This is a genomic window from Pseudonocardia sp. T1-2H, from assembly GCF_038039215.1.
Lineage (GTDB): Bacteria > Actinomycetota > Actinomycetes > Mycobacteriales > Pseudonocardiaceae > Pseudonocardia.
In genome coordinates, this window is sequence record NZ_JBBPCL010000001.1 from 168,519 (window position 1) to 399,204 (window position 230,686).

Sequence of the window (230,686 nt, forward strand, 5' to 3'; positions counted from 1 at the left end):
GCGTTCGGACCCAGCCCGGCGTCGTCGTGGCCCCGGCGCAGCGCCGCCCCGGCGATCGCCCGCGAGCAGAAGACCGTCCCACCGAGCAGCGGTAACCGCATGTCAGCAGGCTCACCCGGCCACCCACCGAGAGCACTGCGCGTTCACCGTAGGCTTGACACCGTGGCGAGAGTCGTGGTGGACGTGATGCCGAAGCCGGAGATCCTGGACGTCCAGGGCCAGGCGGTCTCCCGGGCGCTGACCCGCATCGGGGTCGCCGGGGTGGCCGACGTGCGGCAGGGCAAGCACTTCGAGCTCGAGGTCGACGACTCGGTCGACGACGAGACCCTGCACCGCATCGCCGGTGACCTGCTGGCGAACCCGGTGATCGAGGACTGGAAGGTGACGAGGGTATGAGCGCCGCGCGGATCGGGGTCATCACCTTCCCCGGCACCCTGGACGACGTCGACGCCGCCCGCGCGGTCCGCCGCGCCGGCGCCGAGCCCGTCGCGCTCTGGCATTCCGACCGGGACCTGCAGGGTGTGGACGCCGTCGTCGTCCCGGGCGGGTTCTCCTACGGGGACTACCTGCGCGCCGGGGCGATCGCCAGCCTCGCGCCGATCATGACCGAGGTCGTGTCCGGCGCCGCCGGGGGCCTGCCCGTGCTCGGCATCTGCAACGGCTTCCAGATCCTCTGCGAGGCAGGCCTGCTGCCGGGCGCCCTCGCCCGCAACGCGGGGCTGCACTTCGTGTGTCGGGACCAGCGGCTGCGCGTCGAGAACGCCGGCACCGCCTGGACCTCGGCGTTCACCGATGGCGAGGAGATCGTCGTCCCGGTCAAGAACGCCGAGGGCCGCTACGTCGCGGACGGGGAGACGCTCACCCGGCTCGAGGACGAGGGCCGGGTCGCGTTCAGGTACGTCGGCGGGAACCCGAACGGCGCGATGGCGGACATCGCCGGCATCTCTTCGGAGAACGGCCGGGTCGTCGGGCTCATGCCCCACCCGGAGCACGCCATCGACACCCTCACCGGGCCGTCGGAGCAGGGGCTGGGCCTGTTCACCTCACTGCTCAGGACACTGACGGGTGCCGCGGTCTAGTCTGCGCATCCGTCCCTCCGAGGTGCCGGTGGCGCGGCCCGCCGCGGCGGCCCCGATCGCTCCCCACGAGAGGTTGTCCGTGTCCCGACCCCTCCCCGGCGAACCCGGCCACCGGGTCCTGCTCGTCGAGGACGACCCGGGGGACGTGTTCCTGGTCCGGGAGCTGCTCGCCGAGGTCGACCCGAGCGTGCGGGTGACGGTCGCGGACTCCGTCCGTGCGGTCGTCGAGGGAGACCTGCTCGCCGAGACGGACTGCGTGCTGCTGGACCTCAACCTGCCCGGCACCAGCGGCCTCGACGGGCTGCGGCAGATCCTGCGGACGGCCCCCGGCATGGCGGTCTGCGTCCTCACCGGTCTGGACGACGAGCACCTCGGTATCGAGTCCGTCGGGGTCGGCGCGCAGGACTACCTGGTCAAGAACAAGGCGGACGGCGCGGTGCTGATCCGCGCGATCCGCTACGCCGTCGAGCGCCGCCGGGCCGAGGCCGGCCTGGTGCGCCTGCGCGAGGAGCAGCTCGCGGCCGCGGAGTCCGTCCGCCTCGAACGCGGCCTGCTGCCGTCGCCGCTGCTCGACGGCAGCAGCGTGGGCGCCCGGGCCTTCTACCGCTCCGGCCGCACCCGCTCCGTGCTCGGCGGGGACTTCTACGACGCGGTGCGCGGTCCGTCGGGCACCGTCCACGCCATCGTCGGGGACGTCTCGGGCCACGGGCCGGACGAGGCCGCCCTCGGCGCCCTGCTGCGCGTCTCCTGGCGTGCGCTGGTGCTGGCCGGGGTGGCCGAGCCGCAGCTGCTGCCCAAGCTGCAGGAGGTGTTCGTCAGCGAGCGGCACGACCGCACCCTGTTCACCACGGTCACCACGCTGGCGATCGAGCAGACCGAGGGCGGGCAGGCGCAGGCGCTGATCCGGGTGGCCGGACATCCGCCGCCGATCTCGCTGCGGCCGGGCGCGGTGCCGCTGCCGGTGTCGGTCGGGGTGCCGCTCGGGGTCGTGGCGGGCAGCGCGTGGGAGCCGAAGACCGTCGAGCTCGCGGAGGGCTGGGCGCTGCTCGTCTACACCGACGGGCTGATCGAGGGCCGTGGCACCGAGCCGGGCCAGCTGCTGTGGCAGGAGGGCCTGGTCGAGTTGCTGGAACAGGAACGGGACGTGCCGCTCGGGGACCTGCCGAGCCGGCTCGTCGAGCGCGCCCAGACGATCAACGGCGGGCCCCTGTCCGACGACGTCGCGATCCTGCTGCTCTCGGACGCGCGGACGCCGCGCGGCGTGGGGGTCGGGTGAGCGTGCCCGTGCCCGAACGCACCCGTCGGCCGCTGCGGCGCCAGCACCGCGTGGAGGAGGACGCCGCGGCGGCGAAGCACTGGCCGATCCGCCGCTGGTTCGCCCTCGGCGCGGGCACGGTCGTGGTGATCATGGTGCTCGCCGTCGTGTTCGGGACGATCGCCGTGCTGCGCATCAACGACGCCCGGGACCGGCTCTACGACCAGGTTGCCCCGGCGCTCACCGCCGGTCAGGACGTCAACTCGGCGCTGCTGGACCAGGAGACCGGCGTCCGGGGTTTCGCGATCGTGCCCACCCCGGACTTCCTGACGCCCTACGCGAACGGGGTGGAGGCGCAGAACCGGGCGTTCGCGCAGCTCTACGCCCTGCTGGGGCCGCAGGCCTCGCCGGCGTTCGGCTCGGCCGACGGGACCGTCCGTGCGGACGTGGACGAGCTGAGCCGGGCCACACAGGCGTGGCGGGAGCAGTACGCCGAGCCCTCGATCGCCGCCGTGCGGGCCGGTGGCGCCCCCGTGGATCCGCAGCGCGGCCGGGAGCTGTTCGAAGACGTCCGCACCGCGAGCAGCGGCCTCGTCACGGATCTCGTGCAGGTGCGGGCCGAGGCCCGTGGCCAGCTGGACCGCGCCATCCGGTTCCTCTCGGTCGTCGGCGTCGTGATCGCGGTGATCGCGGTGGGGTTCCTGGTCGTCGCGTCCCTCGCCGTGCGCGGGGCCGTCCTGCGGCCCATCTCGCGGCTCGCCGCGCAGACCCGCGCCGTGGTGGCCGGGAACGTCGGCGTGCAGGTGGTGCAGGCCGTCGGGCCGCGGGAGATCGTCGAGCTCGGACAGGACGTCGAGGCGATGCGCGCGCACATCCAGCGCGAGGTCGACGAGCTGCAGGACGCCAACCGCCGGCTCGACGAGCAGACCACCGAGCTCGAGCGGTCCAACCGCGATCTCGAGCAGTTCGCCTACGTCGCGAGCCACGACCTGCAGGAGCCGCTACGCAAGGTCTCGAGCTTCTGCCAGCTGCTGCAGCGCCGCTACGGCGGCCAGCTCGACGAGCGCGCGGACCAGTACATCGGCTTCGCCGTCGACGGCGCGCAGCGGATGCAGACCCTGATCAACGACCTGCTGACGTTCTCCCGGGTCGGGCGCACGACCGCGGGCTTCGTCGCGGTGCCGCTCACCAGGGCGGCGCAGGCCGCCGCCGGTCAGCTCGGGGCGGCGCGCGAGGACGTCGACGGCGAGGTGATCGTCCCGGACGACCTGCCGACCGTGCACGGCGACCCGGGACTGCTGCAGCAGCTGCTGTTCAACCTGATCGGCAACGCGCTGAAGTTCCACCGCGAGGGCGTCCCGCCCGTCGTCCGGGTCGAGGGGGGCCTCAACGACGCCGGGGACTGGGAGATCGCCGTGCGGGACAACGGCATCGGCATCGAGCCGGAGTTCGCGGACAAGATCTTCGTGATCTTCCAGCGGCTGCACGGCCGGGACGTGTATGCCGGTACCGGCATCGGCCTGGCGCTCGCGAAGAAGATCGCCGAGTTCCACGGCGGCCGGATCTGGGTGGACACCGACCCCCGGCCGGAGCCGGGCACGGTCGTGCGGTTCACACTGCCCGTTGCGGCCCAGACACCCGCGGGGCGTGCCGCGCCCGCACCCTCGGCAGAGAAGGAACCGGCTCAGTGACCGACGACCCCCGGATCATCAACGTGCTGCTCGTCGAGGACGACCCGGGCGACGTGCTCATGACGCGCGAGGCGTTCGAGGAGTACCTGCACAACCGGCTCGACGTCGTCACCGACGGCTCCGAGGCGCTGGCCTACCTGCGCAACGAGGGCCAGTACGCGGACGCCCCGCGCCCGGACCTGATCCTGCTCGACCTCAACCTGCCCCGCCGGGACGGCCGCGAGGTCCTCGCCGAGGTCAAGGGCGACCCCGGCCTGCAGCACATCCCGGTCATCGTGCTCACCACCTCGCAGGCCGAGGAGGACGTGCTGAAGAGCTACCAGCTGCACGCGAACGCCTACGTCACCAAGCCGGTGGACTTCGAGGGCTTCATCGAGGCGATCAAGCACATCGACCACTTCTTCGTGAGCGTCGTCAAGCTGCCGAACTCCTGAGCGGGTGACGGTCACGACATCGCGGGCGGGAGCCGGGCCGGTCGTCGTCGCGGCGGACGGGCATGTTCTGGTCGGGGAGGCGCTCGCCGACGGCGTGCTCCGCGTCGGCCCCGCAGGCGGACGCCCGCCGGAGCACCCCTCGCGACCAGCAGGAACATCCCGGCCGGTGCCCACTGCGGGAGGCCCTCTCCGGCCCTCGGTCCCGAGGATGTGCCGAGGGGCGGCAGGCGCTCGTGAACACCGCGCCGCCCGATCGGAGCGGTGGCGGTCGATCCCGGTGACGCAGGTGGCGGCCGGAGCACTCCCGCGCGACGTTTAGGCTGGTTGTCGTGACTGAGCTCGCCGCACCGATCGTCACCGACACCGTGGCCCACGCGGCCGCCACCCCGGACCACCCCCAGCCCTACCGGGAACTGGGTCTGAAGGACGACGAGTACGCCCGCATCCGGGAGATCCTGGGCCGCCGGCCGACGGACGCCGAGCTGGCGATGTACTCGGTGATGTGGAGCGAGCACTGCTCCTACAAGTCCTCCAAGGTGCACCTCGGGTACTTCGGGGAGACCACCACGGCGGAGATGAAGGAGAAGATGCTCGCGGGCATCGGCGAGAACGCCGGCGTCGTCGAGATCGGGGACGGCTGGGCCGTCACCTTCAAGGTCGAGTCGCACAACCACCCGTCCTACGTCGAGCCCTACCAGGGCGCCGCGACGGGCGTCGGCGGCATCGTCCGGGACATCATGGCCATGGGGGCCCGCCCGATCGCCGTCGCGGACCCGCTGCGCTTCGGCCCCGCGGACGCGCCGGACACCGCGCGCGTGCTGCCGGGCGTGGTCGCGGGCGTCGGCGGCTACGGAAACTGCCTGGGCCTGCCGAACGTGGGCGGCGAGGTCGTCTTCGACGCCTCCTATGCCGGGAACCCGCTGGTCAACGCCATGTGCGTCGGCGCGATGCGCACCGAGGACCTGCACCTGGCGTTCGCCTCCGGCACCGGGAACAAGATCATCCTGTTCGGGGCCCGGACCGGCCTGGACGGCATCGGCGGCGTCTCCGTCCTGGCCAGCGACACCTTCGCGGGCGAGGAGGGCGGCGGCGGGCACAAGAAGCTGCCGTCGGTGCAGGTCGGGGACCCGTTCACCGAGAAGGTGCTCATCGAGTGCTGCCTCGAGCTGTTCCACGCGGGCCTGGTGGTCGGCATCCAGGACCTCGGCGGCGCCGGGCTGTCCTGCGCCACGAGCGAGCTGGCCAGCGCGGGTTCCGGCGGCATGCACGTGAACCTGGACGCCGTCCCGCTGCGCGCCACCGGCATGACGCCCGCCGAGATCCTGTCCAGCGAGTCGCAGGAGCGCATGTGCGCGGTCGTGCGGCCCGAGGACGTGGACGCGTTCATGGCCGTCTGCGCCAAGTGGGACACCATCGCCACCGTGATCGGCGAGGTCACGGACGGCGACCACCTCGTCATCGACTTCCACGGCCAGACGGTGGTCGACGTCCCGCCGCGCACCGTCGCGCACGACGGCCCGGTCTACCACCGCCCGGTGCAGCGCGGTGAGGGGCAGGACGCGCTGGTGGCGAACACCGCGGACTCCCTGCCGCGCCCGGCGTCGCCGTCGGAGCTGCGGGCGGAGATCCTGCGGATGGCCGCCTCGCCGAACCTGTGCAGCCGCGCGTGGGTCACCGACCAGTACGACCGCTACGTCCGCGGCAACACCGCCTCGGCCCAGCCGGCGGACGCCGGCGTCGTCCGGATCGACGAGGAGTCCGGCCGCGGCATCGCCGTCGCCACGGACTGCAACGCCCGCTTCACCGCGCTGGACCCGTACACCGGCGCGCAGCTGGCGCTGGCCGAGGCCTACCGGAACGTCGCGACCTCGGGAGCGGTGCCCACGGCCGTCACGAACTGCCTGAACTTCGGCTCGCCGGAGGACCCGCACGTGATGTGGCAGTTCAGCCAGGCCGTCCGCGGCCTCGCCGACGGCTGCGCCCAGCTCGGCATCCCCGTCACCGGCGGGAACGTCAGCTTCTACAACCAGACCGGCACCCAGGCGATCCTGCCCACCCCGGTGATCGGCATCCTCGGCGTCCTGGACGACGTCGCGACGCGCGTCCCGTCCGGTTTCCGGAACACCGGCGACGTCGTCGTGCTGCTCGGCCGGACCCTTGCCGAGCTCGACGGCAGCGAGTGGGCCCACGTCGCGCACGGCCACCTCGGCGGGCGCCCGCCGGCGGTGGACCTGGAGCACGAGCGCCGGCTCGCCGCGCTGCTCGCCGCGGCCGCCACGGACCGCCTGCTCACCGGCAGCCACGACCTCTCCGAGGGCGGCCTCGCGCAGGCGCTGGTGGAGGCCTCGCTCGTCGGCGGCCGGGGCGCGGAGGTGTCGCTGCCCACGCCGGGTGTCGTGGACCCGTTCGTCACGCTCTTCGCCGAGTCCGCCGGACGGGTGCTGGTCACCGTCGCGCCGGAGCAGGCGGAGGAGCTGCTGGCCCGAGCCGCCGCGGCGAACCTGCCGGCCCAGCGGCTCGGCACCGTCGGGGGAGACGTCCTGGCGATCGAGGGCGTCCCGGCCCTCCCGCTCGACGAGCTGCGCACGGCCTGGGAGGGAACCCTGCCCGCGCTCTTCGGCGCGTGAGCTCCGAGCGGGACCTGCTCGACGCCTGGCTCGCCGGCGCCGGGCCGCAGCCGGACCGCGGGACGGTGAAGGCGGCCGTCAAGGAGTCGCTGCAGGAGCTGGCCGCCCGCGCGCCGGGGCACAGCGTCGAGGTGCGGATTCCCCCGTTCGGTGCAGTGCAGTGCATCGAGGGTCCGCGGCACACCCGCGGCACGCCGCCGAACGTCCTGGAGACCACCCCGCAGACCTGGCTCGCTCTCGTCGTCGGGGCGCTGACCTGGGACGACGCCCGCGCGGCCGGCAAGCTGAGCGTGTCCGGATCGCGGGCCGGAGAGGTCGCCGCGCTGCTGCCCCTCGGCTGACCGGCAGCGCGCCGGGTGATGGTCTTCGTCACCGATCGGATGATTGCGTTCCCCTGGTGGTGGCCAAACGCGGTCGGGGGGTCGAAAATTGCGCCGATCGTGCCCAGCAACGACCGATCGGGCGAGGGCGGAGGTGTCGTCGTGGTCGCAGCGCGCAGCCTGCCCGAATCCGGCGACCCGCTCCCTCTCGGCGGCATCCCGCTGCCCCGTACCGGTGCGCCGCTGGCGGTGACCCCGTCGGTGCCGTCGCCGTCCGCCCTGCGGGCCCTGGCCGGGCGCTGGCTCACGGTGCTGCCGGACGCCGGGGAGCCCGATGTCGACCGGCTGTCCGAGCTCCTCGCCCGGCTCGCCACGGCTCTGCGCGCCGAGCCGTTCTGGCCGCTCGCGGCCCGCAGCATCGGCGCCGAGCTGCTGACCTCCGGGCTGTGCGGCGAACGGTCCGGGATGGCCGGGTCGGCGCCCGAGGACACGCTGCCCGGCACGCTGGGCCTGCTGCGGGATGCCGGTCCGGCGGTGTTCGGCATCCCCGGTCCCGAGAGCGAGCGGCGCCTCACCCTGGCCCTCGACGAGCTGTCCGCGGGCTTCTCCGGCGCGCTGCGGATGTGGACGCACCGCGCCCAGGAGGGCCTGCTGCTCGCCACGCTGCGCGCCCGCGAGGGGGTCGAGCGCGCGCTCGCCGCCAGCGAGACGCACTACCGGGCGATCTACACGCAGGGTCCGGTGGGGATCGCCGTCGGGGACCTCGACGGGATGATCGTCGACCTCAACCCGGCGGCCTGCCGGATGATCGGCCTCAGCGCGCCGCCCGAGCTCCCGCGCCCGGCCACGGACTACGTCCACCCGGACGACTTCGGTGCCTTCGTCTCGGCCTACCGCCGGCTCGGCTCGGGCGTCTCGGACACCGTCAGCCTGGACATCCGGGTCGTCGGGGTCGAGGGCGTGGTCGTGTGGGCCCACCTCACGGCGTCGCTGATCCGGGGCTCGCAGGGCCGGCCGAGCCACCTGATCGCCGTCATCGAGGACGTCTCCGAGCGCTACCGGCTGCGCTCCCGGCTGGTCCGTGCGTCGTCGGAGGACCGGCTGACCCGGCTGCCCAACCGCACGCTGATCGAGGAGTCGCTGCGCCAGGCGTTCGTGCCGGGTGCGGCCCGCCGGGTCGCGCTGTGCGCCCTGGACGTCGACGGGTTCACCCGGGTCAACGACGACCACGGCCACCGCGTCGGCGACGGGCTGCTGTCCGCCATCGCGGGCCGGCTGCGGATCGTCGCGGACCCGCATCTCGTCGCCCGCACCGGCGGGGACGAGTTCGCCGTGCTCGTCGTGGACCCGGACGGCGTGGCCGGGGTCGCGGCGCTCGCGGACCGCATCGTCGAGACGCTCGCCGCCCCGTTCGAGATCGGGGGCCGCAGCCTCGCGGTGACCGCCAGCGTCGGGGTCGCGGAGGACTCGACCACGCGGGTCTGCCCCGAGGAGCTGCTGCGGGCCGCGTCCGTGGCGCTGTCCTGGGCGAAGGGCCGTGGCGGGGGCACCCGCGTGGTCTTCGACCCGGAGCGGGACGCGGGGGAGTCCGCCCGCTCCGAGCTGCTCAACGGGCTGGTGGACGCGATCGGCCACGGCGAGTTCCGGCTCGCCTACCAGCCGCTGGTGCACCTGACGGAGCGCGACGTCCGCGGGGTCGAGGCGCTGGTTCGCTGGCAGCACCCGAGCCAGGGGCTGATCGGCCCGGGGCGGTTCATCGAACTCGCCGAGCGCAGCGGGGCGATCGTCCCACTCGGCCGCTGGGTGTTGGGCGAGGCCTGCCGCGAGGCCGCCCGCTGGTACGCCGCGCTCGGCCCGCGGGCGCCCTACGTCAGCGTGAACGTCTCACCGCTGCAGCTGCCCGAGCCCGGCTGGGTCGACGAGGTCGCGCACGCGCTCGAGGCCACCGGCCTGCCGCCGGACCGGCTGCAGCTGGAGATCACCGAGCAGGCGGTGCTCGGCGACGAGCCGAGCACGATGGACGCCCTCGCCGAGCTGCGGGCCGCAGGCGTCCGGCTGGCCCTGGACGACTTCGGCACCGGGTACTCGAGCCTGGCCTGGCTGCGCCGGCTCCCGGTACACGCGCTCAAGATCGACGGCTCGTTCATCGACGGCCTCCGGCACGCCGACCCGGACCCCGTCGACCGGAGCATCGTGGCCTCGCTCATCCAGATGGCCCACGCGCTCGGGCTCGAGGTCACGGCCGAGTGGGTGGAGACCGCGGTGCAGGCGGAACGCCTCGCCGAGCTGGGCTGTGACCTCGGCCAGGGTCGCTGGTTCGGTGACGCCGGTCCCGCTCGGTTCGTTCCCGGCCTCGGGCCGCGTACCATCGAGTAGCCTGCGCTGTCGTCGTCTTCCTGAGGAGCGTGTGTTGAGTTCCCACCGGAACGCGCACCCGTCCGATCGTTCCCTCCCCCTCGTCGAGATCACCGAACCCCCGTCGGACGTCGAGGACTCCCCTCGCGAGGAGTGCGGCGTCTTCGGCGTCTGGGCCCCTGGTGAGGACGTCGCGAAACTGACCTACTACGGCCTCTACGCCCTGCAGCACCGCGGCCAGGAGGCGGCCGGCATCGCCGTCTCGGACGGCCGCCGGATGGTGGTGTTCAAGGACCTCGGGCTGGTCAGCCAGGTGTTCGACGAGCAGTCGCTGTCCTCGCTGCGCGGGCACCTGGCCGTCGGCCACTGCCGCTACTCCACCACCGGGTCCACCACGTGGGAGAACGCACAGCCGACGTTCCGGACCACGGGGTCGGGCAGCGGCATCGCGCTGGGCCACAACGGCAACCTGGTCAACACCGCCGAGCTGCGGGACGAGGTGTCGGCGCTGCGTGCGGTGAGCAAGGGCTCCCGCGTGCCGGCCACCACGGACTCGGACCTGGTCTGCGAGCTGCTCGCCGCCACGTCGACCGACCTCGGCGTCACCGAGGCCGCGCTGCAGCTGCTGCCGCGGCTGCGCGGCGCCTTCTCCCTCGCCTTCGCGGACGAGACCACGCTCTACGCCGCCCGCGACCCCCACGGCGTCCGCCCGCTGGTCCTCGGCCGCCTGGAGCGGGGCTGGGTGGTCGCCAGCGAGACCGCGGCGCTGGACATCGTCGGCGCGTCGATGGTCCGGGAGGTCGAGCCGGGCGAGCTGCTCGCGATCGACGAGGACGGCCTGCGCAGCTACCGTTTCGCCGCCCCGGAGCCCAAGGGCTGCGTCTTCGAGTACGTCTACCTGGCTCGCCCGGACACCACGATCTCCGGCCGCTCGGTGCACGCCGCGCGCGTCGACATCGGCCGCCGCCTCGCCGAGGAGTACCCGGTCGAGGCGGACCTGGTGATCCCGGTCCCGGAGTCCGGCACGCCCGCGGCCATCGGTTACGCGCAGGGTTCCGGTATCCCCTACGGCCAGGGCCTGGTGAAGAACCAGTACGTCGGCCGCACGTTCATCCAGCCGAGCCAGACGATCCGCCAGCTCGGCATCCGGCTGAAGCTGAACCCGCTGCGGGACGTCATCCGGGGCAAGCGCCTGGTGGTCGTCGACGACTCGATCGTCCGCGGCAACACCCAGCGCGCGCTCGTCCGGATGCTGCGCGAGGCCGGGGCCCTCGAGGTGCACGTCCGGATCGCGTCGCCGCCCGTGCGCTGGCCCTGCTTCTACGGCATCGACTTCGCCACCCGCGCGGAGCTCGTCGCCAGCGGGCTGGACACCGAAGGGGTCCGCCGCTCGATCGGCGCGGACAGCCTCGGCTACGTCTCGGTGGACAACATGGTCGCCGCCAGCGAGCAGCCCCGCAGCCGGCTGTGCTGCGCCTGCTTCACCGGCGAGTACCCGATCCCGCTGCCGGAGGAGGCCCGCCTCGGCAAGCACCTGCTGGAGGACCTCACCGCCGTCGGCGAACAGCCTGCACTGGACAAATCGGGAGCCGCATCGGGCGATGCCGGCCCCCTTTCGGTCGGCTACGGTGCTGCCGAGGCACTGAGCCGACCCTGAGTCCGGCCGAGCCCGGCCGCCTCGAACTCGATCACGAGAAACGCACCAGGAGCGAACCCCGTCATGCCCTCGACCGTGCCCGACAACTCCGCCCGCGCCAGCTACGCCTCAGCGGGCGTGGACATCGAGGCGGGTGAGGAGGCCGTCGAGGCGTTCCGGCCGTACGCGGCGAAGGCGACCCGCTCCGAGGTGATGGGCGGGATCGGCGGGTTCGCCGGGCTGTTCGCGCCGAAGTTCGGCAAGTACAGCGAGCCGGTGCTCGCCGCGTCCACGGACGGGGTCGGTACCAAGGTCGCGATCGCGCAGGCGATGGACAAGCACGACACCATCGGCCTGGACCTGGTCGCGATGGTCGTCGACGACCTGGTGGTCTGCGGCGCCGAGCCGCTGTTCCTGCAGGACTACATCGCCGTCGGCAAGCTCGTCCCGGAGCAGGTCGCGACGATCGTCAAGGGCATCGCCGAGGGCTGCCAGCAGGCCGGCTGCGCGCTGCTCGGCGGCGAGACGGCCGAGCACCCGGGCCTGATGGAGGCCGGCGGGTACGACCTGTCGGCCACCGGCGTCGGGATCGTCGACGCCGAGGCCATGCTGCGGCCCGAGCGGGTCCGCCCCGGGGACGTGCTGATCGCCATGGCGGCCTCCGGGCTGCACTCCAACGGCTACTCGCTCGCCCGGCACGTGCTGCTGGACATCGCCCGCATGCCGCTCGACGGGCACGTCGAGGAGTTCGGGCACACCCTCGGCGAGGAGCTGCTCACCCCCACCCGGATCTACGCGCGGGACTGCCTGGCATTGGCCGCCGAGACCGGGGTGCGCACGTTCGCCCACATCACCGGGGGCGGGCTCGCCCGGAACCTGGAGCGGGTGCTGCCGGAGGGCCTGATCGCCGTCGCCGAGCGGGGGAGCTGGACGCCGGACCCGGTGTTCAAGCTCATCGCCGCCCGTGGGCGGGTCGAGCGGGCCGAGATGGAGAAGACGTTCAACATGGGCGTCGGCATGGTCGCGGTGCTCCCGCCGGACGACGTCGACCGCGCGCTCGCCGTGCTCACCGCCCGGCACGTTCCCTCCTGGGTGCTCGGTGAGGTGCAGCGGGGCTCCGAGGCGGACCAGGACCCGGAGCACACGGGTGTGGGCTCTCGGGTCCACCTGCGGGGGGACCACCCCCGCTTCTGAGCGTGAGGCGCTACCGGCGGGCGGGCTCGCGGAGCATCGGCGGGTAGAGGCTCACCGCGTCCCCGCGCCGGAAGAGCTGCGGCGGCCGGCCCCGGCCGCCGGTGACCAGGGTGCGCGTCGGGACCAGGAAGCCGTCCGTCGAGGTGACCTTCCGCTGGAAGTTCCGCGGATCGATCTCGGTGCGCCACACCGCCTCGTAGACCTTCCGCAGGTCCGTGACCGTGAACTCCGGCGGACAGAACGACGCCGCCAGGGTCGTGTACTCGAGCTTCGCCCGGGCCCGCTCGACGCCTTCGGCGACGATCCGGTCGTGGTCGAAGGCCAGCCCTGTGGCCTCGGTGACCGGATGCCAGGCGGCCACCCGGTCGTCGGCGGGCTCGGGGTCGGCGAGGTCCGGCAGCAGCGCGAGGTACCCGACGCTCAGCACCCGCCCGCGCGGGTCCCGGCTCGGGCCCGCGAACCCGGCGAGCTGCTCGAGATGACCCGCCGGCTCCTGACCGACGAGCGCGACGAGTTCGCGGGCGGCGGTGTCCGGGAGGTCCTCCTGCGGCCCGACGAACCCGCCGGGGAGCGCCCAGCTGCCCTCGAACGGCTTCTCGGCCCGCTTGATCAGTAGGACGGCGAGCTGGTCCGCGCGGACCGTCAGGACCACCAGGTCGACGGCCACCGCGAACAGATTTCCGCGCACGCTGTCGTCACACCCCCGGGAACTCGGCAGTAATCGTCACCTTGACATTACCGCTCCGTCGATCATCGAGGGGGCCACATCGGACGCTCGGCGGGGGACGGTCGGCTCAGAGCGCCGTGCGGAGCAGGGCGACGAGCTCCTCGTCGTCGAGGTCGTGGCGGCGGGCCTCCTCGACCAGTCGTCGCGCCAGATCGAGCACCGCGGCCCGGCCCGGGGACGCGCCCTCGCGGACGATCGCCCCGCGGCCGCGGCGCAGCTCGATCAGCCCCTCGTCCCGGAGCTGCTGGTAGCCGGCCAGCACGGTGTGGATGCTGACGTCCAGGGACGCTGCCAGTTCGCGCGCGCCGGGCAGCCGCTCGTTCGGCGCCACGCTCCCGTCCGCGATCGCCCGGCGCACGGAGGCGGCGATCTGCTCGCCCAGCGGCGTGCTGCGCGCGGGGTCGACCCGGATCAGCACGTCAGGACTCCGTGCGCTCGAGGAGGCCGGTGAGCAGCCGGGCGCCGGTCTCCGCGTCGTCGACGGTCACGGTGAAGGTGCGCCCGGACGCGCGGGTGACGATCAGGGCCTCGCCGGAGCGGAGGATCACGCCGCTGCCACCCGGGACGATCCGGTAGCCGTACCCGCCGAACCGGCCGAGGGCCGAGACGTCCCCGGCGACGGCGGACCCGACGTCCGCGAGCGGGACGTGCCACCGCGGAAGGCCCAGCGGGCCGACGGCGACCGTGAGCCCGCGGCCGTCGACGGTGGTCCGGGCGGAGGAGAAGACCAGCGACAGGAGGCCGGCGGCCGCCACGACCACGCCGGGGAAGGTCTGAACGACCAGGGCGACCACGACCCCGGCGAGCACCAGGGACGTACCGATCGCCTGCATCGGGGCGGACGTGACGCTCCGGCTCCACGCCACCCGCTCGTCCGGCGCGAGATCCAGGCTGCCGCCCCGGGTCACCGGCGCCTCCGCGAGGACCCCGGCCGGTGCCACCCGTGCACCGAGCACGCCCGCGGCGACCGCCATCACGAGCGCGAGCAGCAGGGGGAGCGGGGAGAGCCGGACGGTGGAGGCGTCGACGGCGTCGACGTTCGCCAGCACCACGACCAGCGCCGTGGCCCCGGCCAGGACGGAGGCCGCCCAGCTCACGCCGAGGAGGAACCGGGTGGTGCGGGCCGCGGAGATCGTGCCGAAAACGGCGGCGAGGAGCACCGCGAGGCCCAGGGACGACCACAGCAGAGCCGCCACCGAGGAGAAGCCGTCGGCCGTACCGTCCGCACCGAAGTGGGTGGCCGACGGTTCAGGTAGCCGATCCGACCACGCGAGCATCAGGGTGATCGCCGGAAGTGCCGCCACCAGGGGTGGCAGCGACCCGAAGGCGATGCGGCGGGTCAGCGAGGTCGACGACATGAAGGATCCTCCCACTTGTTATGGAACAACCATAACAAGTGGGAGGCTCCACCGTCGAGCTGTGACCCAGAGCGTGATGAACGCGCACCTCGTCACGGAGGTGCGTGCGTCAGCGTCGGTCGGAGTCCTCGTCGTCCGAGTAACGCGAGTAGCGCTCGGCGTACTCGTCGTACTCCTCGTCGCTTTCGGTTACCGCCGTCCCACTACCGATCTCTTTCTGCAAAGCATCGAGATCCATCGTGGGGGAGCTGTACTTGAGCTCGCGGGCCACCTTCGTCTGCTTGGCCTTGGCTCGTCCGCGCCCCATGGCTGGTCCCCCTTACAACAGGGAAGGGGCGGCCGGGATATCTCGGCGGCCCCATTCATGTCATCAATGTCCTGCAACCACCGTACCTGGTCGACGGGCGGGAGTGCGACGTGGCATCCCCGGTGTGACGGTGCTCCCTCCTCGCCCCCGTCGGGAGCCCGGCGCCGTAGGGGATCATCTCTGCCCATGCCCGCGCCGTTCCTCTCGTATCTGCGGGTCTACGAACCGCTGCGCGTGTTCGAGGGCCCCTCGGGCTCCGCCGTGCGCGCGGGACTGGCCCGCGGCGCCGTGCCGCCGGAGCGCCTGGGTCGCCGGGAACGTGAGCTGTGCCTGCGCGCGACGGTGCACGGCCGGCTGCTGCCGGGATCCCGCGAGGAACGGCCGGTCGACGTCCTGGTGCTGGGCGGGGAGGGCGGGGACCCGATGGTCTGCCCGCTGCAGACCCGGCCCAGGGCCGGTGCGGCGCTGCTGGCCTTCCTCGCGGACGAGGGTCCGGCATTGCGCCGGGCAGTGCTGGCCGGAGCGGGGTCGGAGTCCGCGGTGAGACGCCTGGCCGAGAGCGCGGTGATGGAGCTCGGGGACTCCGCGGCGCACGTCGTCACCGCGAGCTGGACGGTGCCGCTGCCCTGGTTCGCCCTGGTCGACGCGGACGAGCGGCAGGTCCAGCTCGGCGGCCCGCGCCGGGTGTGGTGGCGGATCCCGCTCGCGAAGGCCATCGGCCGGGCCGCGCAGGCGGAGCGGATCACCCGGGAGGCACTCGGCGACGCCGGACCGGCGGAGGTGCTGGCCGAGACCCGGTCCTGGCTCGAGCGCTTCGACCGCGGCTCGATGGTCGAGCTGGACTACGGCGGCCTCGTCGAGCTGCTCGACGACGACGCGGTCCGCGCGGACGACTCCGCGGCCCAGGTGCAGCGTGCGCTGCGTCTGCTGCGCGTCGGGGACGCGGAGGGGGCCGGTGCCTGTTACGAGGGCCTGCGGGAGTTCTGGGGCCGCGTGGCGGCGCACCAGCGGGACGGCTAGGTGTAGTGACCCGAGACCTTGTTGACGGTCACGCGGCGAGTCGGGTGATCGGGGGCCGGCCGCCGATGGCGGAGTGGGCGCGTCGAGTGTTGTAGTGATCGACCCAGCTGTCGAGGGCGGCGAGTCGATCGGTGTTGGACAGCCAGGGGCGGGCGTAGGCGAACTCGCTGAGCAGGGTCCGGTTGAACCGCTCAGCCTTCCCGTTCGTCCAGGGGCAGCCGGGCTTGGTGAACCGGCGCCGCAGTCCCGCAGCGACGCAGACGGCCTGCCAGAGGGATCCGCGTCGGTAGACCAGGGCGTTGTCAGTGAGGATCCGCAGCACCCGCACTCCTCGGGAACGGAACGAGGCCACGGCCCGGTGCAGGAACCCTGCGCAGGTGGCGTCGCGTTCATCGGGCAACGCTTCGACGTAGGCCAGCCGGGTGTGGTCGTCCACGGCGACGTGGAGGTAGTCGAAGCCGATCCGGACTGGCTTGTGCCGGTGGGCGATGGTGGCGTCGCGGCCGAGGAGCCGCCAGCCACCGCCGTCGGGTACCCGCCCGAGCTTCTTCACGTCGATGTGTAGGAGGTCTCCGGGTGCGCGGCGTTCGTAGCGGATCCCGGAGTGGCGGCGTACCGGTTCTCCGGTGGTCGGGTCGATCGCCGCCAGCGGGGCAACGTCGTGACGACGCAGCACCCGCCCGACGGTGGACGCCACCAGTTGCAGCTGCCCGGCCAGATAGACCGGGCCGCGACGCTGGGAGTCGCGAAGCGCCAGGATCTGGGCCTCCACGAGCGCGGGAGTGCGGGTCGGGCTGGTGCGCGGGCGTGAGGAGCGGTCTTCCAGGCCGCCCCAACCTTCTTCGCGGAACCGGCGGATCCACTTGTGCACGGTGGCCCGGGAGATCCCGAGTTGCTCGGCGATCCGCGCAGCCGGCCAACCGGCTCGCCAACGTTCGATGATGAGCCTGCGCCCGTGGACAGTGGTGCGGGCGTTACGGTGCGACACGGAAGGCCTCCGGGTTCGAGCAGGTGCGTCAGACACACCCACTCCGCCGGAGGCCTTCCCCTCGATCAAGCCAACACGCCGTCAACCACCGTCAACAACGTGATGGGTCGCTACAGCTAGGAGGTGCTGAACGACGACGCCGCGCAGCAGGGCGGGTTGGTTGTCCAGCGCCCTCCCGGGCCGTTCGTCAGCCGCGCAGGCCGCCGCGGATCTGGGCGGCGCGCCCGGGCGGCGGGGCCGTCTCGTCCGGGACGTAGGAGTCCGGGTCGATCGCGGCGGGCGCGGCCCGCTCGTCGACACCGGCGATCAGCTCCGCGTCCTGCGGCACCGAGCGCTTGACCAGGGCCAGCGCCACCGCCCCACTTTCGTGGTGCAGTGTGACCGTTCCCACGCGGCCGACCGTCTTGCCGTCGCGGGTCACGGGATCGCCGGTCACCGGCAGTTCCTCGTCGCCCGCGTCGAGGTGCAGCAGGACGAGCCGGCGCGGCGGCCGGCCCAGGTTCGCGACCCGGGCGACCGTCTCCTGGCCGCGGTAGCAACCCTTCGTCAGGTGCACGGCCGAGCCGATCCAGCCGACCTCGTGCGGGATCGTCCGCTCGTCGGTGTCCACGGCCAGCCGCGGTCGCAGGGCCTCGACCCGGAACGCCTCGAACGCCATCGTCCCGGCGGCGCGGGCGCCGGCCGCGGTGAGCCGCTCGAACCAGGCCTGCTTCTCGGCGCGGGGGACCAGGAGGTCCGCGGCGTCCTGACCGGGCCACGGCATCCGCCGGACGATCCCGGCCTCGCCGAGGGCGACGCTCGCGTAGGCGCCGTCGGGCACCGGTGCGCCGGCCGCGGCGAGCACGGCGGGCGTGTCCGGGCCGACGACGGAGAGCACCGCCAGCTCGTCGCTCGCGTCCCGTGGCTCGACCTTCGACCAGAACCGCATCTTCTCGAGGTAGTCGAGCAGCGGGAAGCTCGCCGGGCTCGGTGTCCAGCCAGACCGTGTCCCCGACGTGCGAGAGCACGGCGTGGTGCAGCACCCGGCCGTTGACGTCCAGGACGAGCGTCTCGCTGCCGGCGTTCGCCGGCAGCTCGCTGACGTGCTGGGTGAGGATCAGGTGCAGCCAGCTCAGCCGGTCCTCGCCGGGTACGGCGATCACGCCGCGGTGGCTCCGGTCGACGACGGCGGCGGAGCGCGCCATGGCCCGCTGCTCGGCGAACGGGTCCCCGCGGTGGGCGGGCACCGCGTCGTCGGGCCCCGCCGCGCCGGGGGTCTCGGGGTCGGTGTAGCCGGGGACGGTCACGCGTTCTCCTCTACGTCGTCGGCCTCGAGGCAGTTCCGGCAGCGGCCCGAGAGGGCGACGTGTGTCACGTCGAGCTCGAAGCCGGACGAGGTCTGCAGCTGCTCGGCGAGCTGCTCCATCAGGTCTGTCGGCGCCTCGGTGACCGCGCCGCAGCGGTGGCACACGAGGTGGACGTGCTGGTGCTCGCGCTCCGAGTAGTTGGGCGCGCCGTGCCCGAGATGGGTGTGCCGCACCAGCCCGAGCTCCTCGAGCAGGTCGAGGGTCCGGTAGACCGTCGTGATGTTGACGGCGGGCGCCGCGGCCTGCACCTTCGTGCAGATCTGCTCGGGCGTCGCATGCCCGAGCTCGCGCACCGCGTCGAGCACCAGCTGTCGCTGCGGGGTCATCCGCAGCCCTCGCTTGTGCAGGGTGCTCTTCAGCGACGTGTCCACAGGGCCGATGGTAGGCGTGTACGGCGGACGACGTCCCGGCGCGCCGAACGGTCCGCACCGGACGGGGTGGGCGAACCGAACCTGCTGGTGGGAGCACGGCAGCCGATCGTCGATTCGGTCGCGCGACACCTGCTCCGTTAGAGTGAACACGCAGGATGACGAGCGCCGATCTCCCTACCGTAGGCGAGATGGACGCGTGGGACGGCATGTGGAGGCACGGGTCATGACCGCTGACGGGGGAGACCGCCCGCTCGGTGCCCCGCGGTTCGACGTCGTGCTCCGCGGCTACGACCGCAGGCAGGTCGACGAGCACGTGGCACGGCTGCAACGGGTGCTGGGCCGCATGCGCGCGGACCTCGACGCGGCGCGCAGCCAGCCGTTCCCGGCGGTGGGGCCGCAGGGCATGCCTCCCGGGTTTCCCCCTCCGATGCCGCAGAACGAACGTCCGCGGCCGACGCCACGGCCGCGCCCCGGCGGTCTGCCGGCGCCCGAGGGCTCGCCTGACATGATCGGAACCTTCACCGACCGCATGCAGAGCATCCTGCAGGCGGCGGAGGAGGAAGCCGAGGAGATCCGTGGTGCCGCGCGTGTCGCGGCGCAGCGCGAGGTCGAGGCCGCCCGTGCCGCCGCCCGCCACGACAACGAGACGGCCCGCGCCGAGCTCGCGGACCTGGTCCGGCAGCGGGACGAGGTCGTCGCCGAGCTCACCCGGATGCGCGGGCAGCTCGAGGGACTGCTCTCCGCGCCGACGGCCCAGTTCGTGGCCCAGTCGCCGCGCGGTCAGCGACCCGCGCCGCACGCCGCTCCGCCGGCCGTCGAGCCCGGAGCGGCCGGACAGCCGCTCCCCGGCGCGCACGCCGGGAGTGGCCCGTCCGCCCCCGCGAAGCCCGGGCCGGGTGCCCACGAGGCCGACGCGGACCGCCCCGCGGCGACGAGGACGCGTCCGGAGCCCAACCCGTTCCGTCCGAAGGACGACGGGGGCCGCTCCGTCGAGGAGCAGGCCGCCGCCGGTCGTGTCGAGGACGCTCCCGCGAAGGCGACGGAGGCCGCCGAGCGCACCACCGTCGTACCCGCCCTCAAGCGAGGAGGGGACACCGGATCGGCTGAAAACGCGGCCCCGTCCGGCGAGTCCGCAGACCCCGAGAAGACCGGTCTGATGCCCGTCCGGCGGCCTCCGGGGACGGAGGAACGGCCCGAGCCGGGCGCCGAGCAGACGGTCGCCGTGCGCGCGGTGCGCCCGGGTCCGGCCTCCTCCGCGAAGGATGCTCCGCCGAAGAACCCCAGGTCGGCAGGACCGGAAGCCGCCAAGAAGGACGGCGGTCCGGCCGATCGTGGAGGCAAGCCCGGCGAATCCGGGGCCAACGGCCGCAGCGGCCAGGGCGCGGAGCAGAACCGGACGGACCGCTCGACATCGGGGTCACGCTCCGGCTGAGTTCCGGTGCTCACCGTCACTGTTTTCGGCGTACGGTGCGCAGCCATGCAGGGAACGATCTCGACGGACGTTCTGGTCCCGCTGGGTGCAGGTGCGATCGCGCTGATCATCGCGTTGTTCGTGGTGGTCGTCCGGGCCGCCGGGAAGCCGTCACCGGACACCGCCGCGGAACGCGAGGTCACCCATGCGGACTGGACCGGTGAGGCCGCCAACGGCAGGGTCGACCTCTTCGCCCCCCGTCGTCCGCGGAACCGTCGTCCGCGGAGTCGTCGTCCGTCGAGCAGCCGGCCCCACCGTCGCCTGCGGAGCAGCCGCCCGTGGAGCAGCCGTCGGAGGAGTCGACGGTCGTGCCGGAGCCGCGGCGGCTGACCGTGGCCGAGGCGGTCGCGGTGCGGGAGGCGAGCACGTCCCCGCTTCCGTTCCGGCCCCCGGCGTCCGTCGGGGCGTCGGGCGGTGTCGAGACGATTGCGCGTCCCGCTCCGGAACACCTCGAGTCCCGGGTGGACATGGGTTCGGGCCCGGCCGTCCGTCCCGCGCCGGAGCCGCGGTGGTCCGAGGACGCTCCTGCCGGGCCGGACGCGCCCACGGCGACCGGATCGGACGCTCTCGTCGGATCGGATGCCCCGGTCGGATCGGATGCTCTCGTCGGATCGGATGCTCCGGTCGGAGTGGACGTCCCGGCCGAACCCGACGCCTCGTCCTCCCCGATCGTCTCCGGAGAGACCGCCCCCGCCGAGCCGGCCGACGTCGATGCCGGGACCGGCCCGAAGGCGACCACCTCGCCGTCGCCGACCCGGATCGTCGCTCCGCCGATCGTCGGCGCCGCGGCCGCGACCCTGCAACCGATCACGAGCCGTCCGTGGGAGAACGCGCACGCCGCGGGACGGACGGCCGTCGGGGACGAGCCGGGTACGGAACGGGCCGAGTCCACGCCGATCGAGCCCGTGGCCGAGCGTATCGAGGCCGCCACGGAGCGGACCGAGTCGGCCTTGGAGCGGATCGAGCCCGAGCGCTCCGGGCTCGCCGCCGAGCGAACCTGGCCCACGTTCACCCAGCCTGCCATCGAGCGGGCCGAGCCCACGGCTGGAACGGGCACGAGCGGGTCCGAGCTGCCCCGGACCGACCTACCGGCCGCCCGAAGCGAGGTGGCTGCCGCGCAGACCGAGCCCGTGCCCGACGACGTCGCCGACGCCCTCGCCCCTACGGACGAGCGCCCCACCCCCGCGATGCTCGCCGGGCTCATGGGGAGCCCCGCGGAGCCAGAGCGCCGGCGGGGCGCCGAAGACCTCGACAGCCCTGAGAGCCCCGGCAGCGCTGAGAGCGCTGAGAGCGCGGGCAACCCGGCGACCGCCGCCGGCTTCGACAACTCCGAGAGCGCCGACAGCCCCGAGAGCACCGCCGGCTTCGCGAGCGCCGAGAACCTCGGGAACACCGGTGAGGCGCCCGCCGGAACGGATTCCTTCACCGACACCGCCGCGCACTTCGCCGCGGCCCGCGAGGGCGCCGCTGAGCCGCTGCAGGGCGAGGCGGTGCCCGGATCCACCCGCGCGGTCGCCGAGGCCCTCCAGCATGCGCTCACGGTGCGCGCGGCGGCCGCGGAGCGCGGCGCGGCCAGGACCACGCACTCGTCGACGCCCGACGAGGCCGTCGCCCCCACCGAGGACGAGCCCGGTCCGGACGCGCCGGCGGAGGTCGTGCCGCAGTCCCGCACCCCCGACTCCACCACGGACGAGTCCCGCAACGCCGTCCGCGACCGGCTCCTCGCCGTCCTGCTGCCGGACCCGGACCGGGCGGTCGGTGCCACCGTGGACCTCGACAGCAGCCAGGGCGCGCTCCAGCGGCTCAGCGAGGCCGTCCGCCAGGAGCAGGCCGCGCTGGGCGCGGTCCTGCGCCGGCTGCTGGACTCGGGGCTGAGCGTCGAGCAGGTCGCGAAGCTCGCGGGCCTGCCCACCTGCGACGTCGCGACGATCCTGGGCCGGACCCTCGACCGGTCCGCCGACGCCTCGAGCGCGGACTCCTGGCCTACGGATGCTCGGACCCCGGACACCCGGGCCGCGGGCGCCGAGCCGGGGGCTCGGCACGCACGCTAGGCCGGGATCACCCCACGACGCGGTGCAGCAGCGCCGACATGTGCGGCTGCATCTCCTGGCCCATCATGGCCCGCTCGTCGACGTAGGCCAGGTCGCCCTGGTTCACCAGGCCGTAGAGCCGCTTGGCCGCCACGACGTCCTGCGCCGTCGGGGTGCGCACCACGGCGTCGGTCTCGATCTGCCAGGACCGCATGTCCCCGCGGTCGCCGAACCAGGCCTCGATGATCCCGGTCGCGTGCGCGATCAGGACCTCCAGCGAGCCGTCGGGCTGCGGGCGCCAGAACCCCGTCTCGCGCGCGGCCGGGCGCAGCACCGTCCCGTCCTCGTTCAGCAGCCACGCGCGCGCCTCGTAGGAGACGAACGGGCGGCCGTCGTGGGCGAACACGAGTTGCTGGCCGAAGGAGTACGGGCCGTCGATCGTCGGGTAGACGATCTCGCCGGTGCCGCGCCAGACGCCGATCAGGGGGAGCAGGCCGAGGCACTGTTCGTGCAGGTCGGGGCCCTGCCGGAGGTTCGCTGTGTCGTCCGGGATCGGCAGGTCGTCCCACTGGGGACGGTTGCGCCGGGCCGAGTCCGGGGCGGCGTTGGCCGGCCCGGAGATCGTGGAGAGGCCGTCCTGGTCGGGATCGGTGGCGGGGTCGGGATCGGTCATGTCGTGGGCTCCTCGTCCGAGGGAGCCGGGGCGGCGAACGACGCGGTGAGGGTCGCTGCGGCCTCCGGGGCGGTGGTGAACAGCCGGCGCAGCAGCAGCCCGGTGAAGGCGACCGTGCCGACGCTCGCGGCGATCAGCAGTCCGGTGAAGAACCAGTGCACGGCCGCGGAGCTTAGTCCGGGCGTGGAGAGGCGGCCGAGTGCGCCGCACGCACCGCCGCCCCCGGCCGAGGACGGCCGGGGGCGGCGGGGACGTGCGGGTGCCGTCAGGCGACGGCGACCTCGGCCTGGTGCAGGCCGGGGCCGTCCGCGTTCAGCACGGCCTGGCCGTTGCCGGAGCGGGACAGGGCCCGGACGGTCCAGGTGCCGGGAGCGGCGAAGAACCGGAAGTCCCCGGAGGCCGACGAGACGACCTCCGCGGTGAACTCGCCGGTCCCGTCGAGCAGGCGCACGAACGCGCCGCCGACGGGCTGCCCGCCGGCCACGACGCGGCCCGCGAGGACGGTCTCCTTGCTCAGATCGGTGCCGGGCGGGAGCGCCACGGCCTGGTCAGGGGCACCGCACATCAGCGGCCCGCGCCCAGCTCGATCGGCACGCCGACGAGCGAGCCGTACTCGACCCAGCTGCCGTCGTAGTTCTTGACATCGGCGTGCCCCAGCAGCTCGTGCAGCACGACCCAGGTGTGGCTGGAGCGCTCGCCGATGCGGCAATAGGCGATGGTGGCCTTGCCCGCGTCGTAGCCGGCCTCGCCGTAGAGCGCGGTCAGCTCCTCGTCGGACTTGAAGGTGCCGTCCTCGTTGGCCGCCTTGCTCCACGGGATGTTGATCGCGGAGGGGACGTGACCCCGCCGCTGTGACTGCTCCTGCGGCAGGTGCGCCGGTGCGAGGATCTTGCCGGAGAACTCGTCGGGTGAGCGCACGTCCACGAGGTTCTTGTTGTTGATCGCCTCGACGACCTCGTCGCGGTGGGCGCGGATCGAGAGGTCGGCGTCCTTGGCGGTGTAGGTCGTGGCCGACCGCTCGACGATGTCGGTGGTCAGCGGGCGACCGTCGAGCTCCCACTTCTTGCGGCCGCCGTCGAGCAGCTTCACGTTCTCGTGGCCGTAGAGCTTGAACTGCCAGTACGCGTAGGCCGCGAACCAGTTGTTGTTGCCGCCGTAGAGCACGACGGTGTCGTCGTTGCTCACACCCTTGGCCGAGAGGAGCGCCTCGAACTGCTCCTTGGTCGGGATGTCCCGGCGCACCGGGTCCTGCAGCTCGGTGGTCCAGTTGACCTTGACGGCACCCGGGAGGTGACCGCCGTCGTAGGCGGTGGTGTCCTCGTCGACCTCGAGGAACACGATTCCCTCGGTGCCCAGGTTCTTCTCCGCCCAGTCGGCGGTGACCAGGACGTCCTCGCGGCTCATGTGAATGCTCCCAGCAGTGTTGATTGGTGGTGGTGCGGTGGATGGATCGAGCGTGGGCTCAGGCGCGCGCGGCACGGCCGCGGTGCAGGAGCGCGTACATCTCGCAGCCCAGGCAGAAGCCGAAGGCCGCGTTGAGGAACGCCGCGGCCAACGCGAACGCGGCGGCCACGATGCCCAGCACGGTGAGGCCGCTCAGGTACCCGACGGCGGCGATCACGGCGAAGACGAAGCCGACGGTCTGCGAGAAACGGACCGGCGCTGCCTCCTCGAGCTCCGTGGGCCGGCCGAGGCGCGGCGCGAGCAGCGCCCGGTAGAGCACGGAGTACGGCGCGTAGCGCAGGCCGACGAACGCCCCGAGAGCGAACACGAGCGCCTGCGCGGCGACGAGCCACCCGCTACCGCTGAGCAGCACCAGCACGAGGACGACCGCGGTCACGGCGGCGTTGAAACGCACGCCTCGGGGGTCGACCGGTGCCTCGGTCTCGGCCGGCAGCGGGGTGCCGGTGGGCGTCGATGACCCCGGACCGGGATCGGACATGGTGAGTCTCCTGGGGGGAACGGGTGGGCGTCCGGATCAGGAAGACCGACACAGGCAGCCGGCGACGCGGCACAGGTCCACTGTGCGGCGTCGGGTCAGCGGCCAGTTCACGGACGCGAGGGTAACCGAAAGGTCCGGCCCACGGGAACGTGATCCCACGACCTGGATCACACCCGTCCGGGTGTCCTCACGCCAGCTCACGGGCGAGGGCTCCCTCGAGCTCGGCGACGCGCGGCACCCCGGACACCCGCAGCAGCTCGACGCCGCCTGCCCCGAAGGCCACCGTGGTGGGGGTCCGCAGCACGCCGAGCTCCCGGGCGACGTCCGGCCGGTCGGCCACGTCGATCTCCACGTGGGCGACCCGCGGCTCGCGGACGGCGAGGTCCTCGAGCACGGCGGCGGTCTGCCGGCACGGCATGCACACCGGCGAGGAGAGCTGCAGCAGGAGCACGTCCCGCCCGGCACCCGGGGCCATCCCGGCGAGCGCCCAGCCGTCGACGCCCGTGCCCTCGGCGGCGGTGTCCCGCACCTTGCCGGCGCGGGCCTTCAGCATCAGCCCGGCGACGGTCGCGACGGCCAGCGTGCCGAGCACGACGATCAACCCGACGGTGTCCATGTCGCTGCCAACCTCGTCGCTCGCCGGACGATTCCCGGGTCAGCCGGTCGTGACCGCACCACCGGCGCCGAGCAGGAGGTTCTGCGCGCTGCCGAGCAGCTCCAGCTCGCCGTCCCGGGCGCGGAACTTGGTCGGCGTGACCTCGAAGGGCAGGGTCCCGGGGTCGACCTGGACGGTGAAGAGCTGCTGGATCAGGGACTGGACCGGCGCCGGCAGCGGGTCCGCGTCGGTGTCGCCGAGCCGCACGTCGCGCGGCACGATCCGCATCTTCCCGTCGACGATCTGCAGCTCGGCGACCACGGCGACGTCCAGCTCCTGGCCGAGCGCGGCGACGGTGCCGCCGAACCGGGCCGTCGTCTCCGGGTCGAGCCCGCGCAGGGACGGGTCGGCGCCACCGTCCCGGACCAGCGAGTCGAGGGCGTTGGCGTCGAGGTTCGCGATCGTCAACTTCTGGACGCCGGGCAGGAGTGCCTCGAGGTCCGTCGTGCCGACGCGCACGGAACCGTCCGCATTCGCCACCCGCAGCGTCTTCGGACCGGAGCCGAGGAAGCTCGGACAGCGGCGCCGTGACGTCGTTCAGCTGGGCCCGGACGTCGACCTGCCGCAGCTGGCCGACGGGCACGCGCTGGGCCTCGACCTGCACGCTGCGGTACTCCCCGGACAGCGCCTGGGCGAGGAAGGGGAAGCCGTTGATGCGGACGGACGGGTCGTCCGCGAGTCCGAGCCGCTCGCGCATCTGGCGCGACACGGCGGACTCGGCCGCCGCAGCGGCTCCGTAGTCCACGGCCACCAGCACTCCCACGAGCACCAGCAGCACGACGATCAGGCGTTTCACTCTCGACCTCCGACCCGCAAGGGTTCCGGAGGAGAACCTAGAGGCGGGCCCCGGAGCCCTCGACGACGGGTGGGGACACGGTGCTATACGTGGCCACCCGGACACGTGATGTCACGAGCGTGGAAGGCTGTGGCGAGATGGTGTCCTTCCGGGCATTGCGCACCGTCCCGGCAGGTGTTCGTGCAGCGCACAGGCTCGCCGATTGGGGTGAGCTACGACGCGCGGGTTAACCAGAATGCCATTCCCTGTTTATTCTTGACCGATCGTGCGACGGACCCCGCCGGGTCGCACGAGAAGATCGGTGCGTCGACGCCGCCCACCGTGACCGGCCGACGGACCCCGGGCGTGGGGTTCGCGACCATCTCCGGTGGAGAGGAGGCCAGCGGTGGAACTGCTACTGCTGACAGCGGACACGGAGCCCGGATCGGTGCTCCCCGCGCTGACGCTGCTCCCGCACGGTGTCCGGACCGCGGCACCCGAGGTCGCGGCGCTGCTCGACGCCGGGCCGCACGACGCGGTCCTGGTGGACGCCCGCACGGACCTGGTCGCGGCCCGCAGCCTGTGCCGGCTGCTCGGCAGCACGGGGACGGACGTGCCGGTCATCGCGGTGCTGAACGAGGGCGGGCTGGTGGCCGTCTCCGGCGAGTGGGTCGTCGACGAGATCCTGCTGCCGACGGCCGGCCCGGCCGAGGTGGACGCGCGGCTGCGGCTGCTCAAGTCCCGGCCCGGTGGCGACGCCGCCTCCGCCGGCGGGGCCCTGGTGCTCGGCGAGCTCGTGATCGACGAGGCCACCTACGCCGCACGGCTCAAGGGTCGGCTGCTCGAGCTCACCTACAAGGAGTTCGAGCTGCTCAAGTACCTCGCTCAGCACGCGGGCCGGGTCTTCACCCGCGCCCAGCTGCTGCAGGAGGTCTGGGGCTACGACTTCTTCGGTGGCACCCGCACCGTCGACGTCCACGTCCGGCGGCTGCGCGCCAAGCTGGGCCCCGAGCACGAGCAGATGATCGGCACCGTGCGCAACGTGGGCTACAAGTTCGTCCGGCCGAGCCGGGCCGGCCTGGGCGTTCCGGCGGGCGCGCTGGCCGAGGAGTCGGACTCGGACGACGACGTGGACCGAGTCGTCCTCTCCCGCACGCTCTGACCCTGCCGTCCGGCGGGGACGCGTAGGGTCGGCCCGTGAGCGACGCACGGTCCCTGCCCGAACTCGACGGCGCCCGCACCGCGGAGGTGTTCGCGCTCGCCGAGGCCGCCACCCGCGAGGACGGCACGGACCCGCTCTCCGAGCAGTTCCTGCTCAACCTGCGCCGCGGCGGAGCCCGCGAGGGGCTGACCCACTTCCTGGTCCGGGACGGCGAGACCCTGCAGGGCTACGCGCAGCTCGACGGGGATTCGGCCGAGCTCGTCACGCACCCGGTCTACCGCGGCCGCGGAATCGGTTCCTCCCTCGCCCGGGCGCTCGCCGAGGCCGGGCCCTCCCCGCTGCAGGTCTGGGCGCACGGGGACCAGCCCGCCGCCGCCCGGATCGCCGCGCACCTCGGGTTCGACCGGACCCGCGTGTTGCTGCAGATGCGCCGCGTCGCCGGCTCCGCGGGGCCGTTGCCGGAGCTCGTCGTCCCCGACGGCGTCCGCATCCGTCCGTTCGTCGTCGGCGCGGACGAGCAGGAGTTCCTGCGCGTCAACAACGCCGCCTTCGACTGGCACCCGGAGCAGGGCGGCTGGACCGAGACACAGGTCCGCGAGCGCGAGGCCGAGTACTGGTTCGACGCAGCGGGCTTCCTGCTCGCGGTCGCGCAACCGGACGGGCCGCTGCTCGGCTACCACTGGACGAAGGTGCACCCGGCGACGGACACCGAACCAGCGATGGGCGAGGTCTACGTCCTCGGCGTGGACCCCGCGGCGCACGGTCGTGGCCTCGGGCACGTGCTGACCCTCGCCGGCCTGCAGCACCTCCACGAGCGGGGGTTGGACACCGTCCTGCTCTACGTCGAGTCGGACAACGTCCCCGCGGTCCGGGTGTACGAGAAGCTCGGATTCACGGTCTTCGCCTCGGACGTCGCCTACACCCGCTGAGGGCCCGGGACTTCGCTCGTTCGGGGCCTCTGCCGCGGCCAGTCACGCAGCGTGTCGTTTCCGTCCTCCTGTATGGATGCCGCGAGGGTGCCGTTCGGGTGGCGAAGGTCGCAACGGCGTACCTGTTCATCCTGCGTTCATCCCAGCGCGGACATGCGTCCACCCTGCTTGCTTAGCGTCAAGGCTCGAACGGCCGCCCCGAGCCGTCGGTAAAGCCTTCCGGAGGAAGCACGTGAAGATCCAGCGGCACGGCGCCGCACTCGCCATCATCGCGGCCGGAGCCCTGGTGCTCTCCGCCTGTGGCAGTGACCCCAACGCCGGCTCGGCTGCGGGCGGTGCCTCGGCGGCCAACTCGCCCGCGGTCGACTGCAGCGGCAAGACGAGCCTGACGGCCGAGGGCTCCTCCGCGCAGAAGAACGCGATGGACGTCTTCGCGCAGGCCTACCAGGCCAAGTGCGCCGGCTCCAGCATCGCCTACAACCCGACCGGTTCCGGCGCGGGCGTCAAGCAGTTCACCGCCGGTCTCGTGGACTTCGGCGGCTCGGACTCGGCGCTCAAGGACACCGAGACCGCGCCGGCCGCGGCCCGCTGCCAGAACAACCCGGCGTGGAACCTCCCGCTGGTGTTCGGCCCGGTCGCGATCGGGTACAAGCTCTCCGGCGTCGACGGCCTCGTGCTCAACGGCGAGGTCACGGCGAAGATCTTCAACGGCCAGATCAAGACCTGGAACGACCCGGCGATCGCGGCCCTGAACAGCGGCAAGACGCTGCCGGCCACGCCGATCAACGTCGTCTTCCGCTCGGACGAGTCCGGCACCACGGACAACTTCCAGCAGTACCTGCAGGCCTCGTCGAAGGGTGCCTGGACCCAGGGCGCCGGCAAGAAGTTCGCCGGCGGCATCGGCTCCGGCGCGGAGAAGTCGTCCGGCGTCGCGCAGGCCGTCGCGGCCACCGAGGGCTCGATCACCTACGTCGAGCTGTCCTACGCCCAGGACAACAAGCTCGGCATGGCGCAGATCGACAGCGGCAGCGGCCCGGTCGCGCTCGACGACGCCTCCGTCGGCAAGGCGATCGAGGGGGCCCAGGTCGCCGGCGAGGGCAACGACCTGAAGCTGGACCTCAAGTCGGTCTACGGCTCCACCGCGGCCGGCCAGTACCCGCTGATCCTGGCGACCTACGAGATCGTCTGCTCGAAGGGCTACGACGCCCCGACCGCCAAGGCGGTCAAGGCGTTCCTCACCACGGCCGCCACCGACGGCCAGGCGAACCTGCCCGACGCCGGCTACGCCAAGCTGCCGGCCTCCTTCCAGCAGAAGCTGACCACGGCGATCGACGCCATCGCGGCGCCGAGCGCCTGAGACCAGTCCCACCCCGTCCGATCCTCTTCGGATCGGGCACCACCCGGCACAATCCATGGAGGCTCACGTGAGCGCCCAGCCGCTGACAACGGGCGGAACGCCCCCGACCCGCTGCATCGCGCAGTGTCGCCTCCCGTGAGCGATCCGACCACGACGGTGGGCCCCGCCGGCACCGGTGACCCCGGTGACCGGTGGGGCTCCGCCCTCGTGGACACAGCCGTCGTCCCGGAGGCCGGCATCGCCACTCCCGATCCCGCCACTCCTCCCGGGGAGGCCCCGGGCCGGACGTTCGTGCAGCGCGGGGACCGCATCTTCCGCGGCCTCGCCACCGGGTCCGGCGTCTTCATCGTGGCGCTGGTCGCCGCGATCGCGGTGTTCCTGCTGGTCCAGGCCGTTCCCGCGGTCCTGGCCGACCAGGGCGACTTCCTCACCGGCCGCACGTTCGACGCCGGGGACCCGAAGAACCTGAACTTCGGCATCCTGGACCTGCTGCTCGTCACCGTCGAGGTGTCGCTGTTCGCGCTCGTCCTGGCCATGCCGGTGGGGCTGGGGATCGCCCTGTTCCTCACGCAGTACGCCCCGCGGTCGGTCGCCCGGCCGTTCGGCTACCTGATCGACCTGCTCGCGGCCGTCCCGTCGATCATCTTCGGGCTCTGGGGCCTGTTCGTGCTGGCGCCGGTGCTCCAGCCGTTCGCGCTCGCACTGCAGGATACCCTGGGCTGGTTCTTCCTCTTCTCCCCCGGCAACGTGCAGATCGCCGGCGCGACCGTCTTCACCGCCGGCATCGTGCTGGCGGTGATGATCCTGCCGATCATCACCGCGATCTCCCGCGAGGTGTTCGAGCGGACCCCGCGAGCCCACATCGAGGCCGCCCTGGCCCTCGGCGCGACCAAGTGGGAGGTCGTGCGGATGACGGTCTGGCCCTTCGGCAAGGCGGGCTACGTCAGCGCCGCGATGCTCGGCCTGGGCCGCGCGCTCGGCGAGACCATCGCCCTGACGATCATCCTCGCGGCGACGCCGCTGTTCTTCACCGGCAGCCTGTTCGACGGCGGCGCCACCTTCGCCTCGAAGATCGCCCTGTCGTTCGCCGAGCTGAACAACAACCTCTCCGCCGGCGCGTTCATCGCCGCGGGCCTGGTCCTGTTCGTGCTCACGTTCATCGTCAACGCGGCGGCCCGGTGGGTCGTCTCCCGGTCCGGAGCCAAGGCATGACGATCACCGAGCGGGAACTGCAGCGGCCGGCGACGGCGCCCGCGTTCATCGGCATCAGCGGCGGCCGGCGCTTCCGCAACGGCCTCGCGACCGGGGCCGTCACGCTCGCCTTCCTGATCGCCCTGGTCCCGCTGGTGTGGGTGATCGGCACGGTGATCGTCGAGGGCATCGCCTCGGTGCTGAACTCGGCGTGGTGGAGCCAGTCCCTCAACGGGCTGCTGGCCCGGCAGGTGGGCGGCGGCGCCTACCACGCGATCGTCGGCACCCTGTTCCAAGGCCTCGTCTGCGCCGTCATCGCGACGCCGATCGGGGTCATGGTCGCGATCTACCTGGTGGAGTACGGCGGCCGGACCCGGCTGGCCCGTGCCGTCACGTTCATGGTCGACATCCTGACCGGCGTGCCGTCGATCGTTGCGGCGCTGTTCATCTACGCCGTGTGGATCTCGATCCTCGGCCTCGGCCGCAGCGCGTTCGCGGTGTCGCTCGCCCTGGTGCTGCTGATGCTGCCGGTCGTCGTGCGCTCCACCGAGGAGATGCTGCGGATCGTCCCCGACGACCTGCGCGAGGCCTCGTACGCCCTCGGCGTCCCGAAGTGGAAGACGATCACCAAGGTCGTCATCCCCACGGCGCTGTCCGGCATGCTCACCGGCATCGTGCTGGCGCTGGCCCGGGTCATGGGCGAAACCGCGCCGGTGCTGATCCTGGTGGCGTACGCGCCCTTCATCAACTTCAACATCTTCGAGGGCAACATGGCCTCGCTGCCGCTGATGATGGCGGTCGAGCGCAGCAACCCGACCGACGCCGGCGCGGACCGGCTCTGGGGCGCGGCCGTCACCCTCATCCTGATCATCACGATCTTCCAGATCCTCGCCGCGGTGCTGGCCAAGGCCACCGCCCCGAAGACCAAGTGAGAGAGCAGAGCCAAGACGATGGCCAAGCGCCTGGACCTCAAGGACGTCGACATCTACTACGGCAAGTTCCACGCCGTCGACGGGGTCAGCCTGTCCGTCGCGCCCCGTAGCGTGATGGCCTTCATCGGCCCGTCGGGTTGCGGCAAGTCGACCGTCCTCCGCACGCTCAACCGGATGCACGAGGTCATCCCCGGCGCGCGGGTGGACGGCTCGGTGCTGCTCGACGGCGAGGACATCTACGCGCCCTCGGTGGACCCGGTGGGCGTGCGCCGCACCATCGGCATGGTCTTCCAGCGGCCCAACCCGTTCCCGACGATGTCCATCCGGGACAACGTCGTCGCGGGACTGAAGCTGCAGGGCGGCAAGGGCAGGAAGGAGCTCGACGAGGTCGCCGAGCGGGCCCTGCGCGGCGCGAACCTGTGGAACGAGGTCAAGGACCGGCTGAACAAGCCGGGCGGCGGCCTCTCCGGTGGTCAGCAGCAGCGTCTCTGCATCGCCCGCGCGATCGCGGTGCAGCCGGACGTCCTGCTGATGGACGAGCCGTGCTCCGCGCTGGACCCGATCTCCACGCTCGCGATCGAGGACCTCATCTCGGAGCTCAAGAAGGACTACACGATCGTCATCGTCACCCACAACATGCAGCAGGCCGCGCGGGTGAGCGACCGGACCGCGTTCTTCAACCTGCGGGCGACGGGCGAGCCGGGCAGGCTCGTCGAGGTCGACGACACCCCGAAGATGTTCTCGAACCCCACTGAGCAGGCCACGGAGGACTACATCTCCGGCCGCTTCGGCTGAGCCCCTCCCGTTCCTGCAGGAACGGCACTCTCGCTCCTACCTGATGAGCGAGAGTGCCGTCGTGCATCTTCGAACGGCGCTCAGACGGCCAGCGGGCCGGGCCGGCTGCCGGTGACCACGTAGACGACCCGGCGGGACACCGCGACGGCGTGGTCCGCGTAGCGCTCGTAGAACCGGCCGAGCAGCGTGAGGTCGACGGCGGCCTGGACGTCGCCGCCGAAACCCGGGTCCATCAGCACGGCGAAGAGCTCGCGGTGCAGGCGGTCCATCTCGTCGTCCCCGCGGTCGATCGCCTCGGCGAGCTGCACGTCCCGGGTGCGCACGACCTCGGCGGCCTTGCGCGCCAGGTCCACGGACACCTCGCCCATGCTGCGGAACAAGGGCTGCACGGACTCCGGGACGACGCGGTCCGGGTACCGGCGGCGGGCGGACGTGGCGACGTGCTTGGCGAGCCCGCCCATCCGCTCGAAGTCCGACGCGACGTGGATGGCGGCGACGACCGCACGCAGGTCCGTCGCGACGGGCTGCTGCAGCGCGAGGGCCTGCGTCGCGAACTCGTCCGCCTGGGCACGCAGGTCGTCGATGTCGGTGTCGCCCGAGATGACCTGCTCGGCGAGTCGCAGCCGGCAGTCGACCAGGGCCGCCGTCGCCCGTTGCATGGCGATCGCGGCCTCGTGGCCCAGCAGGGTCAGGGTGTCGGCCAGCTGGTCCAGCAGGGCTTCCAGTGAGTCGCGCACAGCGTGACGTTAGGAAGCCCGGGCCGACAGCGGACCCGGATCCGGTGAATGGCGGGTGAACGTCACGAGTCGAGCCGGAAGCCGACCTTCATGCCCACCTGGAAGTAGTCGACGGCGCCCTCGACCATGTGGCCGCGGATCTCGGTGACTTCGAACCAGTCGAGCTGCCGCAACGTCTCGTTCGCGCGGGAGACGCCGTTCTTGATGGCCTCCTCCACGCTCTCGGGGGAGGTGCCGACGATCTCGGTGACGCGATACGTGTGCGAGGACATGACGACATGTCCCCCGAATGAACGGTGCGCCAAACCTGTGAGGACGGATCACACGGTGAGCGGGCCGGGCATGCTTCCCGTGACGACGTAGACGATCCGCCGCGCGACGGCCACGGCGTGGTCCGCGTAGCGCTCGTAGAAGCGGGCCAGCAGGGTGACGTCCACAGCGGCCTCGACGCCGTGTGACCAGTTGCGATCCATCAGGACGTTGAACATGTGCTTGTGCAGGTCGTCCATCGCGTCGTCGTCGGCCTCGAGCGCCGCCGCGGCCTCGATGTCCCGGGACCGGATGACCTCGCCGGCCTTGGTCGCCAGCGCGACCCCGACCCTGCCCATCTCCGCGAAGTACGGGGCGATCTCGGCGGGCAGCACGGGCTGTGGGTGGCGGCGGCGGGCGGCCTGCGCGACATGCAGTGCGAGGTCCCCCATCCGCTCGATGTCCCCGGCCCCGTGGATCGCGGCGACGACGATGCGCAGGTCCGTGGCGACCGGGGCCTGCAGCGCGAGCAGGGCGAAGGCCCGCTCCTCGGCGGTGTCCCGGATGCTGTCGATCTGGAGGTCCTCGCTGATCACCTGCTCGGCGAGCTGGAGATCGGTCTCGAGCAGAGCGCGCGTCGCCTTCTCCATCGCCACGGCGACGTCGGTGCACATCCCGGCCAGGCCGTCCGCGAGCCCGTCGAGCTGCTCCTGGTACGCGTCACGCATACCGACCACCCTAGAGGGCTGTGACCTATGTGGCAGCAGTAGCACATGAACCGGCGGTGAACCCTCGGCGAAACGAGCTCGGCTCAGTCGCAGGTCGCGGGGGGCGCGGTGGCCGGCTGCGCCGCGGGCGCGACCGCGCCCAGCGCCGGCGTGCGCACCGCGCCGTCGAACGACGTGCCCAGGACGAGCTGGAGCGAGCCGCTGGTCCCGGTGTCCGGCACGAGCCGGGCCGTGGGTACGAGTCCCGCGATCGCCTGCGCCTGCGCGGAGCGGTCCGGGGAGAACTTCACCAGCGTGTCCGCCGAGGGCTCCGGGGCGTTCGAGACGGCCCCGACGCCGTAGCCGAGGCCGCGCAGCGTCGTCCCGATCTGGGTGGCGAGCCCGTCGCGGCCGGCGGCGTTGAGCACGTCGACGGTGACGCTGTCCGGCGCGGCGGCGCTGGACCGGCCGGCCGGTGCCGTCACGGACTCGGGCAACGGCCGGTCCTTGCGTATCGCGCTGAACAGCTCGTTCGCGTCCCCGGTGCGCAGCTCGAGGTTGCCGCGGGTGTTCGGCACACCGCTCACCGGCAGCGGCACGAATGTGACGCCGTCGGCATCGAGCCGGCGCTGGGCCGTGGAGAGGGCGAGCAGGTCCTGCATGCCCGCGTTGTCCGCCAGCATGCTGTGGCCCAGCGCCGTCACGACGTCGCGGGTGGTGCCGGGGGAGAGCAGCACGCGGGTGGACAGGGCCTCGCCGAACACCGCGGCGAGGAGCCGCTGCTGGCGTTGGGCCTGGCCGAACGCCGGTGAGGAGTCCGTGGGGACGGCGGAGGCCTCGGCGAAGCGGACGGCCTGCTCGCCGTCGAGGGTCGTGGTGCCGGCCTGCGGGACGACGGGGCCGAGCCGGTCGTCGACCACCGGCCGTTCGACGCAGACCTCGACGCCGCCGAGCGCGTCGACCATGTCCTTGACCCCCGGCATGTCCAGCGCGACGAACCGGGTCACGGCGAGGCCGGTGAGCTGCTGCACCGCGCGGACGGTGCAGCGCGGGCCGCCGACCTCGTAGGCGGACCCCAGGGTCGTGCGGGTCTCGGCCGGGACCGTCTCGTCCAGGTAGGCGGCCGCGTTCTGGTCCCAGCGCTGGCACGGCGGCCGGTTGATCTCCAGGTCCGTCGGCAGCGAGACGGTGACGACCCGGTCCCCGCTCGCGGCGACGTGGGTGAGGACGACCGTGTCCGTCCGGGTGCCGGTGCGCGCCGTGTCGCCGGAGCTGCCGGAGGCGGTGCCGAGGACCACCACGGTGTCGTCGCCCGCCTGGGCCGCCGCGTCGACGATCGAGCCGGACGTGGGGTCCAGGGCGTCGACGGGCCGGACGGTCGACTCCATCCAGCGCAGCGCGCCCCAGCTCAGTGCGGTGCCCGCGAACAGCAGGAACGCGACGGCGGCGACGAGGATCTTCACCGCGAGCACGGGGCGACGGGTGGGGGTCGCCGGTGCCTCCGCGGACTCGTCCTCGTCGGGCCCGGGTTCCTCGCCCTCCCGGGTCTGCAGTGCCATCCCGGCGTGGGCGGCGGTGAGCCGGGTGAGGCTCTCGTCGATGCGCCGGACGCGGGAGGCGAGCGCGGTCGTCTCCTCGACCTCCTCCGCCGTGCGCGCTGCGGTCTCGTCCGCGGCCTCGGCGGCCGGGGGCGCGGTCGGGGTGGCCGCGGGGACGCGGACGGTCTCCTCGGCCGCGCCCGGCGCCACGGGAGCGCCGGCCGAGGCCGGTACGCCGGTGGAGGGTCCGCCGGGCGCCGCCGGGACGGGTCCGCCGAACGCGTCGGGTCGGGGGGGCCGCCGGGCCGGCCGGTGGAGGCCGCTCCCAGCGGACCCGGCGCCGCCGGGCCGGGTCCGCCGAACGCGTCGGGCCGGGGGGTGCCGCCGGGCGGGCCGGCGGCGGGCGGTCGGCCGGGTTCCGGCTGGTTGCGGGGTCGCGGAGGGATCGGGTCCGGGTTCTCCGGACCGGCGCCGGAGGGCGTGTTGCGCGGAGGTCCGCCATCCGGGCGGAAACCGTTCCGGCGGCGTCCGGGCGGGGTCGTCCCGGGACTCCGGGGGGCGCGGCTCCGTTCCGCCGCACCCCGGTCGACTGCGGGCGGCCCGCCGGCGCGGGACCCGCCGGGGGAGCAGGGGCGCGCGCGGGCGGGGGAGTGGGCGACCCCGGCCGGGAGGCCGTCGGGCCCGTCGGAGGTGCCCCGGCGGGCTGGCCGGGACCACCGGACCTGCCGAGTGCGGCCGCCTCACGGGCTTCGCGTTCCTCGCGCCGCGTCAGGCGCCGGGCCGGCCCGCCACCGGGCGGGCCGGGACTCTGCGCATCCGGATCGGCGGGAGGAACGGCACGTCGCCGCCGTCCACCCGCGCCGGCCGGGGGCGGGTCCGCGGTGGGGGACCGGAGCCCGTAGCGCGCGAGCACGTCGTCGCCGACGTCGGTCTCCGGGGCGTCCTGGTCGGCGGGGTCCCGGTGCCGGCGGCGACGGTCCGGGCCGGGGTCGCGGGGAGCGCGGTCGTTCTGCTCCTGCACGCCACCTCCCGACCCTGCGCGGCTCGTCCGGACACACGGAAGGGCGGCCGAGCCAGCTCCCGGCTCCGTCCGCCCCTCGTGGGAGTTTACGGAGCCGTCACGGGCGGACGGTGCGGGGGTCAGCCGGTGGTGCGGACGGGCTGGGGGATCGAACGCCGCCCGCTGGCCGGCCCCGCGAGCCGGACGTGCCCGGCACGGTAGGCGACGGCATTGCGGCCCGCCTCCTTCGCCGTGTACAGAAGCATGTCCGCCTCGCCGATGAGCCGCTCGACCTCGGTCGGGACGCCCACGGCGTGCGCGACGCCGATGCTCACCGTCACCCGCAGCTCCGGATGCAGCTCGGACCACGGATGGTGCGCGATGCGCTCGCGTGCCGTCTCGCAGATGTCCACGGCGGCGCCCAGCGCCCGCCCGGGCAGGACCAGCGCGAACTCCTCACCGCCGTAGCGGGCGCAGAACGCGTCGTCCGGCAGCGCCGCGTCGAGCTCGGCGACCATCCGCTGCAGGACCCGGTCCCCGAAGAGGTGTCCGTGCGTGTCATTGACCAGCTTGAAGTGGTCGATGTCGACGAGCGCGACGCAGATCCCGGTGGTGCGCAGCGCCGTGTCGTCGAGGTCGCCCAGCAGGGCGGCGAGCCGCTCGTCGAGGTAGCGGCGGTTGTAGGAGGCGGTCAGGCTGTCCCGGCGCGACTGCTCGCGTGCCTCCGCGTGCTCACGGCGCAGGCGGTCCAGCTCGTCGTGGGTGCCGGTGGTGGTGTCCCCCCGCGCAGCAGCTCCACCGCGGCCTGCAGGTGCATGTAGGCCTGCTGCCACTGGTGCTGCTGGGCCAGCCGCTCCGCCGCGGCGGTGTGCAGGGCGGCGCGGGCGCGCGGGGAGTCGGGGGGCAGTGCGTCCACCGGGCGTGGCTCGGCGTCGCGGCCCTCGTGCGGCAACGTGCGGATCATGCCGACGGCGTCCATCGCTCGATCACCTCCCCGACTCCTATCCGGTATGTCGTCGTGACGTACGGGACTCTTGAGGTGGATGGGATCACCGCACCCGTTCGCGCGGCACGCCACCCGACCGGGCGAAGACATTGGCACCGTCCGTCGGCAAGATCACCACCGGGGTGCGCTCAGCCGCCGGAGTGCTCCAGCTCCGCCCCGAACGGGACGGAGGGGTCCTCCGGGTCGTCCAGCCAGTGTTCGGGGAGGACGACGCGCCCCGGGGAGCCCTGACGGCCGCGGGGGCCCTCCGCGTCGGGCGGGAACTCCTGGTCGAGGTCCAGCATGGCGAGGAGTTCGTCGAGCTCGTCGATACTGTTGACCAGGCCGAGACGTTTCCGCACGTCCGACCCCACCGCGAAGCCCTTCAGGTACCACGCGATGTGCTTGCGGACGTCCCGGATCCCCTTGTCGACGCCCATGTGCTCGCCGAGCAGGACGGCGTGCCGGCGCAGGGTCACCGCGACCTCGCCGAGCGTCGGCGGGGTCGGCAGCGGCCGGCCCGCGAAGGCCGCCTCGAGATCGGCGAAGAGCCACGGACGGCCGAGGCAGCCGCGGCCGACCACCACACCGTCACATGCCGTGCGCCGGACCATCTCGAGTGCGTCGTCGGCGCTGAAGATGTCCCCGTTGCCGAGAACGGGAAGCTCCGCGGGCAGGTGGTCGCGGAGCCGGGCGATGGCGGACCAGTCCGCGGTGCCCGAGTAGCGCTGCGACGCCGTCCGCGCGTGCAGGGCGACGGCCGCGACCCCCGCGTCCGCCGCGATCCGGCCGGCGTCGAGGTAGGTGTGGTGCTCGTCGTCGATGCCGATCCGCATCTTCACGGTGACCGGGCGCCCGTCGGCGTTGTCGACGGCGGCCCGCACGATCCGCTCGAACAGTCGCCGCTTGAACGGCAGCGCCGCCCCGCCGCCCTTGCGGGTCACCTTGGGGACCGGGCAGCCGAAGTTCATGTCGACGTGGTCCGCGAGGTCGCGCTCGACGATCATCCGGACGGCCTGCCCCATCGCCGCCGGGTCCACGCCGTAGAGCTGCATCGACCGCGGGGACTCGTCGGGGTCCATCGCGATCATCCGCAGGGTCAGCGGGTTCTTCTCGACCAGCCCACGGGAAGTGATCATCTCGCAGACGTAGAACCCGGAACCCTGCTCGCGGCACAGCCGCCGGAACCCCGGGTTGGTGATGCCGGCCATCGGCGCGAGGACTACCGGGGAGTCGGCCTGGTAGGGCCCGATGCGCAGCGGCTTCACCACAGGGGTGGCCCGGGACACGGGTTCCTGCGGTGCGGGGGTCTGAACGAGGTCCTGCACGGTCACGGAGAACCATTGTGCTCGAACGCGACGCGAGGCGTGGGCCCCGTGGTCCCTCCGCGGGTGTGACGTGGTGCGCGAGTCCCGCGCGACGGGACGTGGTGGACCCGTAGGCTGGGCGCACGCACCGCGGGCGGGTGGTGGTGCGGGCCTCTAGCTCAATCGGCAGAGCAGCGGACTTTTAATCCGCGGGTTCGGGGTTCGATCCCCCGGGGGCCCACGCCTGACCTGCATCAACGCTGCCGCGTGGCAGGTGCTAGTCGCCTCTGGCCACACTGGTTGACAGAATCTCGTGTCACGAGTCGTGTCACGGGCCGTCGGCTCGATGGGTCTCAGCCGGGTTCACCGGCCCTGGAGAATGAGGTGCCGGTGGTAACCGCCGCCCCGGGGTGGGCTACGCCTACCTGCACAACGCCGTCGACGAGCACTCCCGGCTGGCCTACACCGAAATCCACGGTGACGAGCGCCGCGAGACCGCTGCAGCGTTCTGGACCCGCGGGCAGACGTTCTTCACAGCAGCTGGAATCACCGTCTCGCGCGTGCTCACCGACAACGGTCCCTGCTCCGCTCACGGCTGTGGCGCGACACCCTCACCGCGGCCGGCATCGTGTACAAACGTGCCCGCGCCTACCGGCCGCAAACTGACGGCAAGCCTCGCCGATGCCGGACGCTTCAACCGCACCCCTGCTCGACGAATGGGCATACGCTCGCCCCTACCAGCGAGAAGCCGACGGCCGAGCCGACCTGACGTACCGAGTTTGCCTGCCAGAATGGCCACAAGCAGCTCCGGAACCTTTCGTTGGAACTCCGATAGATATTATAGTCGAGTGGCCGCGGACGAACGGAGATATCGTGGGCGAACGACTAGAGAAGGCCCTGCACTTTAGCTACCCGAATCAGATCCGCTCGGCTACTAACGCTAAGCTTGCGGCCGAGCTGTGAGCGATACGTCTCAACGGTCCGGATCGAGAGATGGAGGACCGTGGAAATTTCCGCATTCGTGTGGCCAGCGGCCAGGAGTTCCAAGACGTCACGTTCACGCGCGGTCAAGTGGGTGGATGCTGTCTTTTGTTCCGAGACGAACTCAGGAACGTATTGTCCGCCCAGGGATACCACTCGCACCGCTGCAGCGAGATCGTCGGCCGCCGCGTCCTTGGTGACGTATCCAGACGCCCCGCGCTCGAAGGCTGCCCGAACGAAGGAGCTTTCCTGATGCATTGATGCCATCAGGATTTTGGCCGCGGGGCACTGTTCTCGAAGTGTTTGGATTCCGTCCAAGCCGCTTGCGCCGCCGTGCAACGAAATATCGAGAATGATGACGGCCGGTGTCAGTCCGACGGCGAGGCTCACGGCCTCTTCGATCGAAGAAACATCTCCGATGACTCGGATGTCAGCCTCGTCGTCGAGGATCCGCTTGGCCCCTTCGCGGAACATCCGGTGGTCGTCACAGAGCAGGACTCGCAACTTTTCCATTTATTGCCTTCGCCGAGAGTGCGTCTTCACGCGCTGTGGACTGCCTTGGTCTGAGTGCCGGAGTGGATCGGCAGGATGGCGTTCACGACGGTTCCCCCGCCAGGATCACTACGTACGGACACGCGGCCGCCCAGTACCGCGGCCCGCTCTCGCATACCGGTCATGCCGAACCCGCCAGATGTGCTCGTGACAGGCAGGCCGACCCCGTCGTCCTCGATGGTCGCCGACAACGTCAAATCGCTGAGTGTCAAGGTGATGGCACAGTGCATGGCACTGGCATGCTTGGTCACGTTCGTCACTGCTTCTTGAACGATTCGCAGACACGCGACCTGAACGGGGTGGGGCAGGTCCTTGTAGGACAGATCGTGCTCGCTGTCGGTGATGTCGCACGAATAGCTGATCGTCAACGAGGTACGCGCCTGCCGGCGCTCCACGAGATTCCGAAGAGCAGCGGGGAGCCCCAGTTCGGTCAGGGCTGGTACGGACGTCTCGTACACGAGGTCGCGGACAACTTGGTTGCACTCGCGCAACTGCTCATAGATCCAGTTGACCGCATCCCCTGGTGGCTTCATGTTCAAGCGGTCCAGGCTGTTCTGCAGCCGCCGGGCTTCTATCAGAAGGGCTGAGAGGCGCTGGCCGACATCGTCGTGGAGCTCGGCGGCCAGCCGTGTCCGAAAAAGTTCTTCGCTCATCATGAGCGAGGTCGACATCGTATCGGCCACATTTTCCGCTGCAAGTACCCGGCGGAGGCACTCCCGGGTCAGCATCGCCACGCGTCGGTTCTCGCCGGACCAGGGAAGGCCGCGCTCCCGTCGGGCTACTAGCACGGAGTCGAGGCGTCCGGGCACGGGTAGCGCGAGAAAGGTGGCCCAGCGGGGCGGCCGGGTCTGAAACCTGACGCAGGTCGCGTCCGTTCGTCGGCTCAGATGCCCCTTCGTGTGAAGCCATTCAAGGTCGCCGTCGGCCATTGCTCCTGCGACGATCCGGACCGGACCATTTGCAGTGGGGCCCGTTTCGATGAACGCGGCGTCATCTACCGGGACTGCGGCAACGAGCAGCGACACAATGACGGAGATCGCGGTCTGCGTGTCGTGGTTATCCGCACCCATTTCCGGCTGTGCTCGCGAGGTGCCTGGCGCCACCACGGCACGCAGCTCCGGTTCGGTCGGGGCGGGTGCACAGGTGAGCGCATCTGCGGAGGGCTGCTGGGTCATAGAGCGGACGTCGGTCGGTACGCGTGCCTGACCATCGACGGCCATTGCTTCACCTCGTGTCTGACATGCTCGCGTTCGGTTTGGTAGATGCCGCTGGCAGCGGCGGCGGTGACCGTTCGCACCGCCGCACGGACTGCCCACCGGCGCGCCGCAACACTTCCAGGGGGCGAGACCTCGGACTGCCAACGCGCGACGGTGGCGCGCCATGACAGGATCGGCGTCACATACGAGTTGAGTAGCCTGCGGCGACGAATCTCCGTGGCGGCGTAGCTCAGGACGTCGTCGGCGTCCGCCAGCCGGTGGGCGCCGAGAAGAGCGATGGCGCGTCCGAGCTCGTAGGTGAGGGCCGACTGCACATCGAACCCACCGCGCAGATCCGCGCCCTCGTTCTCGTCAAGTCCCTCACCGTCGCGGGCGAGCGCTCGGATACAGATGGCGCTGGCGGTCGCTTGCCGATCGCCGATGGCTTTCGCCAGCCTGTGCACCTCCTCGGCCTCTCGGGCAGCGTCCTCTCGCTCTCCCAGTCGGTATAACGCGAGCGCGCGATGCCACCGTGATGTGTGCGCTTCCCAGCGGTCCGCTGTCCGATCGAATCCCTCCACCGCCGCGGTGAGCAAGGTGATAGCACGTCGATATTCGCCGGAGGCGACAAGTGCTACCCCGTAGAGGTGCATGGCGTGGGCCTTACCCCACTCGTCGCCTCCTTGGGCGCAAATCGAGACTGCCCGCTCGGCGTAGCGGGCAGCTCGCCGGGCTCGCCCGAGGAGCGGCCCACACAGCACGGCATGGGTGGCGTACGCGTGGGCCCTTTGCGGTCCCTCGGCCGGACAGTGCCGGGCCACGGCCATTTCCCGTCCCTGGGCCCAAAGTGCGCGAATGCTGTTGTGGAACCACCAGCAGTAGGCGAGGTTGCTGAACACCGCTGCCTTGAGGGTGGCGTGCTCGACATCTCGCTTGACCAGGCGACGCGGGAAGTAGCCGCCCGTGCCCGATCTGATCAACTCCTTGATCGAGGCGAGCAGAAAGCCGCGATCTGCGAGTGGAAGCGGCTCGCCCAGTACCCGTAGCGCCTGCAGAAAATATTGCTCAGCCGGTTCGAGGCTGCCGGTCTTGAAATAAGTTTCACCGAGCAGTCGAGATATCTGTGCGCGGCTCACGATATCTGATTCCGGACAGAGGTCCAAGGCTCGTCCGAGCGTGGCGATCGCGTCGACATATGAACCGTCCAGCATGAGGACCTCGCCCAGCTCTCGCAGCAGATCGTCACTCTCGCTGAAGGCAGTGGCGAGTTCGTAGTACTCGCGCGCCGTGCCCAGGCTGTAGCGCTGCCGGGCTGTTCGGGCCGCGGTGACCGCGTGCGGGAATGCGGCCGCCAGATCCCCGGACGCGGCGAGGTGGAAGGCGAGGTCGAACTCGTCGGTGTGGCCGAGTTCCATCATTGACCGGGCGACCTGCTGATGGACCACGCTCAGCGGGACGCCCGCCTCGTCCGCGAGCGCTTCTTCGCGGACGGTGTCATGGGTGAACACGAACTCGCGGGTCCCCTGCCCGCCCGGTCCGGGGCGCTCTTCGAGATCTTCGTTCAGCAACCCACGGCGCGCCAGCTCGACGACCACCGTGGCGCACCACGAACGGGACTTCCCCGACGCGCCGGCGAGGATGTCCATCCGGACCCGGAACCCGATGGCGGCGGCCACCTTGAGGATCGCCCGCAGGTGGGACGGCAACGACCGGACGCGCTCGGCGAGCACCTCCGGCGGCGCCGGGAGATGCCCATGGCTCGTCCAGCCATCGGGTCCGGGCACGACTGCGCCGTTGTCGGAGAGGAATCGTAAGGCGTTCTGGGCCAGCAGCGGGCTCCCGCCCGCCCATCGGACCACGCCATCGACGACGGAATCGTCGACTCGTCCTGCCATGGACGTGAGGATCGCTCGCACGGCATCGGGCGGCAGGGAGTCCACGCGGACGATGTGTTCGGTCTCGATCAGCGGCATACGGCTCTCGGTGTCGGCCGGCCCCCGGGAGACGAAGACGAGGACGACGCCCCGACCGATCTTGGGTGCGATCTCGGCAAGGCGCCGGAGCAGCAGGATGTCTTCGCGGCGAGCGAAGTGACAGTCGTCGATGATGACGAGCGCCGGGCTCTCAGCGGTCGCCAGCTCGCCCAGAGACGTCGCCAACTGGCTGGCCGCCTCGTCCGTCCGAACTGCATTCTGCGGCGGTAATTCACCGTCCTCGAAGTGCTCGACCCAGTCGGAGGACTGTTGTTCCTGCCCCCCGTCGATATCTCGCGCACTACTCCGGGAGCGGTGTAGCGCTCTGGCGAAAGACGACAGTACGACGTGCGGTCGGGCTGCGACTGCGGGCTCGCTCTTGACGTAGATGACCCGTGCGGAATGCTCCGCGTCAGCCCATCGAGCGAACTCTTGCAGGAGGCGAGTCTTACCGATTCCGGCAGTTCCCTCGACGAGCACTGTCTGCGTCCGATCGATCTGCGCGCGTTCGAGTGCGACGGTGAGCTTGGACCACTCGGCGGGACGGGCAGCGAATGCGGCCGTTCCGAGCTCGGGTCGGATGTCGTGCGAGCCGATGCTGACGCTGGAGAGATTGCCCGAGCGACATGCCTTGGCCAGGTCCTCGAGGTCCCGGACGGCGGCGTTGAGCATGGTGTACCCGCCATGCAGGCCGGCAAGTCGCTCCAGCGCCATCCGCACGAACAGGTTCAGCTGTTGTTCAAGGGCGGTGGTGGCGGGCGGGTTTGCCGCCAGAACTCGCTCGAAAGCGTGGAGCAACAACGAGGCAAGGCTGGACGCATCATCGGCGGGGGATTCAGTTGCCACTACAGGTGTGAGGGGCGAGGGCGTCTTGGCCTTGTAGTCCAGGACGCCGGACAGCCGGGCCAACCCGTGATCGAGGAGAGTGACACGCCCGTCCGCAACCACGACATTGGAGGGTTTCAGGTTTCCGTGGGATAGGCCCGCCGTATGGAGGAAGGTCAGGTTCTTCACGGCAATGACAGCAACATCGAGAAAGTCGTCGAGCTGACTAGGCGGATCGGCTGACCATTCGTCGAGAGTCTGTCCGGCCACGTACGGCCGGCTGATGAAAGCCACCCGGTCCGAGCGGAAGGCCTCGAGTCTCGGCACTTGCGCGTGAGGACCGGTTCCGCCCTCAAGCCTGCGGCCGGCGTCCTCGATGTACTCCATGACGTCCCTGTTGAGCCGACGAGCGGGCATGACGCGGACGAATGCCGGCGAGCCCAGCGAGATGTCGTCGGCGATGAGAGCCCCGGACTGCGGCCCTTTTGCGAGAACCTGCCGGGCGCGGAACCGGTCGGGAAGGCGATTCCATCCGGTCATACGCTGACCTCCCGGCGGTGTCGTGGCCTTACGACGAGGTGGCGTCGGTAGCCGTCCCACGGCAGTCGCGGGCGCACCTGAACAACGTTCGTGCCGCCTATCGGGGTACGCCTGCAATCGGGTCACCCGTCTGGAACGATCCAGCGCGAAATGGTGACCGAACCATTGCGCCACCTCAGGGACATGCAGGGTTCGTGGCCGGCTGAGCGCCGTGGGGAACGCACGTCGTGCAGGCGCTGAACCCTTCCTCATGGGCCTCCTCGAGGGTGATCGACTCGTTGGAATGCCCGTTCAGCAGCCTGCAGGCCGCGACGTGGTAGCGCCGGCGCCCGGGCACGACGTGCACGACGTGCGTTTCGCTCGGATCCTCGATTCCGGGTTCGGTCCCGTCGCTCGTGGAGATCCCTGACGGCGGCTCGGCCTCGGCCTCCGTCACCACAGGCTCGGGCTGCTCCGGAGTGACCGCTCCGTCCGGACATGTCGGTCCGGCGGATCCGTACTGGTTCGCGGTTGAATCTCCGCTCGGCGATGTTCGCCGCCTCCAGGCGTTCGCTGCCGTCAGCACGGCGATGCCGAGCAGGCTGACCCCGAGCGCGACGTAAGCCAAGACGATCTCGTCGAGGACGAGGCCGAGGAGCATGCAGGCCAGCGCGCCCGCCACGAGTGCGGCGATGAGCATTCCGAGTCTCCCTCCGGAGCGGCGGTCGCGATCGCGTCCTTCGACGCTCGGCGGCGCCGGGCGAGTTCGCAGTGGGTACGGCGGGCGGCGACGTACGTGTCCGGTCCGCTCCGTGGCGTGGTCGGCCACGGCGTGGTGTTGCGATGACGCCAAGCCCGCGGTCACGGAGGATCCCGGGTCGGGACGCGAGTGCAACACCGGCGAGGTGCGACCCGGAGCCGCCGATCCACGGATCATCGCTGAGCCGCGGGTGCGCAGAGTAACTGGCCCGGGTGCGGGTGGTCCATGGGCCTTGATCTGGGTAGATCTGGTCGTCGGGCCCTCGGGGTGCTCCGCGATGCGGCAACACCGGGGGCCCGGTGTCACCCGGAGTCACGTAGTTATCACGGAGGTGCAGTGGCGCCCGTCACCGCCAAGGTGCTCTCCGAAGGACAGCGAGTGCTGCGGCGCCGGGTCATCCGGCCTTCCGCGCACCGCAGGACGGGGAGGGATGGTCCTCCCTCGGGAAACGGAGCGTGCAACGTGGCGGATCGTCTCGCGGTGGTGAGCGGGGGGACCTACGGCGTGGGTCGTGCCGTCGTGCTCGGACTGCTCGAAGACGGGTTCCGGGTCGCGACGTTCAGCAACGACGGCGACCAGGTGAAGACTCTGGCAACCGAGTTCGGCAACCGCGATGACGTGCTCGTCGAAGAGGCCGACGTCCGGGACCTTGGCCAGCTGCAGGGCTTCCTCGAGCGAGCGACCGCTCGCTTCGGACCGGTACGGGCACTGGTCAACAACGCCGCGGTGCGGCCGACAGGCTCGGTGCTGGACACCAGTGAAGAGACGTGGGACGCCACGATTGACGTCAACCTCAAGGGCCAGTTCCTGCTGTCCAAGGCCGCCGTGCCCTCGATGATCGAGGCCGGTGGTGGCGCCGTGGTGAACTTCTCCTCGGTCTCCGCGTACGGCGGCGGTGCCCACGTCGCGTACGTCGCCTCCAAGGCGGGCGTTCTCGGGCTCACCAAGGCACTCGCGTTCGACCTGGCGAAGCACCGTATCCGGGTGAACGCCGTCGTCCCCGGCTTCATCCTGTCCGGAATGTCGGAGCCGATGGTCGCCGCACGGCCCGAGATCCTCGAGGTCGTCAAGGGGATGAACGCCCAGGGCCGGGTCGGCATGCCGGAGGACTACGCCCGCACCGTGCGGTACCTGCTCTCCGATGCGGCGGACATGATATCCGGTGCGGTTCTCGATGTCGGCCTGGTCCCCGGGGTGTTCCCGGACGATGCCGCCCTCTTCTGACCTGGCTGCGACTCGGAAGAACTGCTGAAGGTGAAAGAGCATGCTGCACTTGCCATGGGCTGGGTACCTGTCTGTCCGGCCGAACAGCTGTCGGCGGACGGACGGGCCGCAATCGATCTGCCCTCCGGGGAGCGGTGCCTCGTCTTCGAGGTCGAGGGTGCGCTCTACGCGGTCAGCGCCACCTGCTCACACCGGGCGCTGAGCATCGAGGGCGGCCCCGTCCAGGGCGCCTCCATCGTCTGCCCCTGGCACAAAGCCCGCTTCGACATGGCAACGGGCAAGGGCACGCGCCCGGCCCGTGACCCGCTGAAGACATTCGACGTCGCGGTGGTCGACGGGACTGTCTGTGTACACGAGAGAGAAGGCGAAGGATGAAGGTTCGGTCTGTCGGCTATGTCGGGATCAACGCAACGAACGTGCCCGCGTGGCGCGACTACGCGCACGACGTCCTGGGCGTGCAGCTGCGCCCTGACGCGCCCGAGGACAGCCTCCTGCTGAAGACCGACGACTACCGCTGGCGCATCGCCGTGCACCAGGCGGAGGCGGACGGATTCGCCTACGCCGGGCTCGAGCTGCCCGACAAGCACGCGTTCGACGCGGCCGTCGAGGAGCTGAAGCAGGCCGGAGTGGACGTGCGCCCGGGCGGAGAGGAGGAGCTGAAAGCACGCTCCGTCGGCGGCATGGCGTCCTTCAACGACCCCGCCGGGAACCGCCTCGAGCTCTACTTCCGGCCCACCATCGACTACAACTTCGTGTCCCCGCACGGGGCGAAGTTCGTGGCAGGTGCCATGGGCTTCGGGCACGTGGTCTTCCTGATCAACGCCGAGCAGTACGAGCAGACGCAGGACTTCTACGTCCAGCAACTCGGCTTCCGGGTCTCGGAGTACACCACCCTCGGGCCGGTCGAGGTCTGCTTCCTGCACTGCAACCGCCGACACCACTCCATCGCGCTCGCCCGGGGCCCGTTCACCGCCTGCCAGCACATCATGCTGGAGGTCGAGGAGATCGACATGGTCGGCCGCGCACTCGACCGGGCGCAGGACGCCGGAGTGCAGATGAGCACCACGCTCGGCCGGCACCGCAACGATCACATGCTCTCGTTCTACATGCAGACGCCCAGCGGGATCGACCTCGAGTACGGCTGGGGTGCGCGCGAGGTGGACGAGGACACGTGGGTCGTCTCGGACTGGGAAGGCGGCGACGTCTGGGGCCACCGCGGTCTCGAGTCGCTGGCCCAGGGCGACTAGCCGGCACCGGCACCGACACCCCACGACGCGATCTCACACAGAGGACGGTATGTCAGAGAACACGGTTGAGCTGGACGTTCAGGAGCGGTTCGTGGACGTCGCAGGGCTGAAGATCCACGTGAGCGAGGTGGGCTCCGGGGAACCGATGGTGATGCTGCACGGCGGCGGGCCGGGCGCTTCAGGAATGAGCAACTTCCGGACGAACCTGCCCTACCTGGCCGCGCGCTTCCGACTGATCATCATCGACCAGCCCGGGTTCGGGTCGTCCTCGAAGACCTTCCCCGACGGGGAGTCCTACTGGAAGTTCTCCGCCCGAGTGGTCAAGGAGGTCATGGCGAGCTCCGGCGTCGCCAAGGCGCACTTCCTGGGGAACTCGCTCGGCGGGGGCACCGCGCTCCGGTTCGCGCTGGACTACCCGGAGATGGCCGATCGTCTGGTGCTCATGGGTCCTGGCGGCGGCTCGGTGAACATCCTGACCCCCGGCGACATCGCCGGTGGCGTCGACCGGGCGGTGCGCCGCTTCTACGAGTCGCCCTCGGTGGAACGGATGCGCGAGTTCGTCGACGTCATGGTCTTCGACTCCAGCGGCGTACCGGACCGGGTCCTCGAGGAACGGCTGGAGGCGGCCACCGACCCCGAGGCGATGGCTTTCATGCTCAAGCTGTTCCGGGCTCTCGGCGCCGACCCGGAGGCCGAGCTGTGGAAGCGGGTGGACCAGATCGCGCACCGCACCCTGCTGGTCTGGGGTCGCGAGGACCGGGTTCTGCCGTTCGACAGCTCCCTGCTCATGTTCCACCGGATGAGGAACGTGCGTCTCGTCGCGTTCTCCGAGTGCGGCCACTGGGCGCAGGCGGAGAAGCAGCAGGAGTTCGACCACTTGGTGGCCGACTTCCTGACGGCCGAGTAGGAACCGATGAGCCCGAACAGCCAACTGTCGGTCGAACGCCCCTTCCGGGTCGCGATCCTCGGTTCCGGAAACATCTCCACGGACCTGATGTACAAGGTCCTCCGCGAGCAGACCCTGCAACTGGCCGTGATGGCCGGTATCGACGCCGGCTCGGAGGGGCTTCGGCGAGCCGCTGCTCTCGGGGTTCACACCACGGCCGACGGGATCGACGGGCTCTTCCAGCTCGACGAGCTTCCCGAACTCGTCTTCGACGCCACGTCGGCACGAGCTCACCTCGCGCATGCACCGCGGCTTGCCGAGGCGCAGATCGCCAGCGTCGATCTCACCCCGGCGGCGATCGGTCCCATGGTCATCCCGGCGGTGAACGGGGACGAGCACCGCAGCGCGATGGAGCTCAACCTGGTCAGCTGCGCCGCCCAGGCCACGGTTCCGCTGGTCGCCGCCGTCGGCCGGGCGGCGCAGCATCTGCGCTACGCCGAGACGGTGTCGACCGTGGCCAGCGCCAGTGTCGGCCCGGGAACGCGGCAGAACATCGACGAATTCACGCACAAGACGCGCAAGGCCCTCGAGACCGTCGGTGGGGCCGAGCAGGCCAAGGCGATCGTCGTGCTCAACCCGGCAGATCCGCCTCCGTGCATGCGCAACACCGTCTATGCCGAGGTGGACGGCCTGGACGAGGACCTGCTTGCGGTCGAGATCGAGCGCATGGTGCAGCGCGTCCAGGCCTACGTGCCCGGCTACCGCGTCCGCGGGCCGGTGCTCAACGGTCGGAAGGTCACGTTGTTCAACGAGGTCGAGGGAGCTGGTGACTTCCTGCCGAAGTACGCCGGCAACCTCGACATCATCACGGCGGCTGCGGTGCGGATGGCTCGGCAAAGGGTGACCGCCGGCACGGAAGCGAGAGTGTGAGATGGAGCCTGTAGCCGGAACCCGGATCAATTATCTGGACACGAGCCTCCGTGACGGCAGCCACGCCGTCGAGCACGACTTCTCACCCGAGCAGGTGCGTCACGTCGTCGGCGGTCTGTCGGCCAGCGGCGTCCGGTATATCGAGGTCGGTCACGGGGCGGGACTCGGCGGGTCGTCGTTGCTGCAGGGGCGGGGGAGCTACTCCAACACCGAGTTGTTCGATGCCGCCTCCGAGGTCATCGGTGACGCGACCCTGTGCACGTTGATGCTGCCCGGCGTAGGCGTGATGGACGAGGTGCGTGAGGCGGTCGAGCACGGCGTCGGCGGCGTGCGAGTCGCCACCCACGTGACCGAGGCCGACGTGGCCGAGCAGCACCTGCAGCTGTGCCGCGATCTCGGCCTGCGGACCTTCGGGTTCCTGATGATGACCCACCTCGCCACCCCTGAGGTGATCGCGGAGCAGGCACGGATCATGGCGGAATCGGGCGCCGAGGTGGTCTACCTCGCTGATTCCGCCGGCTACATGACCGAGCAGGGCGTGCGCGACCGTGTCGCCGCCGTCCGTGCGGCGATCCCGGTCGAGATCGGCCTGCACGCCCATAACAACCTCGGCCTCTCCGTGTCGAACAGCCTGGCGGCGATCGACGAGGGCGCGTCGTTCATCGACGGCTCCCTCGGCTCCCTCGGCGCCGGCGCGGGCAACACACCGGGCGAGGTGTTCAGCGTGGTCACCAAGCGGATCGGTCTCGAGACCGGCATCGACGAGTGGCAGCTGATGGACGTGGCCGAGGACGAGGTGCGTCCCCTGATGCGCTTCCCCCAGGTCATCGACCGTACGAGCCTGGTGCTCGGATATGCCGGCGTGTACTCGAGCTTCCTGCTCAAGGCCAAGGCGGCAGCAGCCCGCTACGGCGTCGACGCCGGCGACATCCTGATGGAGGCCGGCCGCAGGGGTGCGGTCGGCGGACAGGAGGACCTGCTCGAGGACATCGCTTACACGATGGCCCAGGACCGGGAGGTGCCCGTTGGCGCCACTCGATGAGCTGACCCGCGCCGCCCTCGCCGAGGAACTCTGGAAAGCCGAATGCATGGCGACGCCGGTGAGCCCGCTCACCGACCGCTACGCGGGCCTGGAACAGGACGACTCGTACGGGATCCAGGCCGAGGTCGCTCGCATCAGGGCCGGCCTTGGGCATCGGGTCGTCGGGAAGAAGGTCGGCCTGACCAGCCCGGCCATGCAGGAGATGGCCGGGGTGCGCGAGCCGGACTTCGGACAGCTCTTCGACGTGATGGAGGCGACCGACGGCGACGAGCTCGATCTCGACACGCTCATTGCGCCCAAGGTCGAGCCGGAGATCGCCTTCGTGCTCGGCAAACGCCTCGAAGGCCCCCAGGTCGCACCGCGCCAGGTGCTGGCCGCCATCGACTTCATCGCACCGGCCCTCGAGATCGTCGACAGCCGCATCGCCGACTGGCGCATCCGCTGGCACGACACGGTTGCCGACAACGGTTCGTCGGCCAGGTTCGTGCTCGGCGACCGGGCATTCTCCCCGCACGGCGTCGATTTCGAGGCGCTCACGGTGATGGTCGAACGCAACGGCCACCCCGTCGCGAGGGGATGCATGGGTGATGTGCTAGGCAGCCCGCTGCGCTCGGTGGGCTGGCTCGTGCAGAAGCTCTCGACCCACGGCATCGCACTCGAAGCAGGCGATGTCGTCCTGCCCGGCTCGCCGTGTCGGGCGGTCGACGCCGACAGCGACGACGTCTTCCGCGCCGATTTCGGGGCGCTCGGAGCGGTGACCCTCGGCTTCGTCCGACGCGGCACCCAGCAATCAGATGAAAGGAAGCCGCAATGACGATCGGTTACAGCGGTGCCGAGAAGATCGATGATCTGCTCGATCCGGCGCAGGGTCTGGTCAGCCGGCATGTGTTCTCGGATCCGGCGATCTATGAGATGGAGCTGCAGCGGATCTTCGCGCGGTGTTGGCAGTTCCTCGGGCACGAGTCGCAGGTGCCGCGGCCCGGGGATTTTGTGAGTGCGTATCTGGGTGAAGACCCGGTGATGTTGGTGCGGCAGGACGATGGATCTCTGGCTGCGTTCCTGAATGTGTGTCGGCATCGTGGTATGCGGATCTGCAAGTTGGATGCGGGGAACGCGGCGGGGTTTTCCTGTAGTTATCACGGGTGGGCCTACGACCGGCGTGGGAAGATCGTGGATGTTCCGTTCGGGGAGATGTATGAGAACGCTCCTCTGGACGACAGTTGGGCGGCTGTGCCGGTGGCGCAGGTGGCCAGTTACAAGGGTTTGATTTTCGGGACGTTCGATCCGGATGCGCCGTCGTTGGTGGAGTATCTGGGTGATATGGCGTATTACCTCGATGTGTTGGTGGATCGTCGGGAGGGTGGCACCGAGTTGGTCGGTGGTGCCAACAAGTGGATCATTGACAGCAACTGGAAGTACGGGGCGGAGAACTTCGTCCAGGACGGCCATCACGCCTTCTCCTCCCACGTGTCCGCGCTGATGGCCGTGCAGCCCGACGACGCCGAGATGATGGACTTCCCGGAGGGCTTCACGGTCCGGCCCGGTGGTGGCCACGGGCTCGTCGCCTTCAACGGTCCGGCGCTCGAGCTGACCACCCGCGACGAGGTGCTGCTCAAGTACCACCAGGACGTGGTGCGGCCGGAGTCGGCGCGTCGGCTGGGTGCCGAGCGCGATGCCATCCACAACGTCGGTGCGTTCACGGTCTTCCCGAACTTCTCGTTCCTGACCGGTTTCCAGACGATTCGGGTCTGGGTGCCGCGCGGTCCGCACGCCATGGAGGTGCGGTCCTGGACGATTGTCGACAAGGCCGCGCCGCAGGAGGTCAAGGACGCGCAGCTGCGGCTGGTCCGAACCACGTTCAGCCCCAGCGGGCTGCTGGAGCAGGACGACGGCGAGAACTGGTCGATGTGTCAGGACACGCTGCGTGGCTACGTTTCCCGGCAGCTGAGCTCCAACGTCCGGATGGGTTTGGGGGCTCCGCTCGACGCCGATGCGAAGGGCCCTGGCCGGGTAATGCAGGGCTGGAACGAGGAGCCGGGACGCGGGTTCTTCGAGCGTTACCGCCAGTTGATGTCCGAACCCACCTCGCGCGTCTGGCTCGACAAGTGAGTGTCCGACGGAATCAGCAAGGGGAGGAGCTGTTCGCATGACCACTGAAATTGAGCTCGCCGCCGGTGTTGGCCGCGGCGTGTCGGTAGAACTGCAACACGAGATCGAGCAGTTCTACTATCACGAAGCTGAAATGCTCGACGAGGCACGATTTCGTGAATGGCTCGACCTGGTATCCGACGACATCGAGTACACGGTCGGCACGCGACCCACGGTGGATGTGTTCAGCCCGGACAGCGTGCCGCCCTCACTGGCGTTCGAGGACAACAAGGAGAGCCTGACCTGGCGGGTCAAGCGATCCGAGACCGGGATGGCGTGGGCCGAGGAGCCGCCGTCGCGGACGCGCTACCTGATCACCAACGTGCGCATCACCCCGGCTGCCGACGAGTACCTGGTCCGCAGCAATTTCATGCTCTACCGCAATCGGTTGGAGACCATGGTCCACTTCCTCGTCGGAAGCCGCCAGGACACCCTCCGGCGAACAGCCGAGGGCGAGCTGAAGATCGCTCGCCGTGCAGTCACGCTCGATCAGAACGTGATTCTGTCGAACAACCTGAGCATGTTCTTCTGAGAGGACGAGAGTGGTGTACTTCGCCAACGCCGAAGAGTTCCAGGGGACCTTGGGGGTCTTTCTGGCGGATATCATGCACAACCCGACCGTCGGAAACGCCTTCGCCTCCACAAAGTCCCTCGTGAAGGTCAATTTCACCGAGCCCGACACCGTGATGTGGATCGACTGCCGGCCGGCGACCCCGGTGGTGACGACCGAGGACGCGGGACTTCCGGAGAAGGAGATCCCGGACATGGTCCTGACGATGTCCGCGGACAACGGTCACCGGTTCTGGCTCGGTCGGCTGTCCCTGCCGGTCGCGCTGACCAGCAGGAAGGTCAAGGTGAAGGGGCCGACCAGCATGCTCATGAAGCTGCTGCCCGCCTTCAAGCCCGTCTATCGCGGCTACGAGGAGTTCCTCGTGGAGCGCGGTCGCCAGGACCTCGCGGGCGTCTGAGGTTCGTCGGCATGCGTCCCCTCCGGGGCGCCTGCCGTGCCCGGTGCATTTGATGCGGCCGGCGACACGCGGGATGAGTGATGCAACGACTTGAGAGGGTGGGGGCCAGGACGTGAACAGCGCACCGCGCGCCGCGTCGAAGGATTCCGGGGCTGCCCATGTCGCCCCCCGGGGCGGTCCGGCGACCCGGAAGCCCTGGATCGAGCACGTGCCGGGGTCGGTCGCCGGGGTGGTCGTCGAGATCGGCGGGCTGACCCAGCTGGCAACTCAGGTGCTGTGGAGCGCCGTGCGCCGCCCGGTGGGGTATTGGCGCGCGGTCCGCGACGAGATGTACAGCGTGCTGAGGCTGTCCTGGTTCCCCATGATCCTCGCGGTCCTCACGTTCTCGCTGATGATCGGTCTGCTCGGCCTGAACGTCACGAACCTGCTGGGTGCGAACAACCGCTACGGGCAGTACTTCTTCATCCAGAACACGCGGGAGTTCACCCCGTGGGTCAACTCCATGGTCGTCGCCGGAATCGTCGGCGCGGCGATCTGTTCCGATCTGGGCGCCCGCAAGGTGCGTGAGGAGCTTGATGCGCTGCGCGTGCTCGGCGTAGACCCGGTTCGGGAGTTGGTGCTCCCGCGCATCATCTCGACGACGATCCTGACTCCGCTGCTAATGCTCGTCTCGCTGGCGGTCGGTGTGGTCTGCGGACTCTTCAGCGCGGTGACCTACGGGGGCGTCCCGAGCGGTGAGTACTGGGCGACCGTGTTCAAGAACCTGACCACGATCGAGCTGGTCGTCGCGGTGCTGAAGAGCGCCACCATCGGCTTCATGATCGGCATCGTCGGGGCGTACAAGGGCCTCAACGCGGGCGCCGGCTCGATCGGAGTCGGGCGCGCGGTCAACCAGGCGGTGGTCATCGCCTTCGCCCTCGTCTTCCTCATCGACCTGGCGTTCAACATGATCACCCTCGGCCTGTTCCCCGAGTTGCAGACCGTCAGGTGAGGAAGGACAGGTCGTGAGCGTCAATCGTGGGAAAAGCCAGCCGTCGGCGCGTCCCCAGCCGCCGGCCGCGGACTTCGGTCCCGGCGCGGTCATCGCGAAGGTTGGTGAGCTGCTCGAGAACGCCGTGCAGATGGTCCGCTTCTTCGGGCGGGTCGCCGTCTCGATACCGCGGGCGGTGCGGCTGTACCCGTCCGAGGTGCTGCGCCAGTGCGGGATCCTGATCCTCTCCAGCGGAATGATCATTTGGTTCATGGAGCTGGTGCTCGGCGTGGTGTTCGCCGTCCAGGGCCACTACATCTCGCGCCAGTTCGGCGCGCCGGGCTACGTCGCTGTCTACCCGGCACTGGGTGGCCTGCGCACCGGTGGCCCGGAGATGTGGGGCTGGATCCTGGCCGCGAAGGTCGGCTGTGGACTCGTCGCCGAACTCGGATCGATGCGCATCAGCGAGGAGGTCGACGCGCTGGAGGTGATGGGCGTCGAGCCGGTGCCCTACCTGGTCGGGACCCGGGTGCTCGCGGCCACGATCGCAATGCCCTTCCTCTACATCGTCGGCCTCGGCCTGCTGTACGTCGGATCCTGGTTCATGATCGTCGAGGTTCTACACACGGTCTCGCCGGGTGGGTTCTTCGATGTGCTGTGGGCCTTCCAAAGTCCGCTCGACCTGTTGTTCTCCATGGTCTGGACAGTGGTTCTCGGCGTGCTGGTCGTGCTCGTCGGCTGCTACTACGGCTACACCGCGAAGGGCGGCCCGGTCGGCGTCGGGATGAACACGTCGAGATCGATGGTGATCAACATGGTGCTCGTCAGCCTCCTCGGTCTGATCTTCCACCAGCTGTTCTGGGGCGGTTTCGCGAACGCACCGATCGCCAACTGATCCCTGATCCACCCTGAGTACTGGAGATTCAATGCTGAATCAGCACGCCGCCCGGCCCCCGGGTGAGCCCACCTCCGCCCGACCCGGTCACCGCGCGAGCGCGGGCAGCGAGGTGATCGAGCACTCGATCGAGGTCCGGGACGTGCACAAGGCCTTCGGCTCGTTCCAGGTGCTGCGCGGGCTGAACCTCAGCTTCGTCGACAACGCCATCACGACGGTGCTCGGCCCCTCCGGCACCGGCAAGAGCGTGCTCCTCAAGCACATCGTGGGACTCCTCGAACCGGACCAGGGCGAAGTGCACGTGTTCGGCAAGGACATCTGGAAGGTGTCGGAGGCGGAGCGGTTCCAGCTGCGGAAGCGGTTCGGCGTGCTGTTCCAGGACGGCGCGCTATTCGGCTCGATGGACCTCTACGACAACGTTGCCTTCCCGCTGCGTAAGCACACCACCCTCAGCGAGGACGAGATCGCGGAGCGGGTCATGCAGCGGCTCAAGGAGGTCGGCCTCGAGCGGTCGATGGACAAGGCGCCGGGCGAGATCTCCGGTGGCATGCGCAAGCGGGCCGGTTTCGCGCGGGCGCTGGTCATGGACCCCGACGTCGTCATGTTCGACGAGCCGGACTCCGGCCTCGACCCGGTCCGCACCAGCCTGCTCAACGACCTGATCCTCCAGATGCACGCCGAGCACGGCGGCACGTACATCCTGGTCACCCACAACATCCCCACCGCGCGCAAGGTCAGTGACTACGTCGCAGCGGTCTGGCAGGGCAGGCTCGTGCACTACGGCCCCACCGAGGACGCGTTCGCCTCCGGCGACCCGTTCCTGCGCCAGTTTCTCTCGGGGGACTCCGCAGGACCGTTGGGAATGGACTGAGGAATGCTCAGAAAGCTGCTCATCGCCGGCTGCGTGCTGGCGGCAGTGCTCGCCACTTCCGCCGCGTTGGTCCTCGACGCCGATGCCGGCGAGGGTTACGAGATCAAGGTCGCGATGACCTCTGCGGCCGGCATCGTGGCGGGCCTGCCGGTCCAGGTGGACGGCTTCGACGTCGGTGAGGTCACCGCGGTCACGGCGCAGGACAACCAGGGCGTGGTGACGCTGTCGCTCTCCCCGGACCACGCGCCGTTGCACACCGGCACGACCGTGGTGGTGGAGTGGCGCTCGGTGCTGGGCGAGCACTTCCTGCAGCTGCGCCCCGGCCCAGAGAGCAACCCGGTGCTGCCGAGCGGCAGCATGATCGAGGCGGGGTCGAACCAGGTTCTCGTCGAGGACCTGCTGGAGGCGCTCGACGAGCCGACCCGTGCGCACCTGACGTCGGTGGTCGACCAGCTGCAGAAGACCTTTGACGGCAAGGAGTCCGACGTCAACGATCTGCTGCGCACCGCGGGGCCCACGGTGGAGGCGCTGGGGGCGGTGCTCGACGCGGTGGGCCAGGACGGGCCGGCCATCCGCGAGCTCGTCACCAATGCCCACCAGGTCACCTCCGTGCTGGCGCAGCGACGGGACAAGCTGGGCGCCACGATCAGCGACCTCGGGCGCACCGCGGACGTCGTCGCTCCTCAGCAGCAACAACTCACCGACGGACTTGCGGAGCTGCCGGCCACGCTCGATGCGGCCCAGGGCGCGCTCGACCGGGTCCCGGCGGCCGCCGAGTCGACGGTGCCGATGCTCCAGGACCTCCGCCCGGCCGCGGCCAGGCTGCCGGCGACGGCGGCGAACCTCAACCCGGTGCTGCGCGACCTGCGCCCCACCGTTGCCGAGCTGCGTCCGACCCTCGACGCGGCGAGCACGCTGCTGCAGTTCACGCCGGGCCTGCTGGACAGTGCCACGGCCACGCTTCCTGGCATGACACAGGCCGTGCGCTCCCTCGGCCCCGCAGTGCAGTTCCTGCGGCCTTACACGCCGGAGATGATGGGAATGATCGACAACTGGGGCAACGTGTATTCCCAGTACAACGGGTCCGGCCATTTCGGGCACCTGCTGATCAGCTATGGGCAGACCGCGGTCAACAACCAGCCGAACATGGCGCCGGTCGGTGGGCAGGTCAACCCGTCTCCCGCACCGGGACACAGCTCCGGACAGCCCTGGACCGACGCGAACGGAAACAGGCCGCGGTGAAGACGAGATCACGCAAGCTTCCGCGCATCGCCCTGGTGGCGGTGCTGCTCCTCGCGGTGACGGCGGGGATGGTGACCGGCAACGGCGACGATTCCACCGTGCGTGTCGTCGCGGTGTTCCATGACGCCAGCCCGCTCCGGCAGGGCAACCTGGTCAAGGCCCACGGGGTGCAGGTCGGGCTCATCGAGGCCGTTGCGCTGGTGGACGGACAGGCTCACGTGGAGATGACGGTCGAGCGCTCGGTGCTCCCGCTGTACTCCGACGCCACCGCCCAGATCCGTCCGATGACCCTGATCGGTGAGCGGTTCGTGCAGCTCGACGCCGGTTCAACCGGGACGCCGCTGCACGGCGGTTCGATGGTCATCCCGGCCGAGCGGACCTCGCGGGCGATGGACCTCGAGGACGTGTTCAACACCCTCGACGACCCGACCTCGGCGGCGCTCGCCGCGCTGGTCACCACGCTCGGTGAGGGCATGCAGGGCCGCGGTGAGGACGCCGCGGCGGCACTGGCCGCGGTCGAGCCCACCTTGAGCGAGGTCGACCGGCTCACCGGGATCCTCGCCGCGCAGAACGCCTCGCTCAACCGAATCCTCGAGATCGGACAGCTGCACACGAGCGCTTTCGCTGATCGCGACGGCGCGACGCTCGACCAGCTCGTCGGTGCTGCCCAGCAGACCCTGGGGGCCGCTGCGGCCAACAAGGGCGCGGTGGACGACGCCCTCGCGGCACTGCCGAGCACACTGACCTCGGCCCGGCACACGCTTCGCGAGCTGGCGGGCGTCGCCGACGCGACGACCCCGGTACTCGGATCGGTCCGCCCGGTGACTGACAACCTGGTCCAGATCAGCAGCGAGCTGCACGAGTTCGCCGACGCTGCCGATCCGGCCCTGGCCTCGATGCCACCGCTGCTGAAGCAGCTCGACGCCATGCTCGACGAGGCCCGTCCGGTGGTCGAGGCCCTGCGGCCGGCGGCGACCGACCTGCACAGCGTCGCAGGCTCGGTGCGCCCGATCGCCGAGCGACTGCTCGTCCACGAGCCCGGCACCCCGAGCAGCTTGGAAAACCTGATGAACGGCCTGGCCAACTGGGCGATGGCGACCAGCGGCTACGACGGTGTGTCGCACTACTTCCGGGCCGCCGCGGTGGTCACCCCCGAGACGGCGCGCCAGATGCTCGCCGGCTTCGCCCCGCCTGATCTGGTCCCCGGCCAGGTCCCCACGCTGCCCAGCGAGGTGCTGCCGGGTCCGACGACCGCGGCACCGGATCTGCTTCCCGACGTCATGCCGACCCCGCCGGCAGGTGACCCCGGCAATGCCACCGGGCTCAGCGAGCAACAGGAGAAGTCCCTGGTGGGGCAGCTCCTCGGCGGGGGGCGATGACCGTGGCTCATTCAGGAGCCCGAGCGCGCGGCCGGACCTTCCTGGTCGGGATCGCTTCGCTCGGCGCGATCGCACTGCTCGGATACGTCATGTTCACCGCCAACCAGGGCCGGCTTCCCGGCGCTGCGGCCAGCACGGTCAAGGCCGCCTTCACCGACGTCGGCCAGGCCGACCTCAACTCGGAGGTGCGGCGCAACGCCCAGCGGATTGGATCGGTCTCCAGCATCGAGGTCGTCGGCGACCACGCCGTGGTCACCATGACGCTGGACGGCGACGTCCCCATCTACGGCAACGCCACCGCCGCGCTGTGGGACCAGTCGGCTCTCGGCCAGAAGTTCATCGAGCTGCAGCCCGGTGACCCGTCGGCCGGACCACTCGTCGACGGCGTGATCCCCGTCGGCCAGACCGAGGAAGCCCACGACATCTCCCATCTGCTCGACGTGTTCGACGAGCCCACCCGGGCATCCCTGCGCACCGCGATGCAGGAGATGGGTGGAGGCGCGGCCGGGTACGGGCCGGGGCTGAACGGGTTCATCGGTGGCGCACCCGGATTGCTCGCCGACGTCGGCACCGTGGCAGCCGCCGCGGCCGACCCCGAGGCGCGCCTCCCGGAGTTCCTGCGCAGCGTCGACCATCTCGCGGTGCGGTTCCAGGGACGGTCGGACACATTCCGCACCCTGCTGAGGCAGACCGAGTCGACCCTGGCGGCGTTGAACGTCGACGGAACCCAGCCACTGGGGGAGTCGCTGCAGAAGTTGCCGGGCACCCTCACCGCAGCCCGTAGCGCGCTCGACGCGTTGAACGAACCGCTGGCTGACACCCGGGTGGCGATGGAGGCGCTGCGGCCCGGCGCGCAGGCGCTCGGAGATGCGACGCCGGACGTTCGGGGCGTGCTGCGGGAAGCGCCGGTCCCGCTGGCCAAGGTCCCCGGTGTGGCCGATGCTGCCGGCCCGGCCGTCGAGGACATGACCCACACCTTCACCGAAGCCGGGCCGTTCGTGCCTCGGCTGGCCGACGGGCTGTCTTCGGCGGCGCCGCCACTTCAGGTGCTGGCTCCCTACGCCGATGACCTCGGCCTGTTCTCCGACGACATCAGTTCGGTGATGGCCCCGCACGCGGACTTCAGGCACATGCTGCGCATCGTCATCGCCGTGCCCAGCACCGCAACAGTGAGCGGCCTCGGCCCCGTGGGGGCCCAGCCCGCCAACCCGTACCCGGCCCCCGGTGAGGCCGCACACAGGGACCGCGACGCCAACGGCGCGCTGATTCCAGGGAGGAGGCCGTCATGAAGCACCTGTCGCTGCGTGGCCGATCATCGGCAATGGGGCTCGTCGCCGTCGGCCTGTTCGCCATCTTCATGATCGCGCTGTTCGAGAAGCCGGCGATCCTCGCCTTCCTCCGACCCGGCGTCACGGTCGTCGCCGAGTTCTCCCGGCAGTACAAGCTGGAGACCTACCGCAGCCCGGTGAAGCTGGCGGGCACCCCGGTCGGAGTGGTGACCGGGATCCAGACGACCGATCACGGCACCGTGGCCGTGTCGCTCAAGCTCGACGGCGACAGCTTGGAGAAGATCGGGAAGTCGCCCTCTGCGGAGATCCGGCCAACCACGGTGCTCGGCGGCAACTACTACGTCGCACTGACCCCGGGTGGGGAGCCGGGCGAGTTCGCCGACCGGGCCATCCCGGCGGCGCGCACGCGCATCCCGGTCGAGCTCGACACGCTGCTGCCGGCGATCCCACCGGAGGCACAGGAGTCGCTGCGCCGCACGACGACGCTCCTCGACAACACTCTGCAGGCCGGCGCCGGCGACGCGCTGCGCGACCTGGCCCGCGAGGCACCCGCCGCGTTGGCCCCGACCGGCGCGGTGATCGACGCGGCGCGCGGCACCCGTCCCGACACCGACCTCGCCGAGCTCGTCACCGATCTCAACCGCACCGCGGAGGTCGTGACCCGGCGTGACGGTCAACTGGGCGCCATCGTCGACTCGGTGGCCACCACCAGCAACACCCTCGCCGACCAGAGCGGGCCGATGGCCGAGGCCATCGCCACGTTGCCCGAGACGCTGCGGCTCACCCGAACCGGAGCGCAGGATCTCTCGGGGACACTCGACCGGCTGACCAGGACGGCCGCGTCCATCCGCCCCGCGGTACGGGAACTCGACCCACTGCTGGAGCAGCTCGACCCGACGCTGGCGGCGGCCCGCCCGCTGCTGAGCGACCTCCGCCCGCTGCTCGAGCAGGCTCGGCCGATGGTGGACGAACTGGTACCCGCCGCACAGCAGGGAACCACGGTGCTCGACGACGTCCGCGGGCCGGTGCTGGACCGGATCAACGGTCCGATCATCAACGCCATCATGTCCGAGTGGCACGGCCAGGCGCCCAAGTACCCCGAGGGCGGCAACGGCAACAAGTTCTACGAAGAGCTCGGTTACCTGTTCACGAACATGAACAACGCCTCGAAGTTCTACGACGAGAACGGCGGCATGGTGCGCATCCAGCCTGGTGCGGGCACCTCGTCGCTGGCCAACACCCCCGGCGGGCTGGACCAGCTGCTGGTGCAGCTGGGTGAGCTGGGCGGGCCCCCGCCCCCCAGCGACGGACCACTCCTGAAGCAGGGGCTCACGGGAGGGACGCCGCGATGACACCGTTGAAGGCATCGGCATTCCGTAGGGCATGGCAGCGGCTGCGCACCGTGCCGGGGCTGGGCCGCGACGTCCTGGCGCTCGTCGGACTGGCGGTGGTGGGGGTGACAGCAGCGGTTCTCATCCTCTCGCAGATGAACTACCTGCCGCCGTGGAGCGACAAGACCGTGTTCGACATCGAGTTCGACGAGGCGGTCGCGGTGAGCCCGGGCAACGGTCAGCAGGTGCGCATCGCCGGTGTCCCGGTGGGTGTCATCACCGACTCGCAGCCCACCGACCGGAACACCTCGCGGGTGACCGTGGCGATCGACCGGGGCCACCCGGTCTATGACAACGCCCGTGCGGTGCTTCGCCCGGTGAACCCGCTCAACCAGATGTACATCTCGCTCGACCCCGGCAGCCCCCCCGGCCGGCCCCTGCCGGAGGGTGGGGTCGTGCCGGTGACACAGACGTCGCGTCCGATCCAGCCCGAGGAGGTGCTCAACCACCTCGACGAGCGCAGCAGGCTCGCGCTTACGGCGTTGCTCGCCGAGTCGGACACGGCACTGGCGAGCTCTGCGAAGACGCTGCCGGCCGGGCTCAAGGCCACCCAGCAGAGCCTGGCCGACCTGCGTCCGGTGATGCAGCAGCTCGCGGACCGCCGCGAGCACCTCCGCCAGTTCGTCACCGCGCTCTCGCAGATCGCGACCGCGGCCGGCGACAAGGACGAGCGCCTGACCAGCCTGGTGAACTCCACGCAGGAGACCCTGGCCGTCATCGGCAAGCGCGACAACGAGCTGCGGCAGACCCTCAGCGAGCTGCCCGGGCTGTCCGCGGACCTCCGGCAGGCGATGAGCAGCACCTCGACCTTGACGACGCAGCTGAACCCGACCCTGGACAACCTCGACGCGGCGGCCGCCGACCTGCCAGGGGCACTGAGCAGGCTCGCCGACACGACCGAGCAGGTTCATGACACCGTCGTCGCCGCCGCACCGGTCGTGGCGAAGGCGCGACCCCTCGTCGACAACCTGCGACCAGCCGTCACCGATCTGCGCGGCACCTTCGACGGCTTCGCCCCGGTCACCCGCTGGGCCGACAACGCGACGGCGCAGATCACGCCCTGGATGTACGACCTGGGCGCGTTCGTCTACAACACCAGCGGCATCTTCAACGTGTCCGACGCACAGGGTGGCCTGGCCAGGGCCCAGCTCTCGCTCAACCTGCAGAGCCCGACCGGCATCGAGACGCCGGAGGACATGACGACCAACACCTACCGGCACGCCGAAAGCCCGATCGGCCCGTACCCGGCGCCGGGCGAAGGAGGCCCGCGATGAAGATCCCCCCGCACGTCTTCCCGCTGTCAGGTTGGCCACGGTGTCGGCCTTCGTGCTGGGCTGCGCGGTCTTCTTCGCCTACCTGTGGTCGCAGGGCGGCGGGTTCGTCCCCGGGTTCAGCCAGGCCCGCCCCTACCACGTATCGGTCGAGGTGCCGAACATCCGGAACCTGGCACCGTTCTCCGACGTGCAGGTGGCAGGAGTGGCGGTCGGCAACGTCGAGCGCATCGAGCGCACCGGCGACCAGCTCCGCCTGGACCTGCAGCTCGACGATGTCGCGGTACCCCTGCACGACGGCGTACGGGTGCAGGTCAGCGAGAAGTCGCTGGTCGGGCAGTACTACGTGAAGGTCATCGACGGGCAGGGCGCGCCACTGCCCAGCGGCGCCGTCCTACCGGCCTCGGCGGTGATCCCGCCCGTCGACCTGCGTGACGTGCTCGCGAGTCTCGACGCCCCGACCCGCGAGGACCTGGGCGGGCTGATCCGCTCGCTCGGCACGAGCAGCGACGGGCGTGCGCGCGACATCTCGGCGCTGATGTCGGGGCTGTCGGACCTGGGGCACAACGGCACCACGGCCGTAGACGCCATCGCCGCCCAGTCCGCCGACCTCGAGTCGCTGATCAGCGAACTGGAGACGCTGTTCACGACGCTGGACACCGGAGACGGCCAGGTCGTGCAGCTGGTCGACGACGTCAACCGGATCACGGCCGCCACGGCCGGGCAGCGGGAGGCGATCGAGGGCACCGTCCGTCGCCTGCCCAACCTGCTCACCAGCACCTCCACCGCCGCCGGTCACCTCACCGAGCTTCTCCGGTGCGCTGGCCCCCGTGGCGGCAGACCTCCGGCGGGCCGCACCCGACCTCAACGCGGCACTGGTCGAGCTACCGGCCACCAGCCGGGACCTGCGGGGCCTGCTGCCGTCACTGGACGCAACGCTGGACCGCGCTCCGGCCACTCTGGATCGGGTTCCCGCCGTCGGCGAACAGGCCAGGGCGCTGGTCCCGCCGGCGACGGACATGCTCAAAGACCTGAACCCTGCCCTGCGCTACCTCAAGCCCTACGGCAAGGACCTCTCACAGGTTGTGACGGTCTTCGGCGCGGCCTTCCACCAGTACGGAGACTTCGGCGACACGTTCCTGCACGTGCAGGCCGTGCAGAATCCGTACGCACTGACCCCCAACCCGGTGACGCTCCCGCCGGGACTGCTGGCGAACTCGAACCCCTACCCCGAGCCCGGCGGTCTGGCCGATCGCAAGCCGCTCAACCGGGACTTCCCACGTCTGGAACCCGATCGGTGAGGATGTGGATCCGGCTGCGGAGCATGGGTGGCACCGGCCTGGCGGCCGCACGGCGGATGCGGCGTAGGCCGTCCCGGCGCGGTCTGCTCACGGCGGTGCTCGTCCTCGCGCTGGGTGCGGGTGTCGTCGGTGGATTGGCGCAGCTCCGGGTCGACACAGGTACCGACTCGTTCCTCCCCGCGGGCGATCCCACCCTCGCTGCGATCGAGCAGAAGGCGCGCAGTTTCGGCGGTGATCCCGTCGTGGTGCTGGTCCGGTCGCCGGAGCCCCGCCAGCTGCTCCTCGATCAGCAGCAGCTGCTGGCGCTGCTGCGGGCCGAGGGCACCCTGGCGACGCTGCCCGATGTCGCGGCCGTGTACGGCCCGGCCACCGTGATCAACCAGATCGTCACGTCGGCACAGAACCTCCTCGCCCAGATCGCGGGGCGTCGCGACGGGCTGCGGATACAGGCCGAGCAGCAGGCCCGGGCCGCGGGCGCCACGGAGCGGGGGACCCAGCAGGCGATCGAGCAGGCCACCCGCGATTTCGATGTCCGCTACGGCAGCCTGCTGGTGCAGGGGCTGCCCGCCGGGGCGCCGACGCTCTACAACTCGAACTTCGTGCGCACGGTGGCGTTCGACCAGTCCACCGGGCAGCCGCGCCCGCAATGGCGCTTCGTCATCCCTGCGCCGGACACCGTGGCCATTCTGGTCCGGCCGCGGGAAGGGCTTGATCAGGCGGGCACGCAACGGCTCGTGGACGCCGTCCGCACCACGGTCGGGGACGCGGGCCTGGCCACGCGGACGATCACCGTCACCGGGGTTCCGGCGGTCACCGCCGGACTCGCCGGACAGGTGGCTGCGGAGCTGCCGCTGCTCGGACTGCTGGTCGCGGTCGCCGTCGCGTTGCGGTCGCTGCTGGTACCGGGGCGCGGGCGGCGCTCGGCCCGGCTGTGGCCGCTGGCGGCCGCTCTCCTGGGCACCGCGCTGGCGCTTGCGGTGTTCGGGTGGCTGAACCGGCCGCTGTCGTTCGGATCCGTCGCCATGCTGCCGCTGCTCCTCGGGGTCGGTAGCACGTTCCCGCTGTACCTCGCAGCCCTGCGCAACCGGCGCCGAATCGTGGTGATGGCAGTGGCCAGCGCTGGTGCCTTCGCCTCACTCGCCGTCTCTCCGCTGCCGTTCGTGCGCGAGCTCGGCATGGCTCTGGCCCTGGGTGTGCTGGGCACCGTGGCCGCGGCGCTGCTGCTGCGTCGAGGACTTCCCGATCGGCCCGGCGTAGATCCGACAATCCTCGAGTCGGCAGTCCCGGACCCGGCCAAGGCCTCACCGCGCCCGGTGCGCTGGCCTGCGCGGATAGCGGTACTGATGGTGCTCACCGCGGTCGCCGGGCTGGGATGGACGGTGTTGCCCCGGCTTGCCGTCGAGGCCAACCCGCTCGAACTCGCCCGTGGTCTGCCGCAGCTCGACGATGCCCTGGTGGCGGAGCAGGTACTGGGATCGTCGGGTGAGGTCAGCATCAGGCTGAGCGGGCCCGACGTAGTCAGCCCAGAGGCGCTGGCCTGGTCCAGACAGGCCGAGGCAGCGGTGATTTCCGGCTACGGTGGCGAGGTCCGTCCGGTCCTGACGTTGCCGAGCCTGCTGGCTTTCCTCGGCGATGCACCTACCGCCGAGCAGATCGACGCGGCGCTGGAGCTGTTCCCCAGCTACCTGCGCTCCGCGGCGGTGGCACCCGACCGCAGGTCGGCGCTGATGATCTTCGGGCTTCAGCTGCGCGATCTGGACGCGCAGAACCGGCTCCTGCAGGACGTCCGGGACGCCCTTCCGGCCCTGCCACCCGGGTACTCGGCTGATCTTGTCGGGCTGCCGGTTGCGGCCGGCCGGGGGTACGACCTCATCTCCGAGGGGCGCTACCTGGCCAACCTCGCCGGCATCGCGGTGGCGGGCGTGGTGCTGGCGATCGGGCTGCGGCGGCGCACCGACGCCCTGCGGGCGACGGCGGCGGCGCTGCTGGCCACCGGGTGGGGGCTGGCGATCATCTGGTTGGTGGGTGGCTCCCTGAGTCCCCTCACAGTTGCACTCGGCTCCCTCATCACGGTGACCGGGTGCGAGTTCCTGGTGCTGCTCGCCGAGGCCCGGCGGAGCGGTGAGCGGTGGTTGCGGCGCAGTGTCGCGTTCGCCTGCCTGACCTCAGCGATCGGTTACGCCGCTCTGGCGGCGTCACAGCTGCGGTTGGTGCGCGAATTCGGCGTGGTCCTGACGGTGGCTGTGATGTTGTCCTATCTCGCAGCGCTGGCTGTGATGTGGATCTTCCCGCCGGGGCTGGGGCCCGCGGTCGGGAGCGGAAGTGCACGTGGACGCGTGCGGGTTGCGAGAAGAACGGAGGTGGTGGTGTGAGGGGAACGAAGGTGTTCCGCAGCGCCGCGGGCGAGACGACGAGGTGGCTGCGTCAGCGGCCGCTGCTGGTGCCCCGACCGGGGAAGACCTGGTACCTCAGCGCCGTAGCGCTCGCGGTGCTTGCTACCGGGGCCGGCACTCAGATCGCGGTCGCCCAGATCACGGCCCTGCCTGCCGACGCGGCCTTCCGGATTCACGACACCATGCTCACCGAGCAGCAGCTGACGGACCGGGTCCGGGCCCTCGAGGCGCTCTATGGGGTGCGACGCCCCGATGATCCGGCGGCTGTGGACCGGTTCAACCGAGATTCGGCGAAGGCCGTAGCCGTGAGCGAGATACTGGATTCGGCGGCCGAGGAAGAGGGCGTCGTCATCCCGGAGAAGGCGGCTCAGGATGAGCTGGAGAAGCTGCTCACCCAGACCTACCCGGCTGGGCGCGGCGACTTCATCGCCCGGTTGGGTCAGGTCGGGCTGTCCGAGCCCGAGGTGCTTGCCGAGATCCGGCGGCAACTGACGAACGCGACGCTCTTCGACCAGGTCACCCGTGACATTCCTCCGGTGACCGACGCTGATGTCCAGCAGGCCTACGACACCCGTCGCGATGAGATGGCCGAGCCGGAGAAGCGCCACGTACGCAACATCGTGGTCGCTTCCGAGGTCGAAGCCCGGAACGCGGTCGATCGGCTGAAGGCAGGCGAGGACTTCGGTGCAGTCGCTCGCAGCGTCTCGCTGGACGGAAGCACCAAGGACAAGGGCGGCGATCTCGGAACGGCGGTGCGCCAGCAGCTGGATCCCGGCTACGGCGACGAGGCCTTTCGCGCGGCTGCCAACTCCGTGTTCGGTCCGGTAGAGACCCAGCACGGGTGGAATGTCGGTCAGATTCTCGAGGTCACGCCTGCGGTCCCGCTGTCGCTGGAGCAGGTCCGAGATCCACTACGGCAGAAGCTGGAGGGGGAACGCAGGCTCGGGCGGTGGAACGGCTGGCTCGGCGAGAAGATCCGAGCGGCCGAGGTCGAGTACGCGCCGCGGTACCGGCCCGCCGATCCTGACGCACCGCCCGGCGACGTGCCGCGATGATCGGGCTCCTGCTGGTGGCCGGCTCGGCAGTGCTGTTCCTGCTCGGTTACTGGGGGAGGTGCAATGCCGAGGATCTCGTGCCGGTCTCGCTCGATGCGGACGAGCGTGCCCGCCGCACCCGGGTGCTCCGGCGTGGATCGCTGGCCTGCTGCGCGGTGGCCATGTTGTTCCTGATCGCGAGCATCGGCGCCTTCTTCTGAAGGCGGTGGAGTTTCGGTAGTTAACACGGATGCGGCACAACCCCTGTCCCGGCGATGGTGCCTTCGACCCGCAGCGCCGGTCGTGGAGCTCCGGGCAGGACGGCGCTGCCTCGACCGGGCGACGACCCGCGAACCTCGCAGCGTCGAGACGTTGGTTCCGGTCACTCGCAACGCCGGCGTCGCAGGGCACCAGGGGCGAATCAAAGAAGGGCGAGCGCAATGACGATCGGTTACAGCGGTGCCGAGAAGATCGATGATCTGCTCGATCCGGCGCAGGGTCTGGTCAGCCGGCATGTGTTCTCGGATCCGGCGATCTATGAGATGGAGCTGCAGCGGATCTTCGCGCGGTGTTGGCAGTTCCTCGGGCACGAGTCGCAGGTGCCGCGGCCCGGGGATTTTGTGAGTGCGTATCTGGGTGAAGACCCGGTGATGTTGGTGCGGCAGGACGATGGATCTCTGGCTGCGTTCCTGAATGTGTGTCGGCATCGTGGTATGCGGATCTGCAAGTTGGATGCGGGGAACGCGGCGGGGTTTTCCTGTAGTTATCACGGGTGGGCCTACGACCGGCGTGGGAAGATCGTGGATGTTCCGTTCGGGGAGATGTATGAGAACGCTCCTCTGGACGACAGTTGGGCGGCTGTGCCGGTGGCGCAGGTGGCCAGTTACAAGGGTTTGATTTTCGGGACGTTCGATCCGGATGCGCCGTCGTTGGTGGAGTATCTGGGTGATATGGCGTATTACCTCGATGTGTTGGTGGATCGTCGGGAGGGTGGCACCGAGTTGGTCGGTGGTGCCAACAAGTGGATCATTGACAGCAACTGGAAGTACGGGGCGGAGAACTTCGTCCAGGACGGCCATCACGCCTTCGCCTCGCACATCTCGGCGCTGATGGCGGTGCAGCCCGACGAAGCCGAGGTCACGGACTTCCCTGGCGGGTGCACGGTGTCGCCGGGGAGTGGCCACGGTGGTGGATGGTTCGAAGGACCGACGCTCGAGATGGTCGTTCGCGATCCTGTCCTGCTCCGCTACCACCAGGACGTGGTGCGCCCGGAGTCGATCCGCCGGTTGGGTGCCGACCGCGATCCGGTGCACAACGTCGCTGCCTTTACTGTGTTTCCGAACTTCTCATTCCTGACCGGCGTCCAAACCATCCGGGTCTGGGTGCCGCGCGGTCCGAACCACATGGAGGTGCGGTCCTGGACGATTGTCGACAAGGCCGCGCCCCAGGAGGTCAAGGACGCGCAACTGCGGCTGGTCCGAACCACGTTCAGCCCCAGCGGAATCCTGGAGCAGGACGACGGCGAGAACTGGTCGATGTGCCAGGACACGATGCGTGGTCACGTTTCGCGGCAGCTGAACTCCAACATGCGAATGGGAATGGGCAAGCGGGTCGACGCCGATATCGCGGTGCCCGGTCGGGTGATGCACGGCTGGAACGAGGAGCCGGGACGCGGGTTCTTCGAGCGCTACCGCCACCTGATGTCCGAACCCACCTCGCGGGCCTGGCTGGAGAGGTAAGGGCCGAACGGGAAAGGCAACAACATGATCACAGAGCGTGGTGCGTGCGCCGGCCGCACGCCCCCCGACGATCAGCCACCGCTGCCAGTCGAACTCGTGACGGCGTCTCCTGCCCCGGCGGTCCCGGTCAACATCGTGTTCGCCGGCGGGTGCTCCCATGCGGCGGCCTTGCCGGCCGGCCCCGCAATCGACCCGCCCGATGCCGCTGCTCGTCTGAGTGCCGGCTACGCGCGGCTTTCACAGGACATCGCCGCAGCCGCGCCGGACCTGATGATCGTGATCACGGACCGCCATCAGCAGAGCTTCTCGACCGGCACGTTCGTCGTCGGCACCGGCGAGCGCCACACCGGCTCGATGGCAGTTCGCGATCGGCCCGACCTGGATCTATCTCTTAAGGGGATGCCGGCATATGCCTACGCGATCGCGGACTGCTTGCGCGCCGAGGGGGTGGAGGTGACGGAGGTGGGTCGGGTCGACCTCGATCACGGGTTGATCGTGCCGCTCCGAGAGCTGCTACCGCGTCCGGGCATCCCAGTCGTCCCGATCGTCACTCAGCCGGCGCGTGGCTTCTCCCCGTTCGGAGCCCGGTCCTTCGGCGAGGTGCTCCGATATGTCGTCGAAGCCCGCGAGGAGCGCATCGCCGTTCTGGCCACCGGTGGTCTGTCGCACCGGCTGGACCCGGGAGAGGTCGGCAACAGCGACGTCGAGTTCGACAGCCATGTCCTGCAGATGTTGCACGATGGGCGGGGACCGGAACTGGGCGATCTCGATCCTTACACCCTGCTTCGTCATGGGCACCACGAGTTCCTCAACTGGCTGGTGATGCTCGGCATGATCGGGCCGGGCGTTCGGGGCGAGGTGTACGCCTACGAACCGATGCCGCAGTCCGGAGGTGCTCGGGCCGTGGTGAACATGCTGCTCTCCGAGCGGAAGACACCCGCTGCCTGAGGCTTCCGAGTTCGTCTGCGCGATGCGTACCGACCCAACGCCCAGCTCTCTCCGACGCGGCCTCGACGCGGGGCCCGGATCCGAAGTCCCCCACGAAGTGAGGCTGTTCATGAATGCCGAGGTTGCCCGCGTTCCGCTGGGGGCCGCTGAAGAGCTGAGGCTGATCGTCCGGCAGGTGGTCCGCGAGGCCGACGGAGTCGTCTCGGTGCTGCTCGCGGACGCGGAGGGGGGCGAGCTGCCGCCGTGGGAACCCGGCGCACACATCGACCTGTGCCTGCCCGGTATAACGCGGCAGTACTCGCTGTGCGGGGACCCGGCGGATCGACACCACTACCGGCTCGGGGTGCTGTTGGAGCCCAGGAGTCGCGGAGGATCACGCTTCGTGCACGACATCTTGGGCCCCGGACATTCAGTGACAGTCCGCCCACCGCGCAACCACTTCCGCCTCGGTGAGGCAGCCGAATACCTGTTCATCGCCGGCGGAATCGGTATCACTCCGCTGTTGCCGATGATCGCGCGCGCCGAGGCCGAAGGGCGTCCCTGGCGTCTCGTCTACGGCGGGCGGTCGCGTGGTTCGATGGCTTTCCTCGGGCAGGTGGCCACCTACGGTGACAAGGTCGAGGTGGTGCCCCAGGATGAACACGGGCTGCTCGACCTGGCCGAGCTCCTGAAAGTCCCTGGCCAGAGACACGTCTATTGCTGTGGGCCCGAACCTCTACTGGCGGCCGTGGAGAGCCACTGTGCCGGTTGGCCAACAGGCCGACTGCACGTGGAGCGGTTCACGACGGCGGCCCTGGTCGGCGACGCGGACAGCCAGACGGCGTTCGAGGTGGAGTGCGCGGAATCGGGTGTGACCGTGGCTGTGGCGATCGGGCAGACCATGCTCGACGCCATGCTGGAAGCCGGTCTCGACCTCAACTTCGATTGCAAGGAGGGGACGTGTGGTACGTGCGAGCTCGGCCTCGTCGAGGGCGTCGCTGATCATCGAGACGCGGTACTCACTCGGGAGGAGCGCGACGCGGGCGAGTTGATTCTTCCCTGCGTCTCTCGTGCCCGGAGCTTCCAGGCTTGTCGTCGAAGCGTGAGCATGATCGAACGCCGGGGCGGTCGGCCTTCGAATTGCGACCATCAAGGAGGAGACCGTCCGGTTGTACCGGCTCGGTCGGCTCGTGCGACTGGAGATCCAGTATGTGTTGCGCGTCCGCCGCAGCCAGTGCCACGAAGGCGCCGCCGCCGGTGTCAAACGGCCTGCCGGGCGCTGGTTTAGTAGAGAAGCTCGAACTCACGACCAGGCTGATCAGAGGTCGTCCAGTAGGCGTCGGTCAGCGACCTCATCTTCGGCGTCCCCGGAGTCGTCGCCTACATCTCCCAGCCCACGCCGCGGGCCCTGCCATCCCTGCGCAAGACCATGAGATGGCACGAGGTCCGGCCAGCTTTGTGGCCTTGGTGATCGTGCTCTACCCACACCGTCGACCCGCATCTGGCCGCGATCCCGCTCTTCGAAGTAGTCGGCACGGCGGCCGAGCGTTCGAGATCGAGCCAGTCCTCATACCGGCCCGCGTGCTCGGCGACCCCGTCGTGATGGGGAGTGGTTGACGATGCCGACGTGACACGAGTCGTGACACGAAACCGCGTCGACAGGTGTTGTCACGGTGGGCCGAGGCACCGGTCGCGTTATTGTTGTCGCTGGCAGATGCGCTGTGATGTGAGTAACCATCCTCTTTTAATCCGCGGGTTGTGAGTTCGATCCTCACGGGGCCCACCCCTTCCTACCTGGGGAGATCGTACCTCGGGATGATCACCTTTGGGTGTCCTGGAGCGGCCTGCGCAGCGGCGGCGACAGCGCGGTCGTCGCGGGGGAGCGCGGTCTGGCGTTCGCGGCGAACTACCACGTCAGCCCCGGGACCGTGCTCGAGGCGGTGGACGCCTACCGCAAGGCGTTCCGGCCGTCGGAGCGCCTGGCTGCGCCGTACGTGATGGTGTCGGCCGATGTGGTCGTCGCGAAGAACGACGCGACCGCCGGCGAGCTGGCCGCGGGCTACGGACCGTGGGTGCACAGCATCCGCGCCGGCGCCGGCGCCATCCCGTTCCCCGACCCGGCCACGGCGACCGCGCACCCGTGGTCCGACGAGGACCGGGCGCTGGTGGCGGACCGGGTGGCGACCCAGTTCGTCGGCTCGCCGACCACCGTCGCCGAGCGCCTCGAGGCCTTGCAGCGGGTCACGGGTGCCGACGAGCTGCTGGTCACCACGATCACGCACCGGCACGACGACCGGGTCGCCTCCCAGGCGCTGCTGGCGCAGGAGTGGGCGGCGCGGGCCCGGACCCGCCTCGCCTCCTGAGCCCGGCACACCGGTCGCCGCCCCGCGAATGTCCGGACCTTTCCGCAGCTCAGGACGGGTGTGGCGCCGATGACACTTGCATGTTCATGCTCTTGACAACCGGATCGGGTGACGGGTTGAGTGCGAGAAGTCCATCCAGAGCGGCCGAGAGACCCGGCTCGACGACGCCGCAGCAACCCGCGCCCACGGCGCAGGGTGCTACCGCCGGGACCGATGGGAGCGGTATGTCGAGCCGAGTGCTGCGGGTGCCCGCGCGCCGGCAGCTGCGCTGTTGGTGGACGCGCCGGCGACACGTCGACCTCTGCCGGACGCACACCGCGCTCTGTCGCTGACCGCCCCTGCTTCTGATCGGCGCTGTCGCTGATCGGCGCTGCGCTGATCGGCGCTGCTCCTACCCCTCACCGACCAGCCCTTCGTCACGGCCGCGCGAACGCGGACCGTCCGTCCACAGTGCTCCGGTGTGCCCTCGTGCGCACCGCTTCGGGGGTCCCTCATGTCCATCTGTCCGCACCACCACGCCCACGCCGGAGGGGTGCGGTGACGGTTCCGCTCGAGACCCGACGGGTCGACTACACCGATCCGCTCGTCCTGCCGATGCTCGTCGAGCTCGACCACGAGTACTGGACGCGCTATCGGCACACCCTCGGTGACCTCGCCGAGGAGATACGCCGCGAGCGCGCCCGGTTCGCGCCGCCGGACGGCGGGCTGATCCTGCTGCTCGCCGAGGGCGTCCCGGTCGCGGGTGGTGCCTTCCGCCGGTGGGGCGCCGACACCGCCGAGCTCAAGCGGATCTGGACGGACTCGGCCCACCGCCGCCGCGGCCTCGCCCGACGCGTGCTGGCCGAGCTCGAGGCCGAGATCTCGGCGCGCGGCTACCGCCGGATCTACCTGACCACCGGGCCGCGCCAGCCCGAGGCACAGCAGCTGTACCTGGCTACCGGCTACACCCCGCTCTACGACCGCTCCCTCGATCCCGAGGAGATCGGTCCCCACCCGTTCGAGAAGCACCTGACCGGAGACCGTGATGAGTGAGCTCGCCACCGCGCACGCCCCGCCCGCCCGCGAGGAGGGCCCGGACGACGCCGATTTGACGATCGTCCAGGCCCGCCACCCGTGGCGGTGGGTGGCGACTGCGGTCGTCGTGGTGCTGGTCGCGATGGCGCTGCACGCCCTGGTGACCAACGCGGCGTGGGACTGGGCGACCGTCGGGCAGTACCTCTTCGCGCCGTCGATCATCCGCGCGGTGCTCCTGACCCTGCAGCTCACCGTGCTGGGGATCGTCGTCGGGTTCGTGCTCGGGACGGTCCTCGCGGTCATGCGGCTCTCGCCGAACCCGTTGCTGCGCTCGGTCAGCTGGACCTACATCTGGATCTTCCGGTCCGTCCCGCTGATCCTGCAGCTGCTGTTCTGGTACAACCTCGCGCTGCTCTACGACTCGATCTCGTTCGGCGTCCCCTTCGGGCCGGCGTTGTTCGAGATCGGCGCGATGGACCTGGTCGGGCCGGTGACCGCCGCGGTGCTGGGTCTCGCGCTGCACCAGGCCGCCTATGCCGCGGAGGTCGTGCGCTCCGGCTTCCTCGGCATCGACCAGGGCCAGCTCGAGGCCGCCGCCGCGCTGGGCATCCCGCGCTGGCGCCGCTTCCGGCGCATCCAGCTCCCGCAGGCCATGCGCACGATCGTCCCGACGGCGGCGAACGAGCTGATCGGCCTGGTCAAGGGCACGTCGGTGGTCTACATCATGGCGCTGTCCGAGCTCTTCTACCAGGTGCAGGTGATCTACACCCGGACCGGCCGGGTGATCCCGATGCTGCTGGTCGCGGCGGTCTGGTACCTGGTGCTGACCACCGTGCTGTCCATCGGGCAGTTCTACGTGGAGCGGCACTACGCCAAGGGGGCGCTGCGCGTCCTGCCGCCCACGCCCCTGCAACGGCTACGGGCCACGTTCGCCAGGTTCCGGCGGGAGGTGGCGGCGTGAGCCCCGCACCGATGGTCGACCTGCGCGGCGTGCACAAGAGCTTCGGCGGGATCGAGGTGCTGCGCGGCGTCGACCTCACGGTCCGGCCCGGCGAGGTGACGGTGGTGCTCGGGCCGTCGGGCTCCGGCAAGTCCACGCTGCTGCGCACCATCAACCATCTGGAGAAGGTCGACCGCGGGTTCGTCCGGGTCGACGGCGAGCTGATCGGCTACCGGCGCTCCGGGCGGAAGCTGCACGAGCTGCCGGAGCGGCAGGTCCTGCGCCAGCGCAGCCGCATCGGCTTCGTGTTCCAGAACTTCAACCTGTTCCCGCACCTCACCGTGCTCGACAACGTCGCCGAGGCGCCGCTCTCCGCGCAGGGCCGGGACCGGGCGACCGTGCTCGGCGAGGCCCGCGAGCTGCTGGACCGCGTCGGGCTCGTCGACAAGGTGGACGCGTACCCGCGCCGGCTCTCCGGCGGTCAGCAGCAGCGGGTCGCGATCGCCCGCGCGCTTGCCCTGCGACCCAAGCTCCTGCTGTTCGACGAGCCCACCTCGGCGTTGGATCCCGAGCTGGTCGGGGAGGTTCTCGACGTCATGCGCGACCTCGCCCGCAGCGGCACCACCATGGTCGTGGTCACCCACGAGATCGGCTTCGCCCGCGAGGCGGCCGACACCGTGGTGTTCCTCGACGAGGGCCGCGTCGTCGAGCAGGGGCCGCCCACCCAGGTCCTCGACGACCCCCGCGAACCCCGCACCCGCGCCTTCCTCGGCGCCGTCCTGCGCTGACCCGGCGCTCCCACCGACCGAAGGAAACCCATGTCCCGCATCCCCCGGCCGCTGCGCCACCTGCGGCTCGCCGCCGTCGCCCTCCTCGTCCCGGTACTGGCGGCCGTGGCCTGCTCCGGGCCGGACCCCGACCGGGCCGCGGCCCCGCCGTCGGCCGCCGGCGCCGCCGTCAACACCAGCCCGGAACAGAACCAGGTGCGGGCCGAGAAGGTCGACGCCATCGCCGCGAAGGTGCCGCAGGCGATCCGTGACCGCGGCACCCTCGTGGTGGGCACCACCGGCAGCGGGAACCCGCCGCTCTCCTTCCGGGCGGACGACGACCGCACCGTCATCGGGGTCGAGCCCGACCTGGCCCAGCTCGTCGCCGACACCCTCGGGCTGAAGCTCGACCTGCAGCCGACCTCCTGGGAGAACCTCTTCCTGGCCGTGGAGTCCGGGCAGTACGACGCCGGCTTCTCGAACATCACGGTGACCGAGGAGCGCAAGGACAAGTACGACTTCGCCACCTACCGGGTGGACACCGTGTCCTTCGAGGCGACGAACGCCGGGAAGGTGCAGCGGATCGAGAAGCCGGCCGACATCTCCGGGCTCACCATCGGCGTGGGCTCGGGCACGAACCAGGAGCAGATCCTGGTCGACTGGAATGCGCAGAACGAGAAGGCGGGGCTCGCGCCGGCGACGATCCAGTACTACCAGAACGTCGGCGACTACTACCTCGCCCTCGACTCCGGCCGTCTCGACGCCTACTTCGGGCCGAACCCGGGCGTGGCGTACCACGTCGCAACCGGCGGCAAGACGAAGATCGTCGGCTCGGTCAACGGAGGCGGCGGCGGCGTGCAGGCCGACATCGCGGCGATGACCAAGAAGGACAACGGGCTGGTCACGGCGCTGAACGAGGCCCTGAACTCGGTGATCGCGAACGGGAAGTACACCGAGGTCCTCGGTCGCTGGAACCTGACGAACGAAGCGCTGCAGACCTCCGCCGTCAACCCGCCCGGCCTGCCGCGAAAGCCCGCGTCCTGATCGTCGGAGGAGCACTCATGAGCCGCCCCCTGCACCTCGCCGTCGAGCTCGACGGCGAGGGCGCCCATCCCGCCGCGTGGCGGCGGGCCTCGCACGCCCCCGCCGCGCTGCTCACCCCCGAGCGCGTCCGCGCGCTCGCCCAGGTCGCCGAGAACGCCGGCGCCACCCTCGCGACCTTCGACGACTCGCTGCTCCCGCCCGACGGGGTGGGGCCGGTCGGGCGGATCGGCGCGGTGGAGCGGGCCGCGTTCGCGGCGGTGCATACCAGCGTGCTCGGCCTCGCGCCCGTCGTGTCCACGACGTACTCCGAGCCGTTCCACGTCTCGTCGCAGCTCGCCTCGCTCGACTTCGCCGCCACCGGCCGGGCCGCCTGGCTCGTCGCGGCGACGGCCGACCCGGCGGCCGCCCGCTCCCTGGGGCGCCCGACCGTGGAGGGCGAGGAGGCGCTGCGCCGCGAGGCCCGCGACGCCGGGCGGGTGGCCCGGGACCTGTGGGATTCCTGGGAGGACGACGCCGCCGTCCGCGACGTCGACACCGGGCGCTACCTGGACCGGGACAAGCTGCACTACATCGATTTCGTCGGCGAGACGTACACGGTCAAGGGCCCGGCGATCGTGCCCCGGCCGCCGCAGGGGCAGCTCGTCGTGCTCGCGCCGGCGGGTCTGCTGCCTGCGGGCGCGGCCGACGTCGAGCTGGTGGAGGGCCGGTCCGTCGCGGACCTCGCCGGCGACGGCCCCGGCCTGCGGTTCGCCGAGGTCGAGATCGCCCTCGACACCCCGGCCCACACCGCCGCGGAGCGGCTGGCCGACCTGGACCGGCACGCGCCGTGGGCGGCCGGTCCGCGGCTGCGGTACGCCGGTCCGCCCGGCGGGCTGATGGCGCTGTTGGAGGAGCTCGCCGGAGTGGTCGACGGGGTCCGGCTGCGCCCCGCGGTCCTCGACGAGGACCTCCCGGAGCTGTCCGCCCGGGTACTCCCGGCCCTGTTCCGGTCCGGTACCGCCGCGCGGCCGCAGCCGGGGACCTCGCTCCGCACGACCCTCGGGCTGACCCGCCCCGCCAGCCGGTTCGCCCGGCACCTCACCCCCGTGGAGGGCACCGCATGAGCAGCACCGACTACCCGCGCCCGCACGCCCAGCTGCACCTCGGGGTGTTCTTCCAGGGCGTCAACCACTGGACGATCTGGTCGCTGCCCGAGAGTGGCTCGCAGATCGACTTCTCGTCGTTCCGCCGGATGATCGGCACGGCGGAGCGTGGCCTGTTCGACGCGTTCTTCCTCGGTGAGGGGCTGCGGCTGCGGGAGTCCGGCGGGAAGATCCACGATCTCGACGTGGCCGGGCGGCCGGACGCGATCACGCAGCTGGCCGCGCTGGCCGGCCTCACGTCCCGGATCGGGCTGGTGGCCACGCAGAACACCACCTACAACGAGCCGGCCGACCTCGCCCGGCGGCTCTCCGGCCTGGACCTGCTCTCGAACGGCCGGGCGGGGTGGAACGTGGTGACCACCGACAACGCCTGGACCGGCGAGAACTTCCGGCGCGGCGGCTACCTCGACCACGCCGACCGGTACGTGCGCGCCGAGCAGTTCCTCACCGTGGCCCGGCAGATCTGGGACTCGTGGGACACCGACGCGATCGCGACGAGCACGGACGCGGAGGACTGGGCCGATCCGAAGGGCATCGCGACGGTCGGGGCCCGGACGAGCCAGTTCGACGTCGAGATCACCCCGACGCTGCCGCGCAGCCCGCAAGGACACCCGGTGATCTTCCAAGCGGGCGACTCCGCGGAGGGGCGGGACTTCGCCGCGCGCAACGCCGACGTCATCTTCTCCGCGCACGGCTCCGACTTCGCCGACGCGCTGGCCTTCGCCACCGACATCCGCGCTCGGCTGCGCACGGCGGGGCGGTCGGAGGATGCGCTCCGCATCCTGCCCGGCACGGAGATCGTCCTCGGCGACACCGAGGAGGAGGCCGCCGAGAAGGCGCACTGGATCCGGTTGCACCAGGTCACCCCCGCGACGGCGTTGGCGATCGCGGGGCAGGTGTGGGGTATCGACCTGTCCGATCGGGACGCCGACGGCCCGTTGCCCGCCGAGGACCCCGTCGTCGTCGAGCCGACGGGGGAGATGGGCAGTCGTCGGTGGAAGGACCCGCGGGAGATCGTGCGGACCTGGCGTGACACGGCGGAGGCACGGGGGCTCAGCCTGCGCGAGACGGTGATCGCGCTCGGGCCGCAGCGTGGGCACGTCGGCACGCCCGCCGGGTTGGCCGAGAAGTTCGCGCACTTCGTGCGGGCGGGCGCGGTCGACGGGTTCAACATCTCCCCGTACCTGACCCCGGACGGGCTCGACGACATCGTCGACCGCCTGGTGCCCGAGCTGCAGGAGCGCGGGGTCTACCGGGAGCGCTACGCCGGCACGACCCTGCGCGAGCACCTCGGCCTCGCCGGCTCCGGGTTCTTCCGGTAGGGCGGCGGTGGTGACCGTGCACCGGGTCTCGGTAGCCGCCCTGTGGCGGCGGTGGCGGGCCCGGCTCGACCGGCTGGACCGGGAGCGGATCGACGAGCAGATCGCCGATCTCGCGCTGGTTCGTGCGGTGCTGACCCGGGCCGTCGACTCGCCGGTACTCGACCCGGTCGACGCGGTGACCCAGGCAACGACCGAGCTGGCCGGCGCCGATCCTCTCGCGGTGCAGCAGGCGCTGGAGTACACCTGGCACGTTCTCGCCGGCGAACCCGACGGACCGGTGCGCTGGAACGTCCGGTCTGGCGTGCACGAGATCCATCGCCATGACCTTGCCCGTCGGATCGCGCGGGCCGGCGGCGGCACTCGACGGCCTCTCCGTGCAGCGCTCGAGCGTGTCGAGGCCGACATCGCTCGTTTGAGAGCGGAGCGACCGGATGGATGAGCAGGGTCACGACCGTCGCCGGCGTGCCTCGGTCTGGGCTTCCAAGGGCAGAGGCGCCCGTGATCGCGAGGCCTTGACGCGACGGACGAAACGCGGCGCTGGTCCGGCAGGAGACCGGTTCCGCCTTTCGACGGGGCTCCTCACACCCCCAATCCCCCGGCTTGCCCCGCCGGCTCCGCCGTGTTGGTGTCGGGACATGGGAGGCAGCGAGCTGACCCGGCGTCGATGGGTCGACCTCGGCCGGATCCGGTCGGCGGTCTGTCCGGCCTGAGCCGCGTCCGCCGTACCCGCCCGCTCCGAAGGACTCCCATGCCCCCGCTCACCCTGCACTGGTTCCTGCCCACCAACGGCGACGGCCGCCAGCTCGTCGGCGGCGGCCACGGCGTCGGCACCGGCTCGGCCGGGTCGATCCGGCCCGCCTCGATCGAGTACCTGACCCAGGTCGCCCGCGCGGCCGAGCAGGTCGGCTTCACCGGCGCGCTCACCCCGACCGGCGCCTGGTGCGAGGACGCCTGGCTGACGACGGCGATGCTGGTCGCGCACACTGAACGGCTGAAGTTCCTGGTCGCCTTCCGGCCGGGCTCGATCTCGCCCACCCTCGCGGCTCAACAGGCAGCGACCTACCAGCGCCACTCCAGCGGCCGGCTGCTGCTCAACGTCGTGACCGGCGGCGAGTCGAAGGAGCAGCGCGCCTACGGCGACTTCCTCGACAAGGACGGCCGCTACGCCCGCACCCGCGAGTTCCTGCAGGTCGTGCGGGCGTTGTGGCGCGGTGAGACCGTGGACCTCGACGGCGAGCACGTGCACGTCGAGGGCGCGTTCCTCGACCGGTTGCCCGACCCGGTGCCGCCGATCTACTTCGGCGGGTCCTCGCCGGTCGCGGGCGACGTGGCCGCCGAGCACGCCGACGTCTACCTGACGTGGGGCGAGCCGCCGGCCCAGGTCGCCGAGAAGATCGAGTGGATCCGCAAGCTCGCCGCCGACCGCGGCCGGGCCGTGCGGTTCGGCATCCGGCTGCACGTGATCACCCGCGACATCGCCGAGCAGGCCTGGGCCCAGGCGGAGTCGCTGCTCGCCGCGCTGGATCCGGTCACGATCGAGGACGTGCAGGCCGGGCTTGCGGCCAGCGAGTCCGAGGGGCAGCGCCGGATGCGCGCGCTGCACAACGGCCGGCACGGCGGCACCGCGAAGAGTCTGGAGATCGCGCCGAACCTCTGGGCCGGGGTCGGTCTCGTTCGCGGCGGCGCCGGGACCGCGCTGGTCGGCAGCCACACCGAGGTCGCCGACCGGATGAGTGAGTACCACGAGGCCGGCATCGACGAGTTCGTGCTCTCCGGCTACCCGCATCTCGAGGAGGCGTGGTGGATGGGGGAGGGCGTGCTGCCGATCCTGCAGCGCCGCGGGCTGTGGGAGCCCCCGCCCGGCGGCGGGCTGCGCACCGACGCGGCCCGGACCGTGCCCTTCGCCGCTCAGGCGGGCCGCCAGTGACCGCCGCGGGGACGGCGCTCGAGAACCGCCCGGTCACCCGTCCTCGCACCGTCCTCCTCGCGAGCCTCGTCGGCACGACCGTCGAGTGGTACGACTTCTTTCTCTACGCCACGGCGGCGGGGCTGGTCTTCCCGAAGCTGTTCTTCCCGGTGGGCGACGAGGTGGCCGGAACGCTGCTGGCCTTCGGCACCTTCGCCGTGGGGTTCGTGGCACGCCCGATCGGCGGGGTGCTGTTCGGGCACATTGGGGACCGGCTGGGCCGCAAGCGCACGCTCGTCGCGACCATGGTGCTGATGGGCGCTGCGACCGCGCTCATCGGGCTGCTGCCCTCCTACGCCGCGATCGGCATCGCGGCGCCGGTGCTGCTCGTCGTGCTGCGGGTGCTGCAGGGCCTCGCCGTCGGCGGCGAGTGGGGCGGCGCGGTGCTGCTCGCGGTGGAGAACGCGCCGCCGGGGCGGCGAGGGCGGTTCGGCAGCGTCCCGCAGATCGGGCTCGGGCTCGGGCTCGCGCTGGGCACCGGGGTGTTCGCGCTGCTCGGCGAGGTGCTCGACGACGAGGCCTTCCTCCGGATCGGCTGGCGGATCGCCTTCCTGCTCAGCGTGGTGCTCGTCGTGGTCGGCCTGCTGGTGCGGCTGGCCGTGCTGGAGACCCCGGAGTTCCGCCGCCTGCGCGAGTCCGGGGCCACGGCGAAGGTTCCGGTGGTCGAGGTGTTCCGCACCCGCGGGCACCGTCGTGGCCTGACGACCGGGCTGCTGGCGCGCTGGGCTGAGGGCGCGGCGTTCAACACCTGGGGTGTCTTCGTGGTCACCTACGCTACTGCCACGGTGAAGGTCGACAAGATCGTTGTGCTGCTCGCGGTCACCGCGGGCGCGCTGCTGATGGCGCTGCTGACTCCGCTCGCCGGAGTCCTCGCGGACCGCTTCAGCCGCCGCCGGGTGTTCGGCGCCGGCGTCGCCGGGTTCGGGATCACCGTGGTGCCGTCGTTCCTCGCGCTGCAGACGGGGGTCCCCTGGCTCGTGGCCGCGGTCGTGGTCCTGCAGCTCGGAGTCTGGTACGCGCTGATGACCGGCGCGGAGTCCACGCTGTTCGCCGAGCTGTTCGACACCGACGTCCGCTACACGGGCATGTCGCTAGTCTTCCAGGGGTCCGGAATCTACGCGTCCGGCCTCACCCCGGTCATTCTCACCGGGTTGCTCGCCGCGAGTGGGGGCGCCCCGTGGTGGGCGGCAGGCTACCTGGCTCTCACCGCGGTGATCAGCCTCGCGGCCGTCGTCGCCATGCCGCGGTGGATCGGCTGGCGCCCGCCGTGGACTCATGATGACCGCTGGTGACGCTGTGGAGGACAACGCGACAGGACATTTTGGGTTCGGCAGAACAGCGACTTCCGAGCAGGTGACTGCCGGGATAATGACTTCGTGGTCTGGTATCCGACGCACCCCTCGTGGTCGGGCCGGACGCTATTTCAAGTAGGCAATCTTCATTGGGTCGCCTTCGCTCTCCATCGGAGAAAGGGATCGGACATCGGCGCGGGAGCGGCGGCCACCTCGGGTTGGACCGGGACCCCGTGATCGGGGCAGCGCCCCGGCCGTCACTGTCCATCCTTCGCGCGAGCGGGTCGACTCGCGCTCGCGCAACCGACAGGACGTTGCCTTCCTGGGGCCGCGACCGAGCGGTCTCGTCTTGAGAAGCCGGGGTTGACCGTGGCAACTCGCTGATCGCGGGCGAGGCGGCGTGACCCGCGTCGACGCCTCCTTCGCGGCCTGTGCGGGTCGAGGCCTGCATTTGCGCGGATGAGAGCTAAGAGTGAAATCGAGTACGGACTCGGCGAGCGAATCTTCTGAAGGGTGCCGGCGAGGACGTAGTGCACTCTGGTGACGATGAACTCCGTCGGCTGCTTGATGCGCTGGGAAAGCTCGGTGTTAATCGCGTACTTCCGGCGCCGACGCGAACGGTGAAGAAGGGCCTTGTTCGAGGTGCGCCAATCACAACGGTCCCCGGTCCCAGCTGGCACGGCACAGCTTCGGCTGAGGCGCGCGACTTGAAGCGCAAGTACGCCGACGCGTTGCGCAGGTCCCCGCGACGAAGGCTGCGCTTGCCGAGGTGAAGGCCAAGATGAAGGAGCTCGACGAGGAGCAGACGGCCTCGACGTGGAAGCACGTCCGCGAAGCCTTCGACTACCCGGTATTCATGGCCGCACATCCGGCGGAGCGCCCGCCGGTCCGTGCGACTCCTCACCCGACACGACCGCAGTGTGGCCTCACCGCAGTTCGACTGTGCTCCAGCAGTGCTGTGCCCACACCGCCGAGGGCTATCGTGCGCCGGCACAGATCGACACGACGAGGAGCGTGGACGTGCGGGCGACGCGGGTGCCGGTGCTGACCGGGGTCCTGCCGGTGGAACGCGGCCGGTGGCTGCCGGAATTGCTGGCCGGGACGACGCTGGCCGCGCTGGCCGTCCCGGAGGTCCTGGGATACGCGCGGATCGCGGGCATGCCCGTGGTCACGGGCCTGTACACGATGCTGCTGCCGGCGGTGGTGTTCGTGCTGTTCGGCGCGTCTCGGCACCTGGTCGTGGGCGCCGACTCCGCCACCGCCGCGATCCTCGCGGCCGCCCTGGCCGGGCTGGCCGCGACCGGCGGCCCGCGCTACACCGCGCTGGCCGGAACCGCCACGCTCGTCCTGGCCGTACTGTTGGTGCTCGCGCGGCTGGCCCGGCTCGGGTTCCTGGCGAATTTCCTGTCCCGCACGGTGCTCGTCGGTTTCCTGACCGGGGTGGGCGTGCAGGTCGCGTTGGGTCAGGTGCCCGACATGCTCGGGGTGGCGGGAGGGTCCGGGGGCCTCCCGGCGCGGCTGGCGCATCTCGTGGGCGAGTTCGGTGGCGTCTCGTTGCCGACGCTCGGGGTCGGACTGGGCGCGATCGCGATCATGATCGTCGGCCGGCGGGTGGACCGGCGCATCCCGGCCGCGCTGGTGGCCGTCGTGGCCGCAGTCGCCGCCGACGCCGTCTTCGACCTCGGCCGGTTCGGGGTGGCTGTGCTCGGCCCGGTTCCGGCGGGGCTGCCGGGCCTCGCGTTGCCTGCGCTGGCCCCGTCCGACCTCGCCGCCGTGCTGCCCGCAGCGGCGTCGATGCTCCTGGTGGTGCTGGCCCAGTCCGCGGCAACCGCCCGCGCCTACGCCGCCCGGTTCGACGAGACCCCCGACACCGACGCCGACCTGGTCGGGCTGGCGGGCGCCAACCTCGCCGCGACGGTGACGGGTGCGTTCGTCGTCAACGGCAGCCCGACCAAGACGCAGATGGTGGTCGGTGCGGGCGGGCGCAGCCAGCTCGCCCAGCTCGCCTCCGTCGTCGCGGTGGTCGTGGTGTGTCTGGTCGCGACCGGCCCGCTCGCGCACCTGCCGCTGGCCGCGCTGGCCGCCGTCGTGTTCCTCATCGGAGTCGAGCTGGTCGACGTCGCGGGCCTGCGGCGCATCCTGGCCGTGCGGCGCGCCGAGTTCGTCGTCGCGCTGCTGACCGCCGTAGCCGTGATCGTGCTCGGCGTCGAGGACGGCGTCCTGATCGCGGTCGTCGCCTCGATCGTCGACCACCTGCGGCACAGTTACAGCCCGCACAACGCCGTCCTGGTCAAGTCGCCCGCCGGACACTGGCGCTCGGAGCCGGTCGCCCGGGGCGCGCGGACCAGCGGTGGGCTCATCGTGTACCGGTTCGCCAGCGGGTTGTACTTCGCGAACGCCTCGCGCCTGTTCGCCGACGTCGAGACGCTGCTGGCGGCGGGCCCCGACCTGCGCTGGTTCTGCCTGGATGCAGCGGGCATCGGCGACGTCGACTTCACCGCGTCGACGGTCCTGGCAGACGTCTTCGCCCGACTGCGTGCCCGCGGCGTCCACGTCGTCACCTCGAATCTCGCCGACGGCGTTCGCGCCGAGCTGGAGCGCTACGGCGTCACCCCCGACGCCTGGTACGACACCTCCGGCGAGGCGCTCGCCGCCTACGAGACGGAGTGCAACCGTGGCTGACCCAGGCCATCTCGGCGCACCGACCGACCCGACGCCGGCTCTGCAGGCCGGATCGCCCGGCAGGGTCGTTCGCCCCCTCGGTGCACGCCCAGGAGGCACAGGTCCTAGGTCAGGTCCGCCAGGGGCAGCAGGGTCTCCTCGGCCACCTGCACCGTGCTCCAGCCCAGCTCGCGCGTGACGGCCGCCACCACGGCGTCGACGCTGTAGAAGCAGGGGGTCCAGCCCTGCTCGCGGCAGTGGGCGGCGAACCCGGCGACGGCGTCGGGCACCGACTCCGGACGTCCGACGGGGCCGCCCGTGGTCACGGCTACCCCGCCGATCACCCGGTACGCGACGGCCCCGGTGCCGTCCGGGGTGAACCAGTAGGCGTGGCCCGGCCAGGTCGCCATGTACTGCAACGACCCGCCCGCGCCCGCGCCGAGGAGGGCGCGCACCCGGACGAGGTCCGACTCCGCGGAGCCCGGGCGGCTGCGCAGGAACGTCCGCAGCGCCGTGACCGCCAGGACCAGCCACACCGCGGGCCCGATCCACTCGTAGAGCATCGTGGCCGCCCAACCGACGGGCAGGAACCCGGGCGCGACCCCGACGAGGTAGCCGGGTGGGACCAGCCGCGACGGCAGGGCGCCCAGCAGGTCGACGACGCCGGGCACGGGATCGAAGTCGTCCCGCAGCATCAGGCCGAGGCTCACGTAGGCGGCGGCCGCGAGCACGAGCGCGGCCACCACGGCCCGCAGGAGCGCCCGGTACGTGCCGCGGGGCGCCCGCACATCGAACCCGGTGCGGGTCGCCACGAGCAGCACGATTGTCGTGCCCCGCTGACCGTGCTGCTGGTCTCAGGACACAAACCGAGGTGTCCGGCTGACGGGGGTCACTTCACAAGGCGTCGGTGCCGCGAGCCAGAGCAAGTGGTCGAGTTCGGTGACGGGACGCGGAGTTCGTGGGCTGCGCAGGCAACAGCAATGAATCCGGCTGCGGCGTCGCCGCCTGGTAGGTCGACTCCGTGAGGTCGCAGGCTTTCAGGACCGACAGCAGGCGAACGCCCCCTCTCGCGATCCGGAGGGGGCGTTTGCGTGAGAGGCGGCCCGGGGACCGATGGGGTCAGCCGGCGCCGGGTGTGGTGCCGTGACCAGGGCCCATCGGCTCCGCGTTCGCGCTGCCTGCCGTCGGCGGCGGGGAGGCCGGTGCGTTGTGGTGTCCAGGGCCCATCGGCTCCGCGTTCGCGCTGCTTGCTGTGGACGGCGGGGAGGCCGGGGCGTCGGGTGCCTGTGCGGCGGGTTGTTGCCCCTTGGTGGCGGCGGCGAGCATCTGTTTGGCGAAGATGCGCTGCTGGGCGATCAGGTTCTCGGCGAAGTCGAATACGGCGTCGAGGACCTCCTCCGGGTTGCCCCCGGCAGGTGTCGCCGCGTGGGTTCGACGCGGCATCCCCTTCATCAGCTCGTTGCTCTTCTCGGTCCACTGCTGCCAGAGGCTCTTGAAGCCCTCTTGGGTGCGGCGTGTCAGGTCGCTGAGCTGCTCCTGCGGACTGGTCATCGCACTCCTCCTCCTGGGTAGGAATCGATAGGAGCCATCATGGGCGCTCTCCGGTGTTGGTGGCAGCCTCCAACACGGTTCGCTGAGGGCCGATTCCTTCCGGTCCTCAATCGTGCCGGCCCGGCTCCGGGGCCGGGTCCGGGTCGAGCTCGGGTTGGCGGTCGAGTCCGGGTTCGTCGGGTCCGGTCTGTTCGGGTTCGCTGGTGTGGACGTCGCGGGGGTCGGTGTGCTCGTCGGCCTCGCTGCGCAGTGATCGGATGCCGGAGCTGAGCACGGCGAGCAGCGGGACCGCGAGTAGTGCTCCGGCGTTGCCGCCGACGAGCAGCCCGGTGGCGATGGCGAGGACGACGGCGAGCGGGTGCAGCTTGACGGCGCGTCCGAGTAGCAGGGGCTGCAGGACGTGGCTTTCCAGCTGCATGATCCCGATGACGATCGCGAGCACGATCAGGGCGGAGACGGGGCCTTGGGCGACGAGCGCGACGAGGACCGCGACGCCGCCCGCGACGACCGCTCGGATGATCGGGATGAAGCGTCGAGGAACACCAGCACGTCCAGCGCCCGGCCCGCGACCCGCGTCGGCACCCGCGACCGTGAGGCTCGGCCTGCTGAGCCCAGACCACCTCCCGGGCCCGCGCTCGGGCCGCGGCGACAGCGGCCAGAGCGGTGTCGTCGAGCCGGTCGAGCAGCCGCCACCGCGTCGAGTCCGAAGCCACCGCCCCGAACGCGCGCTCTGGTCGGCCAGCACGCGACCCCGTCCCTGTCAGCGGTCACGATGATCTTCGGGCGCGTGGTTGTGGCATGCACCGGGAATGTGCCTCCCCCGACCGGCGAACACAACCTTCGGCAAGCTCTGTCCAGGTCCGGCGGCCGAGGCAGGATCTACCGCCAGATCCAAGTGCGCCACGGTGGAATACCGGTGCGGAATCGTGCTGGGAAAGAACAAACGGACGTCGCCCCGAGGTGCCTGGGGCGACGTCCGGACCGCACAAGTGATCGGGTTACCAGGCGTGCACAATGCGCCGTGTCGCTCGGTCTCGGCGTCAGCACACGAGAATCGTGTCCTGACGCAGGCCCGCGGCGCTGAGCCTTATCGCGGCATGCTCCGCGTGGGTGCCCGGTGCTGCTCGTGCTGGGAACACCGGCCGGGAGGACGGACCTTCTCTGCTGATCCGGCCTTGGCCTGTCGACGTTCTCTACCACCAGGTCTACTCCGCAGTCCCGCCCACCGCAAGGGAACCTGGGCCGGAACCTCTGCCCTGAAGGCTGGCCGGTGATCTCCCGGTTGCCCCGTGTGTCGACCGCCGCCTTGCCGGGGTGGCGCTCGCCCTCGACGCCTACGGCGCCCCTGCCAGGCGCACGAAACACTGCCGCGCCTCGACTCTGGGTCGATGTCGTGATGGGCGCGGTCGGCGGGATGTTCCAGGTCGCCAGGTTCGTCCAGACCGAGCCGGTTCGGGCGGCGCGAGGCCGCGGCGGTGAGTTCTACGCTCATGCGATGAGATGCCGCATCGAAGTGTTCGTCCGCAGCGGCCACACCATCGACCTGTCGCTCGAGGATGGTGAGGACCGCGTGTTCACCGACGCCCTGCACAAGGCGTGGGCCTCGCCGGAGGCCATCGGGTTCACCCAGCTCGCGCTCGGGGAGAACGCGGTCATTCTCGCCGCCGAGGTCGTCGGGTACCGCCGTCACGGTTCGGTGGAGACGGACTCGACCCAGCTGTAGCGGCGCTCGAGGCTCCGTCCCCCGATCCACTCCGCGGGGCCCGAACGGTGCTCGGGATGCATCCGCCGCGGCGGGCTCGCGCCTGTATCGGTCGTGATCGGCCGCCGCGCACGCCACTTCGCCGGCCGGCGCCGCCGATTCCTACCCGTGGTGGCCGGGGTTGTCGATCGCACCAACCGATGGGGTCGGTTCGAGCTGGCCGAAGGACCATCCCGAGACCGCGGAGAGCCGACCCCGCCAATGCATCCCATTACCAGGCAGCGCCGCACCGCTGGGGGCGAAGATTCGGGCTTCGCGCAGGTGGATGAAGTGCGTCGGGTCGAGGTGCGCGAGGCGTTGCTGGTAGCGCTCGGGCAGAGAACCGAGCGCATCCTTCGCGGCGGCGAGTGCGTTGTGCTCCTGGGTCAGGGACTCGCTGTCCTTCTTGAACAGGGTCGCCCAGCCACCGTGCTCGTCGTCGATGGAACCGCCGGTGTGCACGGTGAAGGCGGCCCGCGAGGCGTGCTCGACCTCCTCGAACCACTGCCAGTGCGGGATGATCCGGCCACTGACCACGAGCCCGCTTAGCGTCAGAATGACTCCAGGGCCCTCGCTCGGCGGAGGGGACATCGTGTCGATGAGCTCGACCATGCTTGCCAGCGTGTCGTCGATCTCGGGAACGTCAGCGGCGATCACGGTTCCCCTCCTGCATCGGCTGGGTGGCGTACCTGGGCAGTATCGGCCAGTGCACCCAATCCCCGACGCGCCGGCGTTTGCCCGTCCGGGGTCTGGGACCTTGCCGGGTCTACGCCCCCTCGGCCTCGTCATCGTCCACGACGCGCCGGCCGCGTCAAGGCCGGCTCGGCCGTCGCGCCGCGAACGCGCCGCGATGCCCTCCGGGCACCCTTGACCCGGCCATTGCGATGAGCAGAGCGGCCAGTACGAGGGAGCGGGGGAGGTGTAGAGGCCGCGCCGCGGCTTGAGGACCGCGAGGTGCTGCTTGTGCTCGAGGACCTTCAATGGGCTGACCCCGAGACGCTCGCGGTGGTCGAGTACCTGGCCGACAACTGTGCGGGTGAACGCCTTGTCCTGGTCGCGACGTGCCGGGATGTTCCAGGGACGGCCATGGACCTGCTGGAGCGACTGGCCCGCCGCGGTTCGCCGCGTCTTGAGGCGCTCGCGGCGCTGACCGGTGAGCAGGTCGGGACATGGTCAAGGCGTGTGGCGGTGCTCCGAGCTCATCGGTCGCCGAGTCGATTCGTGACCGGGCAGCGGGGCTTCCGCTGTTGGTCGAGGATCTTCTGAGCATCGAGGGATCGGTGAGTCGACCTTCGTCGAGAAGGGCACACTCGTCCTCGGCGACCGACGGATGAGCATCGACAACGTCGGCGAGGGCGTGCTTGAACCCAGCGCTCAGGCCGGAGTGATGCAGGGAGCCGTGCTCTGGCGCGTCGAGGGCTGGTCGCCCGATGGCACGATCCGCGGCCTCCTCGCGACATCATTCATGCTCGAACCGGAGACTGGCCGACCGGGCGAGAACCAGGTGCTTCGGCTGTTCATCACGCACTGATGAACGAAGCGTTGCCGCCAGACGCTGCTCGACGGCGCCGATGGGGCCACGCCGGTCGATGTGCCTCGGACTGGTTCGACCAAGTGATCGGCGAGGTCGAAGCAGTGCCGTCGCCTCTGCAGGGTGGGGCCTTTACGCATCAGCATGAGGTTCAGTTTTCGGGCTGCGTTGACGACGCCGAGATCGTTGTTCTCCGGCGAGCTCACCGACCGCGAGCGGGCGGTCATCGCAGAAGGGAGCCGCGCCCGGTACGCGATCGAGACCGTGATGCGGGACCTCGTGCGCGCCCGCCTCGACGACGACAGCGTTCGGCCGGGGAGCAGCTCGCGCTCTTCCGCAGCTGACGTGACGGCTCCCAGCTCGAGTCGACCTGTTCCGCGCGGTTCCCAGCGGGTCGGAGCTGCTCCACCGTGACCTGTGGATTCGTTGTTCCCTCGATGAGCACGAACACCTCGCTCACCGCTCGCCGCGTCACCTCTCAAGGTGCGTCGGGGCCGCCGACAGCGCGTCGGTCAGCAGCGCGACGAGCGCCTCGTGCTGCACGTCGGCCGACGATCCGACTTCCTCCTCGGAGCCGTCGAGCGCTTGGGCGGCGAGGCCGGCCTTGTTGTCGATCAGCTCGGCGATCCTGGCATCGATCGTCTGGGCGGCGATGATGCGCCACGCGGTGACGGGCTCCGCCTGACCGATGCGGTGGCTGCGGTCGATGGCCTGGGTCTGTTCCGCGGCGGTCCAGGAGAGTTCCGCGAGCACGATGTTGGAGGCGACCTGGAGGTTGATGCCCACACCGGCCGCGGTCAGCGAGCAGACCGCGACGGCGACGCCGGGGTCGTTGACGAAGGCGTCGATGTTGCGCTGTCGCACGGTCGACGTCTGGTCGCCGCGGATCGAGGAGAACCGGACCCCCTGCTTGGTGAACGTTTCCTCGGCGGCGTCCATCACGTCGACGTGCTTGGCGAAGAAGACCACCTTCCCTGCGCTGCGCGCGAGCTGTGCGGCGTAGTCGGCGGCGAGGCCGGCCTTCGCGTGGCCGATGCGTCGCATCATGCTGAAGACATTGTCGCCGGTCGTCGACGTGGCCGCATCCTTCTGCTCCCACCTGGCCACCCGGCGCACGAGGTCGTGGTCGATGCCGTCGGCGGTGGGGCTCTCGACGACGCCACCGGACCGTCGGATGGCGAGTGCGTCGGAGTACCGGGCCATCATCCGGCGGGCGAGGTCGCGCTCGGCGGCCCGAATCGACCGGCCGGCGGGCCCGTCCAGCTCGACGGGAAGGTCGGCGATGCGCCGCGCCGGGATGTCGGCGGCCACGTCGACCTTGCGGCGACGGACGATGCCGAGGTCCACGACGCAGCTGCGGGCGGCGGCGTAGAAGCCCGGATCGGCGGGTGTCAGGCCGGTCTCGGTGAGGGCGTCCATCAGGTCGGCAAGCGGTTTCGTCCCGTCGATCCAGCCGAGGAACTGCCAGATGGCGAGGAAGTCCTCGATGTCGTTGATCAGCGGGGTGCCGGTGAGGGCCATCAGCAGCGGACGCGCGGTGAAGGACCGGATGCGTTCGGAGAGCTCCAGGACGTGCTGCGAGCGCTGGGAGGCCTTGTTCTTGATGAAGTGCGCCTCGTCGACGACCATTCCGCGGAAGCCGAAGTCGCCGAGCCACCCCACATGCCGGTCGAGCACCTCGTAGTTGACGACGACGATGTCGGCGAAGCCGTCGATGGAGTCACCGTTGCCGTGGATCACCGTCGCCGAGCGGCGGGGTGTCCACAGACCGGCCTCGCGCACCCAGTTCGTCTTGACGACGTTGGGCACGACGACGAGCAGGGGGTAGGCGTTCGCCGCCTCCGCGGCGAGCAGCGCCTGGGCCGTCTTGCCCAGCCCCGGCTCGTCGGCGAGCAGGAAGGTCCGGTGGCCGGCCTGGGCCGCGGCGACCAGCCGGGCCTGGTGCGGCATGAGCTCCCGGCCGCCCGGCGCCCTCTGGAGGGTCGGCGCGGGGAGGGCCATGCACGCCGAGGCACCGCCACCGGCGCGCTCGAACGACCGCAGCAGCGGGCCGAGCAGCTCCCAGCCGGCCAGCGGCGTCGGACGGGGTGCGCTCGGCCGGGGGGCCGAGAAATCGGGGGCGAGGAAGGGGTTGGCCAACTGCCGCGAGACGACCGACTGCGGCACCACCCGGGGCTTGGTGGGGGCGGCGGGGACCTCCACCGGCGGGGCCTGGTCGACGTCCGTCTCGAGGCCCGTCTCGCTGCCCGCCTTCCGCAGCACGTCCCGGGCGAGCGACCTGGCCTCGTCGGAGACGATGGCGTCCTCGGCGAGGAGCGCCAGGAGCGCCGGGTCACGGACGGCGGTCATCGCGAGGGTCGTCGCGATGTCGTCGAGACGCTTGAGCCGCCCGGCCCGGCGCGCGTCGCTGATGTTCTCCTCCGCCCGGACCCGGGCGCGCTCCTCGCGCAACAGCAGTGCGACCGCCTGGAACTTCGTGCGCGTCGCGGGTGTCACCCGGCCGCTCCGCAGGGCGGCCGCGACCTCCCGGACGGAGTGCGCGAGCACCGACATGACGTCGCCGCGTTCGCGGCCGCGTCGTTGCTCCCGCGGGGCGCTACGGCGAGCCCTGGTCTGGGGCTGGCCTCGTCGAGCCACGAACTCCTCCTCCGGAATGCCCGGCAGGGCCGCCGTGGCGGCCTTACCGCGCACAGCGCTGCGGTCGGGTCATGGGCGTCGCGGGGAGAGGCCGAGGTGTGGCTCCTCCGGGACGCGACCTGACCCTCGGATCTGCGGAAACGCCACCGCGGGGGCCGGACAGCCCACACAGGACGGGGCCACCGGTCGGCGGTCCAGCACCTATGGCCCAGGTCGGCCATGGTCTTGACGAACAACGTGCAGCGGTGGTCGGTTTCTTCCCGTCGATAGTACCGCCTGGCAGACGTGTCGCTGTTCGGGAGAGATGAAGATCCAGCGCTTGAGGGCCCAGCTGTCCCCGCGCCGGCCGTCGCGGAGCAGGTAGCACTCGCGGCCCCAGAACTCCGACCCCGAGCACTGGCAGAACGCGCAGAACAATGCCATGGCCGTCGCCCCCAACATGATCGGTGCCGACGCGCCGTCTCGGAGGCCCCCCTGGTTCTGGTTCTCGATCTTCTATCCGGGTTGCGGGTCGTCGCTGCGTTCGGCATGGCCAACGCGCGCGACACCTGCCCGGTCGGCCAGCCGTTGAGTCGAGGGATGCTGAGCGGGCGGGGTGCGGGGTCTGTTGCCGGGCGCGGGCGCCTCGACGAGATGTCCGGCGACCCCGTTGGGGGCGTAATCTGGTGTGGTCGGGACCACCGTGCACGTGGGCGGTCAGGGCTCGCGTTGTCGTCGACGGGAGTCCACGCCCGAGCGGTCGAATCGTCCCGGGGACCGGAGCACCGACATGAGGTCGGCACCTAGTACGCACAGTCCAGACTCACATGGCATCTCGATGGGATCGCCGCGGCGACCGGGCCCTCTTCGCTGGTTGTGGTACGCCGCCGGCGGTGCGCTGCCGTCGGCATATCGGGAGTGGGTGTGCTACGACGTCACCTGTCGCACCTGGCCGCTGCGTCACCTGCTGCGATTGCTTGTGCAGCTGGTGCCGGTCGCGGTCGTGTTGCTGGTGTTGATCCCGGGCCCGATGTGGGTCCGGGTGATGGCCGTGGTGAGCGGGTCGCTGGTCGGGCTCGCCTACTCCTTCGTGTTCCTCTACGAGGCCACCGAGCATCGGGCATGCAAGGCCGGCTATCCCCACGGCACCGCAGCACGTGTCCGCGCGGAGAGCCGCGCCGCGCGAAGAAGTCGGTCATGAACATCGCGCCTGCGATCGCAGACCCCCGCGGTCCCATCCGGCTACCGACACGAGCGGGCTCTGCAGGGCATCACTGCGGCTTGCACCGGGTGGGAGGCCCGTCGCCAGCGCCGACGAGGCGAAGAGTCTGACCTGTCGTGGGCGTACCGCCTCCGGGGTGACCGGGTCAGATGGGGGAGACGTTGTCGGCTTGAGGGGACCTTCTGGCCTCGGCTGGTATCGCCTGTGTGCTGGGTGCGGGGCCAGGCGCCGGCGTTCGCGGTCCCGGACGGCCTGAGGTAGCGCCCGCGAGTGGTGGCGTGGAAGGAACGGGCGTGGCGTGACCCTCGACTCCGGTCAGACACCGCGAGGAGGACCGATTCGGTCCGCATTGACGAGCGTTCGCGGCACCGGGATGAGTCCGACAACGCTCGACGAGGTCGCCGGGCAAGCGCGTCAGCATCAACAGCGGAAGCGTGGCACTGCCTATCGCCTTATGTCGTCCACGGAGCTCTGTGACGTTCAGCATCTGCTGAGCATCCAAAGCGTGTTGTGGGGCGGCAGTTCTCCGAACTCGTGGAGAATCAAGTCGTAAGCGAGGCTCCATGGACGGACGTGAGTATGGCTCAGATCACTGAGGTGAAACTGATCGACGACCTGGACGGCGGCGAGGCTGACGAGACGATCAGCTTCACGTTGGACGGTAAGGCTTTCGAGATCGACCTCAACGACGAGAACGCGGCCGGCCTTCGCGATGCGCTGGCTCCGTTCGTCGGTGCGGCTCGTCGTGCCGGCGGCACTGCGGCTGTATCGAGGACGAAGAGCTATGCGCGGTCGACACGAACGCGTCAGGAAACTGCTGAGATCCGGGAATGGGCGGCTGCCAACGGGCACTCCGTCTCCGCCCGCGGGCGGATCCCGTCTGCCGTGATCGAGGCCTACGAGAACCGGGGGAGCACGCCCGTTGCGGCTGCCAAGGTCGAGGCTCCGGTCTTCGAGGCCCCGGTCGTCAAGCCGAAGCGGCGAACGCGCAAGAAGGCCGACGCCTGATTCAGCCCCACGCAAGAAGGGCCAGAACCTCGGTTCTGGCCCTTCTTGCGTCTCAGTGCCGTTCCCGTTCCTCATCGTGGGTCCGTCGTCGCATCTGGTCGGATCGCGTCCGGACCCATGGAAGTCAGCCTCGATTTCAACTGGCGGGGCCTCGCAGCAGCGCCTGATGAGGACCGGGAGCGGCTGCCGTCCGCGCATTGGAAGAGCCACCGACCGCCGCTGCCTCGGTGAGAACACGATCGCTCTGCTCACCACACCGCCGCCTTCGGCGGCAGAGATAGCCACCGCTGAACCCAGCACAGCATGATCTGAATCGTAGAGACCCTCGCGGACCGAACTACACCGCCCGAGGGGACGCGACCGATCCACAATGGAGACAATGACTGCGGGTATGACTGCGAGTTCTGCTCGGCTGGGTGCATCACAGACACTGCAGCCAACGGCTGGTCGACGCTGAGCTGCAGAGGCATGCAGCAGGACGTGAAGCCATAGACCTGGACTCCGCGGTGCCGGGCTATGTCGGCTGCGGGGACTCGTCCGCGATCCCTCGGCCTCTGGTGACGTCCCCCGGAGTTCACCATGAGTACGGACTGCTGGGCCGCCCTACGCGGTGTGCTGAAGCAGTTGGCGTCGGGGTCCGGGTCAGAATTCGGATTCGGGTGGCGGCCGGTCGTCGTCCAGGTGACCGTGATCGATCCGGTCATGTTCGGGTGGATCGAGCAGATGTAGCTGTATGTCCCGGCCTTCGAGAATGTGTAGCTCCAGGTTTGACCCTGGCTCAGGGTGGGCGAGTGAAGGGCTACCTCCCTGCAGATGTTGGACCTCCAGGTGGGAATCTCGCCGACACATGAGGCCGGGTTGTTCTGCCGCGTTCTACGGCGGCAGGAACAGCTTGCTCGGTCGATCAGACGTTCTTGCGACCGCCGGGGCACCCGGGGTTGTCTCGTGGTTGCCGCCCGTATCCAGCGGAGCCGCCCGAACCAACACTCACATCACCCCGGCCCGGGTGACACAACCGGTGCAGGGCGAGGGGCCCCCGACCGGCGCTAGGCGATCGGGCTGTCGGTGGGCTCGATCGGGCGGGGCAGGACGTCACGCCCGGTGAGGTAGGCGTCGACGGCAGCCGCAGCGGCGCGGCCCTCCGCTATCGCCCACACGATGAGCGACTGACCGCGGCCCATGTCGCCGGCGACGAAGATGCCCTCGACACCGGACATGAAGTTCTCATCACGTGCGACGTTGCCGTGCTCGTCGAACTGGACGCCCAGCTCGGCGAGAAGCCTGCTGCGCTCGGCGCCGAGGAACCCTAGAGCCAGCAGGGCGAGCTGTGTGGGGATCACCCGTGCCGTCGCGGCCGTCGGGTGGAACCGTTTGCGGTCGTCGCGGAATCCCTCGGCGATCCTGATCGCCCGCAGCCTGCCGTCCGCGTCGCCGAGGAACTCGAGGGTGTCCGTGCTGAACAGGCGCGCACCGCCCTCCTCATGCGCGGGTGCTGTCCGGTAGATCGCGGGGTAGGTGGGCCACGGCATGTCCGCGGTGCGCTGCTCGGGCGGGTGAGGTCGGATGTCGACGTGCACGACCGACCGTGCCCCCTGGCGGTGGACGGTGCCCAGGCAGTCGGTTCCCGTGTCGCCCCCTCCGATGATGGCGACCTCCTTGCCCATGGCGGTGATCGGCGAGACCTCCACGTCGCCTTCTTGCACCCGGTTGGCCCAGGTCAGGTACTCCATCGCCGGGTGGACGCCGTCGAGCGCGCGACCCGGTACGGACAGCTCCCGCCTGATGGTGGCGCCGCAGGCCAGGACCACGGCGTCGGATCGGGCTCGGAGCTCCTCGACGGAGGGGTCGACGCCGGCCTCCGCCGCGGCCCGGAAGGTGGTGCCCTCGGCGCGCATCTGCTCGAGTCGGCGGTCGAGCCGGCGCTTCTGCATCTTGAACTCGGGGATCCCGTAGCGCAGCAGCCCGCCGAACCGGTCGGCCCGCTCGTAGACGATCACCTCGTGGCCGACCCGGGTGAGCTGCTGGGCGGCCGCGAGCCCGGCCGGGCCGGACCCGACGATGGCGACCGTACGGCCCGTCCGTGCCGTCGGCGGGAGCGGCGCCACCCACCCCTGCTCCCAGGCGTGGTCGATGATCTGCAGCTCGACCTGCTTGATCGTGACCGGGTCGTTGTTGATCGCCAGCACGCACGACGCCTCGCAGGGTGCCGGGCACAGCACGCCGGTGAACTCCGGGAAGTTGTTCGTGGCGTGCAGCCGTTCGAGCGCCCGGCGCCACTCGGCACGCCGGACCAGGTCGTTCCACTCCGGGATGAAGTTGCCCAGCGGACAGGCCTCGTGGCAGAACGGGATGCCGCAGTCCATGCACCGACCGGCCTGCTTACGCAGCCGGGCCGCCGGCATCGGCTCGTGAACCTCACCCCAGTCGCGCAACCGCAGGGGGACGGGTCGACGCCGCGGGTTCTCGCGGGAGGTTCCGAGAAATCCCCAAGGGTCGCCCACGGCCGCTCTCCGATCGGCACCGATCGCCTCCGCACCGGTCGGAACACGGTCCACCCCCCCGGCGCCCCACGGCAAGAGCGCGGGGCGAGATGCAGCTGATTTCGCGAGGTCGCCCGGTCCCCGTGGTGCCGGTGGCGGGACGAGGTGCTGACCTTCCGGCCGGCGCCCCATCCCGTCCCGGACGAGCGGCCGGCCCGGCGGAAGCGCAGCGCGACGGCCAGCCCGATCACGGCGAGCGCAATCGCGATCCCGCCGAGGCAGCGGGCCGTGGTGTCGGCGGGCGCTGGTGTTCGCGGGCTCGGGAGCCGCCGCGCTCATGCCCGAGATGCCGCCGGTGGGGCGGGGGTGAGGTCGAGCACGGGCGCCGGGGGTCTGGCCGGCGGGGCCGGCCCGGCCTGGGCTTTCCGCCCGGGGTAGGCCACCGAGGTGAGCTCTGGCTGTCCGACACACGGCCGGTTCCGGGGCTCGGATTTCACTAGGCTCGGTCGCTGTGAACGACTCCCCCGCCCGGGCCGCAGGCGACAGGGCCGCCGCGGCCGCCGCGGCCTGGCTCGCCGCCCTCGACGACGACCAGCGCACCGCGGCGGCCTGGCCATGGCCGTCCGACGACGAGCGCCACCGCTGGTACTACACGCCCACCGACCACGGCGGTCTCGCGCTGACGGACATGCGTCCGGCTCAGCGAGGCCTGGCCATGCAGCTCGTCGCCACCGGGCTCTCCCGCGCCGGCTACGGCACCGTGTCGACGATCATGGGCCTGGAGAACGTCCTCGACCTCGTCGAGGGCTTCCAGGTCGACTGGGGCCGCGAGCGCGGCCGCGACCCTCAGATGTACTGGATGCGGGTGTTCGGCGAGCCGGGCGGCGACGCGCCCTGGTCGTGGCGCTTCGGCGGCCACCACATCTCGCTCAACGTGCTCGTCGTCGACGGCGAGGTGCAGGCCAGCACGCCCTGCTTCCTCGGCGCCGACCCGGCCTCGTCACCGCTGCTCGGCCCGCACCCGCTGCGCCCCCTGGGCGGCGTCGAGGACCTCGCCCGCGACCTGGTGCGCTCGCTCGACGAGGAGCAGGCGGCGCACGCGTTGATCAGCGGCGTCGCGCCCACCGACATCGTGGGGGGCAACCGCTCGCGCATCGGCGACGGCGACCTGATGATGCGGCTGCCCGACATCTGGCGCGGATACTTCGCCGAGGCCCGCCTCGCCGACCGGGTGGAGGCCATGCACCAGGGCGCCGAGGAGAAGGCCGGAGCGAGCCCGGAGCACCACGAGGCCGTGCGGCTGACCGGGGTCCCGAAGGGCGTCCCCGCGTCGGACCTGACCGCGGGCCAACAGGACCAGCTGCGCGCCCTGCTCGGCCTCTACCTCGGCCGGATCCCCGACGAGCTCGCCGAGCGCGAGGCCGCGAAGTTCGCCGGCGACCGGCTCCACGGCGTGCACCTGGCGTGGGCGGGCAGCACCGAACCGGGACGACCGCACTACTACCGTCTGCAGGGCCCGCGGCTGCTCGTCGAGTACGACAACACCCAGCGCGATGTGAACCACGTGCACTCGGTGTGGCGCGACCCGGAGAACGACTTCGGGTACGACGTGCTGGCGCAGCATCGCGCCCGGCACCACAGCTGAAGGATCAGGACCTGCGGGTCAGGGCCGGGCGCGCCGCAGTGCGCGCCCGGTCGACACCGCGACCACCGCGGCCAGCGCCGCGTAGGCGGTGAGGACGACCGGCAGCGCCGCGTACCGGCTGGCGGCGCCCAGGCCGAGCACCGGCAGCGTCAGCCCGAGGTAGGCGGCCAGGAACAGCCCGGCCAGCACCTCGGCACGGTTCTGCGGGGCGGCGGTCGCGGCGACCACGCGCACCGCGCCGGCGAACATCAGCCCGGCTCCGGCGCCGACGGCGACCTCCCCGGCCAGGAAGAGCGGCAGCGACGGCCACCACGTGGCGGCCACCACGACCGCCAGCCCGAGCGGGACGGCCACGGTGCCGAGCAGACCCGCCCACCGCCCGGCCGGATCCCGCACGAGCGCCTGCACCAGCGCAGCGGTGCCGAAGGTGGCCGTCGTGGAGAGCCCGCCGAGGGTGTGCGACGCCGAGCCGAGCGTGCCCCGGATGAACGCCGACCCCAGCGCGGCGAACAACCCGAACAGCGCGAAGGCCACGATGGCCGCCAGGGCGGCCACCGCGAACTGCCGGCGCAGCTCCGGAGGCACCGCCGCCCGCTGAGGCCGGTACGACGGCCGCGGGTCGGGCCGCCGGACGGTCTCGGGCACCAGCGCGAGCAGGGCGGCCACGGCCACCAGCACCACCAGGTGGACGACGTAGGACAGGTGCAGCGGCCACGGCGCGAGATCGGCCAGCAGCCCCGCGAGGAACGGCCCGAACCCGAGGCCCCCCAGGTTCGCCGCGGTACCGACCACGGCCGCCCGTCGCCCGCCCCGGCCCGGCCGTCCCGCGGCGTCCAGCTCGGCGAGGGCGGCCACCCCCGTGGAGGTGATCATCCCGACCGCGACGCCGGAGAGCACCCGGGCCGACAGCAGGCCCGGCAGCTGCGGCCAGACGGTGAACACCGCCGCCGACGCCACCGCCGTCACCACCGCGGCGAGCAGCAGCCGGCGCCTGCCCAGCTGGTCCGACAGGTGTCCGAGCAGGAAGAGGCTGACGATCACACCCACCGCGTAGGCGGCGAACACCACCGTCACGACGGCGGCGGAGAAGCCGTAGCGTTCCTGGTAGAGGGGGTAGAGCGGGGACGGCGCGGTGCCCAGCGACATGACCGCGGTGAAGGCGACGGCGACGATCCAGAAGCCGACTTCAGTCCGCCGTGCCGGGCGGTCGCGCTCCGGACGTTCGAGCACGGCTAGGCCGCCCGGCGACGGGTCAGCGCGGCGCACATGGCCTCGAAGCTCACCAGGTTGTGGCCGGGGAGGAAGACGTCGACGTGCGGCAGCGCGGCCGCCATCCCGCGCTGCAGCGGCCGGTACCGCGGGTCGCCCTTGAGCGGGTTGAGCCAGAGCACCCGGTGCGCCCGGCGCGACAGCTCCGCCATCGCGGTTCCGAGCGTCTCCGGCGCGTCGCGGTCGAGCCCGTCGGAGCACATCACGACCAGCGCGCCACGCACGGCGGCGTGTCGGCCGAACCGGTCGACGAGGTCGCGCACCGAGGTGCCGAGCAAGGTGCCGCCGTCCCAGTCGTCGACCTCGCGGCCGATGCGGCGCAGCGCGGCGTCGACCGAAGCACGGCGCAACGACTCGGTGATCCGCGTGAGGTGGACGCCGGCGGTGAACACCTCGACGCGGTGCCCGGCGTGCAGCATCGCGTGGCCGAACCGCAGCAGTGCGAGCGCGTAGGGCCCCATCGACCCGGACACGTCGATCACCAGCGTCAGGGGGCGCTCGCGGAACGGCACGCGGCGCCGCGGCAGCCGCATCGGCTCGCCGTCGGTGCGCAGCGACGACCGCAGCAGCCCACGCACGTCCAGGTGCGGCCCGCTCGGGGCCGGCCTGCGGCGGCGGCCCCGGCGGCGCGGCAGCTCGGGGCGCAGGTCCCGGATCAGCGCGGCGGCGCGGCGGCGCTCGTCGGCGTCCATGTGCGCGAACGACTTCGTCTTGAGCACCTGGACGTCGCTCGGCACGATCCTGGCCTCGTCGGCCTGCTCGTCCTCCGGGCCCGCGGGCTGGGCGCTCGGGGTGCCCGGGACGTCCGACTCGCGGTCCGGCGCCGTGAGCGGGACCGCGCGCGGCGCCGGCAGGCCGTCGTCGTCCTGCGACGGCGGGCCGAAGAACTCCACGAACGCCGCGGTGTAGATCGGGTACTGCTCGCGCTGGTTCGCCAGCACCACGCGTCCGGCCCAGTAGAGCTCGCGCAGGCCGACCCGCCCGAGCAGGTGCAGCGCGGAGTAGAGCGCCGTCGTCTGCTCCGGGCCGATGGCCAGGCCCCGGCGGCGCAGCAGCGCGGCGAACTCCACGCAGGTGCGCCCGGTCACCTCGACCGGATCGGTCAGGGGCTCGGCGCTCCCGAGTTCGGCGCTCACGAGCCGGGGGAGACCACGAGGTCGATCTTGTCCGCCACCAGCTGCTGGTCGTCGACGTCCTTGACCAGCGCGCTCAAGGTGGCGGCGGCGATCTCCGGAGAGAGGGTGGAGACCCCGACCATGTGCAGCGCGCCGGCCCAGTCGATCGACTCCCCCACACCGGGCGCGTTGCCCAGGCCGAGCCCGCGGATCCGGTGCACCGCGCCGGCGATCTGTCGGGCCAACGCCTCGGGGACCTCCGGGGCCCGCACCCGCAGGATCTCGAACTCGCGCTCGGCGTCGGGGTGGGCGACCCAGTGGTAGAGGCAGCGACGGCGCAGCGCGTTGTGCAGGTCGCGGGTGCGGTTGGACGTCAGCACCACCAGCGGCGGGGACGGCGCGACGACCCGGCCCACCTCGGGGATGGTCACCGCGAAGTCCGAGAGCAGCTCGAGCAGGAACGCCTCGAACTCGTCGTCGGCGCGGTCGAGCTCGTCGATGAGCAGCACGGCGCGGTCGCCCGCCTCCAGCGCCTCGAGCAGCGGGCGGGAGAGCAGGTAGTCACGGGTGAACACGTCGGCGGCCCGCGCGTCCTGCGACCCGCGGACGGCCAGCAGCTGCCGGCCGTAGTGCCAGTCGTAGAGCGCCTGGCTGGTGTCGATGCCCTCGTAGCACTGCAGACGGATGAGGTCGCGGCCCAGCAGCTCGGCGAGCGCCTTGGCGATCTCGGTCTTGCCCACGCCGTTCTCGCCCTCGAGCAGCAGCGGGCGGTTCAGGCCCAGCGCGAGGTAGGTCGCCATGGACAGGGCGTCGTCGGCGAGGTAGCCGACGTCACCGAGCCGCTCCTTCAGCTCGCCGGGCGAGGTGAACGGGTGCTGCATCTGTGTCCTTAACTTGGTTCGACCCGGCCCCGGACGGAGGGGCCGTCCGGGGCCGGGTCGCGATCGGTGCGCGCTATCCGCGCGCGATGGAGGCCTGCACCGTGGCCACGATGTCAGCCGGCTTCACCGGCAGCTCGCGGACCCGCATGCCGTACTCCCGCAGGGCGTCGTCGATGGCCGCGGAGACCACGGACGGCGTGACCATGCGGCCGCCCTCACCGCCGCCCTTGATGCCGTACTCGGTGAACGGCGACGGGGTCTCGACGTGCCCGAGCCGGAACGGCGGGACCTCGTTGGCCGTCGGGACCAGGTAGTCCAGGAACGTCGAGGACTTGAACTGTCCCTCGTCGTCGTAGGCCAGCTCCTCGTACAGGGTCGACCCGAGGCCCTGCGCCGCGCCGCCGGTGACGTGGCCGCCCAGGCTCTTCGGGTTGACCATCGTGCCGGCGTCGTGCACCGCCACGTAGTCGAGGAAGGACGTCCGCCCGGTGTCCGGGTCGACCTCCATCACCGCGATGTGGCAGGCGTGGCCCATGATCGGGTAGAAGACACCCAGATCGGAGCGGTCCGCTGCGGGCAGCGTCGTGTACGGGTGGTCGTAGGTGAAGCTCTCCTCCAGCCCGCTCTCCATGCCGGGCGGCATGTTGAGCGCGAAGAAGTACGCCGTCGAGGCCAGCTCGGCCAGGCTCAGCGACTTCTCCGGAGCACCCGTGACCTGGACGCGGGCGTCGACCAGCTCCAGGTCCTCGGGGGCGACCTCGAGGGTGTGCGCGGCGATGTCGACGAGCTTGCGCTGCAGCTTGCGCGACGCGCCCCGCACGGCACCGGCGAGCATCACCGTGTACCGGCTACCACCCGGACCGGTGCCCGGAAGCGCGCGGGCGGTGTCGGCGTAGCTGACGTTGACGGTCTCCGGCTCGATGCCGAACTCCTCGGCCAGCACCGTGGTGCCCACCGTCTCGGGGCTGTTGCCCCACATCGACTGGCAGTGCAGCAGGAGCTGGAACTGTCCCGTCGGGTCGATCGTGACCGTCGCGCTCTCGGGGCTCGAGGTGAGCGGGAAGTCGGGGTTGTCGTTCAGGGCCCAGAACTCGGTCGCGCTGAAGACGCTGCGCTCCTGGGTGGTGGCCAGGCCGATACCGATGTAGCGGCCCTCCTCCTCGCGCAGCCGCTTCTGCTCCTTGCGCCAGTGCTCCAGATCGATCATCCCGAGCGCCTTGTCCAGCACCGCCGGGTAGTTCCCGCTGTCGTAGACGTTGCCGCCCGGGATCTTGTACGGGAACTGGTCGTTCTGGATGAAGTTGCGGCGCCGGATCTCCTCGGGCGCGAGACCGAGCTCGGCCGCCGCCTTGTCGATCAGCCGCTCCAGCACCCAGTTGTGCACCTCGGAGCCGAAGCCGCGGTAGGCGCCCTGCTGGCACTTGTTGGTGAGCACCGCGCGCAGGTGGTACTTCACGTTCCGGAACCCGTACGGACCGACGATCTGCGAGAACGCGTTGCCGTGGGTACCGACGCCGAACTGCATGTAGGCGCCGTAGTCGTCGACCACGTCGACGTCGAGGCCGGTGATGATGCCCTCGGACGTGAAGCCCATCTTCGCGTCGTAGTAGCGGTCCGACGCGTGGTGGTCGGAGTTCATCAGGTGGTCGAGCCGGTCCTCGACGTAGGACACCGGGCGGCCCGTGCGCAGCGCCAGGAAACCGGCCAGCGTCGGCACCTTGTGCGCGGTGAACTTGCTGCCGAAGCTGCCACCGGCCGGGACCGGGTTCATCGTCAGCCGGTTCGACGGCAGCTTCAGCGCTCCTGCGATGAGGAACGAGAAGTAGCTGAAGTTCAGCGAGTTGCAGAAGATCTCCAGCACGCCGTTGAGCCCGGGCCGGGCGACGGCGCCGGAGGTCTCCATCGGCATGCCCGCCGAGCGCCCCCAGTGCAGGGTGTCCTCCACGACCAGGTCGGCGCCGGAGAACGCCTCGGCCACCTCACCGAACTCGAAGGTCCGCTCGTAGCCGATGTTGCTGCCGTGCCCCTCGTGCAGCAGCGCAGCGCCCGGCTCCATCGCGGCCACCGGGTTGGTCACCGCGGGCAGGTCGTCGAACTCGACCTCCAGCAGCTCCACCGCGTCCTCGGCGATGTACCGGCTCTCCGCGATGACCGCGGCCACGGCCTCACCGACGTAGCGGACCTTGTCCACCGCCAGCGGGAACTGGGGGATCGACGACGGGCCGAAGTTCATGCACGGGTTCATGTGCGCCTTGCAGTCCTCGCCCGTGACCACGGCGACGACACCCGGCAGCTTCAACGCCTCCGTGGCGTCGATGGAGCGGATCGTGGCGTGCGGGACCGGGCTGCGCAGGATCGCGGCGTGCAGCAGGCCGGGGAGCTTCAGGTCGGCGATGTAACCCCCACGGCCGACCAGCAGGCGCGGGTCCTCGACGCGCTTGCGGTCGGCGCCGATGTACTTGTACTGGGGCTTCTCGTTCTCGACGGTCGTCATCGCGTCAGGCCCCCTTCGCCTCGTCGCCTGCGGTGCCGCAGCCTCCGGAGGCTCCGCAACGGAGCTTCCGGCCGGCGTTCTGGACCGCGTTGATGATGTTCTGGTAGCCGGTGCAACGGCAGAGGATCCCGGAGATCTCGTCGCGGACCTCGTCGTCGCTGCGCTCCTGGCCGTCGGCGAGGATCTCCTTGGTACGCAGCACCATCGCCGGCGTACAGAACCCGCACTGCAGGCCCTGCTCCTCGGCGAACGCCTCCTGGATCGGGTGCAGGTTGTTCTGGTCCGCGGACAGGCTCTCGACGGTCTCGACCTCGTGGCCGACGGCCTGCACGGCGAGCATCAGGCAGGACCGGACGGACCCGCCGTCGAGCAGCACGGTGCAGCATCCGCAGACGCCGTGCTCGCAGCCCAGGTGCACGCTGACCAGGTCGAGGTCGTCGCGCAGGAAGTCGGCGAGCGTGAGCCGGGTGGGCACCTCGCGAGTGACCTCGCGCCCGTTGACCCGCAGCGTCACGGTCCGGGTGTCGGTGTCGTACTTGTTCTCCGTGCTGGTCACGACCCGTTCCTCTCGACAGCGGCGGCGTTCTCGACCGCAGCGGTGATCGCACGCTTCACCACGGTGACGGCGAGGTGCCTGCGGTAGGCGCCGGTGGCGTGCATGTCGTCGGCGGAGCTGACGGTGTCGCCGATCGCGGCGGCGGCAGCGGCGATGTTCTCCGCGGTGGCGGCCTGGCCGATCAGCGCGTCCTGCACCACGGTGGCCCGCACCGGGGTCGCGGCGATGCCGGCGACACCGACGGCGACCGAGGTGAACCGGCGCTCGGCGTCGAGGGCCACGACGGCCGCCGAGGCCGCGAGGGCGAAGTCGCCCTGCCGGCGGGCGTGCTCCACGAACGCGGAGCCGGACGCGGCCGGCGTGACCGGGAAGCGGACCGCGACCACGAGCTCGTCGGGAGCGCAGCAGTTGGTCATGAAGCCCTCGAAGAAGTCGCGGGCCGCGACCTCACGGCGCCCGGCGGTCCCGTGCAGGACGACGGTGGCGTCGAGCGTGACGGCGGCGCACGGCAGCTCGGCGGCCGCGTCGGCGTGCGCGATGCTGCCACCCACCGTGCCGCGGTGGCGGTTCTCGATGTGCCCGATGAAGGGAATCGCCAGGCCCAGCAGCGGGACGGCGGCGGCGACGGCCGGGTCGCTCTCCAGCACCGACTGCCGGACGCCCGCGCCGACCTCGAGGACGTCGCCGTCCCGGGTGATCTGCTGCAGAGCGGCGACCCGGTTGATGTCGATGAGGACGTCGGGGTTGGCCAGCCGCATGTTGAGCATCGGCATGAGGCTCTGCCCGCCGGCCAGGACCAGCGAGTCGTGGCCGTAGCGGCTCTTGAGCGCTACCGCCTCCTCGACCGAGTCGGGGTCGCAATACATGAACTTCGGAGGCTTCATCGCCCGTCCTGCCTGTCCGTGGAGGAGATCATCGTGTTACTGCCGGTCGCGGGGGCCGGCGACCGGAGATCTGGACCGACCCTACGCCGAGACTCCGGCCGTTCCGCTGTGTGGGTACACAGTTGTGACGCGTTCAGATGTGGTTTCACCCATCGGCCCGCGTCACTGGTCCGGGCCGTACAGCCCGAACCGCAGCGAGCGGTCCGCGGGATCCGCCGTGTTGTCGACCTGGTACTTGAGGCCCATCTCGCGCACCCGCCGTACCAGGCTGCGCCCCAGCTCCAACCGCCCGGGTTCCCATTTCGCCAGTGCCGTCTCGACGTCGCCGTCGGCGCTGCGCAGCGCGTCGGCCAGCGCCCAGGCGTCGGCGGCAGCCTTCGCCGTACCGGCCGCGGCGTGCGGCCGCGCCGCGAACGCGCCGTCGCCCATCAGCGCCACGCGCCCGAACGCCATCCGCGGCACCTCGATGTCGAGCACCGGCTGGATGAACGGCTCCGCGGTGCGCGTCACGAGCTCGGCTGCGGCCGGGGGCAGCTGCTCCTGCGCTGCGGCGCGCAGCTCGGCGACGAAGCGGTCCTGGACCTGGCCCGGGTGCACCGACACCGGCGACGGGAAGCCGCGCTTGTCGGTGAGCAGCTCGTCGAGCTGCGGCCCCTCGGGCACGTTGCGGTACCAGACGTAGTTGAGCTCGCGCTCCCCCACGGCCCGCCCGCCGTCCTTGCCCGGGATCGGGTACATGCAGATGTGCGTGTTCGGTGCGACCGCGTAGGCCAGCGAGTCGCTCAGCAGGGCGTGCGTCGACGCGCTCACCTCGGTCTCGGGCACCGTGCCGCGCCAGCCCACGTACCCGGAGTACCGCGGAGTCACCTCGGGCAGCAGCCGGCGCCGGCCCGTGGAGGAGATGCCGTCGGCGAAGACCACGAGGTCGGCGCGCTCCTGCCGCCCGCTGACGAACCGCAGGTCCACCCCGTCCGCGTCCTGGTCCAGGCCTGCGCAGTGCTCGCCGAGGTGGTAGCGCTCGGTGCCGAAGTCGCCCAGCAGGGCCTTGTACGTCGTGGTCCACGACGTGAAGCGCCACGTGCTCGGCTCGTCGAAGACGATCTCGTCGCCCGCGCCGATGTAGCGCAGGTGCGACGAGCCGGTGCTCACCTTGTCGACGGCACTGGTGCCCCCGTGCTCGCGGAACCACCGGACGGTGTCGGGCTGCAGCACGATCCCCGCGCCGCGCCCGTCGAGCAGCTCGGGGGATCGCTCGAACACGTCCACCTGCATGCCCAGCTCGCGCAGCACGAGTGCGGCGGTCAACCCGCCCATCGAGCCGCCGACCACAATGGCGCGTGGCTGGTCGTCGGTCATAGCACTCCCTCTCGATCCTGGTTCCGCCGAGCCTCGCCGACGGCGGCGACAGGGACACTGTGTCGAGAGCTAGCAGATGTCGATTTCACTGTGTATCGACACAGTGGCAGTCTACGCGTCATGACGACCGAGACTCGGCACGACGAGGTGCGCCGCTGGCTGGCCGGCGTCGGCACCATCGCCGCCGCGGTGAACGCCCCGGTGGAGCTGCCGGCGCTGCTGGACCTGATCGCACGCACCGCCTGCGAGCTCACCGGGTACGAGGCCGCCGGGGTGCTGCTGGCCGACGACGCCGAGCACGCGCTGGTCATCTCCGGCGCGCACGGGCTGACGACCGAGTACGTGGCGAGGGTGAACGCCGAGCACACGATCGAGCTCGGGTCCGGCCCGCTGAGCTCGGGACCGTCGAGCCGCGCCTTCCGCACGGCCGAGCCGGTCGCGATCTCCGATCTCGCCGCCGATCCCTCGTTCGACCCGTGGGCCGGGCTCGCTCGCGAGCACGGCTACCGCGCCATCGTCGCCGTGCCGCTGCTCGTCGGCAGCAGGCCGGCGGGCACGGTGAACTGCTACCGCACCGGGGTGCACCATTTCGGCCCCGACGAGATCGACCTGCTCAAGACCTTGGCCAACCAGGCCGGCATCGCGCTGGAGACGGCGCGGCTGCGCGACCGTGAACGCCGCACGATCGACGACCTCGAACAGCTCAACCAGTCGTTGACCGCCCAGCACCGGCTGCTGGAGCAGGCCGAGCAGATCCACCGCGAACTCACCGCGGTGGCGCTGCGCGCCGGCGGCGTGCAGGCCGTCGCGGACGCGCTGGCCCGGCTGCTGGCCCGGCCCGTCCTCGTCGCCGACCCGGCGGGCCAGCCGCTGGCCAACGCCCAGCACCGGGGGGTGCTGCTCGATCCGGCGCCGATCGCCACGGCGGGCGACACGGCGGAGGAGGCGACCTCACCGCTGCGCGACTCCACCACCGGCGAGCTGATGACGGCGCCGGTGGTGCTCGGCGACGAGCTCGTCGCCCGGCTGTGGATCGCCGGCCGGGTGTCCGGGTTGGGCCCGCTGGACCGGCGCGCGGTGGAGCACGCCGCCGTCGTCTGCGGGTTGGAGCTGTTGCGCCAGCGCACCGCGCTGGAAGTGGAGTGGCGGCTGCGCGGCGACGTCCTGTCCGACCTGCTGGGCGGCGGCGACTCGGCGGGGCTGGGCGCGCGGGCGGAGTCCCTCGGCCACGACCTCACCCGTCCGCACTCGGTGCTGGTCGTCAAGGCGGACCGCCCCGGGGGGCAGGTGCAGCAGGGAGCCGGGCCGAGCGACGTCCGGCGCCTGCTGGGCATCGCCCAGGTGACCGCGGACGGCTCGGGACCGCGGCCGCTCGTCACGAGCTGGGGTGACTACGTGGTGGTGCTCTGGCCGGAGGGCAGGCCGGGGCCGCGGGCCGCGGACGCGGCCGAGGCCATCCGGCAGGCCGCCCAGCGGGCGCTCGGTGGCGGCACCGCGTCGGCCGTGGTGGGACGGTGCTGCATCGCGCTGTCCGACTACGCCTCGGCGTTCCGGATCGCGCGCGGCGCGCTCGAGCTCGCGCAGCTGCGCGGCAGGACCAACCGGACCTCGACGGTGCCCGACCTCGGCGTCTACGGACTGCTGCTGCAGCTGGAGGACCCGCGCGAGCTGGTCCGCTTCGCCGACGGCGTGCTCGCACCCCTTCACCACTACGACGAGCGCAAGGACCTCTCGCTGGTGGCCACCCTGCGCACCTACCTGGAGCAGGGCATGAGTACCAGCCGCACCGCGGCGGCGCTGTTCGTGCACCCGAACACCGTCGGGCTGCGGCTGCGGCGCATCGAGGAGCTGATCGGCGTGCGGCTGGCCGACCCGGGGGCCCTGTTGCATGTCAAGGCGGCGTTCATGGCAGAGGACGTGACGGGATCCGCCTGGGGCTCCTCCTCACCCGCGCCCGATGGAGGGCCGCTGCCGGGTGCCGCACGAGCATCGGCGTCGGGAGTCGACCGGGCGCGTGGCGAGCGAGGCAGGAAGACCTGAGGGAACCGGGTGGTGCAGGCGGCGTTGATGCTGCGCTGCGGGAGCGTGACCGGTCCAGTAGGAGGCCACCCGCCTTCTTGGTCGTTCGCTGAGCAGGAGGCGGGCAGCACTCGGCGAGACTCGCCGTGACGGTTCTTCGTGAAGTCAGCCCGGACAGCACGCCCAGCCGGTCGGATGCCGCGCGCCTCGATCCGAGACCGACCAAAACCGGAACGTCCGCCGCCGGAGCATCAGCTGGATAGCCGGACCGAGACATTGGCTGCTGGCGGGTACGTGTGGAGTCCAGCTGACCGGGATCGCAGTTGGGCGGCGTCCGCAACGCCATGTGCCCACTCGAAGACAAATCTCGACCCCAGGGCTACCGCACCCGGGTCGGACAACGCGGCCGGCTGCTCTCCAGCGGGCAGCGCCAACGTATCGCCATCGCCCGGACCATGATCCGCGACGCCCCCGTCTTGCTACTCGACGAACCCACGACGAGCCTGGACGCCGAGGCCGGCCGACGCATCCTCGCCCCACTGCGGAGGCTCATGAACGGGCGCGCGACGATCCTGATCTCCCACGACCTGCGCACCGTCGCCGACGCCGAGCAGATCCTCTACCTCGACCACGGGCGCATCACCGAAACCGGTACCCACACAACTGCTCGCCCGCAACGACCGCTACACCCACCTCTACCGCCTCCACCAGCCCGCGGACACGGGGACCTGAGAGGGGACCGGCCGACCGGCGCGGTCAGCCCGTCGGCGCAGCCACCGGACCGGCCGGTCGTGACCAATTCACTCGGTCGCGTGAGGACGTCCGGGTCGGTCTTGTTCCTGGCTCCTATCGGGCTACGCGGTCGATCAGGAGTTGGGTTGCATCGGCGACCGGTAGGGCGGCCGTTCGCGTCGGCTGCTGGAGACCGCGGCGCGACCGTGAGGCGCACGCTGCAGGATCCGTCGAGGTCGGCGCGCCCGGTTCGCTTCTATCGGCAGAACACCGATACGCACATCTGCGCAGAGCGCGTTGACGGGCGATGTGAGGCGCTGGACCCTGGCGCGTCTCATCCCGGCTGACCGGCTCGTGTCCGGCGCAGCGCCTTCGCCGCTCGCGCTCGGCGCGAGAGGAGCCACCGACCCGGGCGCACCGAGATCGCGGGGAGCCACCGCTCATGGACACCGCCACGGACGTCGAGACCCTGCGCCAGGGCGTCGAGAAGATCGAGCCCGTCCTGCGGGAGAACGGACCGGTGGCCGGGCAGATCCGCCGGCTCCCGGAGGCCTCGGTGAACGCGCTGCGCGAAGCCGGGCTCTACCGGATGTGGACCCCGAAGGCCCTCGGCGGGCTCGAGATCGACCCGGTGAGCGGAATCGACCTCGTGGAGAGGATCGCCTGTTCACTCCCGCCGCACTGGGTACCGCAGCGCCCGGCAGCCGGATCCGCAGGATCCTCGGCGCTGCCGGCGCCCTGCTGGCCGGCGGACGCGGCCCCTTCCGCCTCGCCCAGTTCCGCCCCGCGGTGCCGCTCGGCGGGATGCGGACCGGGACCGGGACCGGGAGCGCCTCGTCGCCGACCTTCGCGCCTTGCCCGACGCCCCGGCGGACGTGGAGTACCTGCCCGGGTAGCGACCGCTCGCCTCGACCGGACGGTGGAGGAGCGGCAGCCGCGGCGACCGTCCGTGCGACCCGCGCAGCGCCCGGCGAACGTGTCGGCAGGTGGCGGGCGGGTACCCGCCGGATGTGACGACTTACACAACATTGATCGACGGAGTCAGGCGTCGCACCGGTCTGTCCGACACGGACGAGGCGCGCGACGCGACGGCCGCGGTGCTGACCGCCGTGGGCGAGCGGCTCGGTGACGCCGAACGGGCGGACTACGCGGCGGCACTGCCGGGTCTGCTGGGCGAGCGGGTCGTCGAGGACGCCGAGCCCGATGCGTACCCGGGAGTCTCCCCGGAGCCGCAGCAGCTCTCGGCCGAGGTCGCACGCCGCACCCGCCACTCGCCGGAGCGCGGCCGGGAGATCGCGGAGCAGGTCCTCGCCGAGCTGACCGCGGAGGCTCCGGACCTGGCGGAGCGGCTGCGCCCCCAGCTTCCGGCCGGACTGGCGGCCCTCCTCGTGCCGGCGCCGGTCCCCGACGCCGCGGTGGCCGGGCACCCGAGGCGGATCCTGCCCGACGAGCTGGGCACCCGGTTGCGCGAGCTCGAGGACTGGTCCGGTGACTGCCATCGCATCACCCGCACGGTGCTGCTCCCGCAGGAGCGGATCGAACCCCTGCGTAAGCGCGTGGACCGGGCGGAGCAGGAGCTCGGCCACCACGTCCGGGTCGAGCCGGTCGAGGGCGGCGTCCGGTTCGTCGCCTGGACGAAGTCGATCGACGCGGTCACCGAGATGGACATCGACCTCGCCGCGCGCATCGACACCGCGGTGGCGGAAGTGCCCTAGGCGAGCCGCGGCCCGGAGCGCGCCGCCCGGTCCCTGCCACCGCCGCAGGGACCGGGCTCACGAGGTCGTCCGGGCCCTCGCCCCCGGCCGACCGGCCCGTGGTCGCCGAGGAACACCTCAACGCCAGCGTGCGGTACGCCGCGGCGAGACGCTCGGCGCCGCAGTCGGTCACCACGAGGGTCGATCGTCCGGCCGCCGACGGCCGGCCTCCTAACGGGACACCCCGGCGCCGGCGAACTGCTCGACGATCGCCGCGCAGAAGGCGGGCAGGTCCGCGGGGGAGCGGCTGGTGGTGAACTGGCCGTCGATGACGACCTCCTCGTCGACGACCTCCGCGCCGGCGTTGCGCAGGTCCGTCCGCAGGCTCGGCCACGACGTGAGCCGGTGACCGCGGACGACGTCGGCCTCGACGAGCGTCCAGGGGCCGTGGCAGATGGCCGCGACCGGCTTCCCGGTGGCCACGAACGACTTGACGAAGTTGACGGCGTCCTGGTTCCACCGCAGCGTGTCGGGGTTGACCGTGCCGCCGGGCAGGAGCAGGGCGTCGTACTCGTCGACGGATGCGTCGGTGACCTGCCGGTCGACCGAGAACGTTCCCGCCGAGACCAGGTCGAACTGCCGGGCCTGGATCTCGCCGGGGTGGATCGACAGCAGGTCGCTGGCCGCGCCCGCGCCGTAGAGGGCGCCACGGGGTTGTTCGAGCTCCACCCGTTCCACCCCGTCGGTGGCGAGTATCGCGATCCGGGTGCCGTCGAGTCCGCGAGCCATGCGTTCCTCCCGAGAAGTGCGGTGCACGTACTCGTTGCACCGTCGCATCGCTGGGAGATCGTCTCGACGGCCCTGGAGGACGAGATGATCCTGCGCACCTGACCTTCCAGGCCCATGCCGGCGGGGAGGACCGCCCGGTTCTCCGCATGATCACGACAGCGGGGAGGCCGGGTGACGGTCGCTGCCGACGGGCGATGTGCGAACGTCAGATCGAGGGTGACGGTGGAAGCGCCGTCAGCTGTCAACCGGAAGGTAGGCCGGCCTCGTGTCCGCTCGGGGCTCGTCGTAGTAGCGGTGGAACACCGGGGTGGTGCTGGCGGACATCGGGGGGACGATCCAGCTCCAGTCGGCCGGGCAGCGCCGGCCCGCCCGCTCCTCCCGGTGCAGGTGGGTGAGGAAGCGCTCGGACTCCGTGTGGTGGTCGGCCATGGTGACGCCGGCCTGGTCGAACGAGTGGTGCACGGCCCGGACCAGCTCGACCAGGGCCCGGTCCTTCCACATCGTCCGGGCCGACGTGGTGTCGAGGCCGAGGCGGGCCGCGACGGTCGGGAGCATGTCGTAGCGGTCGGCGTCGGCGAGGTTGCGCGCCCCGACCTCGGTGCCCACGTAGTAGCCGTTGAACGGAGCCGCGGGGTAGCGCACCCCACCGATCTCCAGCGGCATGTTGCTGATCGCCGGCACGGCGTGCCAGCGCAGGCCGAGCTCGGCGAACCACGGGTACTCGGGGTGGCTGATCGGGACCTCGAGCACGGCGTCCCGTGGCACGTCGTACCGGGACGTGGCCCCGTTCCCGTCGGTGACGAGGAGGGGGAGGACGTCGAAGGGCCCGGGCGGGCTCGGGCGGTCCCAGCCCAGGGCGACGGCTCTGGTCGTGAGGTCGACGGAGCGGGGATCGCCGAGGACGCCGCCGTCGGGCCGCCGGTAGCCGGCGTAGCGGATGAGCTGCTCGTTGACGATCCGGGGGCCGGGCCGGCCGGGCCGGTCGGGGGCGAAGACCGTGATCGTCGACCGGATCCGGCCGCCGCGGGTGGACTCCCGCAGGTGGGCGATGCTCTCGGCGGCGACGTCGGAGGGGACGGACAGGCTGCGGCGGTCGCGGATGTGCAGGCTGTTCCAGTACAGACGGCCGATGCAGCGGGCCGCGTTGCGCCAGGCGACCCGGGCGCCGAAGGTCAGCTCGGCGAGCGTGTGCTCGTAGGTGCCCGTCTCGTCGATCTCGGCCCGCACCGCGTGGACGCGCTCGTCGTACGCGGTGGGGGAGCCGATCTCGGAGTGGAACTGGCGCAGGAAGTCCTCGGCGGCGGCGAACTCGACCGGCTCGTCCCGTCCGCCGCCGCCCGGTACGCCGGTCACGGGGCATCGCGCGGCGGGCGGGCCGAGAGGCGTCCGAGGTGACGACGGCTGCCGGGGCACGACGGCCTCGTCGGTCCGGTGCACAGCCTCGTCGGTCCGGTGCACAGGGGTGCCGGCCAGGGTGGTCACTGCTCTCCTCCGGGTTCAGGGGGCAACCGCGCAAGGTCGCCGCCCGTCGGCCGGGCGCGCGAACTCGTTCCCGCGGGCGCGGAACGGCGTGTGTGGCGGGCGAGCCCGGGGCTCGCGACATCTCGGTCGGACGGGCCGTGGCTACGGCCGGCCGCGGCGGCCCTCGTCGGGGTCCGTGCGGGGCCTGGGCAGCGCGGACGCGAGCCTCTCGACGGGGGCGTCGGCCATGGCGGCCCGGGCGCCGGCGCACATGTGCATGCTCACCCACTGGCACAGGGCGATCCACGCCGAGCTCAGGTAGCTGCTGTACTCCAACCCGGCGACGTCTCGCACCGCGCGGGTGAGGGCGTGGGCGACGTAGACGTAGTGCGCGGGCTCCACCTGGTGGCGGACGTAGTGGTCGGTGCCCATCCGGTAGAGCAGCACCTCGAGGTCGGCGGTGTCCGCCGTCGACAGCTGCGCGATGGCCGCCAGCAGCATGTCGGTCATCTTCTGCATCTGGTCGGTCATGTCGGCCGCGAACATCGGCCGGAGCCACGGCGCCATCTCGAACAGGTGCCCGTAGAACACCTCGGCCAGCAGTACCGGCCGCTCCGCCACCGCCAGGCAGGACTTCTGCACGGCGTCCATCACCTCCGGTGACGGGCGTCCCGCGGGCCAACTCTCGGGGCTCCGCTCCTGTTGAAGCGGGTCCGGTCCGGAGTGCATGACCAACGAACTGCCTTTCCTCGAACCCATAAATCGTCGAACCGGCGAGAAGAGTGAGCGCGCCAGCACTCCGGATATCGAACCTGCCGGGCCCCACGTTTCATTGATCGAGATCACGAGTTGGAGCGACCGGCCGTGCAGTGCGGCCGACGGAGAAGAGTTGCCGGACCGCCCGGGGCGACGTGCCGTCTCCGGGCGATGCATGCAGGATGTGTCGCATGGCGCAGACTGACCCGTCGATCGGTGACGCTGCGTTCCACGCGGCCGAGAGCGCGGCAGGTTCGGTGGCGATGACGGAGTCGGACGCCGCGGTGATCCTGACGGTGACAGGGGCGCTGGACCTCGCGCTCGCACCGAAGCTGCAGCACCTGTTCGAGCGGGCGGCGCGCCTGCGGCCCGCCGTCGTGGTCATCGACCTCTCGGGCCTGGACTTCCTCGCCTCGGCGGGCATGGCGGTGCTGGTGCGGGCGCACAGGCAGGTCCCCAGGGGCACCGAGCTGCGCGTCGTCGCCGAGGGCCGGCGCACGCTGCGACCGCTGGAGCTGACTCGGCTGACCGACGAGCTGTCGGTGTTCCCCACCCTCTCCGCGGCATTGGCCGGCGGATGAGCCGTGCGGCCGAGCGGGAGGAGATGGTCGACGCGCTGCGTCGTGCCCTCGCCGACGGCAGCGGGAAACCCGGCACGGTCGGCGTCCGGAGTCTCGGACGCGGGGAGACGTCGTCGCTGCTGCCCGGCGAGCGGGACGGGCTCGCCGTGGTGGTCCCGGACGACGCCGCGCTCGCCGAGTTGCTGCCCGGCCTGACGGTGGCCGCCGCGGTCGCGGTCGTCGACGGGGAGACCTCCACGCTCGTGTTCACGACATCTCCCGTCACCCGCCTGCAGGCGGTTCTGGCGTCGGCGGTCGGGGTGGCGACGGCCGGCCTGGACGCCTCGGTGCGGCGGCTGCGCGCGGAGGCGGGGGTGATCGACGTTCTGCAGTCGGTCGGCCGGGAGCTCACCGCCCAGCTGGACATCGACCGGGTCGTGCAGGACGCCACGGACACCGCGACGACGGTGACCGGCGCCGCGTTCGGCGCGTTCTTCTACAACCTGATCAACCAGTTCGGCGAGTCCTACACCCTGTACACGCTCTCCGGCGCACCTCGCGAGGCGTTCTCCCGGTTCCCGATGCCGCGGAACACCGAGGTGTTCGCGCCGACGTTCGACGGCGCCGGGACCATGCGCAGCGACGACATCGTCAGCGACGCCCGCTTCGGCCGCAACGCGCCCTACTACGGGATGCCCGAGGGACACCTGCCGGTCCACAGCTACCTCGCGGTGCCGGTCCTCAGCCCGACCACCGGCGAGGTGCTCGGCGGGTTCTTCTTCGGGCACCCGGAGACGGGGCGGTTCACCGAGCGGCACCAGTCGCTGGCCGAGGGCATCGCCGGTTACGCCGCGATCGCGCTCGACAACGCCCGCCTGTTCGAGCGGGAGCGGAACTTCGCCACCGAGCTGTCCCGGAGCATGCTCCCGGTCGTGCCCGACGTATCGGGCCTGGACATCGTCGCCCGGTACCTGCCGGCGGCGACGGGGATCAAGGTCGGGGGCGACTGGTTCGACGTGATCGAGCTGGCGTCGGGTGCGACGGCGTTCGTGATCGGCGACGTCGTCGGCCACGGTGTCACGGCCGCCACGGTCATGGGCCAGGTCCGTACCGCGATCCGCTCGTACGCCCTGCTGGAAGCCCCCGACGGAGGTGCTCCGCAATGTCTCGCAGCTCGCCGCCGGCCTGCCCGATGCGAGTTTCGTCACCTGCTTCTACGCGGTCCATGCGCCGGACGGCTCGCTCACCTACGCCAACGCGGGGCACCTCCCCGCGATCCTGAGGCGCCCGGGCGGCCGGCTCGAGCAGATCGGTGAGGCCATGGCCCAGCCGCTGGGGATCGGACGCGAGTTCCCCGAACAGCGCACCGAATTCCCCCGCGGCGCCGATCTCGTGCTCTACACCGACGGCCTGGTCGAGAGCCGCACCCGCGACCTGACCCAGGGGATCGACTGGCTCCTCGAGGCACTGGCCACGATGACGGGGCGGGTCACCGGCGCCGCCTGCGACCAGCTGATCCTGCAGCTGACCGGCGGCCACCACGACGACGACATCGCCCTGCTCTATGTGCACCACGACAGCGGCGGCCGACGATGACCGACGGCTCCGCGCACGACGCCCGGCAGCAGGAGTTCCACCGCCGGGTCCCCGCCGATCCCGAGCAGCTGGTCGGGCTACGCCGCGCCCTGACGCAATGGGTCGGCACCCTCGGTATCGCCCCCGAGCAGCAGGACGACGTGATCCTGGCCAGCTACGAAGCGATGGCCAACGCCGCCGAGCACGGTTACCGCGACAGCGCCGGCGGTCCGGTCGAGGTCCGTGCCGTGCACCGGGACCACAGCGTGACCGTGACCGTGACCGACTTCGGGACGTGGAAGCAGCCGGACCCGGACGACACCTATCGCGGGCGCGGGTTGCCGCTGATCGAGACCCTGTCCGACACCAGCGCCACGGCCCATCGCGCCGACGGCACCACCGTCACCATGAGCTGGAACCTCCGGCCGGACCTCTAGGGACTCCGTTCGGCGACCTCGCCGCCCGTCGAACCCGTGACCCGTGACCCGCAACCTCTGCCGCCCACGGGCGTTCTCCAGGTAGGAGTTCGACCGCGGCCGCCGGTGGCGCCGCGTGACGGTGAGGAGCGGGACGCGTGGGGATGCGGCTCAGGGGCAGGTCGGCGGCCGCGGTGGGGACAGGGGTGTTCCTCCTGGTCAGCGCGGTACTGGCGGGGGAGGCGTGGGCCGACAGCCCGGCCGCGCAGGCCGCCCGCGCGCAGCCGCTCGTACCGGACACACCCTGCTCGGTCAGCGCGAAGTCGTGCGTCGACCTCGATTCGCAGCGGGCCTGGTTGATCCAGGACGGGAACGTCATCCGGGGCCCGGTCGCCATCGCCTCCGGCGGCAACGGCGAGGAGACCCCGGTCGGCCACTCGCTGCGCGTGTACCGCAAGGAGAAGGACCACGTCAGCCAGGAGTCCCGGCTGCCCAACGGAGACCCCGCCCCGATGCCGTGGTCGGTGTTCTTCGAGGACGGCGGGATCGCGTTCCACAGCGGAAGCCCGACCCGCTCGTCGGCCGGCTGCATCCATCTCGAGCCGGCCGACGCAGAGGCCTGGTTCGACTACCTGCAGATCGGCGACCAGATCCAGGTCGTGAAGGCGTCCGAGGAACAGGCGGCCCGCGCCCAGCAGAAGTGAGCGCCGTCGTGGCGCTCTAGGCCTCCCGGACCTCCGCGACGAACAGGCAGAACGGGTGTCCCGCCGGGTCCGTGTAGACCCGCAACGGTTCCTCGGGGTCGTCCGCCCGGTCCCGCAGCAGCGACGCGCCGAGCTCGAGCGCCCGGACGTGCTGGCGGTCCAGGTCCACGACGGACGGGACGGCCAGGTCGAGGTGGAGCATCTGCGGGTGCGGCCCGTCCGGCCAGCTGACCGCGGGCAGCTCCGCCACCTGCTGGAACGCGAGCTGCGGGCCGCCCTGGGCGTTCCGCAGGACCAGCCAGTCCCGACCCCGCGGATCAGGCTCGCCGGGCGCCGGCGGCTCGTCACCCGACCGGTAGTTCAGCCCCAGCAGCTTGCGGTAGAACTCGGCGAGGGCACGTGCGTCGGTGCAGTCCAGGACGGTCTGGCGCAGCACGGGTAGGCCGGTCACGTGCGCCCGCCCAGGGCCTGGTTCCCGCGGGTCCCCGGGAGGTCGAGCGTGCTCCGGTCGGCCCTCCTCCGCTGTGTACTCATCCTCGTCATGGTGCCCCTGTCCGCCGGGTCACGCCGGTTACGGATCCGTCCGGCAGGTCCGGGGCAGGAACGCCCAGCGATGCTCGTGACGCTCATGCGCCGGCCGGTGCGGCTGAAGAGTGGCGCCCCGCTTCCCGTTGCGTGACCGACCGGGGACTTCGAGGGCGGCCGGGAGATCGCGGTCCGGACCGGCGTCACGATCTCCACGCCGAGCCCGTGCCACGCTGAGCGACATGGAATGCGTGTTCTGCCGGATCGTCCGGCGGGAGGCCCCCGCGAGCCTCCTCCACGAGGACGATCAGGTGCTGGCGTTCTGCGACCTCAACCCCGTCAACCCCGGGCACCTGCTGGTCGTCCCGAAGGTGCACGGCGTGGGCCTCGCGGACTTGTCGGAGGCCGACGGGCAGCGCGTGTTCACGGTCGGGCAGCGCCTCGCCGCGGTGGTCCGGACGATCGGGGTCCGTTGCGAGGGCGTCAACCTGTTCCTGGCCGACGGCGAGGCGGCCGGCCAGGAGGTCTTCCACGTCCACCTGCACGTGATCCCGCGGTTCAAGGGCGACCGGTTCCGGCTCGTCCCGGGGTCGCGGCGGGCCTCCCGTAGGGATCTCGACGACGTCGCGTCGCGGGTCCGCGCGGCGCTGTGATCCCTCGGCCCCACAGCACGGCGACCGTGCGCCGTCGGGCCGGACGTCCCTCACGAGCTCGCCATCGCCGTCACGACCTCACACGACCGGACCGGTGCCGGCCGCGAGCGGGTGGTCGACCGGAACCGGACGGTCTGCGGTCAGAGCGTGCCGGCGGACAGCGACATCGACTCGTCGACCTCGATCGAATTCGGCGCGGTGAAGCTCGAGGAGAGCTGTCAGGACACCCGCCCGAGTCCCCGCACGGAACGGCTGGCCAGCGCCCCGGCCGTCGCGACGACGATCGCGATCGCGCACCCCACGAGCGTCGCCCCCAGCCCGACGGACTCCGCGAGCGGACCCACCGCCGCCTCACCGACGGGCACCGCGATCAGCGAGCCCAGCGCGTCGTAGGCGTAGACGCGGGCGAGGCGGTCCGACGGGATGTGCTGCTGCAGGGACATGTCCCAGGCCACCGCGAAGATCTCGATCGCCATCCCCGCCAGCAACCCGGCCGCCGCGACCACGACGAACGTCGGCCGCAGACCCAGCGCGAGGGCGGGCGCCGCGCTCACCAGAGTGCACGCGACGCCGACGGCGAGCATCCGCCGCGGCCGCCAGGTCAGCGTGAGCAGGCCGCCGAGCACCAGCCCGACGGACTCGGCCGCGACCACGACACCCCACGCCGTCCGGCCGAACGACCGGTCCGCGACGAGCGGGCCGAGCACGGTCGTCGCCCCGATGAAGGCCGCGTTCACCACGCTGAACTGCGCCACGACGATCCACACCCAGCGCCGTCGGGAGAACTCCCGCCAGCCGTCCCGAAGATCGGTGAGCACGCTCGTGCCGGGCTCGCGGTCCCGCGCGTCGACCCGCACCCGGGACGCGAACGCGGCCGCGAGCAGGAACCCGGCCGCGTCGACGGCCAAGCCCCAGCCGGGCCCGAGCGCTGCGACCAGCACGCCGCCGGCCGCGGCCCCGAGGATCGTGGCGCCGTTGTTCCCGAGCCGGAGCACCACGTTCGCGCGCTGCAGCAGCGGCGTGGGCACCGTGTCCGGGGTCAGGGCCGACGAGGCCGGGAAGATCACCGCCCCGGTCGCGCCGTTGACCACGCTGAGCACGGCGAGCAGGGGGACCGTCGCCGTCCCCGTCAGGACCAGCGCCGCGACGGCCGCCTGGCTGAGCGCGGCCACCACCGACGACCCGGCCAGCACCAGCTGGCGCGGCAGCCGGTCCGCGATCACCCCGCCCACCAGGAGCAGGACGACGGTCGCGACGGACCGCGACGCGAGGACGAGCCCCAGATCCGCGGCGGAGCCGGTGAGGTCGAGGACCGCGAAAGCGAGGGCGATCGGCGCGATGCCGTTACCCAGCAACGACGTCGTCCGCGCCGCGACCAGCCACCGGAACGGTGCGTGCGCGAAGGGACCGGGGCTTCGACGCACGGCCCGTACGTTACGGATCACCCATGGTGTGCCGGGACGGCCGGGTCGCCCCGCGGACGGGTACCCCGATCTCGTCGGCCAGGTAACGACCGGTGCACGAGACGCGCCCCGATCACCGTCGCGGCCTCGGCCAGCTCCTCGGTCCGCGCACTCGTCGCGCCGCCGACCTCGCCGCCGGACAGCGTCAGCATCGTGACCGAATGGCCCTGCCGGACGTGCTTGGCGAGCGTGGCGCCCACGCCGATCTCGGCGTCATCGGGGTGCGCCGAGATCGCGAGGACCGACACGGCCTCGGCGGCGACCCGCCTGCGACGCTGCTCGATCAGCGCCGTCGCGACCGTGCTGAGCCGTTCCGGGTCGACGGGCTTCGGCAGGAACTCCGACGCCCCTGCCCGCATGGTGACGACGGCATGGTCGACCGTCGCGCGCCCGCTGAGCACCACGACGGGGAGCAGCGGGTACTTCTTGCGGACGGCAGCGGTCAGCTCCAGCCCGTCGGCGCCCGGGAGCAACTCGGTGTCGGTGACCATCAGGTCGACGTCGGTGTCCGCCAGCCGGCTCAGGGCGACCTCGGCACTCCGCGCATCGACCACCTTCGCACCCACGAGGTGCCGTAGCGCCGTCCCGGTGTACGCGGCGACGTCCGGATCGTCCTCCACCAGCAGCACGACCGGCCGGGGCGCTGCGCCGTTCCCCGCTCTGTCGCCGTCCGCTCCCGGAACCGTCTCCGGCATTCCGCGTTCCTCCCGTTGTGCACTGGTCGGAACCCCTGAGCATGCTCGGACGTCGTCGCCGGTAGCGGCCGCGTCATCCCTCCGGGGGACGCCTGCGAGCGGGTCCGGCCGGTCAGGGACATCGCTCGACGCCCGCCCCGCACGACGCGCGGGCGATTCGGTAACGGACTGGCCGCGCCGTACGAGACATGGTTCGCCTACAAGTTGCGCGCCGCTGGGGAGCGGGCGTGCACCGGGGGAGGCACACCGCGGCCCGGTCGTCCCCGAGCGACCGGGTCGCACTGTGTCCGGGGTCCGCCTCGGTTCGGGTCACCGCGCCTGCCGGGCCGAAGCAGGGGGCTGGAGACGGCGGTCCGGGCACGCCGCGATGGCACGGCGCGGTCCGCGCCTCTCGGATGCCGGCATCCGCATCTCAGCGACTTCTCGGCCGCTCCCGCGGCTCCGCCGACGTGGTGAGGGGCCTGCGGGTGCAGGTCGGGTCTGGGTCGGCACGCCCCGCGTAGCCGGGGCACGAGAATTCCGGCCCGAGAACGAAATGGAGCGTCTCTCATCGGTGGTCCGTGAGTTTTTCCGCCCCCGCGCTCACGGCGTTCCCGATGAGAGACGCTCGTGGAGTTCAACGACCCGCATCCGCATGAGGTGCTCACTCGTTCGGGTGGTCCACGGCCCGGGCCTGCGAAGACGCCGCCGGAAGCGCCCCCTGAGGAGGTCCGCGACGATTCCCTCCGACATTCGCGATGAGACCTCGCGAATCTGCAATCAAGAAGATCTTCTATCGGCCGGCGGGTCGGTGCGACATTGCGGAGTACGGGTCGGACGCCGTGACCGCGAATGTGCCGGGCGACCGCGCGATGTCGACCGGCGTGGTGCACAGACCAGCAGCGTGCGCGCCGGCACCACGCATCCTCGCCGCTGGCGGGGTTGGCCGCGCTGCCCCCTCCTGCCCGGGTTGGCTGCGCAGCCCGGCTCGGCCACGCAGCCCGGGTTGGTCAGGTTGGCCGCGTTGGGCGGGCTGGCGGTGCTGCTGCACTCCCGGGTTGGGCCCGCCCTGCCGCAGTTGCGCCGGTCGATCGTGAGCATGCCGGGGGGTGGTGAGCCGCTGATCCTCGTCCGGCCGCGCAGTGCGCGCGGATGGCGATGTGCGCGCTGCGGGTGGGGGCCGGTGCCCGTCGACCCGGGACGCGTACGCCGACAGATACCGGCTGCTCGAGACGCGAGCGTCGAGCGCGGGGCGCGAACCATGGAGGCGACTCCTCTGGGCACTGCGGGCGACGCGTGGGGGCCGAGGGGTAGGCGCAGCACCGGGCGGCACAGAGCCTCTGCGACGTGGCGAAGGGGAAGTGCCGTCGTCCGAGGTGGGGAGCGCGCTCTTCCGGGTCTCTCCGGGTCGTCGCGTGCTCGTCGACGCGCCCTGTTCGGGCAGGGTGGCGGGGCTTCTCAAGGCGTGTTGCATCCCAAAACTGCTGGTGAGCGTCGGTGCGTGTCCTCGTGGGCTGGCGGGTTCGCAACCGCTGGAGGGGTGAAGTGACCGCGGTCATAAGGGACGAAATCTGCTGTTAACCTGGGTTCGGGGGCGTGGTTGGGGCGTTGACCTGGGGTGATGGTGCTTGGGCCGGGGGTTTGGGGGCGATTTGACGGCGTTGGGTACCGGGGCGTAACTTTCTCGTTGTCAGCGAGACGCCGGACAGAACGGGCCCTGGAGGCCCGGTCAACAGGCCCGCTGGCCGCCTCCCTCACCGGGACCCCCTGAGATCCGATGGATCGTGGCGGGTGTACGGTGGTGGAAAGCCCCGGATGTTCGCCTCGCGGCGTGTGATGGTGTGCGGGTGTCTTTTGAGAACTCAACAGTGTGTCGAGCTTGTTTTCTTGTTTGGTGGTTTTTGTGCCAGATGAGTTCGGCCGGCGTGGGACCCCGTCCCTGATGCGTCGGTCGGCATTTTTTTGTAGGGCCAGTTTTTGTTGGAGAGTTTGATCCTGGCTCAGGACGAACGCTGGCGGCGTGCTTAACACATGCAAGTCGAGCGGTAAGGCCCTTCGGGGTACACGAGCGGCGAACGGGTGAGTAACACGTGGGTGACCTGCCCTCAGCTCTGGGATAAGCCTGGGAAACTGGGTCTAATACCGGATATGACCACATGTCGCATGGTGTGTGGTGGAAAGTTTTTTCGGCTGGGGATGGGCCCGCGGCCTATCAGCTTGTTGGTGGGGTGATGGCCTACCAAGGCGACGACGGGTAGCCGGCCTGAGAGGGCGACCGGCCACACTGGGACTGAGACACGGCCCAGACTCCTACGGGAGGCAGCAGTGGGGAATATTGCGCAATGGGCGGAAGCCTGACGCAGCGACGCCGCGTGGGGGATGACGGCCTTCGGGTTGTAAACCTCTTTCGCTATCGACGAAGCCTTTCGGGGTGACGGTAGGTAGAGAAGAAGCACCGGCCAACTACGTGCCAGCAGCCGCGGTAATACGTAGGGTGCGAGCGTTGTCCGGAATTATTGGGCGTAAAGAGCTCGTAGGCGGTGTGTCACGTCGATCGTGAAAACTTGGGGCTTAACTCTGAGCTTGCGGTCGATACGGGCATCACTGGAGTTCGGCAGGGGAGACTGGAATTCCTGGTGTAGCGGTGAAATGCGCAGATATCAGGAGGAACACCGGTGGCGAAGGCGGGTCTCTGGGCCGATACTGACGCTGAGGAGCGAAAGCGTGGGGAGCGAACAGGATTAGATACCCTGGTAGTCCACGCCGTAAACGGTGGGCGCTAGGTGTGGGGGCCATTCCACGGTCTCTGTGCCGCAGCTAACGCATTAAGCGCCCCGCCTGGGGAGTACGGCCGCAAGGCTAAAACTCAAAGGAATTGACGGGGGCCCGCACAAGCGGCGGAGCATGTGGATTAATTCGATGCAACGCGAAGAACCTTACCTGGGTTTGACATGCACCAGACATCCCTAGAGATAGGGCTTCCCTTGTGGTTGGTGTGCAGGTGGTGCATGGCTGTCGTCAGCTCGTGTCGTGAGATGTTGGGTTAAGTCCCGCAACGAGCGCAACCCTCGTTCCATGTTGCCAGCGGGTTATGCCGGGGACTCATGGGAGACTGCCGGGGTCAACTCGGAGGAAGGTGGGGATGACGTCAAGTCATCATGCCCCTTATGTCCAGGGCTTCACACATGCTACAATGGCCGATACAGAGGGCTGCGAGACCGTGAGGTGGAGCGAATCCCTTAAAGTCGGTCTCAGTTCGGATTGGGGTCTGCAACTCGACCCCATGAAGTTGGAGTCGCTAGTAATCGCAGATCAGCAACGCTGCGGTGAATACGTTCCCGGGCCTTGTACACACCGCCCGTCACGTCACGAAAGTTGGTAACACCCGAAGCCGACGGCCCAACCCCTTGTGGGAGGGAGTTGTCGAAGGTGGGACCGGCGATTGGGACGAAGTCGTAACAAGGTAGCCGTACCGGAAGGTGCGGCTGGATCACCTCCTTTCTAAGGAGCTCACCGTATGGTGAGGTTGAACCGACGCCGTGGGTATGCCCCGCGGGTGGTCGGTCTCCTTTCACACAATCCGCTTCGCCGGCCTGGGGTCGGTGGGTGGCTGGGTGGAACACAAAATACCAATTCATGCTGAACGAGACAGCAGGCCGTTTCCTTTCGGGGGGCGGCGAGGCTTGGCACACTGTTGGGTCCTGAGGAGACACCGGTGATCGGTGTGGTTCTCGGGCTGCTCCCGGCCTGGACCGTCTAACGCCTCCCGCGCCGCTGGGTTTTTTCCAGTGGTGGGTGGGGGTGGTGGTGGTCAGGGATTGGTTGGGGTGTGGTTGTGTGTTGAGTGTTGCATAGTGGATGCGAGCATCTTGTTGTGGTCAAGTGTTTAAGGGCACATGGTGGATGCCTGGGCATCAGGAGCCGATGAAGGACGTGGGAGACCGCGATAGTCCTCGGGGAGTTGTCAACCAAGCTGTGATCCGAGGGTGTCCGAATGGGGAAACCCGGCGCGTGTCATGACGCGTCACTAGCATCTGAATTCATAGGGTGTTAGGGGGAACGTGGGGAAGTGAAACATCTCAGTACCCACAGGAAGAGAAAACAACCGTGATTCCGTGAGTAGTGGCGAGCGAAAGCGGAAGAGGCTAAACCGGGTCCGTGTGATAGCCGGCAGGCGTTGCGGATGCGGTGTTGTGGGGTTTCGTCGTGTGGGCGCTGCCGTGCCTGCGAAGCCGTGTTGCAGTGTTAGTGGAAGACTTCTGGAAAGGGTCGCCGTAGTGGGTGAGAGCCCCGTACGCGAAAACATTGTGAGCGGTTTGGACGTTGTCCCCGAGTAGCAGCGAGCTCGTGGAATTTGCTGTGAATCTGCCGGGACCACCCGGTAAGCCTAAATACTCCCTGATGACCGATAGCGGACGAGTACCGTGAGGGAAAGGTGAAAAGTACCCCGGGAGGGGAGTGAAATAGTACCTGAAACCGTGTGCCTACAAGCCGTCAGAGCCTACTTGTTGGGTGATGGCGTGCCTTTTGAAGAATGAGCCTGCGAGTTATGCTTCGTGGCGAGGTTAACCCGTGTGGGGTAGCCGTAGCGAAAGCGAGTCTGAATAGGGCGCTTATAGTCGCGGGGTATAGACCCGAAGCGGAGTGATCTAGCCATGGCCAGGGTGAAGCGTCGGTAAGACGACGTGGAGGCCCGAACCCACCAGGGTTGAAAACCTGGGGGATGAGCTGTGGTTAGGGGTGAAAGGCCAATCAAACTCCGTGATAGCTGGTTCTCCCCGAAATGCATTTAGGTGCAGCGTCGCGTGGTGGGTACCGGAGGTAGAGCACTGGATGGTCTAGGGGGCCGACAAGCTTACTGAAATCAACCAAACTCCGAATGCCGGTACTTTTAGCGCGGCAGTGAGACTGCGGGGGATAAGCTTCGTAGTCGAGAGGGAAACAGCCCAGATCACCGGCTAAGGCCCCTAAGCGTGCGCTAAGTGGGAAAGGATGTGGGATCGCCCAGACAACCAGGAGGTTGGCTTAGAAGCAGCCACCCTTGAAAGAGTGCGTAATAGCTCACTGGTCAAGTGGTCCTGCGCCGACAATGTAGCGGGGCTCAAGCGCACCGCCGAAGCCGTGGCATTCCAGCATTGATCCGCCCGAGGATTTCGGTTTTTGGGTGTAGTCGTTGGGATGGGTAGGGGAGCGTCGTGCATCCGGTGAAGCGGCAGCGTGAGCTAGTCGTGGAGGGTGTGCGAGTGAGAATGCAGGCATGAGTAGCGAATGAAGAGTGAGAATCTCTTCCGCCGAATGACCAAGGGTTCCTGGGCCAGGCTGTTCCGCCCAGGGTGAGCCGGGACCTAAGGCGAGGCCGACAGGCGTAGTCGATGGACAACGGGTTGATATTCCCGTGCTCGTGATAGTGCGTCCGTGCCGAGGCCGGTGATGCTAACCATCCGAAGCCCCCCGCCTGTTCCTTCGGGAGCGGTGGGTGTGGTGGAGCGTGGGACCCGATCCGGTAGTAGGCAAGCGATGGGGTGACGCAGGAGGGTAGCCTCGCCAGGCGGTGGTAGTCCTGGTGTAAGCGTGTAGCCCGACTCCTAGGTAAATCCGGGGGTCGTGACGGGTGAGACGTGATGCGTAGCCGATTGAGGCGAAGTAGGGTGATCCCATGCTGTCGAGAAAAGCCTCTAGCGAGTGCTGTTGCGGCCCGTACCCCAAACCGACACAGGTGGTCAGGTAGAGAATACCGAGGCGATCGAGCGAACTGTGGTTAAGGAACTCGGCAAAATACCTCCGTAACTTCGGGAGAAGGAGGGCCGTCTGACTTGAAGCCCCTTTGCGGGCTAGGGTTGGGCGGTCGCAGAGACCAGGCCCAAGCGACTGTTTACTAAAAACACAGGTCCGTGCGAAGTCGCAAGACGATGTATACGGACTGACGCCTGCCCGGTGCTGGAACGTTAAGAGGACCTGTTAGTCCCTTCGGGGGCGAAGCGGAGAATTTAAGCGCCAGTAAACGGCGGTGGTAACTATAACCATCCTAAGGTAGCGAAATTCCTTGTCGGGTAAGTTCCGACCTGCACGAATGGCGTAACGACTTGGGCGCTGTCTCGACCACAGACTCGGCGAAATTGCACTACGAGTAAAGATGCTCGTTACGCGCGGCAGGACGGAAAGACCCCGGGACCTTTACTATAGCTTGGTATTGGTGCTCGGTTCGGCTTGTGTAGGATAGGTGGGAGACTGTGAAGCGGCCACGCTAGTGGTTGTGGAGTCGTTGTTGAAATACCACTCTGGTCGAATTGGGTGTCTCAACCTCGGGCCATGATCTGGTTCAGGGACAGTGCCTGGTGGGTAGTTTAACTGGGGCGGTTGCCTCCTAAAGAGTAACGGAGGCGCCCAAAGGTTCCCTCAGCCTGGTTGGCAATCAGGTGTTGAGTGTAAGTGCACAAGGGAGCTTGACTGTGAGACTGACAGGTCGAGCAGGGACGAAAGTCGGGACTAGTGATCCGGCACCACCTTGTGGAAGGGGTGTCGCTCAACGGATAAAAGGTACCCCGGGGATAACAGGCTGATCTTGCCCAAGAGTCCATATCGACGGCATGGTTTGGCACCTCGATGTCGGCTCGTCGCATCCTGGGGCTGGAGTAGGTCCCAAGGGTTGGGCTGTTCGCCCATTAAAGCGGTACGCGAGCTGGGTTTAGAACGTCGTGAGACAGTTCGGTCCCTATCCGCCGCGCGCGTAGGAGACTTGAGGAAGGCTGTCCCTAGTACGAGAGGACCGGGACGGACGAACCTCTGGTGTGCCAGTTGTCCCGCCAGGGGCATGGCTGGTTGGCTATGTTCGGAAGGGATAACCGCTGAAGGCATCTAAGCGGGAAGCTCGTTCCAAGATGAGGTCTCCCACCACCTTGCGTGGTTAAGGCTCCCAGTAGACGACTGGGTTGATAGGCCAGAGATGGAAGCCCTGTGAGGGGTGGAGTTGACTGGTACTAATAGGCCGAGGGCTTGCCACAACAAGTTGTTCGCATCCACTGTGTGACCCTGAGCACACAACCCTCATCACCCGATACCCCGGGAAAACCGGGGGTTCGGGGGTGGCGGGTTGGTGTTCGACCCGGGTCGGTTTCCCGTTTTCGGGTTCGAGGTTTCTCGAATCCGGTGGGGGTCGGGGCGGGGATAGGTGAATAGTGTTGTCGGTGGTTTTGGCGGAGCGGGGAACGCCCGGTCCCATCCCGAACCCGGAAGCTAAGCCCTCCAGCGCCGATGGTACTGCACTCGTCAGGGTGTGGGAGAGTAGGTCGCCGCCGACATTCAACATCAAGTAGGCCCCCGCCGTCAGGTGGGGGCCTACTTTTTTGTCTACGGAAATGGCCCCGTAGCGGAAATGGCCCCGTAGCTTCGCTACGGGGCCATTTCTGCAGTTCTGAGGAAGATTCCGGCGCGGGTGCGGGCGTGTTCGCACGTACGGCACCTTCGCGCGCTAGGTTCGCACGAAGGTGCCGTACGTGCAGAAACACGGGATGCGGCGGGGTTACCGCGCGTCGACGCCCACCGCGTCCGCCACCGAGGCGAAACCGTCGCGGCGGAGTAGGGCCGCGAGCTCGCGGTTCACCCGCAGCGGCCACGTCCCGCCTCCGTAGATGAACCCGGTGTACGACTGCACCAGCGATGCCCCGGCGCGAATCCGGCGATAGGCGTCCTCACCGGTGAAGATGCCGCCCACGGCGATGATCGTGCGCTCCGGCCCCAGCCGGCCGCGGAGCCTCCCGACCACCGCCTGTGCGGCTTCGGCGAGGGGAAGGCCGGACACTCCGCCCGCGCCCATAGCCTCGACCTCGGCCGCCGGCGTGCGCAGGCCCTCCCGGGACGTCGTGGTGTTGGTCGCCACGACTCCCTCGAGGCCGAGCCGCACCGCCATGTCCGCCACCGCGTCGATGTCGTCGTCGGCGAGGTCGGTCGTGATCTTCACGAGCAGCGGTACCCGGGACCCGGGAACGGCCGCGTCGAGCTCGTCCCGTACCGCGGCCAGCAGCGGCTCGAGCACCGTGACGTTCTGCAGGTCCCGCAGTCCCGGCGTGTTCGGGGAGCTCACGTTCACGACCATGTAGTCCGCGTGCGGACCGAGGAGACGGGCGCTGTGCCGGTAGTCGTCGATCGCCCGGTCCGGCTCGACGACCTTGCTCTTGCCGATGTTCACACCCAGCACCGGCCCGTCCGCCGGGGGCAGCGCCCGCAGCCGCGGCGCGACGGCGTCCGCCCCGGCGTTGTTGAAACCCATGCGGTTCACGAGCGCCTTGTCCTCCGGCAGCCGGAAGAGGCGCGGCTTGGGGTTCCCGGGCTGCGCGAGCGCCGTCACCGTCCCGATCTCGACGAACCCGAAGCCGAGCCGGCCGAGCGCCACGGGGCCGTGGGCGTTCTTGTCGAACCCCGCGGCCAGACCGAGCGGGTTCGGGAAGTCCACCCCGAAGACCGTGCTGCGCAGGATCGGGTCCGCGGTGGTCAGCCGCGCGCCGATCCGTGGGCCGACGGGCGAGGACCCGACGACCCCGCGGATGGCGCCGAAGGCGACGCCGTGGACGAACTCCGCGGGAGTCCGCCGCAGGACGTGCCGGAAGAGCAGGTCGTACATGGCCCCATCATGACCCGGGCGGCCTGAGCAGTCCCAACTGGTCGAGCATCCGGCGGTCCCGCTTGGTGGGGCGGCCCGCTCCCCGGTCCCGGGCGAACACCGGCAGCGCCTCGCGCGGCGGGGACGGCGGGCTGTGGTCCACGTAGCAGGTCTGCGCCTGCGGCGCCCCGACCCGCTTCTGGATCACGTTCGTGACCTCGACGATCCGGGTGCGGTCGTGCATCCGGACACGCACGGTGTCTCCGGCGGAGACGCTCGTCGCAGGCTTGGCCGGGCGGTCGTTGACCCGGACGTGCCCGCCGCGACAGGCGGTCGCGGCGTCCGACCGGGTCTTGGCCAGCCTGACCGACCACAGCCAACGGTCGACGCGGGTGGACTCCATCGGACCATCGTGGCACCGGATCGTCGAGAAGGCATCGACCCGCCCGGCATAGACGGGCGGCGGAGACGGTTGGTCGGGGCGTGGCTGACTCCCCGCGGACGATCACCGCACCCGACCGGACCTGGCTCGTGGCGCTGGCCGCCGCGCTCTGGGGAACGGACGGGATCCTGCGCGCCCCGCTCGCCGGCGCCCTGCCCGCCGCGACGATCGTGTTCTGGGAGCACATCGTGCCCGTCCTGCTGCTGATCCCGTTCGTCCCGTCCGCCGTCCGGGCGTTCCGCCGTGCGTCGGCCCGGGACCGCCTCGCGCTCGTCGTCATCGGCCTCGGTTCCTCGGCCCTCGCGACCACGCTGTTCACCGCCGCGTTCGCGCTCGGGGACCCGGTCACCCCGCTCGTCCTGCAGAAGCTGCAGCCGCTCGTCGCGATCGCGGGGGCGGCGCTCCTGCTCGGGGAGCGGCTGCGGCCGGCATTCTGGATGTTCGCGGTCCCGGCCCTGGTCGGCGCGTGGTTGATGGCCTTCGCCGATCCTTTCGACGTCGAGGTCCGCGCCGCGGGCGCCGCGCTGTTGTCCGTCGGCGCGGCGGTGCTGTGGGGATTCGGGACCGTGCTGGGCCGGATGGTCAGCGCGAACCTCGCAAGCCGGGACGTCACCGTGCTGCGGTTCGCGATCGGGCTGGTGGGCGCACTCGTCGTGCTCTGGGTCCAGGATGCGCCGATCGCCGTCACGGCGGCCCAGCTGGTGCCGCTCCTGCTGCTCGCGATCGTGCCCGGGCTGATCGCCCTGGTCCTCTACTACATCGGGCTGCGCAGCACCGCCGCCTCCCGCGCGACCCTCGCCGAACTGGCCTTCCCCGCGACGGCGACCGTCCTGGGCGTCACCGTGCTCGGGACGTCCCTGAGCGCGACGCAGTGGGTCGGGCTCGCGGTCGTCGCCGTCTCGGTGACGGCGCTCGGGCTCAGTGAGCGGGGTCGCTCGCCCGTCGTCCGCGCCCCGGCCGAACTCTCCTGAGAACGCCGCTATGGTGCGCGCGTGCCGCGTGACTTCGATTCCCTCGTGATCGTCTACAACCCGAACAGCACCGGGGACGCGCAGCAGCGTGCCGAGGAGCTGCGGGACGGGGTCGCGGAGCTCGCGCCGGACCTGGAGGTCCGGATGCGGCCCACCGAGTACGCCGGCCACGCGCGGGAGATCGCCCGGGACGAGGCGTCGGCCGGTGCCCCGCTGGTGGTGTCGGTGAGCGGGGACGGCGGCTACAACGAGGTCGTGGACGGCGTCATGCAGGCCGGGGAGACGAAGGCCGCCGCCGCGGTGCTCGCCGCCGGCAACGCCAACGACCACCGGCGCGTGACGGCGGAACGCCCGCTCGTCGAGGCGATCGCGGCGGGCACCACGCAGAAGCTCGACCTGCTGCGCCTGACGGTCGGCGACGGCTCGGCCGACGGGCCCGCCCAGGTCCGGTACGCCCACTCCTACATCGGGCTCGGCATCACCCCGGTGGTGGCCGTCGAGCTCGAGCGCCGGGGGAAGGGATCGTTCCGGGAAATCGTCACGACCGTCCGCGCGTTCTCGCAGTTCCGTCCCTTCGCGGTCCGGCTCGGGAACGGCGAGCGCCAGGAGTTCGACAGCCTGGTGTTCGCCAACATCGCCGAGATGGCCAAGTACGCGACGCTGAGCGAGGGCGAGCCGGACGACGGCCGGTTCGAGGTCGTGATGCTCCCGCACAAGAGCAAGTGGCGCGTCCTCGCGACCGCGGTCCGCGCCGCCGTCTCCGGGCTCGGGGACCAGCCGAGCGTGCGTGAGTACACGTTCTCCACCATCGATCCGATGCCCCTTCAGGTCGACGGCGAGCTGGTCGAGCTGGGGCCCGGTGTCCCCGTCCGCGTCGACATCGCCCCGGGGGCGCTCACCACGGTTCGATGAACCGGCCCACGGGGCCGGTTTGCGCGCGGCGAGCCGAGGTAGTCCGGTACGGCTGAGGATCGTGAGGAGGACGAACCATGGAACGCGGCAGCGCCAAGCACAACCCCCGGATCGACGACGAGCTCGCCGACGGGGTCAGGGGACGCCTCGGTGGCCACGGCGGCCACCGCGAGGAATGGGCCGAGGTCGAACCCAGGGCGGAGGCGGAGAACCGGGTCGACCGGACCGAGCTGCCCCGCGAGCCCTCCGCGGTCCCCGCCGACGACGACGAGGCCGACTGAGTCGGGCGCTCGCCCCCAGGATTCGCCGCGCGCATGGCCGGTGTGATGGGGGATACTCTCCGACGACCGGATCTCCCGTGCCCGTCGACGGCAGGAGCGGACGATGAGCGCCATCACGACCCCCACCACGTCGTCGGGTGGGCTCGAGGCGAAAGCCGCGAAGGCCCTGGACGAACTGGACCAGCGCTACCACCCGGCCCGCGGCCTGCGCCGGCAGTTCAACAAGGTCTTCCCGACGCACTGGTCGTTCATGCTCGGCGAGGTCGCCCTCTACAGCTTCATCGTGCTGCTGGCATCCGGCACGTACCTGGCGCTGTTCTTCGACCCGTCGATGGCGGAGGTCGTCTACAACGGCCCGTTCGACAACCTGCGCGGCGTGCACATGTCCCGGGCCTACGAGACCTCGCTGGCGCTGTCCTTCGAGGTGCGCGGCGGCCTGTTCGTCCGGCAGCTGCACCATTGGTCCGCGCTGCTGTTCATGGCGTCGATGCTCGCCCACATGTTCCGCACCTTCTTCACCGGTGCGTTCCGCAAGCCGCGGGAGGCGAACTGGGTCATCGGCGTCGTCCTGGTGCTGCTGGGCTTCTTCGAGGGCCTCACCGGCTACTCGCTGCCCGACGACCTGCTCTCCGGCACCGGCCTGCGGATCATGTCGGGCATCACGCTCACCGTCCCGGTCATCGGCACCTGGATGCACTGGCTGCTCTTCGGCGGCGAGTTCCCCGGCACGGAGATCATCCCGCGCTTCTACATCGCGCACGTCTTCATCATTCCCGGCATCCTGCTCGCGCTGATCGGGATCCACGTCGGGTTGGTCTGGTATCAGAAGCACACGCAGTACCCGGGGCCGGGACGGACCGAGCACAACGTCGTCGGCGTGCGGATCCTGCCGGCGTTCGCGGCCAAGGGCGGAGCGTTCTTCGCCCTCACGGTCGGCGTCCTCGGGATCATGGCCGGGGTCTTCCAGATCAACCCGATCTGGAACCTGGGGCCCTACAACCCCGCGCAGGTCTCCTCGGGGTCGCAGCCGGACTGGTACGTGCTCTTCACCGAGGGGATGGCGCGCATCTTCCCGCCGTGGGAGGTCTACCTGTTCGGCCGCTACACGATCCCGGCGGCATTCTGGGCCACAGCGGCGTTCCTGCCCGTGCTCTACGTCATCGCGGCGATCTACCCGGCGGTGGAACGCAGACTGACCGGGGACAACGCGCTGCACAACCTGCTCCAACGGCCACGGGACACACCCGTGCGGACGTCGCTCGGGGCCATGGGGATCGCCTTCTACACCTGGCTGGTGCTCTCGGGCGTCAACGACTGGATCGCCTATTTCTTCGACGTCTCCCTCAACGCGACGACGTGGGCGGGCCGGATCGGGCTGCTCCTGGTGCCGCCGCTGGCCTACTGGGTCACGTACCGGATCTGCATCGGCCTGCAGAGGGCGGACCGCGAGGTGCTCGAACACGGTGTGGAGACGGGGATCGTCCGCCGGCTCCCGCACGGCGAGTTCATCGAGCTGCACCAGCCGCTCGGGGGCGTGGACGCGCACGGCCACGCCGTCCCGCTGGCGTACCAGGGCGCATCCGTGCCGAGGCGGATGAACCAGCTCGGCATGGCGGGCACCGCGGTCGCCGGATCGCTGCTGCGGCCGGACCCGGAGGACGAGGCCGTCGCGCTCGCCGAGGCGCGGGAACACGAGAGGGAGGCCGAGCGCCTGCAGCTCACCGGCCGTGCGGACGCCGGCCGCCCGGACGCCGGCCGGCCGAAGGACACCACGGACTGAGGTCCGGACGTCCGAGGTACGGGCCGAGCGGCACGATGTGCCGCTCGGCCCGCTTCACCGTGCGAAGAAGACCCCCAGCTCGCCGAGGTCGCCGAAGTCCGCGCGGACCTCGTCCCCGGGCCCGATCGGGGGCGGGGTCGTGGTGGTCCCCGTCGTCACGATCTCCCCGGCGCGCAGCAGCGAGCCGAAGCGCGGGAGCTCCTCCGCGAGCCAGACGAGCGCGGTGCGCGGGTCACCCAGGACGTTGCCGCCGGTGCCCTTCTCCACGGCTTGGTCGTTGATCCACAGAGTCGTTCCCCATGTGGACAACTCCAGGTCACGCCAGCCCGGGATCTCCGGGCCGAGCACGAACAGCCCCGCGCACGCCGCATCGGCGAGCAGCTGGGCCGAGCCGATGTGCCCGAAGTCCGCGAACCGCGAGTCGGGGACCTCGATCGCCAGGTGCAGCGCCCCGACGGCGTCGAGCACCTCCTCGCGGGACGCGCCGGCCGGGACGTCGCGCGCCATCCGGAACGCGAACTCGGCCTCGACGACCTTCATGTGCAGCGCGCCGGAGTCCAGCACCGCCCCGGGTTCGTGCCGGAACCGCTCGAACAGCCGTCCGGGCAGCGGCCCGCCGATCCCGATGTGCGCCTGGCCGGCGGCGGAGGTGGCGGCGAGCTTCCAGCCGTAGCCGGGGCCGGCGTGGGCGCCGAGCCGCTCCTGCACCGCCCAGCCGTCGTCCAGGTCCTCGGGACGGACGCCGTCGGGGAGCGCGTCCAGGCGCTCCCCGCTCGTCCAGGCGTTCCAGATCAGTTCCGCGGCGGCGTCGGCCCGGGCGTGCTCGGTACCGGCCTCGTCGTTGAGGGGCATGCCGTGATCGTGCCATCGCGCCCGCCGTTGCGGACCCCTCTCGAAGGCTGCGGAATCAGCGGTCGCCGGAACGCAGCGCGGCCACGACGTCGTCGACGCGGGGGTCCGCGAGCAGCTCCTCGAGCGAGACCGGCAGCGGGAGCCGCCAGTTCGGGTACTCGTCGACGGTCCCGGGCAGGTTGGGCTGGCGGTCCTCGCCGATCACGTCGTAGGGCGAGGCGAGGACGAGCCGGCAGGCGCTGCGGGCGAGCAGGGCGTGCATCGCGGCGACGATCTGCCCCTCCGGGGCGTCGGCGGACCCGAGCACGCCCTCGTCGGTCATCAGCCGGATCAGCTCGGCCCGTTCGGCGGCGGCCTTGGCCTCCTCGGCCGGAACGTCGTCCAGCAGGCCGAGCTCGGCCCGGACCCGCACGTGCTCGCCCCGCAGGAACCCCGACGCCGTCGGCAGGTCGTGCGTCGAGATGGTCGCGACCGCCTGCTCCGGCCACTCCGCGGGCGGCATCAGTGCGTCGTCGCGCTCGGGGTCGCGGGCGAACCACAGGACCGTCGAGCCGAGCATGTTCCGCTCGGCGAGCGCCTCGGTCACCTCCGGCTCGACGGTTCCGAGGTCCTCGCCGACGACCAGCGCCCCGGCCCGGGAGGCCTCGAGCGTGAGCACGGCGAGCATGGTCTCGGCGTCGTAGTGCACGTAGGTCCCGCGGTCCGCGCTTCGGCCCGGCGGCACCCACCAGAGCCGGAAGAGCCCGGCGACGTGGTCGATGCGCAGCCCGTCGGCGTGGCTGAGCAGGGCCCGCAGCATGTCCCGGTAGGCGGCGTAGCCGGTCTCGGCGAGCCGGTCCGGACGCCACGGCGGCAGCCCCCACGCCTGTCCGCGCTGGTTGAAGGCGTCCGGCGGGGCGCCGACGGTCACGTCGAGGGCGAGGACGTCCTGCAGCGCCCAGGCGTCCGCGCCCTCGGGGTCGACACCGACGGCCAGGTCGTGGATCACGCCGAGGGACATCCCGGAGCCCCGGGCGGCATCCCGGGCGCGGGCGAGCTGGCCCGCGACCTGCTGCTGCACCCAGCCGTGGAACGCGACGCGCGGCGCGAGGTCCTTGCGCGCGGCCGCGACCGCGTCGGAGCCGGGGTGGCGGAGCTCCTCGGGCCATATGCTCCAGCGGCCGCCGAAGCGCTCGGCCAGGGCGCAGTACGTCGCGAAGTCGACCAGCCCGGGCTCGTCCCGGGGTTCGGGCCGGCCGGCCGAACGCCAGAGCAGTTCGAGCGCCGAGCGCTTCGCGGCCCAGACACGGTCGTGGGCGATGCGGTCCCCGGTGGTCTCCGGCTTGAGCGCGTCGACCTCGGCGCGGGTCGCGGGGTCGGCGACGGCGTAGGCGTCGAGGTCGGTGACGCGCAGCGCGAGCGGCGTGGCGAACCGGCGGCTCGACGGCGTGTACGGCGAGGGCTGGACGGGCGGGACCGGCGTGATGGCGTGCAGCGGGTTCAGCAGCACCGCCGACGCGCCGTGCTCGCGGCCCGCGTGCGTCACGAACTCGCGCAGGTCACCGAGGTCCCCGATGCCCCAGGAGGCCTTCGAGTGCAGGGCGTAGAGCTGCAGCATCCAACCCCAGGACCGCGGCGGCTCGGGCAGCGCAGGCGGTGCGACGACGACGGTGACCTCCTGGTCCGCGGTCTCCAGCCGGTACCAGCCGGCGTCCAGTCCGGCGGGGAGCTCGCCGTCGACGTCGAGCCGGGTGCCGTCCTCCGCGACCAGCACCCCGCTGCCGGGCAGCGGGCGGGAGGTGGTCGTGCGGAGCGCGATCGTCCCGGGCAGCCGCCCCGCCGCGGTGCGTTCCCGGGCGGCCCGCAGCGCCTCCCGGCGCGCCTGCGGGGTGCTCGCATCGACCTCCAGCAGGCCGAGCACCTCGATGACCACCTCGTCGTCGACGGTCACCGGCCGCCGGTCGCCGTCGTTGTACCCCGTGGCGACGCCGTACGCCGCCGCCAGCTCGGCAAGTTCCTGATCCACGTGCCCGTCCTTCGTCCGGAGGTGTCGCCGAATGCTTCCCCATCCCGCCCCTTCCGACACCGCGGGCCGCGCCGGATCACGTCGAGGTGATCGGGACACGCCGTGCTGAGCAGCGGGGATGCGGCTCGGGCCGACACGCCGCGTACGGGTCGCCGGACCGGGTTGCGGGGGTGCCGGGTGCTACGGTTCGCCGACGAGCCACGGTGGTGTGGGCGTGTCCGTGACCTGCCGCGCGTCGACGGCGAACGGCCGTCCGCGAGCACCGTCGCCCCGGTGCCGACGGGTGTCGTCGTCCGCCGGGCTCGAAGGATCGTCTGGCGAGGAGAGAGCCGAGATGAGCACGCTGGCCCTGGTCGGTCTGATTCTCCTGTTGCTCGTGGTCGTGGGTGTCGTCGCGGCCGTCGTGCTGCTGCGCGGCCGGGCCTCGGGCGAGAGCACCGCCCCGCCCGCCGACCCCGCCGGAACCCCGCGGACCGTCGCGGACCTGCTGCACCACCGCGCGACCTCCGCGAGCGTGGAGCAGCCCGCCGCCGAGCCGGTGACGGTCGACGAGCCGGACGAGCGCCCCGTCGCGGCCGCCGCGGGGCCGGACGAGCCGCGTCCCGTCGAGGCCGCCGACGCGGGCGAGGCTTCCGTCGGCGAGCGCACCGACGTCGTCGCGGACCCCGAGGCCGCCGAGGAGCCCGCCACCCCCGCCGAGGACGAGCCGAGCCGTGAGCGCGTCGCCGCGCTCGCCGACGTCGACGCCGGGCCGGTCGGCCCGCCCTGGTCCCGCGGGTTCGTCGACGGCAAGCCGATCGAGTCCGCACCGCTGTCCTCCCGCCGCGCCGGCCGTCCGCTGCAGCCGCGGCCGGAGCCGCGTGCGGACCGCCGCGCCGCGGTGGATCCCGAGCTGGTCGCCCGCGTGACGTCGGTGCAGCCACTGCTGGCCCCGCACGCCGGCGCCGACGGGACGACGGTCGGCCGGGGGATCGTCAGCCCGGCCGTGGCCGAGGCCGTCGCCCGGGCGGAGGCGGCCCAACGGGACGCGGCGAAGGCGGAGGAGCGGGCGGAGGCGCAGGCGTCCGAGCGCAGCCGGACGCCCGAGGACCTGCCGGCACCGGCCGACCGGAGCACCGAGGTCTCCGAGGACCTGTCGGCGCAGGCCGCCGAGGGCCCCGGGGACTCGTCCGAGCTCGAGCCGCATCCGGCCCGGGCCGACGACCCGGCCGACGAGCCGCGCAGCACCGACGTCCCTGCCGCCGAGGAGAGCCACGTCGCGGACGCCGCCGGGGCGGCGGAACCGCCGAGCGTCGTCCCCTCCCCGCGGGAGCCCCGGACCCAGGACGAGCGGTCCCCGGAGGAGCGGCTCCGCGAGACCCCGCCGTCGCCGTCGCGGCCGATGCTCATGGCGATCGCGGGCGGGGCGCTCGGCGCCGCTGCCCTCGGTGTGGTCCGGGCGTCGGCGGAGAAGCGCGCCGAGCAGGACACCGACGGCGGCCCGGACGCCCCGCCGCTGGTCAGGCTGCACGCGGTCCCCTCGGCGCCCACCGGTGCGCAGGCGACGACGGGCGGGCACGGAGCCGGCGCAGAGCGGGACCAGGCCCCGTCCGACGTGGACCCCACGGACGGGCCGGTCGACGGTGCCGGCCCGGTCGCGGCCGCCCCGCCCACCGGCGAGTCCGCCGCCGAGGCGGGCCCCGACGCGGCGCCGGCCGACGAGCCGGTCATGATGGCGGCCCAGCCCGCCGGGAGCCCGGCGGCGGAGACCGAGGAGCCGACTGTGATGGAGGCGAACCCCGCCGGGGCCCCGCAGGCAGAGGCCGAGGAGCCGAGCCCCGCGCCCGCCACCGATCTCGACGGCACCACCGAGCCCGCCGGCGCGGAGGTCCCCGACCACCGCGCCGCCGAGCACGCGGCCGTCGATCTCGCGCTCCTGCGCACCCTCGGCTTCGCCGACCCCAACCCGCGTCCGGGGGCGATTCCGATCGTCGACATGTCCGGGCTGGAGGACGACGCGGACATCGACGAGGCCCGGGGCACCGAGGCCACCCCCGTGCGCTTCCACGTGGTCCGCCGCGACGGCATGCCCGTCGTCGACGCCGGGGTGACCCTGCTCGACGCCCGGGGCCGCGAGGCCGCCGGTGCCGCCAGCGACGTCGAGGGCCGGGGTGTCGTCCTCGCCCCGCACCCGGGCGCGTTCGTGCTCGTCAGCTCGGCGCGGGGGCACCAGCCCGGGGTCACGGCGCTGACCGTCGGGGCCGAGCCGCTGGACGTCGAGGTGCTGCTGACCCGCTCCGGTTCGATCGTGGGCGTGGTCCGCGGGCCGGGATCCGCGCCGGTCGGCGCGGCGTCGGTGACGCTGCTGCAGGACGGCGAGCTGGTCGCGGCCACCGAGTCCGGTGCCACCGGCGCCTACCGCTTCGACGACCTCGCCGCCGGCGAGTACACGCTCACGGCGATGGCCGCGCAGCACGTCCCCGCCGTCGGCACCGTCCGGTTGCCGGAGGAGACCGAGGTCGAGCAGGACGTCGAGCTGGCCCGCGCGGAGCCCGCCGTCACCCTCCCCACGAGCGGATCGGTGACCACCTCGACCCAGGCCGGCTAGGAATGGCCGCGGTGGATGTGCGGCGGCCCGAGGGCCGTCTCCCCGGTGCGGGCGGCGTCGAGCTGTTCTGGCAGGGCTGGCTCCCGGGCCGGGGCGCCGACGACACGGGCGAGCCCACCGGCGTGGTGTTGATCAGCCACGGCATCGGCGAGCACTCCGGCCGCTACGGCGGCCTCGCGGACACCCTCACCCCGGACGGCTGGGCCGTCTACGGGCTGGACCACCGCGGGCACGGACGCTCCGAGGGCCGCCGGGTCCACGCGGCCTACCCGGACCTGCTCGCGGACCTCGAGACCTTCCGCGCGCGGACGACGGCGCGCCACCCGGGCCTGCCGGTGTTCCTGCTGGGGCACAGCATGGGCGGGCAGCTCGCGCTGGCCTACGCCCTCGAGCACCAGGACGCCCTGGCCGGCCTGGTGCTCTCCGCGCCCGCGCTGACCAACGAGGTCGTGCCGCCGCGGATGGTCCCCCTGCTGAGCCGCCTGGCGAGGGTGGCGCCGCTGCTGCGCCCGGCCGGGATCGACGCGACGACGATCAGCAAGGACCCCGCCGTCGTCGCCGCGTACCGGGCGGACCCGCTGGTGCACACCGGGAACCCGACGCTGGCGCTCGGCGCGGGGCTCTTCGCGCAGATGGACACGCTGGTGGAGCGGTCGCGGGCGTTGCGGATCCCGCTGCTCCTGCAGCACGGCAGCGCGGACCGGCTCGTCGCCCCGGAGGGCACGCGGAGGCTCGAGGCCGCCCAGGGCTCCTACGACGTCACGGTGCGCTGGTACGAGGACCTCTGGCACGAGATCTACAACGAGCCGGAACGCGAGCGTCCCCTTGCCGACCTGCGGGAATGGCTTGCCGCGCACCGCTAGCGAACTTCGGCGGGCGCCATGTCGAACGCGACGTGGTCGATCACCGTCGTGAGTAGCGGACGCCGGGGGAGCCCGAGCTCGCGCAGCTGCGCCGCCATCGGGTGCCGGGCCCCGAGATCCACGGTCGCGCCGAGGCCGACCCGGACGCCGCTCACGCTCGCCGTCACCGGGCTCGCCAGGACCGCTCCGTCCCGCGGGGCGAGGGCCGTGACCGCGCCGGGGATCGTGAACGGGATCCGGAGCGGCAACGCGGAGATCGCGGCGGTGAGCACGTGCTCGGCGCCCTCGTCGAGCCGGCAGGTGCCGCGGCGCCCGGAGATCGACAGATCCGCGTGGCCGAGCCACTTCGGCAGCCCCCACAGCGCGCGCCCCGCCTCGAGCGTGAACTCCTCGGTGACGGGGAGCTGGAGGATGTGCAGGCCGATCTTGCCGTGGTGCCACGCGGGGAGCGCGGTCGCGACCTCCGAGTAGATGCCGAGATCGTTCACCCGGTAGTCGATCAGGGCGAGGAACAGCAGTGTGCGCCCCGCGACGGACACCGGTTCGAGCCCGCTGCCGGCGAGCTGGGCACGCGCCCGGTCGGCCCGCACCACATAGGTCGCGCAGGCGGCCGCGGCGTCGTGGATGCGGACGGGGAAGGTGACCCGGTGTCCCCGGATCTCCCAGCTGCCGTCGTCGAGCGGGGTGGCCACGACATGCATCCTGCACCTGCGGAGCGGGTCCGGCGAACGCGCCGCCGGTCCGCCGCGGGTCGCGGCGTGCCCGGCGGCCCCGGACCTGGCAGGCTGGAAGGGGTCGAGCCGACGCGTCGCGTCGGAGGATGGGCGGTTGCACGGTGAGCGAACGGGAGGTGTCGGGTTCTCCCGTGCCCGGCGGCACCGTCCGCGACCTGATGTCCGACGCCCGGTTCCCGCTCGGCCCCGCCCGGGACTGGCCCGCCGAGCTGCGGTCCGCCGTCGAGATCATGCTCGGCGCCCGGCACCCGCTCGTGATCTGCTGGGGCCCCAGCTCAGGTTCCTCTACAACGACGCGTTCGTGCCCGGCGCGGGCCGCAAGCACCCGGACGCACTCGGCCGGCCGTGCACCGAGGTCTGGCCGGAGATCTGGGAGCGCATCGGCCCCGCGTTGAAGCAGGTCCTGGAGACCGGTGAGCCGGTCTTCCGCGAGGACGACCGGCTCGTCTTGAACCGCAACGGCCGCCTCGAGGAGACGTACTGGCGGTACTCCTACAGCCCGATCCGCAGCGCCGACGGCACCCGGGTGCTCGGCGTCTTCAACGTGACCGCCGAGACCACCGCCCAGGTGCTCGGCACCCGCCGGATGCGGCTGCTGGGGCGCCTCGGCGAGGTCTCCCGGGACGTCCGGACCACGCCCGAGGCACTCGCCGGGATCGCGGCCGTCCTCGCGGAGGCGAGTGAGGACGTCGCGTTCGCGCTCTTCACGATCGGCGAGGGCGACGGGCAGCGGCTCGTGGCCTCGGCCGGCCTCGACGACCCGGAGCCGGTAGCCGCGTCCGTGCGCCCGCCGGCCACCCCGCCTCCCGGTGGCCCGGTGGTCGAGGAGCTGCCCGAGCCCGTCGTCGGCCGCGATCCGGACCCCGTCGGACGGGTGGTGCGCACCGTGCTGCCGGGGACCCAGGGCTCCCCGTCGGTCGGCGTGGTGCTCGGTCTGCCGCCGCTGCTGCCGGCGGACGACGACCATCTTTTCTTCCTGCGGCTCGTCCTCGGCCACGTCGGCACCGCGGTCGCGGCCGCGCGCACCCATTCCGACGAGCGCCGTCGGCTCGAGGCGATGGTCGCGCGGGACCGGTCGAAGACCGAGTTCTTCACCGGCGTCAGCCACGAGTTCCGCACGCCGTTGTCGCTGATCCTGGGCCCGCTGGACCAGCTGCGGCACTCGGCGGACGCGGAGGTCCGCCGGGGCGCGGAGATGGCGCACCGCAACGCCGAGCGCATGGTCAAGCTCGTGAACAGTCTGCTCGACGTGTCCCGGCTCGAGGCCGGGCACAGCGACGCCGGGTTCGCGCCCGTCGATCTCGGGACCCTGACCGGGGAGCTGGCCGGGCTGTTCCGGGAGGCGGTCGAACGGGCCGGGCTGCGGCTCGACGTCGACTGCCCGCCGTCGGAGCGTCCGGTCTGGGTGGACCAGGACATGTGGGAGAAGATCGTCCTCAACCTGCTCAGCAACGCGGTGAAGTTCACCTTCACCGGCGGGGTCTCGGTGAGCACGCGGATCGAGGGCGAGGAGGCCGTGCTGCGGCTGGCCGACACCGGCACCGGCGTCCCGGCCGCCGAGCTCCCGCACCTGTTCGAGCGGTTCCACCGGGTACGCGGCGCCCGGGCCCGCTCGCACGAGGGCAGCGGGATCGGGCTGGCGCTGGTCCGTCAGCTCGTCGAGGTGCACAGCGGGACCGTCGAGGTGACCAGCACCCCGGAGGTCGGCACCACGTTCACCGTGCGGCTGCCGCTCGGGTTCGCGCACCTGCCGGTCGAGAGCATCGGGTCGCGCACACCGGTCACGCCGCGGCCCAGCCCCGCGACGGCCGAGCCGTTCCTCGCCGAGGCGCTGCGTTCGATGCCCGGCGGGAGCAGCGACGAGGCCGGCCCGGACCTCGCCGCGACCGTCGACGCCGTCGGGGCCGGCGGCCGCAGCCGCGTCCTCGTCGCGGACGACGACGCGGACATGCGGAACTACCTGCAGCAGCTGCTCTCCGAGAACTGGGTGGTGCAGGCCGTCGCGGACGGCCGGCAGGCGCTCGAGGCGGCGCGTGCGGACCCGCCGGACCTGGTCGTCGCGGACGTGATGATGCCCGGCCTCGACGGGATCGGGCTGCTCCGCGCGCTGCGCACCGACGCCCGCACCGCGGGCCTGCCCGTCGTGCTGCTGTCCGCCCGCGCCGGCGAGGAGGCCGCCGTCGAGGGCCTCGACGCGGGCGCGGACGACTACCTCGTCAAGCCGTTCTCGGCCCGCGAGCTGCTCGCCCGGGTCGCCAACCACCTGCAGCTCGGCCGCGTCCGACGGGCCGCGGAGCTGCGGTTCCGCGCGATGGCGGACTCCACCCCGGCCCTGATCTGGGTGGACGACGCCGGCGGACACCGGATCTTCGTCAACCGCGGCTGGCTGGACTTCACCGGGGTCAGGGACCCGGCCGGCGAGCTGGGCCTGGAATGGCGCGAACGCATCCATCCCGAGGACCGCGAGCGTTACCGGACGGTCGTCGAGGCGGCGTCCCGGGCCGGCGCACCGTTCGAGGTCGAGTACCGCCTGCGCGATGCGGACGGCCGTTACCGCTGGGTCCTGGACCGCGGGACGCCCGTGGGCGGGGACCGCTCCGCGGGCTACATCGGCGGCTGCCTGGACATCGACGCCCAGCACGTCGAACGCCGCCGGTACCCCGTCTTCGCGCGGCTCGGGGACGTGCTGGACCGCGAGCTGACCAGGGTGGACCGGCTGCACGCGCTGGCGCGGACGCTCGTCGACGAGGGTCTGACGGATGCGGCCCGCGTGTACGAGGGCGGGACCGAGTCGCCGGTCGTCCTGCGCGCCGTCGCCGCTCCCGACCCGGCCATCGAGGCGGATCTGTGGCCGCTGAGCGGCTCGCCCGCGCTGACCGAGCACGGCGACGCCAGAGAGACGTTCCGGCTCGGGCCCGACGAGATGCGCGCGGCGCTCGAGGGCGTCCCGCCGGAGGACGCCGCGGTCTGGCGGCGGCTCGGGGCGCACTCCGCTCTCATCGTCCCGCTCCGGGCCCGGGGCGCCTGGCTCGGCGTGATCGGCGCGGTGCGCCTCGGGGATACGCCTGCCTTTGACGACGCGGACGTCGACATCATCACCGAGATCGCCCGCCGGGCCGGGGTCGCGGTGGACAACGCGCGTCTGCTCGAGCTGGAGCGGTCCAGCGCGCAGCGGCTCGGGCTGCTGCACCGCGCGACCGCGGAGATGTCCGCGGCGGCGACCCCGACCCAGGTCGCCCGGATCGCGACGAACCACGTGGTCGCGCTGCTGGGCGCGCCGATCGCGGGCACGTTCGAGCTGCGTGGCGAGCTGATGGAGCCGCTGGCCACCCATGGTTGGCAGAGCGACGTGGCCACGACCGTCCCGCTCACCGAGCCGCTGCCCAGCCGGGACGCGGTCCGGCACCGCACCGCGATCTGGCTCCGGGACGCCGGCGAGTGCCGCGAGCGGTATCCGGCCGCCGCGAAGTACCTGGAGGACGGCGGCCCGGAGGCGGCCTGCTGGCTGCCGCTGGTCGTCGGGGACCGGGTGCTCGGCCTGATCGGGGTCGCGTTCCACGACCGGCGGGAGTTCCCCGAGACGGACCGCGAGGCGGCGCTGGCCGTCGCGGAACTGGCCGCGCAGGCCCTGGACCGCGCATTCCTGCTCACCGCGGAGACGGACGGGCGCCGGCTGGCCGAGCGCCTCGGCGCCGTCGCGACCGCGCTGTCGCGGGCCACGGACCTGGACGCCGTCGCCGCGGTGATCGTCGCGCACGGCATGTCCGCGGTCGAGGCGGAGGCCCTGGTCGTCGTGGCCGCGGACGACGAGGGCGTGCTGCACCCGCTCGCCGCGGACGGCTGGGACGCCCCCGGGTCGCCGCTCGCCCCGGATGCCACGCACCCGCTCGCGGGCGTGGTGCGGACGGGCCAGCCGATCTGGCTGGCGCAGAACCCGCCCGAGCCCTTCCCCGCGCACACGGCCGTCCCGCTGCTGGTCGGGGGCCGGGCGATCGGGGCCGTCGGGTTGCGGTTCGCCGAGCCGCCCAGCTTCACCCCGGAACGTCGCGGCTTCGTCCTGACGCTGGCCAGCCAGTGCGCGCAGGCCGTGCTGCGGGCGCGGCTGCACCAGGCCGAGCACGAGGTCGCGGTGACGCTGCAGCGGAGCCTGCTCCCTCAGCGGTTGCCGGACCTGGACCGGCTCGCGATCGCCACCCGCTACAAGCCCGGCACCGAGGGCACGGAGGCCGGCGGGGACTGGTTCGACGTGCTGGACCTGGACCACGACCGGGTCGCGCTGGTCGTCGGGGACGTGGTGGGGCGCGGGCCGTCCGCCGCCGCCGTCATGGGGCAGCTGCGCAGCGCGCTCGCCGCGAACCTGGTCAACGGCCAGTCCCCGGCGTCGGCTCTCGAGCAGCTCGACCTGTTCGCCCGGCGCGTCGAGGGTGCCCGGGCCAGCACGGTGGCCTGCGCGGTCGTGGACTGCGCGACCGGTGAGCTGGTCTACGCCTGCGCCGGGCATCCGCCGCCGCTGGCCGCGGGTCGCGACGGCGGGGTCCGGCTCCTCGACCGGGGCCGCGGCACGCCCCTCGGGGTCTCCGGCCGGCCGCCCTTCGTCGAGTCGGCGGCCCGGATCGAGATCGGCGAGACGATCCTGCTCTGTTCCGACGGGCTCTTCGAACGCCGCACCGAGGTGATCGACGACGGCCTGGCCCGGCTCGTCGAGACGTTCGGCCCGCTGGCGCACGTGCAGCCGCGGGACATGGTGGACACCCTGCTGGACCGGATGCTCGCCGGGTCGGGGGCGCCGGACGACACCGCCGTCGTCGTCGCCCGGTTGCTGCCGCTGCCGTTGCGCGAACGCCTGCCCGCGGACGCCGAGCGGCTCGCCCCGCTGCGCCGCCGGGTCACCGCCTGGAGCAGGGACTGCGGGCTGGACGCCGACGCCGTCACGGACCTGCAGCTCGCGCTCGGCGAGGCGGTGACCAACGCCGTCGAGCACGCGTACCTGGGCGGCCGGGCCGAACCCGCGGACGAGGCGGTCGACGTCGTTCTGCAGGTGCTGGAGGACGGCTCGGTGGAGGTGCGGGTCGCGGACCGCGGGGTGTGGCGGCCGCCGCCGGAGGACCCGGGCTACCGCGGCCGCGGGCTCGCGCTGATCCGCGAGCTCGCCCACGACGTCCGCGTCGAGCCGGGGGAGAGCGGGACCGTCGTGCGGTTCCGGGTGCCGCCGGTGCCGGTCGAGCACCCGCCGGCCCTGCCCGGGACGGCGCTCGGGGCGGACGGCGCGGAGGCGCCGGCCGAGGGGCCCGCGCGGTTGCGCCGGTGGGCGGACGAGCACACGGTGCGCCTGCACGTCGACGGCGACCTGGACCTCGCGGGCGTCGCGTCCGTGCGGTCGGACCTGCTCGCCGAGCTGGACGGGGGCCGGACGCTCACCCTCACCCTCGGCTCCGACTCGTACGTGAGCAGCGCCGGGATCGCGCTGCTGTCGGAGGTGGCGCAGCGGGCCCGCGCGGCAGGGGGCGAGCTGACGGTCGTGACGCCGTCGGACAGCCCGTCGCGGCGGATCCTGGTGCTCGCCGGGCTGGACACCGTGATCGGGCTCTCGGCGGGTCCCCGGGGCGAGGACGGTTAGCCCTGTCGGACATTTGGTCCTGGTGGATTCCCTTGCTCCCGGCGGCTGGGACCGGGTGGCACCGGCGGCCCGCACTGTGCTCAGATGAGGGCATGCGTCCGCTCTGGAACCTCGGCCCCATCTGGGAGTCGCGGCGTGCGGACCACTTCGACCAGTGGTGTCGACGGGCGAGCTGACCTTCTCCCCTCATCGCCCGCAGCACCCTGGAGTACGTCCCGTGTCCCTGCACGCCGCGCGCGCCGTCGCGCCCACACCGCTCGACCTGACCGACCTCACGGACCTCACCCGCCGCGTCGCCGCCGAGGTGCTGGCCGGGGAGCACGAGGTGCACGTCGACCCCGAGAACCGGTGGTACCGGCGCCTCGTGGGCGACGACTACGTCGACGTCTGGCTGATCAGCTGGGCCCGGGAGAAGGCCGCCGAGCTGCACGACCACGCGGGCTCGCTGGGCGCGCTGACCGTCGTCTCCGGGGAACTGCTCGAGCAGCGCTGGGTGGCCGGGACGCCCGGGCGCCCGGCCGGGCTGCGGGAGCGGACCCTGCGCGCGGGCCGCGGGGCGACCTTTCCGCTCGGGCACGTGCACGAGGTCGTCAACACCTCGGACACACCCGCGATCAGCGTGCACGCCTACTCGCCGCCGCTCACCGTGATGTCCTACTACGCGGTCGAGGAGGGTCCGGCCGAGCAGGGCTCCCGGCTGCGGCGCACCCGCAGCGAGCTGACGAGGGGCGAGCCCGAGCCGTTGCCGATCGTGTCCCCCTCGCTGAGCGGGGCGACGACCGCATGAGCCGCACGATCGCCGAGGTGCTGGCGGACGCCCGGGCCCGCCTGGACCGGGTCGGCCCCGAGCGCGCGGCGGAGCTGCGCGAGCAGGGCGCCGTCCTCGTCGACACCCGGCCGCAGTGGCAGCGGGACGACGAGGGCGCGATCCCGGGGGCCCTGATCATCGAGCGCAACCACGTCGAATGGCGGCTCGACCCGTCGTCGGACGCGAAGATCCCGGAGGCGACGGACCACGACGTCACCTGGATCCTGTTCTGCTCCGAGGGCTACAGCTCCAGCCTGGCGGCGGCGAGCCTGCAGGACCTGGGCCTGCGCAACGCCACGGACCTCGACGGCGGCTTCAAGGCCTGGGCCGCCGCCGGCCTCCCCACCACCCCCGAACCCCCGCGAGTCGCGATCTGGCGCCCCGCGAGTCGGGGTCTGGGGCCCCGCGAGTCGGGGTCTGGCGCCCCGCGAGTCGGGGTCCGGCGGCGGCCGGATCGACTCCGGTCAGGGCTCGTAGAGCCGGTCGTGCGCGGCCCGCGCCGTCCCGCTCTGCACCCGGTCCTGCGCGACCGCCCACCGCCGGGTCTCCCGTCCACACGGAGCCGGTGGTCGGCATTCCCCAGCTCTGCAGCACGCGAACCGCGAGGCGATCATGTGGCCAGGCCGGCGTGTGTGGCGCGGCTTCCCGCTTGAGGATCTTGCCGCTGGGGTTCTTCGGCAGCTCGTCCACGATCACGACGTACTTCGGCGTCTTGAACGCCGCCAGCCGCTCCCGGGTGTGCGCGATGATCTCCGCGGGCTCGATGCCCGCGCCCTCCCGCAGCACCACGGCCGCCGCGACCGCCTCGATCCACTCCGGATGCTTCACGCCGAACACCGCGACCTCGGAGACGGCCGGGTGCTCGTAGATCGCGTCCTCCACCTCGCGGCTCGCGACGTTCTCGCCGCCCGTGATGATGATGTCCTTCTTGCGGTCCACGATCGTCAGATACCCGTCGGCGTCCATCACGCCGAGGTCGCCGCTGTGGAACCAGCCGTTGCGGAACGCCTCGGCGGTCGCCTCCGGCTTGCCCCAGTAGCCGCGCATCGCGTGCGGCGTGCGGTGCACGATCTCGCCGACCTGCCCGACGGGCACCGGCTCGTCGTTCTCGTCGTGCAACCGGGTCTCGACGTTCAGGCTCGGCCGCCCCGCGCTGCCCGCCCTGCTGATCTGCTCCTCCGGGAAGAGCACGGTCGCGTTGGGGGCGAGCTCGGTCTGGCCGTAGTAGTTGAAGAGCCGGATCCCCGGTAGCCGCTCACCCAGCTCGGTCAGCACCGCGACGGGCATGATCGCCGCGCCGTAGTAGCCCTTGGCCAGCGACGACAGGTCGTACCTCTCGAACGCGGGGGAGCGCAGCAGCCGGATCCAGACCGTCGGCGGGCAGAACATCTTGGTGATCCGTTCGCGTTCCACCGTGGACAGGATCGTCTCCGGATCGGGCGAGTCGACGATCACGCTGGTCGCGCCGAGGTAGACGTCCGGCGTGAGGAAGTCGTGCAGCGCCGCGCAGTGGTAGAGCGGCAGGGCGTGCAGTTCGACGTCGTCGCGGTGGTACTCGCCGTCGACGATGTCGCTGACGTACTGGGCGATCAGGTTGCGGCTCGTCATGATCGCGCCCTTGGGCGCCGAGGTCGTGCCGCTGGTGTAGAGCAGCTGGACGGGGTCGTCGTCGCCGGTCTCGACGTCCGGCTCGGTGTCGTCGGGGTGGGCCAGCAGGTCGGCGAACCCGGTCCAGCCCGCCGCCACGCCGACGACGATCCCGGTTGCGACCGGCACCTCGGCGGCCTCGAACGTCACGATCAGCGCCTCTTCGACGATCGCCGCACTCGCCCCGCTGTCCTCCAGGGCGTACCGCACCTCACCCGGCGTGAAGTTGAAGTTCACCGGCACCGAGATCGCGCCGATCCGGGCGAGCGCGAAATACGCGACGACGAACTCGTAGGAGTTGTGGGAGAAGATCGCCACCCGCTGGCCTCGTCCGACGCCCCGAGCGGACAGCGCGTTCGCCACGCGGTTGGCGTCGGAGTCGAGCTCGGCGAACGTGCGCCGGGTGTCCCGGTGCACGATCGCGAGCTTGCCGCCGTGCTTCTTCGCGGTCCGGGCGAGCAGCGAGCCGATGCTCTGCCGTCGGGCGCGGGCGACGTCCGCGGTGTAGGGCGGCAGGTACGTGTCGAGATCGTCGGTCATCCGGGCTCCTCGTCGAGCGGCTGCTACCGGATCAGTAGACAACGCCGGACGCGGAATAGCCGCGGCTCGGGGACGGAAACACCCCACTTGCGGGACGACCACGGGCTAGGCGAACGCGCCGATGCCCGTGACGTCCTTGCCGACGATCAGGGTCTGCATGGTCTCCGTGCCCTCGAAGGTGTGGATCGCCTCGATGTCCGCCCAGTGCCGGACGACGTGGTGCTCCAGCAGGATCCCGTTGCCGCCCAGCAGGTCCCGGGCCTCGGAGAGGAGACGCCGGGCGGTCTTCGTGTTGTGCATCTTCGCGAGCCCGGCGACCGTCGGGGAGAGCCGCCCCGCTTCACCGAGCCGGCCGATCTGCATGCAGTAGAGCTGCATGGACGTCAGGTCCGCCAGCATGTTGACCAGCTTCTCCTGCACGATCTGGAACGACGCCAGCGGCTTGCCGAACTGCTTGCGCTCCATCGCGTAGCGCAGCGCGGCGTCGTAGCCGGCCGTCGCGTGGCCGAGGGCCATCCACGCGCAGATCCCGCGCGTGTTGGCCAGCACCTTCGCGCAGTCCGCGAAGGTCTTCGCATGGGCCAGCCGGTTCTCGTCCGGCACGCGCACGCCGGTGAGCGTGATGTCCGCCTGCCACACCGAGCGCAGGGACACTTTCCCGCCGATCACCGTGGCCGCGTAGCCCTCCGCGGGCGTCTCGACGACGAAGCCGAGCACCTCACCGGACTCGGTGTCCCGGGCCCAGACGGTGACCAGGTCCGCGATCGTCCCGTTGCCGATCCAGCGCTTCTCGCCGTCGAGGATCCAGTGGTCGCCGTCGCGGCGAGCGGTGGTCTCCAGCGCGACGGAGTCCGAGCCGTGGTCCGGCTCGGTGAGGGCGAACGCGCCGATCTTGTCCATCCTGGACATCGCGGGGAGCCAGCGCTGCTTCTGCTCCTCCGAGCCGCACATCGCGATCGACTGCATCGCCAGCCCGGCGTGCACCCCGAGGAACGTGCCCAGCGACCCGTCGCCCCGGTGCAGCTCCATGTGCACGAGCCCGCAGGCCAGTGGACTCATCGCGGCGGCGCCGTACCCCTGGATCGTCTCGCCGACGATGCCCAGCTCGGGCAGCCGGCGGAAGAGGTGCCAGGGAAGCTCGGCCTTCTCCCAGTAGTCCCCGATGTCGTCGAGCACCTCGGCGTCGACGAACTTGCGGACGGTGGCGAACCGCTCCCACTGCTCGTCGGTGAACTGCTCGCGGACCGAGAAGAAGTCCGTCCCGAGCGCCTCGCCGAGATGCGCGTACCCCGTGTCGACCATGGCCACCCCCATCGCGTCCGATCAGCCTGACACGGCCGGTGGTTGCGCGCCGGACGAACGACGATCATTCCGCGAGTCGGGGTCCCCAGGCTGCCGAGTCGGGCTCGGCGGTGTACGGGAACCCCGACTCGGTAGCCGCCAGACCCCGACTCGCGGGGTCAGGGGCGGGGCAGGTCGTCGATCGCCTTCTGGATGCGCTTGATCGAGATCGGGTAGCGGGTCTTCATCGGGTGGGCGTAGAGGCTGACCCGGAGCTCCTCGATCATCCAGCGGATCTCGGTGAGCTCCGGTGACGGGTCCACACAAGGCGGGAGCGCGGCCAGCTCGGCGCGGTACTCGTCCGCGACGATCTTGACCTGCGCCGTCCACTGCGCGTCCCGGGCGACGTCGACGCGGAGCTTGTCGATCCGCAGCTCGATCGCCTGCAGGTAGCGGGCGAGGTCCGCGAGCCGGGTCGCGCCCGTCTGCGTGGCGAACCCGGGCCCGACGAGCGCGTCGAGCTGGGCGCGGATGTCCGCGATCCCGTCCCGCAACGCCGGCGCCCGCAGGTCCCCGAGCGCGGCCTGGACGATGTGCCACCGGTCGAGCACCCCGCGGACGGCGTTCAGGACCTGCGTCGTGGTGGCGACCAGACGTTCCCGGGTGAGGTCCCGGACCCGCTCGTAGGCCGCGGCGTCGAACGGCGGGCCGCCCGCGCGGGTCACGATGTGCTCGATCGCGCAGGTCGTGCAGTCCTCGAGCAGCGCAGGGACGCTGCCGTGCGGGTTGCGCGCCAGCGTCAGCTTCGCCGCGTTGTCCAGGCTGCGCTGCACGTGCTTGTTCGGCGACGGCGTCTCCAGCAGGAGCAGCCGACGCACCCCGCGCCGGTGGGCCGCATCGCGTTCGGCGGCGGTCGCGAACACCCGGACGTCGACGGACGTGCCGCGGTCCACGAGCCCCGGGAACCCGGTGACGACGTGGGCGCCCCGGCGGATCGCGTGCTCGCGCGGCAGGTCCCCGAACGACCAGGACGTGAGCCCGGACCGCTCGATGTCGCTCCCGGCGGCGGCCAGCTCCTCGCGGACCTTCGGCGCCAGCTCGCGGCGCAGCGCCTCGAGATCGGTGCCGCGGGTGATCTCGCGACCCTTCTCGTCGAGGACGCGGAAGGTGACGGTGAGGTGCTGTGGCAGCCGGTCCAGCTCCCACGCCCCGCGCGGGATGTCGACGTTGCGCAACCGGCCGAGCTCGCGCTCCAGCCCGTCGAGCAACGGCTCGTCGCCCGCCCGCAGCCGCGACAGCACGGCGCGGGCATGGTCCGGGGCCGGCGCGAACAGGCGGCGGAGGTTCTTGGGCAGCGTCTTGATCAGCGCCGTCACCAGCTCCTCGCGCAGCCCGGGGACGAGCCAGGTGAACGGCGTCGGGTCGACCTGGTGCAGCGCGGCCACCGGCACGTCGACGGTCACGCCGTCCGTCACGTGGCCGGGCTCGAACGCGTACGACAGCGGCAGCGTCAGCCCTCCGGCCGCGACGTGGTCCGGGTAGGCCTCGCGGTTCACCCCGCGGGCGGCCTCGGTCGCCAGCATCTCCTCGGTGTAGTCCAGGAGGTCCGGGTTGCGCCGGGACTCCTTCTTCCACCACGAGTCGAAGTGCCGCCCGGACACGACGTGCGCCGGGATCCGCTCCTCGTAGAACGCGACGAGCGTCTCCTCGTCCACCACCAGGTCGCGGCGGCGGGCGCGGTGCTCCAGCTCCTCGACGTCGTCGAGGAGCTCGCGGTTCGCCCGGAAGAACCGGTGCCGGGTCTCCCAGTCGCCCTCGACCAGCGCGTGCCGGATGAACAGTTCGCGGGACGTCTCGGGGTCGATCCGCCCGAAGTCCACGGTCCGGTTCGCGACGACCGGGATGCCGTGCAGCGTCACGCGTTCGGTCGCGACGGCCGAACCGCGCTTGCGGGACCAGTGCGGCTCCGAGTACGTCTTCTTGACGAGATGTCCGGCGAGCGGCTCGATCCACTCCGGCTGGATGCGCGCGGCGGTCCGCGCCCACAGCCGGGACGTCTCGACGAGCTCCGCGGCCATCACCCAGCGCGGCTGCTTCTTCGCGAGCGCCGAGCCGGGCCAGATCATGAACTTGGCGTTCCGCGCGCCGAGGTACTCCTTGCCGCGGCGGTCCTTCGGGTTGGCCTTCTCCGCCGTCGGGTCGAGCAGGCCGACCTGCGACAGCAGCCCGGAGAGCAACGCCTGGTGGATGCGGTCCCCGTCGGGCGTCACGTCGTTCACGGTCATGCCCGCGGAACGGGCCGCCTGACGGAGCTGGCCGTGCAGGTCCCACCACTCGCGGATTCGCAGGTAGTGCAGGAACTCCTCGCGCAGCTGCCGGCGGAACCTGCTGCCGGACAACGCCTCCCGCTGCTCGGCGACGTATTCCCAGAGCTTGAGGTAGGCGAGGAAGTCCGAACCGTCCTCGCTGAACCGGGCGTGCTTCTCGTCCGCGGCCTGGCGCTGTTCGGTCGGCCGCTCGCGCGGGTCCTGGACGGACAGCGCGGCGGCGATCACGAGGACCTCGCGCAGGCAGCCGGTCTTGTCCGCCTCGACGAGCATCCGGCCGAGCCGCGGGTCCACCGGAAGCCGGGACAGGGAACGGCCTACCGCCGTCAGGGCGCCGGCGTCGACCGCGCCGAGCTCGTGGAGCAGGGCGAGGCCGTCGTTCACCGCGCGCGGGTCCGGCGGCTCGACGAACGGGAACTCGGAGATCTCACCGAGCTCCAGCGCGATCATCTGCAGCACGACCGACGCGAGGTTGGTGCGCAGGATCTCCGGTTCCGTGAACTCCGGGCGGGCGTCGAAGTCGTCCTCGGCGTAGAGACGGATGCAGATGCCGTCGCTGGTACGGCCGCATCGGCCCGCGCGCTGGTTCGCCGAGGCCTGCGAGACCTTCTCGATCGGCAGCCGCTGCACCTTCAGCCGTCGTGAGTAACGGGAGATGCGGGCGGTGCCGGTGTCGATCACATAGCGGATGCCGGGAACGGTCAGCGACGTCTCGGCGACGTTCGTGGCCAGCACGATCCGGTTCCCCGAGTGGGGCGAGAAGACGCGCTGCTGCTCGGCCGTCGACAGACGGGCGTAGAGGGGGATGACCTCGGTGTTGCGGAAGTCGCGCTTGCCGAGGGCATCCGCGGCGTCCCGGATCTCCCGCTCGCCGGGCAGGAACACGAGGATGTCCCCGGGGCCTTCGCGCTGCAGCTCGGCGACGGCGTCGGCGATCGCGTCGAGCTCCTCGCGGTCCGGGTCGGCGTCCGGGTCGTCGGGATCGACGACGGGGCGGTACCGGATCTCCACGGGGAACGAGCGACCGGAGACCTCGACGATCGGCGCCGGCTTCTCCGGGGTGCCGAAGTGCGCGGCGAACCGCTCGGGGTCGATCGTCGCCGAGGTGATGACGACCTTGAGGTCGGGGCGCCGGGGAAGCAGCTGGGTGAGGTAGCCCAGGATGAAGTCGATGTTGAGGCTGCGTTCGTGCGCCTCGTCGATGATGAGCGTGTCGTACTTGCGCAGCATCCGATCGCCGGTCAGTTCGGCGAGCAGGATGCCGTCCGTCATCAGCTTGACCATCGTGCGGTCGCCGACCTGGTCGGTGAAGCGCACCTTCCAGCCGACGACGTCGCCGAGCTCGGTGCCGAGCTCCTCGGCGATGCGGGCGGCGACGGTGCGCGCGGCGAGCCGCCGGGGCTGGGTGTGACCGATCATGCCCTCGACGCCGCGACCCAGCTCGAGGCAGATCTTCGGGATCTGTGTGGTCTTCCCGGACCCGGTCTCGCCGGCGACGATCACGACCTGGTTGTCCCGGATCGCGGCGGCGATGTCCTCGCGGCGCGCGCTGACCGGCAGGGTCGGGGGGTAGGAGATCGACGGGACGGCCGCGCGGCGGCGCTCGATACGCGCGGCCTCGGCGGCGGCGCGGCGCTCGGCGGAGACGGCCCGGTGGACGGAGTCGGGTCGATGCGCGGACGCCTGGCCCTGGTCTCGGCGTGCGTCGCCGGAGACGGAGGCGTCCGTGGTGGAGGGGCCGGGCGCGTTACCCCTCCGGTCGCGATGATCGGAGGGTGCGCTCCGGCCCCTGGACCCGCGGCGGCGGGACGGCCGCCGACGGGTCCGGTCGCCGCCCTGGGGGGTGCCGTCGCTCCGGGGGGTGGGAGCGCTCGGCAGGGCGGCGGGTCCGGATGCGGGAACGTGCCGTTCCCCGGCGGCGTCCGCTACGGGACGGGCGGGTTCACGGTCGGGGCGCGCCTGGGCGCGGGCCGGTGTGGAGGACATCGTTCCTGCAGTCTGCCTGATGGCGTCGGTGCCCGACGTCAGGCCGAGCGGAGGACGGGAGTGATCTCGTCCGCGGTGGGGGTGTCGGCTGCCGGGTGCTCGACGAGCGCGAGCACGCGGTTGGCGAGGAACCGTGCGGTGCGCACGGTGCTGCCACCACGCGTCACCTCGCTGACCTCGACGACGCCGCGGCCGTGCGCGACGTCCACGCGGCGTCCGGCGCGGGTGGCCCCGACCTCGTAGGTCTTGGTGGTGCCGCTGCCGGCGTCGATCACGATCTCGACGCGGTCGCCCTTCATGGATCCTGCTTCCGAAGCTGGGGGGAGTGGAGATGTCCGCACCGAACGCCGGTCGCCTCTCGGCGCGTGGCCGCTCGCAGCGGCGATGGGTGAGACCCGGGGACACGGATCGCCCGGCGCGGACGCTCCTCACAACCATACCCACGGGGGGTTTATTCCTAGGGGAGGTCGGTGTCCGAGGAGGGCGCCGGTCGCCTCTCGGCGCGTGGCCGCTCGCAGCGGCGAAGGGGTGAGACCCGGGGACACGGATCGCCCGCCTCGGACAGTTCCTACAACCCTGCCCGTCCGGGGTTTGTTCCCCGGAGAGCGAGGTAGGTGTCCGAGCCGAGTGCTGGTCGCCTCGCGGCGAACGGCACACCCAGGCTCCAGCCGAACTGGTATTCCATGGCGGCGCTTATCTATTGCGGCCCGGGGACACAGGTCACCCGACCCGGACTTCATGCTCCAACGGCCGGGGCGCCGAGATGATTCCCGGATCCCGGGGGTGTCTCGGGTCACGCGCCGAGGCTCCGCTCGCGTCCCGGTGCCGTCGCTCGCGTCCGGCCGCGCGCGGAACCGCCGGAACTGCAGCGGAGGAGGTCAGAGCGCCTCGAGCACCCGGTCGTTGAACGGGGCCCAGCCGTCGTGCGCCCAGGTGTCGAAGTCCCGGTCCGTCAGCACGACGCAGGCCGCCCGCGCGTCGGGATCCACCCACAGGAACGTCCCGGACTGGCCGAAGTGCCCGTAGGTCCGCGGCGAGTTCCTCGTGCCCGTCCAGTGCGGGGACTTGCCGTCCTTGATCTCGAAGCCGAGACCCCAGTCCGACGGGCGCTGCCGGCCGTAGCCGGGGACGACGCCGTCGAGCCCGGGGAAGGCGACCGTCGTCGCCTCCGCCATCGTCGACTCCGCGACCAGCGTCGGTGCCTGGAGCTCCGCGGCGAAGCGGGACATGTCCGCGGCGGTGGACCAGGCGCCGGACCCGGGCGGGCCGGGCAGCCGCGTGGCGGTGAGACCGAGCGGATCGAGCACGGCCTCCTGCAGGTAGTCCGCGAAGGCGATCCCCGTGGCCTTCGCCAGGACCTCGCCGAGCACCGCGAAGCCCTCGTTGGAGTAGATCCGCCGGCGCTCCGGGCGCGCCACGACGTGGGGGGAGTTGAAGTCGAGGCCGGACGTGTGGGCCATCAGGTGCCGGACCGTCGACCCCTCGGGGCCCGCGGGCCGGTCCCACTCGAGCGCGCCCTCCTCCACCGCGATGAGCACGGCGTAGGCGCTGAGCAGCTTGGTCACCGACGCGAGCCGGAACTCGCGGTCCTGCTCGCCCGCGGTCGCGAGGACTCTGCCGTCCGCGGCGACGACGGCCGCCGCGACGTGCGGAACGGGCCAGTCGAGCACCGCGCCGACGGCGCGGGCGAGATCGGGGTGCGCGGCGTCCATACCGGGAATACTCGCACCGATGGCGATGATCCGGATCGGAACCTCGGGGTGGCGGTACCCACCGTGGCGCGGCACGTTCTACCCCGAAGGCCTCGTCCAGCGGCGCGAGCTCGAACATCTCTCCCGCGCGGTGTCGTCGATCGAGATCAACGGCTCGTTCTACTCGTTGCAGCGCCCCGAGAGCTACCGCTCGTGGGCCGCGGAGACGCCGGAGGACTTCCTGTTCGCGGTGAAGGGGCCGCGGTTCGTCACGCACATGAAGCAGCTCCGCGACGTCCGGACGCCCGTGGCGAACTTCATGGCCAGCGGCGTGCTGGCGCTCGGGGAGAAGCTCGGCCCGATGCTCTGGCAGCTCCCGCCGCGGATGCGGTTCGACCCCGAGCGGCTCGACACGTTCCTCTCCCTGCTGCCGCACACGACCTCGGCCGCCGCGGAGCTGGCCCAGGAGCACGACGAGCGCCTCGAGGGCCGCGCGCACCTCACGACCGACGCGGACCGGCCGCTGCGGCACGCCCTCGAGGTCCGGCACGAGAGCTTCCGGGATCCCGCGTTCACCGCGTTGCTGCGCAAGCACGACGTCGCACTCGTCGTCGCGGACACGGCAGGCAAGTGGCCCTTCCTCGACGACGTCACGTCCGATCTCGTCTACGTCCGGCTGCACGGCGACGAGGAGCTCTACGTCAGCGGCTACTCGCCCGAGGCGCTCGACCGCTGGGCGGAGCGGATCCGGGGCTGGGCCGACGACGGGCGGGACGTCGTTGTCTACTTCGACAACGACGTCAAGGTGCACGCCCCCTACGACGCGATCGCACTCGCCGAACGGTTGTGAGCGGAAGACGTCGTCAGGACGACGTCATCCGTGCACGAGCGCCGAAGGCGCGCAACATCCGGCGGCCCAGCACCATCCCCGCTGCCGCGATCAGCATGACCCCGGCCGAGACGAGCCAGGCCGTGGTGAACGAGAAGTGGCTGGCCAGGAACCCGAAGCCGACGGGCCCGAGGCAGCTCCCGCCGTACACCCCGACCTGCACGATCGCGGTCGCGGCGGCGGGTGCCGACGGGTTGAGCCGCACCACCGCGAACTGCAGCAGTCCCGGCCACGCCCAGCCGAGCCCGAAGCCGAGGATCGTGCCGAGGATCAGCGCCACCGAGCCCGGGACGGCGAGCAGGGCGAGCCCGCCCGCCCCGAGCAGCAGGCTCCCCGCGACGACGGCGATGTGTCCGCCGGAGCGCCGGTCCGCGAGCCATCCGTGCAACATCCGCATGATCAGCCCGACCACGCTGCCGAGAGTGAGGACCAGGCCGGCCAGCCCCACGTCGATCCCGCGGTCGACGGCCGCGGCGACGAGGAAGATGCCCAGCCCGGTCGCGCAGGCGGCGGCCAGCCCGCCCGCGATCCCGATGACCGACAGCGCCGCCGTCGCCCGGTTCTCGGGGGGCGCGGCGTCCCTCGGCGTCTCCCGTCCGCCGCGCGGCGCGGCGAACAGTGCGCACAGGGCGAGCCCGGCGCCGATCACGTAGGCCCAGCGCCAGCCCAGCGTCAGGGCGACGGCCGGGACCGCGACGCCGGCGAGCAGCGTCGCCAGCGGCACGGACGACTGCTTGACCCCGAACGAGAGCCCGAGCCTCGCGGCCGGCATCGAGCGCGCCAGCGTGAGGTTCGACGAGAGCTGGCCCATGACGTTGCACCACGCCCCGCAGAGCAGGATCGCGATCAGCGAGCCGTAGGACCGCGCGGCGACCGAGCAGAGCAGCATGAAGAACGCGGCGCCGACGACGGCGATCCGGCTCGTCGTCCCGGAGCCCAGCCGCTCCACGATCCGCCCGACCGGCAGCGACACGAGCGCGCTGACCCCGAAGTAGAGCGCCACCACGAGGCCCAGGCCGGCGGGGTCGAAGTCCAGCTCGCGGGAGATCTGGACGCTCAGCGCACCGGTCAGGAAGACGGGCAACACCGTCGACGTCGTGACGACGACCGCGCCCGCGCCGACCCGGAACGCGCTCTGCGGCGGGGTGAGGGGCTCGGTCGCGACGCTCATGGTTCGCTACGCTAACCGAAATGTCCGGCTCTGGGCCGGACGTGTGGCCTACCCCCTGATGCGGGCCCCGCCCTCGCCCCACTCCTTCTCGCGGAGCTCGAACTTCTGGATCTTGCCCGTGGAGGTCTTGGGCAGCTCCTCCACGATCTCGACGGCCTTGGGCGCCTTGTACCGCGCGATCTTCGACTTGACGTGCTCGATCAGCGTCGCCTCGTCCGCGCTCTCCCCGGGGAGAGCACCACGAACGCCTTCGGCCGCTCGCCGTACTGCTCGTCCGGCACCCCGACGACGGCCGCCTCCAGCACGGCCGGGTGCGACACGATGGCCTGCTCGACCTCGACCGTGGAGATGTTCTCGCCGCCGGAGATGACGACGTCCTTGGCGCGGTCCCGCAGCTCGACGAAACCGTCCGGGTACATGACGCCGAGGTCCCCGGAGTGGAACCAGCCGCCCTCGAACGCCTTCTCCGTACCGGCCGGGTCCTTGTAGTAGCCGGTCATGACATTGTTGCCGCGCATCACGATCTCGCCCATGGTCGTGCCGTCCGCCGGCACGTCGGCCATGTCCTTGTCGACGACGCGGAGCCGCTCGGCCTGCAGCATCCCGACGCCCTGGCGCGCCTGCAGCGATGCCCGCTCCTCGGGCTCCAGGTCGTCCCAGCCGCGCTGGTACTGGTTCACCGAGTACGGCCCGTAGGTCTCGGTGAGGCCGTAGACGTGCACGATCCGGAAGCCCATCTGCTCCATCTGCAGGATGGTGGTCGGGCTCGGCGGTGCGCCCGCGGTGGTGATGACGAGCTGGTAGTCCAGCCTCTTCGCCTCGGGCGCCCGCATGATCGTGGTGACGACGGTCGGGGCGCCGTTCAGGTGCGTCACCCGGTGCTCGTCGATCAGGGACCAGATGACGTCCCCGCGGACCTCGCGCAGGCAGACGTGCGTGCCGCCGATGCCGGTGATCGCCCACGGGGTGCACCAGCCGTTGCAGTGGAACATGGGCAGCGTCCAGAGGTAGACGCTGTCCGGGGTGTGCGTGGAGTGCACGATCTCGCCGAACGAGTTCAGGTAGGCGCCGCGGTGGCTGTACTGCACGCCCTTCGGCTGCCCGGTGGTGCCGGACGTGTAGTTGATCGAGATGGTCGACTGCTCGTCGTCGACCTCCCACCGCAGGGGCTCGTCCGACCCGCGGGCGAGCAGGTCGTCGTAGCGGACGCCGCTCCCGATCCCGTCCCCGGGCGCAGCCGGGTCCACGACGGTGATGATCTCCTCGACGGTCTTCAGCTCACCGGCGACGGGCGCGACCCTCGGGTACAGGGCGGCGTCGACGACGAACAGCGTCGCGCCGGAGTGGTCCAGGATCTGCTGCACCTCGGGCGTCGAGAGCCGGGTGTTGATCGCGACCAGCACCGCACCGGCGAGCGGCACGGCGAAGTGCGCGACGAGCATCTCCGGGATGTTCGGCAGCATGTACGCCACCCGGTCCCCGGGCTTCACCCCGGACCCGCGCAGGGCGTGCGCGAGGCGCGTGGCCTCGGCTGCGAACTCCGCATAGGTGCGCCGGCGCTCGCCGTACACGATCGCGGTCTTGTCCGGGTAGACGTCCGCCGAGCGCCGCAGGAAGCTCAGCGGCGTCAGCGGGGTGATCCAGACCGGCGTACCCGTCCCGGCCACGTCCCGTTCGATCTCCGTCTCGGTCACCGACGACCTCCCTCACGTGCGCGTGAGGGAGATCCTTGCGGGTGGACCCGGTCGGAGCAACGGGGGGGCGGCGCTCAGGTCTCCTGGAGGCTGATCGCGGCCTTGGGGCACGACCGCACGGCCTCCTCGAGCTTCGGCCGCAACGATTCGGGCGGCGTCTCGTCGAGGATGTAGAGGTAGTCGTCGTCGCGCACCTCGAACACCTCCGGGGCGATGCCCATGCAGACGGCGTTGCTCTCACAGAGGTCGAAATCCACCACAACCTTCATGGGGTCATGGTGCACCCGCGGCGAGCTGCGTGGGTGACTGAGGACACCCTGAATCGGCGTGAGGCTCGCCATGCCCGACGGCGCTCGCGGCGTCGTCGCCCTGTGCGCTTCCGTCCCGCACGCCCGTCGGAGGCACGGCGCTGGTCGGTGCACAGTCGCCCGCGGTGGCCCGGGCGGCCTCGGGGGACGGGCGGACGACGGCCGGCGGCGCGGATGCGGGCGGGGTGGTGTTCGCGGCGGCGGAGGCTGCCAGGACGAGCGCGGCGGCCCGGGCGAGGTCGCGGTGCGGCAACGTCTCGCAGGCGCGGCCGTTGCCGTCCCGGTCGAGCTGGGCGGCGCGTTCGGCATCCGGGGAGGGGGCGGTCAGGGCAGCGGTCAGCGCGGTCTGCGCGTCCTCCTGGTAGGCGAACGCGCTGCAGGAGCGGTCCTCGAGGGCCAGCGCGGTGCCGACCAGTCCGAGGATCGTGGCCAGGCTGAAGGCGGCCGACACTGCGGCCAGCCGCCGATGGCGGGGGCGGTGCATGGGAGGCGGGGGTCCTCTCGTGCGGGTGGGGCGGCGCGCGGGGGAGCGGATTCGGCGTCCCTCGCTCATCGGGCTCCTCATCCCGCTGTTACCGCAGACCACCGCCGCCGGCGAAGGTTGGGGCGGACGCCGCGCGGCGTTCGCCAGGGGAGACCAGCGACTCCCGGCGCCCGGACCTCGGTGCGGTCAGCAGTCCGATCACCGACAGCAGGTCGCGCTGAGGGTCACCGTCCCCGTGTAGACCAGGGCCGCCAGCGGCTCCGGCGGGAAGCTGCCGGCCACCTGGGTGGCGAACGGAACCAGCACGATCGTGAGGCTCCAGGCCGGGTTGGCCAGTAGGAACGCGCCGTCGTAGGCGCCGACGCCCTCGACGATGCGATGAGGGCGAGCCAGAGCCGCGCGATCAGGACGAAGCTCAGGAAGAACGTGCCGAACCTGCCGGCCTCGTCGGAGAACAGGCTGGCCGGATCTCGGCCGGCTTGCGTCCCCCGAGCACGTCGACCAACGGAAGGACCAGCAGCGTGATGGCGATGGCAACGACCGCGTCGAGAAAGGTGACGAACCTGTCGAGCCCGCGTTCAGTACGCATCCGCGCAGGCTAGGGACCCGGCGCGCGGCCCGTGGCAGCAGTCGCGCTTGCCCTGGCTCCAGCCCCTGCAAGCCTGTCCCAGGCGCCGCTTTCAGTGGCAATCGGTACGCGCTGCGGCGAGGCAGCGCTGGGGCGGGCGTGGCGACCACGGGCGGGCCGGCGCGGAGGCCGCGGGGGCCACCGGCACCGGCTCCGCAGTGGTGCGCTCCGGCCGGCTACTCCTTGCGCAGGACGGGGCGCAGCGTGTCGAGCACCGAGGCGTCGTCGATGGTCGAGGGCACGGACTCGTCCGTCCCGTCGGCGATCCCGCGCATCGTCTTGCGGAGGATCTTCCCGGAGCGGGTCTTGGGCAGCCCGTCGACGATCGCGACGTCCTTGAGCGAGGCGACCGCGCCGACCTGGTCCCGGACCATCGCCACGAGCTCCCCGCGCAGCTTCTCCTCGTACCTTTCCGCCGAGGTGTCGACCCCGGCCTTGAGCACGACGAACCCGCGCGGGATCTGGCCCTTCATCTGGTCCGTGACGCCGATGACCGCGCACTCCGCGACGTCCGGGTGGGAGGCGAGCACCTCCTCCATGCCGCCCGTCGACAGCCGGTGCCCGGCGACGTTGATGACGTCGTCCGTGCGACCCATCACGAACACGTAGCCGTCCTCGTCGAGGTGCCCGCCGTCCCCGGTGAGGTAGTAGCCCTCGAACGCGGACATGTAGGACTTGAGGAACCGCTCGTCGTCGTTCCACAGTGTCGGGAAGGCCCCCGGCGGCAGCGGCAGCTTCGCCACGATCGCCCCGTCCGTGCCCGCCGGGACCGGCTTGCCGTCGCCGTCGAGGACCTGGATGTCCCAACCCGGCAACGGGCGCGTCGGCGACCCCGGCTTGACCGGGAGCAGCTCGATCCCGGCCGGGTTCGCCACGATCGGCCACCCCGTCTCGGTCTGCCACCAGTGGTCGATCACCGGGATGTCCAGCAGCTTCGAGGCCCACCGGTAGGTCTCCGGGTCGAGCCGTTCCCCGGCGAGGAAGAGGTACTTCAGCCCCGACAGGTCGTACTTCCTCGCGAACTCACCGTCGGGGTCCTCCTTCTTCAGCGCCCGGAACGCCGTCGGCGCGGTGAACATCGACCGCACGCCGCACTCGCTCATGACCCGCCAGAACTGGCCCGCGTCCGGCGTGCCGACCGGCTTGCCCTCGTAGAGCACGGTCGTCGCCCCGGCGAGCAGGGGCGCGTAGACGATGTAGGAGTGCCCGACCACCCACCCGACGTCGGACGCGGTGAAGATCGTCTGACCGGGGCCGACGTCGTAGACGTTCGGCATCGACCAGGCCAGCGCGACCGCGTAGCCAGCGGAGTCCCGGACCACGCCCTTCGGCTTCCCGGTCGTCCCGGAGGTGTAGAGGACGTAGAGCGGATCGGTCGCCCTGACCGGCACCGGATCCGCCGGCGCCGCCTCGGCCACCGCGGACGCCCAGTCCACGTCGTCCTCGCCCATCGCGGCCTCGGCCTGCGGGCGCTGCAGGATCACCCGCTTCGCGGGCTTGTGGGCGGCGAGCTCGATCGCCTTGTCCAGCAACGGCTTGTACTCGATGATCCGCTTGCCCTCGATCCCGCACGACGCGGACACGATCACCGTGGGCTGCGCGTCGTCGATCCGGACCGCGAGCTCCTTCGCGGCGAACCCGCCGAACACCACCGAGTGCACCGCGCCCAACCGCGCGCAGGCCAGCATCGCGATCGCCGCCTCGGGGACCATCGGCATGTAGACGACCACCCGGTCGCCCTTGCTCACCCCGAGAGCGCGCAGCACCCCGGCGAACGCCGCGACCTCGTCGCGGAGCTGGGCGTAGGTGTAGGTGCGCTTGGTGTCGGTGACCGGGGAGTCGTAGACCAGTGCCGTCCGGTCCCCGTTCCCGGCCTCGACATGGCGGTCCAGCGCGTTGTACGCGACGTTCAGCTCACCGTCCGGAAACCACCGGTAGAACGGCGGGTTCGACTCGTCCAGCGCCTGCGTCGGCGGCGTCGCCCAGTCGATCGCCCCGGCCGCATCCAGCCAGAACCTCTCCCGGTCCTCCACGCTCGACCGGAAGATCTCCTCGTACGAGCCCACGTGCGGCCTCCCTCGCCGATGGCGTCCCTGTCGCGGTGCGAGCCTAGTGCGGAGGCCCGAGGGACGAGGACCGAACTGGTCGTCCGGCCAGGTCCGCCGTTCGTCCACGGTGGCCGTCCATCCGACGACAGCACGGAGCGTGGTTACTGCTCTACGTAACGTCATCACCCGTGTGGCCGACAGACCGAGCGGGTCGCGCGCTCGTTCGACCCTGCAGAGCGTGTGGGCGACACCCACACGAGCGGACTTCGTCCCTCGGTGGTGTCGCGGACCGGCGAGAGGGGTTCGGGTGGACGGGGCAGCACGCGTGCTTGCGGCGGTCCGCCGGTCCGTCGTGGCCGTCGGCACGATCGTCGGGCGGTCCTACGGCTCGCTGAACTCGCGCCGCGCCACCGCCGTCGCGATGGCGACGGCTCTGCTGACCGTGGTGACGGCGATCGGCGCGATCGGGGTCCTGGGTGGTTCCGCGTCCGCCCAGACGGCGTCGGCCCGCCCCGCCGATCCCTGCGGGCCGGCCTGGGTGACGGCCTGGCAGACCAGCCCGCAGCCGGGGGTCGCCGGGGCGCTGCTCGCCGGCCGCGCCCTGCGGATGGTCATGACGCCGCAGGTCACGGGCTCGGAGATGCGGGTCCGGCTGTCGAACCGTTACGGCCGCAGCCCGCTCGTCGTCTCCGCGGTGTCCGCCGCGGCCGTCGACTCGGGCGCGGCGCTCGCGCTCGGGACGTCGCGGCCGGTGTACTTCGGCGGCAGCCAGGGCGTGACGATCCCGCCCGGTGAGGACGTGGCCAGCGACCCGGTGCCGTTCGTCGCCGAGGCCGGCCGGCCGCTCGCGGTCAGCATGTTCCTGCCGTCGGCGGCGGACCGGGTGGCGACCCATCCGGTCGCGATGCGGACGTCGTACGTCTCGGAGCCCGGGGCCGGGATCGGCGCGGTCGACGCGACGGACGGCTCCGCGTTCACCACCTCCGTCGCGTCGTGGTTCGTGCTCTCCGGGGTCGACGTGCTCGCCCCGCGGGCGGAGAACGCCGTCGTGCTGGTGGGGGACTCGATCACCGACGGCGTGGGCAGCGACCAGGACCGGGACGACCGGTGGCCGGACGCGCTGTCCGAGCGGCTGGCCGACGCGGGCGGACTGCGGATGTCCGTGATCAACGCCGGGATCTCCGCGAACCAGCTGCTCGGCGGCACCCCGTCGCAGGTCGGGGACACGCCGGCGGCCCGGTTCGACCGGGACGTCCTGGGCGCCGCCGGGGTCAGGGACGTCGTCCTGCACATCGGCACGAACGACCTGGCCGCGGGCCGGAGCGCGGACGAGATCATCGCCGGTCTCGTGGACTTCGGTGCCCGGGCCCGCGGGGCCGGGCTGCGGGTCTTCCTGACGACCATCACGCCGTCCACCACGGGCACGCACGGCACCCCGCAGGCCGTGGCCGGCCGCGAGGCCGTCAACGCGTGGATCCGTGCACAGGGCGCCGCGCACGCGGACGGGGTCTTCGACTTCGCCGCGGCCGTCGCCGACCCGGCGGACCCGGCCCGGCTGCGACCCGCCTACGACTCCGGCGACGGCCTGCACCTCTCGCCCGCGGGGTACCGGGCGATGGCTGCGGCGGTGCGCACGGAAGGACTCACCGGGAGTCCGTGCCTCGCGGACACGGACCCGGCGAGGATCGCGGTCTCCGGCGGACGCTAGCGCCGCTTGCGGAACCGGAGCGGGGAGCGCCGCTGCTCCTCGGCCGCGCTGAGCGGCAGCGGGCCCGTCGGCGTGTCCTCCTGCTCGAGCCGCTCGGTGACCCAGTCGACGACGAGCGCGGCCGGAGAGGTGCCGCGCTCCTCGGCGACGTGGCGCAGCTGCTCGATGCGCAGGGCGGGCAGCCGGATCTGGAAGACCTGCGCCGTGCCGAACCGGCCGGTCAGCTCGCTCGCGCCCGGCTCCGCGGAGGGGGCCAGGGCGGCGAGGTAGGAGTCCAGCTCGGGATCGTGCGGTCCGAGCTCCGCGGGCGGCTGGGGCGGCGGTGCGGCCCGATCGCGGCCGAGGGGAGCGCCGTGCCGTGAGGAACGTCGTTCCCGGAAGGGAGACATGGCCGCAGCCTACGGGCGCCCGCCGGCGCTCAGACGAGCGTGTAGCCGGCCTCGACGACGGCCGCCTCGATCTCGTCCCGGCCGAGCTCGCGGTCCGCGGTGATCGTGACCGTGCCGGACTCCAGCTCGACGTCGACGCTCCGGACGCCGGCGACCTCGCCGACCTCCTCCTGCACGGAGGCGGTGCAGTGCCCGCAGGTCATGCCCGAGACGGTGACGGTGGTGCGGAAGGGGGTCTCGACGCTCATGGGAGAGCCTTTCTGGTCGGGATGGTTCGTTCAGGAACGGACGAGGCGCGCGATGGCGGCCGACGCCTCCTGGATCTTCGCCTCGCCACCGTCGCTGTCGTTCCGCGCCGCGTCGACGACGCAGCTGGACATGTGCTCGGAGAGCAGCTCGAGGGCGAAGGACTGCAGGGCTCGCGTGGCCGCGGAGACCTGGGTCAGGACGTCGATGCAGTAGACGTCGTCGGTCACCATGCGTTGCAGGCCCCGCACCTGCCCCTCGATCCGGCGCAGCCGCCGGAGGTGGGCCTCGCGATCGGGGGTGTAGCCGGGCATCGGGCCTCCATGGTGGGTCGCTCCAGGCCCGACGATACCCCAAGGGGGTACAGCGGGCGGTGGGCGCGGTATGCGCGAAACGTGCCCGAACGGTGACACAACGTTGTCGCCCTCACCCAGGAAGGGGCATGCGTCCGGGGCAGTGGATCGGTAACGTTCCGGTGACGGCCACGGGGGTGGCTGCACGGTGTGGCGATCTTCGACGCGCGGCGTCCGCAGACGGTGGACGGCCGTGCGGTTCGTCCTGCCCTCAGGCCCCCGGCTGCGGTCCGGCGACCTGACAGGGAGGCGTGGTTGAGCAGCATCGACAGCGTGCAGAGGAACGGCGGGCAGGCAGGGTTGGACGATCGGGGGGTTCCCGGCGCCATTCCGACGCCGCGGTCCGCGGCCGACGCGTACCGGGTCTCCGACGAGGACGTGCACCGTGCGCGGCTGGTGGTGGCCGAGAACTCCGAGGGCGGCGAGGATCTTCGGCAACTCCTCGACATGCTGGGGCTGATCTCCGCGAACCCGGACCAGCCGCCACCCGTCAGTCGCTGACGCCGCCGACACCACTTCGGCCCGCCCGGCAGGGGTGCCGCAGGTCACATGTGGCTTGAACGGGCTCCGAGCGGCCGAAACCGCCGGTGTGGACGCCCCGCACCGGCTGTGCCGGGGCCTCTCACCAGCGGTGATGCCGTTAGGGGAGGGGCGATTTGGGCGGCCGTGGGGGTGTGTCTTATGCTTTCGTAGCTCCCAACGGACAGCCGTTGGAGGTCATGGAAGAGCAACGGTTGACACCGGAGTTCAACCAGCCCCCATCGTCTAGCGGCCTAGGACTCCGCCCTTTCAAGGCGGCAGCGCGGGTTCGAATCCCGTTGGGGGTACGGTTACAAGGCTCCACAGCAAGGCCCAGTGGCGCAGTTGGTTAGCGCGTCGCCCTGTCACGGCGAAGGTCGCGGGTTCGAGTCCCGTCTGGGTCGCTCCACTCTCCGGGTTCCGGCGTCATGCCGGTCCGCCGGGCCAGGTAGCTCAGTTGGTACGAGCGTCCGCCTGAAAAGCGGAAGGTCGGCGGTTCGACCCCGCCCCTGGCCACACCTTCCCACCAGCCGAAACACCTGCGCTGGTCTTTTTCCTTTCCCCTCGCTGTCCACGAGGGTGTCGAGCGCGGCCCTGTCGTCGGCGCTCAACCGGCCGTCGAGACCGGATCGCATGCGCCACAGCGACGACGGGCAGCGCACCCATCTCCGCGCCACGAAGCCGTAGCGCCCCTGCTCCCCTCCTCGGTTCCGTCCGTCAGCCGAGAGGGTCGTTCTCACCGCTCACCCACGCGATGTACCTGTCCGCGGACCGGTGGACCGCATCCTTCGCGCCAGCGAGCACCGCGCGCCCCGCGAGGCCGTACATCCGGTCGAACTCGTAGGGCTCGAGCGCGTCGACGATCCGCCGCACCAGAGCGGGCGACAGCGGTATCCCGTTGGGGTAGCTCCGCAGGAACGTCACCCAGCCCGTCGCCGGCGTCGGCATGATCGAGTCCCCCACGAGCAGATCGCCCCGCCCGTCCGGGCTCGTCACGTGCGCCACGGCCGCCCCCGGGAAGTGGCCGCCGACCTCGATCAGCGTCACACCCGGCAGTACCGTCTCGACGCCGCGCCACTCCGTGATCACAGGGTCGTCGCGCTGCACCCACTCCCGGTCCGCGGAGTGGACGAGCACCGGGACGTCGCCGAAGCGACGGCTCCAGCCCACCTGACAGCCGAACATGTGCGGGTGGCTCGCCACCACGACGCTCAGTCCGCCGAGTCCCTCGATCTCCGCGACGACTCCGGTGCGAGGTGGTTCGGCGGATCCCACAGCAGGTTTCCGTCCGGCGTCCGGACGAGGTGCGACCACTGCCCGATCCCGAAGCTCGGCTGCCGGTGGAACCGGTGCAGGCCCGGCCGCAGCTCCTCGCTCTCCACGCGGTGCTCCTCGGCGTCCAGCTCGCCGGCGGTGGTCCAGTGCTGGCCGTCGACCGGGACCCACTGGCGGTCGTCGGCGCAGATCCGGCAGGTGCCGCTGGGCGGTCGGGCAGTGTCCGGGTGCTCGACGCCGCAGGTGCCGCAGATCCAGATCGTCACCGCGCCAGTCTCATCGCACGGACGGGGACGAGGTCAAGACGCCGAGCAGCGGACTGGGCGACGACCCGTCCGCGGCGCCTCCGCGGTCCGGATCGGACGGATCGTTGTCCACTCGGTCGTGCGGTCGGGACCGCCGGATCGAGGGACAGGTGTGACGGTGCGTAGTTCCAGAAAAGGATGCTCGGCCAAGCGGGTAGCGGTTCATCACAAAGAGTGACCACGAGCGGGTGAAAGGGGTCGATCACGACGACCACAGATGCCGTAACGGAGCAATATCCTTGCGGAGAGTAATTAGGTTAGCACGATAGTGGTAGATCGTTCGTTGTTTCGAGGGTGGGCTCGATAGCTTTTAGTCATCAGCGGGGTTCCCCAAGCCACACGCTGACACACACGATGGGTCCACCCGCGGGCCCAATCATGCAACAGGAGATGCACTGTGCTGAAGAAGGCCGGAATCGTCGTTGCCGCTGCTGCCGCCAGCCTCATGGCCGTCAGCCCCCTCGCCTTCGCCGGTGAGAAGAGCCACGGCAACGACTGGGGTCACAAGAGCGGGCAGTCCGAGCGCCAGGTCAACTCGATGAGCGACGAGAACGAGCAGGCGGGCCTGGTCAACGTGGGCGAGGTCAACGCCCTGAACAACCTCGCCGTCTGCTCGCCGATCAACGCCGCCGTTCCGGTGTCCGTCCTGGGCATCCTGGGCGGCAACCAGGGCGTCGACCAGAAGGCCGGCAACGTGGTCTGCGCCCCGGGCGACCGCCCGTCGCAGACCAACATCGACGACTGAGCAACGAGGTCATCCGACCGGGGATGACGTGCTGGGCCCGCACCACGGGCCCGGCACGTCCCCCCGGACGATTCTTCTCCGCAATTCCTGCGCCGATTCCGCGTGTCCGGAAATCGGCGCATCGCTGTGTCCGGGGTCAGGCTGCGGTATCCGGTTCGAGCCGGTCCGGCATTCCGAACAAGGCGAAGAGCTTCGTGTCGAGGAACGTGCTGATCCCGGTGATCCGCCCGCCTTCGATTCGCAGGACCTGCAGGCCCCACGGGAAGTGGTGGGTACCGTCCGCCGAAAGGCGGTACTGCGCGAAGGCCGGCGAGCCGTTGGCCGAGGTCGCGATCAGCCTCGATCCCTTGCACTCGAAGCCCGGACCGAGCATCCAGGCCGTGATGTTCTCCGCGCCGCGCAGCCAGAGTTCCAGCGGCGGCATGTTCTGCTCCGCGTCCTCGTGCAGCAGCGCGACGAGGGCCTCCATGTCGTAGCTCTCGAACGCCGCGACGTACTTGCCGAGCAGATCGACGTCCTCCTCGCTCGGCGTGGCGGGCTCGAGATCCGGCGCGATGCCGCGCTCCTCGAGCGTGGCCCGGGCCCGCTGCAGCGCGCTGTTCACCGACGCGACCGAGCTGCCCAGCAGCTCCGCCACCTCCGCCGCCTTCCAGCAGAGGACCTCGCGGAGGATCAGCACGACGCGCTGGCGGGCGGGCAGGTGCTGCAGCGCCGCGACGAACGCCAGCCGCACGGACTCCCGCGCCACCGCCGTCTCCGCCGGATCCGCCCCCGACGGCGCGATCCGCGCGTCCGGGATCGGCTCGAGCCAGGTGTCGTCAGGGAGGGGCTCCCGCAGGTTGTCCGCGACCGGCTCCGACGGCCCCCCGAAGTCCATCGGCACCGCGCGGCGCTTGCGGCCGTTCAGCGCGTCGATGCAGACGTTCGTGGCGATCCGGTAGAGCCAGGACCGTAGCGACGAGCGCCCGTCGAACTTCTCGAGCGCTCGCCACGCCCGGATCATCGTCTCCTGCACCGCGTCCTCGGCCTCGAACGAGGATCCGAGCATCCGGTAGCTGTAGCCCGTCAGCTCGGCTCGGTACCCCTCGAGCTGTGGTTCGAGTTCTTCGCGCCGCATTTCGGTGGCCGGTGCACTCATCAGTCCCCCAAGGGTTATCTGTGTCACACATCAGTGTGCCCGGCGCCACCGACAATTCGGAGCGCACTTCGGCGGTGAGTCGGGTTCGTGCGGCCGGCGGTGCCTGCGGGACGACGGGCCCGTGATCGGCCGCTGTTCCGCTCCGGACGTCCCCTTACCGGCCGCCGTCCGGGCGCTGACCTCGGGAGATGTGTCGTGCCGGTCCGGCGGGACGAGCTCGGCGGGCTGACCGTCGAGGACTGCACGGGCTCGCCGGCGCACGACTCGACGAGGACCGCTCGCGGCGCCACGATCCGCTCCGCTGGGACGACGCCACCGCCACTTCCGGTTGCTGTGGGACCTCGGGCCTGACCTCTGCCCGCCTGACCTCTACTTGACGGTGTAGCCCGCGTCGACGGGCAGCGTCACCCCGGTGATGTACCGGGCCTCGTCGGAGGCGAGGAAGAGGATGGCGTTGGAGATGTCGATCGGCTCCACCCACGGGACGGGCAGCGCGTTGGTCGAGGCGAAGACCGGCTCGGCGGTCTCCCGCGTCGGCTGCGGGTTCTCCGGGTCGAACAGACCCCAGGTCTTCTCGTTCTGGATCATGACGGTGTCCACGCCGGTCGGATGCACGCTGTTGACCCGGATGGAGTGCCGGGCGAACTCGTTCGCGAGCGTCCGCATGATCCCGACGACGCCGTGCTTGGCCGCGGTGTAGTGGATCGTGTTCGGCGTCCCCTTGAGCCCGGCCGTCGAGCTCGTGATGACGATCGAGCCGCCGCGACCGCCCTCGATCAGGTGCGGCAGCGCCGCGCGGCAGGTGTTCCAGACGCCGGTGAGGTTGATGTCGATCATCTCCCGCCACGCGTCGTCCGTGACCTCGAGCGCGGGCTGGATCTCGAAGACGCCGGCGTTGGCGCACACGATGTCCAGCCGGCCGAACTCGGCGACCCCGGCGTCGACGGCGTCGCGCAGCGCGGCGGAGTCCCGGACGTCCGCCTTGGTGGCCAGCACCCGCCGGTCCAGCTCCTCGACGAGGCGGACGGTCTCCGCGAGGTCCTCCTCGGTGGCCGGTGGGTACATCTCGATGCTCTTCACCGGCTCGCAGAGGTCCACCGCGATGATGTCCGCGCCTTCCGCGGCGAGGCGCAGCGCGTGGCTCCGTCCCTGGTTCCGCGCGGCGCCGGTGATGAAGGCGACTTTGCCGTCGACCCGTCCCATACAGACCTCCTGTTCGTCCGCGATCTGACCGGGAGGAACGTGGGATGCTGCACGGGTCCGACCGGACCGCCGCGGTGCCGTCCGGTCTTCGACGTTAACCGGTGATCGCACCGCGGAGGAAGGGACGATGTCCGAGGACGACACGGCCGTCACGGCGGACGAGCGGACGCACGAGGGCGACCACGCCCGGCGCGCGGGCCGGCGGCCCGTCACGTCGCGGCCGGAGATCGAGCACATCGCGCTGGAGCTGTTCACCGAACGCGGCTTCGACACCACGACCGTCGACGACATCGCGCACGCCGCCGGGATCGGCCGCCGGACCTTCTTCCGCTACTACGCCTCGAAGAACGACGTGCCCTGGGGTGCCTTCGACGAGCAGCTGTTGCGGATGCGGTCGACCTTCGCCGCTCTGGCGCCGGATCTGCCGGTGATGGCCGGGGTGCGCGAGGCGGTCCTGGACTTCAACGAGGTCGCGCCGGCGGAGCAGCCCTGGCACCGGCGGCGGCTCCGGCTGATCCTGGAGACGCCGACGCTGCAGGCCTACTCCACGTTGCGTTATGCGTCGTGGCGGCAGGTCGTCGCCGAGTACGTGGCCGGGCGGCTGGGCGAGCCGAGCACGGGGCTCGTCCCGCAGACGGTCGGGCACGCCAGCCTCGGCGTCGCCCTCGCGGCGTACGAGCACTGGCTCACCGCGGAGGGAACCGAGCTGCGAGATCTCCTCGACGACGTCTTTCGTGCCCTCGAGGGCGGCCTCGTGGTCTCCGGCGGGGACGGCTGATCCGTCGCCCACGGTGACCCCGGCCCGCGTCGAACGCTGCGGGTGGCCCGGCTCGCCGATCCGGCCGGCGCCGGGTGGAAGGCCCCGGCGCGATCCTCCACCGTGCGCCGGGGTCGGTCACCCGATTCTTCCGCCCGTCAGGCGGCGGGAACCGGCAGGGCCGGTGCGGGTACGGGTAGGGCCGGTGCGGGCAGGGCCGGTGCGGGCAGGGCTGCGGCCGGGCCCGGGAGTGCCGGGGCCGGGAGTGCGGGCGCAGGAACGGCGGGTGCGGCCGCGACGGGAGCGGGCAGGGCCGGGGCGGGAACTGCAGCTGCGGGGTCCGGGAGGGCCGGAGCCGGGAGGGCCGGAGCCGGGAGGGCCGGAGCCGGGAGGGCCGGAGCCGGGCCGGCGGGGACCGGCACGCCGGGGTCCGGGACGGCGGCCGCGGGGTCGGTGAGCGCAGGCAGAGCAGGGGCCGGCAGGGCCGGTGCCGCCACGCCGGGGTCCGGTACCGCGGCCGCGGGGTCCGGGAGCGCAGGTGCAGGCAGGGCAGGTGCAGGCAGGGCAGGTGCAGGCAGGGCAGGTGCAGGGAGCGCTGGTGCGGGCAGGGCAGGTGCAGGGAGCGCAGGCGCGGGCAGCGCGCCGGCCGGGTCCGGAGCCGCGGCAACGGGGTCCGGCGCCGACGGCAGCGGGAGCTGCTCCTGCGCCGCGGCCGGCAGGGCGTCCGCGGGGAGCGCCGCGACGACCGGTACCGCGGGTACGACGGGGACCGCCGCCGGGACCGGAACGAGGCCGCCGAGCACCGAGGGCAGCAGGGCCTGGACCGTGGCCAGCAGCCCGCCCAGCAGACCCCCGAGGGGCGTCACCGGCACGGCGGGCACAGCCGGCACGGCGGGTACCGCGGGGACGGGGAGTTGTCCTACGACGGGTGCGGCCGAGGCCGTCCCGCCGCCGAGGAGGGCGGCCGATCCGGCGACCGCGACGACGACGACCGACCGAGCCACTTTTCGTGTACGCACGAGGAGCCTCCAACGGTTCCGGATTCGACGTACGAGATCTTGCGGAGCGCCCTCTTCCCGCACCAGAGCCGGTTCAATCCCCCCTCTTCGGCGGAATTCCGGATCGTCACGCACCGCGACACCGCGCAGGCTTGAGCACCCGGACGGGGTCACCTGAAGGAGGGTCGACAGCGGTGGCTCACCCGGACGTGCCGTCGGCGCGCGCGATGGGGCGGTTCACCGGAACGACACGTCACCCGAGGGCGTACGACTTCGCCGTCGGCCACCCGTTCGGGCCGCTGGTGACCGCCCGTAGAGGATCTGCGCCCCGTTCGTCACCTTCCGTCACGCACGACGACGGGGCCCGGGCGCGGATGCCCGGGCCCCGTCGTCGAGGGGAAGGTGTGTCAGCGCGCCGCGAGGCGCTCCAGCCGCTTCGTGGTCGGCCAGCGCACCGAGTGCGCCCAGCCGAAGCGCTCGAAGAACCAGATGACCCGGGCCGAGATGTCGACCTGGCCGCGCTTCACGCCGTGCCGCGCGCACGTCGGGTCCGCGTGGTGCAGGTTGTGCCAGGACTCGCCGAAGGACAGGACGGCCAGCCACCAGACGTTGGCGGAGCGGTCCCGCGCGGCGAAGGGCCGGTCTCCCCAGATGTGGCAGACCGAGTTGATGCACCAGGTGACGTGGTGCAGCAGCGCCACGCGCACGAGGCCGGCCCAGAGGAACGCGGTGAGCGCGCCCTGCCAGGACCACGTGGCCAGGCCGCCGATCACCCCCGGCGTCACGATGCTGGCGATCGCGATCCACATGAAGCTGTCGTCCACCCGGACGATGTCCCGGTCGGCGAGCAGGTCCGGTGCGAAGCGCTCGGCGTTCGTCTTGTCCCGCTCGAGCAGCCAGCCCATGTGCGCGTGCCAGAAGCCGCGGACGAGTGCCAGCGGGCCGGTGCCGAAGAGCCACGGCGAGTGCGGGTCGCCCTCCTTGTCCGAGAAGGCGTGGTGGCGGCGGTGGTCGGCGACCCAGGAGACGACGCTGCCCTGCAGCGACATGCTGCCGGCCACGGCGAGCGCGATCCGCAGCGGACGCGAGGCCTTGAAGGAGCCGTGGGTGAAGTAGCGGTGCAGCCCGACGGTCACCCCCAGGCCGCTGACCACGTAGAAGCCCACGAACAGGCCGACGTCCACCCAGCCGAGTCCCCAGCCCCAGGTGAGCGGAACCGCGGCGACGAGCGCGAGCGGCGGGATCGCCATGAACGCGATGACGAGGACCTGCTCGAGCATCGTGCGCTGTCCGGCGGTGACCGGGGCGGCGGCGGGAGGGGGTGGACGTTCTTGGGTGACCGCGGGCATGCGTGACCTTCGTTCGCTGAGGGGAGGGGTGGGTCGTCCGGAGGGAGGAGACGGTCGTGACGGCACGGTCACGGACGGCGGCGACGCCGCGCGCGATACCCGATCCACCTCTACGACGACCACCGCGGGTAACGGTAGCGCAACGGCCAGGTCGCGGGGAGGTCGCGGCGTCGTGTCGCGATCTCGTGTCCGTCTCGGCACATGCCTTTCACGTCGCGGTGCGGCCGTCGTCACGTCGGGGTCTGGTAGCGTTCGAACCGGTTGCAGTCGTGTCTTCCTCGATCGCCGTGACAGCGTGCGTGCGAAGTGTGACAGCGGGCTCCGCGCGCGGTCCGAGGGTTCTCCTGTTCGGTGCGCGGCCTGTCCGCGCAGCCTCCGGTCGTCGCGATGTCGGCCGGATCCGTACCGTGTGTGGGAGAAAAAGCTATGCCGCAGGGCACCGTCAAGTGGTTCAACGCCGAGAAGGGCTTCGGCTTCATCGCCACCGACGACAACGGGCCGGACGTGTTCGTCCACTACTCGGCCATCCAGACCAACGGCTTCCGGACCCTGGAGGAGAACCAGCGCGTCTCCTTCGAGGCCAGCCAGGGCGCCAAGGGTCCGCAGGCCGACACCGTGACCCCGCTCTGACGAACCTTCCGGTTTACGACGAGCTTCCGCCCCTGTAAGCAAGGGGCGATCCGATGCCGGCGATCCTTCGGGGTCGCCGGCATCGGCACGTCCGGGGGCTGTCCGCAGGGCAGACCCTCACAGGTACCTCTTCAGCCAGTCCGCGGTGAGCGCCAGGCCCTCGTCGACGCCCCGGGGCGCGAATCCCAGCGCGCGGGCACCGGCGTCGTCCATGTGCACCGGCGGGAAGCCGCCGTAGACCTCCGAGCGTCTCGCGAAGGTCGGCGCGTCCGGTCCCAGGGCCGAACCGGGCGGCAGCGTCCGCACCCGGTGCGGGCTGCCCAGCAGTTCGGCGGCCGTGTTCACCACCCGTCCGAACGGCGCGACCTCGCCGCACAGCACGTACCGTTTCCCGGCGCCCCCGTCGTCGAGCACGCGCAGCAGGCCCTCGGCGACGTCGGTCACCTGCACCCAGCCCATCGGCGCGTCGACGACCGTCGTGATCGTGCCGCGCGCCGCCTCCAGGAAGAGCCCGTTGTAGCTGAACGGCCCCCGGGGGCTCGGGCCGTAGATGCTGACGGGACAGGCGATCGAGACGGACAGGTCGTCGGCGGCGAGGACCAGTGCGTCCGCCTCCGCCTTGCTCGCGGAGTAGGGGTCGTCGAGCGCCGCGGGCGCGACGGGCTCCTCGGCGACGAGACCGGTGGCATCCATCACGGCCGCGCTGCTCGACGTCTGCACGAATCGCGGGACGCCCGCCTCGCGGGCCGCGGCGAGGATCGCCCGGGTCCCCTCCAGGTTCGCGTGCCGCACCTGCTCCGGCGTCCCGCCGACCGTCCCGGCGAGATGCAGGACCGCGGTGCAGTCGTCGACGGCCTTCACGAGGTCGTCCGAGTCCAGGTCCCCGGCGACGACCTCGACGCCCGCGGGAAGCAGCTCGGCGGCCCGTCCCGGATTCCGCACCAGGGCCCGCACCGGTCGTGACCTGCGCACGAGCAGGTCGACGAGCACGCTCCCGAGATATCCGGTGGCTCCGGTGACGAACAGCATCGGAACATCATCCACCGCTCGTCCGCGGGACGGGCGGTCGCCGGCGGGGCCCGGATCAGGGCGTTCGCCGCCCGGCGGCCGCCCGTCCCGGTCCGGGAACCGGTGAGCCGTCGGTCACCGGTCGGCCGGCCACCGTTCGTCGGGCCGTTCTCCATTCGTCTCCTCGTCACGTGCGGTCACCGCCGGACACCCCCGGGTGGACACCTGGAGGCTCTCAGGGGGTGTTTCATCTCATGTGTGAAGGGGCGCCGACGACGGCGCACCGGCGGGCGAATCAAGGAGGTCGGCGATGTCGTGGTGGGACAGCTACCGGGCCGTCTACGGCGCGGAGCTGAGGGCTGCCGCGCGTGAGTACGTCGACCACGGGTGGCCGTTGGTCCCCGGGCCGGGTGCGGACGTGCTCCTCGACACGGGGTCCGTCCTCGACATCGTGGAGGTGCCGGCCGAGGTCGGGCGTACCGTCTGCGCCACCCTGCGTGACCAGGGCCAGGTGGTCCCGGTCGCCGCGACGCCGCGCGACACGTGGTGGTTCCCGATGACCCCGAACCACGCCCTCCCGGCCGAGCTCAGCCTGCACACGGACGTCGTGCTGCACACCGACGGCATCGGGGTCCTCGCCCCGCCGACGGAGCGGCCGGACGGCTGGGTGCACTGGCGGGTCGCCCCGGGCCTGGTCGGCTACCGGGTGCCCGACGCAGACGTGATCATCGAGGCCGTGACCGCCGCCGTCCGGCGGCGGGCGGTGAACGACGACGAGCAGCCGGGTGCCCAGCGGCCCGCCGAGGCCGTCGTCGCCGGAGTGCGCAGGGCCTGACCCTGCGCCGGCGCGTCCGGCTCGTCGTCCGCGATCCCGCGGGGCATCGCCCCGCGCCGGACGACCCGGACGCACCTGGTGCGGCTCGGCGGCGGGGAGCACTTCTCCCCGAGCCTGGCAGCCGCACCCCGAACATGGCCGGGGCCGACGGAACACCGTCGGTCCCGGCCAGAACCATCTCCGGGCTCGTCCCGAGGGCGTCCCGGCCGGGGCGTGGGGGCAGCACACCCCGGCCGTTCGCGGCGGGGCGGCCCCGCGCGAGGGACCGGCGGACGGGTGGTCGCACCGCACGCGCGCCGGTGCTCGACCCGGGCCCGGCCGGTCCGGACGACGAGTGTTCGCACGGGCAGGCACTATGGGTTCGTGTCCCTCTCCGACCGCACCGACGTCGTCCCCGTGACCGAGCCCCCCGGACCGCGGCGTGGGACGCGGCCGTCCGTCCCGCTCGGTGCCTTCGGCCCGGTCGACGAGGAGATCAAGCGCCGCGATCTCCGGAAGATGAAGATGGTCGCCACCGGGTTCCTGCTCGGCGCGACGGTGCTGTTCCTCGTCATGCGCTACCTGGAGCAGATCCAGGGCCAGGCGTGGGCCGGCTACGTCCGGGCCGCGGCCGAGGCCGGCATGGTCGGTGCGCTGGCGGACTGGTTCGCCGTCACCGCGCTGTTCCGGCATCCGCTGGGGATCCCGATCCCGCACACGGCGATCATCCCGCGCAAGAAGGACACCATCGGCGATAGCCTCGGGGACTTCGTCGGCGAGAACTTCCTGTCCGAGGACGTCGTGCGGGACAAGCTCCGGCGCGTCGAGGTGTCCTCGCGGGTCGGCGCCTGGATCGGCCAGGAGGCGAACGCGGACCGCATCACCGCGGAGCTCGCGACGGCCGCGCGCGGTGTCGTCACCGTCCTGCGGGACGACGACGTGCAGGAGATCATCGAGCAGATCCTGGTCCGCAAGATCCTGGAGAAGGAGGTCGGGCCGCCGCTGGGCAAGATCCTCGAGGGGATCCTCGCCGACGGGGCGCACCGGCGGCTCGTCGACCTCGTGTGCGACCGTGCCTACGACTGGGTCACCGACAACCAGGAGATGGTCCTGCGGGTCGTGCACGAGCGCGCGCCCATGTGGACGCCGCGGTTCGTCGACGACATGGTCGCGGACAAGCTGTTCAACGAGGTCCGCTCCTACGCCTGGGCGGTCAAGACGGACCCCGAGCACCCGCTGCGGCACGCCGTGGACCGCTTCCTCAGCGAGTTCGCCGGAGACCTGCAGATGGACCCGGCGACCATCGCCCGTGCCGAGCAGGTCAAGCAGCAGGTCATCGAGCACCCCGAGGTGCAGAAGTTCATCGGGCAGGCCTGGGGCGTCGTCAAGGGCATGATCCTCGACGCCGCGGCGGACCCGTCGAGCGCGCTGCGGCTGCGGGTCCGGGACGGCCTGATGAGCTTCGGCGCCCGGCTCACCCACGACGCGGAGCTGCGCGGGAAGCTCGACGGCTGGCTCGCGGACGCGGCGGGCTACGTCGTGCGGCACTACCGCCACGAGATCACCACGCTGATCACCGACACCGTCGCGAAGTGGGACGCCGCGGAGACCTCGCGCAAGATCGAGCTCCAGGTCGGGCGGGACCTCCAGTTCATCCGGATCAACGGCACGGTCGTCGGCGCGCTCGCCGGGCTGGTCATCTACACGGTCTCGGAGCTGCTGTTCTGAGCTGCGCCGGAGGCGCAAATCGGGCGAAAAGTGTCGGGGGCCCGCTCTAGTCTCCGCGATATGACATCGACCGTGGCGGTCCGCGCCGAGGGCCTCGTGAAGACGTTCGGCTCCACGCGCGCGCTCGACGGCGTGGACCTGGAGATCCCGGCCGGGACGATCCTCGGCCTGCTCGGACCCAACGGCGCCGGCAAGACCACGACGGTCCGGGTGCTCACCACGCTGCTCCGGCCGGACGCGGGCCGGGCCTGGGTCGCCGGGCACGACGTGGTCGCGGAGCCGCAGGCGGTGCGGCGGGCGATCGGGCTGTCCGGCCAGTACGCCGCGGTGGACGAGAACCTCACCGGCTTCGAGAACCTGTACCTCGTCGGCCGGCTCTACGGGATGCGCCGCAGACCGGCCCGCGAGCGGGCGCGAGAGCTGCTCGAGCGGTTCAACCTGCAGGAGGCGGCCGAGCGGCCGTCGAAGACGTACTCGGGCGGGATGCGCCGCCGCCTGGACCTCGCGGGCGCGCTGGTCGCGCAGCCGCCCGTCGTCGTGCTGGACGAGCCCACCACCGGGCTGGACCCGCGCGGCCGGCTGGACACCTGGTCGATGATCTCCGAGCTCGTCGCCGACGGGGCCACGGTGCTGCTCACCACGCAGTACCTGGAGGAGGCGGACCAGCTCGCGGACAGCATCGTCGTGATCGACAAGGGCCGGGCGATCGCGCGCGGCACGGCGGACGAGCTGAAGAACCGGGTCGGCGGGGAGAGGCTGCAGCTCGTCGTCGCGGACGCGGACCAGCTGCCGGCGGCGCGGACCGTGCTCGCCGAGGTCGGGTCGGGGGAGCCGGTCGTCGACGAGAACCTGAGACGGCTGTCCGTCCCGGTCGACGGCGGGACGAAGGCACTGGTCGAGGTGCTGCGCCGCTACGACGGCGAGGACATCGAGGTGCAGGACGTCGCGCTGCAGCGCCCCACGCTCGACGACGTGTTCCTCAGCCTCACCGGCCGGACCGCCGAGGACACGGACGACGCCCCCGGCGCGGACCCGAAGGAGAAGAAGTGAACCCCGTGTCGCAGGCCGTCCGGGACGGCAGCATCGTCACCTGGCGGAACCTGGTCGGGATGAAGCGCGTCCCGGACGCGCTGATCGGCCTGACCGTGCAGCCGATCATGTTCGTACTGCTCTTCGCGCTGGTGTTCGCCGGCAGCCTCGGCGGGGACACCTACCGGGAGTTCCTGATCGCCGGGATCTTCGCCCAGACCGTCGCGTTCAACGTCTTCTTCACGACGATCGGGATGGCGAACGACCTGGGCAAGGGCGTGATCGACCGGTTCCGGTCGCTGCCCATGTCCCGGGTGGCGGTGGTGCTCGGGCGGACCACGGCGGACCTGGGCGTCGGGGTGATCACGCTGATCGTCATGGCGCTCACCGGGCTGGTCGTCGGCTGGCGGATCCGGGGGAGCTGGCTGGACGCGCTGGCCGGCTTCGGGCTGCTCCTGCTGTTCTCCTTCGCGATGTCCTGGATCGGTGTGTTCGTGGGGCTGGTCGCTCGGAACGTGGAGGTCGCGCAGAGCGTCGGGCTGCTCTGGCTCTTCCCGTTCACGTTCCTGTCCAGCGCGTTCGTCTCGGTCCAGGGGTTCCCGGGCTGGCTGCAGCCGGTGGGCGAGTGGAACCCGGTGAGCGCGGTGGCGCGGGCGTCACGGGTGCTGTTCGGCAACCCGACCCAGCTGCCGGGCTTCCCGGAGTCCACGGCCTGGCCGGCGCAGAACGCCGTCCTCTATGCCGTGCTGTCGTCGCTCGTGATCGTCGCGGTCTTCCTGCCGCTCGCGGTCGCTCGCTACCGCCACGTGGCGAGCAGGTAACCCCACCACTCGCGTCGTGGAGGCACAACCAAGCTCGACTGCCCCATGAGAGGGCGGCTCCTACGGCCAGGCCCGGCCCCACCGCCCACCGGGCCGGCGCACCGATCGTCCCGCCCGCGGCCACCGCGACGGACGGCCGGGAGCTGGCCGGACAGGGTTGCGGGCACGGCCCAGACCCCACGGGTGCGGTGATCGGGACGTGGCGCAGCCCACGCGACCAGCGCAAGCATTCCGCTTGCAACAGCTAGCACTCGTGCGTACGGTCGGTGGCGTGCGAGGAGGTGAATGCAGATGACTGAAGACTCGAAGAGTGACGGCACCACCGAACGCGTCGGCCAGGCGGTCGAGCAGGTCGGTCAGGCCGTCGGCCAGGCGGTCGACGACATCGGCTCCTACATCCGGGCCCAGCGGGAGACCGCCCAGGTCAGCCTGCGTCAGCTCGCCCGGACCGCCGGCGTGAGCAATCCCTACCTCAGCCAGATCGAGCGGGGGCTGCGCAAGCCGTCGGCCGAGATCCTGCAGCAGATCGCCAAGGGGCTCCGGATCTCCGCCGAGGCGCTCTACGTCAAGGCCGGGATCCTCGAGGAGAGGCCGCTGAGCGTGGTCACGGACGCGGTCCTGTCCGACGTCACGCTGACCGAGCGGCAGAAGCAGGTCCTGCTCGACATCTACCAGTCCTTCCGCCGCGAGAACGACCTACCGGCCGACCCCGGCGAACCAGCAGTTCCGACACCAGAACAGGGGAAGTGATCACCATGCCCGTTTCGCTGCCGACCGCCGCGGACGTCCGCAGGGTCCGTGAGCAGGCCGCCAAGAACGTCTCCGAGCAGGCCGGCGTCGTCAAGACCCCGCTGCTCGCAGTGCTCGGCGCCGGCGACCACGCCGTGAGCACCCTGCTCGGTGCCTACAGCACCGCCCGTACCCGGACGACCGAGCAGGTCGGGGCCGCGCAGCAGCGCGCCGCCGAGCTGCCCACCGAGCTCGCCGAGCTGCGTGGCAAGCTCAGCACCGACGAGCTGCGCAAGCTGGTCGACGAGCTGCGCGCCCAGGCCGAGAGGTACTACTCCGGCCTCGCGAAGCATGGCGAGACCACCTGGAGCAAGATCCGGCAGCAGCCGCAGGTCAAGCAGGCCTTCAGCTCCGTCGAGTCGCTCACCGAGACCTTCGACGCCCGGCTGGACGGCTTCGTCGACGACGCGCACGACGCGGCGGAGAAGGCGCTGTCCACCGTGACCCGGCAGACCCGTTCCGCCGGCGAGAAGGTCGCCCAGCGGACGCAGAAGTTCGCCGAGGAGGTCGCCGAGGAGGTCACCGAGGCGACGTCCGACGCCGGCGCCAAGCTGACCTCCGTGGGTGAGGACACCGCCGCGAAGATCGACGAGGCGGGTGACGACGCCGCCGCCACCACGCGCAGCACCACGCGCAAGGCCGCGAACCGCACCGCCCCGAAGACGACACCGAAGACCGCGACCCGCAAGCCGGCCGCGCGTCGTACCGGTACCAACGGCACGAACGACACGAACGGCACCGCCAAGAGCTGATCACCCCGGTTCGCCCCGACGGCCCCGGAGCCTCCCGCTCCGGGGCCGTCGTCGTGCCCGGCCGGCCGGGACGCGACCGCACGATGTTCATGAACGGTCACGGGGCAGGAGTGTCGGGAACCCACCTGCGCACGTAGTCTGGGCAGGTGAACCTGCTAGCGAACCTCGATTCCCTGGTGCTGGCCGTCATCGGCATCGTGGTCGCAGTGGTGTCGGGGTACGCGTTCGTCCACGTCGTGCGGCAGCGCGCGGACGCGTTCCAGGCAGCCGGGAAGCTGACGAAGAACGCCTGGCTCGGCATCACCGGGGCGTCCGGATTGTTCCTGCTGCTCATCCCGGTCTTCCGGGTCGTCTACAGCCCCAGCTTCGCGGGCATCCTCGCGGCCTTCCAGGGGCTGCGCAGCGAGTTCACGCTGTTCTGGCTGGCCGGCCTCGTGGCCACGCTCGTGTACGTCGTCGACGTGAAGCCCGCCGTCGTCGGGGTGCAGCGAGGTGACCAGCGCTGGTGACCTGGTCCGTCCTCGGCACCCTGCGCGCGGTGCCCGCACTCGACCGCCCGGACCTGCTGGCCGAACCGGTCGCCAAGGCTCTCGCCGCCCTGGACGACGCGAGCGGCGTGGGTGTGGCGGAGATCGATCCCGACCTGGCGGACACCGCCGCCTTCTGCACCGCCTACTCCTTGCCGCCGGAGTCGTCGGCGAACTGCGTCGTCGTCTCCGGGAAGCGCGGCGGCGAGGTGCGCTACGCCGGGTGCCTGGTCCTCGCGACGACCCGCGCGGACGTCAACGGCGTCGTGCGCAGGAAGCTGGACGTCCGGAAGGCCTCGTTCGCGCCGATGGCCGAGGCCGTCGAGCTCACGGGCATGGAGTACGGCGGGATCACCCCGCTCGGCCTGCCCGCGGACTGGCCGCTGCTGATCTCGCCGGAGGTCGCCGCCGCGGAGGCGGTCGTGGTCGGGAGCGGGATCCGCGGGTCGAAGCTCGCCGTGCCCGGCTCGGTACTGGCCGCGCTGCCCGGCGCCGAGGTCGTCGAGGGTCTCGCCCGACCTGCTTGAGTCCATCCCGCTCAAGGTTCCTGCGTTCACCCACAGCACAAATACTTGAGCGTTGGAATGTCTCTTGCGGTGTAAGCGTTGTGCAGGACATGACACAGACGCTGAAGCTGCCGGTGCTTCCGCTGACCGACTCGGTGGTGCTGCCCGGCATGGTGGTCCCCGTCCGTCTCGACGCGCCGGAGGTTCAGGCTGCGGTTGACGCCGCAGAAGGCAAGAAGGTCCTGGTCGTCCCCCGGCTCGACGGGAAGTACGCCGCGATCGGTGTGGTCGCGGTGCTCGAACAGATCGGCAGGCTCCCGAGTGGGGAGCGCGCCGCCGTGGTCCGCGGTGAAGGACGTGCACGTATCGGCTCGGGTGTGACCGGGCCGGGGTCCGCCCTGTGGGTCGAGGCGGAGACGGTGGACGAGAGCCCCGTCACCGGCCGCACCCAGGAGCTGGCCAAGGAGTACAAGGCGCTGGTCGTCTCGATCCTGCAGCAGCGGGGCGCCTGGCAGATCATCGACGGGGTCCAGCAGATCACCGACCCCTCGGAGCTGGCCGACACGGCCGGCTGGAACGCCTGGCTCGACACCGAGCACAAGGCGCAGCTGCTCGCCGAGACCGACGTGACCCGCCGGCTCGAGCTGCTCCTGGAGTGGACGAAGGCGCACGTCGCCGAGCAGGAGGTCTCCGAGAAGATCTCGAACGACGTCCGCGAGGGCATGGAGAAGCAGCAGCGTGAGTTCCTGCTGCGCCAGCAGCTCGCGGCCATCCGCAAGGAGCTGGGCGACGACGACCCCGAGGGCGAGGCGGACTACCGCGCTCGCGTCGAGGCCGCCGACCTGCCCGAGCACGTCCGCAAGGCCGCGCTGACCGAGGTCGGCAAGCTGGAGCGGGCGTCGGACCAGAGCCCGGAGTCGGGCTGGATCCGCACCTGGCTGGACACGGTCCTGGACATCCCGTGGAGCGAGACCACCGTCGACACCGACGACCTGGTCGCCGCCCGCGCGATCCTGGATGCGGACCACGCCGGACTCGACGACGTCAAGGAGCGTCTGATCGAGTTCCTGGCCGTCCGGTCCCGCCGCAACCGCAAGGGCCTGGAGACCGTCGGTGGGCGGGGCTCGGGTGCCGTGCTCGCGCTCGTCGGGCCTCCCGGCGTCGGCAAGACGTCCCTGGGTGAGTCCGTGGCGCACGCGCTCGGCCGCAAGTTCGTCCGCGTCGCCCTCGGCGGTGTGCGGGACGAGGCGGAGATCCGCGGGCACCGGCGCACCTACGTCGGGGCGCTTCCCGGCCGGATCGTCCGAGCCATCCGCGAGGCCGGTTCGATGAACCCGGTCGTGCTGCTGGACGAGATCGACAAGGTCGGCAGCGACTACCGGGGCGACCCCTCGGCCGCGCTGCTGGAGGTGCTGGACCCGGCGCAGAACCACACGTTCCGCGACCACTACCTCGAGGTCGACCTGGACCTGTCGAACGTCCTGTTCCTGGCCACCGCGAACGTCCACGACACCATCCCCGGCCCGCTCGCGGACCGTATGGAGATCGTGACGCTCGACGGCTACACCGAGGCCGAGAAGATCGCGATCGCGCGTGACCACCTGCTGCCGCGGCAGATCGAGAAGGCCGGTCTGGAGACCTCCGACGTGGAGTTCTCCGAGGTCGCGCTGGGCATGATCGCCGCCGAGTACACCCGCGAGGCGGGCGTGCGGCAGCTGGAGCGGGGCCTGGCGAAGGTCCTGCGGAAGGCCGCCGTCGCGCTGGACTCCGGCACCGAGGCGCCGATCCACGTCGACGCCCAGACCCTGGTCAAGTACCTCGGGCGGCCGCGGTTCACCCCGGAGTCCGCGGAGCGCACGTCGGTTCCCGGCGTCGCCACCGGGCTGGCCGTGACCGGAGCGGGCGGTGACGTCCTCTTCATCGAGGCCACGGCGATGGACGGCGACCCGGGTCTGACGATCACCGGGCAGCTGGGCGAGGTCATGACCGAGTCCGTCTCGATCGCGCTCTCGTACCTGCGGTCCCGTGGGCTCGCCGGCGACCTGGCGTCGAAGAAGCTGCACGTCCACGTGCCGGCCGGCGCGGTCCCGAAGGACGGGCCGAGCGCGGGCGTCACGATGACGACGGCGCTGGCGTCGCTCGCGTCGGGGCGTCCGGTGAAGTCGTCGGTCGGGATGACCGGCGAGGTCACGCTGCAGGGCAAGGTCCTGCCGATCGGCGGGGTCAAGCAGAAGCTGCTGGCCGCCCACCGTGCCGGACTGACGGACGTGATCATCCCGAAGCGCAACGAGCCCGACCTCGACGACCTGCCGGAGTCGGTGCGCGGTGAGCTGCGGGTCCACCCCGTGGCGGACGTCGCGGAGGTCCTGGAGCTGGCCCTGGAGCCGGCGCAGGAGCACGCCGCGGCCTGACCGCCTGATCTCATGAACGGCACTCTCGTGCGGACCTACCGCACGAGGGTGCCGTTCGTCGTATCCGGGCCGATCGGCCTGCGTCCGCGGAAGAGCACGCGGCGGCCGTCGCACCCCGCCACCCTGGGGGATCTGCGGCTGAGAGCCTCTACCTCGACGAACTGCCCGATCGACCGCGGCGGGCCCGCCCGCCGCGCCATTTGTGGTGTATCTCACTTTTGCTGATGCTTCTCTGCCTACTATCCGACAGAGGAGGAGTCATGACCAGCATGGCGCGGTACGACGTCGACGGGTTGCGGGGTGCGATGACCGGCGTCGTCGTCCTGCCCGGTGAAGCGGGCTTCGACGACGCCCGGTCGATCTGGAACGGCGCGATCGACCGCAAGCCGGCACTGATCGCACGATGCCGGACCGCGGGCGACGTGGCCGCCGCCGTCACCTTCGGCCGCGACAACAGCCTGGAGATCGCCGTCCGCGGAGGCGGACACGGCTTCGCCGGGACGGCGGTCTGTGACGACGGGCTCATGATCGACCTCTCGCTCCTGAACGGCGTGCGGGTCCACCCGGACGAACGCAGGGCGGTCGTCGGGGGCGGGGCGACCCTGGCGGACCTCGACGCCGCCACCCAGGCCCACGGTCTCGCCGTGACCGGCGGGGTCATCAGCCACACCGGCGTCGGCGGGCTGACCCTCGGTGGTGGCATGGGCTGGCTGACGGGGCGCTGCGGGCTCAGTCTCGACAACCTGGTCGGGGCACAGGTGGTGCTGGCCGACGGCCGCATCGTCCACGCCGCGGAGCGCGACCATGCCGACCTGTTCTGGGCACTACGCGGTGGCGGCGGCAACTTCGGCGTCGTCACCGAGTTCGAGTTCGCCCTGCACGAGGTCGGCCCGGAGGTGCATCTCGGGCTGCTGTTCTGGGGTCTCGATCAGGGCCGTGAGGCGCTCCGGGCGTGCCGGGACTCCATCCCTGGTCTGCCCGAGACCAGCGGCGTGCTCATCGCGGCGGCGATGGACGCGCCTGCGGCGCCGTTCGTCCCGCCGGAGCACCACTTCGCACCCGGTCACGCGCTGATGGTCGTCGGGTTCGACGGCGCGGAGGAGCACGACCGCTCGCTCGACGCCGTCCGCCGGGCATGCCCGCCGCTGTTCGAGTTCGTGACTCCCCTCCCGTACGTCGCGCTGCAGGGCATGCTGGACGACAGCGCACCGTGGGGGATTGGCGGCTACGAGAAGGCGCTCTACCTCGACGACCTGACGGATGACGCCGTCGACGTCCTCGCCACGCGAGCCGGGGAGAAGCGCTCGCCCCTGAGCTTCGCCCCCATCTTCGTGCTGGACGGCGCCTATGCGCGGGTCGGCGACGACGACACCGCGTACGGGGGCCGGCGAAGGCGGCAGTACGTCGTCAACCTCGCAGCGGTCGGCCCGGACCTCGCCGCACCGGCGGTCGACCGCGACTGGGTTCGGTCCCTCTGGGACGAGCTCAGGCCGCTGGCCGAAGACGGGGAGGCTACGTGAACTTCATGGCGGACGCGGACGCCGACCGGGTCCGCGCCAGCTACGGCGCCGCGAAGTACGAGCGGCTGGCGCACATCAAGGCCGAGTACGACCCGGGCAACCTGTTCCACCGCAACGCGAACATCAAGCCCGCCTGAGGTCGTGCGCGGAACCGTCGCCCCGGTGACGGTTTCCGTGCACCCGCTACTTGAACACCACGGTCTTGTTGCCGTGGACCAGTACTCGGTCCTCCAGGTGCCAGCGCAGGCCTCGGGCGAGCACGAGGCGCTCGATGTCCCGGCCCCGGCGGACCATGCTGTCCGGGGTGTCGCCGTGGTCCACCCGGATGACGTCCTGCTCGATGATCGGGCCGGCGTCGAGGTCCGCGGTGGCGTAGTGGCAGGTGGCGCCGATCAGCTTCACCCCGCGCGCGTACGCCTGGTGGTACGGCCGGGCGCCGGCGAACGACGGCAGGAAGCTGTGGTGGATGTTGATCGCGCGCCCGCCCCACTCCTCGCACAGGTGCGCGGGGAGGATCTGCATGAACCGGGCCAGGACGATCGCGTCCGGGGAGTGCGCGTCGACGAGCTTGCGGACCTCCTCGAACGCCGCGACCTTGCCCTGCTCGCGCTTCGGGTCCCGGACGCTCGGGAACGGCACGTGATGGAACGGCACGTCGTGCGCGCGCACGAGGTCCCCGAGCGAGTCGTGGTTGCCGATCACCGCGTCGAGGACGACGGGTAGTTCGCCCGCCTGGACCCTGCCGAGCAGGTCGTGCAGGCAGTGCGGCTCCTTGGTGACGAGCAGGACCGCGTGCTTCGGCACGCCCGTGTCCGTCACCTGCCACGTCGCCTCCGGGCCGAACTCGGCCGCGACCGCGGCGAAGCGGACGCGCAGCTCGTCGACGTCGAAGGGGACGGAGTCCGCACGGATCGCCTGGCGTGTGAAGAACCAGCCGTCCTGCGGTTCCGCGTGGTAGGCCGCCTCGACGATCCAGGCGCCGGCGTCCGCCAGGAATCCCGCGATCCGCGCGACGATGCCGGTGCGGTCAGGGCAGCTGAAGGTGATGACGTAGCGGCGGTCTCGTCCGGGTTCCACGAGGGAAAATCGTGCCACTGCCCTGATCGCGACCTACACGTCGGGTGCGGACCCGGGTCTACCCGCAGCCGCTCGAAGCGGAGCTCTCGCGTGCGTTCGACGTGCCGTCGTCGGCGATCGGCGGCGTGCTCACGGTGATCCGGCTGTGCTGCGCGCAGCCTCGTTCTGGCGAGGCTGCGCGCTCACAGGGAGTCGAGATAGGCGTGGGTGAACTCGGTCTCCATGGCGAGCAGGCGCTTGATCTGGTCCCCGACCGTCGCCTCGATCTTGCCGCCGATGATCGGGACGTTGACCTTGGTCTCGATGTGCACATCGAACGAGCTGCCCTCGGCCGCCGGGGCGAGCTTCATCGTCCCGTTCGCGCCGGCGGGCAGGCCGGGCAGCTGGACCTCCACCGTGCCGTCGTAGGAGCCGTCGCGCGCCGGCGTCCAGGTCTCCCGCCGCTCGACGACGATGTCGCCCTTGAGGAACGAGCGGACCACGCCCGGCAGGTCGTTCTCGTCGAGCCCGTGCTTGAGCCGGTAACGCACCCCCGACTCATCCGCGTCGTACTCCAGGATCTCGGCCCCCCGGCCGCCGATCTCCTTGAGCCGCCTGTTCAGGTAGTTCTGGTCGATCATGGCTGCGTAGACCGCGTCGACGGGGTGGGCGGACGTCGAGCGGTAGTCGATCGAGCGAGACATGGGCGGAGGCTACCGTCGTGGCCGTGCAGACACCCGTTCTCCCGGTGCCCCGCCCGGACGTGCCGCTCGCCCCGCTGACGACGCTGCGGCTCGGCGGCCCGGCCCGGCGCCTGGTCGAGGCCCCGTCCGCGGAGGCGGTGGTCGCGACGGTCCGCGCGGCGGACGCGGCGGGGGAGCCGGTGCTGGTCCTCGGCGGCGGGTCCAACGTGGTCGTCGCGGACTCGGGTGTCGAGGGCACGGTCGTGCTCGTCACCGGCACCGGGATCACCACCGAACGTCGCGACGACGGGGCGGTGCTGCTCACGGTCGAGGCGGGTGAGGACTGGGACGGGGTCGTCGCCGCCACTGTCGCCGACGGACTGGGCGGGCTGGAGTGTCTCTCCGGGATCCCCGGCCGGACGGGCGCGACGCCGGTGCAGAACGTCGGCGCGTACGGCGTGGAGATCGCCGAGCTCCTGGTCGACGTCGACCTCTACGACCGGCGCTCCGGCACCGTCCGCACGCACGTCCCGGCCGCGAGCCTGGGTCTGGCCTACCGCACCAGCGTGCTGAAGAACACGGACTCCGCGATCGTCCTGCGCGTGCGGTTCGCGCTGCCGGGCGGCGGGGAGAGCATGCCGATCCGCTATGCCGAGCTCGCCCGCACCCTCGGCGTCGAGCAGGGGTCCCGGGTGCCGGCCGGCGCCGCCCGCGAGGCCGTGCTGGCCCTGCGCCGGGGCAAGGGCATGGTCCTCGACGCCCGGGACCACGACACCTGGAGCGCGGGCTCCTTCTTCACCAACCCGATCCTCCGTGAGGGCACCGTGCCGGCGGCACCGGGCTGGCCGACGGGGGACGGCCTGGTCAAGCTGCCGGCAGCCTGGCTGATCCAGCACGCGGGGTTCGGCCGCGGCCACGCCGGGCCCGGCGGCCGGGTCGGGCTCTCCACGAAGCACGTCCTCGCGCTGACGAACCGGGGCGCCGGCCGGACCGAGGACCTGCTCGGGCTCGCCCGCGAGGTGCGGGACGGCGTGCGGGACGCGTTCGGGGTCGAGCTGCATCCCGAACCGGTGCTCGTCGGGTGCGCACTGTAGGGACACAACGTGACGATCGGCTCAGCACCACCCGAAAGGGAGAGCTGCGCCGGAATCGTCGAGGTGGCCGCGTAACCTCGCGACCCGATTCCCCCGACGCGCGCAACCTCGCCCGCCGCCCGGACGTCCATCACCTGGGGAGTCGGGCTCGTGGGGGAGAGAATGCGTCGTTTTCTGCTGATCCTGGCCGTGATCGCGGTCGGATCGCTCGGTGTGGTCACCGCGGCCACGGCAGCCGGCGGGAAGGGCGGTTCCACGCGCAGCGCCGCGCCGTCCCTGCTGGTGCCGGATGCGTCGGTGACCTATCACCCTGCCGCGGGGGCCGCGGACGTGAATCCGGCGTCACCGGTCTCGGTGACGGTCGAGGACGGCACCTTCGAGCAGGTCTCGCTCACCGATCCGGACGGCGACGTCGTCGCCGGCGCACTGAACGCCGAGAAGACCGTCTGGACGGCGAGCGAGCCGCTCGGCTACGGCACGGCCTACACGTGGACCGGGGTCGCGAGCGGCGCGGACGGCGTGCAGGTGCCCGTCCGGGGCGCCTTCCGCACCGTCGCGCCGAGCAAGGCCGTGCGCGGTGTGATCAATATCGGTGACGGCCGGACCGTCGGCATCGCGGCGCCGGTCGAGATCCAGTTCAACAGCCACGTCGAGGACCGGGCAGCGGTCGAGCGGGCGCTCGGCGTGCAGACGTCCACGCCCGTCGAGGGCGCCTGGGGCTGGCTGCCGGACGAGAACGGCGGCTCCCGCGTGCACTGGCGGCCGAAGCAGTACTGGCCGGCGAACACGGAGGTGACGGTCACCGCGAAGCTCTACGGCGTCGCCTACGGCGGCGGGGAGTACGGCGCGGCGGACATCGCCAGCACGTTCCGGATCGGCCGCGCGCAGATCGTGAAGGCGGACGCGCGGTCGTTCCAGATGGTCGTCGAGCGGGACGGGAAGCAGGTCGCGAGCTACCCGGCCAGCTACGGCCTCGCGTCGGACCCGAACCGCAACACCCGCTCGGGCGTCCATGTCGTCACCGAGAAGTTCACGGACAAGCGGATGATCAGCGCGCAGTACGGCTACGACGTCGTCGAGAAGTGGGCCGTGCGGATGAGCAACAACGGCGAGTTCATCCACGCCAACCCCGCCTCGACGGGCGCGCAGGGCTCGTCGAACGTCACCCACGGCTGCGTGAACCTGTCGATCGACAACGCGAAGGCCTATTACGACACCGCCCTGTACGGGGACCCGGTGGAGGTCACGGGCACCCCGGTCCAGCTCTCGTCGAAGGACGGGGACGTGTGGGACTGGACGCTGTCCTGGGACCGGTGGCGGACGCTCTCCGCCCTGTAGCTCCCGCTCGGCGCGATGGTTCCCGCTCGGCGAGGTCGGGTAGGGCTGAGGGCATGAGCGAGACCGACAGCAGTCAGGTGTCCGAGGAGCGCATCCGGACCCGCGCCGAGCCCTTGCCCGAGGAGCGGAGGGCGGAGATCCCCGGGGAGGACCACCGCGCCGAGGCCGAGGCGATCCTGGCCGAGTCCGAGGAGCGGGTGCAGGGCGCGGTCGCGGGCCGGGAGCCCCGGGACGGTGCGGACGAGCACCGGCGTTCGGAGGACACCGTCTGACCGATGTGGCCGGGCCGCCCGGCCCGGCCCCCGGTCAGCTCTCCCGGTAGGCGCGGCTCGCCGACGCCTGGGCCCGCGGCTTGAGGACGATCTGGTCCAGGTTCACGTGGGACGGCCGGGTCGCCGCGAACGTGATCACGTCCGCGACGTCCTCGGGTGTCAGCGGGGTGAGGCCCTTGTAGACGTCGTCCGCCTTCTCCTCGTCGCCGCCGAACCGGACCAGGGAGAACTCCGTCTCGACCATCCCGGGACAGATCTCGGTGAGCCGGACGGGCTCGCCCAGGAGCTCCCCGCGCAGCGTCCGGTGCAGCATCGCCTGGGCGTGCTTGGCGCCGGTGTAGCCCGCGCCGTTGTCGTAGGGCTCGAGCGCGGCGATCGAGGTGACGGTGACGATGTGCCCGTCGCCCGACGCGAGTAGCGCCGGGAGCAGACCCTTCGTCACCCGTAGCGTGCCGATCACGTTGACCTCGAACATCCAGCGCCAGTCGTCCTCGTCCGCCTCGGCGACCGGCTCGAGGCCCTTCGCGCCGCCCGCGTTGTTCACCAGCAGCCGACACTCGGGGACCGCGGCGACGAAGGCCGAGACGGAGTCGGGGTCCGTCACGTCGAGCCGCACCGCGGTGCCGTCGATCTCCCTGGCGATCTCGGCACACCGGTCCACCCGGCGGGCGCCGAGGACCACGTCGAAGCCGGCCCGGGCGAGTGCGCGGGCGGTGGCCGCACCGATACCGGAGCTGGCCCCGGTGACGACGGCGGTGGGACGGCCAGAATCGGTGGGCTCGCTCGCGGCGGTCATGCGGTGAGCCTAGGGTGATTCCCGCGCAGCTTCAGTCGAGCCCGCGCTGGGCCGTCCGCGACCCCCGCCGCGCCGCGGCCCGTTGCCAGCTGAAGACACCCCAGCCGAGGGTGCCGAGCAGTGCTCCCGCGACGCAGGTGGCGAAGTCGACGCCGAGCGGGCGGCCCACGGCGAGGTGCGCCGCCAGCAGCACGACCACGCCGACGACCCACAGCGCGGTGCCGGCGCCGACGACGACGCGGATGTCGTCCAGGCGGCGCGAGATCGGGGGCGGGTCGATCACGGCGTCAGCCTACCCGGGCTCGGCCGAGCCCCGCCCGAGATGGGACGGTGTGCGCGTGATCGAGCGATTCTTCCGGCTCGCCGAACGCGGTTCCACGGTTCCCAGGGAGCTCCGCGGCGGCCTCGTCACCTTCGTGACGATGTCCTACATCATCGTGCTGAACCCGTTGATCCTCGGCAGCTTCTCGGCCTCGGATCCGGGGGCCAAGACCGACGCGCTGGGCGCGATCCTGCCGGTCCCGCAGGTCGCGGCCGTCACCGCACTCGTCGCCGGCCTGATGACGATCCTGTTCGGACTCGTCGCCAACCTCCCGTTCGCGATCGCCACCGGCCTGGGCATCAACACCCTGCTCGCGGTCACGATCGCCCCGCTGATGAGCTGGCCCGAGGCGATGGGCCTCGTCGTCATCGACGGCGTGGTGATCGTGCTGCTGGCCCTCTCCGGCTTCCGGACGGCGGTGTTCAACGCCGTCCCGGCCGAGCTCAAGACGGCCATCGCGGTGGGCATCGGGTTGTTCATCGCGCTGATCGGGCTGGTCGACGCCGGCTTCGTCACCCGGCTGCCGGACGCCGCGAACACGACGGTCCCCGTCGGGCTCGGGATCGGCGGCTCGATCGGGTCCTGGCCCACGTTCGTCTTCGTGATCGGCCTGCTGATCACCGGCGTGCTCGTCGCCCGCGGAGTGCGGGCCGGGATCCTGGTCGGGGTCCTCGTCACGACCGCGATCGCGATCATCGTCGAGTCGATCGCGCACGTCGGATCGGCCGCGACGAACCCGAAGGGCTGGTCCCTGGCCGTGCCGACGCTCCCGAACCGCATCGTCGAGCTGCCGGACCTCTCGCTCGTCGGCAACGTGTCGTTGGGTGCGTTCACCCGGCTGGACACCCTGACGGTGGTCCTGCTCGTCTTCACGCTGGTGCTGGCGAACTTCTTCGACGCGATGGGCACCATGGCCGGCCTCGGCCGGCAGGCCGGGCTCGTCGGCCGGGACGGGCAGTTGCCGAACATCGGCCGGGCGCTGGTCATCGAGGGGACCGGGGCGATCGCGGGTGGCGCGGCGTCCGCGTCGTCGAACACCGTCTTCGTCGAGTCCGCCTCCGGTATCGCCGAGGGCGCACGGACCGGGCTCGCCAACATCGTCACCGGGCTGCTGTTCCTGGCGGCGATGTTCTTCACGCCGCTCTACTCCATCGTCCCGGTGGAGGCGGCGGCCCCGGCGCTGGTGATCGTCGGGGCGTTGATGTTCCGTCAGGTCGCGGAGATCGACCTGACGGAGCTGCGGTCGGCGATACCGGCGTTCCTCACAATCGTCGTCATGCCGTTCACGTACTCGATCGCCAACGGCATCGGTGCGGGCTTCATCAGCTACGTCGTGCTGGCGGCGGCGACCGGCGGGGCACGCAAGGTGCATCCGCTGATGTGGGTGGTCGCGATCGCGTTCGTGGGCTACTTCGCAGTCGGGCCGATTCGCTCGCTGGCCGGAGGGTAGTTGTAGTAACCTAAGTAAATCGTGAGTGCTGTCGTCGAAACCCCGGGTCCTGCTCCGTCGACGTCCGCCGAGTCCCCTCCCGGCATGTTCGCCTCCCTGCGCGTGCCCAACTACCGGCTCTACGCCGGCGGGCAGATCGTCTCGCTCGTCGGGACGTGGATGCAGCGGATCGCGCAGGACTGGCTGGTCCTCGACCTCACCGGCGGCAGCGCCACGGCGCTGGGGATCGCGGCGGCGCTGCAGTTCGCGCCGACCCTGCTGCTCTCGCTGTGGGGCGGCGTGCTGGCGGACCGGGTGGACAAGCGCCGCGCCCTGATCCTGCTGCAGATCGCGATGGGGCTCTGCGCGCTCGCGCTGGGAGCCACGGTGGTGACGGGCGTCGTCGCGCTGTGGCAGGTCTATCTGCTGTGTGCGCTGCTCGGCTGCTTCTCGGCGCTCGATGTGCCGGTCCGCCAGTCCTTCGTCTCGGAGATGGTGGGCCCGGCGCAGCTCGGCAACGCGGTCGCGCTCAACTCGCTGACGTTCAACCTAGCCCGGATCGCGGGGCCCGCGGCGGCCGGTGCGCTGATCGTCGCGGTCGGCACCGGCTGGGTGTTCCTGATCAACGCGGCGAGCTTCGCCGGCGTCGTCACCGGGCTGGCGCTGATGCGCACGGACCGGCTGTTCCGGTCCGATCCCGTGCCCCGCGCCCCGCACCAGCTGCGCGACGGCCTGGCGTACGTCCGGCGCCGGCCGGAGATGGTCGCGGTGCTGGTGCTGGTCTTCCTGGTCTCGACCTTCGGGATCAACTTCTTCATGACCCTCGCGATCGTCGCGCGCAACGTCTTCCACCGCGATGCCCAGGGCTACGGCCTGCTGACGACGCTGCTGGCAGTGGGGTCGGTGATCGGGGCGACGTTCGCCGCGCGGCGGTCCGGGCGGCCGCGGATCCGGCTCGTCGCGGCGTCCGGGCTGGCGTTCGGTGTCCTGCTGGTGGCGGCAGGGCTGATGCCGACATACCTCAGCACCGGGATCGCGCTCGTCCCGGTGGGGCTCGCGGCGCTGACCTTCACGACGGCGGCGAACTCGGCGGTGCAGCTCTCGGCCGAGCCGGCGATGCGCGGGCGGGTGATGGGGCTCTACATGCTGCTGTTCCTCGGCGGGACGCCGCTCGGCGGACCGTTGCTGGGGGTGCTGGCCGAGCGCTTCGGCGGCCGCGCACCGCTGGTCGTCGGCGGGGTGGTGACCGTGGTGTCCGTGCTGGTCGTCGCGCTGGTCCTGGCCCGCCGGATGCAGCCGGCGCCCCTGACCCGGTTCAGGACCACCCGATCCGGGACGTTGACCGCGCAGGAAGGGTAGGCTAACTTCAGTCACGTCGCTTCGTGGTGGGAGCGGCGCGTCAGTTCGGGAAGGATCAGGGCCTCTGCCTGCAGGCAGGGGCCCTGATCCGTGCCTGGATGGTTCGGTGGCCGGCATCCCATGCGGCTCGGTGGGTTCAGCGTCGGCGGGTGAGGGCGACACCGGTGAGGGCCAGGACGCCGCCGGCCAGGGCGAGGGCGGGCGGGGCCTCGCCGAGGAGGAGCGCGGCCATGGCGATCGTGATCGGCGGGACGAGGTAGGTGGTGACGCCCAGCCGTCCCGCGTCCATCCTCGCCAGGGCGTAGGCCCAGGTGCTGAACGCGAGGGCGGTCGGGACCAGGCCGAGGTAGACCATGCCCGCCGTCGCCCCGGCCGGGGCGCTCGCCAGGTCCCGCACGAGGCCGCCCGCGTACGGCAGGCACGCGAGCATGCCGATCGTGCAGGCCAGGAAGGTCACCTGCAGGCCCGGGAGGCGGCGCAGGACGGGTTTCTGCGCCAGCACCCCGATCGCGTACGTCACCGCCGCGACGACGCACAGCAGCGCGCCCACGAGATCGGTGGTGTCTCCCGTCGCGGTCGCCGCTCCGATCAGGACGACCCCGGCGAACGCGACCGCCGCGCCGATCACCAGCCAGCGCGGGAACCCTTCGCCGAGCAGCACGCCGGCGAACAGCGCGATCAGGATCGGGCCGATGTTCACGAGCATGGCCGTCGTGCCGGCGTCCACGCGTTGCTCCGCGGCGTTCAGTGCGACGTTGTAGACGGCGAACCAGGCCAGGCCGCAGAGCAGCAGGAGCGCCCACTCGCGGTGCGTCGGAGCGACCCAGTTCCGGCGGGCCAGCAGCAGGAGGCCGAGTGCGACGGTCCCGACGGCGAGGCGGCCGAGGGCGAGCGATCCGGGCTCGAACGCCCGGCCGACGTAACGGATCGCCACGAAGGCCGACGCCCAGGCGAGCACGGTGATCGTGACCGCCGCGAGGGCGCTCCAGCGGTATCGGGACGCGAGTGCGGGAGCGGTCACGCACCGACCGTATGCGGACGGGGCGGCACACTGCGCGTGACTTTCCGCGAGGCCCTTGCCGGTTTAGGGAAGGATAGGCTAACTTCATCACGTCGCTTCGTGGTGGGAGCGGCGCGTCAGTTCGGGAACGTGGGGTCCCAGCCCGATCGGCTGGGGCCCCACCTCCGTCTACAGCCCGTAGATGCGCACCCAGTCCACGTCGAGCTTCACCTCGGCCGGCGTCGTGGCGTCCGGCCCCTCGGCCCAGCCGTTGCCGAACGGGCCGATGTCCTGCTGGATGGCCAGGTGCATCGGGCGCGGCGGGATCTGCTCCTTGTCCGTGGTCCGGAACGTCTCCTGGCCGTCGATGAAGCCCGCGACATGGTCCGGCGTCCACTCGACGGCGTAGGTGTGCCACTGGGTGAAGTCGCCGGGCACGGTGACGCCGGTCTGGCTGTTGTCCTTGCCGTAGTGCAGGACGAAGTGGGTCTCGGTGCGGTCGCCCTTCGGCTGCTCCATGAAGTCGATCTCGCCGCCGCGCGGGAAGTCCTCCGCGTCCGGCCAGAGCAGGATCACGGCGCTGTACCCGTTCCCGACCTGGGTGCGTGCCCGCACCTCCCAGCGGCCGTACTGCTGGCCCCTGTCCCACGCCATCCCGGCCGAACTCAGGCCGCGGCTCGTGATCGTCATGACGCCGTCCGCGACGGTGATGTTCCTCGGGTCGTGCCGGCCGACGCCACCGGTGGTCTTCCCGGTGTAGGTGTTCCAGAGCGACTCGTCGAGCGTGCCGCCGTCGAACTCGTCGTGCGCCGTCAGGGGCCAGTTGTTCTTCACCCCGGCCTCGTCGCCGGAGCGGGCGCTCGGGTCCAGGGTCGCGACGCCCCCGGGGCGGACCGGGTCACCGGGGTCGCGAGGTGCGCTCGGGGCCCCGGCGGTGGTCGTCGTGATCGGGCGGCGTTCCTGCGAGGTCGACGACGTGCTGCCGTAGCTGATCACGGCCGTCAGGACGCCCGCGAGGGCCACGATCGACACGATGGACAGCACGATCGTCCAGACACGGCGGGGGCCGGGCGGGGGCCCGGGGTCCGGTGACGGCGTCGGAGGGGTGAGCTGATCGGTGCCCGGCACGTGATCCCCCAAGGGTGATCGAGGTGGAGGGGTCACCGTAGGGAACGGATTCTGTGCCGACGCTGAGAGGGGTCAGCCGGCCTCGCCCTCCTGCCGGGTGCGGGCGTCGTCCTGGTTCCGGACGCGGGCCTGTTCCCGGCCGTCGTCCCGGGTCTGGCCGCCGCCGTTCCGGGTGCCGCTGGGCCGGCCGCCGGCGGTGCTGGACCGGCCGTCGTCGCTGGAGCGGCCGTCGTCGCTGGACCGGTCGGCGGTGCTCGATCCGGCGCCGCCGCCGGTGGCGCCGCCGTCGAGGGAGTACTGGCGGACCCAGTCGACGTGTTCGAGGGCGCCGCCGCCCGCGGAGCCGTCGCCGGGGAAGTAGTCGAGCTGGATGCAGAGGTGCATCGGGCCGGGTGGGAGGATCGCGGTGTCCGTGGTCTCCCACCACTGCTCACCGTCGACGTACGCGGTGACCCGCTCGGGAGTCCACTCCACCGCCCAGTTGTGCCATTCGGTCGCGTCGATGTCCAGGCTGCCGTGGACCTGGGAGTTGTCCTCGCCGTAGTGCAGGAAGATGTCGGTCGACCGACGGTCGGGGTCGCCGATCTCCATGAAGTCGATCTCCCCGCCGACCGGGAAGTTCTCCGCGTCCGGCCACAACAGCAGCAACGAGTGGTAGGCGTCCGCGCTGGCAGGGGACTTCACGCGGGCCTCCCAGCGCCCGTACTTCTGCCCGGGGTTCCACGCCATGCCGGCGGTGTTGCCGTCCTCATCCCCGGTGATCGTCATGATCCCGTCCTGGATCGACACCGCGTCCGGGGTGCGCCGTCCCTTGCCGGCGTGGCCGGGGCCGTCGTAGATCGACCACTGGTCCATGCCGCCGTCGAAGTCGTCCTCGCGGTCGGGGGTGCCCCAGCCGAACCGCTCGGCGGCGGTGGTGCCGGTGATGTCCTGCGCGGTGGAGCCCGTGTCTCCGGTGTCGCTCAGGGTGCCGTTGCGCTCGGTGCCGCTCGTGCCGCCGGTCCCCGGGTCGGCGTCGCTCCCGGAACCGCGCGCGGAGGAGCCGTCTGCGTCCGCGGACGTTGCGCCGGTACCCCCGGAGCCGGAACGGTCGTTGCCCGGGCGATCGGCGCCGGAGCTGCCGGAGCTGGAACGATCGGAGTTCGCGCTACCGGAGTCCGGGTCGTCCGAGCCCGACACGGTGGAGCCGGAGCTGTCCTCCTCGAGGCTGTCGGATCGAGGGCCGCCCGGGCTCGAACCGTCCGAGCTCGGACCGCCGGCCCGGGAGCGGGACGACTCCCCGGAACGTTCGGGTGCGGGCACGACCAGAACGTCCCCGTCCCGGTAGGTGACGCGCGAGCCCGAGCCCGTTCCTCGGCCGGCTCCGGAGCCCTGATCGGAGCCCTCGGTGTCCGCCGACCTCCGGCCGTCGCGCCCGGACCCGGAGCTGTGTCCGCCCCTGCCTGGATGCCCGCTCGGCGTGTGCTCGTAGCTGCTGGCGCGGCTCGCGGCCGTGCCGACGGTCGCCGGGGCCACCTCGGGCCCGTCCCTCGCCACGACCCCGACGACCGCGGCGGTCACCAGCATCCCGGCCGCAACCCCGACCACCAGGTAGCGGCGGAGCAGCGTCTCGACGTCGATCATCAGGTTCTCCGGTTCAGGGCGCGAAGCTCACGTGGACGTGGTCGAAGTGCCCGCCGGTGGCGTCGTGGACGTCGTAGACGCTGCTGCGGTACGCCCGCCCCCACCCACCGGAGTCGGTGACCGACGGGTCCCAGTAGCGGCCCTGCCAGATCAGGTACGAGACGTGCAGCGGGCCCGCGTTCGCCCGCAGCCATTCCGCGAGCCGCCAACCGTTCGCCAGCTCCCGGCCCTGCGGGAACGTGCCGCCGGTGGTCGGGAACAGGTCGCAGGCCCGGCCGCGCGGATGATCGCTCGACGGGTTCCAGGCGTGCGCGTCCCAGCAGCTCGCCGTGTGCACGACCGGACCGTCCTGCAGGGAGGCGAACGCCCTGGTGACGGCGTCGAGCCCGTGCCGCGCGACACCGGTGAGGCAGCCACGCCCGCTCGTCGGATCCGTGCCCGTGCAGCCGGCCGGGCCGCCGCCCCACGCTCGGGCGGGCGCCGGTGGCGCCGTCGAGGACGCGATCCGCGGAGAGACGACCTGCGGGACCACCGAGGGGGGCCGGTCCGCCGCCGCATCCCTCGCGAGCTCGGCCGAGTGCCCGAGGTAGGTCCTCGCGCCGGAGAGATGGTCCGGGACCGCCTCCGGTTCGGCCTCCCGCCCGGTGAGCGGAAGGTCCGGTGTCGACGGCAGGCCACCCGTCGCCGCGCGCAGTGGCGAGCAGACCCACGGCGTGACGCCCCGGAGATCCGCAGCGACGGACGAGGCGAGCGTCGAGGGCCAGCGAGAACCGCCGGCGTCGACCCAGGTCTGCTCGACGGCGGCGAGCAGACCGGACCCGGGCGTCTCGCCACTGACCCGGGCGACCCGCGCGATCGGCAGGTCCTCCGGGCACAGGGAGGCCATGAGCCCGAGCAGCGGGACGGATGTGGCGGTGGGCGCCTCCGCGTGCGCCGGGGCGGCGTTCGCGAGCATCGTCACCGGCAGCAGGCACCCCGCGAGGACGGAGGCGAGCGCCGCCCGGGCCGGAGTCCGGACGGGTCGGAAGGACGTGTGCACGGGTCACCTCGACCGCCGCCCGGGCGTCATCGCCGGGCTCCGTTCAGGGCGGCCGGCGCCGGCGGCCGCGACCCGGTGGCCGGTGTGGCCAGGATCCGGATGCCGCGGACGGGCCGCAGCCCCGGGACGACCGCCTCAGGCTCGTCGGGCGGCACTGTGGCGTGAGGCCCTGCGGCCGGCAGCGCGGTGAGCGGCCTCGAGGCCGGCCGCACTGGTGGGGGAGCGAGGAGCGTGCGTGGCGCCGGACCGCTCAGCCGGCCGGAGTCGGCGATCGCGCGGGCGAGCCTCCCGAGTGCCGTGGCGTACGCGCGGACCGGCCGCGGCAGCGTCTCCCGCTGGGTCCCGAGCAGGCCCGTCACCTCGGCGTACGGGTCGTCGAGCTCGAGCCAGCGGGCGACCATCGGTAGCTCGACGACCGCGCTCCAGCCGGGTCCGGTCTCGGCGAGCAGGGCGGCGATGCGTCCCCGCCGGGCCGGTCCGCAGGTCACGGCCAGCACCGGCGGCGGCCCGTCACCGAGTGTCACGGACATCCGGCCGGCGCGGTTCAGGGACTCCGCGCTGCCCCGGCAGACCACGACGTCCGCGCTCCCGATCTCGATCCCGCCGTCCCGCGCGTGCAGGGCCAGCGCGACGGTCGACGCGCCGACACCGCCGGACACCCCGGCGACCACCGGGATCCTGAAGCCGCTCATGACAGCCCTCCCGGCCCCTCGTCGAGCTCCTCCTCGCCGGCGTCGACGACGAGCCGCTCGCCGTCGACCGCGATCGCGATGCTGATCCGCACCCAGTGGCTCGGCAGGCTCCGCCAGCCCCGCGCCGTGGGGGCGGGCGCCGCCGCGGGCACGCCGGCGACGCCCACCTCCACGTCCACCGGGACCCCGCCGCGCTCACCGACGGAGCGGTAGGGCGTGACCCGGACCCGGACGTCCACCAGCAGCCGGCCCTCGCCGTCCGGCCGGACCAGCCCGGGGAGCGCGAAGTCCGCGCGCTGCCGGCCCGCGCCGTCCCAGCCCAGGTTCACCGGGCCGGACCGGCGCAGGTAGTCCGCGAGGACCAGCGCCCGGCGGCCCGGGTCCTCCTCGTCCCAGGACAGGTAGTCCGACGCGAACGCCGCGGCCAGCGCGGCCGCCTCGGCGGGATGCGGCACGGGCTCGGGCGCCGGGGTCTCCGCCCGCCGCTCGACGAGCGGGGCCCACGGGGCCGAACCCGGTCCCGTCGGGCCGTACGGGGCGGCGGGCACCGGCGCGAAGCCGAACGGGTCCGTCAACGGGTCCTCCCTCGGGTCCGGGCCCAGCAGGTCCTCGGCGCGCCGCGCCGGGCGCGCGTAGCGGGTGGCGGTCCCCGACCCGCGGGCCCACCCGTCGTCGCCGGGAGGCACGCGCGGGTCGGGACCGCCGGGGCCGGGATGGGGGCGGCCGAACAGGCGGAAGGGCACGGCGATCACCGGCCCTTCTTCGGGCCGGGAGCTGCGGGTCGATCGGGCATGGCTCCCCCGTCTGCGGGCGCGCCGGCTCACCCGTGCGGCTCGGGGCCGGACGGGCGGAGCAGGCGCGAGAACCCGGCTCGGGGCCGGGGATCGGTGTGGGCGGGCGCGTAGGGACGTGGCCGCCGTGTGGGACGGGAGGAACCCTAGGAACCGCGAGGCCGGTCCCGCGGGGAAACGGGAAGACCGTTCACCATCGCGAACGAGGTGGGGCCGAGCCCGCCGGTCAGGCGGGGCTTCCCAGGTGTGCACCGGCTCGTTCGCCTCGGACATCGCCACGTACCGCTCGAGCATCCCCAGCAGCGCCTTCTCCCGGCTCGCGCCCCGGTTCTCCAGGGCGGCGACCGTGTCCAGCTGCCAGGCGGCCGACGTGCGATGGAGGACGCAGCGCCGCTCGATGACGTTGAGGTAGCGGTCGCGGACCGCCGCGCCGACCCCCCAGCGCGTCAGACCCTCGTGGGCCAGGGGGAGCAGCTTGCGCAGGGTCAGCTCGTCCGGCCGGATCCATCCGGTGCCGGGCCAGTAGAGCGGGGCCTCCATGCCGTGCTTGGCGGCCGTCGTGAAGTTCTCCTCGGCCGCCTGGAAGGACATCGACTGCCAGAGCGGCTCGTCCGCTTCCACCAGCACGCGGAGCAGGCCGTAGAAGAACAGCGCGTTCGCGACCATGTCGACGGCGGTGGGCCCGGACGGCAGCACGCGGTTCTCCAGCCGGATGTGCGGCTGCCCGTCCGCGACGTCGTAGACCGGGCGGTTCCAGCGCCAGATCGTCCCGTTGTGCAGCTTGAGCTCCTCGAGCTCCGGGACGTCGCCGGCGCGCAGCACCGCCATCGGGTCCGTGTCCCCGGCCATCGGCATGATCCCGGGGAAGTACCGGGCGTTCTCGGTGAACAGGTCCAGCACGGAACCGATCCAGCGCTCGCCGAACCACACCCGGGGCCGGACGCCCTGGTTCCGCAGCTCGACCGACCGCACGTCGCAGGCCTGCTTGAACAGGGGGATCCGGGTCTCGGCCCAGAGCCGGCGGCCGAGCAGGAACGGCGAGTTCGCGGCGAGCCCGAGCTGGACGCCCGCGAGGCACTGCGCAGCGTTCCAGTAGGCCGGGAACTCCGCGGGCGAGAGCTGCAGGTGCAGCTGCATCGACGTGCACGCCGCCTCGGCGACGATGGACTCGTAGTCCGCCGAGAAGCGCTCCGGCGGGATGGCGTGCAGGTTCGCCGGATCGTCGCCCGCGATCTCGATGTGGATCGGCTCGCCGCGCGCGCTCAGGACCTGCTCGTTCAGCACTCTGTAACGTCGGTCACTCGACAGCGACTCGGGCACCATGTGCCGTGTCTGCAGCGTGGGGAGGATGCCGATCATCACCACCTGCGAACCGCAGTCGCTGGCCTTCGCCCGGGCCACCGCCAGGTTGTCCAGGAGCTCGTGTTCGAGATGCCGCCACTGATCACCCGGCAGTGGGCGCGGGGGAGGTTGAGCTCGAGGTTCCAGCGGCCGAGCTCGGTCTGGAACTCCGAGGCCCCGATGGCGTTCAGGACGTCCTGGCCGGTCATCGCGGGGGAGAGGTCGTCGTCGACCAGGTTCAGCTCGACCTCGATCCCGGTCATGGGATCGTCCTCGGCGAACGGGTGCTCCCGCAGCATCGTGGCCAACGCTTCCAGGCACCGTTGCACCTTGGCCCGATATCGCTGGCGTTCCCGTCGACTGAACCGGGTCCGGTCGACGTCCTGGCCCATGCGTGAGCTGCCTCCTTGCTTCCGGGTGTCCGGCCTCCGACACCGGCCTGACCGGCCCCGGTCGGGCGGTTACCCACCGTGTCACATCGCCGAGCGGTCCGGTACCGGCTGAAAGGGCTACCCCGCGCGACGAGCGGCGGCCGACCTGGGCCGATCGGCACCTGGGATCATCAACTCGTGGCCACCATCACCGCGATCCGGGACCCAGCGGACCCCCGGCTGGACGACTACCGGGACCTCACCGTCGCCGACCGGCGACCGGACCGGCCCGGCGGCCGCGGGATCGTCATCGCCGAGGGGGTCGTCGTGGTGCGCCGGCTGATCGACTCGCCCTATCCGGTGCGCTCCCTGCTCGGCGTCCCGCGGCGGCTCGCCGAGCTCGAGGAGGACCTCGCCGCGCTCGACGTCCCGGCCTACGAGGCGGACGCGGACACCATGGCGACGACGGTCGGCTTCCACCTCAACCGCGGCGTGCTCGCCGTGGCGGACCGGGCCGAGGCGCCGGACGTCGCCGCGCTGGCGCGCACCGCGCGGGTCCTGGCCGTCTGCGAGGGCGTCAACGACCACGAGAACCTCGGCTCGCTGTTCCGCAACGCCGCGGCCCTGGGCGTCGACGGGATCCTGCTCGGCCCACGCTGCTCGGACCCGCTCTACCGGCGCAGCGTCCGCGTCTCCATGGGGCACGTCCTGCGGGTGCCGTTCGCGACGATGCCCGAGCCCTGGCCCGCGTCGCTGGACGTCCTGCGGCAGGCCGGGCTGCGCGTCGCGGCGCTCACCCCGGCCGCGGACGCGGTGCCGCTCTCCGCCGCCGGCCTGTCCGGCGAACGGGTGGCATTGCTCGTCGGCGCGGAGGGCCCGGGGCTCAGCACGGAGGCGCTACAGGCCGCTGACCTGCGGGTGAAGATCCCGATGGCCTCCGGGGTCGACTCTCTCAATGTCGCAACGGCCGCCGCGGTGGCCTTCCATGCAGTGGCGCCTTCCGTAACCTGAGAGCGTGCACCTCGCTGATGGGGGACAGGTGGTGCTCGGCGACAAGCGGCCGGGCGACTCGGTGCTGCCCTCGGAACTCGAGGACTCGCTGCGCGAATGGGGCGCCGTCGCGTCGACCGTCGCGCTGCAGGCGGGGCCGGTCGAGCAAGACCTCGTCCGACGGCGGGGCCGCCAGCTCGCGGGCCGCGTCTCGGACGTCCTGGGCCGGCCCGTCGAGTACGTGGATCCGGTGACCGGCGGGATCGACGTCGTCCACGGGCCGAACACGGGCCCGCTCGCCGGGCTCCCGCTCGTCGCGGAGCATCGGCTGCGGGCGGAGTCCGCGGAGCCCACCCCCTGGGCGACGGGCCTGACGGTCGCGGCGTTCTTCGCCGTCCTGGCCGCGGTCGGGGACATCGCGCTGAGCCGGGCGTTCGGGGCGGCCTTCGGCGCGCTGTGGGTGCCGGCGAACGTGATGGTGGTGCTCGGCCTGGCCCCGTCGCTGTGGCTCGCGCGGCGGATGCCGTTCTGGCGCTGGATCGCGCTGGGGACGGCGGTCGGACTAGGGGCGGCCTGGGTCTGCCTGATCCTCACCGCGCTCCTCTGAGCGCCCCTGGCCGCCTGCCGTGCGCTGACGCGACGGCCCGGCCGACCTACGGGCTCCCCATGAGGTGCCGGGCTCGCCTCGCCGAGTTCCGGACGCGACGAGCGCAACGAGATCAGCGGGTCGAACCACCGCTCGTGGGCGACGCGATCCGGGCTTGGTCGGCGCCTGCGGTACCGGGCGGCCACAACGGCCCGGTCTGGTCTGTATCGCGGACCGTGAGCAACTCGTGCTGATCACCGTTTCAGGCCCCTGACGGGCCGTCCGTGGCCGGTGAGGGGGTGCCGGCGGCGATCAGGCCTGCTCGAGGTCCGGACAGCACTCGACCCGCGCTCCGGGGTCGGAACGCGGGTCGGGCGGGTGGTTCAGCGCTGGCCGCGGACGCCCAGCAGGACCTCGTCCCAGGAGGGCATGACGGGCTTGCCCTTCTTGGTCCGCTTGGGGGGCGGGGCCTGCTCAGCCGCGGGCTTCTCGGCCGCGGCAGGCTTCGACGTCGGGGCTGCGGTGCTCGGGGTCTTGGTAGCAGGGGTCTCGGCGGCAGGGGTCTCGACAGCAGGGACCTCGGGGGCCGGGGACGGCTTGGCCGGAGTGCCGGACGCCGGAGCCGGCTTCGCCTGGGCCTCGGTGGCAGGGGCCTCGGTGGCAGGGGCCTCGGCGGCAGGGGCCTCGGCGGCAGGGACCTCGGCGGCAGGGGTGTCGGTGGCAGGGGTGTCGGTGGCAGGGCCCGCCTCGGCCGCGGCCGCAGTTGCCTGCTCGGAGCGGCTCGTCGTTGCCGGTGCTCCCGCTGATCCGGTCGCGGCTGCCCGGGTCGGCTCGGAGCCCGTCACCGCGGTCGGCTCGGAGCCGGTCGGCGCGGCCGGCTCGGGGCCGGTCTCCGCCGCCGGGGTCGACGCCGAGCCGGCTGTGGCCGCCGTAGCCCCTTCGGAGGTCGTCCCTGCCGGAGCCGTCTCGGAACCGGTGGCCGCTGAAGGAGCCGACTCGGGAGCTCGCCGCCGCGGAGGGCTTCTCTCCCGGAGCCGGGTCGGCCTCCGAGAGGTCCGGCGGAACGCCCGCAGGCTCGGCCACCGGCCGATCGCCCGTCGCCGTCGCAGCCGGATGGTCGCCCGCCGCGGAAGTGTCAGCCGGCTGAGCACTGGAGGAGGAGCCGCCGGCGGGCTGATCCCTCTGCGCCGCCTCGTTCTCCGCGTCCACGGCACCCGTGGGTGCCGCCCGGTTCCAGGCCGGCGCTCCCGCGGCCTCGTCCGGCTCCTCCACCGGCGCCGGCTCCGGCTCCGGGCGGCGCGGCGGCTGCGGGCGCCGCTGCTCCGGCGCGACGGACCGCGAACGGGTGTCCGAGCCGCCCAGCGGGCGCTCGCGCACGCCCATGCCGGAGGCGGCGCGAACCATCTCGGCCCGCGCCTGCTCGGACTGCCGGCGGTCCTGCTCCTCCTCGGAGCGGGCGATGTCGATCACGGGTCCGACGGTGCGCAGCGGGCGTTGCGGCAGGCCCTCGACCAGGTCGGAGGCGTGCTCGTCGAGCGCGGTGACCGTGCCGCCGTGCGCCCCGGGCTGGAACGTCCAGTGCGCCCGGATGTCCGACCGGCCCGCCCGCCAGCTGAGCGCGACGACCCACTTGCCGTCCTCGCCCTTCCAGGAGTCCCAGTCCGCCTCGGTGTGGTCCTGCCCGCGGAGCCCGAAGGTGTGCGCGACGGTCTCGCCGAGGGTGCGGACGTCCGGCCCGTCGCTCCGTACGGGGTGCGCGGCCCGGGCGACCTCGGCCGTCCGGGTGCGCTCCAGCAGCACCGGGTAGGCGAAGCGCTCGATCTTCTGGGCGGGTACCCCGGCGGCCGAGGCAACCTGCTCCACGGACGCCCCGGCCCGGATCCGGGCTTGGATCTCACGTGGTCGCAACTGGCTCTCCAACTCGATCGCGATCTGTCCGAGCCGGGTGAGGTCACCGCGCGCGGCGGCCCGCAACTGCTCGTCGGCCGGGACCGTGAAGCGTTCGCGGCGCCCGGGGTCCTCGAGGACGACCGAACCGTCCTCGGTGATCCCGACGACCCGCAACGCCCGCATCGAGGCCTCCCCGCTGTCTCACGTCCCCGTCCGGGTGACGGTAGATGCCGATCCGTGTCCGACGGGTGAGGCGCGCCGGGACCGGATTCCCCTGGTGAACGGGGTATATCCGGCCTGCGACGCGTCCGGCTCCACCGGCGTTCGGCAGAGAGTTGCACGGAGTCGACCACTTGGTAAAGCCGAGATCCATGTTACGGATGTGACTACAGTGCGTCACCCCCCTCCGGATCACGGACCGGATACGACGGCGGCCGGGCCGCTCGAAGGCAGACCCGGCCGCGTCGAGGGGTGCGTCAGCCGAGGCGCTCGACGACCCAGTCGATGCAGGTGGTGAGCGCGGAGACGTCCGCCGGCTCGACCGCCGGGAACATCCCGATCCGCAGCTGGTTGCGGCCCAGCTTGCGGTAGGGCTCGGTGTCCACGACACCGTTGGCGCGCAGCACCTTGGCGACGGCGGCGGCGTCCACAGACTCCGCGAAGTCGATGGTGCCGACGACCTGCGAGCGGTGTGCCGGGTCCGCGAACGGCGAGGTGTACCCGGTCTTCTCGGCCCAGGAGTAGAGCCGGTCCGAGGAGTCCTTGGTGCGGGCGACGCAGGCGTCCAGGCCGCCGAGGCCGTTCATCCAGTCGATCTGGTCCGCGAGCATCAGCAGCGTCGCGACGGCCGGGGTGTTGTAGGTCTGGTCCTTCGCCGAGTTGTCGACGGCCGTGGCCAGCGACAGGAACGGCGGGATCCAGCGCTCACCCTGCGCCAGCTCGGCGACCCGCTTCAGCGCCGCCGGGCTCATCAGCGCGATCCAGAGCCCGCCGTCGGACGCGAAGCCCTTCTGCGGGGCGAAGTAGTAGGCGTCCGCCTGGGTGATGTCGACGGGCAGGCCGCCGGCGCCGGACGTCGCGTCGATGACGACGAGCTGGCCGTCGATCGCCGCCTCTGGGCGGACGACCGGCACCGAGACGCCGGTGGAGGTCTCGTTCTGGGCCCAGGCCAGGACGTCGCAGGAGGCGTCCGCGGTGGGCGCGGGCGCGGTGCCCGGCTCCGACGAGACGATCACCGGGTCCGCCAGGAACGGCGCGCCCTTGGTGGTGTCCGCGAACTTGGAGGAGAACTCGCCGTAGGTCAGGTGCAGGGAACGCTCGCGGACGAGGCCGAACGCGGCGGCGTCCCAGAAGGCGGTGGACCCGCCGTTGCCGAGGACGACCTCGTAGCCGTCCGGCAGGGAGAACAGCTCGGACAGGCCCGCCCGGACCCGGCCGACGAGCGACTTGACCGGCTTCTGCCGATGCGAGGTGCCCATGTAGGTGGTGCCGGACTCCGCGAGCGCCGCGAGCTGCTCGGGGCGGACCTTGGACGGTCCGCATCCGAAGCGCCCGTCGGTGGGCAACAGGTCGGCGGGAATCTGCAGATCGGTGCTGGTCGACGCGGTCACGGAGCCCAGTGTCGCAGCCGCCCCCGACCGCCGCTGCCACCGGCCCGGTGACACCGGCCGTCAGGCGCTCGCCGGCACCCGGAACGACCGCCGGTAGGCGAGGGGCGACATCCCGATCGCCGCGTGCAGGTGCTGGCGCAGCGACGCCGTGCTGCCGAAGCCCGCGCGGGCGGCGATCCCCTCGACGGGCAGGTCCGTCGTCTCCAGCAGGCGGCGGGCCAGTTCCACGCGGCGGGTGGTGAGCCAGCGGCCGGGGCTGAGGCCCGTCTCGGCGCGGAAGCGGCGGGTGAAGGTCCGGACGCTCATCGCGGACCGGGCCGCGAGCTCGTCGAGGGAGAGGGGTTCGGCGAGGTGCTCCAGCGCCCAGGTGCGCGCCGCCGCGGTGCTCGCGCCCGCCGGCTCCGGCACGGGCTGCTCGACGAACTGGGACTGCCCGCCTTCCCGCCACGGCGCGACGACGCTGCGCCGGGCGACCGTGGCGGCGACCTCCGCGCCGTGGTCGCGCCGGACGAGGTGCAGCAGCAGGTCGATCCCGGCGGCGTTGCCCGCGGAGGTGAGCACGTCCCCGTCGTCGACGAACAGGACGTCCGGGTCCAGCTCGACCTGCGGGTACAGCGCCCGGAACCGGTCGGTGTGCAGCCAGTGCGTGGTGGCGGGGCGGCCGTCGAGCAGGCCCGCGGCCGCGAGGACGAACGCGCCGGTGCAGATCGAGACCACCCGGCCGCGCTCCGCCGCGTCCCGCAGGACGCCGGCGAGCTCGGCGAGATCGACCCGTCGTCCATCTGCGGGCCGCCGTTGTGCCCGGGGACGATCAGCGTCTGCGCGGTCCCGACGATCTCCGGCCCGTGTTCGGGCAGCACCGAGTAGCCGGCGGACGTGCGGACCGGGCCGCCGTCGAGGGTCGTGACCCGGACCCGGTAGAGCGGTGCACCGTCGGGCCCCGCCGCGCTGCCCAGCAGCCTGTGGGGCAGCCCCAGCTCGAACGCGATCACTCCCGGCAGCGCCAGCACCGCGACCTCGTGACGTGATGCGCGCCTCGGCATGGCCGGATTCTTGCACAGTATGTCTGTCCGGCCACTTCCGTTGCTCGTTCGCGCCGACGATGCTGATCCGGTGACCGAACTCGACACCGTGGGCGTGACGCCGCGCCGGGGCCGGCGGATCCACCCGGCCTGGTGGGCCGCGGCCGCCACGTTCCTGGCCCTCATCGGCGCGGCGGGCTTCCGCTCGACGCCGGGGGTGATGGTCGAGCCCCTGAACGACGAGTTCGGCTGGTCCATCGGCACGATCTCGGTCGCGCTCGCGGTCAACCTCGCGCTGTTCGGGATCACCGCGCCGTTCGCCGCGGCGCTGATGGAGCGCTTCGGCATCCGCCGGGTGGTGGCGAGCGCGCTCGTCCTCGTCGCGCTCGGCAGCGGGCTGACCGTGTTCATGACCGCGTCCTGGCAGCTCGTGATGCTGTGGGGCGTCGTCGTCGGGATCGGGACCGGCTCGATGGCGATGGCCCTGGTGGCGACGGTCGTCGGGCGCTGGTTCGTGGCCCGCCGCGGCCTCGTCTCCGGCATCCTGACGGCGGCGAACGCGACCGGGCAGCTGATCTTCCTGCCCGCGATCGCGCACATCGTCGCGACCGGCGGCTGGCGCGCCGCGGCGCTGACCGTCAGCGGCGCGGCACTGGTCGTCGTGCCGATCGTGCTGCTGTTCCTGCGCAACCGGCCCTCGGACGTCGGCGCGCTGCCGTACGGCGGGACCGAGGCGGACGTCGTCGAGCCGCTGCGGTCCGGCGCCGCGAAGCTCGCGATCACGACGCTCATCACCGCGGCGAGGAACCGGACGTTCTGGCTGCTCATGGCCGGATTCTTCGTCTGCGGCGCCACGACCAACGGGCTGATCCAGTCCCACTTCGTGCCGGCCGCCCACGACCACGGCATGCCCGCCACGACGGCGGCGAGCCTGCTGGCGATCGTCGGGATCTTCGACCTGGTGGGGACGATCTTCTCCGGCTGGCTGACCGACCGGTACGACCCGCGGGTCCTGCTCGCCGCCTACTACCTGCTGCGCGGGGTGTCGCTGGCGCTGCTGCCGCCGCTGTTCGGCGCGGACGTCGACGCGAGCATCTTCGCGTTCATCATCTTCTACGGCCTGGACTGGGTGGCCACGGTGCCGCCGACGATGGCGCTGTGCCGCTCCGCGTTCGGGGCGTCCGCGCCGATCGTGTTCGGCTGGGTGTTCGCCTCGCACCAGCTGGGCGCGGCGTTCGCGGCGCTGGTCGCGGGGCTGGTGCGGGACGCCCTGGGCAGCTACGACGCCGCGTGGTTCGGCGGGGCGGTGCTCTGCGGGCTCGCGGTCGTCGCGTCCCTCGCCATCCGCAAGGCTCCGCGCAAGGTGGCGCCCGTTCCCGCCTGAATATGCAGGTCAGGTGGGGTCGTGCGCGTGGAACCTCGCTAGAACGAGGTTCCACGCGCACAGGGTCAGCCGGAGACCAGGTCCCAGCCCTCGACGTCCTGCGGCTTCCGCGGGCCCGGGCCGATGTACTGTGCGGACGGCCGGACCAGCTTGTTCTCCAGCTTCTGCTCCACGATGTGCGCGGACCAGCCCGCCGTGCGGGCGCTGGTGAACATCGCCGGCATCATGTGCGGCGGGACCTGGGCGAAGTCCAGGATCACCGCGGCCCAGAACTCGACGTTCGTCTCGATCGGGTGGTCCGGGCGGCGCTCGCGCAGGATCGACAGCGCGGCACGCTCGAGCCCGGCGGCCACCTCGAAGCGCGGGGCGTTCAGCTCCTGGCAGGTGCGGCGCAGCACGCGGGCCCGGGGGTCCTCGGCCCGGTAGACCCGGTGCCCGAAGCCCATGAGCTTCTCCTTGCGGTCCAGGATGCCCTTGACCAGCGCCTCCGGGTCCCCGGTCCGCTCCACCTCGGCGATCATCGGCAGCACCCGGGCCGGCGCGCCGCCGTGCAGCGGGCCGGACATGGCGCCGATCGCCCCGGACAGGGACGCCGCGACGTCCGCGCCGGTGGACGCGATGACCCGCGCGGTGAACGTCGAGGCGTTCATGCCGTGCTCGGCCGCGGAGACCCAGTAGGCGTCGATGGCCCGCACGTGGGCGGGGTCCGGCTCGCCGCGCCAGCGCACCATGAACCGTTCGGTGATCGTCTTCGCCTCGTCGATCCGCGCCTGCGGCACGGCCGGGACGCCGATCCCGCGGGCGGACTGCGCGACGTAGGACAGCGCCATCACCGAGGCCCGGGCCAGCTGGTCCCGCGCCTCCTCGACGGAGGTGTCCAGCAGCGGCTGGTACCCCCAGTGCGGTGCCAGCATGGCCAGCGCGGCCTGGACGTCGACGCGCACGTCGCCGGTGTGCACGGGGATGGGGAACGGCTCCGCCGGCGGCAGGCCCGGCCCGAACCGGCCGTCGACGAGCAGCGCCCAGACGTTGCCGAAGGACACCGTCCCGACCAGGTCCTCGATGTCGACACCGCGATAGCGCAGGGCACCCCCGTCCTTGTCCGGCTCGGCGATCTGCGTGCGGAACGCGACGTGTCCCTCGAGGCCGGACTTGAAGCCCGGCGGCGGCGGGGGCACGTCGTGTGCGTCGGGGACGGACACCGGCATCTCCTCTGATCCAGGTGGTTTTCGCCGTCACCCTCCCGTCCACCCGCACGTCGCACAACGGTGCGTCCGGGTGGGCTCTGTCACCGGACCCGTTCGGAGGGTGGTCGCCGCGTCGAGCGCGACCTAGCGTCGAAGCCCCCACGAGGAGGTGTGCGAATGACGGTTCCCACGCAGAATCCGCTGTCCGCCATGCGCGTCGACTACCGGAGCGGCGAGCTCGACGTCGACGTGCTCGCGCCGACCTGGCACGAGCAGCTGACCGTCTGGCTGGCGGAGGCGCAGGCGGCCGGGCTGCCCGAGGCGAACGCGATGGTGCTGGCCACGGCGGACCTCGAGGGCCACCCGTCCTCGCGCACCGTCCTGTGCAAGGGCCTCGACGAGCGTGGCGTCGTCTTCTACACCAACTACACCTCGGCCAAGAGCCACGACCTGCGCCGCTCGCGCTTCGCGTCGGTGACGTTCCCCTGGTACGGCCTGCAGCGGCAGGTCCACCTGCGGGGCCGGGTGGAGCAGGCGAGCGCTGCGGAGGCCGACGCCTACTGGGCCAGCCGCCCCCGTGGTTCGCAGCTGGGGGCGTGGGCGTCCGCCCAGTCCGTCACGGTCCACGACCGCAACGTCCTCGACGACGCGCTCGAGAGCATCACCCGGCGGTTCGCGGACACCGAGGCCATCCCGCGGCCTCCGCACTGGGGCGGCTGGCGGCTGCTCCCGGACGAGGTCGAGTTCTGGCAGGGCCGCACGAACCGGATGCACGACCGGCTGCGCTTCGTCGGGAATCGGGACGACCGCACCTGGCGGGTCGTCCGGCTCGCGCCCTGACCGTCCACGCGGGGGCGCCCGGCGTGGGTCCCTTCTGGTAATCCTGGGGACGTGACAGTCCCTGGTGGTCCACCGCCGGACCAGCCGACCGATCCGCTGCGGACCGGCGGGGAACCCCCCACGCGGCCCACCCGGGACCCGGCGGCGGATCCGGCGACCGTGGAGAACCGGGCCCGGGGGAACCCGGCGGCCGAGCCGCCGACCGTGCGTGCACCCCTCGGGGAGGGGCGCACGGTCCGCGGCCCGCACGACGAGGGCCGCACCCGCGAGGTGCGCACCGAGGCCATCCCGGTCGGCCCCACCCGGCGGATGGTCACCGCTGTCCGCGGCACCTTCGCGGACACCACACCGCTGCAGACCCCGGCCTACCGCAGGCTCTGGCTGGCCGGGGTCGTGACGACGGTCGGCGCGCAGCTCTCGGTCGTCGCCGTCCCGACGCAGATCTACGCCATGACGAACTCGTCCGGCTACGTCGGCCTGACCGGCCTCTTCGGGCTGGTCCCGCTGATCGTCTTCGGGCTCTGGGGCGGGGCGATCGCGGACGCCGTGGACCGGCGCACGATGCTGCTGGTCACCGGCGCCGGGATCGCCGTCACGTCGCTGGCGCTGTGGGTCGTCGCGGCGTCCGGCGTGGGCAGCGTCTGGGTCGTCCTCTGCCTGTTCTCGGTGCAGTCGGCGATGCTCGCGATGAACCAGCCCGTCCGCAGCGCGGTGATCCCGCGGCTGCTCCCGGCCGTCCAGCTGCCGGCGGCCAACGCGCTGAACATGACGGTCATGCAGGTCGGCTCGATCGCCGGCCCGCTGCTGGCGGGCGTGCTGATCCCGGTGATCGGGCTCGGCACGCTCTACCTGCTCGACGCGATCTTCCTGCTGACGACCCTCTGGGCCACCTGGAAGCTGCCGTCCATACCGCCGCTGGACGCCGAGCCCGGCGTGCGCCGCAAGGCCGGGTTCCGCGAGGTCGTCGACGGGTTCCGCTACGTCTCGACGCAGAAGATCCTGCTGGTCTCGTTCCTGGTGGACCTGATCGCGATGGGCTTCGGGATGCCGCGCGTGCTGTTCCCGGAGCTGGCGGAGACCCGGTTCGGGGACCCGCCCGGCGGCGGGTTCGCCCTCGGCCTGCTGTTCGCGGCGGTGCCGATCGGGATGGTCGCGGCCGGCGTGCTGTCCGGCTGGCTGCAGAAGGTCCGACGCCAGGGGGTCGCGGTCACCGTGGCCGTCTGCGTCTGGGGCCTCGGCGTGGCCTTCTTCGGCCTGACGAACTCGCTGTGGCTCGCGGTGCTCGCGCTGGCGGTCGCCGGGGCCGGCGACCTGGTCAGCTCGGTCTACCGGAACTCGATGCTGCAGACCGTCGCGACGGACGAGATGCGCGGCCGGATGCAGGGCGTCTTCCTGGTCGTCGTGGCCGGCGGCCCCCGGCTGGCGGACATGTGGCACGGCTGGGCCGCGGAGGGCGTGGGCGCCGGTGCGGCGGCGACGATCGGCGGCGTCGCCGTGGTCGTCGTCGTGATCGCCGTGGTGTTCCGGTTCGCCGCGTTCTGGCGCTACGTGGGCCCCCGCGGCGGGTGATCGGGACCGGTCGTCGTCCCGTCTGGCAGCCAGCGGATGCCGGACCGCGGAACCCGGACGACGATGGGCGCAGGCCCGTGTCGTGGACGGTAAGAGGCCATCGCGGCGTGATCCTTACCGCGTCCGGGACGTGATGCGTAACGCCCTGGGCGACGGAGGGGCCTCGGAGCACTAGCGTTGTGTACAACCGAGATAACTGACGAGTGTGAGAGGGAACCTCCACATGGCTGACGAGTCCGCCGGAAGCGACACCGCCGTCCTGAAGTACCCGGGCGGCGAGCACGAGATGGCCATCAAGGCGCCGACGGAGGGTGCTTCGGCAGTCGACGTGAGCAAGATCCTCGCGAAGACGGGGATGACGACGTTCGACCCCGGGTTCACGAGCACCGCGGCCTGCGCCTCGGCCATCACCTACATCGACGGCGACGCAGGGATCCTGCGTTACCGCGGTTACCCCATCGACCAGCTGGCCGAGAAGAGCAGCTTCCTGGAGGTCAGCTACCTGCTGATCTACGGCGAGCTGCCCACGGCGGCCGAGCTCGAGCGATTCACCAACGACATCAGCCGGCACACGCTGCTGCACGAGGACCTCAAGGGCTTCTTCGACGGCTTCCCCGGGACGCGCACCCGATGCCGGTGCTGTCCTCCGCGGTCAGCGCGCTGTCGACCTTCTACCAGGACGCCCTGGACCCGTTCGACAAGGACGCGGTCGAGCTCTCCACCGTCCGGCTCATGGCGAAGGTCTTCACGATCGCCGCCTACGCCTACAAGAAGTCCGTGGGCCAGCCGTTCCTCTACCCGGACAACTCGCTCGGCCTGGTCGAGAACTTCCTGCGGATGACGTTCGGCTTCCCGGCCGAGCCGTACGAGGTGGACCCGGCCATCGCGAAGGCCCTGGACACGCTGCTGATCCTGCACGCGGACCACGAGCAGAACTGTTCGACCTCGACGGTCCGGCTCGTCGGCTCGTCGCAGGCGAACCTGTTCGCGTCGATCTCCGCGGGTGTGAACGCCCTGTTCGGCCCGCTGCACGGCGGCGCGAACCAGGCCGTGCTGGAGATGCTCACCCGGATCAAGGACGTCGAGGACGGCAACGTCGACGCGTTCGTCGAGCGGGTGAAGAACAAGGAGAAGGGCGCGAAGCTGATGGGCTTCGGGCACCGGGTCTACAAGAACTACGACCCGCGCGCGAAGATCGTCAAGCAGAACGCGGACGAGGTGCTCAAGAACCTCGGTGTCACGGACCCGCTGCTGGACATCGCCATGCGGCTGGAGGAGAAGGCGCTGGCGGACGACTACTTCGTCGAGCGCAAGCTCTACCCGAACGTCGACTTCTACACCGGCGTGATCTACCGGGCCATGGGCTTCCCGACCAAGATGTTCACGGTCCTGTTCGCGCTCGGCCGGCTCCCCGGCTGGATCGCGCACTGGCGGGAGATGATGGACGACCCGCAGAACAAGATCGGCCGCCCGCGCCAGCTCTACGTCGGCGCGACCGAGCGCAAGTACACCGGCATCAGCGAGCGCTGAGCCATCTGCACCACGCACGTCGACGGGGCGGGCCCACCGGGCCCGCCCCGTTTTCGCGGTCCTCGGCCCGGGCGCTACCGGAGATTCGCCGCGCGTCCTGCGGGAGCAGTGGTTAGCGTCGTCGGATGGCCGACCCCGGGCAGAGCGCCGTCGTCTGGTTCCGTCGCGACCTCAGGGTCGGTGACCAGCCCATCTTCCTCGCCGCCGCCAACGCGGCGGACTCCGCGCTCGCGCTGTTCGTCCTGGACCCGGCCCTGCTGGGCCCCGCCGGAGCCGCGCGGCTGAACTTCCTCTTCGGCACCCTGCGCGAGCTCGACGACGCCCTCGACGGCCGGTTGCTCGTGGTCAGGGGCGAGCCCGCGGACGTCGTCCCCCGGGTCGCGGAGGCGGTGCGGGCGGCCACCGTGCACGTCGCCGCGGACTTCGGGCCCTACGGCAGCAGGCGGGACGAGGCCGTCGAGCAGGCCCTCGCCGCGGACGGCCGCGAGCTCGTCCGCACCGGCTCCCCGTACGCCGTCGCACCGGGCCGCGTCCGGAAGACCGACGGCGAGCCGTTCAAGGTCTTCACCCCGTTCCGCCGCGCCTGGACCGAGCACGGCTGGCGCGCGCCGGCGGACACCGGCGCCACCACGCTGAACTGGATCGACCCGTCGTCGAAGGACGGCGGCCCGCGCGCGGTCGCGATCCCGGACGACCTCCCCGTGGACGCCGCGCTCCCCGAACCGGGAGAGAAGGCCGCGCTGCGCACGTGGCGGGACTTTCTCGCCGACGCGGGCGACAGCGGCGGGGTCGACGGGTACGGGGACGCCCGGAACCGGCCGGACCTGCCCGGGACGTCGCGCATGTCCGTCCACCTGAAGTACGGCTGCGTCCACCCGCGGACGTTGCTCGCCGACCTCGCGAACCGCCGCTCGGCCTCCGCGGACACCTACCGCACGGAGATCGCCTGGCGGGAGTTCTACGCGGACATCCTCCACCAGCGTCCGGACTCCGCGCGGAGGAACTACGACCGCGCCTTCGACGCGCTGCCGGTCGAGACCGACGCGCAGGCCCGCGCCGCGTTCGAGGCGTGGCAGGAGGGCCGCACCGGCTTCCCGATCGTCGACGCCGGCATGCGCCAGCTCCGGGCCGAGGCCTGGATGCACAACCGGGTGCGGATGATCGTCGCGTCGTTCCTGGTCAAGGACCTGCACCTGCCGTGGTGGTGGGGCGCGCGGCACTTCATGACCCTGCTCGTGGACGGCGACCTGGCCTCCAACCAGCACGGCTGGCAGTGGACCGCGGGCAGCGGCACGGACGCGTCGCCGTACTTCCGGGTGTTCAACCCGGTCACGCAGGGGGAGCGGTTCGACCCCGAGGGCGCGTACGTCCGCAGGTACGTCCCCGAGCTCGCGAGCGTCCCGGGCAGGGCCGTGCACCAGCCGTGGGCGCTGAGGGACGGGATCCCCGAGGGCTACCCGGAGCCCATCGTCGACCACAAGCAGGAACGCCAGGAGGCACTGCACCGCTACGAGAGGGTCAAGAACGCCCGCCGCTGACGGCCGGGTGCCCGGGTCCTAGTCTTCGGCCCACCGGACGAGGGAAGGCGCGGGACATGGCGGAGCGGAATCGCGGTCGAGGGCGGGTGGTGCTCGCGGTCGTGGCCGCCGGTGGTGCGGGCGTCGCCTTCTGGAGGCGCAGCGTCGCGGGCAGGGGAGCGCACGTCTCGGACGTCTTCCAGGCCGAGGTCCCGGCGCGGGCCAGGGTCGACGCCGTTCCCGACCCGGCCGACCCGGCCGGGTCGGCGGGACCCGCGGCCGAGCCGAAGCCCCTGACCGCGCCCGAGGAGCGGCCCCGCGGCGGGTTCGCTCCGGAGCCCGCGAAGCCGGCGGCCCTGTTCGACCCCGATCGCACCTAGCGTCCGCCGCTCGCGTGGCTCGAGCGTCGCAGATCGCCGCTCGAGCCGCTCGAGCGCCGGTGGTCAGGTCTTCCCGACCTGCCACCGCGGCGCCACCCTCAGTGACACGGGATCGCCAGACTGCGCCGAGGGCACCGACGGAGAGGGGGCCCGATGCAGGGGAGCCGAGCCGGCCACGTCGTCGTGTGCGGAACCGGCGCCGTCGGGGTGCGGACGATCGAGCAGTTGCACGCGGCCGGCGTCGAGGTCGTCGCCGTCGAGGCGGGCGACGAGCCGGGCCGCGGCACCGAACGCCTGCTCGAGGCGTGGGGCGTCCCCCGGGTCCCCGGCCGGCCCCGCGAGGCGCTCGCCGCGGCCGCGGCGACCCGCGCCTCGGCGGTGGTCGTGGTTCCGGAGGACGATCTGGCCGCCACGGAGACCGCGCTGCTGGTCCACCGGCACGCCCCCGAGGTGCGGCTCATCGTGCGGATCGCGAACTCGGCGGTGGGCCGCGCGCTCGCCGAGGTGGCCGGGCCGGGGAGCGTCCTGGACGTCGCCGCGCTGTCCGCCCCGTCGATCGTCGAGGCCTGTCTCGGGATCCGGCCGCACCCCGTGCAGCTGGCCGGGCAGGAGTTCGTCGTCGCCCGGTCGGCCGCGCCGAGGCCGGGGACCCTGCGCGAGCTGTACGGCGACCTCGCCCCGATCGCGGCCGGCGACGGGGACCGCGAGGTGGTGTGCCCCGGCCGCGACCACCGCGTCGAGGCCGGCGAGCCGGTCGGCCTGATCGGCACGGCCGCGCAGTTCGCGGCGTCCGGCGCGGGGGCGCTCGCCGAGCCGGTGCGGGCGGGGCGTTCCGTGGGCGCCCGGTCCGCGGGGGTGGCGCGGGCCGTCGAGCGGGACGAGGAGGGCGGCCGGGCGGGCCTGCTCTCCGTCCTGCGGATCCTGCTCGCCGAGGCCGAACGGCCGTTGCGGGTGACCGCTCTCGTGCTGCTCGGGGTGTTCGTCCTGTCCGTCCTCGTCCTGCACGCCGGCTACCTGAAGGCGAACGGCGCGCACATGACCTGGGTCGACGCCGTCTACTTCACGGTCGAGACCATCGGCACCGTCGGCTACGGGGACTTCTCGTTCGCCGAGCAGCAGACGTGGCTGCGGGTCTACGCCATCGGGATGATGTTCGGCGGCGTCGTGCTCGCCGCGGTCCTCTTCTCGCTGCTCACCCAGATGCTCGTCAGCAGCAGCATCGAGCGGTCCGTCGGGCGGCGCCGGCTGGGCTCGATGAAGGGCCACGTGATCGTCGTCGGGCTGGGCGCCGTCGGGATCGGGGTGCTGGAAGGGCTGCTCGCGGCCGGGGCGCGGCCCGTCGTCCTGGAACGGGACCCGCGCAACCGGCACCTGCCTCGGGCCCGCGAGCTGGGCGTCCCCGTGCTGACCGGGGACGCGACCGACGCCGCCGTCCTCGCCTCGGTCAACATCGAGACCGGGCTCGCCGTGCGGGACCGGCTCGGCGGGCGCTGGGCGGACGTCCCGGTGGTCCTGCGGATCTTCGACCGGGACCTCTCCGAAGCGGTCGAGGACGGCTTCGACTTCCGGTACGTCCGCTCCACCGCCGCGCTGGCCTCACCGTGGTTCGTGGGCGCGGCGCTCGGCCTGGACGTCCTCGGCACCTTCTACGTGGACCGGACGCCGTTCATGATCGGCCGGATCGCGGTGACGGCGGGCAGCGGCCTCGACGGGCTGGCGATGGGTGAGCTCTCCGCCCGGACCCGGGTCGTGGCGCTGCTCCGCGCGGGCGCCACGGACCCCGAGTTCCCGCCGCGCCGCGGCACCCGCTTCGGCCTCGGGGACGACGCGTACGTCGTGGGCCCGTACGAGGAGCTGCTGGCGCTGCTCCGCCAGGCCCAGATCCGGCGGAACGACGCCGGGTCACCGCCCGGGACGGATCAGTCCCCGCCGTCGGACGTCGGCATCGAGATGCCGTAGCCGCGGATCTTGCGGTAGATCGTGGCCCGGGACATCCCCAGCCGCCGTGCCGCCTCGGCCTTGTTGCCGTCCGTGTCCAGCAGCGCGTCCACGATCGCGTCGCACTCGATCGCCTCCAGCGGCGTGAGCACCCGGCGGGTGATCGCCCGGGTCTCGGGCGGCAGGTCCTCCGGCCGCACGGTCCCCGTCCGCCGGCGCGCGACGACCTTGCGCAGCACCTGGTAGAGCTGCTCGACGTTGCCGGGCCAGCGGTTGCGCATCAGCACCCGCATCGCCTCGGGCGAGCACACCAGCTCCGCCCCGCGGGTCAGCCGGGCCAGCAGGTACGGCACCAGCTCGGCGACGTCCTCGATGTGGTGGCGCAGCGGCGGCACCTCGATGGTGCGCGGGAAGCGGTCCAGCAGGGTGCGGAGCTCGGGCGAGTCCTCCAGGACCCCGGCGCGGGACCGCGTCGCCACGACCCACTGCCGTTCCAGCTCCGGGGACTCGCGGTGCGGTTCCAGCGCGTCGGCCAGCGCCTGCGCACCGTCGGGCGGCAGGGTGTCCACGTTGCGGAGCACCAGCGTCCCGCCCCCGGTGGCGAGCTCGTCCACGACCTCACCGATCCAGCGCGGGCTGTAGGACGCGGCGTCGAGCACCCGCACGTGACCGGCGGGGGAGTGCTTCTGGTGGGTGGCGCGGGCCAGCGTCGTCCGCCCGGATCCGGGCTCGCCCTCCAGGACCAGCCACTCGTTCATCCGGAAGTGCCGGTCGACGGTCTGCGCGCACTTCGTCCACAGCGCCCCGGACCCGACGGCGGCGGGCAGGGCGGCCCCGATGGCGTGCGCGGTCGGCCGGTGCGCCACGGGCTCCCGGGACACCAGCTGGACCTGCAGCACGCCGCCGGAGAGGCCGCCCTCGGTCCAGCTCGGCCGGCAGGTGACCCGTGCGGTCGCCCCGCTGGGCAGGTCGACGATCAGCTGCCGGCGGCGCCCGGTGCGGATTGCCTCGGTGGCGTCGGCGAGCAGCGGGACCTGGTCGCCCGGGTCGATCAGCTCGCGGGCCCGGTCGTTCATCATCAGCAGGTCGTCGCTGACGGCGAGCACGGCGCCGCGGTTGCGCCGGCAGGCGGCCAGGTAGTCGTGGAGCAGGGTGAGCTCGCGCCGACCGGAACGCTCCAGGAGCGTCTCCTCGATGCGCCGCGCGAGCGTCGTCGCCGTCGCGATCATCAGGGCGTTCGCCTCGCGTCGCCAGCAGGTCAGGTCGATGACGCCGAGCGTCTTGCCCGTGACGGGGTGCCGGATCGGGACCCCGGCGCACGCCAGGTCCTCGAGGTGCTCGACGTAGTGCTCGTGGCCGAAGACCTGCGTCGCGCAGCGGCCCTCCAGCGCGGTGCCGATGCCGTTGGTGCCCACGTAGCGCTCGGCGTAGCTGAAGCCCGGCGCGAGCCAGACCCGGTCCAGGTGCTGGCGCAGCGCGGAGTCCCCGGTCCGGCGCTCCAGGACCACGCCGTCGTCGTCGCAGAGGATGACGCTGACGGGCTCGGTCGTGAACTGGTCCGCCACCTCGTCGACGATCGGGCGGGCCGCGCGCATCAGCGGGGTGTCCGTCTCGTCGTCCGTCTCGTACGGGAAGCTCGAGGTGGTCCGCCGCGACCGAGAACTGCTTCGACCGCGTCCAGGACGCGAGGATCGGCGGGCGCACGAGGCCGGGCTCGAGCGGCTCGTCACCGAGGAACAGGTCCCGCGCGAGGGCGATCCGCTGCGCGCTGCTCTTCGACGGCGCGACGAGGTCGCCGCCCGGGTCGTCGTGGTGAGGGGACGGCGCGTGGGGGTGCGTCTGTTCAGGCGGGTAGACCAACCGGTTGCCCTCCTCGGAGCAGCTGTGGTCCGCGTTGTCGCGGCAGCCGGCATCGATCCGGACGGTACCGCCCGGACGCGTCGAAGAATAGGCCCGGTGTCAATGCCGGGAACCGCTCACCGTCTCATATTGAGACCGCAGGTCAGCGGCCTCGGGGGTGTGATTCCGAGCACGAGAAGGACCGTGTCGACGACGCGCGGAGCCGGCACTCACCGGCCCCGGACGCCCGAGACGCGGACCGACTCGGTCCGACCGCCAACCGGGGGCGCCCGCGCCGGCCGCGGTAGGGACATCCCACCACCGTGAGGAGACGACGTGAGTCGGCAGAGTCTGGCGAAGGCTCACCAGAAGATCCAGGAACTCGCCTGGGAGCCGCAGTACCACGAGCCGTACATGAAGTACGGAACCGACTACACCTTCCGCAAGGCTTCGAAGAAGGACCCGCTCAAGCAGGTGCTGCGGTCCTACTTCCCCATGCAGGAGGAGAAGGACCACCGCGTCTACGGTGCGTCCGACGGAGCGATCCGCGGGAACATGTTCCGCCAGGTCCAGGAGCGTTGGCTGGAGTGGCAGAAGCTGTTCCTGTCCATCATCCCGTTGCCGGAGATCTCGGCGGCGCGGTCGATGCCGATGCTGTTCCACGTGGTTCCCAACCCGGAGCTGCACAACGGCCAGGCGATCCAGATGATCGACGAGGTACGGCACTCGACGATCCAGCAGAACCTCAAGCGCCTGTACATGAACAACTACATCGACCCGGCGGGCTTCAACAACAGCCTGCGCAACTTCCAGAGCGACTACTGCGGCACCATCGGCCGGCAGTTCGCCGAGGGGTTCATCACCGGTGACGCGATCACCGCGGCCAGCATCTACCTGACGATCGTCGCCGAGACGGCGTTCACGAACACGCTGTTCGTGGCCATGCCGGCCGAGGCCGCGGCGAACGGGGACTACCTGCTGCCCACGGTGTTCCACTCGGTCCAGTCCGACGAGTCGCGCCACATCTCCAACGGCTACGCCACGCTGCTGATGGCGCTGTCGGACGAGGACAACCGCCAGCTGCTCGAGCGCGACCTGCGCTACGCGTGGTGGAACAACCACCGCGTGGTGGACGCCGCCATCGGCACGTTCATCGAGTACGGCACCAAGGACCGGCGTAAGGACCGCGAGTCCTACGCCGAGATGTGGCGTCGCTGGATCTACGACGACTACTACCGTTCCTACCTCGTCCCGCTCGAGAAGTACGGTCTGGTCATTCCTCATGACCTGATCGAGGAGTCCTGGAACCAGATCTGGAACAAGGGCTACGTCCACGAGGTCGCGCAGTTCTTCGCCACCGGTTGGCTCGCCAACTACTGGCGCATCGACGCGATGACCGACGACGACTTCGAGTGGTTCGAGTACAAGTACCCGGGTTGGTACGACAAGTACGGCGCCTGGTGGGAGAACTACTCCCGCCTCGCCAAGCCGAACGGGCACAACCCGATCGTGTTCGAGGACGTCGACTACGTCTACCCGGCCCGGTGCTGGACCTGCATGGTCCCGTGCCTGGTCCGCGAGGACATGGTCACCGCCGAGATCGACGGCATGCACCGGACGTACTGCCACGAGGTCTGTCGCTGGACGGACGTCGAGGCCTTCCGGGGCACCTACCAGGGTCGCGAGACCCCGAACATGGGTCGTCTCGTCGGCAAGCGCGAGTGGGAGACGCTCTACCACGGCTGGAACTGGGCCGACGTCGTCTCCGACATGGGCTTCGTCCGCGACGACGGCAAGACCATGACGGCCCAGCCCCACCTCGACTTGGACCCCAAGAAGATGTGGACGCTGGACCACATGCGGCGGTGCCCCCCGCTGCAGAGCCCGAACGTGTTGTTCAACGAGATGAGCGACGCCGACCGCGCCGCTTACGTCGCTGACTACAACCGCCAGGGTCCCGCCGGACGCCCGGCGCCCTCGAGCGCCTGAGCGCGGGTCAGGCGAGGGGGGAGGGTCGGGTCCTCCGGTCCTCCCCCCGCCCCAACCGTGCCCTTCTCGGCACGGCCCGCGTTCGCGTGCCCCAATCCGACCCGCGCCCGGAATGAGGTGCTCTCCCTTGGGAGACAAACACGTCGTACGGTTCGAACCCGTCGGCATCGAGATCGAGGTCGACGAGGACCAGACCATCCTCCGTGCGGCCGCCGAGCAGGGCGTGCAGCTCATGCACGGCTGCAAGGAGGGCCAGTGCGCCGCCTGCAAGTCCTTCGTCCTCGAGGGTGAGGACATCGAGCTCGACAGCTACTCGACCTTCGCCCTCCCGGACTACGAGAAGGAGGAGGGCTCGACGCTTCTGTGCCGGGCCCACGCCTACGAGGACCTCACCATCGAGCTCCTCAACTACGACGAGGAGATCATCCGTTCCGGCCTGCCGCTGCGGAAGGGCACCGTGGAGGTCCTCGCGAACGACGAGGTCACCCACGACATGCGACACCTGCGGGTGAAGCTGCGCGAGCCGGACGAGATCAAGTTCTTCCCCGGCCAGTACATGGACTTCATGGTCCCCGGTACCGACCAGAGTCGCTCGTTCTCGATGGCCAACACGCCGAACCGGGACGGCGAGTTCGAGTTCGTCATCAAGATCTACCCGGACGGCCTGTTCTCCGAGTTCCTCGCCAATAAGGTCCAGGTCGGGGACATGCTCGAGGTCGAGGCCCCGTTCGGCACCTTCACGCTCCGGGAGAACCGGACGTCGAACATCATCTTCGTCGGCGGCGGTGCGGGCATGGCGCCCGTGCTCGGCCTGCTGAGGTCGATGGCCGAGCGCAACGTCGAGCGCACGGCGACCTTCTACTACGGGGCCCGCACCGCGCGGGACCTGTGCTTCGAGGAGGAGCTGCGCGCGCTCGCCGAGAAGCTCCCCGGCTTCCGCTACATCCCGGCGCTCTCCGAGCCCGCCGAGGGTCAGCCGTGGGAGGGACACACGGGCCTCGTCACGGACGTGGTCAAGGCCAACGAATCCACATTGGAGGGAGCAGACGCCTACGTCTGCGGTCCGCCGCCGATGGTGGACGCGGCGATCGCGACGCTGAGCGCGCTCGGTGTGCGCGAGGAGAACATCTTCTACGACAAGTTCACCACCACCGGTGAATCGGAAGGCGAGGACGGGCAGTGACCACCACGGAATCCACGTCAGCAGCTGAGTCCGCACAGCCGGAACGCAGCGTCCCGAAACCCGTCTTCACCGACGCGGAGGCCGGCGCACGCACGTTCCCCGACTCGGGCGCAAGCGCCCGCCGCTACAACTACTACAAGCCGGCGAAGCGCAAGCAGACTCACTACGAGGACGTCACGGTCGACGTCCAGCCGGACCCGCGGCACTACCTGTCGCAGGGCTGGATCTACGGGTTCGCGGACGGCACCGCGGGATACCCGCTGACCTGGACGAAGCTCAAGGCGTGGGGCGTGGACCGGCCGGACCCCGAGCGCTTCCCCGGCTCCGGGGGCAAGGGCTACGAGTGGCCCGCCCACGGCTGGCACGAGTTCCGTGACCCCAACGAGGAGTGGGAACTCACCTTCTACCGGTACAACGCCAACGTCGTCCGGCAGGTCAACCAGAACATCGAGAACGCCCGCAACGCCAAGGCGTTCGCGCAGTGGACGCCGAACTGGATCCAGTTCGTCGAGCGCAACGTCGGCGCGTGGATGCACATCGAGCACATCCTCGGCCTTTACGTCTTCGCCGCGTGCAACCGCTCCGGCCCGACGAACATGCACAACACCGCGATGGCGGTGAACAGCATGCACAAGATCCGGTTCGCGCAGGACCTCGCGCTCTACAACCTCACGCTGACCGAGGAGGTCGAGGGCTTCGACGGCTCCGCGCACCTCGACGCGTGGAACAACGACGCCGAGTGGCAGGGCGTCCGCAAGGTCTGCGAGGCGATCACCGCCGTCGACGACGACTGGGGCGAGTCCATCTTCGCCGCGAACGTCGTGTTCGAGCCCCTGCTGGGTGAGCCTTCCGCTCCCAGCTGGTGATGCAGGCGGCCGCCGGCAACGGCGACTTCGTGACCCCGACCGTCATGGGTGCCGCCGAGTACGACTACGCCCAGCGCGACCTGCGCTGGACCCAGGTCTGCTTCGGCCCGCTCACCCAGGACAAGGAGTTCGCGGCCCACAACAAGGAGCTCATGCAGGGCTGGCTGTCGCACTGGGTGCCCCAGGCGATCGAGGCGGCCCGCACGCTCCAGCCCATCTGGTCGATGCCGGACGCGAAGCCCCCGCGCTTCGAGGACAGCCTCGACCACGCCAAGAACCGGTTCGCCGGAATCGTGACGGACCTCGGACTGGAGATCCCGAAGGAGCTGAACCAGTGACCAGTTTCAAGACGACGGAGAGCCCGTTCAAGTCGGACAACACCGCGTCCGGCAAGTGCGGCGTGACGCTGATGAACAACCAGATCGGCGCCGTCGTGGCGGAGGTGATGAACCGCCAGGAGAACGTGACGGTCACCCACCTGCCCTCGATGATCCGCGTCGACTGCGTGGGCCGCATGGACTTTGTCTACGACGAGATCTCGGAGGCGCTCGGCGAGGACGAGGGCTTCTACGACGCGTCGGAGTTCGAGGAGAACATGTCGACGCACTACGGGAAGATGATCCACATGGACGACCGGACCGTCATGTTCGGGAATCTCGAGGAGGCCGCCGAGTTCATCGGCGACATGCTCCCGCCGACGGTCTCGTAGCCCCGCCCCCGTTTCCACCCGCCCCCGGATCGCCGGCCACGCACGCCGGCGTGGTCGGCGACCCGGGCCCTGGTGTTCAAGTCCTGGCACCCCTCTTCACCCCCGCGCAGATGACGAGATTGCACGTGACCCCAGGAGGTCTTCGAACATGGCGAAGGAACTCAAGTTCGGGCAGGAAGCCCGCGACCTGCTCAAGGCAGGCGTCGACCAGCTCGCCGAAGCCGTCAAGTCCACCCTGGGTCCCAAGGGACGCAACGTGATCCTCGAGAAGATCACCGGTACGCCGGAGGTCACGAACGACGGCGTCACCATCGCCCGCGAGATCTACCTGCGTGACCCCTTCGAGAACATGGGCGCGCAGATCCTCAAGGAAGCGGCGATCAAGACCAACGACATCGTCGGCGACGGCACGACGACCGCGACCGTGATGGCCCAGGCGATCGTCCGCGAGGGCATGAAGGCCATCACCTCCGGCGGGAACCCCGTGCTGGTCAAGCGCGGCATCGACGTCGCGGTCGGCGCGATCGTCGACCACCTCTCCACCGTCGCGCACCCGGTCGACAGCCTCGAGCACCTCTCCCGGGTCGCCGCCATCTCGGCCAACGACGACGAGACGATCGGCCGGGTGGTGGCCCGGACCCTGCACACCGTCGGGGACGACGGCGTGATCTCCGTCGACGACGGTCCGATCCTCGGCCTGACGGTGAACTTCGTCGAGGACTTCGAGTTCGACAACGGCTACGTCTCGCCCTACCTCGTCACGGACCCCGGCTCGATGATGGCGATCCTGGACGATCCCTACATCCTGCTGTCCGCCGAGAAGATCACCGACGTGCGCATGCTGATGCCGGTGCTCGAGAAGATCATGCGGGACCCGCGGCCGCTGGTGATCGTGGCCGAGAAGGTCGAGGGCACCGCGCTGCAGATGCTGGTGCACAACCACGTCAACGGGCACCTCAAGGTCACCGCGATCCAGGCGCCCGGCTTCGGCGAGAAGCGCATCCACCTGCTGGAGGACATGGCCGCGCTGACCGGCGCGAAGGTCCACAGCAAGGCGTCGTCGTTCTCGCTGGACCAGATGACCACCGAGCACCTCGGCCGCGCCTCGCAGGTCCGCGCGACCAACGAGGAGACCGCGATCATCGGCGGCGCCGGCGCCCGCGAAGCCGTCGAGCTGCGGCTCGCGCAGCTGCGCGCCGAGATGCACCGCGCCAGCATCGGCACGGACGAGGACTGGCTCAACGACCGGATCGCCCGGCTCTCCGGCAAGGCCGCGATCATCTCGGTCGGCGCCCCGACGAACGCCGAGCTCAAGGAGATCCGGCACCGCGTCGACGACTCCCTGCAGGCCACCCGCGCCGCGATGGCCGAGGGCATCGTCGCCGGTGGTGGCGCCGCGCTGCTGCACGCCGAGCAGGCCCTGGACAAGCTGGACGTGACCGGGGACTACGAGATCGGCGTCGAGATCGTCCGCCGGGCGCTCACCGAGCCGGTGTACCTGATCGCCACCAACGCCGGCTACGACGGCGCGGACGTGGTCAAGCAGGTCACGGACCTCGGCGTCGACGAGGGCTTCGACGCCCTGCAGGGCCGCTTCGGGGACATGGTCGAGATGGGCATCATCGACCCGCTACGGGTCGTGCGCTCCGCGCTGCAGAACGGCGCGTCCGTCGCAGGCCTCATCCTGACCACGAACTCGCTGGTCGCCGAGGAGGTCACGCCCTGGAACAAGGCGCTGATGACGGAGTACGGCCCGCTCGACGAGGGCATCCCGCAGCCGAGCCCGGACTCCAGCACGCCGCAGTCGCTGGGCCTCGGCCCGTCCATGGGCTAGCCGCTCCGGAGATCACCCCGCGAGTCGGGGTATCGCGGTCGCCGAGTCGGGGTATTCAGTAGGCCCGAACGGGGAGGTCCAGCCGTGTACGTGCACGACGGCGAGCGCTACCTGGTCGTCGACGCGCAGGTGCACGCCTGGGACGGCAGCGCGGCGAACCAGGCCTGCCCGGCCGGCGAGCAGTTCGTCGCCGATCTCCACCACCGCCACCGGGTCCTCGACCGCAGGCCACGCCCGCTTCCCGCCGACGAGTTCGAACGCGTCGGGGAGCGGGCGTTGGTCACGGACGTGTTCGGCTACGGGCACGTGGACCGCGCGGTGCTGCAGCCCCTCGGCCTGGGCGAGCTCTTCGTGCTCGGGTTCAGCCCGTCGGCCTGGCACGCCGAGCTGGCCGAGCCCCTGGGCGGGCGGCTCGTCGTCACCGGTGAGCTTCGATCCCGGTGCGGACCGCGGCGTCTCCCGCGGCCTGACGGCCTGGGTGCGCCGGGACTCGTTGCGCGGGTTCGCGCTGGTCTCGGGCCGGCGCCCGGAGACGAGGATGGCGCTCGCCGAGTCGTGGATGCGCCGGGCACTGGCCCGGGGCGAGCAGGCGGGCGCGGGCGTCGTGCACATCGGGGTGGGGCCGGTGGCGCACCCGCCGCCCGGCGCGCCCGCCTGGGCCCATGCCGGCGTGCCCGATCGTCCGGCCCGCGCCGCCGGCCGGGCCCGCTGGCCGAGCTGGGCCGAGCCGGTCCGCGCCGGTTCCGCGCTGCCGGTCCGGGCCCGCAACGCCCGCCCGCTCCCCGCGGGCGGGTTCGACGCCACGGAGCTCCGGGTGCTCGCCGCCGCGCTGCCCCGGGTGAGGTTCGTC

General features: G+C 71.5%; 193 protein-coding genes, 4 tRNA genes, 3 rRNA genes, 13 pseudogenes and 1 riboswitch (1 of these 214 running past the window's edge). Of the genes and pseudogenes, 125 read left to right on the forward strand and 88 right to left on the reverse strand.

The window, feature by feature from the left end:
• The first annotated feature begins 162 nt into the window (after positions 1-162).
• From purS to purM, 10 genes are all read left to right on the forward strand, one after another.
• Positions 163-396 (forward strand): phosphoribosylformylglycinamidine synthase subunit PurS, encoded by a 234-nt coding sequence (gene purS / locus WBK50_RS00910; protein WP_297502596.1) that lies wholly within the window; start codon positions 163-165, stop codon positions 394-396.
• Positions 393-1,079 carry a phosphoribosylformylglycinamidine synthase subunit PurQ gene (purQ, locus tag WBK50_RS00915; protein ID WP_341333784.1) on the forward strand — a complete coding sequence of 229 codons (687 nt, stop codon included), beginning with the start codon at positions 393-395 and terminating at the stop codon, positions 1,077-1,079. The genes purS and purQ overlap by 4 nt, the downstream gene beginning before the upstream one ends.
• 79 nt (positions 1,080-1,158) lie before the next feature.
• Positions 1,159-2,355, forward strand: coding sequence for a PP2C family protein-serine/threonine phosphatase (locus WBK50_RS00920; RefSeq protein ID WP_341333785.1), 1,197 nt, complete (start codon positions 1,159-1,161; stop codon positions 2,353-2,355).
• Entirely contained in the window at positions 2,352-4,025 is a 1,674-nt protein-coding gene (locus WBK50_RS00925; protein ID WP_341333786.1) for a sensor histidine kinase, read from the forward strand. The genes WBK50_RS00920 and WBK50_RS00925 overlap by 4 nt, the downstream gene beginning before the upstream one ends.
• Positions 4,022-4,459: a response regulator gene (locus WBK50_RS00930; protein WP_341333787.1), complete on the forward strand. Its 438-nt coding sequence runs from the start codon at positions 4,022-4,024 to the stop codon at positions 4,457-4,459. Before WBK50_RS00925 ends, WBK50_RS00930 begins: the two co-directional genes overlap by 4 nt.
• A 329-nt stretch (positions 4,460-4,788) precedes the next feature.
• Entirely contained in the window at positions 4,789-7,086 is a 2,298-nt protein-coding gene (purL, locus tag WBK50_RS00935) for a phosphoribosylformylglycinamidine synthase subunit PurL (RefSeq protein ID WP_341333788.1), read from the forward strand.
• Positions 7,083-7,427 (forward strand): sterol carrier family protein, encoded by a 345-nt coding sequence (locus tag WBK50_RS00940; RefSeq protein WP_341333789.1) that lies wholly within the window; start codon positions 7,083-7,085, stop codon positions 7,425-7,427. The genes purL and WBK50_RS00940 overlap by 4 nt, the downstream gene beginning before the upstream one ends.
• Before the next feature lie 141 nt (positions 7,428-7,568).
• Positions 7,569-9,782 carry a putative bifunctional diguanylate cyclase/phosphodiesterase gene (locus tag WBK50_RS00945; RefSeq protein ID WP_341333790.1) on the forward strand — a complete coding sequence of 738 codons (2,214 nt, stop codon included), beginning with the start codon at positions 7,569-7,571 and terminating at the stop codon, positions 9,780-9,782.
• Between the two features lie 88 nt (positions 9,783-9,870).
• Positions 9,871-11,418, forward strand: coding sequence for an amidophosphoribosyltransferase (purF, locus tag WBK50_RS00950; protein WP_341339244.1), 1,548 nt, complete (start codon positions 9,871-9,873; stop codon positions 11,416-11,418).
• Positions 11,419-11,481: 63 nt separating this feature from the next.
• Positions 11,482-12,591: a phosphoribosylformylglycinamidine cyclo-ligase gene (purM, locus tag WBK50_RS00955; RefSeq protein WP_341333791.1), complete on the forward strand. Its 1,110-nt coding sequence runs from the start codon at positions 11,482-11,484 to the stop codon at positions 12,589-12,591.
• Positions 12,592-12,601: 10 nt separating this feature from the next.
• On the opposite strand, the gene WBK50_RS00960 is transcribed toward purM, so the two are convergent.
• From WBK50_RS00960 to WBK50_RS00975, 4 genes are all read right to left on the reverse strand, one after another.
• Positions 12,602-13,279, reverse strand: a complete 678-nt coding sequence (locus WBK50_RS00960; RefSeq protein WP_341333792.1) for an NUDIX hydrolase — start codon at positions 13,277-13,279, stop codon at positions 12,602-12,604.
• 106 nt (positions 13,280-13,385) lie between these two features.
• A complete protein-coding gene (locus WBK50_RS00965) occupies positions 13,386-13,736 on the reverse strand; it encodes a GntR family transcriptional regulator (protein WP_297496861.1) in 351 nt (116 codons plus the stop codon).
• Position 13,737: 1 nt separating this feature from the next.
• Complete coding sequence (locus WBK50_RS00970) at positions 13,738-14,676, reverse strand: DUF1648 domain-containing protein (protein ID WP_341333793.1); 939 nt, start codon at positions 14,674-14,676, stop codon at positions 13,738-13,740.
• A 109-nt stretch (positions 14,677-14,785) separates the two neighbouring features.
• Positions 14,786-14,983, reverse strand: coding sequence for a DUF3073 domain-containing protein (locus tag WBK50_RS00975; protein WP_297496864.1), 198 nt, complete (start codon positions 14,981-14,983; stop codon positions 14,786-14,788).
• 186 nt (positions 14,984-15,169) lie between these two features.
• Between WBK50_RS00975 and WBK50_RS00980 the strand changes: the two genes are divergently transcribed.
• On the forward strand, positions 15,170-16,003 hold the full coding sequence (locus WBK50_RS00980) for a hypothetical protein (protein WP_341333794.1): 834 nt from the start codon (positions 15,170-15,172) through the stop codon (positions 16,001-16,003).
• A 28-nt stretch (positions 16,004-16,031) separates the two neighbouring features.
• Here the strand turns inward: WBK50_RS00980 and WBK50_RS00985 are convergent, their stop codons facing one another.
• The 3 genes and pseudogenes from WBK50_RS00985 to WBK50_RS00995 all read right to left on the reverse strand — a co-directional run bounded on the left by WBK50_RS00985 (position 16,032) and on the right by WBK50_RS00995 (position 18,708).
• Positions 16,032-16,991, reverse strand: coding sequence for an IS481 family transposase (locus WBK50_RS00985; protein WP_341333795.1), 960 nt, complete (start codon positions 16,989-16,991; stop codon positions 16,032-16,034).
• A 187-nt stretch (positions 16,992-17,178) separates the two neighbouring features.
• Positions 17,179-18,277, reverse strand: a pseudogene (gene ygfZ, locus WBK50_RS00990) (CAF17-like 4Fe-4S cluster assembly/insertion protein YgfZ).
• Positions 18,274-18,708, reverse strand: coding sequence for a Fur family transcriptional regulator (locus WBK50_RS00995; protein ID WP_341333796.1), 435 nt, complete (start codon positions 18,706-18,708; stop codon positions 18,274-18,276). The pseudogene ygfZ and the gene WBK50_RS00995 overlap by 4 nt, the downstream one beginning before the upstream one ends.
• A 223-nt stretch (positions 18,709-18,931) precedes the next feature.
• On the opposite strand from WBK50_RS00995, the gene WBK50_RS01000 reads away from it, so the two are divergent.
• Together WBK50_RS01000 and WBK50_RS01005 are read left to right on the forward strand one after the other, a co-directional pair.
• Positions 18,932-20,140: a hypothetical protein gene (locus WBK50_RS01000; RefSeq protein ID WP_341333797.1), complete on the forward strand. Its 1,209-nt coding sequence runs from the start codon at positions 18,932-18,934 to the stop codon at positions 20,138-20,140.
• A 317-nt stretch (positions 20,141-20,457) separates the two neighbouring features.
• Positions 20,458-22,230 (forward strand): hypothetical protein, encoded by a 1,773-nt coding sequence (locus WBK50_RS01005; RefSeq protein ID WP_341333798.1) that lies wholly within the window; start codon positions 20,458-20,460, stop codon positions 22,228-22,230.
• Between the two features lie 7 nt (positions 22,231-22,237).
• Here WBK50_RS01005 and WBK50_RS01010 read toward each other — a convergent pair whose 3' ends face one another.
• The 8 genes and pseudogenes from WBK50_RS01010 to WBK50_RS34875 all read right to left on the reverse strand — a co-directional run.
• Positions 22,238-22,882 (reverse strand): FABP family protein, encoded by a 645-nt coding sequence (locus WBK50_RS01010; RefSeq protein ID WP_341333799.1) that lies wholly within the window; start codon positions 22,880-22,882, stop codon positions 22,238-22,240.
• Complete coding sequence (locus WBK50_RS01015; protein ID WP_341333800.1) at positions 22,879-23,043, reverse strand: hypothetical protein; 165 nt, start codon at positions 23,041-23,043, stop codon at positions 22,879-22,881. The genes WBK50_RS01010 and WBK50_RS01015 overlap by 4 nt, the downstream gene beginning before the upstream one ends.
• A 104-nt stretch (positions 23,044-23,147) precedes the next feature.
• Positions 23,148-23,447 (reverse strand): DUF1416 domain-containing protein, encoded by a 300-nt coding sequence (locus WBK50_RS01020; protein WP_341333801.1) that lies wholly within the window; start codon positions 23,445-23,447, stop codon positions 23,148-23,150.
• A complete protein-coding gene (locus WBK50_RS01025; RefSeq protein ID WP_341333802.1) occupies positions 23,447-24,286 on the reverse strand; it encodes a sulfurtransferase in 840 nt (279 codons plus the stop codon). The genes WBK50_RS01020 and WBK50_RS01025 overlap by 1 nt, the downstream gene beginning before the upstream one ends.
• Positions 24,287-24,344: 58 nt before the next feature.
• Positions 24,345-24,824, reverse strand: a complete 480-nt coding sequence (locus WBK50_RS01030) for a DUF4395 domain-containing protein (protein WP_341333803.1) — start codon at positions 24,822-24,824, stop codon at positions 24,345-24,347.
• Between the two features lie 187 nt (positions 24,825-25,011).
• On the reverse strand, positions 25,012-25,440 hold the full coding sequence (locus WBK50_RS01035) for a thioredoxin family protein (protein WP_341333804.1): 429 nt from the start codon (positions 25,438-25,440) through the stop codon (positions 25,012-25,014).
• Between the two features lie 39 nt (positions 25,441-25,479).
• Positions 25,480-25,968 (reverse strand): annotated as a pseudogene (locus tag WBK50_RS01040) (LmeA family phospholipid-binding protein); the annotation flags it as partial.
• A 25-nt stretch (positions 25,969-25,993) separates the two neighbouring features.
• Positions 25,994-26,380 (reverse strand): annotated as a pseudogene (locus WBK50_RS34875) (LmeA family phospholipid-binding protein); the annotation flags it as partial.
• Positions 26,381-26,660: 280 nt separating this feature from the next.
• Between WBK50_RS34875 and WBK50_RS01045 the strand changes: the two are divergent.
• From WBK50_RS01045 to pstB, 6 genes are all read left to right on the forward strand, one after another.
• A complete protein-coding gene (locus tag WBK50_RS01045) occupies positions 26,661-27,416 on the forward strand; it encodes a winged helix-turn-helix transcriptional regulator (protein ID WP_341333805.1) in 756 nt (251 codons plus the stop codon).
• Positions 27,417-27,451: 35 nt separating this feature from the next.
• Positions 27,452-28,345 carry a mycothiol synthase gene (mshD, locus tag WBK50_RS01050; RefSeq protein WP_341333806.1) on the forward strand — a complete coding sequence of 298 codons (894 nt, stop codon included), beginning with the start codon at positions 27,452-27,454 and terminating at the stop codon, positions 28,343-28,345.
• Positions 28,346-28,577: 232 nt separating this feature from the next.
• On the forward strand, positions 28,578-29,702 hold the full coding sequence (gene pstS / locus WBK50_RS01055) for a phosphate ABC transporter substrate-binding protein PstS (protein ID WP_341333807.1): 1,125 nt from the start codon (positions 28,578-28,580) through the stop codon (positions 29,700-29,702).
• A gap of 291 nt (positions 29,703-29,993) precedes the next feature.
• Entirely contained in the window at positions 29,994-30,914 is a 921-nt protein-coding gene (pstC, locus tag WBK50_RS01060) for a phosphate ABC transporter permease subunit PstC (protein ID WP_341339245.1), read from the forward strand.
• Positions 30,911-31,825 (forward strand): phosphate ABC transporter permease PstA, encoded by a 915-nt coding sequence (gene pstA / locus WBK50_RS01065; protein WP_341333808.1) that lies wholly within the window; start codon positions 30,911-30,913, stop codon positions 31,823-31,825. The genes pstC and pstA overlap by 4 nt, the downstream gene beginning before the upstream one ends.
• An 18-nt stretch (positions 31,826-31,843) precedes the next feature.
• Entirely contained in the window at positions 31,844-32,620 is a 777-nt protein-coding gene (gene pstB, locus WBK50_RS01070) for a phosphate ABC transporter ATP-binding protein PstB (RefSeq protein WP_341333809.1), read from the forward strand.
• 80 nt (positions 32,621-32,700) lie between these two features.
• Here the strand turns inward: pstB and phoU (WBK50_RS01075) are convergent, their stop codons facing one another.
• The 6 genes from phoU (WBK50_RS01075) to dusB all read right to left on the reverse strand — a co-directional run bounded on the left by phoU (WBK50_RS01075) (position 32,701) and on the right by dusB (position 39,125).
• Complete coding sequence (phoU, locus tag WBK50_RS01075) at positions 32,701-33,357, reverse strand: phosphate signaling complex protein PhoU (RefSeq protein ID WP_341333810.1); 657 nt, start codon at positions 33,355-33,357, stop codon at positions 32,701-32,703.
• 62 nt (positions 33,358-33,419) lie between these two features.
• Complete coding sequence (locus tag WBK50_RS01080; protein WP_341333811.1) at positions 33,420-33,629, reverse strand: dodecin; 210 nt, start codon at positions 33,627-33,629, stop codon at positions 33,420-33,422.
• Between the two features lie 48 nt (positions 33,630-33,677).
• A complete protein-coding gene (gene phoU / locus WBK50_RS01085; RefSeq protein ID WP_341333812.1) occupies positions 33,678-34,334 on the reverse strand; it encodes a phosphate signaling complex protein PhoU in 657 nt (218 codons plus the stop codon).
• 83 nt (positions 34,335-34,417) lie between these two features.
• Positions 34,418-36,061 carry an LCP family protein gene (locus WBK50_RS01090; protein WP_341333813.1) on the reverse strand — a complete coding sequence of 548 codons (1,644 nt, stop codon included), beginning with the start codon at positions 36,059-36,061 and terminating at the stop codon, positions 34,418-34,420.
• A gap of 930 nt (positions 36,062-36,991) precedes the next feature.
• A complete protein-coding gene (locus tag WBK50_RS01095) occupies positions 36,992-37,684 on the reverse strand; it encodes a GGDEF domain-containing protein (RefSeq protein ID WP_341333814.1) in 693 nt (230 codons plus the stop codon).
• Between the two features lie 301 nt (positions 37,685-37,985).
• Positions 37,986-39,125, reverse strand: coding sequence for a tRNA dihydrouridine synthase DusB (gene dusB, locus WBK50_RS01100; RefSeq protein WP_341339246.1), 1,140 nt, complete (start codon positions 39,123-39,125; stop codon positions 37,986-37,988).
• A 186-nt stretch (positions 39,126-39,311) separates the two neighbouring features.
• On the opposite strand from dusB, the gene WBK50_RS01105 reads away from it, so the two are divergent.
• A tRNA-Lys gene (locus tag WBK50_RS01105) sits at positions 39,312-39,384 on the forward strand.
• Positions 39,385-39,538: 154 nt separating this feature from the next.
• Positions 39,539-39,905 (forward strand): annotated as a pseudogene (locus WBK50_RS01110) (DDE-type integrase/transposase/recombinase); the annotation flags it as partial.
• A 123-nt stretch (positions 39,906-40,028) separates the two neighbouring features.
• Here WBK50_RS01110 and WBK50_RS01115 read toward each other — a convergent pair.
• The 4 genes from WBK50_RS01115 to WBK50_RS01130 all read right to left on the reverse strand — a co-directional run bounded on the left by WBK50_RS01115 (position 40,029) and on the right by WBK50_RS01130 (position 45,889).
• Positions 40,029-40,637, reverse strand: coding sequence for a response regulator transcription factor (locus WBK50_RS01115; RefSeq protein ID WP_341333815.1), 609 nt, complete (start codon positions 40,635-40,637; stop codon positions 40,029-40,031).
• 26 nt (positions 40,638-40,663) lie between these two features.
• The gene (locus WBK50_RS01120; RefSeq protein WP_341333816.1) at positions 40,664-41,896 is read right to left on the reverse strand and encodes a sensor histidine kinase; all 1,233 of its coding nucleotides are present in this window, start codon (positions 41,894-41,896) and stop codon (positions 40,664-40,666) included.
• Entirely contained in the window at positions 41,848-45,210 is a 3,363-nt protein-coding gene (locus WBK50_RS01125) for an ATP-binding protein (protein WP_341333817.1), read from the reverse strand. The genes WBK50_RS01120 and WBK50_RS01125 overlap by 49 nt, the downstream gene beginning before the upstream one ends.
• 175 nt (positions 45,211-45,385) lie before the next feature.
• Positions 45,386-45,889 (reverse strand): hypothetical protein, encoded by a 504-nt coding sequence (locus tag WBK50_RS01130; RefSeq protein WP_341333818.1) that lies wholly within the window; start codon positions 45,887-45,889, stop codon positions 45,386-45,388.
• Between the two features lie 522 nt (positions 45,890-46,411).
• On the opposite strand from WBK50_RS01130, the gene WBK50_RS01135 reads away from it, so the two are divergent.
• The 19 genes and pseudogenes from WBK50_RS01135 to WBK50_RS34880 form a co-directional block, all read left to right on the forward strand.
• Positions 46,412-47,173, forward strand: coding sequence for an SDR family NAD(P)-dependent oxidoreductase (locus WBK50_RS01135; protein ID WP_341333819.1), 762 nt, complete (start codon positions 46,412-46,414; stop codon positions 47,171-47,173).
• A gap of 30 nt (positions 47,174-47,203) precedes the next feature.
• Positions 47,204-47,548 (forward strand): Rieske (2Fe-2S) protein, encoded by a 345-nt coding sequence (locus tag WBK50_RS01140; RefSeq protein ID WP_341333820.1) that lies wholly within the window; start codon positions 47,204-47,206, stop codon positions 47,546-47,548.
• Positions 47,545-48,420: a VOC family protein gene (locus WBK50_RS01145; RefSeq protein ID WP_341333821.1), complete on the forward strand. Its 876-nt coding sequence runs from the start codon at positions 47,545-47,547 to the stop codon at positions 48,418-48,420. The genes WBK50_RS01140 and WBK50_RS01145 overlap by 4 nt, the downstream gene beginning before the upstream one ends.
• 91 nt (positions 48,421-48,511) lie before the next feature.
• Positions 48,512-49,327 (forward strand): alpha/beta fold hydrolase, encoded by an 816-nt coding sequence (locus WBK50_RS01150; protein ID WP_341333822.1) that lies wholly within the window; start codon positions 48,512-48,514, stop codon positions 49,325-49,327.
• Between the two features lie 6 nt (positions 49,328-49,333).
• Positions 49,334-50,236 (forward strand): acetaldehyde dehydrogenase (acetylating), encoded by a 903-nt coding sequence (locus WBK50_RS01155; protein ID WP_341333823.1) that lies wholly within the window; start codon positions 49,334-49,336, stop codon positions 50,234-50,236.
• A gap of 1 nt (position 50,237) precedes the next feature.
• Complete coding sequence (gene dmpG / locus WBK50_RS01160; RefSeq protein WP_297504104.1) at positions 50,238-51,278, forward strand: 4-hydroxy-2-oxovalerate aldolase; 1,041 nt, start codon at positions 50,238-50,240, stop codon at positions 51,276-51,278.
• Positions 51,262-52,092 (forward strand): 2-keto-4-pentenoate hydratase, encoded by an 831-nt coding sequence (locus WBK50_RS01165; protein ID WP_341333824.1) that lies wholly within the window; start codon positions 51,262-51,264, stop codon positions 52,090-52,092. The genes dmpG and WBK50_RS01165 overlap by 17 nt, the downstream gene beginning before the upstream one ends.
• On the forward strand, positions 52,089-53,387 hold the full coding sequence (locus tag WBK50_RS01170) for an aromatic ring-hydroxylating oxygenase subunit alpha (protein WP_341333825.1): 1,299 nt from the start codon (positions 52,089-52,091) through the stop codon (positions 53,385-53,387). Before WBK50_RS01165 ends, WBK50_RS01170 begins: the two co-directional genes overlap by 4 nt.
• Positions 53,388-53,424: 37 nt before the next feature.
• Positions 53,425-53,958: an aromatic-ring-hydroxylating dioxygenase subunit beta gene (locus WBK50_RS01175; RefSeq protein WP_341333826.1), complete on the forward strand. Its 534-nt coding sequence runs from the start codon at positions 53,425-53,427 to the stop codon at positions 53,956-53,958.
• Positions 53,959-54,031: 73 nt separating this feature from the next.
• Positions 54,032-54,394 (forward strand): SCP2 sterol-binding domain-containing protein, encoded by a 363-nt coding sequence (locus tag WBK50_RS01180; RefSeq protein WP_341333827.1) that lies wholly within the window; start codon positions 54,032-54,034, stop codon positions 54,392-54,394.
• Positions 54,395-54,506: 112 nt separating this feature from the next.
• Positions 54,507-55,385 carry an MlaE family ABC transporter permease gene (locus tag WBK50_RS01185; protein ID WP_341333828.1) on the forward strand — a complete coding sequence of 293 codons (879 nt, stop codon included), beginning with the start codon at positions 54,507-54,509 and terminating at the stop codon, positions 55,383-55,385.
• A 13-nt stretch (positions 55,386-55,398) separates the two neighbouring features.
• On the forward strand, positions 55,399-56,259 hold the full coding sequence (locus WBK50_RS01190; protein WP_341333829.1) for an ABC transporter permease: 861 nt from the start codon (positions 55,399-55,401) through the stop codon (positions 56,257-56,259).
• Between the two features lie 31 nt (positions 56,260-56,290).
• Complete coding sequence (locus tag WBK50_RS01195; protein ID WP_341333830.1) at positions 56,291-57,130, forward strand: ABC transporter ATP-binding protein; 840 nt, start codon at positions 56,291-56,293, stop codon at positions 57,128-57,130.
• Between the two features lie 3 nt (positions 57,131-57,133).
• Positions 57,134-58,372 (forward strand): MlaD family protein, encoded by a 1,239-nt coding sequence (locus tag WBK50_RS01200; RefSeq protein ID WP_341333831.1) that lies wholly within the window; start codon positions 57,134-57,136, stop codon positions 58,370-58,372.
• Positions 58,369-59,751, forward strand: a complete 1,383-nt coding sequence (locus WBK50_RS01205; protein WP_341333832.1) for an MlaD family protein — start codon at positions 58,369-58,371, stop codon at positions 59,749-59,751. The genes WBK50_RS01200 and WBK50_RS01205 overlap by 4 nt, the downstream gene beginning before the upstream one ends.
• Positions 59,748-61,040, forward strand: a complete 1,293-nt coding sequence (locus WBK50_RS01210; RefSeq protein WP_445942201.1) for an MlaD family protein — start codon at positions 59,748-59,750, stop codon at positions 61,038-61,040. The genes WBK50_RS01205 and WBK50_RS01210 overlap by 4 nt, the downstream gene beginning before the upstream one ends.
• Entirely contained in the window at positions 61,037-62,392 is a 1,356-nt protein-coding gene (locus WBK50_RS01215; RefSeq protein WP_341333834.1) for an MlaD family protein, read from the forward strand. The genes WBK50_RS01210 and WBK50_RS01215 overlap by 4 nt, the downstream gene beginning before the upstream one ends.
• A complete protein-coding gene (locus WBK50_RS01220) occupies positions 62,389-63,705 on the forward strand; it encodes an MlaD family protein (RefSeq protein ID WP_341333835.1) in 1,317 nt (438 codons plus the stop codon). Before WBK50_RS01215 ends, WBK50_RS01220 begins: the two co-directional genes overlap by 4 nt.
• A gap of 187 nt (positions 63,706-63,892) precedes the next feature.
• Positions 63,893-64,006: pseudogene (locus WBK50_RS34880) on the forward strand (hypothetical protein); the annotation flags it as partial.
• A gap of 38 nt (positions 64,007-64,044) precedes the next feature.
• Here WBK50_RS34880 and WBK50_RS01225 read toward each other — a convergent pair.
• Positions 64,045-64,476 carry a hypothetical protein gene (locus tag WBK50_RS01225; RefSeq protein WP_341333836.1) on the reverse strand — a complete coding sequence of 144 codons (432 nt, stop codon included), beginning with the start codon at positions 64,474-64,476 and terminating at the stop codon, positions 64,045-64,047.
• A 56-nt stretch (positions 64,477-64,532) separates the two neighbouring features.
• Between WBK50_RS01225 and WBK50_RS01230 the strand changes: the two genes are divergently transcribed.
• The 18 genes from WBK50_RS01230 (at position 64,533) to WBK50_RS01315 (ending at position 85,628) form a co-directional block, all read left to right on the forward strand.
• Positions 64,533-65,003, forward strand: coding sequence for a hypothetical protein (locus WBK50_RS01230; protein WP_341333837.1), 471 nt, complete (start codon positions 64,533-64,535; stop codon positions 65,001-65,003).
• 2 nt (positions 65,004-65,005) lie between these two features.
• Complete coding sequence (locus tag WBK50_RS01235; RefSeq protein ID WP_341339247.1) at positions 65,006-67,375, forward strand: RND transporter; 2,370 nt, start codon at positions 65,006-65,008, stop codon at positions 67,373-67,375.
• Positions 67,372-68,451, forward strand: coding sequence for a peptidyl-prolyl cis-trans isomerase (locus WBK50_RS01240; protein WP_341333838.1), 1,080 nt, complete (start codon positions 67,372-67,374; stop codon positions 68,449-68,451). Before WBK50_RS01235 ends, WBK50_RS01240 begins: the two co-directional genes overlap by 4 nt.
• A complete protein-coding gene (locus tag WBK50_RS01245; RefSeq protein ID WP_341333839.1) occupies positions 68,448-68,651 on the forward strand; it encodes a hypothetical protein in 204 nt (67 codons plus the stop codon). The genes WBK50_RS01240 and WBK50_RS01245 overlap by 4 nt, the downstream gene beginning before the upstream one ends.
• A 219-nt stretch (positions 68,652-68,870) precedes the next feature.
• On the forward strand, positions 68,871-70,169 hold the full coding sequence (locus tag WBK50_RS01250; RefSeq protein WP_341333840.1) for an aromatic ring-hydroxylating oxygenase subunit alpha: 1,299 nt from the start codon (positions 68,871-68,873) through the stop codon (positions 70,167-70,169).
• A 24-nt stretch (positions 70,170-70,193) separates the two neighbouring features.
• Positions 70,194-71,117 carry a DODA-type extradiol aromatic ring-opening family dioxygenase gene (locus tag WBK50_RS01255; protein WP_341333841.1) on the forward strand — a complete coding sequence of 308 codons (924 nt, stop codon included), beginning with the start codon at positions 70,194-70,196 and terminating at the stop codon, positions 71,115-71,117.
• A gap of 109 nt (positions 71,118-71,226) precedes the next feature.
• Entirely contained in the window at positions 71,227-72,384 is a 1,158-nt protein-coding gene (locus WBK50_RS01260; protein ID WP_341333842.1) for a PDR/VanB family oxidoreductase, read from the forward strand.
• A gap of 541 nt (positions 72,385-72,925) precedes the next feature.
• Positions 72,926-73,459, forward strand: coding sequence for an LLM class flavin-dependent oxidoreductase (locus tag WBK50_RS01265; protein WP_341333843.1), 534 nt, complete (start codon positions 72,926-72,928; stop codon positions 73,457-73,459).
• A gap of 128 nt (positions 73,460-73,587) precedes the next feature.
• Positions 73,588-73,679, forward strand: a riboswitch (SAM riboswitch).
• A gap of 317 nt (positions 73,680-73,996) precedes the next feature.
• The gene (locus WBK50_RS01270; RefSeq protein WP_341333844.1) at positions 73,997-74,491 is read left to right on the forward strand and encodes a GNAT family N-acetyltransferase; all 495 of its coding nucleotides are present in this window, start codon (positions 73,997-73,999) and stop codon (positions 74,489-74,491) included.
• Positions 74,484-75,434 carry an amino acid ABC transporter permease gene (locus tag WBK50_RS01275; RefSeq protein WP_341333845.1) on the forward strand — a complete coding sequence of 317 codons (951 nt, stop codon included), beginning with the start codon at positions 74,484-74,486 and terminating at the stop codon, positions 75,432-75,434. The genes WBK50_RS01270 and WBK50_RS01275 overlap by 8 nt, the downstream gene beginning before the upstream one ends.
• Positions 75,435-75,445: 11 nt before the next feature.
• Entirely contained in the window at positions 75,446-76,201 is a 756-nt protein-coding gene (locus WBK50_RS01280; RefSeq protein ID WP_341339248.1) for an amino acid ABC transporter ATP-binding protein, read from the forward strand.
• A 30-nt stretch (positions 76,202-76,231) separates the two neighbouring features.
• Complete coding sequence (locus WBK50_RS01285) at positions 76,232-77,224, forward strand: ABC transporter substrate-binding protein (protein ID WP_341333846.1); 993 nt, start codon at positions 76,232-76,234, stop codon at positions 77,222-77,224.
• 17 nt (positions 77,225-77,241) lie between these two features.
• Positions 77,242-78,327: an LLM class flavin-dependent oxidoreductase gene (locus tag WBK50_RS01290; RefSeq protein WP_341333847.1), complete on the forward strand. Its 1,086-nt coding sequence runs from the start codon at positions 77,242-77,244 to the stop codon at positions 78,325-78,327.
• Entirely contained in the window at positions 78,324-79,688 is a 1,365-nt protein-coding gene (locus WBK50_RS01295) for an NtaA/DmoA family FMN-dependent monooxygenase (protein WP_341333848.1), read from the forward strand. The genes WBK50_RS01290 and WBK50_RS01295 overlap by 4 nt, the downstream gene beginning before the upstream one ends.
• A 10-nt stretch (positions 79,689-79,698) precedes the next feature.
• Positions 79,699-80,127: a hypothetical protein gene (locus tag WBK50_RS01300; protein WP_341333849.1), complete on the forward strand. Its 429-nt coding sequence runs from the start codon at positions 79,699-79,701 to the stop codon at positions 80,125-80,127.
• Positions 80,128-80,436: 309 nt separating this feature from the next.
• Entirely contained in the window at positions 80,437-81,615 is a 1,179-nt protein-coding gene (locus tag WBK50_RS01305) for an LLM class flavin-dependent oxidoreductase (protein WP_341333850.1), read from the forward strand.
• Positions 81,612-82,946 carry an MFS transporter gene (locus WBK50_RS01310; protein ID WP_341333851.1) on the forward strand — a complete coding sequence of 445 codons (1,335 nt, stop codon included), beginning with the start codon at positions 81,612-81,614 and terminating at the stop codon, positions 82,944-82,946. The genes WBK50_RS01305 and WBK50_RS01310 overlap by 4 nt, the downstream gene beginning before the upstream one ends.
• Before the next feature lie 1,020 nt (positions 82,947-83,966).
• A complete protein-coding gene (locus WBK50_RS01315; RefSeq protein WP_341333852.1) occupies positions 83,967-85,628 on the forward strand; it encodes a SulP family inorganic anion transporter in 1,662 nt (553 codons plus the stop codon).
• Between the two features lie 104 nt (positions 85,629-85,732).
• On the opposite strand, the gene WBK50_RS01320 is transcribed toward WBK50_RS01315, so the two are convergent.
• The 3 genes and pseudogenes from WBK50_RS01320 to WBK50_RS01330 form a co-directional block, all read right to left on the reverse strand.
• A complete protein-coding gene (locus WBK50_RS01320) occupies positions 85,733-86,419 on the reverse strand; it encodes a DUF2156 domain-containing protein (RefSeq protein ID WP_341333853.1) in 687 nt (228 codons plus the stop codon).
• Positions 86,420-86,726: 307 nt separating this feature from the next.
• Complete coding sequence (locus tag WBK50_RS01325) at positions 86,727-87,158, reverse strand: hypothetical protein (RefSeq protein WP_341333854.1); 432 nt, start codon at positions 87,156-87,158, stop codon at positions 86,727-86,729.
• A gap of 106 nt (positions 87,159-87,264) precedes the next feature.
• Positions 87,265-87,762, reverse strand: a pseudogene (locus tag WBK50_RS01330) (AI-2E family transporter); the annotation flags it as partial.
• An 891-nt stretch (positions 87,763-88,653) separates the two neighbouring features.
• Between WBK50_RS01330 and WBK50_RS01335 the strand changes: the two are divergent.
• A complete protein-coding gene (locus tag WBK50_RS01335) occupies positions 88,654-88,881 on the forward strand; it encodes a hypothetical protein (RefSeq protein ID WP_341333855.1) in 228 nt (75 codons plus the stop codon).
• A 141-nt stretch (positions 88,882-89,022) separates the two neighbouring features.
• Here WBK50_RS01335 and WBK50_RS01340 read toward each other — a convergent pair whose 3' ends face one another.
• Positions 89,023-89,556 carry a hypothetical protein gene (locus WBK50_RS01340; protein WP_341333856.1) on the reverse strand — a complete coding sequence of 178 codons (534 nt, stop codon included), beginning with the start codon at positions 89,554-89,556 and terminating at the stop codon, positions 89,023-89,025.
• A gap of 297 nt (positions 89,557-89,853) precedes the next feature.
• On the opposite strand from WBK50_RS01340, the gene WBK50_RS01345 reads away from it, so the two are divergent.
• Positions 89,854-90,165 carry a hypothetical protein gene (locus WBK50_RS01345; protein ID WP_341333857.1) on the forward strand — a complete coding sequence of 104 codons (312 nt, stop codon included), beginning with the start codon at positions 89,854-89,856 and terminating at the stop codon, positions 90,163-90,165.
• A 64-nt stretch (positions 90,166-90,229) separates the two neighbouring features.
• On the forward strand, positions 90,230-90,430 hold the full coding sequence (locus WBK50_RS01350; RefSeq protein WP_341333858.1) for a hypothetical protein: 201 nt from the start codon (positions 90,230-90,232) through the stop codon (positions 90,428-90,430).
• A 471-nt stretch (positions 90,431-90,901) separates the two neighbouring features.
• On the opposite strand, the gene WBK50_RS01355 is transcribed toward WBK50_RS01350, so the two are convergent.
• A complete protein-coding gene (locus WBK50_RS01355) occupies positions 90,902-93,121 on the reverse strand; it encodes a DEAD/DEAH box helicase (RefSeq protein WP_341333859.1) in 2,220 nt (739 codons plus the stop codon).
• A gap of 763 nt (positions 93,122-93,884) precedes the next feature.
• On the opposite strand from WBK50_RS01355, the gene WBK50_RS01360 reads away from it, so the two are divergent.
• The 3 genes from WBK50_RS01360 to WBK50_RS01370 all read left to right on the forward strand — a co-directional run bounded on the left by WBK50_RS01360 (position 93,885) and on the right by WBK50_RS01370 (position 96,005).
• Complete coding sequence (locus WBK50_RS01360) at positions 93,885-94,247, forward strand: DUF5313 family protein (RefSeq protein ID WP_341333860.1); 363 nt, start codon at positions 93,885-93,887, stop codon at positions 94,245-94,247.
• A gap of 618 nt (positions 94,248-94,865) precedes the next feature.
• A complete protein-coding gene (locus tag WBK50_RS01365) occupies positions 94,866-95,276 on the forward strand; it encodes a histone-like nucleoid-structuring protein Lsr2 (RefSeq protein ID WP_445942202.1) in 411 nt (136 codons plus the stop codon).
• Between the two features lie 579 nt (positions 95,277-95,855).
• Positions 95,856-96,005, forward strand: a complete 150-nt coding sequence (locus WBK50_RS01370; protein ID WP_341339585.1) for a hypothetical protein — start codon at positions 95,856-95,858, stop codon at positions 96,003-96,005.
• A gap of 5 nt (positions 96,006-96,010) precedes the next feature.
• On the opposite strand, the pseudogene WBK50_RS01375 reads toward WBK50_RS01370, so the two are convergent.
• A pseudogene (locus tag WBK50_RS01375) lies at positions 96,011-96,208 on the reverse strand (hypothetical protein); the annotation flags it as partial.
• A gap of 114 nt (positions 96,209-96,322) precedes the next feature.
• Positions 96,323-97,777, reverse strand: coding sequence for a glutamate synthase subunit beta (locus tag WBK50_RS01380; RefSeq protein WP_341333862.1), 1,455 nt, complete (start codon positions 97,775-97,777; stop codon positions 96,323-96,325).
• Between the two features lie 490 nt (positions 97,778-98,267).
• On the opposite strand from WBK50_RS01380, the gene WBK50_RS01385 reads away from it, so the two are divergent.
• Complete coding sequence (locus tag WBK50_RS01385; protein WP_341333863.1) at positions 98,268-99,401, forward strand: DUF3500 domain-containing protein; 1,134 nt, start codon at positions 98,268-98,270, stop codon at positions 99,399-99,401.
• 18 nt (positions 99,402-99,419) lie between these two features.
• Here the strand turns inward: WBK50_RS01385 and WBK50_RS01390 are convergent, their stop codons facing one another.
• The 7 genes from WBK50_RS01390 to WBK50_RS01420 all read right to left on the reverse strand — a co-directional run bounded on the left by WBK50_RS01390 (position 99,420) and on the right by WBK50_RS01420 (position 107,956).
• Positions 99,420-100,631: an MFS transporter gene (locus tag WBK50_RS01390; protein WP_341333864.1), complete on the reverse strand. Its 1,212-nt coding sequence runs from the start codon at positions 100,629-100,631 to the stop codon at positions 99,420-99,422.
• A gap of 2 nt (positions 100,632-100,633) precedes the next feature.
• Positions 100,634-101,806 (reverse strand): vWA domain-containing protein, encoded by a 1,173-nt coding sequence (locus WBK50_RS01395; RefSeq protein ID WP_341333865.1) that lies wholly within the window; start codon positions 101,804-101,806, stop codon positions 100,634-100,636.
• Positions 101,803-102,666 (reverse strand): AAA family ATPase, encoded by an 864-nt coding sequence (locus WBK50_RS01400; protein ID WP_341333866.1) that lies wholly within the window; start codon positions 102,664-102,666, stop codon positions 101,803-101,805. The genes WBK50_RS01395 and WBK50_RS01400 overlap by 4 nt, the downstream gene beginning before the upstream one ends.
• Before the next feature lie 73 nt (positions 102,667-102,739).
• The gene (locus WBK50_RS01405) at positions 102,740-105,160 is read right to left on the reverse strand and encodes a xanthine dehydrogenase family protein molybdopterin-binding subunit (protein ID WP_341333867.1); all 2,421 of its coding nucleotides are present in this window, start codon (positions 105,158-105,160) and stop codon (positions 102,740-102,742) included.
• Between the two features lie 4 nt (positions 105,161-105,164).
• A complete protein-coding gene (locus WBK50_RS01410) occupies positions 105,165-105,716 on the reverse strand; it encodes a (2Fe-2S)-binding protein (protein WP_341333868.1) in 552 nt (183 codons plus the stop codon).
• Positions 105,713-106,600: an FAD binding domain-containing protein gene (locus tag WBK50_RS01415; protein WP_341333869.1), complete on the reverse strand. Its 888-nt coding sequence runs from the start codon at positions 106,598-106,600 to the stop codon at positions 105,713-105,715. Before WBK50_RS01415 ends, WBK50_RS01410 begins: the two co-directional genes overlap by 4 nt.
• A gap of 162 nt (positions 106,601-106,762) precedes the next feature.
• Complete coding sequence (locus WBK50_RS01420) at positions 106,763-107,956, reverse strand: FAD binding domain-containing protein (protein WP_341333870.1); 1,194 nt, start codon at positions 107,954-107,956, stop codon at positions 106,763-106,765.
• A 120-nt stretch (positions 107,957-108,076) separates the two neighbouring features.
• On the opposite strand from WBK50_RS01420, the gene WBK50_RS01425 reads away from it, so the two are divergent.
• From WBK50_RS01425 to WBK50_RS01435, 3 genes are all read left to right on the forward strand, one after another.
• Positions 108,077-109,996 carry a helix-turn-helix domain-containing protein gene (locus tag WBK50_RS01425; protein WP_341333871.1) on the forward strand — a complete coding sequence of 640 codons (1,920 nt, stop codon included), beginning with the start codon at positions 108,077-108,079 and terminating at the stop codon, positions 109,994-109,996.
• A 323-nt stretch (positions 109,997-110,319) separates the two neighbouring features.
• Positions 110,320-111,054, forward strand: coding sequence for an ATP-binding cassette domain-containing protein (locus tag WBK50_RS01430; RefSeq protein WP_341339249.1), 735 nt, complete (start codon positions 110,320-110,322; stop codon positions 111,052-111,054).
• Between the two features lie 663 nt (positions 111,055-111,717).
• Positions 111,718-112,422, forward strand: a complete 705-nt coding sequence (locus WBK50_RS01435; RefSeq protein WP_341333872.1) for a DUF2267 domain-containing protein — start codon at positions 111,718-111,720, stop codon at positions 112,420-112,422.
• Positions 112,423-112,632: 210 nt separating this feature from the next.
• Here WBK50_RS01435 and WBK50_RS01440 read toward each other — a convergent pair whose 3' ends face one another.
• The 3 genes from WBK50_RS01440 to WBK50_RS01450 all read right to left on the reverse strand — a co-directional run bounded on the left by WBK50_RS01440 (position 112,633) and on the right by WBK50_RS01450 (position 115,302).
• Positions 112,633-113,190, reverse strand: a complete 558-nt coding sequence (locus WBK50_RS01440; RefSeq protein ID WP_341333873.1) for a type 1 glutamine amidotransferase domain-containing protein — start codon at positions 113,188-113,190, stop codon at positions 112,633-112,635.
• A gap of 234 nt (positions 113,191-113,424) precedes the next feature.
• Positions 113,425-114,543, reverse strand: coding sequence for a nitric oxide synthase oxygenase (locus tag WBK50_RS01445; protein WP_341339250.1), 1,119 nt, complete (start codon positions 114,541-114,543; stop codon positions 113,425-113,427).
• Between the two features lie 270 nt (positions 114,544-114,813).
• Positions 114,814-115,302 (reverse strand): globin domain-containing protein, encoded by a 489-nt coding sequence (locus WBK50_RS01450; protein WP_341333874.1) that lies wholly within the window; start codon positions 115,300-115,302, stop codon positions 114,814-114,816.
• A gap of 296 nt (positions 115,303-115,598) precedes the next feature.
• On the opposite strand from WBK50_RS01450, the gene WBK50_RS01455 reads away from it, so the two are divergent.
• From WBK50_RS01455 to WBK50_RS01470, 4 genes and pseudogenes are all read left to right on the forward strand, one after another.
• Complete coding sequence (locus WBK50_RS01455; RefSeq protein ID WP_341333875.1) at positions 115,599-115,988, forward strand: STAS domain-containing protein; 390 nt, start codon at positions 115,599-115,601, stop codon at positions 115,986-115,988.
• A 23-nt stretch (positions 115,989-116,011) separates the two neighbouring features.
• A pseudogene (locus WBK50_RS01460) lies at positions 116,012-117,563 on the forward strand (PP2C family protein-serine/threonine phosphatase).
• Positions 117,560-117,979 (forward strand): ATP-binding protein, encoded by a 420-nt coding sequence (locus WBK50_RS01465; RefSeq protein ID WP_341333876.1) that lies wholly within the window; start codon positions 117,560-117,562, stop codon positions 117,977-117,979. The pseudogene WBK50_RS01460 and the gene WBK50_RS01465 overlap by 4 nt, the downstream one beginning before the upstream one ends.
• Before the next feature lie 143 nt (positions 117,980-118,122).
• Positions 118,123-118,662 (forward strand): L,D-transpeptidase, encoded by a 540-nt coding sequence (locus tag WBK50_RS01470; RefSeq protein ID WP_341339251.1) that lies wholly within the window; start codon positions 118,123-118,125, stop codon positions 118,660-118,662.
• Positions 118,663-118,678: 16 nt separating this feature from the next.
• Here the strand turns inward: WBK50_RS01470 and WBK50_RS01475 are convergent, their stop codons facing one another.
• Positions 118,679-119,113, reverse strand: a complete 435-nt coding sequence (locus tag WBK50_RS01475; protein ID WP_341333877.1) for a VOC family protein — start codon at positions 119,111-119,113, stop codon at positions 118,679-118,681.
• A gap of 316 nt (positions 119,114-119,429) precedes the next feature.
• Between WBK50_RS01475 and WBK50_RS01480 the strand changes: the two genes are divergently transcribed.
• On the forward strand, positions 119,430-119,840 hold the full coding sequence (locus WBK50_RS01480; RefSeq protein WP_341333878.1) for an HIT family protein: 411 nt from the start codon (positions 119,430-119,432) through the stop codon (positions 119,838-119,840).
• Positions 119,841-120,058: 218 nt separating this feature from the next.
• On the opposite strand, the gene WBK50_RS01485 is transcribed toward WBK50_RS01480, so the two are convergent.
• Together WBK50_RS01485 and WBK50_RS01490 are read right to left on the reverse strand one after the other, a co-directional pair.
• On the reverse strand, positions 120,059-121,264 hold the full coding sequence (locus WBK50_RS01485) for an MFS transporter (RefSeq protein ID WP_341333879.1): 1,206 nt from the start codon (positions 121,262-121,264) through the stop codon (positions 120,059-120,061).
• Positions 121,265-121,281: 17 nt separating this feature from the next.
• Complete coding sequence (locus WBK50_RS01490) at positions 121,282-121,998, reverse strand: response regulator (RefSeq protein WP_341333880.1); 717 nt, start codon at positions 121,996-121,998, stop codon at positions 121,282-121,284.
• 1,956 nt (positions 121,999-123,954) lie between these two features.
• On the opposite strand from WBK50_RS01490, the gene WBK50_RS01495 reads away from it, so the two are divergent.
• The 3 genes from WBK50_RS01495 to rrf all read left to right on the forward strand — a co-directional run bounded on the left by WBK50_RS01495 (position 123,955) and on the right by rrf (position 129,275).
• A 16S ribosomal RNA gene (locus WBK50_RS01495) occupies positions 123,955-125,478 on the forward strand.
• A gap of 375 nt (positions 125,479-125,853) precedes the next feature.
• Positions 125,854-128,978, forward strand: a 23S ribosomal RNA gene (locus WBK50_RS01500).
• A gap of 179 nt (positions 128,979-129,157) precedes the next feature.
• Positions 129,158-129,275 (forward strand): 5S ribosomal RNA (gene rrf / locus WBK50_RS01505).
• The 16S, 23S and 5S rRNA genes sit together here, the layout of an rRNA operon.
• Positions 129,276-129,496: 221 nt before the next feature.
• On the opposite strand, the gene WBK50_RS01510 is transcribed toward rrf, so the two are convergent.
• Together WBK50_RS01510 and WBK50_RS01515 are read right to left on the reverse strand one after the other, a co-directional pair.
• Entirely contained in the window at positions 129,497-130,594 is a 1,098-nt protein-coding gene (locus WBK50_RS01510) for a quinone-dependent dihydroorotate dehydrogenase (protein ID WP_341333881.1), read from the reverse strand.
• Positions 130,595-130,601: 7 nt separating this feature from the next.
• The gene (locus WBK50_RS01515; RefSeq protein ID WP_341333882.1) at positions 130,602-130,976 is read right to left on the reverse strand and encodes an RNA-binding S4 domain-containing protein; all 375 of its coding nucleotides are present in this window, start codon (positions 130,974-130,976) and stop codon (positions 130,602-130,604) included.
• 80 nt (positions 130,977-131,056) lie between these two features.
• On the opposite strand from WBK50_RS01515, the gene WBK50_RS01520 reads away from it, so the two are divergent.
• From WBK50_RS01520 to qcrB, 4 genes are all read left to right on the forward strand, one after another.
• Positions 131,057-131,986, forward strand: coding sequence for a DMT family transporter (locus WBK50_RS01520; RefSeq protein ID WP_341333883.1), 930 nt, complete (start codon positions 131,057-131,059; stop codon positions 131,984-131,986).
• A gap of 21 nt (positions 131,987-132,007) precedes the next feature.
• On the forward strand, positions 132,008-132,898 hold the full coding sequence (locus WBK50_RS01525) for a diacylglycerol/lipid kinase family protein (protein WP_341333884.1): 891 nt from the start codon (positions 132,008-132,010) through the stop codon (positions 132,896-132,898).
• Positions 132,899-132,975: 77 nt separating this feature from the next.
• Positions 132,976-133,179: a hypothetical protein gene (locus WBK50_RS01530; protein ID WP_341333885.1), complete on the forward strand. Its 204-nt coding sequence runs from the start codon at positions 132,976-132,978 to the stop codon at positions 133,177-133,179.
• A gap of 103 nt (positions 133,180-133,282) precedes the next feature.
• Complete coding sequence (qcrB, locus tag WBK50_RS01535) at positions 133,283-134,959, forward strand: cytochrome bc1 complex cytochrome b subunit (protein WP_341333886.1); 1,677 nt, start codon at positions 133,283-133,285, stop codon at positions 134,957-134,959.
• Positions 134,960-135,013: 54 nt separating this feature from the next.
• Here qcrB and WBK50_RS01540 read toward each other — a convergent pair whose 3' ends face one another.
• Both WBK50_RS01540 and malQ read right to left on the reverse strand, forming a co-directional pair.
• Positions 135,014-135,811 (reverse strand): 2-keto-4-pentenoate hydratase, encoded by a 798-nt coding sequence (locus tag WBK50_RS01540; protein WP_341333887.1) that lies wholly within the window; start codon positions 135,809-135,811, stop codon positions 135,014-135,016.
• A gap of 55 nt (positions 135,812-135,866) precedes the next feature.
• The gene (gene malQ, locus WBK50_RS01545) at positions 135,867-137,816 is read right to left on the reverse strand and encodes a 4-alpha-glucanotransferase (protein ID WP_341333888.1); all 1,950 of its coding nucleotides are present in this window, start codon (positions 137,814-137,816) and stop codon (positions 135,867-135,869) included.
• Between the two features lie 334 nt (positions 137,817-138,150).
• Here malQ and WBK50_RS01550 point away from each other — a divergent pair, with 334 nt between their 5' ends.
• Both WBK50_RS01550 and WBK50_RS01555 read left to right on the forward strand, forming a co-directional pair.
• Entirely contained in the window at positions 138,151-140,403 is a 2,253-nt protein-coding gene (locus WBK50_RS01550; RefSeq protein ID WP_341333889.1) for a carboxypeptidase-like regulatory domain-containing protein, read from the forward strand.
• 2 nt (positions 140,404-140,405) lie between these two features.
• The gene (locus WBK50_RS01555; RefSeq protein WP_341333890.1) at positions 140,406-141,266 is read left to right on the forward strand and encodes an alpha/beta hydrolase; all 861 of its coding nucleotides are present in this window, start codon (positions 140,406-140,408) and stop codon (positions 141,264-141,266) included.
• On the opposite strand, the gene WBK50_RS01560 is transcribed toward WBK50_RS01555, so the two are convergent.
• Positions 141,263-141,958 carry an acetoacetate decarboxylase family protein gene (locus WBK50_RS01560; protein ID WP_341333891.1) on the reverse strand — a complete coding sequence of 232 codons (696 nt, stop codon included), beginning with the start codon at positions 141,956-141,958 and terminating at the stop codon, positions 141,263-141,265. The genes WBK50_RS01555 and WBK50_RS01560 overlap by 4 nt on opposite strands.
• Positions 141,959-142,301: 343 nt before the next feature.
• On the opposite strand from WBK50_RS01560, the gene WBK50_RS01565 reads away from it, so the two are divergent.
• The 3 genes and pseudogenes from WBK50_RS01565 to WBK50_RS01575 form a co-directional block, all read left to right on the forward strand.
• Complete coding sequence (locus tag WBK50_RS01565) at positions 142,302-147,617, forward strand: SpoIIE family protein phosphatase (RefSeq protein WP_341333892.1); 5,316 nt, start codon at positions 142,302-142,304, stop codon at positions 147,615-147,617.
• A 217-nt stretch (positions 147,618-147,834) separates the two neighbouring features.
• Positions 147,835-148,404, forward strand: coding sequence for a cysteine dioxygenase (locus WBK50_RS01570; RefSeq protein ID WP_341333893.1), 570 nt, complete (start codon positions 147,835-147,837; stop codon positions 148,402-148,404).
• Positions 148,401-148,769, forward strand: a pseudogene (locus WBK50_RS01575) (rhodanese-like domain-containing protein); the annotation flags it as partial. The gene WBK50_RS01570 and the pseudogene WBK50_RS01575, both read left to right, overlap by 4 nt.
• Here the strand turns inward: WBK50_RS01575 and WBK50_RS01580 are convergent.
• From WBK50_RS01580 to WBK50_RS01600, 5 genes are all read right to left on the reverse strand, one after another.
• Positions 148,741-150,612 (reverse strand): fatty acyl-CoA synthetase, encoded by a 1,872-nt coding sequence (locus WBK50_RS01580; protein WP_341333894.1) that lies wholly within the window; start codon positions 150,610-150,612, stop codon positions 148,741-148,743. The pseudogene WBK50_RS01575 and the gene WBK50_RS01580 overlap by 29 nt on opposite strands.
• Before the next feature lie 105 nt (positions 150,613-150,717).
• A complete protein-coding gene (locus tag WBK50_RS01585; protein ID WP_341333895.1) occupies positions 150,718-151,914 on the reverse strand; it encodes an acyl-CoA dehydrogenase family protein in 1,197 nt (398 codons plus the stop codon).
• A gap of 158 nt (positions 151,915-152,072) precedes the next feature.
• The gene (gene hrpA, locus WBK50_RS01590) at positions 152,073-156,206 is read right to left on the reverse strand and encodes an ATP-dependent RNA helicase HrpA (protein WP_341333896.1); all 4,134 of its coding nucleotides are present in this window, start codon (positions 156,204-156,206) and stop codon (positions 152,073-152,075) included.
• A 38-nt stretch (positions 156,207-156,244) separates the two neighbouring features.
• A complete protein-coding gene (locus tag WBK50_RS01595; RefSeq protein ID WP_297495386.1) occupies positions 156,245-156,505 on the reverse strand; it encodes a hypothetical protein in 261 nt (86 codons plus the stop codon).
• Between the two features lie 579 nt (positions 156,506-157,084).
• Positions 157,085-157,918 (reverse strand): serine hydrolase domain-containing protein, encoded by an 834-nt coding sequence (locus tag WBK50_RS01600; RefSeq protein ID WP_341333897.1) that lies wholly within the window; start codon positions 157,916-157,918, stop codon positions 157,085-157,087.
• 19 nt (positions 157,919-157,937) lie between these two features.
• Between WBK50_RS01600 and WBK50_RS01605 the strand changes: the two genes are divergently transcribed.
• Positions 157,938-158,747, forward strand: coding sequence for a DUF72 domain-containing protein (locus tag WBK50_RS01605; protein WP_341333898.1), 810 nt, complete (start codon positions 157,938-157,940; stop codon positions 158,745-158,747).
• Positions 158,748-158,760: 13 nt separating this feature from the next.
• Here WBK50_RS01605 and WBK50_RS01610 read toward each other — a convergent pair whose 3' ends face one another.
• The 6 genes and pseudogenes from WBK50_RS01610 to WBK50_RS01635 form a co-directional block, all read right to left on the reverse strand.
• On the reverse strand, positions 158,761-159,957 hold the full coding sequence (locus WBK50_RS01610) for an MFS transporter (protein WP_341333899.1): 1,197 nt from the start codon (positions 159,955-159,957) through the stop codon (positions 158,761-158,763).
• A 48-nt stretch (positions 159,958-160,005) separates the two neighbouring features.
• Positions 160,006-161,624, reverse strand: a pseudogene (locus WBK50_RS01615) (acyl--CoA ligase family protein).
• 101 nt (positions 161,625-161,725) lie between these two features.
• Complete coding sequence (locus tag WBK50_RS01620) at positions 161,726-161,920, reverse strand: ferredoxin (protein ID WP_341333900.1); 195 nt, start codon at positions 161,918-161,920, stop codon at positions 161,726-161,728.
• 4 nt (positions 161,921-161,924) lie between these two features.
• On the reverse strand, positions 161,925-162,443 hold the full coding sequence (locus WBK50_RS01625; RefSeq protein WP_341333901.1) for a hypothetical protein: 519 nt from the start codon (positions 162,441-162,443) through the stop codon (positions 161,925-161,927).
• A 415-nt stretch (positions 162,444-162,858) separates the two neighbouring features.
• The gene (locus WBK50_RS01630; RefSeq protein ID WP_341333902.1) at positions 162,859-163,032 is read right to left on the reverse strand and encodes a hypothetical protein; all 174 of its coding nucleotides are present in this window, start codon (positions 163,030-163,032) and stop codon (positions 162,859-162,861) included.
• 215 nt (positions 163,033-163,247) lie between these two features.
• A complete protein-coding gene (locus WBK50_RS01635; RefSeq protein WP_341333903.1) occupies positions 163,248-165,137 on the reverse strand; it encodes a propionyl-CoA synthetase in 1,890 nt (629 codons plus the stop codon).
• A 289-nt stretch (positions 165,138-165,426) separates the two neighbouring features.
• Here WBK50_RS01635 and WBK50_RS01640 point away from each other — a divergent pair, with 289 nt between their 5' ends.
• The gene (locus WBK50_RS01640) at positions 165,427-166,827 is read left to right on the forward strand and encodes a GDSL-type esterase/lipase family protein (RefSeq protein ID WP_341333904.1); all 1,401 of its coding nucleotides are present in this window, start codon (positions 165,427-165,429) and stop codon (positions 166,825-166,827) included.
• Here the strand turns inward: WBK50_RS01640 and WBK50_RS01645 are convergent.
• The 3 genes from WBK50_RS01645 to WBK50_RS01655 are packed head-to-tail and all read right to left on the reverse strand — an operon-like array spanning position 166,824 to position 167,776.
• The gene (locus tag WBK50_RS01645; RefSeq protein WP_341333905.1) at positions 166,824-167,216 is read right to left on the reverse strand and encodes a hypothetical protein; all 393 of its coding nucleotides are present in this window, start codon (positions 167,214-167,216) and stop codon (positions 166,824-166,826) included. The genes WBK50_RS01640 and WBK50_RS01645 overlap by 4 nt on opposite strands.
• Before the next feature lie 29 nt (positions 167,217-167,245).
• Positions 167,246-167,464, reverse strand: coding sequence for a heavy-metal-associated domain-containing protein (locus WBK50_RS01650; protein WP_341333906.1), 219 nt, complete (start codon positions 167,462-167,464; stop codon positions 167,246-167,248).
• A gap of 30 nt (positions 167,465-167,494) precedes the next feature.
• Positions 167,495-167,776, reverse strand: a complete 282-nt coding sequence (locus tag WBK50_RS01655) for a metal-sensitive transcriptional regulator (RefSeq protein WP_297495410.1) — start codon at positions 167,774-167,776, stop codon at positions 167,495-167,497.
• A 294-nt stretch (positions 167,777-168,070) separates the two neighbouring features.
• On the opposite strand from WBK50_RS01655, the gene WBK50_RS01660 reads away from it, so the two are divergent.
• The 4 genes from WBK50_RS01660 to WBK50_RS01675 all read left to right on the forward strand — a co-directional run bounded on the left by WBK50_RS01660 (position 168,071) and on the right by WBK50_RS01675 (position 168,850).
• Positions 168,071-168,316 (forward strand): hypothetical protein, encoded by a 246-nt coding sequence (locus tag WBK50_RS01660; protein WP_341333907.1) that lies wholly within the window; start codon positions 168,071-168,073, stop codon positions 168,314-168,316.
• A 253-nt stretch (positions 168,317-168,569) separates the two neighbouring features.
• Positions 168,570-168,642 (forward strand) — tRNA-Glu (locus WBK50_RS01665).
• Between the two features lie 22 nt (positions 168,643-168,664).
• Positions 168,665-168,738: transfer RNA gene (locus tag WBK50_RS01670), tRNA-Asp, on the forward strand.
• A gap of 38 nt (positions 168,739-168,776) precedes the next feature.
• Positions 168,777-168,850 (forward strand) — tRNA-Phe (locus tag WBK50_RS01675).
• Positions 168,851-169,051: 201 nt separating this feature from the next.
• Here WBK50_RS01675 and WBK50_RS01680 read toward each other — a convergent pair.
• Both WBK50_RS01680 and WBK50_RS01685 read right to left on the reverse strand, forming a co-directional pair.
• Positions 169,052-169,609 carry a hydrolase gene (locus WBK50_RS01680; protein WP_341333908.1) on the reverse strand — a complete coding sequence of 186 codons (558 nt, stop codon included), beginning with the start codon at positions 169,607-169,609 and terminating at the stop codon, positions 169,052-169,054.
• Positions 169,546-169,875 (reverse strand): hypothetical protein, encoded by a 330-nt coding sequence (locus tag WBK50_RS01685; protein WP_341333909.1) that lies wholly within the window; start codon positions 169,873-169,875, stop codon positions 169,546-169,548. The genes WBK50_RS01680 and WBK50_RS01685 overlap by 64 nt, the downstream gene beginning before the upstream one ends.
• A 436-nt stretch (positions 169,876-170,311) precedes the next feature.
• Here WBK50_RS01685 and WBK50_RS01690 point away from each other — a divergent pair, with 436 nt between their 5' ends.
• The gene (locus WBK50_RS01690) at positions 170,312-170,659 is read left to right on the forward strand and encodes a hypothetical protein (protein WP_341333910.1); all 348 of its coding nucleotides are present in this window, start codon (positions 170,312-170,314) and stop codon (positions 170,657-170,659) included.
• A gap of 136 nt (positions 170,660-170,795) precedes the next feature.
• Here the strand turns inward: WBK50_RS01690 and WBK50_RS01695 are convergent, their stop codons facing one another.
• Together WBK50_RS01695 and WBK50_RS01700 are read right to left on the reverse strand one after the other, a co-directional pair.
• Positions 170,796-171,797 (reverse strand): sigma-70 family RNA polymerase sigma factor, encoded by a 1,002-nt coding sequence (locus WBK50_RS01695; protein ID WP_341333911.1) that lies wholly within the window; start codon positions 171,795-171,797, stop codon positions 170,796-170,798.
• Positions 171,798-172,166: 369 nt separating this feature from the next.
• Positions 172,167-173,000 (reverse strand): mycofactocin-coupled SDR family oxidoreductase, encoded by an 834-nt coding sequence (locus WBK50_RS01700; protein WP_341333912.1) that lies wholly within the window; start codon positions 172,998-173,000, stop codon positions 172,167-172,169.
• A gap of 127 nt (positions 173,001-173,127) precedes the next feature.
• Between WBK50_RS01700 and mftR the strand changes: the two genes are divergently transcribed.
• On the forward strand, positions 173,128-173,778 hold the full coding sequence (gene mftR / locus WBK50_RS01705) for a mycofactocin system transcriptional regulator (RefSeq protein WP_341333913.1): 651 nt from the start codon (positions 173,128-173,130) through the stop codon (positions 173,776-173,778).
• A gap of 137 nt (positions 173,779-173,915) precedes the next feature.
• Here the strand turns inward: mftR and WBK50_RS01710 are convergent, their stop codons facing one another.
• Both WBK50_RS01710 and WBK50_RS01715 read right to left on the reverse strand, forming a co-directional pair.
• Positions 173,916-174,647, reverse strand: coding sequence for a hypothetical protein (locus tag WBK50_RS01710; RefSeq protein WP_341333914.1), 732 nt, complete (start codon positions 174,645-174,647; stop codon positions 173,916-173,918).
• A gap of 515 nt (positions 174,648-175,162) precedes the next feature.
• The gene (locus tag WBK50_RS01715; protein WP_445942203.1) at positions 175,163-176,104 is read right to left on the reverse strand and encodes an acyl-CoA desaturase; all 942 of its coding nucleotides are present in this window, start codon (positions 176,102-176,104) and stop codon (positions 175,163-175,165) included.
• A gap of 426 nt (positions 176,105-176,530) precedes the next feature.
• Between WBK50_RS01715 and WBK50_RS01720 the strand changes: the two genes are divergently transcribed.
• Positions 176,531-176,734: a cold-shock protein gene (locus WBK50_RS01720; RefSeq protein WP_297503176.1), complete on the forward strand. Its 204-nt coding sequence runs from the start codon at positions 176,531-176,533 to the stop codon at positions 176,732-176,734.
• 117 nt (positions 176,735-176,851) lie between these two features.
• On the opposite strand, the gene WBK50_RS01725 is transcribed toward WBK50_RS01720, so the two are convergent.
• Positions 176,852-177,763: an NAD-dependent epimerase/dehydratase family protein gene (locus WBK50_RS01725; RefSeq protein WP_341333915.1), complete on the reverse strand. Its 912-nt coding sequence runs from the start codon at positions 177,761-177,763 to the stop codon at positions 176,852-176,854.
• A gap of 289 nt (positions 177,764-178,052) precedes the next feature.
• Between WBK50_RS01725 and WBK50_RS01730 the strand changes: the two genes are divergently transcribed.
• From WBK50_RS01730 to WBK50_RS01780, 11 genes are all read left to right on the forward strand, one after another.
• Positions 178,053-178,577, forward strand: a complete 525-nt coding sequence (locus tag WBK50_RS01730) for a hypothetical protein (protein ID WP_341333916.1) — start codon at positions 178,053-178,055, stop codon at positions 178,575-178,577.
• 363 nt (positions 178,578-178,940) lie between these two features.
• Entirely contained in the window at positions 178,941-180,284 is a 1,344-nt protein-coding gene (locus WBK50_RS01735) for a DUF445 domain-containing protein (protein WP_445942204.1), read from the forward strand.
• 60 nt (positions 180,285-180,344) lie between these two features.
• Positions 180,345-181,334: an ATP-binding cassette domain-containing protein gene (locus WBK50_RS01740; protein ID WP_341333917.1), complete on the forward strand. Its 990-nt coding sequence runs from the start codon at positions 180,345-180,347 to the stop codon at positions 181,332-181,334.
• The gene (locus WBK50_RS01745; RefSeq protein WP_341333918.1) at positions 181,331-182,134 is read left to right on the forward strand and encodes an ABC transporter permease; all 804 of its coding nucleotides are present in this window, start codon (positions 181,331-181,333) and stop codon (positions 182,132-182,134) included. The genes WBK50_RS01740 and WBK50_RS01745 overlap by 4 nt, the downstream gene beginning before the upstream one ends.
• A 291-nt stretch (positions 182,135-182,425) precedes the next feature.
• Positions 182,426-182,884: a helix-turn-helix domain-containing protein gene (locus WBK50_RS01750; RefSeq protein WP_341333919.1), complete on the forward strand. Its 459-nt coding sequence runs from the start codon at positions 182,426-182,428 to the stop codon at positions 182,882-182,884.
• Between the two features lie 5 nt (positions 182,885-182,889).
• A complete protein-coding gene (locus WBK50_RS01755; protein WP_341333920.1) occupies positions 182,890-183,675 on the forward strand; it encodes a hypothetical protein in 786 nt (261 codons plus the stop codon).
• Positions 183,676-183,821: 146 nt separating this feature from the next.
• Entirely contained in the window at positions 183,822-184,184 is a 363-nt protein-coding gene (locus WBK50_RS01760) for a DUF2516 family protein (RefSeq protein WP_297503167.1), read from the forward strand.
• Positions 184,181-184,729 (forward strand): YbaK/EbsC family protein, encoded by a 549-nt coding sequence (locus tag WBK50_RS01765; protein WP_445942205.1) that lies wholly within the window; start codon positions 184,181-184,183, stop codon positions 184,727-184,729. The genes WBK50_RS01760 and WBK50_RS01765 overlap by 4 nt, the downstream gene beginning before the upstream one ends.
• 89 nt (positions 184,730-184,818) lie before the next feature.
• Positions 184,819-187,119, forward strand: coding sequence for an endopeptidase La (gene lon / locus WBK50_RS01770; protein WP_341333921.1), 2,301 nt, complete (start codon positions 184,819-184,821; stop codon positions 187,117-187,119).
• Between the two features lie 260 nt (positions 187,120-187,379).
• Positions 187,380-188,639: an FAD-binding oxidoreductase gene (locus WBK50_RS01775; RefSeq protein ID WP_341333922.1), complete on the forward strand. Its 1,260-nt coding sequence runs from the start codon at positions 187,380-187,382 to the stop codon at positions 188,637-188,639.
• 5 nt (positions 188,640-188,644) lie between these two features.
• Positions 188,645-188,776 (forward strand): BBE domain-containing protein, encoded by a 132-nt coding sequence (locus tag WBK50_RS01780; RefSeq protein WP_341339255.1) that lies wholly within the window; start codon positions 188,645-188,647, stop codon positions 188,774-188,776.
• 46 nt (positions 188,777-188,822) lie between these two features.
• Here WBK50_RS01780 and purU read toward each other — a convergent pair whose 3' ends face one another.
• Together purU and WBK50_RS01790 are read right to left on the reverse strand one after the other, a co-directional pair.
• Positions 188,823-189,716: a formyltetrahydrofolate deformylase gene (purU, locus tag WBK50_RS01785; RefSeq protein ID WP_341333923.1), complete on the reverse strand. Its 894-nt coding sequence runs from the start codon at positions 189,714-189,716 to the stop codon at positions 188,823-188,825.
• A 182-nt stretch (positions 189,717-189,898) separates the two neighbouring features.
• The gene (locus WBK50_RS01790; RefSeq protein WP_341333924.1) at positions 189,899-190,399 is read right to left on the reverse strand and encodes a DUF2505 domain-containing protein; all 501 of its coding nucleotides are present in this window, start codon (positions 190,397-190,399) and stop codon (positions 189,899-189,901) included.
• A 23-nt stretch (positions 190,400-190,422) separates the two neighbouring features.
• Between WBK50_RS01790 and WBK50_RS01795 the strand changes: the two genes are divergently transcribed.
• The 3 genes from WBK50_RS01795 to WBK50_RS01805 all read left to right on the forward strand — a co-directional run bounded on the left by WBK50_RS01795 (position 190,423) and on the right by WBK50_RS01805 (position 193,082).
• Positions 190,423-191,472 (forward strand): UDP-N-acetylmuramate dehydrogenase, encoded by a 1,050-nt coding sequence (locus WBK50_RS01795; protein WP_341333925.1) that lies wholly within the window; start codon positions 190,423-190,425, stop codon positions 191,470-191,472.
• 162 nt (positions 191,473-191,634) lie between these two features.
• The gene (locus WBK50_RS01800) at positions 191,635-192,810 is read left to right on the forward strand and encodes a L,D-transpeptidase (protein ID WP_341333926.1); all 1,176 of its coding nucleotides are present in this window, start codon (positions 191,635-191,637) and stop codon (positions 192,808-192,810) included.
• A gap of 53 nt (positions 192,811-192,863) precedes the next feature.
• On the forward strand, positions 192,864-193,082 hold the full coding sequence (locus WBK50_RS01805; protein ID WP_341333927.1) for a hypothetical protein: 219 nt from the start codon (positions 192,864-192,866) through the stop codon (positions 193,080-193,082).
• A gap of 34 nt (positions 193,083-193,116) precedes the next feature.
• On the opposite strand, the gene WBK50_RS01810 is transcribed toward WBK50_RS01805, so the two are convergent.
• Positions 193,117-193,878, reverse strand: a complete 762-nt coding sequence (locus tag WBK50_RS01810; protein ID WP_341333928.1) for an SDR family NAD(P)-dependent oxidoreductase — start codon at positions 193,876-193,878, stop codon at positions 193,117-193,119.
• 31 nt (positions 193,879-193,909) lie between these two features.
• Positions 193,910-194,161, reverse strand: a complete 252-nt coding sequence (locus WBK50_RS01815; RefSeq protein WP_341333929.1) for a DUF2530 domain-containing protein — start codon at positions 194,159-194,161, stop codon at positions 193,910-193,912.
• A gap of 55 nt (positions 194,162-194,216) precedes the next feature.
• Between WBK50_RS01815 and WBK50_RS01820 the strand changes: the two genes are divergently transcribed.
• Positions 194,217-195,650, forward strand: coding sequence for an NCS2 family permease (locus tag WBK50_RS01820; RefSeq protein ID WP_341333930.1), 1,434 nt, complete (start codon positions 194,217-194,219; stop codon positions 195,648-195,650).
• An 84-nt stretch (positions 195,651-195,734) separates the two neighbouring features.
• The gene (locus WBK50_RS01825; RefSeq protein ID WP_341333931.1) at positions 195,735-196,988 is read left to right on the forward strand and encodes an MFS transporter; all 1,254 of its coding nucleotides are present in this window, start codon (positions 195,735-195,737) and stop codon (positions 196,986-196,988) included.
• Positions 196,989-197,124: 136 nt separating this feature from the next.
• On the opposite strand, the gene WBK50_RS01830 is transcribed toward WBK50_RS01825, so the two are convergent.
• The 6 genes and pseudogenes from WBK50_RS01830 to WBK50_RS01855 form a co-directional block, all read right to left on the reverse strand.
• On the reverse strand, positions 197,125-198,009 hold the full coding sequence (locus WBK50_RS01830; RefSeq protein ID WP_341333932.1) for a DMT family transporter: 885 nt from the start codon (positions 198,007-198,009) through the stop codon (positions 197,125-197,127).
• A gap of 168 nt (positions 198,010-198,177) precedes the next feature.
• Positions 198,178-199,116, reverse strand: coding sequence for a glycoside hydrolase family 16 protein (locus WBK50_RS01835; RefSeq protein ID WP_341333933.1), 939 nt, complete (start codon positions 199,114-199,116; stop codon positions 198,178-198,180).
• A 72-nt stretch (positions 199,117-199,188) separates the two neighbouring features.
• On the reverse strand, positions 199,189-200,739 hold the full coding sequence (locus WBK50_RS01840; protein WP_341333934.1) for a glycoside hydrolase family 16 protein: 1,551 nt from the start codon (positions 200,737-200,739) through the stop codon (positions 199,189-199,191).
• Between the two features lie 13 nt (positions 200,740-200,752).
• Complete coding sequence (locus WBK50_RS01845) at positions 200,753-201,778, reverse strand: hypothetical protein (RefSeq protein ID WP_341333935.1); 1,026 nt, start codon at positions 201,776-201,778, stop codon at positions 200,753-200,755.
• Between the two features lie 26 nt (positions 201,779-201,804).
• Positions 201,805-202,470, reverse strand: coding sequence for a hypothetical protein (locus WBK50_RS01850; RefSeq protein WP_341333936.1), 666 nt, complete (start codon positions 202,468-202,470; stop codon positions 201,805-201,807).
• Positions 202,471-203,501: 1,031 nt separating this feature from the next.
• Positions 203,502-204,994, reverse strand: a pseudogene (locus WBK50_RS01855) (glutamate--cysteine ligase); the annotation flags it as partial.
• A gap of 177 nt (positions 204,995-205,171) precedes the next feature.
• Here WBK50_RS01855 and WBK50_RS01860 point away from each other — a divergent pair.
• Both WBK50_RS01860 and WBK50_RS01865 read left to right on the forward strand, forming a co-directional pair.
• Complete coding sequence (locus WBK50_RS01860) at positions 205,172-205,984, forward strand: TrmH family RNA methyltransferase (RefSeq protein WP_341333937.1); 813 nt, start codon at positions 205,172-205,174, stop codon at positions 205,982-205,984.
• A 4-nt stretch (positions 205,985-205,988) separates the two neighbouring features.
• Positions 205,989-206,570, forward strand: coding sequence for a DUF2537 domain-containing protein (locus WBK50_RS01865; RefSeq protein ID WP_341333938.1), 582 nt, complete (start codon positions 205,989-205,991; stop codon positions 206,568-206,570).
• 453 nt (positions 206,571-207,023) lie between these two features.
• On the opposite strand, the gene sepH is transcribed toward WBK50_RS01865, so the two are convergent.
• The 3 genes from sepH to WBK50_RS01880 all read right to left on the reverse strand — a co-directional run bounded on the left by sepH (position 207,024) and on the right by WBK50_RS01880 (position 210,766).
• Positions 207,024-208,622, reverse strand: coding sequence for a septation protein SepH (gene sepH / locus WBK50_RS01870; RefSeq protein WP_341333939.1), 1,599 nt, complete (start codon positions 208,620-208,622; stop codon positions 207,024-207,026).
• A gap of 293 nt (positions 208,623-208,915) precedes the next feature.
• A complete protein-coding gene (gene serC, locus WBK50_RS01875) occupies positions 208,916-210,049 on the reverse strand; it encodes a phosphoserine transaminase (protein WP_341333940.1) in 1,134 nt (377 codons plus the stop codon).
• A gap of 60 nt (positions 210,050-210,109) precedes the next feature.
• Positions 210,110-210,766, reverse strand: coding sequence for a GlxA family transcriptional regulator (locus WBK50_RS01880; protein WP_341333941.1), 657 nt, complete (start codon positions 210,764-210,766; stop codon positions 210,110-210,112).
• 414 nt (positions 210,767-211,180) lie between these two features.
• Here WBK50_RS01880 and WBK50_RS01885 point away from each other — a divergent pair, with 414 nt between their 5' ends.
• The gene (locus WBK50_RS01885; RefSeq protein WP_445942335.1) at positions 211,181-212,455 is read left to right on the forward strand and encodes an MFS transporter; all 1,275 of its coding nucleotides are present in this window, start codon (positions 211,181-211,183) and stop codon (positions 212,453-212,455) included.
• 65 nt (positions 212,456-212,520) lie between these two features.
• Here WBK50_RS01885 and WBK50_RS01890 read toward each other — a convergent pair whose 3' ends face one another.
• Positions 212,521-213,657, reverse strand: a complete 1,137-nt coding sequence (locus WBK50_RS01890; RefSeq protein ID WP_341333942.1) for a citrate synthase 2 — start codon at positions 213,655-213,657, stop codon at positions 212,521-212,523.
• A 162-nt stretch (positions 213,658-213,819) separates the two neighbouring features.
• Between WBK50_RS01890 and pdxH the strand changes: the two genes are divergently transcribed.
• The 6 genes and pseudogenes from pdxH to WBK50_RS01920 all read left to right on the forward strand — a co-directional run bounded on the left by pdxH (position 213,820) and on the right by WBK50_RS01920 (position 221,437).
• Complete coding sequence (gene pdxH / locus WBK50_RS01895) at positions 213,820-214,482, forward strand: pyridoxamine 5'-phosphate oxidase (RefSeq protein WP_445942206.1); 663 nt, start codon at positions 213,820-213,822, stop codon at positions 214,480-214,482.
• Between the two features lie 309 nt (positions 214,483-214,791).
• The gene (locus tag WBK50_RS01900) at positions 214,792-216,051 is read left to right on the forward strand and encodes an MFS transporter (protein WP_341339258.1); all 1,260 of its coding nucleotides are present in this window, start codon (positions 214,792-214,794) and stop codon (positions 216,049-216,051) included.
• A gap of 355 nt (positions 216,052-216,406) precedes the next feature.
• Positions 216,407-217,581, forward strand: a pseudogene (locus WBK50_RS01905) (citrate synthase).
• Positions 217,582-217,706: 125 nt separating this feature from the next.
• Entirely contained in the window at positions 217,707-219,119 is a 1,413-nt protein-coding gene (locus tag WBK50_RS01910; RefSeq protein WP_341333943.1) for a cryptochrome/photolyase family protein, read from the forward strand.
• A gap of 56 nt (positions 219,120-219,175) precedes the next feature.
• Positions 219,176-219,478 (forward strand): hypothetical protein, encoded by a 303-nt coding sequence (locus tag WBK50_RS01915; protein WP_341333944.1) that lies wholly within the window; start codon positions 219,176-219,178, stop codon positions 219,476-219,478.
• A 153-nt stretch (positions 219,479-219,631) separates the two neighbouring features.
• On the forward strand, positions 219,632-221,437 hold the full coding sequence (locus WBK50_RS01920) for a potassium channel family protein (RefSeq protein ID WP_341333945.1): 1,806 nt from the start codon (positions 219,632-219,634) through the stop codon (positions 221,435-221,437).
• On the opposite strand, the gene WBK50_RS01925 is transcribed toward WBK50_RS01920, so the two are convergent.
• Positions 221,398-223,011 (reverse strand): sigma-54-dependent Fis family transcriptional regulator, encoded by a 1,614-nt coding sequence (locus tag WBK50_RS01925; protein ID WP_341333946.1) that lies wholly within the window; start codon positions 223,009-223,011, stop codon positions 221,398-221,400. The two genes, WBK50_RS01920 and WBK50_RS01925, sit on opposite strands and share 40 nt — an antisense overlap.
• A 595-nt stretch (positions 223,012-223,606) precedes the next feature.
• On the opposite strand from WBK50_RS01925, the gene WBK50_RS01930 reads away from it, so the two are divergent.
• From WBK50_RS01930 to groL, 5 genes and pseudogenes are all read left to right on the forward strand, one after another.
• Complete coding sequence (locus tag WBK50_RS01930; RefSeq protein ID WP_341339259.1) at positions 223,607-225,244, forward strand: methane monooxygenase; 1,638 nt, start codon at positions 223,607-223,609, stop codon at positions 225,242-225,244.
• 127 nt (positions 225,245-225,371) lie between these two features.
• Positions 225,372-226,427 (forward strand): FAD-binding oxidoreductase, encoded by a 1,056-nt coding sequence (locus tag WBK50_RS01935; RefSeq protein WP_341333947.1) that lies wholly within the window; start codon positions 225,372-225,374, stop codon positions 226,425-226,427.
• A pseudogene (locus WBK50_RS01940) lies at positions 226,424-227,631 on the forward strand (aromatic/alkene monooxygenase hydroxylase subunit beta). The gene WBK50_RS01935 and the pseudogene WBK50_RS01940 overlap by 4 nt, the downstream one beginning before the upstream one ends.
• The gene (mimD, locus tag WBK50_RS01945) at positions 227,628-228,002 is read left to right on the forward strand and encodes a propane 2-monooxygenase effector subunit MimD (RefSeq protein WP_341333948.1); all 375 of its coding nucleotides are present in this window, start codon (positions 227,628-227,630) and stop codon (positions 228,000-228,002) included. The pseudogene WBK50_RS01940 and the gene mimD overlap by 4 nt, the downstream one beginning before the upstream one ends.
• A gap of 148 nt (positions 228,003-228,150) precedes the next feature.
• Positions 228,151-229,836 carry a chaperonin GroEL gene (groL, locus tag WBK50_RS01950; protein WP_341333949.1) on the forward strand — a complete coding sequence of 562 codons (1,686 nt, stop codon included), beginning with the start codon at positions 228,151-228,153 and terminating at the stop codon, positions 229,834-229,836.
• 12 nt (positions 229,837-229,848) lie between these two features.
• Here the strand turns inward: groL and WBK50_RS01955 are convergent, their stop codons facing one another.
• Complete coding sequence (locus tag WBK50_RS01955) at positions 229,849-230,217, reverse strand: hypothetical protein (protein ID WP_341333950.1); 369 nt, start codon at positions 230,215-230,217, stop codon at positions 229,849-229,851.
• 43 nt (positions 230,218-230,260) lie between these two features.
• Here WBK50_RS01955 and WBK50_RS01960 point away from each other — a divergent pair, with 43 nt between their 5' ends.
• Positions 230,261-230,686: the 5' portion of an amidohydrolase family protein gene (locus WBK50_RS01960; RefSeq protein WP_341333951.1), read on the forward strand. It continues 351 nt past the right edge of the window; 426 of the gene's 777 nt are visible here — the first part of the coding sequence; it begins with the start codon at positions 230,261-230,263; its stop codon lies beyond the right edge, outside the window.

Coding starts and splice junctions, on each gene's coding strand:
- WBK50_RS01010 (WP_341333799.1), bottom strand. CDS start 22,882: ATGACCGATCCCGACCCCGCCACCGATCCCGACCAGGACGGCCTCTCC.
- WBK50_RS01910 (WP_341333943.1), top strand. CDS start 217,707: ATGGCCGACCCCGGGCAGAGCGCCGTCGTCTGGTTCCGTCGCGACCTC.
- WBK50_RS01255 (WP_341333841.1), top strand. CDS start 70,194: ATGATCACAGAGCGTGGTGCGTGCGCCGGCCGCACGCCCCCCGACGAT.
- WBK50_RS01750 (WP_341333919.1), top strand. CDS start 182,426: ATGACTGAAGACTCGAAGAGTGACGGCACCACCGAACGCGTCGGCCAG.
- WBK50_RS01430 (WP_341339249.1), top strand. CDS start 110,320: ATGTGCCCACTCGAAGACAAATCTCGACCCCAGGGCTACCGCACCCGG.
- phoU (WP_341333812.1), bottom strand. CDS start 34,334: ATGCGTGACGCGTACCAGGAGCAGCTCGACGGGCTCGCGGACGGCCTG.
- WBK50_RS01755 (WP_341333920.1), top strand. CDS start 182,890: ATGCCCGTTTCGCTGCCGACCGCCGCGGACGTCCGCAGGGTCCGTGAG.
- WBK50_RS01920 (WP_341333945.1), top strand. CDS start 219,632: ATGCAGGGGAGCCGAGCCGGCCACGTCGTCGTGTGCGGAACCGGCGCC.
- WBK50_RS01915 (WP_341333944.1), top strand. CDS start 219,176: ATGGCGGAGCGGAATCGCGGTCGAGGGCGGGTGGTGCTCGCGGTCGTG.
- dmpG (WP_297504104.1), top strand. CDS start 50,238: ATGGAGCCTGTAGCCGGAACCCGGATCAATTATCTGGACACGAGCCTC.
- lon (WP_341333921.1), top strand. CDS start 184,819: ATGACACAGACGCTGAAGCTGCCGGTGCTTCCGCTGACCGACTCGGTG.
- WBK50_RS01260 (WP_341333842.1), top strand. CDS start 71,227: ATGAATGCCGAGGTTGCCCGCGTTCCGCTGGGGGCCGCTGAAGAGCTG.
- WBK50_RS01325 (WP_341333854.1), bottom strand. CDS start 87,158: ATGACCAGTCCGCAGGAGCAGCTCAGCGACCTGACACGCCGCACCCAA.
- WBK50_RS01305 (WP_341333850.1), top strand. CDS start 80,437: ATGCCCCCGCTCACCCTGCACTGGTTCCTGCCCACCAACGGCGACGGC.
- WBK50_RS01650 (WP_341333906.1), bottom strand. CDS start 167,464: ATGAGCGTCGAGACCCCCTTCCGCACCACCGTCACCGTCTCGGGCATG.
- WBK50_RS01620 (WP_341333900.1), bottom strand. CDS start 161,920: ATGAAGGTTGTGGTGGATTTCGACCTCTGTGAGAGCAACGCCGTCTGC.
- WBK50_RS01350 (WP_341333858.1), top strand. CDS start 90,230: ATGAGCATCGACAACGTCGGCGAGGGCGTGCTTGAACCCAGCGCTCAG.
- WBK50_RS01510 (WP_341333881.1), bottom strand. CDS start 130,594: ATGTACGACCTGCTCTTCCGGCACGTCCTGCGGCGGACTCCCGCGGAG.
- WBK50_RS01595 (WP_297495386.1), bottom strand. CDS start 156,505: ATGAAGGGCGACCGCGTCGAGATCGTGATCGACGCCGGCAGCGGCACC.
- WBK50_RS01145 (WP_341333821.1), top strand. CDS start 47,545: ATGAAGGTTCGGTCTGTCGGCTATGTCGGGATCAACGCAACGAACGTG.
- WBK50_RS01805 (WP_341333927.1), top strand. CDS start 192,864: ATGAGCGAGACCGACAGCAGTCAGGTGTCCGAGGAGCGCATCCGGACC.
- WBK50_RS01415 (WP_341333869.1), bottom strand. CDS start 106,600: ATGAAGCCTCCGAAGTTCATGTATTGCGACCCCGACTCGGTCGAGGAG.
- WBK50_RS01210 (WP_445942201.1), top strand. CDS start 59,748: ATGACCGTGGCTCATTCAGGAGCCCGAGCGCGCGGCCGGACCTTCCTG.
- WBK50_RS01035 (WP_341333804.1), bottom strand. CDS start 25,440: ATGGACACCGTCGGGTTGATCGTCGTGCTCGGCACGCTGGCCGTCGCG.
- WBK50_RS00975 (WP_297496864.1), bottom strand. CDS start 14,983: ATGGGGCGCGGACGAGCCAAGGCCAAGCAGACGAAGGTGGCCCGCGAG.
- WBK50_RS01360 (WP_341333860.1), top strand. CDS start 93,885: ATGGGATCGCCGCGGCGACCGGGCCCTCTTCGCTGGTTGTGGTACGCC.
- WBK50_RS01775 (WP_341333922.1), top strand. CDS start 187,380: ATGACCAGCATGGCGCGGTACGACGTCGACGGGTTGCGGGGTGCGATG.
- WBK50_RS01285 (WP_341333846.1), top strand. CDS start 76,232: ATGTCCCGCATCCCCCGGCCGCTGCGCCACCTGCGGCTCGCCGCCGTC.
- WBK50_RS01440 (WP_341333873.1), bottom strand. CDS start 113,190: ATGGCTCGCGGACTCGACGGCACCCGGATCGCGATACTCGCCACCGAC.
- WBK50_RS01655 (WP_297495410.1), bottom strand. CDS start 167,776: ATGCCCGGCTACACCCCCGATCGCGAGGCCCACCTCCGGCGGCTGCGC.
- hrpA (WP_341333896.1), bottom strand. CDS start 156,206: ATGTCCTCCACACCGGCCCGCGCCCAGGCGCGCCCCGACCGTGAACCC.
- WBK50_RS01020 (WP_341333801.1), bottom strand. CDS start 23,447: ATGTGCGGTGCCCCTGACCAGGCCGTGGCGCTCCCGCCCGGCACCGAT.
- WBK50_RS01405 (WP_341333867.1), bottom strand. CDS start 105,160: ATGACGACCGTCGAGAACGAGAAGCCCCAGTACAAGTACATCGGCGCC.
- WBK50_RS01425 (WP_341333871.1), top strand. CDS start 108,077: ATGACGACCGAGACTCGGCACGACGAGGTGCGCCGCTGGCTGGCCGGC.
- WBK50_RS01800 (WP_341333926.1), top strand. CDS start 191,635: ATGCGTCGTTTTCTGCTGATCCTGGCCGTGATCGCGGTCGGATCGCTC.
- WBK50_RS01400 (WP_341333866.1), bottom strand. CDS start 102,666: ATGCAGCACCCGTTCACCTCGCCCGGCGAGCTGAAGGAGCGGCTCGGT.
- WBK50_RS01720 (WP_297503176.1), top strand. CDS start 176,531: ATGCCGCAGGGCACCGTCAAGTGGTTCAACGCCGAGAAGGGCTTCGGC.
- WBK50_RS01715 (WP_445942203.1), bottom strand. CDS start 176,104: ATGCCCGCGGTCACCCAAGAACGTCCACCCCCTCCCGCCGCCGCCCCG.
- WBK50_RS01370 (WP_341339585.1), top strand. CDS start 95,856: ATGAGTACGGACTGCTGGGCCGCCCTACGCGGTGTGCTGAAGCAGTTG.
- WBK50_RS01220 (WP_341333835.1), top strand. CDS start 62,389: ATGACACCGTTGAAGGCATCGGCATTCCGTAGGGCATGGCAGCGGCTG.
- mftR (WP_341333913.1), top strand. CDS start 173,128: ATGTCCGAGGACGACACGGCCGTCACGGCGGACGAGCGGACGCACGAG.
- WBK50_RS01725 (WP_341333915.1), bottom strand. CDS start 177,763: ATGCTGTTCGTCACCGGAGCCACCGGATATCTCGGGAGCGTGCTCGTC.
- WBK50_RS01585 (WP_341333895.1), bottom strand. CDS start 151,914: ATGGTCGACACGGGGTACGCGCATCTCGGCGAGGCGCTCGGGACGGAC.
- WBK50_RS01215 (WP_341333834.1), top strand. CDS start 61,037: ATGAAGCACCTGTCGCTGCGTGGCCGATCATCGGCAATGGGGCTCGTC.
- WBK50_RS01125 (WP_341333817.1), bottom strand. CDS start 45,210: ATGACCGGATGGAATCGCCTTCCCGACCGGTTCCGCGCCCGGCAGGTT.
- WBK50_RS01120 (WP_341333816.1), bottom strand. CDS start 41,896: ATGGCCGTCGATGGTCAGGCACGCGTACCGACCGACGTCCGCTCTATG.
- WBK50_RS01000 (WP_341333797.1), top strand. CDS start 18,932: ATGACCGCTGACGGGGGAGACCGCCCGCTCGGTGCCCCGCGGTTCGAC.
- pstB (WP_341333809.1), top strand. CDS start 31,844: ATGGCCAAGCGCCTGGACCTCAAGGACGTCGACATCTACTACGGCAAG.
- WBK50_RS01645 (WP_341333905.1), bottom strand. CDS start 167,216: ATGTCTCCCTTCCGGGAACGACGTTCCTCACGGCACGGCGCTCCCCTC.
- WBK50_RS00980 (WP_341333794.1), top strand. CDS start 15,170: ATGCCCGCGCCGTTCCTCTCGTATCTGCGGGTCTACGAACCGCTGCGC.
- WBK50_RS01555 (WP_341333890.1), top strand. CDS start 140,406: ATGGCCGCGGTGGATGTGCGGCGGCCCGAGGGCCGTCTCCCCGGTGCG.
- WBK50_RS01295 (WP_341333848.1), top strand. CDS start 78,324: ATGAGCAGCACCGACTACCCGCGCCCGCACGCCCAGCTGCACCTCGGG.
- purQ (WP_341333784.1), top strand. CDS start 393: ATGAGCGCCGCGCGGATCGGGGTCATCACCTTCCCCGGCACCCTGGAC.
- WBK50_RS01605 (WP_341333898.1), top strand. CDS start 157,938: ATGGCGATGATCCGGATCGGAACCTCGGGGTGGCGGTACCCACCGTGG.
- WBK50_RS01825 (WP_341333931.1), top strand. CDS start 195,735: ATGTTCGCCTCCCTGCGCGTGCCCAACTACCGGCTCTACGCCGGCGGG.
- WBK50_RS01790 (WP_341333924.1), bottom strand. CDS start 190,399: ATGTCTCGCTCGATCGACTACCGCTCGACGTCCGCCCACCCCGTCGAC.
- WBK50_RS01170 (WP_341333825.1), top strand. CDS start 52,089: ATGACGATCGGTTACAGCGGTGCCGAGAAGATCGATGATCTGCTCGAT.
- WBK50_RS01730 (WP_341333916.1), top strand. CDS start 178,053: ATGTCGTGGTGGGACAGCTACCGGGCCGTCTACGGCGCGGAGCTGAGG.
- pstA (WP_341333808.1), top strand. CDS start 30,911: ATGACGATCACCGAGCGGGAACTGCAGCGGCCGGCGACGGCGCCCGCG.
- pdxH (WP_445942206.1), top strand. CDS start 213,820: ATGACGGTTCCCACGCAGAATCCGCTGTCCGCCATGCGCGTCGACTAC.
- WBK50_RS01290 (WP_341333847.1), top strand. CDS start 77,242: ATGAGCCGCCCCCTGCACCTCGCCGTCGAGCTCGACGGCGAGGGCGCC.
- groL (WP_341333949.1), top strand. CDS start 228,151: ATGGCGAAGGAACTCAAGTTCGGGCAGGAAGCCCGCGACCTGCTCAAG.
- WBK50_RS01625 (WP_341333901.1), bottom strand. CDS start 162,443: ATGCACCGCCCCCGCCATCGGCGGCTGGCCGCAGTGTCGGCCGCCTTC.
- WBK50_RS01245 (WP_341333839.1), top strand. CDS start 68,448: ATGATCGGGCTCCTGCTGGTGGCCGGCTCGGCAGTGCTGTTCCTGCTC.
- WBK50_RS01580 (WP_341333894.1), bottom strand. CDS start 150,612: ATGACCGACGATCTCGACACGTACCTGCCGCCCTACACCGCGGACGTC.
- WBK50_RS01465 (WP_341333876.1), top strand. CDS start 117,560: ATGACCGACGGCTCCGCGCACGACGCCCGGCAGCAGGAGTTCCACCGC.
- WBK50_RS01335 (WP_341333855.1), top strand. CDS start 88,654: ATGAGATGCCGCATCGAAGTGTTCGTCCGCAGCGGCCACACCATCGAC.
- WBK50_RS01195 (WP_341333830.1), top strand. CDS start 56,291: ATGCTGAATCAGCACGCCGCCCGGCCCCCGGGTGAGCCCACCTCCGCC.
- WBK50_RS01695 (WP_341333911.1), bottom strand. CDS start 171,797: ATGAGTGCACCGGCCACCGAAATGCGGCGCGAAGAACTCGAACCACAG.
- WBK50_RS01600 (WP_341333897.1), bottom strand. CDS start 157,918: ATGGACGCCGCGCACCCCGATCTCGCCCGCGCCGTCGGCGCGGTGCTC.
- qcrB (WP_341333886.1), top strand. CDS start 133,283: ATGAGCGCCATCACGACCCCCACCACGTCGTCGGGTGGGCTCGAGGCG.
- WBK50_RS01235 (WP_341339247.1), top strand. CDS start 65,006: ATGTGGATCCGGCTGCGGAGCATGGGTGGCACCGGCCTGGCGGCCGCA.
- WBK50_RS01115 (WP_341333815.1), bottom strand. CDS start 40,637: ATGGAAAAGTTGCGAGTCCTGCTCTGTGACGACCACCGGATGTTCCGC.
- WBK50_RS01080 (WP_341333811.1), bottom strand. CDS start 33,629: ATGTCCTCGCACACGTATCGCGTCACCGAGATCGTCGGCACCTCCCCC.
- WBK50_RS01420 (WP_341333870.1), bottom strand. CDS start 107,956: ATGACCGACGACCAGCCACGCGCCATTGTGGTCGGCGGCTCGATGGGC.
- WBK50_RS01025 (WP_341333802.1), bottom strand. CDS start 24,286: ATGAGCCGCGAGGACGTCCTGGTCACCGCCGACTGGGCGGAGAAGAAC.
- WBK50_RS01850 (WP_341333936.1), bottom strand. CDS start 202,470: ATGAGCGGCTTCAGGATCCCGGTGGTCGCCGGGGTGTCCGGCGGTGTC.
- WBK50_RS01540 (WP_341333887.1), bottom strand. CDS start 135,811: ATGCCCCTCAACGACGAGGCCGGTACCGAGCACGCCCGGGCCGACGCC.
- WBK50_RS01515 (WP_341333882.1), bottom strand. CDS start 130,976: ATGGAGTCCACCCGCGTCGACCGTTGGCTGTGGTCGGTCAGGCTGGCC.
- WBK50_RS01740 (WP_341333917.1), top strand. CDS start 180,345: ATGACATCGACCGTGGCGGTCCGCGCCGAGGGCCTCGTGAAGACGTTC.
- WBK50_RS01630 (WP_341333902.1), bottom strand. CDS start 163,032: ATGCGTACTGAACGCGGGCTCGACAGGTTCGTCACCTTTCTCGACGCG.
- WBK50_RS01550 (WP_341333889.1), top strand. CDS start 138,151: ATGAGCACGCTGGCCCTGGTCGGTCTGATTCTCCTGTTGCTCGTGGTC.
- WBK50_RS01130 (WP_341333818.1), bottom strand. CDS start 45,889: ATGCTCATCGCCGCACTCGTGGCGGGCGCGCTGGCCTGCATGCTCCTC.
- WBK50_RS01610 (WP_341333899.1), bottom strand. CDS start 159,957: ATGAGCGTCGCGACCGAGCCCCTCACCCCGCCGCAGAGCGCGTTCCGG.
- WBK50_RS01455 (WP_341333875.1), top strand. CDS start 115,599: ATGGCGCAGACTGACCCGTCGATCGGTGACGCTGCGTTCCACGCGGCC.
- WBK50_RS01175 (WP_341333826.1), top strand. CDS start 53,425: ATGACCACTGAAATTGAGCTCGCCGCCGGTGTTGGCCGCGGCGTGTCG.
- WBK50_RS01280 (WP_341339248.1), top strand. CDS start 75,446: ATGGTCGACCTGCGCGGCGTGCACAAGAGCTTCGGCGGGATCGAGGTG.
- WBK50_RS01900 (WP_341339258.1), top strand. CDS start 214,792: ATGGTCACCGCTGTCCGCGGCACCTTCGCGGACACCACACCGCTGCAG.
- WBK50_RS01925 (WP_341333946.1), bottom strand. CDS start 223,011: ATGCGCGCGGCCCGCCCGATCGTCGACGAGGTGGCGGACCAGTTCACG.
- WBK50_RS01250 (WP_341333840.1), top strand. CDS start 68,871: ATGACGATCGGTTACAGCGGTGCCGAGAAGATCGATGATCTGCTCGAT.
- sepH (WP_341333939.1), bottom strand. CDS start 208,622: ATGCGGGCGTTGCGGGTCGTCGGGATCACCGAGGACGGTTCGGTCGTC.
- purM (WP_341333791.1), top strand. CDS start 11,482: ATGCCCTCGACCGTGCCCGACAACTCCGCCCGCGCCAGCTACGCCTCA.
- WBK50_RS01275 (WP_341333845.1), top strand. CDS start 74,484: ATGAGTGAGCTCGCCACCGCGCACGCCCCGCCCGCCCGCGAGGAGGGC.
- WBK50_RS01030 (WP_341333803.1), bottom strand. CDS start 24,824: ATGTCCGATCCCGGTCCGGGGTCATCGACGCCCACCGGCACCCCGCTG.
- WBK50_RS01780 (WP_341339255.1), top strand. CDS start 188,645: ATGGCGGACGCGGACGCCGACCGGGTCCGCGCCAGCTACGGCGCCGCG.
- WBK50_RS01810 (WP_341333928.1), bottom strand. CDS start 193,878: ATGACCGCCGCGAGCGAGCCCACCGATTCTGGCCGTCCCACCGCCGTC.
- WBK50_RS01155 (WP_341333823.1), top strand. CDS start 49,334: ATGAGCCCGAACAGCCAACTGTCGGTCGAACGCCCCTTCCGGGTCGCG.
- WBK50_RS00970 (WP_341333793.1), bottom strand. CDS start 14,676: ATGTCGTCGACCTCGCTGACCCGCCGCATCGCCTTCGGGTCGCTGCCA.
- WBK50_RS01480 (WP_341333878.1), top strand. CDS start 119,430: ATGGAATGCGTGTTCTGCCGGATCGTCCGGCGGGAGGCCCCCGCGAGC.
- WBK50_RS01450 (WP_341333874.1), bottom strand. CDS start 115,302: ATGGACGCCGTGCAGAAGTCCTGCCTGGCGGTGGCGGAGCGGCCGGTA.
- WBK50_RS01840 (WP_341333934.1), bottom strand. CDS start 200,739: ATGATCGACGTCGAGACGCTGCTCCGCCGCTACCTGGTGGTCGGGGTT.
- WBK50_RS01470 (WP_341339251.1), top strand. CDS start 118,123: ATGCGGCTCAGGGGCAGGTCGGCGGCCGCGGTGGGGACAGGGGTGTTC.
- WBK50_RS01530 (WP_341333885.1), top strand. CDS start 132,976: ATGGAACGCGGCAGCGCCAAGCACAACCCCCGGATCGACGACGAGCTC.
- WBK50_RS01200 (WP_341333831.1), top strand. CDS start 57,134: ATGCTCAGAAAGCTGCTCATCGCCGGCTGCGTGCTGGCGGCAGTGCTC.
- WBK50_RS01180 (WP_341333827.1), top strand. CDS start 54,032: ATGCACAACCCGACCGTCGGAAACGCCTTCGCCTCCACAAAGTCCCTC.
- WBK50_RS01700 (WP_341333912.1), bottom strand. CDS start 173,000: ATGGGACGGGTCGACGGCAAAGTCGCCTTCATCACCGGCGCCGCGCGG.
- WBK50_RS01490 (WP_341333880.1), bottom strand. CDS start 121,998: ATGCCGGAGACGGTTCCGGGAGCGGACGGCGACAGAGCGGGGAACGGC.